Here is a 220084-nt window from a genome sequence, read left to right as displayed (position 1 = left end):
TCGCGCGTGTCGTCCTTGACGTCGTCGAAGCTCATCCGCTCTTTGTTCCTGGGTCTGCGCCGGTTCCGCTGCCGCGGCGCCGGCCGAGGGGCGGCCCGTGCGCGATAACCGGAATCCCGTTCTTTTAGGCCCTTTTTATGGCACCCGGCTTGGCCGCTCCGCCCGTCGCTGCACCGCGGCGACAGGCGCCGTAGCCCGCACCGGGTATCGCGTCCTACAGTCTCTGGATGATGACAGAACCCCATGTCCCGGGCGTGGATGGCCGCCCGACCGGCCGTTCGGCCAAGACCAAGCTCACCGAGATCGTCGTCGTCTGTTCCAAATGCGCCAAGCGGCAGGGTCTGCGCGGCCGAGACCTCCGTGCCCTGCTGAAAAAGGCCGGGAAGCAGGCCGCCCAGGACGGGGGAGCCGGCCGCCGGAGGAAGCTCTGTATCGTGGAATCGGGCTGCCTCGGCCCCTGCCCGAAGCGCGCGGTGGCGGTCGCCACCGGCGCGAGCCTGGCTGCGGGCCGCGTTTTCCTGCTCGATCCCGCCGCCGGCCCGGCCGAAGCGCGTGCCGCCGTACTCGATCCCGTCCTGCCCCGTCGTGCAATCCCCGAATTCGGCCCCAATACCGCTCTAGCGGCGATACCATCCGACGAATCGCCGCCGGTCCGCTGACCGGCACAACCTGGAGCGCGATCTTGCCCGCCTCTCGACGCGAGGCCCCCGCACCGTGACCGGCAACCACGTTTCCCGGAAGCGGCGGGCAGCCCACGCCGTGCTGCGTCGCCTCCCCTTGATCGGTACCCTGATCGGCCTCGGTCTCGCCGTCTGGCTCGTGGCGACCAACGATCTGGCCGCCGTGGCCACGGCCTTCGGGCGGATCGGCTTCGCGGGCTTCGCCGGCGTCACGCTGGTGCGGATCCTCGTGATCCTCCTCTGCGGCCTCGCCTGGGCGCGCATCCTCGACGGGCTGCCGCCCCCGGCCGGCCCGGCCTGTCTGATCCTGCGCTTCGTCCGCGAAGGCATCAACGTTCTGCTGCCCGTCGCCTCGGTGGGCGGAGACGTCCTCGGGGCACGCCTCCTCACCTTCTGGGGTGTTGCCGGGTCCCTGGCGGCGGCCTCGGTCCTGGCCGACCTGCTCTTCCAGGTCGGAACCCTCGCTTTGTTCGCCAGTCTCGGCGCGGGCCTCCTGAGCCGGGTCCAGGGCGCCGAAGCGGCTGCGCTCGCCAGCTGGACGCTGCGGACGCTGGCGGTGGCCGGTCTGGTGGTCGCGGCGTTCTTCGCCCTCCAGCGGATCGGCATCGTGCGGGTGATCGAGGATCGGCTCACCGCCCTCGGCCGGCGCTTCGTGCGCGAGACCGAGGCGCGCCCCGAGCCGCCCCGGCGGATCCAGGGGGCTCTGGACACGATCTGGGCGCCGAGCCGACGGGGCCACCTGGCCCAATCCTTCGTCCTGCACGCGCTGGCTTGGCTGCTCGGCACGGCAGAGGTCGCCGTCGTCCTCGCCTGCATCGGCGTGGATCATGTCGGCTTGGCCGACATCCTGGTGATCGAGGCGCTCAGCCAGGCGATCAAGGCCGCCGCCTTTCCGGTCCCGAGCGGCCTCGGTGTGCAGGAGGGCGGGCTCGTCCTGGTCTGCGGTCTGTTCGGCATCGATGCCGGCACCGCCCTCGCCCTCTCGCTCGCCCGCCGGGTGCCCGACGTGGTGCTCGGCCTGCCGGCGCTCCTCGTCTGGCAGAACCTCGAAGCGCGCCGGGCCGGGGTGCGTCCGGCCACACCCAGCTGCGACAATCCGTGACCCAGAATCGTCCCGTGCCGCCTCGCCCGGCGGCCCTTGTCCCGAAGCCGCGCCTGCGGCTGCTCGCCCTGTCCGGACTGGCCGGCGGTCTGCTCGCCGCCGGCCCCGCCCTCGCGCAGAGCGTCACCCTCGATCTGGGCGCCGGCGGCACCACCGAGCGCGCCCTGCAGCTCGTGGCGCTGATCACCGTCCTGGCGGTGGCCCCGTCGGTGCTGGTCATGGCCACGGCCTTCACCCGCATCGTCGTGGTGCTGTCGATCCTGCGGTCGGCGCTGGGCACCCAGACGGCGCCACCGACCGCGGTGCTGGTCAGCCTCGCGCTGTTCCTGACCGCCTTCGTGATGGCCCCCACGGGCCGCGCGGCCTACAGCGCCGGCATCGAGCCGCTGGTCGCCGGCCGGATCACGCAGGCGCAGGCGTTCGAGCGCGCCTCGGCGCCGTTCAAGACCTTCATGCTGCGCAATGTGCGCGAGAAGGACCTGAAGCTGTTCCTCGACCTCGCCAAGGTGCCGGCGCCGAAGGGCCCGGAGGATGTCGGCCTGGAAATCGTGACCCCGGCCTTCATGATCTCGGAACTGCGCCGTGCCTTCGAGATCGGCTTCCTGCTGTTCATCCCGTTCCTGATCATCGACCTCGTGGTCGCGTCGGTCCTGATGGCCGTCGGCATGATGATGGTCCCACCGGCGACGGTCGCCCTGCCGTTCAAGCTGATCTTCTTCGTGCTGGTCGACGGCTGGACCCTGGTCGCCGGCTCGCTGGTCCAGAGCTACGGCGGATGACGGCAGCCGCGACCGGCCGTCGACGATCCGGACGGCCTCCGCGGCGACACCGCAGGATCGCGCGATGGCGGGGATCGGTGCGCGGAGTCGCCTGACGGGCCGCGCGGCATCGGCCTAGACGCGGCCGGCCTGCGGCCTCTGCCGGGCGATCCCGCTCGACGTGCCGGCGCCCTGCAGGCCGCACCGGATCTCGCGCCGCTCGGCCTTCCGTTCGGGCGTGCAGACGCGACCGTCGTCGGTCGTCAGGAAGGCGTCCGGATCGACGGGCCGGCTCACCCGGGCGGCGCGCCGGGCGATCCGGCGCTGCTCTGCTGGCCGCCCGCCCCGCCTGCCTGCGGAGCCTCCTGGGACGCCTCGCCGCTCGCGCCGGGTGCGTCCGGCCCGCCGCGCGCGGGTGTGGCGGCGTCCGGGTAGCGCTTGCGATACTCGGCCAGGAACGCCGACAGGGTCTGAGCCTTCGTGGCGCGCGCGGCGATGTCCCGGAAGCCCGGCGCCCGGGTCGGGTCCATGCCGGTCAGGAGCGCGAAGGTGCGGGCGTCCGGGCTCGCCGCCATGGCCTCCGAGAACTTCGCCTTGAGCCGCTCCAGGCCGATGGCTTCGTGCGCGAGATCGTAGGCGATCGCGGCGCGGATCACGTCGGCGCGCGCCTGATCGTCCAGCGGCTGGCCGGACTGCCACGAATCGCCGAGCAGCGCCTCATGGGCCTCGCCGGCCTCGCGCCAGCGGCGTGCGCCCCAGTAGATGTCGGCGCGCAGCCGGTCGATATCCGGGCCGCTCTCGCCGTCGATCGTCTCCAGGGCGAGGTCGGTCCGGGTCAGGTCCGACAGGGCACGGGCGCGGATCAGGCCGCGGGCGCGCCTGAGCTCGCCCGGGAGCTCGGGCAGCTCGGTGGCGTCGAGGGCCTTGAGCGCCTCCATCGGCTTGTCGTCCATCAGCCGCACCGTCGCGAGCCGCGTCGCCACGGCGGACCGCGCCGGGCCGGTGAGGCGGTTGTCGATCTGGTACTTCAGGAGGTCGGCGGCGGAATCGAGGAGGTCGAGGCCCACGAGGCGGTCGGCCAGCCGGCGCACCACCGCGTCGCCGCGCCGCCCGATCGGGCTCAGCTCCCGGAAGTCGAAGAAGAGCGCCACGGCCTCGATCCCGGAGAGCTTGTCGCCCTTGTCGGTGAGGTACAGGTTCTCGAAGGCCATCTGCGCCTCCCGCGTCAGGGCCTCCGTGGTGGGGGCGTTGGGCGCGGAGGCATTGGCCCGGCGCACCACCGTGAAGGCGTCCCGCCACCGGCCCGCGTCGAGGTAGAGGCGGGCGAGGCCGGCGGTGATGCCGTCCTCGACCGGGCCGCCGTGCCAGGTCAGGGCGAGCCGCTCCAGCCGCTCCGTGGCGGCATCGAGGGCCAGCTTGCCGGAAGCCCGAGCCAGGAGCGCCCCCCTGAGGGCGGCCTCGCCCGAGACCGGCCGCACGGCTGAATCCTCCAGGCGGGCATAGGCGTCGAGGGCCGCCTCGGTCTGGCCGGTCGCCTCGGCCACGCGGGCGCGGACCAGGGCCAAGCGGTCCCGGATCCAGGGCGCCAGATGACGCTCTGCCTCGGCCCGGGCGGCGGCGGTCTCGGCATCGCCGTTCTCGATCGCCGATTCCGCCGCGCTCGCCCGGATCAGCTGCGCCACATCCGTGGGATAGCCACTGGCCAGCGGCAGCACCTTGAGGAAGCCGGCTTCCGCCGCCTTCCAGTCGCCCGCACCCGCTGCCGCCATCGCCCGCCACAGGGCGGCCTCGCGATCATCGGCCAGGGGCGGCACGCTGAGGGCCTTCAGCGCCTCCGCGTTCCGGCCGATCCGCACCAGGGCCATGCCCCGCAGGATGGCCGTCTCGCGCTGGGAGGCCAGGAGCGGATCGTCGGCGGCCGCGATCTCGAGGACCGTGAGGCCCTCGTAGTCGAGGCCGTTGGCCAGATCCGCACGCGCCAAAGCGAGGCGGGCCGGACCGCGCTCGGATGGCGTCGCAGCGACGGCCGCGTCGAAGAGGCCGCGCAGGGTCTCGCGGACGTTGCCCATCCGGGCACGCTCCCAGGGCTCCTTCGCGATCGCAAGCGCACCCGCATCCGCGAGCACCGCTTCCGGCTTGCGGGCCGCCATGGAGGCGGCGAGACCGCCCTCACGGCCGATCGAGACGCTCTCGAGCTCGGGCCGCACGGCGAGATCGTCGGCGCCGGCCAGCACCGCGAGACCGTGCCGGCTCGGCAGGATCTCGAAATCGACGAAGCGGCGGCTCTTCGGGTTGCCGACCGGGCGCTGCGCGGCCGAGGTGACCACCGCGATCCGCTCGTTGTCGAGGGTGAGCCACGTCGCCGAACCGGGATGCGGCAGCGCCAGGGTGACGGCCATGCGGCCGGACGGATCGGGTTTGCGGACGGGATCGATCGTGTCGCTCGGACTCAGCGTCTCGCCCGCCGAGAGTTCCCAGGCGACTCCGCTGGCGGTGGTGACGGCGCTGAGATCGACGAGGCGTCCGGGCGGGACGGGAAACCGCATGACCGTGAGCGGGCCGCTCCGGGCGGGCGGCCCCATTGGCGCGAGCCCCTGGCTCGCCGGCGGCAGGGTCACCGGCTCGGCGGTCTCGAAGGCCAGGGTCGCGACGCCGCCGCGCTCGAACAGGATGGCCGGCGGCAGGGTTTGGAACGGGAAGACCAGGCCGCCGCCGGCACGGCGCTTCGGCGGTGCCTCGGGAGGCCGGGGCGGAGCGGCCGGCGCCGCCTGGCGTGGCGGGACCGGGACCGGGATCGGCGGCGACGCTGTCGCAGCGGCTGGACCCGGCACGTCGACGGCGGCCGTCGCCGGCTCCGGCGGCTTGCGCCGGACCACGTCCACGATGATGGCGCCGTCCTCGCGCTCGGTGCCGATCGTGAACCCGTCCTCGGGGGTGACGAGCAGGCTCGCCGAACTCGCGTCGATCTCCGTGGCCAGCTTGGCGATGCCCGGCCTCGGACGGCCGCGGGTCTCGCCCGTGTCGATGGTCCAGGCCCCCACCACCCGCACCCGCGTCGCCGGCCCCTCGGCGGTCACCGTTGAGACGGCCTCGGCGGGCAGGCGCAGCGACAGCCGCGTCAAGGTCGGAAGCCGCGCCAGTTCGAGCGCCAGCGGCCGGCGCACGGGTTCCGGGATGCGCGCCCTGAGCGCCTCCTCGGCGGCCCGAGCCCGGCGGGCGAGTTCGGCGATCACCTCCGGCGGGAGCGGCGGCGGCAGGCCGGACCAGCCCTCCGGCAGCAGGTCCACGAACACCCGCTCGCCGGCCGTCTGGACGTTGACCTGGTAAGGCCGCTGCAGGGCGAGCCGGAGGCCCGTCCCGTCAGGATCGCGGCGGACGCTGGCGACGAAAGCCGGCATGTCGTCGGCGAGGTGCTCGGGCCCGGCCGCGATCCGCTCGCCGTAGCCGACGAGCAGCACGCCGCCGGCGAGCTTGGTCTTGATCGCGACCGGCTTGTCGAAGGTGAACACGATCCGGCCGTAACCGCCGGCACCGTTGCCGCTCTCGCTGCCCTTCGCGCCGATCAGCCGTGCGGCCAGGACCGGGTCGATCGCCGCCAGAAGGGCAAGCAGCGCCAGCGACGCCGTCGTCAGCAGCCGCACGCCACGTCCTCGACCGACCCGGGGTCGCCCGCCCACCGATCCCATCGCCTCGCCGATCCGAACCCGGCGCGCGGCACTGGACGCGCCGCGGCGCGCGGCGCCACATCTCGGCGGGATCCTGCCGCGCTGCGGCTAACGCTGGCTTAACCGTAACCGGAAAAGGCGACGGGCCTCAGCCGCTGAGGGCGACGGCCCGGTCGAAGGCCTGGGGGAAACCCACCAGCGGCACCGAGACGGTGGCCGGTTCGGTGCCCCCCGCCTTCTGACCGGTCACGGTGAGCGCCTTGGCGGTGCGCATGCCGTCGAGGGCCAGCGTCGGGAAGCTGATCGCCACGATGCAGCCCTCGGCGCTGCAGGTCGTGTAGGGCGCGCCCTTGCCCAGGGTCTGCTCGTCGAGCTTGAAGGTCACGCCCGGCTCGATGGCAAGTCCGAAGGGCATGAGCACGATCCCCTCGGAGCGGCCGTTCGCCGGCGTCTGCAGCTCGATGCCGAACTTGCGCCGGCCGGTCTGCGAATCACCCTGCGCCTGGGCCACGATGCAGGTGACCTTCTCGTTCGGACGCGTGCAGGTCATCGTCCAGTCGCCGTAGCTCTCGCTGACGGTGCTGGCTCCGGTGGGCCACGCGGCGTGGGCCGGCGCCGCCGCAGGCGTGGCGGCCGCCTCGGACTTCGCCGCCTCGGCGGGCTTGGCGGCCTCCGCGGGCTTGGCCGCCTTGTGGGGGACGGGCTTCGGCCGGGGCTTGGGACGTGCCTTGGCGGGTGCCTCGGCGGCCGGCGCGGCCTCGGGCTCGGCATCCTGTGCGCGCGCCGCCAGGATCGGGACCGCCGTGAGCAAGGTCGCGATCAGGCTGAGACGCAGATGCGCACGAAATGTCGGCATGGAATCACGATCCCCCGAAGCCATTGGACGGCAGAGCCGCCTAATGCCCTAGCCGGGGCGACGCAATCGTCCGGAGCATCGTCAGTGGGTCGGGGGCCGCCCTCAGAGCGGATTCGGGCCGCCGACGGCGCGGGCCAGGGCGCAGCGGCGCGCGAAGGCGGTCTCCGCTCCGTTGCGCAGGCCGCGGGCGACCGCAAAGACGAGGGTGAGGAAGCCGGGATCACGGTCGGCGGTCTCGACGGCCGGGCCGGGGATCCGGGAGGTTATGAGCGCGAGCATGACGGACTCCAAGTGCGAGGGCCCGGGCGTTTCCACGCTCCCCAGTTCCTGCGGTCCTCTCGGTGACCTTGCTGCACTGCAATATGAGCCATGCACGCGGAGCCTGCCATCCGTTCCAAGGCGGGGGGCGCATGCGTCGAGGTCATGGTTTCGACCCGGCGCGTGCAAGATGCCGTTAACGAAGGCGCGGATCCGCGCGGTTGACCGGCGACGGGCGAGCGGCCATTGAGCGCGCTTCCGGCGACTCGGCCCCTGGACCGCACCGGCACCGCTCCGGCGGCGCGGGCCTGTCGCTGCACTGTCACACGCGCGCCATAACCCGCCCGCGAGCCAGATGAGCGGACGCGCCCGGCATCCGCCAACGAGGATATCCCGCATGACCGATCAGCCGACCCGTCACCCGATCCACGGCCGGATCACCGGCCCCATCGTGATGATCGGCTTCGGCTCGATCGGCCGGGGCACCCTGCCGCTCATCGAGCGCCATTTCGAGTATGACCGGGCCCGCTTCACGGTGATCGACCCGGTCGACACGCATCGCGCCCTCGCCGAGAAGCACGGCCTGCGCTTCGAGAAGGTGGCGCTGACGCCGGAGAACTACCGCGACGTGCTCACCCCGCTCCTCACTGAAGGCGGCGGCCAGGGCTTCTGCGTGAACCTGTCGGTCGACACCTCCTCGCGGGCGATCATGGAGCTGTGCCGCGAACTCGGCGCCCTCTACATCGACACCGTGGCCGAGCCCTGGCCGGGCTTCTACTTCGACAAGACCAAGAGCCAGGGCGACCGCACCAATTACGCCCTGCGCGAGAACATCCTCGACGCCCGCGAGCAGAAGCCGGGCGGCACCACGGCGGTCTCCTGCTGCGGCGCCAATCCCGGCATGGTCTCGTGGTTCGTCAAGCAGGCGCTCCTGAATATCGCCCAGGATACCGGCCTGGAGCGGCCGGAGCCCAAGACCAAGGCCGAGTGGGCCGCCCTGATGAAGGATCTGGGCGTGAAGGGCGTCCACATCGCCGAGCGGGACACGCAGCGCGCCAAGAATCCGAAGCCGCGCGGCGTCTTCGTCAACACGTGGTCGGTCGAGGGCTTCGTCTCCGAGGGCAACCAGCCGGCCGAGCTCGGCTGGGGCACGCACGAGACCTGGAAGCCCGACAACGCCCGCGAGCAGGAGAAGGGCTCGCGCTGCGCGATCTATCTGCTGCAGCCGGGGGCCGACACGCGGGTGCGCACCTGGGTCCCGACCGCCGGCTCGCAGTTCGGCTTCCTCGTGACCCACAACGAGGCGATCTCGATCGCCGACTACTACACGGTGCGCGAGGGCGATAAGCCGGTCTTCCGGCCCACCTGCCACTACGCCTACCACCCGGCCGACGACGCCGTGCTGTCGCTCCACGAGATGTTCGGCAAGGCGGCCAAGGTGCAGGAGCAGCAGCACATCCTCGACGAGACCGAGATCGTCGACGGCATCGACGAGCTCGGCGTGCTCGTCTACGGCCACAAGAAGAACGCCTACTGGTACGGCTCGCAGCTCTCCATCGAGGAGACCCGCAGGGTCGCACCGTACCAGAACGCCACCGGCCTGCAGGTGACCTCGGCGGTGCTTGCCGGCATGGTCTGGGCCCTGGAGAACCCGGAGGCCGGCATCGTCGAGGCCGACGAGATGGATTTCCGCCGCTGCCTGGAGGTCCAGACCCCGTATCTCGGCCCGGTCGTGGGCGTGTACACGGACTGGACGCCGCTCACCGACCGCCCGGGCCTGTTCCCGGAGGACATCGACACCAGCGATCCCTGGCAGTTCCGCAACGTGCTGGTGCACGGCTGAAGGCTCTGCCGCGCCCCGTCAGCCGGGGCGCGGATCCGCCGCCTGAACGGCAGCGCAATCCTGCACGCAAAAGGGGCCTCCGAGATCGACGATCTCGGAGGCCCCTTTTGTACGGGCGCCCCGTCCGGCCCCGTCGTCGTGCATTCGCCGCGCGGCAGCGGTCCGTGACCCGGATCCGCCGCCTGCGCCCGGGATGGCACCAGCCCGGACAGCGTCAGCCGGCTTGGCTACTCGGCCTGCCGCCGCGTCACGAGGGTGCGGCCCGGCTCGACCTCGTTCTTGTCCTGGTACAGCGGCACGATCGCCCGCAGCCAGCCGCGGACCTCGCGGCCGCCGTAATTGCGCTCGACCACGTCGTGGGTGAGGTAGGCCTGGAGGTTCACGGGCCCGAAATTGTAGCCGACGAGACCGCCCACCGCGATCTGCCCCTGCGGGCGGTAGCTCGCCACCCCGGTGGGAAGGTCCGTCGACCCGAACGCCACCGCGCCGACCTGCCACGCGCCGAACTTCTTCGTCATGGTCAGGTCGAGGTTCAGGTAGTCCGGGTACAGGGTGCCGCTGGGCGAGCGCGGGTCGAGGAAGACGCCGTAGAGCAGGTTCGCCGTGAGGTTCCAGCCCTGGCCGGTGTAGCTGACCGCGAAGCGGTGGGTCAGCGAGGCGGACTGGGTCAGGAAGCGCGTCTGGATCGGCAGGTAGCCGCCGAACAGGTAGCTGACACCCACATCCCCGCCGAGATCCCAGGCGAGCTGCGCGGCGAGCAATTGCTGGCCGACGCCGCTCTGGTAGGGCGCCCCCTGGCTGCTCGCGGCCGCGATCGGCTGGGTGAAGAAGAATTGCAGGCGCGCGCCCGCGACGTCCCAGGGCGTCGCCCACGCGAAGGTCGGCAGGTTGACGTTGGTCGCGGAATCCCGCGGGCGGGTGCCGCGCACGCCGAAGCTCGACAGGTTCACGAAATACAGGCCGACGGGAAGCTGATCGCCCACCGGCAGACCGACCGTCTGCCCCGGCTGCGCAGCGGAAGCCGCCCGGGCGCCCGTCGCCGTCGACGCGACGGAGATGGGAGCGGTGACGGCAAGAACCACCGCCGCGAACTCGCGTGACGTCAGGCTAAATCCGACCATGAGAACCCCGAACCAGGCCCCCGGGATGCGGGGCCGATCAGGGTTGGACGGGCGCTCGCTCCGACAACATCCCGCCGTTACGGCCAAGCCGTGCGCAACGGCACAGCCTCGACGGTCCGATCTCTTGGGACGGGACTAAATCACCGGTTCTCAACTTCCACGACGAAATCGCTGCTGTAGGTCGCGCCCTCCACCGGGTTCGAGACCCAGCGGCAGCGCCCGACCGCGAGGTCGTGGCCCGCGTGGAAATGCCCGGAGATCCACAGCGCCGGTCGCGCGGGATCGGAAAGGGCGTCGAGGGCCGTGCTGGCATAGAAGGCCGGCACCCACCAGGGAACGCCGGCCACGTCCCGGAACCGGTCCGCGGCCAACGGGCTCGCCGGGTGATGGGTCACCACGACGGTCGGACCGTCGTGCGGGATCTGCAGCGCCGCGTGCAGGGCGGCCCGCTCGATCCGGTGCTCCGCCATCGCGTCCGCGGGCTGCCAGGGGCTGCCGTCGGCCTTGCGGATCGCGCCGAGATATTCCCGGGAGCCCGTCACAGGATCGGTCATGCGGGCGGCCGCGTAGGCCACCGGATCGGCGGGCCGGTCCGGGGCATCCGGGGCGAGCCAGCGCCCGGCGAGGTCCCAGTCGCTCCACAGGGTGGTGCCGACGAAGCGGACGCCGTCGATGACGCAGCTCTGCGCGCGCTGGAGCAGATGGATCCGGGCACCCAGCTCGTTGAGCCGGGCGACCTCGCCTTCCAGGGCGGCGAGCAGCTCCGGTGCGGTGCGCCGGTCCCCGGTCGGGGCATAGCGCTCGTGGTTGCCCGGCACCAGCACGATCGGCCGCCCCTGGGCGAGATGCAGCAGGGCCGCGAGCCCCCGTTCGGGATGCCCTTCGTGGAGGTCGCCGGGGCAGGCGAGCAGGTCGAACGGCTCTGCGGGCGGCGCGATCAGGTCGAGGCGGCGCCGCTCCAGGTGCAGATCCGAGATGGGGAAGATGCGCATGATGGTCGCTGCTGAGGGGCCGCTATCGTGCGGCTCTGCGCTCGGCCGCGGCCGCCTTGAGGATGTCGGCGGCCGAGTCGGCGTTGAGGATCGCGATCCCGGCCGCCACGACGAGGTCGGGCCAGGGGGATGGGTGGAGGGCCGTCACGAGGCCGGCGGCGATGATCGCCAGATTGGCGTAGGCGTCGTTGCGTGCCGAGAGATAGGCCGCCCGGGTCAGGCTGCCCGAGCCGGAGCGATGCCGGGCGAGCATGAGCGCGCAGGTCAGGTTGACGGCCAGTGCCCCGAGCCCCGCGAGGGTCAGGGGCAGAGCGGCGGGGGCGGTGAAATCGGCGATCTTGCCGTAGGCCGCCCAGGCGCCCGCCAGCGCCGGCAGCAGCAGGATGCCCGCCATGGCGGTCCCGAGGCGGGCGCGGTTGCGCGCGCTCCAGCCGAGGCCCGCGAAGATCAGCAGGTTGATCGCGGCGTCCTCGAGGAAATCGAGGCTGTCGGCGATCAGCGCCACCGAGCCGATGGCGAGCGCCACCGCGATCTCGATGCCGAAATAGCCGAGGTTGAGCGCCGCCACGCGGGCGACGACCGGGCGCAGGGCGGGCCGCGCGGGCGGGGGCACATCATCGGCGATCACGGGACGCCTCTTCGCCGACGCGCACGGCTCTGTCGAGCGGCTGTTGAGAAAACCCTGTCGGCGGCTCAAGAAAGTTCGAGGCCCTTCAGCCTTTGTCCGGGTGGATTCGGCGCCGGGATCGTGCGACGCCGTTGCCGGAGCCGGCCGCACGAGACGAATGACCGGCCCGAACCGGAGGTCTGCCGCGTCATGCTGCCCGAACTGCGCGTGCTCTATTTCGAGGATCTCGAAGTCGGACTGTCGGAGACTCTGTCGAAGACCATCGCCTCGTCGGATGTGGTGGGTTTCGCCGAGATCACCGGCGACCGCAATCCGATCCACCTGTCCGAGCACTTCGCCGCGCGCACGCCCTTCGGCACCCGCATCGCCCACGGCCTGTACACGGCCGGGCTGATCTCGGCGGTGCTGGGCACGCGCCTGCCCGGACCGGGCGCCGTCTACATCTCCCAGACCCTGAACTTCCGCGCCCCGGTGCGGATCGGCGACGTCGTCGACGTCACCGTGACGGTGGCCGAACTCATGCCCGAGCGGCGGCGGGCGCGCCTCGCCTGCCGGTGCTCCGTCGGGGGCGAGACCGTCCTCGACGGCGAGGCGCTGGTGAAGGTGCCGACCAAGGCCGAGGCCGACCCGCTGGCGAGCCGCACCGAGCGCGCCCAGGGCTGAGGTGACCCCGGACCCGGAAGACCTCGGCGACCCGGACGATCCCCGCCTGGAGCCCTATACCCGGATGCGCGAGCGCGACCTCGTCGGCCGCGCCGGGCGCTTCATCGTCGAGGGCGAGGTGACGCTGCGGCTGCTCCTCGGCCGCCGCAGCCGGTTCCGCGCGGAATCGATCCTGATCGCCCCGGAGCGCTGGCCAAGCCTCGTCGCCGACGTCGCCGCCTGCCCGGAGCCGCCTCCGGTCTATTGCGCCAGCAAGGCGGTGATGAGCGCGGTCACCGGCTTCCCGATCCACCGGGGGGTCCTGGCCATCGGCCTGCGCGGCGCGGAACCCGCGGCGACCGCCCTCGTGCCGCCGCCGCCCGCACCCGCGCTGGTGGTCGGCCTTGCCGGCCTGACCAATCACGACAATGTCGGCGCCGCCTTCCGCAACGCGGCCGCCTTCGGGGCCGACGCGGTGATCCTCGACGGAGAGAGCTGCGATCCGCTCTATCGCAAGAGCATCCGGGTTTCGGCCGGGGCCGCGCTGATCCAGCCCTTCGCGCGGCTCCCGGCGGGGCAGGACTGGCTGCGGCTGGCCGACGCCCTCGACCTCCAGCCGTTGGCCTTCAGCCCGGGGGCGACCGAGCCCCTGGATGCCCTCACCGTGCCGGCGCGGGCGCTCCTGATCCTCGGCACCGAGGGGCCGGGCCTCGACGCGGCGACGCTGGCCCAGGCGCGGCCGCTCCGCATCCCCATGGCCGCCGGATTCGATTCGCTCAACGTCGCCACGGCGGCGGGCATCGCCCTGTTCACCATCGCCCGCGGCCAGGGGCGCCTCGGTCCGACGTGAGCGCGCGGCGCCGGCGGGTCGGGGCCCGGAATCCGATCTCGGCATCGCCGCCCTGGCCGGGCGCCCGATGCAGGGGGCGGTCGGCAGCGGGACCTTCGGGCGGAGGCCGGACTCGGCATGGATGGTATCGACGCCTGGGCCGGTGCTGAGGCGCAGGATGTCCGCCGACCGGCGGCTCCCGGATGATGGCCGCGTCTCGGCCCGCGCAGGTCCGCGGCCTGCGGGCCGGCCCGCCCTCGGGCGCCTCGGTGGCCGGGACAACGGCGGCCTTGCGCAAATCTTGCGAATGGGTGTCCCTGGTATGATCGTATACAGCGTTCTGCGCGCGACAAACGGCTGCAATTGCCGCGCGATGATGCCAAGCTAGCTTGGCCACATGGGTGTCGGGATTCTGTGAGGAGTCGGGGACGTTGCTTCAGTCTGGGGATGGGTTGCGAGCGCTGACCGGGCGCCGGGTGGCCGTGGTCGGGGCCGGGCCAGGTGGGCTTGCCTCTGCCCTGCTCCTGGCGCGGGCCGGGATCCATGTCACCATCTTCGAGAAGGATTCCCAAGTCGGCGGCCGGACGAAAACCGTTGAGGCGCCCGGCGGATACCGCTTTGATATCGGACCGACGTTCTTCCTCTATCCGCAGATTCTGGCGGACATTTTCGCGAGCTGCGGGGAGCGGCTGGAAGACCACGTCAAGCTCGAGCGGCTCGACCCGCAGTACCACCTCGTTTTCGAGGGGCAGGACGGCATTTCGGGGACGATCAGCGCCACGGGCGATGTCGGGCGCCTGGAGCAGGAGATCGCCCGCCTCGCGCCGGACGACGCCAAGAACGTCAAAGCCTTCTTCGCCGAGAACCGCACCAAGCTGAACTATTTCAAGCCGGTCCTCGAACAGGCCTTCCACACGTTGCGCAGCATGGCGAGCCCGGCGATGCTGGCTGCCCTGCCCTACCTGCATCCGGGCCGAAGCGTCGACCGCGACCTCAAGCGCCACTTCGCCGACCCGCGGGTGCGCCTCGCCTTCTCGTTCCAGACCAAATACCTCGGGATGTCGCCGTTCCGGTGCCCGAGCCTGTTCACCATCCTGTCGTTCCTCGAATACGAGCACGGGGTCTACCACCCCGTGGGCGGTTGCGGGGCCGTCTCGGAGGCCATGGCGGGCTTGGCCGGCCGCATGGGCGTCGATCTCCGGCTGAACAGCACGGTCGAGCGGGTGCTGTTCGACGGCAAGCGCGCCTGCGGCCTGGTGGCGGACGGCGAAACCTTCAACGCCGACGCGGTGATGATCAACGGCGACTTCGCCAAGGTCGTCCGCGCCCTCGTCCCGGAGCGGCACCGGCCGCGCTGGCGCGACGCCAAGATCCAGAAGGCCCGGCTCTCCTGCTCGACCTTCATGCTGTATCTCGGCCTCGAGGGGAAAATGCCCGACAGCCTCGGGCATCACACGATCCTCCTGGCCGATGGCTACGAGAAGAACATCCGCGAGATCACCGAGGGCACGCTGCCGATGCAGCCCTCCCTGTACGTGCAGCATGCGGGCTACACGGACGGCGGCATGGCGCCCCCCGGGCATACGGCCCTCTACGTTCTGGTTCCGGTGCCGAACCTTAAGGCGGGGATCGACTGGTCGACGCTGCGGGAGACCTACCGCGCGCTGATCCTGGAGCGTCTGAAGCTCCTCGGAATCGACGATCTCGAATCCCGCATCCGCTACGAGCGGATCATCGATCCGACCCAGTGGGAGGAGGATTTCGCCGTCCATGAGGGCGCCACCTTCAACCTCGCCCACGACCTGATGCAGATGCTGTATTTCCGCCCGCACAACCGCTTCGGACCGGGGCTGTACATCGTCGGCGGCGGCACGCATCCGGGCTCCGGCCTGCCGGTGATCTACGAGGGTGCCCGCATCTCGGCACGGTTGCTGATCGAGGAACTGGCCGGCGCCCGCGCCGCCGCCACGGCGGGCATTCCCGATACGGCGCCCTTGGCGACCTCCGGCGAGGCCTCGTGAGCGCGGCGACGGATCGGAGGAGACACGGCCGCGGGCCGACGGGCCGCGTGACGATCGCCCTGTCGGCTTGGCTCTGCGCCGCAGCCCTGCCCGTCTCAGCCGCCGCCGTTCAGGTCGAGGTCGACGGGATCGAGCCGGGCGGCGGTCAGGTGCGCGTGGCGCTCTGTCAGGGCGGTCTTTCGGAGACGTCGTGCCTGCGGGGCGACGACTCGCCGGCGACGGCCGACCGGGCGCTGTTCACCTTCCGGGACGTTCCGCCGGGGACCTACGCGGTGGCGGCCTATCAGGACGCAAACGGCAACGGACGCCTCGACCGGACCGGCCTCGGCCTGCCGCTGGAGCCCTACGGCTTCTCGGGCGCCGTCGGGCGCCGGGCGCGGCCCGATTTCGCCGAGGCGGCCTTCGCCCTACGGGAACCGGGCGCCGCCCTGCGGGTGCGCCTTGGCCGTGCCCTTCCGAGACGGTGAGACGATGGAGGGCCCCCTCGTCAGCCTCGTGGACGTCGGCCTCGACCTCCGCGGGCGACGGGTCCTGGACCGGGTCGATCTTGAGCTCGGGGCCGGCGAGACCCTCGCGCTGCTCGGGCCGAACGGGGCCGGCAAGTCCTCGCTGATGCGCCTCGTTGCGGGGCGGTTGTGTCCGAGCGCGGGGTCGGTGCGCGTGGCCGAGGCGGACCCCTATCGCGCGGGACGCGCACGCCGCGCCATCGGCTGGGTGCCGCAGGAGATCGCCCTCTATCCCCGGCTGACCGTCTCGGAGAATCTCGGCGTCTTCGGGCAGCTCGCGGGGGTTGCCCGACGCGACCGGAAGGCCGCCGTGGAGGCCGCCCTGACCATGGCCGACATCGCCGACGTGGCCCGACGCCCGGTGGGCGTCCTGTCGGGGGGATACCGGCGCCGGGTCAACATCGCGGCGAGCCTGATGAACCGGCCCCGGCTGGTCCTCCTCGACGAGCCGACCAGCGGCGTCGACCTCGCCGCCCGGGCCGCGATCCACGCGGTGCTCGACCGCCTGAAGGCCGCCGGCACCGCGATCCTGATCGCCACGCACGATTTCGCCGAAGCGGAGCGCCTCGCCTCCCGGGTTGCGTTCCTGGCCCAGGGTCGGGTCGTGCGTGCCGGCCGGCTCGCCGATCTGCTCGCGCAATTGCGCACGGGCGCCCCCGAGCGGGAGCTGAGCCTCGCCGTCCCGGCGACGGGACCGGCCGAGGGTGTGCTACGCCGGGCCGGGTTCGCGCCCGCCGAGGCGGGAGGCCTCGTCTGGCGGTCCGTCGAGCGCTCCGGCCTCGACGGCGCGGCCCTGCTCGGCGCGCTGCGCGCCCAGGGCGTTCCCGTGGCCGAGATCCGGGTTCGGGCGCCACGGCTGGAGACGCTCTACCTCGACGCCCTCCGGCCGCGGGAGCTGACGGATCCCGCGGCCACGCCGCTCCGGGTCGGTGCAGCCGGATGATCGCCGCCGCCTTCCGCGTGATGCTCCTGACCCTCCTGCGCGACCGGGCCGCGCTGGTGATGGCCTTCGTGCTGCCGACGGTGATCTTCTCGATCTTCGCGGCCATCTTCTCCGGGGCGATCGGCGACCGGATCCGCATTCATCTCGGACTGGCCGATCTGGCCCACACCGCCGCCACCGAGCGCCTCGCCGACGCCCTCGCGGCCGATCCCTCGCTGCGCGTGACGCGCCTGCCCGCCACCGACATTGCCGCCGTGGCGCAGGCGGTTCGTGCGGGCGAGGTCGACGTGGCGCTGGTCCTGCGCGGCGACCTGATCGCCGCGCCTGCGGAAGCCGCATCCGGGTCTGTCGATCAACCGGTGGTGCTGGTGGAGAACCCCGCCAAGGCGTTGGCGACGCCGATTGCCCTGGGCCAGCTCCAGCGGGTCCTGAACGAGGCGCTGCCCGACGTGGTCCTGTCGCGGATCGTCGCCGACGTCGAGCGCACGGGCAAGATCGGCCCCGACGAGCGCCGCTTCCTCGACGAGGCCTTCGCGGAGCAGCGGGCCAAGAAGGAGCCGTTCAGCTTCGCCGCCCTGGTGGAGCGGCGCAGCACCGCCGCTGGCAGCGCCAATGCGCGGGTGAGCTACTATGCCGGTGCGATCACAGCGGTGTTCCTGCTCTTCGCCGCGATGCAGGGGGCGATGTCCCTGGTCGAGGAGCGCGAGACGGGCCTCGCCGAACGGCTGATGGCCGGTCCGGGCGGCCTGCCGGTGGTCGTGCTCGGCAAGTTCGCCTTCCTGACGCTGCAGGGTCTCGTCCAGGCCGGGCTGATCTTCCTGGCCGCCGCGCTGCTCTACGGAGTCGAGATCGGGCCGCACTGGCCGGCCTTCCTGGCCACCTGCCTGCTGGTCTCGGCGATGGCCGCCGGCCTCGCGCTCGCTGCCTGCGCGCTGGCTGGCTCGCGCCAGCAGGCGCACCTCGCCTCGACCTTCGGAGTGCTGCTGCTCTCGGCGGTTGGGGGCTCCATGGTTCCGCGCTTCCTGATGCCGCCCTGGCTGCAGCAGGCCGGCTGGCTCACCCCCAATGCCTGGGCGATCGAGGCGTATCAGAGCGCGCTCGGCGAAGGGTTCTCCGCCGCAGCGCCGTCGCTCGCGGTGCTGGGCGCGCTGACGCTCTGCGGGCTCGGCCTCGCCCTCACCCTGGCGGCGCGGCGGACCGTGTAGGGCAGCCATCGGGCGCGCGGATCGGACCCGCGTTACTCGACGTAGACGCCCGCACCGATGACCGCGTCCGAACCGGCGACGTGCGTCGCGCAGACGTAGCTCCATTTCACGGTCGGGACGGACTGACCGGGCTTCGGGAACATGTAATCGACCCAGCCGGAACCGAAGCGGTCCACAACCTCGATGAAGTCCCTGTGGAACTGCTTCCGGTCGGCGTCGCGCTCGTCGAGAAGATCATGCCCCTCGCGGTTCGGATGCGCGGCATTGAACAGCACGATCCCCTTCATGTCGATGACGAACAGATAGACGTCCCCGTAGCGCCAGACGCTACCTTTCCGTCTGAACTCTCCGAACGCCCCGGCGCCGCGGTCTTCCAACGCCTCGGCCGCCCGGTTCACCAGGGCCTCGATCTCGGCCGCCTGATGGACGGGCGGGGTCGAGCGCGTCCGGAATGCGGGAAGCGTCAGGCCGATCACGAGCAACACCGGCCATATCAGCAGGGCTCTCCACATGTGGTCGCCTCACCGATTGAATCTGAGACGTCCCAGGCGATCCCGAGACGATCACGGCGCGCTGCGCCACGGCGATCCGCCCAAGGCGGCAGGCGCGCCGAACTGCAGGTGCGGCCGCAGCACCGTCTCCAGCCCCGCCTGCCCGGAGAGGGGATGGCTGCGGGAGTCCGGCCGAACGGATAGCGGAGGGTCCACGCTCGTCTTGTCAGGATCTTGCCGGGAGCCCTCCGAGGTCACCGGATAATCCCGCCCGGTGCGCGTTGCCGAGGCGCGGACTTCGCCGACATGGCCGTGCCCCCTGAGAGCACAGCCGGTCCGCCTTCCGGAAACCGGCCGGCCCACGGCATCGGGCAGCGTCGCGAAGGCGAGGCAATTGCCGTCCAGCTCGATCATCGGATGACGGTCGTCGATCGCGGCACGCCTCGGCACGACCGTCCTGCGAGACCCCGCGCAGGCGCCCGCCTGCGCCGCGCGACGGACGGCCTCCGTGTCACGGACGAGGAGACCCCACCCCTCTCGGACACAGAGTTCGATCCCTGTGAAATCCGGCATTTCGCCCTCCAGCATAGCCTGATTTCAGTAATGATCTGATCCAATATGAATCGTATGCGGGATAAGGCGCATCATTCATTTGGATGCGCCAACGAATAAATAATATTCGACAGCCCGATGGATGGGCGTGAGGCCCGTGCCGAGACCCGCGCCAAGACCCGTGCGCTCGGCATCCGTCACACCGTGGTCGTTGCCCTGTACGTCCGGCCGGGGGCGCTCCGACCCGGTCGCCCGCGACGGGCTCCGGGAGCCGCTCCGGGCTGCGGCATGCTCGGCCCGCGACGATCCGCGCCGTTTCCCCGCGGCTCCGCGAGGGCACATGCAGCTTCCCCGCCGCACGGCCCCGCTCAACGGAACTCCCATGCTCCGCCTGCTCATCGCCGACGGCAACGACCGCGCGGCCCGGGACCGGCACGTCGCGGCCACCGGCCGAACCTCGGCCGAGTCCTACGCGGCCGTGGTCCGAGATCTTCGGCCGGAGATCAGCTGCCATCTCGTCAGCCCCGCCGATGCCGACGCCACCCTCCCGGCGACCCTCGCGGATGTCGACGGCGTGATCTTCACCGGCTCGACGCTCAGAGTTTCCGAGGGCACGCCCGAGGTGAGGCGGCAGCTCGTGCTGATGCGGGCCGCCCTGGACGCGGGGCTGGCGATCTTCGGATCGTGCTGGGGCGTGCAGGTCGCCGCCACGGTGGCGGGCGGGCGGGCCGCCGAGAACCCGCGCGGGCCGGAATACGGCTTCGCCCGCTCCATTACCCCGACCGAGGAGGGCCGGACCCATCCGCTCCTCGCCGGCCGGCCCGCCACGTGGGACGCCCCCGCGATCCACGCGGATGCGGTGCTGCAACCGCCGCCGGGCGCCCGCGTGCTTGCCGGGAACCGGATCCTCGGCATCCAGGCGATCGAGATCCGCCAGGGGGACGGATGGTTCTGGGGGACGCAGTATCATCCCGAGCTCGACCTGGACGAAGTCGCCGCGATGCTCCGCCTGTGCGACACGGCCATCGTCGCGGCGGGCCTGGCGGAGGATCCGGAGACGGTGGCGGCCTATGCCGACGAGATCGCAGGCCTTCAGACAGGCGAGCCCGCAGCCGTGCGCCGGCTCGCATGGCGCCACGGATTGGGGCCGGAAGTGCTGGAGGCGGATCGCCGCCGCCGCGAGATCGGCAACTTTCTGACCCGGCTGTCCACAGGTGAGCATTGACCGGATGCGGCCGCGACCGGGTGGCGCGTTGACCCGCACGACCCCGGGGCTAGCTTCGCTGTCGCGGGTCACGTTCGTGGAAGGCCCGGGGAGCGACCTATCAGGATGAGCCAGGATTCAACGGTGGCCGTTATCGGCAGCGGACTCGGCGGTCTGGCGGCCGCGTGTGTCGCTTCCGCGCGGGGACACCGCGTGACGGTCTACGACAAGAACGGCTGGCTCGGCGGAAAGGCGGCGGTGCTCCACGAGGGCGGCTTCCGCTTCGACATGGGCCCGACCATCCTGACCGTGCCGCGGGTGCTGGAACGGATCTTCGCTGAAGCCGGCCGCTCGGTCCACGACTACATGGATCTGCGCCGCCTCGACCCGCAATGGCGGTGCTTCTTCGATGACGGCACCCAGATCGACCTGATGCAGGACGTCGAGCGGATGGCCGGCGACATGGAGCGCTTCGCGCCCGGCACCGGCGAGGGCTACAAGAAGTTCCTCTCGATCTCGGAACACCTGCACGGCGTTTCGGAAAAGTTCTTCTTCTGGAAGCCGGTCGAAGACCTGTTCGACACGATCAACATCCGCGCCAACATGAACCCGGGCACGCTGCGCGACGTGCTCTCCCTGCGCATGCACGCCTCCGTCGCCTCGACGATCCGCGGCAAGGTCAAGGACGCCCGGCTCGCGCAGATGCTCGACCACTTCGTGCAATATGTCGGCTCCTCGCCCTATGGCGCGCCGGCGGTGCTCTGCGCCATCGCGCACATGCAGACCGCCGACGGCGTCTGGTACCCGATGGGCGGCACCCGCGCCGTGGCGGAGGGGCTGGCGAAGCTCGCCCAGGAACTCGGCGCCACCTGCAAGACCGACACCGAGGTGACCGGAATCGAGACCGCGAACGGCGCCGTCCGGGGCGTGCGGACTGCCCACGGCGTCACGCCCTTCGACGCGGTGATCTCCAACATGGATTCGGTCCGCACCTACCGCGAACTCGTCGGCGGCGAAGCGGCCAAGGTCTACGCCAAGAAGAACCCCGAGCCGGCTTGCTCGGGCGTGGTGCTCTATCTCGGCCTGAACAAGCGCTACGAGCACCTGAACCACCACGACTTCGTCTTCTCCCGGGATCCGGAAGAGGAGTTCGACTACATCTACAACAAGGGCGAGCCGGCCCCGGACCCGACCGCCTATCTGGCGGCGCCCTCCTCCACCGATCCGAGCGTGGCGCCGGAGGGTGGCGAGGCGCTCTACGTCCTCGTGCATACGCCGTATCTGCGCCCGCACCACGACTGGCGTCCGGACGGACCGCTGTTCCAGAATTACCGCCGGACGATCCTCGACAAGCTCAAGCGCACCGGCGGCATGCCGGACCTGGAGGAGCGCATCGTCGTCGAGCGCCACCTGACGCCGCAGGACATCCACGAGCGTTACAAGGTGCTGAACGGCGCGATCTACGGTCTCGCCTCCCACGGGCGGGTGATGGGCGCATTCAAGCCTGGAAACCGTTCGCGGCAGGTGCGCGGCCTCTACCTCGCGGGGGGCGCCGCCCATCCGGGTCCCGGCATGCCGATGGTGATGATGTCGGGCTGGATCGCCGCCGACGCGCACGACCAGGACGCCCGCGGCGCCCTGCGCGCCTCGGCGTGACGGCGACGCCGCCACCTCCCGCCTCCGTCCCGGGGGGCGAGAGAGGTACGCGCGGCGCCCCCTTGCCCCCGATCTCGCCCGGAATCCGCGCCTTCATGGTGGCGTGGTTCGAGCGCTATATGCACCGTCACCTCGACGCCGTGCGGCTGCCCCTCTGGAGCACACCGCCGGCGGCGAGCCATCCGGGCGCGATCGTGGTCTATAGCAACCACCCGGCGTGGTGGGACGCCGCGCTGATCGTCGTGCTGGCCGGCCGCCTCTATCCGGAGCGATGGAGCCGCGCCCCGTTCGACGCCGCGATGCTGGCGCGCTACCGGATCTTTGAGCGGATCGGCGCCTTCGGGGTCGACCTGGAGAGCCCGCGCGGGGCGGCGCAGTTCCTCACGGCCGCCCGGTCGATCCTGGCGTCCTCCGACGGCATGCTCTGGATCACCGCACAGGGCCGTTTCGCGGATGCCCGCGCACGGCCGCTGGCCCTGAGGCCCGGCGTGGCACGGCTCGCCGAGATCGCCCCCGACGCCCTGTTCGTTCCCCTCGCCGTGGAATACACCTTCTGGGACGAGCGCGGCGCCGGCGCCTTCGTGGCCTTCGGTCCCGGGATCGGCGGATCCGAACTCGCCGCGCTTCCGCGAGACCAGCGGCTCGCGCGCCTGGAATCCGACCTGACCACGACCCTCGACCGTCTGAGCGCCGATGTGATCAGCCGGGAACCCGGACGCTTCCGCACCCTGGTCTCCGGCCGAAAGGGCGTCGGCGGCCTCTACGATCTGTGGCGACGCGTGGCGGCCCGGCTCTCCGGGCGACGCTTCGATCCGGCGCATCGCGCCGCGGGCGGCCAGGATCGCGCCGGATGACCCCTTCCGCTCGCGCCCGGCCCCGTACGATCCCAGGTCGAGACCCGACACCAGCGCGGCGCGGACGATGACCGATTCGATCCTCACGGCCCTGGCCCTGCTCTGCCTGGTCACCGCCCTCCTGCCGGCCGTGCTGGCGGCAGTGAATCTCGCGGCTCTGCGCCGGCCCATGCCGGAGACCGGGACGGGCCTGGTCTCGATCCTGATCCCGGCACGCAACGAGGCCGGCAACATCGACGCCACCGTGCGGGCGGCGCTCGCCAGCACATCGGTTCCGGTGGAGGTCATCGTCGGTGACGATCATTCCACGGACGCGACCGCGGAGATCGTGCGCGCCGTCGGCGATCCGCGTCTGCGCCTCGTCTCGGTGCCGGCCCTTCCCGAAGGCTGGACGGGCAAGAACCACGCCTGCAGCCATATGGCCGGCCTCGCCCGCGGCGACCACCTGCTGTTCCTGGACGCCGACGTGCGCCTCGAAGCCGAGGCCGCGGCTGCCGTGGCGGCCCAGGCCCGCCGCACCGGTGCGGCGCTCGTCAGCGGCGTACCCCGGCAGCGCACGGACACGCTCGGCGAGATGCTGACCGTCCCGATGATCGACTTCCTGCTCCTCGGCTTCCTGCCGGTGCCGCTGATGCGTCGGCTGCCGGACCCGTCGCTCGGCGCGGCCTGCGGTCAGCTGATCTTGGTCGATCGTGCGGCCTACACGGCCGTCGGCGGACACGCTGCGATCCGCAAATCCCTCCATGACGGCGTCCGCCTGGCCCGCCTCTTCCGTGCCGCGGGCTACCGGACGGATCTCGTGGCCGCCGCCGCGCTGGCGACATGCCGGATGTACGATGGCTTCACCCAAGCCTGGGCCGGCTTCTCCAAGAACGCCCACGAGGGCATGGCCACGCCCCGCGCCCTTCCGGTCTGGACGCTCCTGCTCGGCTGCGGCCAGGTCCTGCCGCCGCTCCTCATCCTGGCCGGCCTGCTCGGGCTGGTGCCCGCCTCCGCCCTGGCCCTGGGCGGCCTGGCCTTGGCCCTGTCGCTGGCGACCCGGACGGCCGTCACGGTGGCGGTCCGGGCACCCTGGGCGACGATCCCGCTCCACCCGGCGGCGGTCGCGGTGGCCCTGGCGATCCAGTGGAACGTGCTCCTGCGACGCGAGCGAGCCGGCGCGGCCACTTGGAAGGGGCGCAGCTATCCCGTGAGCGGCGGCTGACCCGCGCAGGCCGACGGAAGGCCACCGCCGGCCCGGATCACGCGTTCAGGGCTGGCACGGGTTGGTGTTGCGGGCCTTTCCGGAAGACGGCTTCAGCGAGACGATGAGCTGAACGTTCGGCACATCGCCGACCTGCCGGGTCAGGTGCCCGACATGGCCCTCCGCCCCCTGCGGCGTCGATCCCATGTCGGCGTTGAACTCCACCTCGCCGGGTCCCTGCTCGAGCACGCTCCCGTCGGTGGCCTCCACCGACCAGCGGCCCGACAGGGTGATCACCCATTGCGGCCCCGGCGCCGTGTGCCACGTGCCGACATAGCCGACGGGCAGGACCGCATACTTGATCGACGCCACCTCCCCCGGCGGAAATCCGACGTATTGCGGCGCTGCCGGAGGCGCGTAGCTCTTGAAGATGAAATTCTTCAGGTCACAGTATTGGACATGGCTGTGACCCTTGTCGTCGGCATAGAGAACCCCGTACCGCAAGGCGGGCGGATCGGCTGAGGCGAGACCGGCCGGACCGGACGGCGCCGCCTCGATGGTCATCAACAGTTCCTTCTTCGGATCGCCGGCCGCCTGAACATTCAGGGCGCCCATGACCGACATCAGCAGAGCCGCAGCGGCGCGGTCTGCCATCCTGAACCATCCCATGGTTTCCCCTCGGCTTTGTCTCGGGCGCGACGCGCGCCGCAGCCCATTAAAATCGTCCGCCAGATTTTCTCAATCTTTTTCCCGTGCAACGACCTTCCGATGCTTTTATTTATCTGAAACATCGATCTTTAATCTCGAAACTTTGCATGCAAACTTAGATCTGTTCACGACGCCGAGAAGCAAGGCAAAGGAAATACCCGGATGCACGCGCTCCATGCGGCGTCCGACGGCGCAGAAGTCTTGTCCACAGACGCCGGACAGCGAGGCCGGCAACCTGACGGGTTCGGCTCCGATCCGCGGCCGCAGATCGGGGCGAAGATCGCTCATCGCCCACAGACCGCCAGATGCAGGATCCGGTCGGAGGCGCAGATGGATCCGACGGCTTCGGATGCCGAGCTCCCCATCGCGGGATACGCCGCCTCGTGGCTCGCAGCGCACGACCGCGCGCGCCCGGCTTTCACAGCAGCGGCAGCCGTCCTGTTCGCGGGAGCGCCGGCGGCTCTTGTCACCTTCGCCGGCGACAGCCTGCTCGGTGCCGGCATTGCCGATCGCCGCAACGCGGCGCCGGACCGCCCGGTCGTCCTGGCGCCGGTGGGTCGGCGCGTTCATCCGGATCGCTGCCAAAGCGGTGTTCGCCCGGGTGCGGTGATCGCACAGCGGACCGTCGTGCCGCGGCTCGGCCTATTGGATCAGGCCGACTGGGGTTCCGCTCCAGCCGAGCCGTCCGGCTGCGTTTCCGCCAGGATCCAGGCGGCGGTGTCGGCGTCCGCGCCGGCGACCGGCAGATGCAGGATGATCGGCGTGTCGTAGGGATGTCGCGCCTTCAGGGCGGCCGTCAGGGCGTCGGCAAGACCCTCGCGGCTCTTGAGAAGGGCCGCGACCTCCGCGCCGCGCTCGACGGCGCCCTTCCAGCTGTAGACGGATTGCATGCCCGGCATCACGTTGATGCAGGCGATGAGACGCTCGCGGACCAGGGCCTCGCCGATGTTCAGCGCAGAGGCGAGGTCGGGAAAGGTGGTGTAGACGAGGAGCGGACGCTCCATGCTATGCCTCCGATTGCGCATGTGCCGTCAGAGTGAGGCCCATGCCAAGCCAGGACGTCAACCGGGCGGTTCGCTCATCAGACTGGAGCCGTGACGTGAACCCTGAGGCGATTTTGACGCGCCTGCGCGGCTGCGCCTGAGCCATGGCGCTCTTCCAGAAGATCGCCTTCGTGGCGAGCCCGACCGGCCATGCCCGCGAGGCCGCCGCCGCCCTGATGCGCCGCTACGATCACGTCCCGCCCGAGGAGGCGGACGTCGTCGTGGCGCTCGGCGGTGACGGCCTGATGCTGCAGGTGCTCCACCGCTTCATGGACAACCCGAAGCCGATCTACGGGATGAACCGCGGCACGGTCGGCTTCCTGATGAACGAGTTTCGCGACGACGACCTTCTGGAGCATCTGGAGACGGCGCATCGCAGCGTCATCCACCCGCTGGTGATGGACGTCCTCGACACCGAAGGCCGCTCCCACCGGGCGCGGGCGATCAACGAGGTCTATCTGCTGCGCCAGACCCACCAGACCGCCAAGCTGAAGATCGCCGTCGACGGCAACGTCCGGCTCGACCTGCTGATCGCCGACGGCGTACTCGTCGCCACCGCGGCGGGCTCGACCGCCTACAACCTGTCGGTCGGCGGCCCGATCCTGCCCCTGGACGCCAAGCTGCTGGCACTGACGCCGATCTCGGCCTTCCGTCCCCGGCGCTGGCGCGGCGCGCTCCTGCCGGATTACGCCCGCATCCGGATCGACGTGCTCGACGCGCCCCACCGCCCGGTGGCGGCGGTCGCCGACCACACCGAGTTCCGCCGCGTCTGCACCGTGGAGACATCCCTCGACCGCGCCACCGAACTCGTGCTGCTCCACGATCCCGGCCACAGCCTCGACGAGCGCATCCTGCGAGAGCAATTCGGGTGAGCCTGGACATCAGACCTGCGCGGGCGACCGATCACGCGGCGATCACCCGCATCATCGTGCCGACCATCCGGGCGGGAGAGACCTATGCCCTCGACCGCGACCTCGGCGAGGCCGAAGCCCTCGCCTACTGGACCGGACCGGACCGCGAGACCTTCGTGGCGGAGGAAGCGGGGACGGTGGTCGGCACGTATTACCTGCGCGCCAATCAGGCGGGCGGAGGCGCCCACGTCGCCAATTGCGGATTCATGACGGGGGAGGCCGCGATCGGCCGCGGAATCGCCCGCGCCCTGTGCGCGCATGCCCTCGATCGGGCGCGGACGCGCGGTTTCACGGCGATGCAGTTCAACTTCGTGGTCAGCACCAACGTCCGGGCCGTCCGGCTATGGGAAAGCTTCGGCTTCGCCGTGGTCGGACGGCTGCCGGGCGCCTTTCGACACCCGGACCTCGGGCCGGTCGATGCGCTGGTGATGTTCCGGACGCTCTGAGGTGCGCCCGGATCAGGGCTGCGCAGCTGCGACGAGGTCGCCTTCGCGGATCGCCCGCTCGCCGGCCTTCGTGCGGATCCGGTAGCTCGGCTCGCCGGTCTGATCCTGCGGCATGAGCCGCAGGACCTCGAACACCTCGACCTCGCCCGCTTCGCCGGGGGTCCCGAGCCGGGGCCGGCAGACACGCTGGCCGATCTTGAACTTGTGGGACATGCCGGGCTCCTGGAGGGTGTTGCCGCTGCCGCGCCTCAGCGCTTCTTCTGCGCTTTCGCCTTGCGGGCGAGATAGCGAGCGTCGCGCTGGGCCTTCTGTTCGGCCTGGAGAGCCTTGGCGCGCTCCTGCGCGGCCAGCTGCTCGGCGTGCTTGCGCTCGATTTCCGCGAGACGCTCGGCCTCGGCCAGGGCAGCGGCGCGCTCGAGCTCGGCCTGACGCTGGGCGGCGCGTTCGGCCGCACGGGCCTCGCGGGCATCGACCACGGCGCGGCGGGCGGATTGGCGAGCCAGGACCGTGGGATCATCGGCAGACGGGCGCGCCCGGAACCGGGCCAGCATCTCGGACCGCGCCTTCGCGGCGGTCTCCAGACGATCGACGACACCCTGATTCTTCAAAAAGCTCACAGACACTCCTGGATCGGGCGCGGCGAAGGCCGTCGCCCACGAGAGAAAGGCAAGGAAAGAGAATGCAGATACGAAGAAGCCGCTCCAAGGGAGCGGCTTCGACAGAAACGCCTAGGACGGCGATCAGGCCGTCTGGAGCTGACCGGCGGACTGCTTGCCGCTGCGACGGTCGGTCTCCAGCTCGTAGGAAACCTTCTGGCCTTCGTTCAGGCTGCGCAGGCCGGCGCGCTCGACGGCCGAGATGTGAACGAACACGTCCTTGCCGCCGTCATCCGGCTGGATGAAGCCGTAGCCCTTGGTCTCGTTGAACCACTTGACGGTTCCGGTGCTCATGGAAGTCCTTGATCTTCGCAGGCATAGTGAGGAATGGCACCCGCTCATGCGAGAAGGCGCCGGCATCGACCGATAGCGATAGGAAAGTCAGAACCGCCCTGCGAAGGCGTAACGGTCCAAGATATCCGGACACGTGCCGATACGGCTTAAATAAACCGCCGGCGGTTTTTTGGCAAGCGCAGGGAAATATTTCACCCGGCAACAGGCCCGCCGATGCGGGAAATTCTCAGCGGAAAATGCGGCTGAGCAACGCCAGAACGGCCGCGAGAACAACGAGATAAGGGAGTTCAATGCGGCGTGGGCGCATGAAGTCTGTGGTTACGGCCGCACGAACTAGCGCCGTCGGCACGCAGGCACCGGACGGGCTTGCTCAGGCCGGAACGAGGCGCAGAACCCCCTCGCCGCGCCGATGGCCGACGGCGGTCACCGCGACCTCGCGGGCGCTGCCGCCGGCGACGAGGGCGGCCCCGAGCGCCGTTCCGAAGGGTGCCGCCACTTCGAGCCCGTGCCCGATCACGTCCCCGAGGGCGCGCAGCCGCGCGCCGGGCGCGAGACGGGCCAGCGCAGCGTGCTCTTCCGCGGTGATCGGCGCGACTCCGGTGGCACCGGACAGGACGTGATCGGGGCCCGAGAGGCCGGCCTGTCGCCAGAGGGCCTCGAGGCTGTCGGCGACGCTGCCGGGCCTGCGCCGGGTCCGGTCGCTCGCCACCGTCTCAAGCCGGGCCAGGGCACGGGCACCGCGGGCGGCCGCATGCGCAGCCGATTCCAGCATCAAGAACGCTGCGCAGCTACCGAGGATGAAGCCGCCCGCCTCGCCCCGCGCGAAGACCGGGCGGTAGGCGTCGCGGGCGAGGTAGCCGCCCATCTCGTGGATGACCAGAACGTCCGGCCGCTCGGCGCTGTAGGAGCCGCCGACCAGGATCGCATCGATCTGGCCCGAAGCCACCCGCGCCTGGGCGATCCGCAGGGCGTCGACCCCGGCGGATTCCTCGCCCATGAAGGTGCGCGAGGCGCCCGTCACCCCGTGCACGATGGCGATGTTGCCGGCGAGCAGGTTCGAGAGCTGAGCGAGGAACAGGGTCGGCCGGAGGTCGTTCTGCAGCCGCTCGTTCAGGTAGGCGCCCGGATCGGCGGCGTCCCGCAGGCCCGTGAGGATCGCCCCGTCCGCCACATAATCGCGCTCGCCGCCGCCCGCCGCCACGACGAGATGGAGCGCCTGCTTGAAGGCGGCCTCATCCTTTACGCCCGCGGCGTCGAGGGCGAGGCCGGCGGCGTAGACGCCGAGCCGCTGCCAGGCCTCCATCTGCCGCTGGTCGCTGCGCTTGGGAATCTGGCCGTCCCAGGCGATCGCCGGCGCCGGATGCACCGGGTAGGGCGCAAAGGTCTCGCTGTCCGTGCGCGGAGCCGCCTCCCCGGCGAGGGCGGCCAAGTGGGCGTCGACGCCTTCACCCACGCAGGAGACGAGGCCGAGGCCGGTGACGACGACGGGGCGGCTCATGGCTGACTCAGGGCTCGCGTTCGGCCGGCGCCGAATCGGGAAACAGGCCGATCGTCCGCGCCCGCTCGCGCATCGGCGCGTCGAGGCCGTCCGGGAACGGCATGGTGCGGAAGCGCAGCTCCGCGTCGCACAGCGCCTTGCCGTCGTGGCTGATCGCCGCCTTGGTGACCGCGTAGCCCGAGCCGTCATGCTCCAGGTGCGCCGTGACGAGGAGGTTCGCCCCGGGGCCCACGAAGGACCGGAAGCGGGCCTTGTCGACGCCGGTGAGGAACGGCATCCGGGCGAAGTCGAGATGGGCAAGCACGAGGTAGCCGGAGGCCTGCGCCATCGTCTCGGTGAGGAGGACGCCCGGCACCAGGGGATGGCCGGGGAAGTGCCCTTCGAAGACCGGGCTGGCCATGGGCACCCGGGCGAGCGCCTCGATGCGGCCGGCGGCCCGATCGAGGAGCCGCACGGAGTCGATCATCTCGAAATATTCGAGGCGCATGATGGGTCGGATCGGCCTGCGTTCAGACCTTGGCGGCCTTCTCGGCCACGAGGCCGTCGATGCGCGCGCAGAGGTTCTTGAGGACGAAGTACTCCTCGGCCGGGACCTTGCCCTCGTTGACCTCCTGGGTCCAGCGCTCGAGCGGCAGCTTGATCCCGAAGGCCTTGTCCACCGCGAAGGCGATGTCGAGGAAGGCGAGGCTGTCGATGCCGAGGTCGTCGATGGCGTGGCTCTCGGGCGTGATCTTGTCCCGCGGGATGTCGGCGGTCTCGGCTATGATGTCGGCCACGCGCTCGAAGGTGGCGCTGCCGTGGGCGGGCTCGTCGGACATGTCTTCTCGCGGGCTGTTCGAATTCCGGATCGGTCGTGCGGGAGCCCCCTCGCCGCCCGGGCGGCCCGGCGGAAACGCCCCGTGCGGCCACCCTACGCGTATACGGGCCCTCGTACGTGGCCCCGTCGAATGGCGGCGACCTCTACACGAGGGTGTCAGGGGCGGCAACCGCGGCGCTTCCCCGGCGTTTCAGCGCCTGTCCACAAGCGTGCGCCGCCGGGTGCGCGGACGCGCATGTGCGCCGATCGCGCCGACCCTAGCTTGACGGCGAGAGGACCGCGCGTCCTCAGGAGAACAGACGGATGCCACCGATCACCAAGCCCGCCGCTCCGCCGGCGCGGATCGAGACGCCACCCCTCCCGCCACAGGAGCGGGCGCGCTCCCAGGGTGCGGCTCGCGTCCTGCTCGTGCTGACCCTGTCGGCCCTGGGTCTCTGGATCCTGCACGAGTTCCTGCCCGCGCTGGCCTGGGCGGTGGTGCTGGCGATCGCCCTGTGGCCAGTCTACACGCGGCTGGAGCACCGCTTCCCGCCGGGGAAGCACAACATCCTGCTGCCCACGCTGATGACGGCGGCGGTGGCGCTGGTCTTCCTGGCGCCGCTGGCGATCCTCGGCGTCCAGGCCGCCCGCGAGGCCCACGACGTGGCCGAGTTCGTCCGCAATGCCGAGGCGAACGGCATCCCGGCGCCGGAATTCCTCCAGCACCTGCCCTACGGCGCCGCGCAGGCGACCGCGTGGTGGAACGACAATCTCGGCCACGCGCAGGCGGGCTCGGACCTGCTGCGCCGGTTCGAGAACAATTCCGTGCTCGGGGCGTCGCGCAATGTCGGCCGCGAGGTGGTGCACCGGATCGTGCTGTTCGGCTTCAGCCTCGTGGCCCTGTTCTTCCTGTTCCGCGACTGGCGGACGGTGCGGGACCAGTCGCTGACCGCCTGCCACCGGCTGTTCGGCCCGCGCGGCGAGCGCGTCGCCCGCCAGATGGTGGCCTCCGTGCACGGCACCGTCGACGGGCTCGTGCTGGTCGGCCTCGGCGAGGGCTTCGTGCTGGGGATCGTGTACCACTTCGCGGGGGTACCCCACCCCGTGCTGCTCGGCGCCTTCACGGCGGTCGCGGCGATGATCCCGTTCGGAGCCGCCGTGGCCATCGCCATCGCGGCGCTTCTTCTGGTTGCGGCGGGTTCGGTGACGGCGGCTTTGGTGGTGGCTGCGGCGGGTTTCGTCGTGACCTTCGTCGCCGACCATTTCATCCGGCCGGCCCTGATCGGCGGCACGACGAAACTGCCCTTCCTGTGGGTGCTCCTCGGCATCCTCGGCGGCGTCGAGACCTTCGGGCTGCTCGGCCTGTTCGTCGGCCCGGCGGTGATGGCCGCCCTGGTCCTGCTGTGGCGGGAATTCACCGAGGGGCAGGACGCGACGGCCTGAGCCGCCGGACCCGCTAGTCGGCCGCGCTCGCCCCGGCCGTGGCCTCGACCCGGCGCCGATCCTGGCGCCAATCGGCCGGCTTCTCGAAGGTGCCGGCCCAGATGCCGCGGCGGGTCGCCCAGGCGTGCCCCTCGTGGCGGACATAGGTGGGCGTCACGTGGCGGCTGGCCAGCGCCAGGCCCTGGCCGACCATCCAGGCGGACAGATCCTCGCCATGGACATGGCAGATCCCGGTGACACGCCCGGCGACGGCTCCCTCCCGCCGCTCGCAGGTGACGACGCCGCCGTCGATCCGCGCGCGCAGGGCCTGCGCGGCCTCGCGGCCGCAGCGATATTCCAGGCCCTTGGCGCTCTCGCAGCTCTGCGCGGTCTCGGGGGCGTCGATGCCGTACAGGTGGATGCGCGTCCCCTGCACCTCGATCGTGTCGCCGTCGATCACGGTTGCCGGACCGCTGATCGTCCCGGCCGCGGCAGCAGGGCCGCACAGGAGGAGCAGGGCAAGCATCGGTCTGATCATCACGGAACTGTCCACGCGGGAGGCAAGGCGTCGAAGAAAAGCGGTGTGAGGGCCGTCACGCTGCACGACCAATGTGGCGAATTTGTCGGGCGACCGGAGGAACGGCGCTTCCCCGGCGCCGACTTTCTCCCGTCGTGGTTGCGAAAGCGTTCCAACCCTGCGCGCGGGCTGCGCCACGGAACGGCGCCCCGGAGCCGTCGTTGTATCGCATGAGCTTTCTCAAGACCCTGCTCGCCGGCTTGGCCCTGAGCGCAGCCCTTCTCACCTGGATCGGCCTCGCGATCGGGCCGGAAGGACCGGCCGCCCGTACGAGCCCGGGGCTGACCACGGCCGCGGTCCTGGCGAGCGACGGCATGGTACGGGACGGCGCCCCGCGTGACCCGGCGCTGGATCGTGAGGGTCTCGGCCGTCTCGCGCGCCACGCCTCCGAAGAGGCGCGCGACGCCGCCTCTGTGAGGCCGGCCGGCTGACCGCCGCCTTTGCGCGTCGCAGCCGACGTCGGGGGAGCCAGACCGATCAGGTCCGGTATTGGCCGTTGCGCTTGACGAGAACGCGGGTTCCCACCGGCACGCGCTCGTAGAGATCCGCGATGTCTTCGTTCAGCATCCGGACGCAGCCCGACGACATCTGCTCACCGATGCTCCAGGGCTCGTTGGTGCCGTGGATCCTGAACAGGATGTCGCGGTTGCCCTGGTACAGGTAGAGCGCGCGGGCACCGAGCGGGTTGTCGACGCCGCCCTTACGGGTCCGTGGCAAGTCGGGATGGAGCGAGACCATCGTGGCCGTCGGGCTCCAATCCGGCCAGACGCCCTTGCGTCCGACCCGGGCCTCGCCCTTCCAGGAGAAGCCTGCCTTGCCGACGCCGACGCCGTACTGCATCGCCGTGCCATCGGCCTGAACAAGGACAAGCTGGCGCTTGTCGATGTCGACGACGATGGTGCCGGGTTGCTCGGGGCCGTTGTAGCTGACCTGCTGCCGGCGATATTTGGGGTCGAGCCGCTGGGTATCGACGAGGGGAATGTCGAAGGGCTTGTCGGGCTTTGCGCCGATGTACCAAGCGGATTCGTCGTCCTGCGCGACCTGGACCGGACGGGTCTGACAGGCCGCCAGCGGCGCGATCGCCACCACGGCGAGGAGGATCCGCGAGAGGGCGATCCGGCGCAGGCGGCTCCAGGCCGATGGAAGCGTGGCGATCATAGGTCCTGTCGTGCGGGATACGGTCGTCGCGCCATGCCTACCGCCTCAGCGCCCGTGACGATGTAGCTTTTCCGCCGCAGCGGATCGCGTGCGGGCGGCTCGCGCGGCCACGGTTGCGCCCTAATTCAGAATCGCGGCAACGCTCTATTGCGGCCGGCGCGGAGGTGAAGGATGCCCGAGACCCAAACTCTTCCGACCGAGGCGACGACCGCACCCGAGGTCCCGCTCAGCCCGGCGATACACCTCGACCACTGTGTGATCCACGTCAGCGACTGGGCCCGATCCAATGCCTTCTACCGGGATGTGGTGGGCGCCGAGATCATCGAGCGCGGCCCAGGCTTCGCCTACCGGTTCGGCGGCGTCCAGCTCAACTGCCATGGCCCTGGCGTCGAGGCGGTGCCCGTGGCGGCCAAACCCGTCCAGCCCGGCAACAGCGATCTGTGCTTCCGCTGGTCGGGTCCGATCGAGGCGGCGATCGCGCATCTCGAGGCAGCCGGCATCGTGGTGGAACTCGGGCCGGTGGAGCGGCACGGCGCCGCGGGTCCCGGCCAGAGCGTCTATTTCCGGGATCCGGACGGGTCGCTCCTGGAATTCATCACTTACGCAGCGTGATCAGCCGCGGCTCTCGGCCAGCGCCTGATTGGTCTGCTCCAGCCGCAAGGCCAGGACGCGCATCAGGGCGATGCTGATCTGGGGAAACTGTGCGAGCAGTTCCAGGAAGACGCCCCGGTCGATGCGCAGGGCGGTCACCGCGGATTGCGCCGTCACGGTGGCGGATCGGGGCTGCTCGGCCAGGATGCCCATCTCGCCGACCAGGGCATCCTGGCCCAGCAACGCCAGCCGCACCGGGCCGGCGGGGCCATCGATGCTGACCTCCGCGGTGCCCGAGAGGATCACGTAGGCTGCATCCGCCACATCGCCGCGGGCGAAGAAGCGTTGCCCCGGCTCGAAATGCACCCGCTCGCTGGTGAAGGCCAGAAGCTTCAGGCGCGACGGTTCCACCTCGCGGAACAGCGGCACCTGCTTCAGGGAGGAAACCTCGGTGTCGAGGGTCATTCGGGGGCTCCGCGACGGGTCTCACGCCCAGGACGGCGGGGCCGGACGGGCCCGTATATCCATGCGGTTCGTCAGGCACTTGTCCAGCCCTGCACTGGACGCAACTTGGCGGTGTGGTCTCGGCGCCCTGCTGGCACTCGGCCTCATCCTGGGGTCGAGGCCGGCCGTAGCCCGGCTGGTCCAGGCCGATCTCGCCCGTGTCGCGGTCACGCCGCCCCCGGGGGCCCGCGTCCCGCTCGACCTTGCGGTCACCGATGCGCGCACCGGGCAGCCCACCACCCTGGGCAAGGCCCTCGACGGTCGGGCCGCCCTGCTGCTGCCGGTCGATTACACCTGCGGCAATGTATGCGACCCGATGGTGTCGATGTCGGTGGAGGCCCTCGCGGCGACAGGACTCCCGCGGGACGATTACGGGCTCGTCCTGGTCGGGATCGACCCGCGCGACGATCCCGCGGCCGCGCGCCGCATGCTCGCGGATACGCTGGGAGACCGGGATGCATCGGCCCGCCCCCGGGCTCTGATCGCCTCGGACACGGCCCTCGCGCGCCTCACCGGCGCCCTGGGCTATCAGGCCGTCTATGATGCCGGCACCGACAGCTTCGCCCATCCGGCGGCGGCCATTCTTCTCGCCGCCGACGGCCGGGTGGCACGGGTGCTGTCGCCCCTCGCCCTAACCGGGCGGGATCTCCGCCTCGCCCTGACCGAGGCCGGCGAAGGCCGGGTCGGCAGCCTCGCCGACCGGCTCACGCTGCTCTGCTACGGTTACGATGCCGCACGGGGTCTCTATACGCCGCTCATCCAGCGGATCCTGACGGGGGCCGGAATCGTCACCATCCTGGCAATCGCCCTCCTGATCGCCGCCCTGATCCGCCTCACGCACCGGCGGCAGGCTTGAGGGCGGCTTCGACCTGGATCAGCGCTCGGTCGAGAGGCCCTGGCGCCCGGGAGCGGGCGCTTCGCGCTTGAGGCTGGCATTCAGATGGGGCGAGTCGGTGGGCTCCTCACGGGTGGTCGGCGTAGCGGAATCTTCCGGGGCCGGCATCGGCGGCATCGGCGGCGTGTTCGGCCGCTCCGTCGCCGTGCCCGGGGCAGGATCCTTGACCATGTTGCGGTTCGTCATGCGCGATACCCCATCTCATTCCGCGGTCGCACTGTCGCACCGCCTCCCGGACCAAGTCGCCGTGGCTCCGGTCATGCCGACACGGCCGCGGATGTCGACCAAGGTCGAACGTCGACCAACGCCCGACACAAGTCCGGGTTGCTGCCAAGCTTAGCTGGCGGAAGCTTGAGCAGGTCTCGGGATAGGAACCTTGGTTATTGCTGAAGGTTGTTGCGGGGTGAAGCGAAGCCTGAGGAGGAACTGATGGCATCCGGAAATTCGACCTCGAAGCGGGGCTTTGCCTCGATGAACCTCGAGCGGCAGCGCGAGATCGCCAGCAAGGGCGGCCGCAGCGTGCCGGCAGAGAAGCGTTCCTTTTCGCAGGATCGCGAATTGGCTTCGTCCGCCGGTCGCAAGGGCGGTCAGTCCACGGGGACAGGCCGGGCCGAGTGAGGCATCGGCTCACGCGTATCGCGTAGCGGCGCCGCGTCTTCGGACCGGCGCCGTTTTCGTTTCGGCAATGCCAACACGGCACACCAACGCAAAAGGCCCCGCCATGGTGACGGGGCCTTTTGCGTTACGGGATCCGGGGGGCAACGATCAGGAAATGCAACGCCCGGGGGTCATGCGGCGCGCCTCGGGCCCGACCAGGGAGCTCAGAGCCGTCTCGCAGCCTTCGCGGACCATACGCCGGGGCGGCTGACGCAGGATCGGCTTGATCTCCAGATCCTGAGCTTCCCCTGCGACCGGGGCAATCCGACCGTCGGCCTTCTGAACGCCCGCGACCCGCGTCGGGCTGAGCGCGATGGAGACCGGCCGCATCCCCGGCAGCGGAATCTGCGCCGTCTGGGCGGTGGGCACCGGGGGCACCCAACGATCCGCCGTGTCGCGCACGACCGGCTGGACGAGGACGGTGAGAAGAGCGGCAGGAGCACTCACGCCCAGGAGGAAACCAGACCGCAGCATTGCCCCGACCTCATGCGAGAGCTTGACAGGATGTTCGTATAACGCGCCCTGCAATCGCAGGTTCCTAGACTGTGACGCGCCTACGTATCCTGAGTATTCGATGACAGCCCGGCCGTTGGTGCGGCGGCGCACGCCCGCAATCCACACCATCCACATGTGGCCAAAAGGCCACCGCATCAGAAAAAGTGCGTTTTCTGGAACCTCCCGGTCCGGCATCCGTTTTCTCTGCACCCGGCCACCTGGTCCTCCCCGCATTCCCCTTGTGCATCGGCCGGAACCTTCGCGACGGGCTGGAGACTTCTCCGGCCCGTTTTTTTGCGCCTGCATCCGGGATGTCCGGGTCTCCGGCACGGACAACAAAAAACCCCGGCGCAAGCCGGGGTTTTTGTCGTCATCGAGGCTCGGAGGCGGCCTGGGACCGGTTCAGCCCGGCGAGAACCGCCGAGCCCGGCTCAGGCCGTCCTCTCAGGCCGTCTTGGCTTCGCGCCGACGGGCCGTCTGCTGGAAGAACAGCGCCTGGCTGATCACCGCCGAGACATTCGCCGGCTGGAAGGGCTTCGCGATGAGGAAGGCGGGCTCGGGACGCTCGCCGGTGAGGAACCGCTCCGGATAGGCCGTGATGAAGATCACCGGGACCTCGAAGGTCTTCAGGAGATCGTTCACGGCATCGAGACCCGAGGAGCCGTCGGCGAGCTGGATGTCCGCCAGGATCAGGCCGGGACGCTTACCCTCGCCGGCGATCTTGATCGCCTCGGTGCGGGTGCGGGCGACGCCGATGACATTGTGACCCAGACCCTCCACGAGGGCCTCGAGATCCATCGCGATCAGCGGCTCGTCCTCGATGATGAGGATCTCGGTCGCCATGTCGGCGGCCAGCTCGCGGCCGGCCTCGTCCACGAGGTCACGGACCTCGGAGACGTCGACGCCCAGGATGATAGCCGCATCTTCCTCGGAGAAGCCTTCGAGGCAGGAGAGCAGGAACGCCTGCCGCGGCAGCGGCGTGATCTGGCCGAGACGGACCTCCGCCGGCAGATCGTGCTGAACCTGCTCGCTGCGGCCGTTCACCGAGAGCGAGTTCCAGATCCGCGTGAAGACACGGAACAGATCGGCCTTGATGTTGGTGCTCCGGCCGAGCGTGTCCGGTTCGTTGACGAGGGTCTCCAGGGTGGCAGCGACATACGCGTCGCCCGCCACTTGGCTACCCGTGAGCGCCCGCGCGTAGCGGCGCAGGTACGGCAGGTGCTGTACCACGAGTTGCGATGTCGACATTCGATCCCCTGTGCCTCGCCGTGTTGCCCGGCCGCGAACGCCTCGGTCCTTTACCGAAGTCCTGCCGGGGCCGGCTTGTGTCCTGCGCAGCCTACCGCCCAACGCGGAGGCCCGCACTCCGTTCCACCCCCCGGCGGAACCGATCCCGGCGGGCAGGCGTTGCCGCCGCAGCCATGGCGTATGTCGAGCCGCAGCACAATGCGGCCGAGCCGACTTCGGCAACAAGGGGCCTATTGATGGTGGACCAGGGAAAGGAGGGAGGTCTTCGCGCGCGCTATTCGCATGCCGAGACTGTCTCGAATCGCTCGTCGGAGGGCCAGGACGGCGCCGTCGATCAGCAACCTTTCGACACCCCTGACCAGACCACCGACCACCGGACCAAGAACGGCCTGAGCGACCAGACCCGCAATCGTATCGCGACGCAGCTGCGCGCGATGTACGACACGGTCACGCAGCAACCGGTGCCCGACCGCTTTGCCGAACTGATCGCGAAGCTGGACAGCGCCGACCGCAAAGCCTGACGGTCGAGAGCCCTCGACCCCGGATCCAGCGGACGCCCATCCCGATACCCCCGCCTCGGCCAGACGGAACCGTCTCGAGCCCAGTATGCGGACCGACACGACGGAAAAAGCCGCCGAACGGGGCGGCGGCTTCTCATCGCGCCGTGCGCCGGCCCGGGATCGGGGCCGGCGTCTCCGGTCGTTCCTCAAAGTGTCGGCGAGCGGCCCCGCATCAGTCCCACGACCGCCGAGATCGCAAAGAGGACGATGGCCACGAAGAATACCAGCTTGGCAGCTTCCATCGCCGTGCCGGCGATGCCGCCGAAGCCAAGCAGAGCGGCCACGAGGGCGACGACGAGAAAAGTTACGGCCCAACCGAGCATCGTTCAGATCCTTCGAAAGTCTCAACGCGGGCGGGCCGCGTCGTTCTGAACACGAAAACGCCAAGGTTTCGCTCCGGTTCCGCCCCGATCGCGAAGTCCCCTGGGGAGCGGGGGGTTCGTGCGCTGTCCGCGTCAAGGGGTGACGGAACGAGACAGGGGCGCTAGCGTTCGAAGAGAGGTCTCCAGGCTCGATCCGGGATTTGCGATGCTGCAATCTGCCAAGAGTGCCGTTCGATCGAAGGCCGCCGCGCTGGCGGTGCGCCTCGCCGATCTCGTCGATAGAACCGGCGATGCCTTGCGCGCGGCAGCGCTCGGTCTCCTGCCGGCACCGGCGCCCGTACCGGTCCGCGTGCGCGCTCGACAGACCCGCCGCCAGGGCTGACGTCCTTCGTCGCGGTCTGGCCCGTAAGCGTCACGCCCAGACCGAGGGCCGCCTCCAGGGGGCGAGGTCGGTGCAGGGGCGGTCATCCGGTCGCAGAGCGCGTCTGCGACATCGGAACTTGCCGGATACGCGGGGAATGCCCGGAACGTCGGATCGCGGCCTCCGAGCCGATTGCCACGCGGCGTCGAACCGTCCAAGGAAACGCCGTGTCGATCGCATGGGATCGCGATGGCGGACGCCGACGAGAACAGCCTGACCTTCGATCGTTCGATGCCCCCAGCCGGGCGGCTAGAGCCGGTCGCCCCGTTGATCCGCCGCCGGGTCGCGCCGAACGGCGGCTTCTTCACGGCGAGCGGCACCTGCACCTACGTGGTGGGCCAGGATCGCGTCGCGGTGCTCGATCCGGGCCCGGATGATCCGGTGCATATCGAGGCGCTGCTTCAGGACCTCGCTGGGGAGCGTGTGGAGGCCATCGTGGTCACCCACACCCATCGTGATCATTCTCCGGGCGCGCGGCTCCTCGCTGCCCGCACCGGCGCGCCAATCGTCGGATGCGGGCCACACAGGGCCGCACGCGCGCTCTCGGAGGCGGAAGCGCCGATGCTCGATGCCAGCGCCGACCGGGCTCACGCTCCCGAGCGGATCATGGCGGAGGGCGATTCCGTGTCCGGTCGAGGCTGGACCCTCGTGGCCGTCGAGACCCCCGGCCACACGATGAACCATCTCGCCTTCGCGCTGCCGGAAGCGCAGGCGCTGTTCTCGGGAGACCACGTCATGGCGTGGTCGACCACGATCGTGGCCCCGCCGGACGGCGCGATGCGGGCCTACATGGACTCCCTCGACAAGCTGCGCGGGCGCGACGAGACCGTGTACTGGCCGGGCCATGGCGGACCCGTATGCGAGCCCGCCCGGTTCCTGCGCGGGCTGGCCGGGCACCGCCGCCAGCGCGAAGCGGCGATCCGCGCGCGGCTGGCGGCCGGGGACAGGCGGATCGCCGACATCGTCGCGGCGATCTACCAGGGGCTCGATCCCCGTCTCCGCGGCGCCGCGGCGCTGTCGGTCTTCGCCCATCTGGAGGATCTTGTCGGACGCGGGCGCGCAACCTGCGACGGCGCCCCCCGGCTGGACGGCACCTACGCGCCGGCCTGAGGGACGCGACGGGTCACTTCACCGCGAGGGCGAGGTTGGCGACGTCGTCGAGATAGGCCCGGATCCGGTCCGCGTTGCTGCCGAAATCGCGGCCGCTGAGGCGCGAGGCCGAGCGCACATCGATCCGCGCCCCGTCCGCGCGGGGGCGGATACGCACGGTGACGTCGCCGGGCAGGTTGAGGATCAGACCGCGGGCCACGGCCTCGATCCGACCGTTCCCGGTGCGTCCCCCCGGCCGGATCGCCTCGACGATCTGCCAGTGCCGCTTTAGCGCCGCCTGCCGGGCGAGTTCGAAGGCCTCGTCGGCGCCGATATCGAGGGTCAGGGGCGCGATCTGCGGATAGGCGCCGCGCTGGCGCTCGCGGATCGCGGGGCCGGGATCCGCCGGGTAGCGGCCGCCGCGAGCCGCGAAGGCCGCCCGCGAGCGCGAAAAGGCGGGTGGGTTGTCGATGTCGGTGGTGATGTCGGACAGCGCCGGCAGCCGCAGGCTGCGCAAGCCCAGGAAAGCGGGATAGCCGAGGACCGCCAGCGCGAGGATCAGCCCTGCGAGGGCGGCCCCGAGACCGCGAGCCCCCTCGCGCCAGACCCGCACGAAGGCGAAGACCGCAGCCGCCGCGGCGAGCACCGCGACCCCGAACCCGGCCACCAGGGCCGCGAGCGCCGCGTCGGTGTCGGCACGCGGGTCTCGGACCAAGATCAGGGCGATGCCGGTGGCGATGACGGAGAACACGGCGAGCCGCCGGGCCAGAGGCCCTGCGCGGGTGACGGGTTCCTCGATGAGCAGGCGGCGCATGGGGATCATGACGGCGATCGGGATCCGATCTTAGAGCTTGGCCGGGGCCGGCGCCAACGCGCGACCGTCACGGCGCGAAGGCACGGACACTGCCGGGCAGGCCGAGGGTGGCGGGCAATTTGAGAGGATCGGGCAGCATCGCATCCCCGATCCGGCCGGCCGGATCGGACGGCTCGCTGTGGGCGGCCGTCTGAGCCGTCAGGGCGTTCCAGGGGCCCGTCACCGCGAACAGGATCCCGCGGGCGGAATCGCCGGGCGGCCGCAGAACGAGATCGCCCCTGGCGTCGAGTCGCCGTTCCGGCAGCGACACCTGGCCGTGAAGGGTGGCGCCGACACTCGGCCCCAGAAGACCCGACTCGGCGATCTCGCCGACACCGTCGACGAAGCGCAGCGTCACCACGGCCCGCTCGAACGCGGTCCGGCCGTTCCGGCGCGCCAGAGCTCCGGACGCCACGGCACCGTTGCGGTGGACGACGTCGGCGAGATCGAGGCCCGCGATGGCGCCGCCATCCATGGCGAGCGTGGCCCGTCCGCCGAGATGCGCCAGGAGGCCGACCGTGTCACGCGCCCTGGATTCGAGGGCGAAATGCCCCTGGACGGGCCCGACCACCCAGCGGGCCGCGCCGATCTCGCCGAGGAGCGCACCGAGATCGACGCGGTCGAGGCTCCCCTGGGTGCGCAGCTCCGTCGCGGCCGGATCGGTCCCGCTCGTCAGGTTCACGCGCCCCTTGAACGTGCCGTCCTGGATCCGGGCCCGGTTCACCGCAACCTCAAGGGCGGTATCCCGCACCAGGATGCTCGCCGCCAGATCCTGCACCCGAACGGCGCCGGCGCGGCCCTCCGCCGCCGACAGGCGGAGGTCGAGGTCGCCCTGCGTGAGCGGCGCCAGGGCGACGGATACCGGGGCGGGATCGAGGAGCCGGGTCAGATCCTCGACGAGCGGCGTGAAGTCGAGGGTCTCGGCCGCCAGGGTCGCCTGCACCGAGAGGCGCGGCGCCTTGCCGGGTCCGAAGGCGACGGCGCCGGCGCCTTCCAGCACGTTCTGACCGAGGCCGATGCGCAGGCTCGGCCACGAGATGGACCGCTCCGCCGTCTCGAACCGGCCGTCGATCGAGAAGGCGCCGGCGAGCGGCGCCAGCGGCACATCACGGCCGATCCAGGCCAGGCTCTCCGGCAGGGATCGCGTCTCGAACCGGACCTGCCCGGACAGGACGGGCAGCGCGTTCCCCTCCGCGGGCGGCGCCATCGTTCCGTCCGCCGCGAGGCTGCCGTCCGGCCACGTGACCTCCGCGGTGAACGGGCTGCGGCGGCGCTGGGCCAGCTCGGCCGGACGCAGGTGGGTCAGGGTGATCCGGGTCGGCACGCCCCGCCACGTGAAGCTGGCGCGGCCCTCGGCGGTCTTTCCCCAGAGCGGCCACGCGATGTCCAGGTCGATGTCCCGGGCCGTGTCGCCGGCGGCGAGGCGCGCGTCGCGCACGACGATCCGGCGTGGCCGGGCCGTCCCGCCGAACCGGGCCTGCTCGGCGAGGCGCGCGAGGGGGGCGTCCCAGCCGGCGGGGTCATCCGACAGCCGCGCACCCTCCAGGCGAAGCCCGCTCACGGCCGCGCGCCCGCCGAGGAGGCTCAGCGGGTCGAGGTCGAGGGTCAGGCGGCCCGCATCCGCCAGGACCGGTCCGTCGGAACCGGCGGCGAGCCGGACGCGGTCGAGGGTCAGGCGCGGCCAAGGCAGCACCGCGACGCTCGCGGGGCCCTGCAGCGTCAGGCCCAGGCCGTAGGCGTCGAAGGCGCGGCGCGCGTAGGCCGTGACCCGGCCGTCCTCCAGGGGCCAATCGCGCAGGCCGAGGCCGGCCGCGATCAGGCTCCCGAGAGCGAGGACGAAGATCGGGCGGCGCAGCGACATCATGCTCCGAAGGGGCGGCGGCTGTAACCGGAAGCCGGGCGCCGCGCCGGCCCCTCGGGCTGCCGCGGCCCGGCAGGGTCTGCACGTCGAGTGAGCAATTTAGCGTCCTTGGCCGGCTTTGTCTGCCGCGCCCGCGCAGGGCCGCCCTGCCCTCCCCAACGCAGTGCCGGTTACGGATCGCCCGCGTCCGCGCGGACCGGTGCGGCGCACCACTGGATTTCACGCGCGGAATCGGGGAGAGCAGGCGCGAGGACACGCACTTCCCAGGTTTCGGCCGGTCGGGTCCGGCGGGAAAAGGACGGTTCGATGAAGAAGGTCTACACGGATGCCGCCGCGGCCCTGGCCGGCCTCCTGCACGACGACATGATGGTGATGTGCGGCGGCTTCGGCCTCTGCGGCATCCCGGACGAGCTGATCGAGGCGGTGCGCCTCTCGGGCGTCAAAGGTCTCACCGTCGTCTCGAACAATGCCGGCATCGACGGGGTCGGCCTCGGCAAGCTTCTGGACACCCGTCAGGTCCGGAAGATGATCTCGTCCTACGTGGGCGAGAACAAGGAATTCGCCCGCCAATATCTCGGTGGCGAGCTGGAAATCGAGTTCAACCCGCAGGGCACGCTCGCCGAGCGGATCCGCGCCGGCGGCGCCGGCATCCCGGCCTTCTTCACCAAGACCGGCGTCGGCACCAAGGTCGCCGAGGGCAAGGAGGTCCGCGAGTTCGATGGCGAGCACTACGTCATGGAGCGCGGCCTGTTCGCCGACCTCGCCCTGGTCCATGCCCATACGGGCGACACCGAGGGGAACCTGCGCTACCGGATGACCGCGCGCAACTTCAACCCGATGATGGCCACCGCCGCCAAGATGACGGTGGCGCAGGTCGAGCATCTCGTGAAGCCGGGCGAGATCGATCCGGACACGATCCACACGCCCGGCATCTTCGTGAAGCGCATCGTCGACGTGGGCGTGCGCGACAAGCGCATCGAGCAGCGCACGACGCGCAAGCGCAACGATGCGACCCCGGCCGCCGCGGCCGGCGGCGGCACGCACTGACCGGACGGGAAGGGAGCGAGAACGATGGCCTGGACCCGTGAGCAGATGGCGGCGCGCGCCGCCAAGGAGCTGGAGGACGGCTTCTACGTGAACCTCGGCATCGGCATCCCGACGCTGGTGTCGAACTACATCCCCGAGGGCATGTCGGTGCAGCTCCAGTCGGAGAACGGCATGCTGGGCATGGGCCCCTTCCCATACGAGGGTGAGGAGGATCCGGACCTGATCAACGCCGGCAAGCAGACGATCACCGCCCTGCCGACGACGAGCTACTTCTCCTCGGCGGATTCCTTCGGGATGATCCGCGGCGGGCACATCAACCTGTCGATCCTCGGGGCCATGCAGGTGGCCGGCAACGGCGACCTCGCCAACTGGATGATCCCCGGCAAGATGGTGAAGGGGATGGGCGGCGCCATGGACCTCGTGGCCGGGGTGAAGCGCGTGGTCGTGGTGATGGAGCACGTCGCCAAGAACAAGGACGGTACCGAGAGCCCGAAGCTGCTCAAGGCCTGCGACCTGCCGCTCACCGGAACCCAGGTGGTCGATCTGGTGATCACCGATCTCGGCGTGTTCGCGATCGACAAGAAGGGCGACGGCGGCATGACGCTGATCGAACTCGCCGACGGCGTCACCGAGGACGAGATCCGCAAGAAGACCGAGGCCGACTTCACGGTCGCCCTCAAGAACTGACATCGGCAGGCCCGGCGACCGACGTCGCCGGGTCCAACGGGGCGATGGCCGCCCAGATCGGGCGGCCATCGCATGACGGCGCAGGCGCCCTTCAGACGCGCCCGATGTCGGCGCACCTCGTCAGCGCCAGCCCCCCTTCACCCATCTGCACAGGCCAGACGCGAAACGCCCCCCTCTCCCGGTCGGAAGAGGGGGGCGTTTCGCGTGATCCTTCGCCGCTCGGCTCCGGCCGGGTCAGAGCCCGAAGCCTCGGACCAGTGCCGATCGGTCAGCCCGCGTCGCTGGCGCCCGCCCCCGCGAGCTGCGGATCCCGGGTCGCGGGCCGCACCGGGCTGTCGGCCGCCGGCTCCTCGCCCTGCAACGCCCGCCGCACGTAGCTGTCGACCCGGTCGCCCTGCTCCGGGAGGGCGGCCTCGAGATGCGCGATCATCTTGGGCGTCCAGAACGCCTTGATGTGCTTCTGGACCCCGGCGACCGCCTCCTCCTCCGGGTAGGACCGGAAGAAGGTGGCGATCTGGTTGGCCATGCGGACGAGCTTGTCCGCCTGCGTCACGGCACTCATCGGATACTCTTACTCCGCCGCGTCGAGCGCAGTGCCCTGGGAATTGGCGATCCGGGTCAGGGAGAAGTCCTCCTCGTAGAACTTCGCCTGCCAGTCGGAGGGCCGGTTGGTCCGCCGGACCTGCACCGCCGTCACCTTGTACTCGGGGCAGTTGGTCGCCCAGTCCGAGTAGTCAGTGGTGATGACGTTGGCGCCGGTCTTGGCGTGGTGGAAGGTCGTGTAGACCACGCCCGGCTGCATCCGCTCGGAGATCTTGGCCTTGAGGGCGATGTCGCCCGAGCGGCTCTCCAGGGCGACGAGATCGCCGTCGACGATGCCGCGCAGCTCCGCGTCGAACGGGTGGATCTCCAGCACGTCCTCCTCGTGCCAGCGCGAGTTCTCGGTGCGCCGGGTCTGCGCGCCGACATTGTACTGGGACAGGATCCGGCCCGTGGTGAGGATCAGCGGGAACTTCGCCCCCGTGCGCTCCTCGGTGGCCACGAACTCGGTGATCATGAACCGACCCTTGCCGCGGACGAACCGATCCACGTGCATCATCGGCGTGCCGAGTGGCGCCTTCTCGTTGCAGGGCCACTGCACCGAGCCGAGCTCGTCGAGCTTGGCGTAGGACACGCCGGTGAAGCTCGGGGTGAGCGAGGCGATCTCATCCATGATCTCGGACGGGTGGCTGTACTCCATCTTGTAGCCCAGCGCGTTGGAGAGCAGCACGGTGCCCTCCCAGTCGCCATAGCCGCCCATCGGGGCCATCACCTTGCGGACCCGCGAGATGCGGCGCTCGGCGTTGGTGAAGGTGCCGTCCTTCTCCAGGAACGAGGCACCCGGCAGGAAGACGTGGGCGTATTTGGCGGTCTCGTTCAGGAACAGATCCTGGACGACGATGCACTCCATCGCCATCAGGCCCGAGGTGACGTGGTGCGTGTCCGGGTCGGACTGCGCGATGTCCTCGCCCTGGATGTACATGCCCTTGAACGAGCCCTCGACGGCCTCGTCGAGCATGTTGGTGATGCGCAGGCCCGGCGCGTTGTCGAGCTTGGCGCCCCAGAGGGCCTCGAAGCTCTCGCGGGTGGCGTCGTCCGAGACGTGGCGGTAGCCGGTGAGCTCGTGCGGGAACGAGCCCATGTCGCAGGAGCCCTGCACGTTGTTCTGGCCGCGCAGCGGGTTCACGCCGGCGCCGAGCTTGCCGATGTTGCCGGTGGCCATGGCGATGTTGGCCATGCCCATCACCATGGTCGAGCCCTGGCTGTGCTCGGTGACGCCCAGACCGTAGTAGATGCCGGCCGCGCCGCCCTTGGCGTAGAGCCGGGCCGCCCCGCGGACTTCCGCCGGGTCGAGACCGGTGAAGGGCTGCTGGCTCTCCGGGGAGTGCCGCTCATCGGCGATGAACCGGGCCCAGGACTCGAACTCGGCGAGGTCGCAGCGCTCGCGGACATAGGCTTCGTCGATCAGCCCCTCGGTGACGATCACGTGCGCCAGCGAGTTGATGAAGGCGACGTTGGAGCCGGGCTTCAGCGGCAGGTGATAATCGGCCTTGATGTGGGGCGACTTCACGAGGTCGATCTTGCGCGGATCGGCGACGATCAGCTTCGCGCCCTGGCGCAGGCGCTTCTTCATCCGCGAGCCGAAGACCGGATGGCCGTCGGTGGGGTTGGCGCCGATCACCAGGATCACGTCGGAATGCTCCACCGACTTGAAGTCCTGTGTGCCGGCCGAGGTGCCCAGCGTCGACATCAGGCCGTAGCCGGTCGGCGAGTGGCAGACGCGGGCGCAGGTATCGACGTTGTTGTTGCCGAAGGCGGCGCGCACGAGCTTCTGGACGAGGTAGGCCTCCTCGTTGGTGCAGCGCGACGAGGTGATGCCGCCGACCGAATCCTTGCCGTACTTGGCCTGGATCCGCTTGAACTCGCTCGCGGCCCGGTCGATGGCCTCCTCCCAGGAGACCTCGCGCCACGGATCCGTGATCTTCTCACGGATCATCGGCTTGGTGATGCGGTCCTTGTGGGTGGCGTAGCCGTAGGCGAAGCGGCCCTTCACGCAGCTATGGCCCTCATTGGCCTTGCCGCCCTTGTAGGGGACCATGCGGACGACGCGCTCGCCCTGCATCTCGGCCTTGAACGAGCAGCCGACGCCGCAATAGGCGCAGGTCGTCACCTCCGCGTGCTCGGGCTGGCCGTACTCGTGGATCGACTTCTCCTGAAGCGTCGCAGTCGGGCAGGCCTGCACGCAGGCGCCGCAGGAGACGCATTCCGACTCGAAGAAGTTGGTCGGGCCGGCGGCCACGCGGCTGTCGAAGCCGCGGCCCGCGATGGTCAGCGCGAAGGTGCCCTGGACCTCTTCGCAGGCGCGCACGCAGCGGTTGCAGACGATGCACTTCGACGGGTCGTAGGTGAAGTACGGGTTCGACTCGTCCTTCGGCAGATACTTCTCGGCGCTCGGCTTGACGTGGTTGTCGCCGTCATAGCCATAGCGGACGTCCCGCAGGCCGACGACGCCGGCCTGCGTCTGCAGCTCGCAATCGCCGTTGGCCGCGCAGGTCAGGCAGTCCAGGGGATGATCGGAGATGTAGAGCTCCATCACGCCCTTGCGGAGCTTGGCGAGCTTCTCGTTCTGCGTGTGGACGACCATGCCGTTCTCGGCCGGGGTCGTGCAGGAGGCCGGGGTGCCGCGCCGGCCCTCGATCTCCACGAGGCAGAGGCGGCAGGAGCCGAACGGCTCCAGGCTATCGGTGGCGCAGAGCTTCGGGATCTGCGTCCCGGCATGCATCGCCGCCGCCATCACCGAGGTGCCCGCCGGCACCGTCACAGACATGCCGTCGATCGTCAGCGTGACGGTCTGCTCCGCCACGCGGATCGGCGTGCCGTAGTCGATCTCCTTGATCAGGCCCATCGACGCCTCCTTACTCGGCCGCGGCCGGCAGATCGCCGGCGCGCCTGAAATCCTCGGGGAAATGGGTGATCGCGCTCATGACGGGCATCGGGGTGAGCCCGCCCATGGCGCAGAGCGACCCGTCGGTCATGACCTCGCAGAGGTCCTCGACCAGCTTGAGATTCGCATCCGGCCGGATGCCGGCGATGACCTTGTCCATGGTCTCGACGCCGCGGGTGGCGCCGATGCGGCAGGGGGTGCACTTGCCGCAGGACTCGGTGGCGCAGAACTCAAAGGCGAAGCGGGCCTGGGCGGCCATGTCGACGGTGTCGTCGAACACCACGATACCGCCGTGGCCGACGAGGCCCTTCTTGGCCGCCATCGCCTCGTAGTCGAGGGGCGTGTCGAGGAGATGGTCGGGGAAGTAGGCCCCGAGCGGCCCGCCGACCTGCACGGCCCGGACCGGCCGACCCGAACGGGTGCCGCCGCCGAAATCCTCGATCACCTGCCGGAGGGTGATGCCGAAGGCCATCTCGATCAGGCCGCCGTGCTTGATGTTGCCGGCGAGCTGGATCGGCAGGGTGCCGAGCGAGCGGCCCATGCCGTAATCGGCGTAGGCCTTGGCGCCGTTCTCCAGGATCCACGGCACGGCCGTGAAGGTCATGACGTTGTTGACCAGCGTCGGCTTGCCGAGGAAGCCCTTCAGCGCCGGGATCGGCGGCTTGGCGCGGACGATGCCGCGCTTGCCCTCGAGGCTCTCCAGCAGCGAGGTCTCCTCACCGCAGATATAAGCGCCGGCGCCGAGGCGCACTTCCAGGTGGAAGGTCTTGCCCGAGCCCAGGATATTCTCGCCGAGCACGCCGGCGGTCACGCCGTTGGCGATGGCCTCCTTGAGGGTGGCAAACGCCTGCGGGTACTCGGAGCGCAGGTAGATGTAACCGCGGGTGGCACCGGTCGCGACGGCCGCGATGGTCATGCCCTCGATGAGGTTGAAGGGGTCGCCCTCCATCATCATCCGGTCGGCGAAGGTGCCCGAATCGCCCTCGTCGGCGTTGCAGACCACATACTTCTGGTCCGCCTTGGCGAGCATCACGGTGTTCCACTTGATGCCGGCCGGGAAACCGGCACCACCCCGGCCGCGCAGGCCGGAATCGCGCACCGCCGCGACGATGCCCTCGGCATCGAGCTTCAGCGCGGCCTCGAGGCCGCGATAGCCGCCATGGGCCCGGTAATCGTCCACGGAGACCGGATCGATCACGCCGCAGCGGTGGAAGGTCAGCCGCTGCTGCCGGGCGAGGTAGGGGATTTTTTCAGGATCACCGAGGCGCAGGGGATGGTCACCGCCGGTGGCGAGGCCGGCATCCAGAAGGGCGTCGATATCCGCCAGCTTGACCGGGCCGTAGGCGACGCGCCCCTCGGGCGTGCCGACCTCGACCATCGGCTCCAGCCAGAACAGGCCGCGGGAACCGGTGCGCACGATGGTGACGTCGAGACCGCGGCGCTCGGCGCCGGCGAACAGCGCGCGGGCGACCTTGTTGGCGCCGAGGCCGAGGGCGACGGCATCGCGGGGAATGTAGAGGGTCACGCTCACTGGCGCACCTCCGTCAGTGCAGCTTCGAGGGCGTCGGCGGTCAGGTGCGCGACGGGCTCACCGTCCACCAGCGCGGCGGGACCGTTGGCGCAGAGGCCGAGGCAGTAGACCGGCTCCACCGTGGCGCTGCCGTCGGCGGTGGTCTCGTGCCAGCCGCAGCCGAGGCGGCCGAGGATCTCGCGATGGAGCTTGTCGGAGCCCATGGCCTGGCAGGCCTCGGCCCGGCACAGCTTCACCTCGTGGCGGCCGGCGGGGTGGGCGCGGAAATCGTGGTAGAAGGTGATGCAGCCGTGCACCTCGGCGCGCGACAGGTTCAGCGCGTCCGCGATCAGCGGCACGGCGCCGGAATCCACGTAGCCGAACGTCTCCTGCAGCGCGTGCAGGATCGGCAGCGTGGCCCCTTCGAGATGGGTGTGTTCGGCGATGATCCCGGATGCGCGCTCCGCGCTCCAGGGCTCGTGACGCGCCATGGTTTCCAGCCCAGTCTGTTCCTGTTCTAATGCGAAGAGGAACAGAAATGCCGGTTGGCTTCAATCGCGCAGTCCGGTCGCTCGACAAAGGACGTTTGTCGAGCTGTAACCCGGCCGACCGCGCCTCGGCCAATTCCGGCTAATTCTTTGTCAGAAATTAATTTTTTGAATCGGAGCGGTGACGGACCACATCTGCGTGCGGCGCAACATGAATTTGTGCCCTGCAATAAATTGCATCCACACGGTGAATCTGCTCGATCGTCCGCCTCTGCCTTTCCGAGCGGCGCGAGCCATGCACCTCCGCGACGCTGGCTCGTGTCCCGTCACCCTGGATCGTAGGGTGCGTAGGTCGCCTTCGTCCGGCGGCGACAGGGAGCGACCGAGGGAGGGCATCCGGGTTGCCTGCGCGCCCCGCTTGCAGGGACGACCTGCGCAGGCCGGAGGCCAAGCAGGCGGCTCGTCAGAACTCCATCTCCAGTTCCTCGATCTCGTCCGGCTCGTCGGCAGCGGCTTCCGCCCATTCCACCATCAGCGGCCAGTGCAGGATCGTGTCGCGGTAGGCGGCGGCGCGGGGCGGCAGGGCGACGTCGTAGGTGCGGAAGCGGGTGCAGACCGGGGCATACATGGCGTCCGCCAGGCACGGTCGCGCTCCGAACAGGTACGGCCCGTCGTAGCGGTCCAGGCAATCGTCGAAGATCGTCACGATACGCTCGATGTCGGCCTTCGCGCCGTTGAACACCCGGAAGTCAGGGTGGAAGGCACGCAGGTTCATCGGCAGGGCCGAGCGGAGATTGACGAAGCCGGAATGCATCTCGCCGGAGATGGACCGGCAATGGGCGCGCTCCGCCGCGTTGCCGGGAAGGAAACCGGCCGCGGGAAAAGTCTCGGCCAGATATTCGGCGATGGCCAGGGTGTCCCAGACGACCACGTCGCCGTGGCGCAGGCGCGGCACCAGGAACGACGGCGACAGGTGCAGCAGCTCCGCCCGGCTGGTGGCATCCGTGCCGGACAGGACCTCGGTCTGGAAGTCGAGACCGGCCATCCGGCAGATCAGCCAGCCCCGCAGCGACCACGAGGAATAATTGCGGCTCGAGATGGTGAGCGTAGCGGCCGTCATCGTCCTGCCCCGGGGCGCGTCGCCGATCATGCGGTCTGCGAAGCCCGATCCAAGACTCGTGCCGAATGGGGCGGGCGAATCGCTACCGCCCCCAATTCTAATCGCGTCGCAGCAGCGCCGCGACCTCCGCCTGCTCGGCGGCCGACAGAGTCCGGACCGGTGCGGGCGGCCGGCGGCGGGCGAGGCGCCACAGGCCGAAGCCGCCCAGCAGCACCGCCAGAACCGGGGTCAGCCAGAGCAGCAGGGTGTGCAGCGCGAAGACCGGGCGCAGCAGCACGAACTCGCCGTAGCGCGCCACGACGTAGTCGAGCACCGCCTTGTCGCTGTCCCCCTTCTGCAGCCGCTCGCGCACGATCAGGCGCAGGTCCTTGGCGAGCGGCGCGTCGGAATCGTCGATCGACTGGTTCTGGCAGACGAGACAGCGCAGCTCGGCCGAGATCTCCCGGGCGCGGTGCTCCAGGGTGGGATCCTTCAGCACCTCGTCGGGCTGGACCGCGTGGGCGGGAAGCGACGCCAGCAGGGCCAGCGCCGCCAGGGCCGGTCGGAGGGAGCGGCGCGCCATCATTCGGCCGGCACCGCAACGGGGAGCGGCCGCGCCTTCGCCTTGGCGGGGACGCCCACGCGCATCCGCCGGTCCGTCAGAGACAGGCCGCCGCCGACCGCCATCACCACCGCCCCGAGCCAGATCAGCAGGACCAGCGGCTTGTAGTAGAGGCGCAGGCCGACGCCACCGTCCTGGCCGATCTCGCCGAGGCTCGCATAGACCTGGCTGGCGCCGATCGTCAGCAGCCCGGACTCCGTCACCGCCATCTTGCGGCTCGGGTAGAAGCGCTTGCCGGTCTCGACCTGGCCCACCTCGTCGCCGGCGCGGGTGCGGATCGTCAGGTAGGCGGCGGCCTCCTCGTAGTTCGGTCCCTTGCGCGGCGCGACCCGGTCCAGGGTGGCCGTGTAGGGCCCCGTCGCAAGGGTCTGGCCGGGCTTGAGGGTCGCCAAGCCCTCGGTGGCCCAGCCCTGTGCGGCGATGCCCAGCACCACCACGCCGACCCCGGCATGGGCGATGGCGGTGCCCCAGGCCGAGCGCGGCAGGCCGACGGCGCGGCGCCCGATCTGGCCGAGCGAGCGGGCCCGGCTCGCCCCGTAGCCCCGGGCGCGGGTGACGATCTCCAGAACGGAGCCGATCAGCAGATAGGCGCCGAGGCCGATCCCCACCGGTGCCAGGACCGGGCCGCCCCAGGTGAGGGCCAGGACCACGAAGCCGACGACCAGGGCCACCGCCAGCGCGGCGAAGAGGCGCTGGGCGGCGGCGAGCACGTCGCCGCGCTTCCAGGCCAGTGCCTGCCCCACGGGCACGATCAGCAGCAGCGGGATCGCGAGCGGCACGAAGGTGGAATTGAAGAAGGGCGGCCCGACCGTGATCTTCTCGCCGGTCAGCATCTCCAGCACCAGCGGGTAGAGGGTGCCGACCAGCACGGTGGCGCAGGCCGCCACCAGGAAGAGGTTGTTGAGGACGAGCGAGCCCTCGCGGGAGATCGGCGCGAACAGACCGCCCTGCCGGAGCAGCGGCGCGCGCCACGCGAACAGCGTCAGCGAGCCGCCGATGAACAGCACCAGGATCGCCAGGATGAAGACGCCGCGGGTCGGGTCGGTGGCGAAGGAATGCACCGAGGTGATGACCCCGGAGCGGACCAGGAAGGTGCCGATCAGCGAGAGCGAGAAGGTCAGGATGGCGAGCAGCACCGTCCAGACCTTCAGGGCGTCGCGCTTCTCCATCACCACCGTGGAGTGGAGCAGCGCCGTGCCGGCGATCCACGGCATCAGCGAGGCGTTCTCGACCGGATCCCAGAACCACCAGCCGCCCCAGCCGAGTTCGTAATAGGCCCAATAGGAGCCCATCGCGATTCCGAGGGTCAGGAAGCACCACGCGGTCAGCGTCCAGGGCCGCACCGCCCGCGCCCAGACGGCGTCGATCCGCCCGTCGATCAGCGCGGCCACCGCGAAGGCGAAGCTGATCGAGAAGCCGACATAGCCGACATAGAGGAGCGGCGGATGGATCGCGAGGCCGGGATCCTGCAGCAGCGGGTTGAGGTCGTTGCCCTCGAGCGGCGCCGGGATCACGCGGGTGAACGGGTTCGAGGTCGTGATGATGAACAGCACGAACACGAAGGTGATCAGCCCCTGCACGCCCAGGGTGTTGGCCCGCAGCCGCGGCGGCACCGCGTTCTTGGCGGCGGCCACGCAGGCGCCGAACAGCGTGAGGATCAGCACCCAGAGGAGCATCGAGCCCTCGTGGTTCCCCCAGACGCCGGAGAGCTTGTAGATCAGCGGCTTCTGCGTGTGCGAATTCTCGACGACGTTCTGGACCGAGAAATCGGAGGTGACGTGCGCCCAGGTGAGCGCCGCGAATGCGAACAGCACGCAGGCGAAGGCGCCGAGCGCCGCCTGCGAAGCGGTCTGGCGCAGGGCCGGATCGCCCGAACGTGCCGCCCAGATCGGCATCACCATTTGGACGAGGGAGATCGCCAGCGCGAGCGCGAGGGCGAAGTGACCGGTCTCGACGATCATGCGGGTTCCCTCACCGCTCGCTGCGGGGGCCGAGGGTGCTGTCCGCCGCCGCCGTAGCGGGTTTCGGCGCCGGGGCCGCCTTGTTCGGCCCCCCCTCCTGCCAGCGCCCCTGCGCCTTCAGCGCGTCGGCCACCTCGCGGGGCATGTAGGATTCGTCGTGCTTGGCGAGCACCGTGTCGGCGCGGAACTCGCCGCCGGGCTCCAGGACCCCCTCGGCGACCACGCCCTGCCCTTCCCGGAACAGGTCTGGCAGCAGCCCCTTGTAGTGGACCGCGACGGTGGCGTTCGTGTCGGTGACGGCGAAATCGACCGTCTGGTCCGGGCCGCGCCTGAGCGAGCCGTCCTTCACCAGACCGCCGAGCCGCAGGCGCGTACCCGGGGCGATGGCCTGCTGGACGATGTCGGTGGGCGAGCGGAAGAACACGATCGAGCCGCTCATGGCGTACAGGATCAGCCCCACGGCGAGCGCCAGCACGCTGCCGCAGGCGGCGATCAGGATCAGGCGGCGTTTCTTACGCGTCACGATACTTCCACCCCGCGGTCCGGCGCGCGGAGACCCGCCCCGACCGGAACCGTTCTCATTCTAGTCTTGAGGGTGTCGGCTCCAGGCGCCCGCGGGTCAAGGGCGGGCATCAGGACCGATTGTCGTACGGGCCCCGTCCCGCGCAGGCGGCCTCACGATTTCGCCGTGTCGCGGATCGAGCTTGTCAGGGATTCGGCTTGGCGGCGAGGTCCAGCTCCCGGGCGAGTCCGTCGAGCCGCGCCACCGCGTCGCTATTGGCGGCCAGCGCCATCCGGGCGCGGTCGAGGGCCTTCACGGCCTGGTCGCGCTCGCCCAGCGCGCTGTAGGAGCGCACGAGGCGCATCCACTCGTCCGGCGTGCCGCCCCGTGCGGCGAGGCGCCGGTCGAGCCCCTCGACCATGCTGCGAATCGCCGCCTGCTGCTCCGCCTGCGGCATGGCGCGCACCGCCGCCATCGCGGCCTCCTTCTCGGCCTGCGCGGTCGGGCCGGCCTCACCCGACCCGGCGGGCCCGGGCGCCGCGCCCTCCGCGCCGAGTCCCACGGCGCGGGCGCCCTGCTCCACCTGGGCGAGCCCCTGCGGGTCACCCGCGAGGGCGGTCCGGGCCCGGGCCAGGGCGGCGGCCGCCTGATCGGGCTCGCCGAGGACCACCCGGGACCGGACGAGCCTCAGCCATTCGTCGGAGGTGCCGCCGCCGGCCTTGAGACGGGCATCGAGACCGTCGACCATGCCGCGGATCGCCGCCTGCTGCTCGGCCGGGATCTTCGGGGCGGCCTGGGGCGTCGTCGGGGGCGGCGGCGGCTCGCCCTTGAGGCGGGCGAGGCTCTGCTTGACGATTCCGAGCCAGGGGGCGGTCGGCGGGCTGCTGGCCTCGAGTTCGGTGAGCTGGCGGATTGCCTCACCGGTATCGCCGGCCTGCTCGGCCGCCCGGGCCAGATAGAAGCGCGGCTTCGGGGCGTTCGGCTCCTTGGCCTGGGCCTTCTCGAACAGGGCCTTGGCCTCGGGCGAGACGGTGCCGTCGCCGGCCGCCGTGAGGGCCTCGGCCTGATCGGCGAGGGTGTCGGCGGTCTCGCCCTTCAGGCGCGCGATGTTGGCGTAGGCGCGGGCGGCATCGTCGAAGCGGCCGGTGCGCATGTAGACCGGGGCGAGCACCGCCCAGCCGCGGGCGTCGTTCGGGTCCCGGGCGAGGCGCGCCTCGATCTGCCCCACAGCCTTCATGAGTTCGTCGGCCCCGCCGCGGGTGGCCTGCCGGTCGGCTTCCGTCTGGGCGGGCAGTTCGGGCGAGCCGTAGAGGCCGTAGGCGATCAGCGCCACGAGGGGAATGGTGGAGAGCGCGAAGGCCGAGGCGGCCCGCCGCCGGCGCAGGCGCGGCTCGGCCGGGCGCGCGGCCTCGACGAGGCCGGCATCCTCGGCCTCGCGCTGCGCCTCGCGGCTTGCCCGGAGCAGGCGGCGGGCCGCCTCGGCCTTGGCGGTCTCGGCCTCGTCCGGAGCGATCAGGCCGCGTTCGAAGTCGCGGTCGATCTCGGCGATCTGATCCTCGTAGAAGGCGGTCTCGGTGGCGAGCCCGCTCCCGCCCGCCTCGCCGGTCGGCACGGCGGCGCGCCGCGACATCGGCCAGAGCAGGCCGAGAACGGTCGCCGCGGTCATGGCCGCCAGAATGAACCAGATCGCCGTCATGGACCTTTCCGCCAACGAGCCGGACCGGCCCGCCCCTCCCCACGCCCTGTGGAGCCGGCAGCGTGATGCCACGACGCCTCCCGACGGCGGCACGGTGTCACGCAACTCTCCCACGATGACAAGGGCCTGGGCTGGGCCATGAGGCCGCGTCGACCTCACACCGACCCCTCGCGGAACTCGCGGACGGCCTCAGTGGGTCGCGGTGCCGACGGGCAGGTCGCCCGGCACCTCCAGCACCGCCCGCAGGCCGCCGAGCGCTCCCTCCTCCAGGGTGAACCGCCCCCGGTACAGGGCGGCGAGGTCGGCCACGATCGACAGGCCGAGGCCGGATCCGGGCTTCGATTCGTCGAGGCGCCGCCCCCGGCCGAGCACGGCCTGGCGGGCCTCCGGCGGCAGGCCGGGGCCGTCATCCTCGATGGCGACGACGAGGTGGGGATAATCGTCCTTGTCGACCGCCTCGGCCCGGATCGCCACCCGGCCGTGGGCCCATTTCGACGCGTTGTCGACGAGGTTGCCGACCATCTCCTCGAAGTCCTGGCGCTCGCCGCGGAAGCGCAGGCCGGGAGGCACGTGGACGTCGTAGGCGATATCCTTGTCCCGGTAGATCTTCCCGAAGGTGCGCACGAGGCCGGCCAGCGCCGGCTCCACCTCGGTCGAGGTGCCGAGCGTGCCGGCGAGCGCCGCGGCCCGCGCCCGGTCCAGATGGTAATTGACCTGATCGCGCATCACCGCGGCCTGCTCGCGGATCTTGTGCGTCAGCTCCTCGGGGGCATCGGAGGCGCCGACCTCGTTGACGATGATCGAGAGCGGCGTCTTCAGGGCGTGGGCGAGGTTGCCGACCTGGGTGCGGGCGCGCTCCAGGATCTCCCGGTTGGTCTCGATCAGAAGGTTCACCTCGCCGGTGAGCGGCGCGATGTCGCGGGGATAGGTGCCGGTGATGCGGTCGGCCTCGCCCCGGCGCACGGCGCCCAGCGCCGCACGCATCTTCTTGAGCGGCGCGAGGCCGAACCGGATCTGCAGCAGGGTTGTGATCGCCAGGGACAGGCCCAGCAGGCCGAAGGTGATGGTCAGCGAATTGCGGAACCGGTCGACGTCGTTGACGATCTCGTCGGCGGGCCCCGCGACCCGGACCGTGTAGCGGCCCTCCTCGCCGAGATCGACGTCGCGCTCCATGATGCGCAGGAGGCGCCCGTCCTGCCCCTTGCCGTAGCCCTGGCGGATCTGGCCGACGCCGGCCTTGCCGTCCGAATCGGTGGCCGCCGGCAGCGGCACGCCGACCAGCGAGCGGGAGGTGCGCACGTCCCGCGGCTTCGCGTCGGGCTTGCCGACCTGCCAGTACCAGCCGGACAGGGGCAGGTCGAAGCGCGGATCGCCCAGCGAGAAGGTCCGGCTCTCGGGATCGTTGGGCGAGACGAGATCGGTGGCGAGGTTGTTGGCGAAGACGAGGAGCCGGCTGTCGAAGGAGCGCTCGGTGTTCTCGCGGTAGAGGGTCGTGAGGATCCAGGCCGCGATCAGCAGAATCGCGGAGCTCGACAGGAACGCCGACACGGCGAGCCGCACCGCGATGGAGCGGCGGCGCAGGGAGAAGAGGCCGATGAGGTCGATCATGGATGCGTCGGTCGCTCAGACGGGCGGCGGCGCATCGTCGAACACGGCGCCCCGCATCAGCGGGCGCGCCGTGCGGACGAACGCGCCGCGCGCGACCCGCCAGCCGTCGCCAACCACGACCTGCAAGAAGGTGTCGTCGATGTCGGCATCCGGCCGCGCGGAGCGCTCCACCACATAGGTCTTCGACACCGACGAGACGCCCCCGCCCATGCCGTTGAGCTGCCGCCCGAACGGGTCGGGACTGTCCATGGTGGAGAGGAAGACCGGCTCCCGGGCGGCGACATCTCCCGGTACGTCCCGGCGGTGCAGCATCAGCGCCTTGCTGGTGCCACCGCGCATGAAGACGGCCGGCAGCGTGCCGGAACGTGCGGCCGCGCTCACATCCGCGCCGGCGGCTGGTTGGGATCCACGAGATAGCCGAGGCCGCGCACGGTCTGGATCAGGTCCACCGCGAGCTTCTTGCGCAGGCGGCCCACGAACACCTCGATCGTGTTCGAGTCACGGTCGAAATCCTGATCGTAGAGGTGCTCGGTGAGTTCGGCCCGGGACACGACCCGGCCGGTATGGTGCATCAGGTAGGAGAGCAGCCGGTACTCGTGGCTCGTCAGCTTCACCTGGGCGCCGTCGACGAAGACCTTGCCGGAGCGTGTGTCGAGGGTGACCGGCCCGCAGGCGATCTGGCTGGTGGCGTGTCCGGCGGCGCGGCGCAGCAGCGCCCGGACGCGGGCCATCAGCTCCTCCATGTGGAAGGGCTTGGTGACGTAGTCGTCGGCACCGGCATCAAAACCGTCGACCTTGTCGGACCAGCGGTCCCGGGCGGTGAGGATGATCACCGGCGTCTTCACGCCGGCCCGGCGCCACTTCTGGAGCACCGTGACGCCGTCGGCTTTGGGCAGGCCCATGTCGAGGATGATGGCGTCATAGGGCTCGCTCTCGCCGAGATAGCCGCCCTCCTCGCCGTCATAGGCCTTGTCGGCCACGTAGCCGGCCTCCTCCAGCGCGGCCACGACCTGCCGGTTGATGTCCTTGTCATCCTCGACGACGAGCAGTCGCACGGCTTACTCCCCTCCGACACGGTTGCGGCGCCCGCTCAATACTGTCCCGCCACGGTGCCGGTGCGCGCATCCACGATCACGTGCACGAAATGCCCGTCCCGGCGCAAGGCGGTGAGCATATAGACGAGGCCGCCCTCGTGACGGCAGAGGCTCGCCCGCTGGATCTCGGCCCGGGGGATCACCGTGCGGGCCGCGCGGATCGCCGCCACGGGCGGGATCACCCGCCGCTCGCCGACCTCCTCGCGCAGGTCGGCGGGGGACAGGCAGCTCTCGATGCGCAGCGGCGCCTGGCTGGAGACGGCGCCCGTCTGGGGGGCCGGCCCGTCATCCGCCATGGAGCCGAACCCGCCCGCGGCGAGGGCCGCGGCGGTCAGGCTGATGGCGACGAGGGCGATGGCGTAGCGCATTGGCGAACGATGTGCGCCCAGGGCACTGAATGCGTCCTGAATACGTAGCCGTGCGTCAACCCCGGCGGTTGTCGGCGTCGGTCCGGACATTCCCTTCGCGGTTGATCTGGCGGCGGACGGCATCGTGCCGACATGACGGCCGAGGCGGCGCCCGGTTCCACGCCGCGGGCCGCTTCGCACAGGCGCGTCGACCGCCGTCATGGCGACGGAGCGGGGGCGGGCCCGCAGGCCAGGGCGGCGCGGGCCGGCGGGTTGACCCCGCCGGGTCCCGCCGGCGCGGCCAGCGCGCCGCCGCCGGACCCGAGCGTCCAGGCGCGCCGGCCGACCGCGCCGCCCTCGTGGACGGCGACCGTCACCGCCGTAGCGGCGGCCAGGGCGAGCCAGGCCCGGTCGAGAACCCTGTCCCAGCGCAGACGCATCTCACGCTCCCGTCAGCAGCTTCCAGAGGGCCCGCAGGGCCGGGACATGCGCGGCGAGCCACGCGACCTGATCGGAGAACCAGTGCGCGGCCGCCGCCGCGGCGACGAAGGCGAACACCGTCGCGTGCTTCAGCCGCCGCAGGTAGCGGCGCAGCGCCCGGCGCTCGACATGCGCGTCGACCAGCTCGTCGAGGGCGGCGAGCCGCGGCTCGGTCTGACGCGCAAACCACGCGTGCCAGAAGGGCGGGAAGCGGATCGTCCGGGGCCGGCCGCCCAGCGCGACGCCGGGACCGGCCCCGTCCTCGGGGGGCTCGACCGCCCGTCCCGAGGCCCTGCGGGTCGTGGTGCGGGCGGTGTTCATGGCGTCGATCCCTGTTCCACGGGCTCCCGGGGCGTCGGCCTCAGCCGCGGCGCTTGTCCGGCTCGCGCAGTTGGGTCAGCGCCGGGGCGAGGACGTTGGCGGCGCTCGCCTGCGGATCGAGGGGCAGCGCCCGGAAGATCCGCGCGGCGACGCCCTCGGGCCCGCCCGCCTTCCGGACGACGTGCGCGGGGGCGGTCGCGAGCACGTGACGGGCGCCGGCGGCCACCACTGCGGCGCCGACATCGACGCCGACGGTCCGGCCCCGGGCGGCCCCGGCCACGGCATTCTGCCCGAACTCGGCCCCGGCGCGGATCGCGGCCTCGATCCGATCGCGGGTGAGCACCGAGGCGGCCCAGGGCGCGACCCGGGCGATGCCGGCGGTGACGGCGGCGGCGGCGAGGGGCACGAGGGCGGCGGTCACCGGCTGGAGCAGGCCGACCAGCCAGTCGCCCCACGGGATCGCCAGGTCGGTGGCGGAACGGGCGGCGGCCGGCTCGGCGAGCGCGGCAAGCGACAGGCTCGTGCAGGCGAGGGCGAGGCCCGCCCGGATACGGTGCATCATCGTCGATCTCCGTGGCTATGCGCGCGGCGGACCCGGCCGGCTCGGGATCGGGTGCGACGGGGCCGGTCAGGCCCGTCCGGGCCGCCGGGCCGGTGCCGGAGCGGCGGGGCCGTCGCGAAGGGCGGCGAGCGCCCGGCGGGCCCAGGCGAGGCGGCGCGCGGGGGCGACGACGCCCGGCCGCTCGTAGCGCCGCCAGACCGTCTCGGTGGCGGCCGCGAGGGTCGTCGTGGTTCGCAGGGCGGCGAGGGCCGGCGCCTCGGTGGTGCGCAGCTCGGCGCAGAGATAGCCGTAGCTTGCTTCGGGATCGGCGGGATCAAGGCCGCGCGCCCGGCACCAGGCCTCCAGGGCGACGCGCCGGGGGCCGGTCCACTGGGCGAGCCCCCATCCGCCGCGGGAGCCGGGCACCGCAGGGGCGATCTCCTGGAGGTGGCGGAACCCGCCGGTCTCGTGGCCGAGATTGCCCAGGAGCCCGGCGGCCTGGACGTCACTCAGGCCGAGATCGCGCATCAGCCGCGGCCCGAGGCGGCGGCATGTGGCGGCGAAGGAATCCAGCGCATTCGGGAGGGGGCTCGACATGGGCGTGCTCCGGACGGTGGCGTGCCCGACCCCGCCGGGCTAAGGCGGCGCCGCCCGATCCCGGGCTCGGCGCCGATGGGGGACGTGTGGGACGCGGACAGGACCGGCCGCTCGTGTTCATCGGCGATTCGATCACCGCCGCCTGGGGCGTCGTGCGGGCCGAGACCTTCGCGCGACACGGCTTCGTGGCCCGGGGGGTGCCGGGCGAGACGAGCGCGCAGATCCGGGCGCGCTTCCTCCGGGACACCGCGGATGCGCGCGGCGTCCACCTGCTCTGCGGGATCAACGACATCGCGGAGATCGGCGGCCCGGTCCCGGACCGGGCGATCGCCCAGAACATCATCGCCATGGGGCGGATGGCCTTCGCGGCCGGTCTGCCGCTCACCATCGGCACCGTGATGCCGAGCGACTTCTGGGGCTGGCGCCCCGAGTTGCGCCCGGTGGCGCGGATCCGCACCCTGAACGGATGGCTGCGCAGCTATTGCGCGGCGGGCCCCGCCCGCCTCGTCGATTACGGGCCGGCGCTCGCCACGGCGGAGGGGGCGCTCCGGCGGGATCTCACCGACGACGGCATCCACCTCAACGGGGCGGGGTACGCGGCTGTGGAGCCAGTCATGCTGCGGGCCCTCGGCGCAGTCCCGGACTGACAGCGGACGCGGCCGCGACGGACCCGCAGGGTCAGGCGCTCACGCACCCAGCGCGAGCCAGTAGGTCGGCACCGACCCGGCGCCCGCCACCGAACCGGCCGTCGCGCGACGGGTGCGGAGCGTGAAACCGGCGACTGCCACATCGCTGACCTGCGCGGCGTAGAGCGCGGCGCCGGCGACCGGCTGCGCCCAGACCCCGAGGCAGCTCCCCGGGAAGGCGGTGCCGAACGCCACCGCGACGTCCGCGTCGGCGGCGGTGACGAGCCCCCATTGCACGATCAGGCCGCCCGGGAGCCGGACCGACCCAGTCGCGCCGAGCACCTGCGCGCCGGTGGCGAGCGGCGTCCCGTCGGCGCGCTGGTAGTGGTGCACGCGCCAGCAGCCCGCCGCGTCCGAGGCGGCGATGCAGGTGTCGTCGGGGGCCGTGACGAGATCGGCCCGGGTCGGCAGCGCCAGCGCCTCAGGATCGTGGACCAGGGTCGCGGCCCCCGAGAAGCGCACGAACCGCTCCCGGTCGGCCGCGGCGCCGAAGCTCGCGATCCGTGCCGCGCCGGTGACGAGGACCCGCCGCGTGCCCGCACCGCCGAGGTCGGTGGTGGGGGCGGCCGCGAGCGCCGTCTCGGCCGAGGCGAAGTCGATCCCGCCAGTCCGGGCCGAGGCGGTGAGCGCCGTGGCGAAGGCGGACCCGTCGGGCGAGACCTTCAGGCTGAAGTCGTCGCTCCCGAGGGTGCCCAGCATCGCCCGCGCCGCGTAGCCGGTCTCGAAGACCAGAGCGGCGTCGCGGGCGGCGGCCTTGCGGTTGACGAACACCCGCATGTCGCCGCTGCCCGGCGTGGCGTCGTCCCAGGTCAGGAGCGCGGCATCGGCCTTGACGGCGAGGCGGTTGGTGGCGTCCGCCCCCGTGTTGATCCCGAGGCGGCTGACGCTCTGGATCGCCGTCAGCGTCCGGCTCAAGCTCGTCCAGGCCGCGCCGTCGAAGACGTAGAGGTCGGCCTCGTCGATCAGCCAGGCGAGCCAGCCGGCCCGCGGCACCGCGCCGGTCCAGACGCCGTCGCCGTAGCGCACCACCTGTCCGGCGAGCCCCGCCCAGGCGCCCCCGGGCTCGGTGGCGACCACGAGGTAGCGGTCGCCCTCCGCGGGGCTCGGCGGCGGCGCGGTGAGGTCCTTGTCCAGGCAGGCCAGCTGGACGAGGGCGTCGAGAAGGCCGAGCGCTTCGTTGTGGGTGACGTGCTTCTGCGCCTGGCTGGCGGCGATCAGCGGCAGGCCGAGATGGGGCGTGGCGTCGGACATGGGGCAACTCCCGGGCGGTCAGGCCGTGCGGACGGGGATGCGGGCACGACAGGCGGGGCCGGGGCCGGCGACCTGCCCGATCTGCGCCACGGCGACGTCGAGATGCGCCTGGGCCCCGCCGAAATCGGCCGCCTCGTCCGCGTAGATGCAGTGCTGGGCCTCGGCCCGGAGCGTGCGCAGGGCCGTGCCGGCGGCCGAGAACAGCGTCACCGCGTAGGCCTCCGGCTCGTCGAGCGGGATCTCGGCCGGCTCCCAGGCGTCGCCGTCGCGGCGGGCCCGGCGGATCCAGGAGAGCCGCACGCCATCCGCGCCGCGCCGCGCCCGCAGGTGGACCGGCCGCAGCGGCGTGAGCGCCGCGAGGCCGGCCGTGGCGGTAATCTCGGTGAAGGCCGGATCGGCCGGATCGCTGTCCGCAGGCCCGATCCGGTAGCGGAAGGCGCGGCCGACCTCGTCCAGCCGGTCGATCAGGGGCGTCACGGCGCCGTCGTCGAGGCGCACGATCAGGCTCCCCGCCGGGCTGACGCGCCCCGCCGCCGCCTCGCTTCCGGCGAGCCCGCGCAGGAAGCCGGACAGCCGGTAGGTGTCGGGCCCGGTCAGCAGCGCGTTCGCCGCGCAGAGCAGCTCCACGGCGCCATCCGCGCCGAGCAGGGCGAACAGGTTGCCCCCGGCGCGCATCGCGCCCTCCCCGATCGACGCGAGGGCCGCGCTGCGCCGCAGGGCGACGTCGAGATGCACACCCCGCTGGATCCGCCAGAGCGGGCCGGCCGGCAGCGCCGACAGGGTGCGCCCGAGGCAGGCCGGGTAGTCGACAACGCGGTGCAGGGCAAGCGGTCCGTCGCCCGCCGCGCGCCAGATCGCGACCGCGCCGGGCCAGGGTTCGGCCGCCACCGCGGCGTATTGCAGGACGGTCGGGCTGCCGCGGTCGACCGGCAGGTCGAGGGCCAGGGCGAGCGGCGGTCCCGGAAAGGCGGGCGGCGCCACCGCCGCCTGGGCCATCTGGCGAGGCAGCCCGCGCCCGGGTCTCGCCCGGGGCGGCACGCCGCTCGCCTCGATCCGGCGGCCCGTGGGCGCGTCGTCGATCCGGTCGATCCGGCGCAGGACCGTGCCGCCCGGCACCGCGCAGGGCACCGCCAGGAGGTCGCCGGGCTCCAGCTCGACCCGGCGCGGGCTCACGGTGAACACCGCGCTGTCGCGGCCCGCGATCAGCCGGTCGAGCAGCGCCTCCGCGAGCCCGTCGCCGGTCTCGCGGCGGGTGACGATCGCCGACTCGATCCGGGTCTCGCGCCGCCGCAGGCCGGCGGGCCGCACGGCCGCCGCCGTGGCGCGTCGGTAATCCGGGCTCTCGGATTCGGTGATCCCGAGCTCCACGGAGCGCGGCAGGGCGCTCTCCTCGGCCCGGACCTGGTGCAGGACCGGCCGGTCCTCCGACAGCCGGACGAGGTCGGGCTCGGCCAGGGCCACGGGCCGGTCGCGGCGGGGACCGCGCAGGCGCAGGGTCCCGGCCACCGCCGAGACGTCGAGGCCGTAGACCTGCGCCAGAGTCTCCAGAGCGCCGCGTGCCGTGAGCGGCCGGTCGATCACGTAGCCGTCGAGATAGGCGGCGGCCTCCACGGAGACCGGCGCGTCGAAGCCGAAATCCGCGAGGATCCTCAGGACCAGCAGGTCGAGGTCGCAGCCTTCGATCCGGCCGGTGATCCAGTGGCCCACCCGCCAGTTGGCGTTGTCGGCCCAGACGCCCCGCACCGTCGGGAAGGCCGGGAAGGGCCGCGCGTCCCAGGCCCAGACGAAGATCCCGTCGGGATCGACCATGCGGCCGCCATAGACCGGCGAGACCGGGTTGTCGGCCTCCCGGAAGCCCGGCACGGCCGGGTCGAACCGGGCGATCACGGCTTCCAGACCGCGGAGCTGGATCAGCTCGTCCCGCAGGGCCCGGGATTCCGGCGGGAAGGCGCTCTCGGAGGATTTCGGGTCCGGGAAGACGTTGGGGCCGTTGGTGCCCTTGTCCACCGCCGGCACGCCGATCTCGGTGAGCCAGATCGGCTTGCCGGCCGGCACCCAGGCGGTGCTGCGGGTCTCGACGCCGCCGTCGCGCTCCATGTGCGGGCTCGACCACCACGCGACGAGATCCTTGGCCCGGTAGAGCCACGGCTTGCCGGCGGCGCCGTCGGTGATCGGCCGGCGGGCCTGGGCGGCGCGGTCCTTCGCGTCGGCGTAGTACCAGTCGAAGGCCTCGCCGGACACGCCCCGGGCCTTCAGATAGGCCCGGTCGGCGATGTCGCCGGTCACCGCGAGGTCGGCATGGTCCGGGTCGTCGCGCCAGTCGGAGACGGGCGGGTACCAGTCGATCCCGACGGCGCCGATGTTCGGATCGGCGAACAGCGCGTCCAGGGGGAAGCGCACCGTGGCGCCGCCGTCGCGGACATGGGCGCCGTACTCGGTCCAGTCGGCGCCGTAGACCAGGGTGACCGCCGGGCCGAGGCGTTCGCGGAGCGCGGCGGCGAGGTCGCGCAGGGCGTCCACGGCCGGGTAGCCGGCGGCGCCGCGCACCCGGGTGAGGCCGACGAGCTCGCTGCCGATCACGAAGGCCGCGAGCGGCACCCCGGAGGCCGCCCAGCCGGCCGCGAGGCCGGCGTAGTGGAGCAGAGCGGCGCGGTACCCGCCCGCGAAGAAGGCCGCGACCTGCGCGTCGGCCGCGGCGGTCCCGTCCGGGCTTCTTGGGCAGCCCGGGGCCGGATCGCAGGTGATGCGGCCGCGCCAGGGATAGGCGGGCTGCGCGGCGCCGGGGACGTGCGGGTCGGGCAGCGCGTTGCCGGCCGGCACGTCCATCATGACGAACGGATAGAGCGACACCGCGAGCCCCCGGCGCGCCAGCTCGGCCACCAGCCGGGTCAGGCCCGCATCCGCGGGGCTGCCGCCATAGGCCGGGCTGCCGTCCGGCAGGGTCGAGACCACCTCGGCCCGGTCGCGGGCGATCCCGGCAACGCGCCAATCCTCCGGCAGGGCGCGCTTGTGGGCGGCCTCGACCTTCGGCACGACCCGGCAGGATCCCGCCCGCAGGTCGGTGCCGAACCACGTCGCCACCACGGCGACCCGGCGCAGGTTCGGGCAGAGCGCCTGGAGGGCGTCGAGGGAGGCGACGACGTCGGTGCCGCGCTGGAGCTGGTGCCGGTTGGCGGCCTCGGTCCGGCCGAGCCCGAGATCGACGGTGACCCGGTCCGGATCGAGGCCGAACTCGCTGGCGCCGGGGATCAGGTCGACGGCCCGCACCCGGCCGAACAGGCCGTTGACCGGGCGGATCACCTCGAAGGCGAATTGCGGGACGCGGTTGCCGAAGGCGGCGAGCGGCAGGTTCTCGAACACCACATAGGCGAGGCCGCGATAGGCCGGCGCGTTCTCAGCCCCCTCCTTGGCGACGATGAGCGGGTCGGGCTCCTGGCCGGGGCCGCCGGTATGGACCCGAAGGTTCAGGCCGACCTGGTCGATCTCCTTGCCGTCCGCCCAGATCCGGCGGACGAAGGCGATCTCGCCCTCGCACAGACCGACCGCGAGGTTGGCAAAGTAGGTGTAGCGGGTCGTGACGGTCCTTTGGCCGCCCGTCAGGCCGCCCATGGCCTTGGCGGGCGCGGCGGCGCGCTGCACCGCGGTGTCGGCGACCTCCAGCGGACGGGTCGCCCAGATCAGGGTGCCGCCGATCCGCGCCCGGCCGTAGACCCGCGGGATCGGATCGCCCTCGGTGGAGGTGAGCCCGGCCACGTCGGCGAGCCGCGGCCCTTCGACGAAGCGCGTAGATTGCCCGGACCCCGACAGGGCGCCGCCCAGCGCCGCGCCCGCGACCGAGCCGAGCGCCCGGCCGACCATGCCGCCGATCGGACCGCCGAGGGCGGTGCCCACGGCCGCGCCGGCCGAGGACAGGATCAGCGTCGCCATGGCGGGGCTCCGAGATCGACCTGTTCGCCATCGACTCGGCGGTCTCGATGCGCACCGCGGCCGGGCCGCAGGTCGGACTCGGCGACGCCGCGGCGGCCCGACGGGACGTCCGGAAACCGGAACACCCCCGTCACGTGCCGACGCCACCAGCCGGTGAGCGCCACCTCGGCGACCACCGCGCCGTCGTGGGCATGGATCATGGCGCCGTCGCCGGTGGCGATGGCGCAGTGGCGCGCCGGCAGGTGGCGGCGGAAGGCGAAGAGCAGGACGTCGCCCGCCCGCGGCGCCAGATCCGCCAGGGGTCCCGGCACCGGCACGAGGTGGCGGGCGGCCGCTTCGGTGAGGGGGTCGGTCCCGGGCGCGGCCGATTCCGCCCAGGTTCCCGAATAGGGGGGCGGCCCCTCCGGCTCGTCCCCGTAGAGCCCGCGCCAGACCCCGCGCAGCAAGCCCAGGCAGTCGCACCCTACGCCCCGGAGCGAGGCCTGATGCCGGTAGGGCGTGCCCAGCCACAGGCGCGCCTCGCCGAGCGCCGCAACACCGATATCCCGCCGCATCGCGCTCATCGGAACAGGCTCCCGCCATCGAGGACGTGGTCGGAGCCCGGCACCGCGCGCATCACCGCGTCGTTGCCGGGCATGTGCGGGAAGCCCTGGAAATTGACCGCATTGGCGAAGCGGTCGCGGCACGTGGCGAGGCGCTTGTCGCACCCGGCCGTGAGGCTGAAGCCGTCGCCGACGGCGATCGGCCGGGGCGGCACGGTCCAGAGCTCGATCAGGGACCCGAGCTGGAGGCGCAGATCCGCCGCGAGCCCGGCATTGGCCCCCGCGGTCCAGGTGAGCCGCCCGCCGGTGAACAGGCCATCCGCGAAGGCGCCGACGAGCGTCGCCGCGAGCGTGGCCGGCTCCGGCACGCCGGTCACCCGGCCGGTGGTCGTCCACGCGGCGCGGTCCACCCGGCAGCGCGCATCACCGAGATCGGCACCGCAGGTCGCCCGATAGGTGCGGCCCCGCTCGGCACCGAGCCGGTGGGCGAGGCCGCGCAGCTCCGCCACGAAGGCGTCCCCATCCCGGCGCACCTCGCCGATGGTGGCGACGTCGATGAGAAGCCGCGTCTCGGGGTTGGTCCAGTCCACCAGCCAGGTCTCCACCGCGGCGCCGTCGTAGAGGCCGCCGGCGATGTCCGCCTCGGTGAGGCCGAGGCTGCTGAGCGCCCCGGCCACGTCGCCGCCCGAGACCGCGAAGCCGAGTTCGGCGCTGGCCTCGGCCGCCTCCAGCCCGGTGCGGGCGGCGTGGACGAGGCCCGCGACGGTCAGGTCGCGGTCGTGGTCGGTGAAGCCGAGGGCGAGCCCGTCGCGCCGCCGGAGGGACCAGCAGCGGCACAGGGTGGTCACGCCGCCCGCGAGATGGGCCGCGAAGGCCTCCGGGATGTCGCGCATGGCCTCACGCCTCCTCAGGGCACGATCTCGACGAGCGGCACCTTCGGGATCTCCCCGGCCGTGAAGGCGGCGAGGTCGATGGTCAGCGCGTCGGTGTCGAAGCGGACCGGAACGTCGAAGGCGAAGCCCGCCGTCACCGCGGCGCCCGGGGGCGGGACTTGGCCGGAGGCGAAGGTGACGAGACCGGTGGTCGGATCGCAGGCGAAGGCGCCGGGTTCGATCTCCCGGCCCGAGACCGCCACCCGGACGCTGCCCGCCACCGGCTTGGCGATCCGGCGGCGATAGGGCGCGAGACCGGCGCCGTAGGTCTTCACCAGGGGGAAGGCGGTCGCGGTGCCGTCACCCGTGCCGAGAGGCTGGTCGAGGGGCCCGATCGGCCGGCCGGGCGGCCCGGAGCGGCCGTCGACCCGGTCGCGGAACCGGAAGCCGTAGAGCCGCCCGCGCCGCTCCTCGAAGAAGGCGAGCACGGTATGCAGCGCGTCGAGGCCGCGCATGCCGAACCCGGCATCGTAGCGGCGGCGGGAATCGGCCCAGCGGCCGTTCCGGTGCTCCCGGCCCGAGGCCAGGGTCACGATCTCGGTGAGCCGCTGCGGGCCGCCGCTCGCGCGCAGGGACACGTCGAGGGGGAACAGCACCTCGTGGAAGTCGTCGGCCATGGCGAACTCGGCGGTTGGAGCGGGGCGTCGGCGGCGGGATCCCTCACGTCGCCCGCTGGCCGCGCGCCACCGCCCGGGCGAGGCTCGCGGTCACCTGGGCCTCGGAGCGGCGGAAAGCTCCCGGGTCGGGAGTCGCGATGTTGACGGTCACGGAGACCGGCCGGGCCTGAGCGCCGCCCGCGGCGACGCCGAGCCGCCCGTCCGGACCGCGGCCCAGGGGCAGGATCGCCTCGGGGCCGGCCTCGCCCATGAGGCCGGCGCCCCCCGCCATTGGGAAGTAGGTCGGTGCGGCCACGACACCGCCGGCGGCGAAGGGCTGGACGCGGCCGCCCCGGAACACGCCGCCCCGGGCGAAGCCGGTCTCCGAGCCCGAGCCCAGCATCGCGCCGATGAGGCCCGTGACGCCCGATTGGATCGGCCCGGCCGCCGCCCGCGCCGCCACGCCGGCGAGGCGCGCCCCGATCGTGCCCAGCACCCCGTCGAGGCTGCGACCGGAGGCGGCCCCGCGGGTCAGGGCCGTGTCGAGGCTGCGGCCGAAAGTCTGCGCCAAGCGGTCGAGGGTCTCGAGCTGCCTGATCCGGTCGTCGGCCTGGGTGTCGGTCTCGCTCTCGGCCATCGGGGCGCCTCATGTCGGATCGGGATAGGCGGCGAGCAGCCGCGCGAAGGCGGCGCGGGTCAGCGGCTCCGGCCCGCCGCGCCGGCCGAGCGCGGCGGCGAATTCGCGCGGGGTCGCCGACCAGAAATCGCGGGGTCGCCAGCCCAGAGCGCCGAGGCCGAGGGCCAGGGCGTCGTCCCAGGGGAAGCGGCCCGGAGCCGGACGCGGCGGCAGATCCGCATCCGGCTCTAGGGAGGGTTTGCCGGGCCCGGCGCCTCCCCGAAGGCGGCCGCCAGGACGTCCCCCAGGGCGGCCGAGACGGCATCGAGCCCCCCCGCCAGGGGCAGCCGCGCCACCGCCGCGTCGTCGAGATCGTGGCCGCCGCCCCGCAGGGCGACGCCCAGAAGGGCGATCAGGTCGCGGGCCGAGACGCGCCCGCCCGCGAAGCGCGCGGCGAGGCCCGCAAGATCGCCGGCCTGGAGCGCGGTCTCCAGCTCGGCCAGCGCCCCGAGGGTGAGGCAGAGGGTGTAGCGCTGCCCGCCGAGGTCGAGCGGCACCTCGCCGCGGATCCGGTTGGCCATGGGATTCAGGCCGCCGCGAAGGCGAGTGCGCCGCCGGATTCGAGGCTCATGTCGAAGGTCACCTCGCCGGCATGGTCGCCCCGGTATTCGAGGCTCGCGATCTGGAACGGTCCCTCCAGGGTCCCGAAGGCCGGGATCACGATCTGGAACACCTCGACCGCGCCCTCGAAGAACAGCAGCCGCAGGCGCGCATCCGACGCCTGGTCGCGGAACACGCCGGAGCCGGCGATCGCGGCCCGGCGCACCCCCGCGCCGGCCAGCAATTCGCGCCAGCGCCCGGCGGAATCGGCGTTGGTGACGTCGACGGTCTCGGCGTTGAGGGTGATCTGGCGGCTGCGCAGGCCCGCCACCGCCGTGAAGCCGCCCGCGCCGTCGCCGGCCCGGATCAGCAGGTCCTTGCCCTTCTGCGCGCCCATCGGCCTTCTCCTCACAGGGTCTCGGTGACGGCCTCGACCGTCAGGCTCGCGCGGGCCTCGCCGGTCCGGGCGTCGCGGTGGGCGCGGACGGCCCGCACCCGCAGGGTGACGAGCCGGCAGCCCGCAAGGGGGAGGACGGGCGGCGTCGCGGCGTCCTGCAGCAGGGCCGCCATCCGCGCCGCGGCGTCGAGGGCGGTGCGCACCGAGCCGGCCTGAGCGATCACCACGATCGCGTGGCTGTGCCGGTGGCGCTCGGCGCCGTCGACGGAATCGTCCGTGATCTCGGCGTCGCCGAACAGGGCATAGACCGGGAGCGTGCCCCGCGGCGGCTCGTCGTAGAGCCGGACCCGGCCGCCCAGCAGGGCCGCCAGGGCGGCATCGGCGGCGAAGCGGCCGATCAGGCCGGCGCGGAGCGCCAGGAGCGGGCCCGGATCGCTCACGACCGGCCCTCCCGGGGCAGTTCCTCGACGTGGCAGATCAGGTCGCGGCCCCGCGCATCCGGCTCGGTGACGGCGCGGATCGCGAAGCGGCGGGGCCCGGCGGCGAGCCGCATGGTCGGGTCGAGCTCGGCCCGGCTCCGCAGGGTGACGCGGTAGGCGGGCAGCGTGTCGGTGCGGCCGCCCGCCGGGCGATCGGCCATCCCCGCCGGGGCTAGGGCCCCCCACAGGACCGGGCCGGCCACGTAGCGGCGCAGCACGCCCCCGAAGCCGTCCGGCTCTTCCAGGGGCCGTTCGAGCACGAAGCGGCGGCGCCGCGCGCCGAGGGGCGGGTGTTGGGACGAGGACGCCATCGGGGAAACTCCGGGAGCGAGCGTCACAGCCGTGTCAGAGCCGCATCCGCCGGAACGGCGCGGCGAGTTCGGCCGCGTCGGTACGGGCGGCATCGGGCTCGTCGCCGCGATGCTCGTAGCGGGCGGCGGCGAGACGCAGGATCGCGAGGCGCAGAGGCTCGGGGAGCGGCGGCCCGTCGCCGCCGTATCCCGCCGCGACCTCGATCAGGATCGTGCGGCCGGCGGGATCCGGCACGGCGGGATCGATGCGCAGGGACGGCGCCTCGCCCGGATCGGGGCCGAGGCGCACGAGCCCCGCGGCGAGGTCGGTGACGCCCCCCGAAGCCTCCGCGAAGCCGGCGCGGAGGAGCGCGACCAGGGGGCTCAGGGGCAGCGGCACCTGCCCGTCCGGCGGCCATGCGGACAGGGCGATCCGGTAGCGGCCGGGGATCAGGATCCGGCGGGTCTCGATCTCCAGGCTCGCGCGCGCCGCACCGATCAGGGCCTGGAGCAGCCCGTCCTCGTCGGCGCCCGCATCGGACTCGAACCGCAGGTAGGCGCGCAGGTCGGGCACGCCCACCGGCTCGACGGCGGCGGCCTCGATGCGTAACGGGATCATCGCGCGTCTCTCTGCAGGTGGTCCGATGCCGATCTCGAAGCGCCGCCCGGTGCGCCACCCGGCGGGGGGGAGCCTTGCGGCGGCCTTCGCGGCGGCCCTGGCGCCGATCCTGGCGTTCGCCGCCCTCCCGGCGCAGGCGGTGGTCGGCGGCACCGAGGCCCCGGCCGGCGGGGCCGTGATGGTCCTGTCGTCGAAGGGCGGCGTCTGCACCGGCGTGGTGCTCGCCCCCGACACGGTGCTGACCGCCGGCCACTGCCTCGCCGACGCAAGGGAGCACCGCGTCCATTTCCGCGACGCCGCCGGCGAACCGGTCCTCGTCGACGTCGCCGCGCAGGCGCTGCATCCGGGCTACGCGCCCGGTGCGGCCGCGGCCCGGCGGCGCTCCATCGACCTCGCGCTGCTGCGCACCGCGACGCCGCTGCCGACCCGCTTCGCGCCCGTGACCCTGAGCGCCGCCCCGGCCCGGGCGGGCGAGATCCTGACCCTGTCGGGCTACGGCGCGGCCAAGCCCGGCGATCCGCGCTCCACCGGCACCTATCGCAGCGTCGGGCTGCCGGTGATCGAGCCCTACGGGCCGAGCCGGGTCCTGGTCTGGCTGAAGGGCACGGGCGGCGGCGCCTGCCAGGGGGATTCCGGCGGCCCGATCGCGGGACCGGACGGGGCCGTCCTGGCGCTGTCGGCCTGGATCGGCGGCGCCTGCGGCGGCCTGACCCAGGGCATCCTGACGGGGCCGCAGCGCGGCTGGATCGATCGCGTGCTCGGTGGCTGGAACCGGACCGCGCGCTGGACGGAGTAACGTCACGGCGACGTGTGCGCAGGGAACCTCAGCTTGGCCGGGCACTTGCCTTGCTCTAGGCTCACCGCGCGCCGCCTCCCGCATCCGGCGCCCCCACCCGCGCAGAGCGCGCGCCCGGAGATCCCGATGTCCCCTCGCCCGATCCGGACGGCCGGCCCCCGCGAGCGCAGCCTGCGCGGCGGCCTGAGGGGCGGCTTGTGGGGCGGCCTGCTCGGCGTGTCGTTGCTCGGCGCCCTGACGGGCCTGCTCCCCACGCCCGCCGCCGCGGTGATCAACGGCGCGACGACGCGGGATCCGAACGGCGCGCGCAGCTTCGTGGTGCGCATCGAGAGCACCGAGGGCGAGATCTGCTCGGGGACGCTGATCGCCCCGGACCTCGTGCTCAGCGCCGCCCACTGCGTCATGCGCCCCGCCGGATACACGGTGATCAGCGTCGACCGGAGCTTCCGGCAGCACCGGACCCCGGTGATCGCCGCCTCCATGCACCCGGACTTCGTGCCCGGCACGACCCCCGAGGATCAGCCCGGCGTCGATCTGGCGCTGCTCAAGCTCGAGCAGCCGCTCGGCAACGACTACGTGCCCCTCGATCCCCGGGGCGCCGGCTCGATCAGCAACGGCGAGCCGGTGGACATCGCGGGCTTCGGCGTGGTGGCGGAGAACCGGCGGAACTCGGCGCGGGTCCTGCGTCTCGCCCATCTCGTGTCGATCGGCTCCCTGCAGGTCGCCAACCGGGTGACCGTCGTGACCGACCGGCGGCGCATGGCCGAGACCTCGGGCGCCGGTGCCTGCCTGGGCGATTCCGGTGGCCCGATCCTGACCGGAGGCCCCGGCGGCTACCGGATCGTCGGCGTGGTGAGCTGGTCGAGCGGGGCCCTGCAGCAGGGCACGCGCCGCACCGCCTGCGGCGGCTTCACCGCCGTGACGCCGGTGGCCGAGCATGCCGGCTGGATCGCCTCGCGCTCGGCGGAACTGCAGCGGATCCAGGTCGGCGAGGCGGCCTCCCGCGGCAACCGGTCGGACTGGATGGCGCGCCCCGGCCGCAACCGCTAGGCGCGCCCTGCGGCGAAACAGTCCCGCCGCCGCGGATCCGTCGCGGCTGCGGGAACCTGAGGCCGCACCGGCACTTTCGCATCCGAACCTTTTCGACTGACGGAGCGAAAGCATGGCCGAGAGCGGCACCAGCACCACACCCCGGACCCACAAGACCCGCAACGACACCGACTCGAACGCCAAGAAGGTCTCGATCGACGCCCTGAACGCACGGCTCGCGGACGGCATCGACCTCGCCCTGGCGATCAAGCAGGCGCACTGGAACCTGAAGGGCCCGCAGTTCATCGGCATCCACGAGATGCTCGACGGTTTCCGCACCGAGCTGGACGACCTCAACGACAAGGTCGCCGAGCGCGCGGTGCAGCTCGGCGCCACGGCCTTCGGATCGGCCCAGGTGGTCGCCGAACGCACGAAGCTGCCGCCCTACCCGACCGGCATCTACGCCATCGCCGACCACGTCGCGGCGCTGATCGACAGCTATGCCGGCTACGCCAACGCCGTGCGCGAGAACATCGACGAGACCGACGAAGCGGGCGATCCCGGCACGGCCGACCTGTTCACCGAGATCTCCCGGGCGGTCGACAAGCACCTCTGGTTCCTGGAGGCCCACGTCCAGGAGCCGACCGGCGCCCTGCGCGACGGCAATCCGGGCCGCTGAAGGCGCGCGGTCCTTCTGAAGGCGCTGGCCCGAGGGATCACAACGTCCCCGTCCGAGACCGGCGCCGTCCCGGACGCGTGCAATCCCCCCTCCCCCTGTGGGGAGGGGCCAGGGGTGAGGGCGGCTTTGGACCGAGCGGTCCGGTTACGTCCGAACGCCCCCCGTCCCGGTTCTCCCTGACGGAGGAGGAGCGCGCATCGCGGATGAACCGGCGCGGCGATCCGAAAGCGCCGAGGGGGAGCGACGCGGCATCCCCTCAGGAGAATTTCAGCAGCTTGATCGCGTCGAAATCCTGCACCCCACCGCCGACGCGCTTGGTGGTGTAGAACAGCACGTAGGGCTTGGCCGAGTACGGGTCGCGCAGCACCCGCATCCCGGTGCGGTCGACCACGAGGTAGCCCCGGCGGAAATCGCCGAAGGCCACCGACAGGCTGTCCTTGGCGAGATCCGGCATCGCCTCGGCCTCTGTGACCGGGAAGCCGATCAGCGTGGCGGACCGGCCGGCGGCGAGCGGCGGCTGCCAGAGGTAGTTGCCCTCCGCATCCTTGAACTTGCGGATCGCACTCTGGGTGCGCCGGTTCATGACGAAGCCGGCATTCTGCCGGTAGGCCGCCCGCAGCCCGTAGACCAGATCGAACAGCACGTCCGCCGGGCTGGCGGACGGGAAGGCCCCGGCCGCCCCCGTGGCGATCGTGCCGAGCTTGCCCGGCACCCAGGCGGCATTGGCGACCGTGTCGTAGCTGAGGAAGCCCCGTGGGCGGCTCGCGCCGTTGCCGGACACGAAGGCGACGCCCTCCTGCTCGGCGAAGGCGGTCTCCACCTCGGCCGAGAGCCACGCGTCGAGATCCACCACGGCATCGTCGAGAAGCGTCTGGGTGGCGGCGGGCATCGCGTAGAGTTCCATGGCGGGGAACGCGATCTCCGACAGGGCCGGCGCGGCGGTCTCCGGTCGTGGCGCGGTCTCGGCGGCCCAGCCGGTCACCGGCGCGCCCACCGAGACCGCCCGCTTGTACTGGGATCCCGAGATCTGCTGCACGCTGGCGATCGACCGGATCGGCGAGACCTGGCCGAGGCGCGTCAGCACGGTGCGCTCGATCGTGTCGGGGACGAGGTAGCCGCCGTCCGGCCCGGAGCCGGCCGACAGGGCCTTGGCCTCCAGGCGCTTCAGGCCGCCGCTCTCGCCGGCCCGGACGTAGAGATCGAAGGCGGCCTTGTGCTCGTGCGCGGCCCCCGCCTCGCGGATGTCCGACTGCCCGAGGTGCGGCCGGGCCCGCTCCAGGGCGATCCGGTCGAGGCGGGTGCGGGCGGCGTCGAGGGCCGCGTCGATCCGGGCGAGCTTCTCCTCCGTGAGCACGTCTGCGCCGAGGCGGCCCTCGATCTGGTCGATCCGGGCGTCGTTCGTCTCCTTGAAGGCCGCGAAGGCGGCGGCGAGCTCGTCGAGGGCCGAGCGGACCGGGCCGCCCTCGGGTTGCGCGGCCTTGTTCTCCAGGAGTGGCAGGCCGCTCTTCGTCGCGAAGGCGGGATCGGTGTTCAGGGTCTGGGCGTCCATCGTGAGCCTCGTCGGCGGGGTGAAAGTCAGGACCGCGCGGCCAGCCGAGGCCGGGCGGCGGGTCTGGCGGTGCGGAGCGGGGCGATCAGGCCGGCGAGGCCGCGGATCGCGTCGGCCTCCGGATCCGGCCCGGGGCTCGGGCTCGCCCTCGCCCCCGGCTGCAGCGGGAAGGTCACGAGCGAGATCTCCCAGAGATCGACCTGCTGCAGCCGGCGCTCGCCGCCGGCGCCCTTCCGGGCGCGCAGCGTGCGGAAGCCGATCGACAGCCCGTCGAGGCCGCCGCCGCGCATCAGGGCGTCGACCTCCCGGGCGCGCTGCACCGCGAGGTTGAGCTGGCCTTCCGCGAACAGGCCGCGGCCATCCTCGCGCAGGGCGAGCCACCGGCCGATCGGCTCGGCGGGATCGTGCTGGAACAGGAGCCGCACCCCCGCGGCCCCACGCCGGGCGAGGCTCGCCGCGAAGGCGCCGGGCACCACCACGTCGCGGCCGAGATCGGGCACGCCGAAGAGGCTGGCATAGCCGGAGAAATGCCCGTCCATGGGGGGATCCTCGCGTGAAGCGGGTCGTGAGGGGACGTTCGGAGCTGCCACGGGCCCTCCCTCCCCCGCGCCGGGAGGAAGGAGACCTGCGCCTCACCGGGAACCCGGCTCCTGCGGCATCGCGGGCGGGTAGCCCACCGCCTCGCGCTTCTCCGCCACCGACAGGAAATCGGCGGCCTCGACCCGGCGCCACAGGGATTCCCGCTCCACCGCCAGCGCCTCGATCCGATCGAGGTCCGGCTCCAGGTCGACGGGGCCGAAGGCGGGCTCCAGCCAGCCGGCCAGCGCCTGCCCGGTGCGGGTGGCGAGGGGGATCAGGGTCTGGCGGTAGAGGGCGCGGTTGGCCTCGGCGTAGTTGGCGTGGGTGTTGTCGCCGGGCAGTCCCAGCAGCAGCGGCGGCACGCCGAAGGCCAGGGCAATCTCCCGGGCCGCCGCGTTCTTGGCCGCGACGAAATCCATGTCCCGCGGCGACAGCGCCAGGGGCTTCCAGTCCAGGCCGCCCTCCAGCAGCAGGGGACGGCCGGCATTGGCGGCCCCCTGGTAATTCGCCTCCAGCTCCGCCTTCAGCCGGTCGAATTGCGGTTCGGACAGCGACGCCCCGGCGAAGACCAGGGCCCCGGACGGCCGGGCGGCATTGTCGAGGAGCGCCTTGTTCCAGGCGCTCGCGGCGTTGTGGATGTCGAGGGCCGCGGCGGCGGCCGCGATCGGGGCGAGGCCGCCGGTCTCGTCGTCCGGGTGGAACAGCGCCAGCGCCAGGATCGGCGCCACGGCGGTCCCGGGCTCGGGCAGATCGAACCGGCGGCTGCGTCCGCCCGCCGTATAGAGATAGGCCGTCGGCCAGCCGTCCGGGCCCGGCAGCATCCGCATGCGCCCGGGCCGGAGAGCCTGGAGCGCCGCGATCCGCCCGTCGAGGCTCACCGCCTCGAGATAGGCCGTGCCGCCGAGCAGGAGATCGGCATAGACGGTTTCAAGCAGGTGCGTGCCGCTCTCCCGGGGGTTCGGCCGCGCCAGCAGCGCCAGGAGGTCGCCCGCCCGCTCGGCCCCGGGGCCGGTGGCGATCAGCGGCAGGCTCGCGGCGCTCTCGGCGACGAGCCGCACCGCCCGGTGGACCACCGGGTTGGCTTGGTAGCCGGCCCGGGCGAGGGCCGCCGGATCGCGGGGCGTCCAGCTGGCCCGGCCCTCGGCATAGAGGGCGAAGGCCGGGGCCGCGGCGGCCTTGGTGGCGAGCACCGGGCCGCCGCTGGCGCGGCGCGCCACCCGCGCCAGCCGTTCGAGGAGGGTCGACATGCCGGTCCGTTCCTGAGCTATGGTCACGCGATGCAGCCCCGGTTCCCCACACGGCCCCAGGCGCGGTTCCGGGCGCGCTTCCGCGCCGCCCGTTTCGGCGGCCTCGTCGCGGCGCTCCTCGCCGCGCCCGCCCGGGCCGGGGATGCGCCCGGGCCCGCGCCCCTCTGGCCGGAACCCGATGGAACCCTGATCCTGGCGCGCCCCTTCGGCCGGTCCGAGATCAGCCTGCGCCTGTCCCGGCGGGTCGCCGGAGCGGTGGACACCCTGACCTGGGACGGCGTCACGTTCCTGGCCGATACCGAACCGGGCGATGCCCTGCAGGCGCGGGCGGAGGTCGGGTCCGGACGCGGCTGCCGCCGGGCGAGCGAGGCGGGCACCCCGCAGGACCCCACCGGCGAACCCGCCGCGCGCCGTCTCCGCGCCCTGCGCGCCGGACGGAGCTGGGCCGAGACCGAGACCCGCATGGCCTGGGACGGGCCGTCCGATCCCGCCGACGAGCCCCCGTCAGACTGCCCGACGGGCGCCGCGGCCGCGGCATTGCCCGCGCCGATCCTGCACAAGCGGATTGCCCTCGGCCTGCCCGGCCTCGGCAACGCCGTGGAGGTGCAGGCCCGCTTCGACCTGGCCGAGGCCGCGGCGGCGCTCCGGCTCGAACCCCTCGCCGCCGCCGTGCCGGCGGAATTCTCGTCGGCCTGGCGCTTCGACCCGGCCAGCGGCGGGATCGCGCCCCTCGATCCCGAACCGGGGGAGCGGCCGGACCCCGTGATCCTGGCGACGCCGGAGGGCTCGCACGCCCTGGCGGTCTGGGCGCCGGGCCCGCCGGAGCAGGAGCCCGACGCGCCGCGCCCCGGCTTCGCGGTCGCCGCCGAGGCCGGAGCGAACCGCCTGAGCTGCCGGTTCCGGGTGACGCACGCCGCCGCCGGCGCGCATGCTTTCGCCTGCTATGCCCTGGTCGGCTCCCTGGCCGACGTCCGGGCCGCCCTGCGGACCCTGACCGCGCCTCCATGACGGCGCCCCCCGTGCTGGACCGTCCGGATTGCAGGACCCGCCGAGGGCCCGGGGTCCTGTATGCCGGGCGCGCCTGCGGCGCCCCCAGCTGACGGCAAGGATCGTGCCCCTAGGATGCGCGGCCCGATCCACCCGCCGCCGTCGCACAAGCGGAAAGAATTGTGGTGGGGATTCCCAGCACGGGACGGCACGCCGTGGCAGGACAGCTACAGCTCTGGCGCACGACATTGTGTATACAGGATGCAGTTCGTTCCAGAGACCACGAACCACCTCCGGCGCGCTTCTCACGGAAGCGCGCCGAATTGTTTTCTAGAAGCCGCGGTCAAAGCCGCCGGATCCGCGGCTCGGCCTGCGGCCCGAGCATCAGATGCGTCAGCGCCCAGACGAGGGCGTCGAGCCGGTCGGGCGAGGCCCCGCCGGACAGGCCGTCCGGCCCGAAATCGCACAGTTCGTCCTCCAGCGCCGGGAACGCCCCGACATGGTGGACCAGTCCGCGAGCGTAGAGCAGCGAGACCGGCTCGGCGCGGAGATACTTGCCGCGCGTAGCGTGCACCCGCGTGACCGGCACCGCGGGGTCGCACTGGCTGAGCACGGCGGCGGCCATCTCGCCACCCTGGTTGACCTCGACCACGAGGGCGTCGGCCTGGAGGCGGTGATAGAGCGCCAGCGCCGCACCCGCCCAGGCCTGCGGGGTGGCACGGGCGAGGCTCGCATCGGCCAGGACGTAGGCGTGCCCCCCCGCGCGCCCGGCCGCCACTATCCCGCAGGCATCCGAGCGCGCCCCGGAGGCGGCCGGGGGATCCACCGCCACGACGATCCGGCCGAGATCGGGCGCGGCGGCGACCCGACCCGCCTCCAGCGCGGCGCGGTTCCACAGGGCGTCGTCCCGGTCGGCGATGAGCTCGCCGTCGAGTTCCTGACGGCCGAGCCGGGTGCCGGCGTAGCGCCCGACCACTTGGTCGAGGAAGTCCGGCGCGAGATGCGCGGCGTTGTCATGCGTCCGGGCCCGGCTCACCACCGTGCGCGGATCGGCGAGCAGGCGGCGGATCAGCGGCACCGGCCGGGGGGTCGTCGTCACGCAGTTGCGCGGCCGGGCGCCGAGGCGCAGGCCGAATTGCAGCATGTCGAAGGCGGCGTCCGGCCGGCGCCATTTGGCGGCCTCGTCGCACCACGCGGCGCCGAATTGCGGACCGCGCAGGGCGTCCGGCTCCTCAGCCGAGAAGGCCAGCGCGACCGCACCGTTGCTCCACTCGATGCGGCGGCGGCTCGGCGACCAGACCGGGCGGGCGCGCCCCCGCGCCGGCAGGCCGAGGAGTCCCGAGGGACCGTCGACCATCACGTCGCGCACGTCGAGATGGGTCTCGCCCACGAGCGCGATCCGTCCGATCGGGTCCTCGGTGAAGGCCGGATCGCCCCGGGCGAGGGCGTCGACCCACTCGGCCCCGGTGCGGGTCTTGCCGCTGCCGCGGCCGCCGATCACCGCCCAGGTGGTCCAGGGCTCGGGCGGCGGCAGCTGATCGGGCCGGGCCTGATGCAGCCAGTCGCCGGCCAGGGCCCGGAGCAGGTCCTGAGGCAGGGTCCCGAGGAAGTCAGGCAGCCGTCCGGCCGCCGACAAAGCCAGCATAGCGTCGCGCGATCTCCGCGCGCAGGGCGGGCAGGTCGGGTTCGCTCCCATCGCCCCCCTCCTCCCCCGCGCTCCGCGCCCTGTCCGCATCCACCGTGTCGAGGAGCCGCTTGAGCCCGCCGAGGTCGCGCAGGATCCGGGCGGAGTCGCGCGCGGCCGGCCCCACCCCGCTCAGCGTCGCGTCGAAGGCGGCGATCTGCCGGAGGATGTGGGCGCGCAGATGCGTCCGCAGGGTCGCCGGATCGGTCGCCGGGTCGCCGCGCCGGATCAAAGTCGGCGGCAGATCCGCCCCGAAGGCCGAGGCCAGCATCGCGGCATCGAGCCGGCCGAGTCCCAGGATCTCGGTGACGTCGCCGGGATCGGCGCCCGGGGTGCAGAGCAGGCGGATCAGCGCCGCCCGACGCGCCGCCGGCCACCGCGCCGTCAGGAGCCTGGGCCGATGCTTCCGCGGTCTCAGCCAGCCGGCCCGGACGTTCCAGGTGCGGACCGTGCTCGGATGGACACCGAGGCGGGCGCTGATCGCGTCGAACGGCAGATCGGTCTCTCGGAGAAGCTTCAGGGCCTCGGCGCGGCTATCCGCCCTGCTGGGAGGAGGTGGCCACATCGGCGTCTCTCCGCACACGTCTCGACCGTGCCGTGTTGATACACGGGCAGCGCGACGGTGTCAAGCGCAAATTCCTATTCTTGGCCCGGAATAGGATTTAAGGCAGAGCTCGCCCTGGGCTTCAGCCTTCCCACCGGGCGACGCCGCCGTGGCGGGAGCAGGTGCCGCGATGGGTATGGCTGAAGCTCCACGTCCCGTCCCGGCACTTGGCAGTGGCGCCGGCCGGTTTGGCGCCGTCGAGGCTCTTGGCCGGTTGATGGACCTCGGATCCGTCCCGGCTCCGGTAATGGCCGTGCCGGTCGAGGTTCCGGTCGTCCGGTTCGGAGAAGGGCCGCGCGGTCGCACTGCCCGCCATGGCGAGGAGGAGGCAGCCACCGAGGGCGCACCAGCGGGCAGCGCCCCGGCGGAAGGCTCTGGGCCGCAGCGTGATCCGCCACCGGCTGGCGTCGCCACCGGCGCCCCTCCGGCGGAGAATGGGAACGGTCGCGATCGGGGCAGGCAGCACGGCGCCCTCAAGGTTGTGTCAAACACCATCAGACACAACCAGAGCATCGCGTCACGAACTATCTAAAGTTATCTCATCGTCACTCACAAGTTGTCGCTCCCGCATGATGGCCGGTCTGCCCGACCGGCTCGCCGGCGCGTGCGGTCCGGCCGTGCGCCCCGGTTCGGGCGCGCAGGGCGGCGGGGCGCGGAACGGGCTCGAAAGGTATCGCGGCTATCGTCGCCGAAAGTGCGCTGTTGAAGGCGGTGGAAGACCGGAACGGCCGTCCGGTCGACACGTTGACCGGCGCCATCCGCACGCAGGCATCGCCTTTTACGCAGTTCGTCAAAGTGAATCAGGTACAGAATGGTCGGTGAGCCACCAGGGTCCGGCGCGGCACAACCGCCGGATAACGGCCCCTCGGGGGATCCTGGTCGGGGTCCGGCACAGGGGACCGCGGAAGCCGCTGCCCTGAGCGACAGCTTCAAGCGATTCGCCGACGTCGTGCCCCTGATGATGTGGCGCTCGGACGAGGCCGGTCACGCGATCCACCACAACGAGTGCTGGCTGGAATTCACCGGACGCCCCCTTGAGGCGGAACTCGGGCTCGGCTGGCGCAGCGGACTGCATCCCGAGGATTTCGACCGGCATGCCCGGATCGTCGCCGAGGCCTTCGAGGCGCGGGCGCCGTTCACCGTCGAGTTCCGGCTGCGGCGGCACGACGGCGAGTACCGCTGGCTGCTCGACACGGCCCGCCCCCTCATGGAGGATGGCCGGTTCCAGGGCTATCTCGGCTCCTGCTTCGACATCACCGACCGCAAGCACGCGGAGGAGCATATCGAGCACGCGCTGGCCGAGAAGGAGGCGCTGCTGGCCGAGGTCTACCACCGGGTCCGCAACAACCTCCAAGTGATGGTCAGCCTGATCGGCCTCTACGGCCGGGCGGCGCCGGATGCCTGCCGGGGCAGCTTCGAGGCCCTGGGCCAGCGGGTCCGGGCGATCGCGCTGGTGCAGCAACATCTCCATGAGGCGCCGCACATCGCGTCGATCGACCTCAAGGACTACCTCCACCGCCTCGCCTCCGGGCTCGGGCAGCTCCGGCGGGCCGGGCGGATCAGCGTCCATGTCGGCGGCTCGGGGAACGGCCTCGTGGAGCCGCGTACCGCCAACGCCCTCGGGATGATCGTCGCCGAGATCGTCGCCGAGTGCCTGGACGCCACGGCCGAGCACGTCGCCTGCTCCATCGCCATCGACATCGAGTCCGGCCTCCCGGCGCGCCTGTCGATCGTCTCCGGGGTGAGCGAGATGGCCGATTCCGGCCGGTCGAACGTCCCGAAGCTCGGCCCCCGCCTCATCGCCGCCTACGCGGCCCAGGCCGAGATCAGCGTGTCGGGCGATGCCAGCCCAGGCGATCCCCTGTGGCTGACCCTGCCGCCGACCCGCCCCGCCGCGCAATGAGCGACCGCGTCGCCGGGCCCCGTCGCCATGACGGCGCGGTCGGCCTATAGCGGCGTGGACCCTACCGGACCCGGCCGAGCATGCTTCCTCCGATCGACACCATCATCGAGAATTTCGAGATCGTCGAAGACGACGACATGCGGCTTGAGTATCTGATCGAGCTGGGCCGCGCCCTGCCGCCGATGCCCGAGTCGGAGCGGACCGAGGCGAACCGCGTCCATGGCTGCGAGAGCCAGGTCTGGATCGACACGAAGGCGGAGCCGTCCGACGGCACGCCGCGCCTCGTCCTCCACGGCTTCAGCGATTCGTTCATCGTCCGCGGCTTCGTGGCGCTGATGGTGGCGCTCTACACCGGCAAGACGCCCCGGGAGGCCGCCGAGACCGACGGCCTCGACCTGTTCCGGCAGCTCCGCTTCGGCGCCCACGTGACCTCGAAGCGCTCCAACGGCGTGCGGGCGATGGCGGAACGCATCCACCGCGACGCGGTCCGGCTCGCCGCCGGGGCCTGAGGGGCCTCACCCCCGCCAGAGGCGCAGGCGGCCCCGATCGGGCCCCGTCGCCTCCCGCTCCAGCCCGTAATGCTCGGCCAGCCGCCCCAGGGCGATGCGGGCCACGACCTTGGCCGAGCGGGCCGGCCAGCGCCGCTCGGCCTCGATCCGCTCCAGGCCCTTGAGGAAACCGCAGAGGTCGATCAGCAGGCCCGACAGGTCGCTCCCGACCGCATCGAGGGCCCCGCGCACCCGTTGCCGGGCCGCGATCACGTGGTCGGCCGCGCTGGCCGGGTCGCGGGGACCGCCGCCATCGACCCGGGGGGCCCCGAAATCCGAGCCCATGCGCGGCAGCAACGCGGCGGCGGTCATGTCCCGCCGCAGCCGCTCTCCGGCCTCGAACGCCGCCGCGTCGATGAGCGGCGTGCCGTCCCGGTCGCGTCGGCGCACCATCCAGGCCAGGGGGTTCTCGGCAGCGTTGCGGAGGGTCGGCCCCGCACCACCCCCCTCCACGACGGCGAGGTCGTGGTGCTGGGCCGCGAAGGCCAGATCGCCCGGCATGGCCTGCCGGCGCAGGCGCGCCCGCCCGGCCTCCGTGATCGTCAGCCGCGTGCCGGCCTCGTTCCACGTCGCCAGATCGGCCGCGGCCAGAGCCCGGCCGTCCGCGGCCGCGAAGCGCCCGCCCCCCACCGAGACACCGCCGCCGCTGCGCCGGATCACCAGCGCATCCTCAACCAGGGGATCGGGCCGCGCATCGGCGCCCGCCTCGCCCAGTCGCGCCAGAAGGCGGCACGCATCCGCCGGCAGATCCCCAGGTCCGGCGCCGCGCGGCCGCGCCTGCACCGAAGCCACGCGGCCACCCTTGAAAGGTTTGTTCATGTTTTGTTCCGTATGGTTCACCACGGACGCACCGAGGGGCCACCATATCAGGAAAACTCAGAATTTCAAGGTTTTTTTACCTACAACTCTCAGCTATCGCGCCGCGGTCTTTCGCGCGGCACGGGTCGGTGCCCGATGGAGGATCTCGGCGATCTCGTCCTCGGACTTGTCCCGGACCTCGTAGCCCATCGCCTCGAACCGCTCGATGAGCGCGGCGCTCTCGGCGGCGGAGCGGGCCGCCCAGACGGCGAGGAGGTCGTTCACCCGGTCCAGATCCGCCTCGGGGTGATCGTCCTGCGCATCCGGCGACGGATTGGGGATCGCGACCATGGCGGCACCTCGGGATCGAACCGGCGACCGTGTTCGACGCCACGGCCCGTCATGCAACGCCCGAGGTCGGACGTGGCTCCCGCGGTCCCTCAACCGAAAGCCGGGTCGCTCGGGCCGACGACGGTCCGCCCGGGGCAGGAACCGGATGGCCGGCGGACGGCGCTATTCGGTCTGAGCGCGGTCATCCCGGTCGGCGTTCGCCAACGGGGCGACGGCTGTGAAGACGACGCCCTCGGCGCGGTAGTCGATATCGACCCGCCCACCGATCTCCGTGGCCAAAACGCGCTTGATCAGCTGGGTTCCGAAGCTCGTCTGCCGCGGGGCCACGACAGGGGGACCTCCGCGCTCCTGCCAGCGAATATGGAGGAGCGGAGGCTCTTTCCCGCCCTGAACGCTCCACGCCACGTCGACCACACCCGCGGCGACAGACAACGCGCCGTACTTGGTCGAGTTGGTCGCCAGCTCATGGAGTGCCAGGGCGTAGGCGACGACAACCTGTGGGGGCAGGCGCAGATCCGGTCCCGAGAGCTGAAAGCGGTCGCCGTCTTCGACCCCGAAGGGAGCGAGCGAACGCATGATGAGGCCCTGCATCGAGACGCTGCCGAAATCCTCCGTGATCAGAAGGGTATTGGCGGCCGACATCGCCTGGATGCGCGCCGTCAGCGTCGCGGCGGCGTCCTGCAGCGAGTTGGCGCGCCGCATGGTCTGCGAGACGACGGCTTGCAGCGAGGCCAGCGTGTTCTGCATGCGATGGTGGAGTTCGCGGGTCAGCAGCGCGCGATGGCTCTGAACCGCCCGACGGTCCGTGATGTCCTGCGATGTTCCCGTGATCAGGATCGGCGTCCCGTCGGCCCGGTAATGCGCCTTCCCCCGAATCTGGACCCATCGCTCCTGACCGGCGGGCGTCGTCAGGCGATACTCGGCGTCGAGAAGCGACCGGTTCGCGATCGCCTGCTCAATCGCGTCCTGCTGGACCGCACGATCGTCCGGGTGGATGGAGGCGCGCAGTTCTTCGAGACTCAGCGGCTCGTCGGGCTGGCGTCCGCAGATCGCCTTGCAGCTGTCGGACGCCGTCAGATGCCCCGTGTCGAGGTTGATGCTCCAGCTTCCAAGCTGCCCCGCCTCGAGGGCAAAGCGCAGGCGCTCCTCGCTCGCCTGCAACTCGACATTGCGCCGCGCGACCTCCGCCTCCAGATCAAGGCGGTCGCGCTGGAGGCGAACCAGACGTTCACGCTCCAGGGTGACATCGAACTGGGACGCAAAGAAGTAGGTGAGCTGACCGTCTTCCCCGAACACGGGAGAGACGAGGAGGCGGTTCCAGAATGTCGAGCCGTCCTTCTTATAGTTCAGGAGGTCGAGTTCGATCGGCGTCCTGCTGTCGATCGCGCTCCTCAAGCGCGCGACGTCCGCCCGGTCGGTCGCAGGTCCCTGCAGGAAGCGGCAGTTCCGCCCGATGATGGCGTCGCGTCCATAGCCCGTCAGCCGCGTGAAGGCCGCGTTGGCGAAGACGATCGGGTTGTCGTCTTGTCGCGGGTCGGTGATGAGCATCGGCATGCGCGTGGCGCGAACGGCCGACGAGAAAGGGTCTGGTCCGGCGCCCGCCCGCGTCAGCTCGCGAATGATGCGGGCTTCTTCCTCATAGTCCGGCACCTGGGCACGTCCTGAACACATCAGACCTCAAGCGCTGCCGTATAACGCGTCGGCGCCTGCGCATGAAGAGCGCCGAAGACCGTTGAAGCGCCCATCCACCTGAACCGGATTGCTCGGGACCAGGGCGAGGCGCGCTGCTCCCGGGAAGGCATGACAGCCTTCCCTAGGCCCCATGGGTGGGGAACGGAGCGACCGCTCGGGGTGGGTTTCCCCCGGTCCGCCTTCGGGCAAGAATTCAGGGCCGCGGACGTCGTCGCCGCGCCTGTTTCCGGCCCGAAGCAGAATCTCGCGATCCCCGCTCCGTGCCGTCCCGATTTGGCGGTCTGCGATGATGGAACGGGGTGAGAGAATTGTTCCGGATGGTCTCGCGGGACATCCAAATCAGACCGGTGGCGGTGGGCAGCCGCGACCATACCCATGATGAACCGGCATCAGGCGCGGGGCCGGGATCACCGCGCGCCGGATCGAACAGCGGTCGGGTGACGTTCCTTACCGCCTACCCGGTCCAAACAGGAGGAACGCTCATGCGTATTGGCTATCTGCTGCCGCTCGTCGGCCTGCTCGCGCTCACGGCCTGCAAAGACGAGAAGAAGGCCGAGACACCCCCGCCTCCTCCGCCGCCTGCCAGCACCGCACCGGCAAACCCGGCGCCTCCGGCGACGACGACCAACCCGGCCCCAGCCAACAAGCCGTAGCCAACGAGCCTCAAGGGCGGCGGGCCCTGGCACGCATCCCAGCGCCACAGGACCCGCCGATCGCGACCGGGGCTGATGTCACCGCCCCGGTCGCGAGGCTCATACCCGAACCAGCCCCCTGGATCGACAGCCAGGGGGGGGGGCCTGCCCGTCCGCCCCCACGCAGCCTTGTGCGGAAGCGGACGAGGCCACCCATCCGCTCACGACCCGCCGCAGCGCCCGCGCGACGCGCCCGCATGCCGGCCTCGAATCGTGCGGCACGCCGATGCGGAGGCGAGTGTCGCCGTTCAAAACATCCCGTTGGGGTTGGCTGAGGCCTCAGGCAGGATCTGCAGCACGTCCCAGTGCTCTACGATCCGGCCGTTCTCATCGAGACGGAAAAGGTCCACGGCCGCGTAATCGTGGTCGCCCGGCCAGTGCTGATGGCAATGCAGCACGACCATATCGCCCTCGGCAATTGCCCGCTTCACCGACACCCGCTTCCCCGGCCACTCACGCGCCATGCGCTCGAAATAGGCGATGAAGCCGTCTTTGCCCGTGGCCACATGCGGGTTGTGCTGGATGTAAGTGTCGCCGGCATACCGCTCGATTGCTTCACGCGGACGGCACTCATTGAACATCAGCTCGTAGAACGCGATCACGTTTGCCTTATTTCGCATGAGATCTACCATGCGGCCTTCCTCTACAACGACAAGGCCAGTCTTTCGCCCCCGACAGCCAGTCGGATCGAGGGCGTCTTGATCGTGGCCGTCCGCGCCCGGTGATTGGGAGCATGTCGGCATAGGGCAGGCAAGTGCCCGCGCCCCCTTCCAAGCCGCTCTCGCAGACAGACCGACGGATCGCCGCGCTTTGGACGCTCTGGCCATCTCCCGTAAGCCGGACAGGAATCGTGCGCCGAATGCCCCCTCGGGGCCGGGAGCGATCCGATTACCGTAAGCAGCGCGCCGGGCGAGCATCCTCACGAACCGCCAGCCCGCGCGCGGATAGCCTTCGGTCGGATCAAGGGCCGCCGACCGCGCAGGCCGCCCCGGGCTTGTCGTGCGGGCCGATCCGCTCGACCCGGCTTGCCGTCGCCGCGTTCATGCCGACCACAGGGAGCGCGATGCCGTGGCGACGGAACGTCCGCACCACCCGGTCGAGGGCGTCGAAGGCCGACATATGCCCCAGGAGAGCCGCCTGGAGGTCGCGCCTGACCGCAGGATACCGTTTGGGCGAACGATCACAGCCGCCTTACCGGCCTCCCCCTGCCGCGGGACGGTTGAGACGGCGGGGCGTGCCAGGGCGTCTGAGGTGGACCGGCATCGGCGTGGCAGACGGGCGTCGATCCCCGCGGCCCCTCCCCCACTAAGCGGCGCGGACCTCGTCCAGGAATTTGCGGACGGCTCGGCTCAGCCCATCGGACCGGACGGCGAGGGTGCGCGCGGCACCGAGAACCTGCGTCGCAGCCGATCCTGTTTCGCCGGCGCCCTCGCGCACCGATCCGATGTGATCCGTGACCTGCCGGGTCCCGTGTGCGGCCTCCTGGACGTTCCGCGCGATCTCGCGCGTGGCCGCGCCCTGTTCCTCGATCGCCGAGGCGATGTGGGTGGCGATGCCGGACATGTCGTCGATCGTGCGGCTCACGCCCTGGACCGCCTCGACCGCGCCGCGCGTGGCGGACTGGATCGCACCGATCCGGGCGCTGATCTCTTGCGTCGCCCGGGCTGTCTGCTCGGCCAGTGTCTTGACCTCCGCGGCCACCACGGCGAAGCCGCGCCCGGCCTCCCCCGCGCGGGCCGCCTCGATGGTGGCGTTGAGGGCGAGCAGATTGGTCTGGCTCGCCACGCCCGAGATCAGGCCCGCCGCAACGCCGATCCGGTCGGCGCTGTCGGACAGCTCCTGAATGATGGTGCCCGTCTCCTGGGCGCGCGCGATGGCCGTGCCGGCGATCGCGACCGAATGCGTCACCTGTCCGCTGATCTCCTGGACGGAGGCCGCCATCTCGTCGGTCGCGCTCGCAACCTGCTGCACGTTGCCGGACGTTTGTTCGGCGGCAACCGCGACGCTGACCGCGAGCGTATTGGTCTGCGCCGCGATCTCCGTCATCGATGCGGCGGTCGCCTCCATCTCGGTTGCAGCCGCGGTCAGCTCGCCCGTGAGCGCACCCGCCTCCCGCTCGAAATCACGCGTGATGCGGTCGAGGAGTTCGGCCCGGCGCATCTTGGCGGCATCGGCCTCGGCCTGCAGCGCGGCCAGCCGCCGAGCCTCGATCCCGGCCTCCTTGAACACCTGCACGGCGTCGGCGATCTGGCCGATCTCGTTCGCCTCGCCCTGGTGCGGGATCGCGACGGCGAGATCCCCAGCCGCCAACTGCCGCATCGGTTCCAGCACGGCCCGGACACGGGCGGCGATGCTCCGCACGATCAGGGTTCCGAGGATGGTGGCGACCACGAGCGCCAAGGCGCCGATGGCGAGCATGAGCCGCTTGGCCTTGGACGCGGTCGCAACCCCCTGCGCCACGGCGTTCTCGCCCTTGGCATTGTTGAGGGCCACGATCTCTTCGAGAGCCTGGGAGGCCGCCTTGATGTGCGGGCGGACGCCGACGAGGCTCTCGCGCAGCGCCAAGTCCTTATGCCCGGTCCGCGAGTATTCGAGCACGGCGGGGATCGCCGCGAGATAGCTCTGCCATTCACGGCGGAACCCGTCGAAGAGTTCACGCTCGCGCGCGTCGCCGATCAGCGGCGCGAAGTTGCGCATCGCCGCGGCCGTGGCCTCTGTCTTCTTTGACAGGGCGGCCTCCTCGGCCTGCATGCGGGCAGCGTCGGTGTAGAGGATGTGGTTGACGACGCTGACGCGCACATCGATGACGTCGCCGCGCAGTTCGCCGGCATATCGGACGCTCGGCAACGTGTTGGTGCCGAGGTGGGCTTGGTCATCGGCGAGGGTGCCGACCGCGTGGAGACCCAGGCCGTCGACGAGAAGCAGACAGCCGATGAGCAGGCCCAGGACGCCGACAAGGCGGTGCTTGATCGAAAGTCTGGAGAACCAAATTCTCATGACCCGAGCGCAGCCCCGACATCTACACCGACGAAAATAGCGATCGATCTTAAATTTTCCCTTAAAATATCAAAATGCGAATGAAAATATCAAATATCAATACTAAATTCTACGACACGATAATCGCGTGTCATCTTCCTGATCGAGACCGACATTTGGCGTAACCAAGGCCGTATCATGCGGTCGAAAGTGCCGGAGGCAGGAAGTCAGCGCCGGATGGATTTCCATCGTCCGCATCTAGCCGAACACGATCCGAAGGTATCAGTCGGCTCTGAGCCGGCCCGACATCCCTTCCCGAGCCGTCCGTGAGGTCCTGGCTCGGTTCGGGGCGCTCCGCCTGCCCCGTCGGACGGGACGCAGGCCCACACGACAGCCACCCGTCTCGGCTGGTCGGCGGGCAGGCCTCGGTTCGACAACCGCCCCACCCATGCCGGCGTCGCGACGGCCAGCCCGCCACCCCGAGCCGGCTGTCGCGATGCCCGACGCGGGTGGCGCCTGCGGGACCGGCGCAGGAATCCGCATCGTCGCACCCGCCCGACAGCGGCGTAGCACGTTCTTTTGCCCCCGTGGCCGTTTGAAGAGCAGTCTTTTATCCCGCCCGCCGACATGCAAAATTTAAATCTTAATGCCGCGGTCCGTATTGCAATACTTTCCCTAATGTAAGAAGCGGAAGGCCGATCAAATCGGACTTACTGCGAAACGATCTCACTCAGAGACCAGTCGATTGTGATCGCACACGCACGATAGCCTTGCCGGAGGGCCACGCCATGACCCGTCAACCCGCGTCTCCCTCCGACAGAGCCTCGGCTGCCGGAGCGCATCGTGGGCCGACCCACGGTCTCGTCGTAACCCTGGAGGCGAAGAACGGGCAGCAGGAGCAGGTCGCGCAGACGCTCCACGCCGCCTTCACGACCGCCATCCGCGAGGGCGGCACCGCGACGTGGTACGCCTACCGCATCTCGGAGACGCGCTTCGGCATCTTCGACACGTTCTTCGACGAGGACGCACGCAAGTCCCATCTGGATGGGGAGGTCGGCCGCTTGCTGAGCCGCATCGGCGAGGAAATCCTCGTCGGCCCGCCAGACTTTCGGGCCATCTCGATCCTCGCGTCCAAGATCTAGCGTCGCAAGACCCGCCTCAAAGACGCGCGCGGCTTCCGTCCGCGACACCGCCCTTCTTCCGGCCGATGGATAGAATTATGCTGATCGATCAGCGAGCGACGCGACCGCACATCTTCCTCAGTGCCTTCGACATGCACTGCGTCGTCCATCAGAACCCGGGCATGTGGCGGTATCCGGGAGACCAGACGCACAATTACAAGGATATTGAATACTGGATCGAGCTGGCCCGCGTGCTGGAGCAGGGCGGGTTCGATGCGCTCTTCATCGCCGACGTGCTCGGCTTCTACGATGTCTATGGCGGCAACCGCGATGCGGCGCTGCGTACGGCCGCGCAGGCGCCGGTCGGCGATCCGCTCATGACCATCGCGGCCATGTCGGCAGCCACGACCCATCTGAGCTTCGGGGCCACCGTCTCGCTGACCTACGAGCTGCCCTACAAGTTCGCGAAGACGATGACCACCTTGGATCATCTGACGAAAGGTCGTGTCGCCTGGAATATCGTGACGTCTTACCAGCAGAGTGCGGCCGTCAATCTCGGACTCGACACGCAAATCGCCCATGACGAGCGCTACAACATGGCCGATGAGTTCATGGAAGTCTGCTACAAATTGTGGGAAGGCTCCTGGGAGGACGACGCGGTGCGGCGCGATGTCGAGACCGGCCTCTACACCGACCCCTCCAAGGTTCACGACATTCGGCACGCCGGCAAATACTACAAGGTCCGGGGCGCACATCTGTGCGAGCCCTCCCCGCAGCGCACGCCCTTCCTGTTCCAGGCCGGCGCCTCCGCCCGGGGACGGAAGTTCGCCGCGCGCCACGCCGAGGCGGTCTTCCTCATCGGCACCAATCCCAAGGACACTCGCACCGTCGTCGATCAGTATCGGATGCTGGCGGCGGAGCAGGGCCGCGATCCGCGCAGCCTGAAGATCATCATCATGCTGACGCCGATCGTGGCGGAGACCGATGCAGCCGCCCAGGAGAAGCTGGCGTTGATCAAGTCGCGCGCGCAGGTCGATGCGGCCCTGGCGCTCTGGGGCGGCTGGACCGGCATCGACCTCTCCGGCGCGGATCCGGACAAGCCCCTCGATCAGTTCCAGGGGGACGGCATCCGGGCCTTCAGCGATATGCTGACGCGCGTGGACAGCGAACTCGTCTGGACGCCGCGGCGGCTCGCCGAGTGGCTCTGCGTGGGCGGGATGAGCGCGAGCTGTGTCGGGTCCCCCAGGACGATCGTCGATCATCTGGAAGAATGGCTCGACGTCGCCGACGTCGATGGATTCAACATCGCCCGGGTGACGAATTACGGCACGTTCGAAGATTTTCGGGATCTGATCACCCCGGAGCTTCGCCGCCGCGGCCTGATCCCGGAGGATCGACCCGCCCGTCCTCAGACAGCCCGGGAGCGGGTCTACGGTCAGAGCCGCCTGCGCGACGATCATCCCGGCGCGGCCTTCAAGGTTGGCGCGGCCCAGGCGTCGGCTCGGCGCAGCGCGGGCCCGGTTACGCTGCGCACCTCACCCCGCAACGTCGGCCTTCTGGTCACGCTCAAGGCAAAGCCGGAGACGAAGGAGCAGCTGGAAACGTGGCTGCATGACATGCAGCAATTCGCCGAGGATGAGGCGGGCACGATAACCTGGTACGCCTTCCAGATCGACGACCTGACCTACGGCATCTACGACACGTTCCTCAGTCATGAGGGACGGGAGGATCACATCCACGGTCAGATCGTCAAATCATTGCGAACGCTGCAGCACGACATGCTGGAGAGCCCGCCCGACATCCGGCCCCTCGATCTCCTGTCCGTGAAGAGCTTCGCGCCGGGCCACTGAGAATCGGTCCGCGTTCGGCAATCCCGCCGGCGCAGCAGACGTCGCGCTCCCCCCGGCCGACGAACCTCGCACCTGTCCGGGACCGCCTGAATGAAAGGCATCGGACGGCGGCAAGGCACGTGAGCCGGGCCGCCCCTCTCCGTGAGCCTTGGCTGTTGACGGCCCGTCATCGCAACGCCTAATACATATAGCACAGGCTATAATGATGGGTCATGGCTATGCGGCAGACGTCCGCCCGACATCGGTCGCCGGTGTCAGGCCCCCTCCTGTGCGGGCTCGCGGTGATGCTCGGGCAGCTCACGGCACCGGCGCTTGCGCAGACCCTTCCCACCGCCGCCGAGAACCTGACGCCCGGTGACCTCGACAGCGAGCATCTGTTCGGGTTCACGGAAGGCAGCGACCTCGGCGTACCCGGGGAAGTCGAGCTGGAATGGGAGACGAGCGGGCGCCTGGGCAAGCGCCTGGGCCGTTTCCTGGCCGTCGACAGCGGGCTCGCTCTGAAGGTCCCACTCACCCGCGACTTCCGCCTGGCGCCGGGGATCACCTTCAACGCCTACGATATCGGCGTGCCCGGCGACCCGACCCGGACCACGGGCGGGTTCAACGGCGGCTTCCTCGAAACCCGTCTGCGTCTGCTGGACCGCCGCACCGCGCCCTTCGGCCTGACCCTCAACCTCGTGCCGGGATACGGGACCGTAGACGGGGGATCAGGCGCACCGGCCAGCAGCTTCGGCACCGAGGTCGGGCTTTTGGCCGACCGCGAGGTCATCCCTGACATGCTGATCGCTGCGGTCAACGTCGGCTTCGCATTCTCATCGGTCCGGATGAACGCGACGGACGCGCGCGTGGCTGGGTCAGGCGTCGAGGTCGCCGGCGCCTTGGCCTACCGCGTGCAACCGGGTTACTTCCTCGGCGGCGAGGTCCGTTATGCCTGGACCTATGATGGCCTGACGCTGGACCGGCTCGCGGGTCAGGCCGCGTATCTCGGGCCTACGGCCTATGTGACCCTGTCGCCGCATGCCTGGGCCTCATTCACCTGGAGCTTCCAGATCGCCGGGCAGTCGGCGGGTGAGCCCGGTCCGCTCGATTTGTCCAGCTTCGACCGTCATCAGATGCGACTGCGTGTCGGTTACAGCTTTTGATCGCGGCCAGGGCAAACGCGCAGCGAGGCTCCACCCACGCCTTCGCGGACAAAGGTGACGCCGTTCACCCTTGTTGTGCCGCGTGATGCCGCCCGCGCACCCCGCCGGGTTCGTCGCACGGCCGACGAACAGCTCCTCGGGAGATCGGAGATCTATCGGACGTCCGACTCGGGCCGGGAGGGCAATAGCCGCTTTGGGTGGATCTCAGCTGCTCCGCTTTCGAACGGCAACGCATCGACGCGGACCTCGCCTTGCCTCTCGCTGACGCCCCACCCCGGCCCCTCGGCGCGTCCCGTCATAGAATACGCGACCCAAGTCACGGGATAAGGCCGCTCTCCCGGTAAGCCGCAATGACATCGGTGTAGTGGGCGACTTCGTCCCGGCCGTGCGCGATCATCTGCGCGCCCGATACCGCCGCGAAGATGGCCTTCGCCCGCCGCCGGATCTCCTCCGGGGCATCCCCCTCCCCCGGGGCCAGCACCCGCGCGATCCAGCGCTCGTTCATCTCGCCCCACCGGACGACTTCGGTCCGGACCTCGGCAGGGAGGTCGTTCCGTTCCGCCGCCAGCATCCCGGCCAAACACATGCGATTGCCGTTCAGCAACGTGTCCCGGAACACGTCGGTGTACCGCCGCATCACGGTCGTGCGGTCCGTGGCGTCGTTCAGGACCTCGTCGAGGTAGCGCTCGTAGCGATCGATGTAGCGCCTCACGATCGCCTCGACCAACGCCCCCTTCGTCGGAAAGTAGTAGTGGATGCTGGCGCTCTTGATCCCGACCGTTTTGGCGAGCTCACGGAAGCTGAGTCCGCTGTATCCGAGATCCTGCACGGTCAGCCGCGCGGCCTCCATGATCCGGTCCCGCATCGTGACGCCACTCATCTCGGCCCCCTGCTACCTGACGCCAGATAGGCTTTGACAGGCCATGCGTGAAGCTCCTATTCCGACCGCACCTACCTGACGCACGGTAGGTGCCCGTGGAGGACGCTACGATGACGGACAAGCCCCGCCTCTTCACCTCGCCCTCGGCCTTCCCCAACCCCCAGCGCGTGCGCCTCTTTCTGCACGAGAAGGGCATCGCCAATCAGTTCGATGAGGTCATCTACGACATGGCCCCCGGTGGAGAGCAGCGGGGATGGCAACACCTCAAGATGAATCCCTGGGGCGAGACGCCGACCCTACGCCTCGCCGACGGCGAGATCCTGTCCGAGACGACCGCCATCGTGCGCTACCTCGACCAAGCCTTCCCCGGCCGCCGCATCCTGGGCGAAACCCCAATGGCTCAGGGCCTGGACGCGATGTGGGACAGCCGCATCTGGGTCCACATCCTCTATCGCATCACCACGATGTTCCACGTCCTGCACCGTGGGCTGGGTCCGAAGCTCGAACTGACGCACAATCCGGCCTGGGGTGAGCACTGCCGCAAGGAGGCGCTGGCTCACGCGGGGCTCGTGGACCGGCACCTGTCGGACGGCCGCGCCTGGATGTTGGGCGGGGATGCGCCGACCTTCTCGGACATCACGCTGGCGACGGCGGTGGCTTTCTCGAAATTCCCCGTCTGCGCCACGCCGCTGGACGAGCGGTTCGAGCACCTCGATGCCTTCTGGCGGCGATGGCAGGAGCGCCCGGCGTTTCGAGCGGCCTACGCCGATCGCAGCAGCGGCGTGCCGGAGCTGGACGACCGTCAGTAATCCCGGCGCGTGATACGGCGGTGATGGGGACCGGCCCGATCGCGAATGCCTCGGCGATCGGGGCCGATCTACCCTCTCACGGGAAGGGCGAAGCGTCCGCTCAGAACGTGATGTCTGCAATTCCGGGTGTGGAACGGCACCTGGCGGCCGCTTTCCACCGCGAGCCGAAGTTGACGGATGCGGGGCTGCTTTCGGGCTCGGCCGACGGCCGTCCCGGCGGCCGGCATGGGTCGGAGGCGGATGCCCCCTTCGGCGCGACGCGCCAGGGGCCGCGCCCCGTTCCAAGCCGAAGCTGCCGGCTGGCCGACAAGGGGCCGCGCCCCGGAACAAGGGGCCGCGCCCCGGAAGCGGCGACGGCGTTCCGCACGGCCGAAAGGGGGCGAAAGCGGGCCGGCCGGTGCGGATGGATATGCGACGGGCTGCTTCTCAGCTGCCACCGTATCGAGGCGGAATTCGTAATCCCGCCTGGCGTAATTGCCAGATCCTGCACCTGTCGATCTGCGAGGCGACAGGAACAATCATCCGCCCGAACAGATGCCATCTTGCGCACACCGCGCAAACGGAGCTGCTCGCATGTTCATGAAGCTCGACCGCCTTCAGGCTGAACTGCCCCAGCCGAAGAAGCCCGATCCCAACGCCGCTGCCGCCCTGCAGGAGCTGCTCGGCGGAAAATACGGCGAGATGTCGACGCTCGGAAACTACATGTTCCAAAGCTTCAACTTTCGCAACAAGTCGAAGCTGCGCCCTTTCTACAGCCTGGTATCGAGCATCTTCGCGGAGGAACTCGGGCATGTCGAGCTGGTCTCAACCGGCATCGCCATGCTGAACAACGGTCCGGGTGACGACACCGAGGAGGTCGACGTCTCCAAGGCCCCCTTCCACGACATGCAGGACATCCGGCTGGCCGGCAGCTTCCTGTCGAACGGCGGCGGCGCGACACCTGTCAACTCGAACGCCCAGTCGTGGAACGTCGACATGGTCACGACCACGGGCAACATCATCATCGACCTGCTGCACAACTTCCACTTGGAGTGCGGCGCCCGCCTGCACAAGCTGCGCGTCTACGAGACCCTGACGGACCCGACCGGTCGCGAGGTCTGCGGCTATCTCCTGGTGCGCGGCTCGGTCCACGCCCACGCCTACGCGCTGGCGCTCAAGAAGCTCACCGGCGTCGAGATCGAGAAGATGCTGCCCACGCCGAACATCGTCCTCGACAAGATACCGGAATGCCAGAAATACCTGCAGGAGGGCTCGCACCGGCGCCTCTACCGGTTCAGCCCCGACGACTACAAGGAAGCGGCGGGCGTGTGGTCGAACGACGAGGTAGCGCTGCCCGGCGATCCGCCTGGCAACCTGGAAGTGGTGGACGGTCTGCCCGAGGGTGGCAAGATCCCCGAGCTCGACGGCAATTACGGGGCATTCGCGCCCAACTACGCGCCCCAGGAGATCTTCGAGATCGCGAGCAAGCTCTACAAGAAGAGCCGCTGAACGGACGACGGTGGATGGAGATCGCCCCGCGGATGCGACGCCGCGGGGCGCGGCGGCTCTCTCGGCGGCTCTCTCGGCGGCTCTCTGCCGCTCGGACGGCCGAGCCGATGGCGTTCAGACCCCGGGCGCGGTGCGCCCGGCCCGGATGCCCCTGGACGGCGGGGTGACGCAGATCCCGGGATTACCGCGCCGTTCTGCCCCGCAACACAGCCCTCGCCCTGCCGCCCTGCGCCCCGGGTGCCTTGCATCCCGGCGCCGGGCGGGACACATCCCGTCACCCGAACGTGACGGGACCCGACGGGAGAGACAATGACGGAGATCGGCCACGGCTTGCTCGCTCACCGGTCCGGCGCGCCGGTCGCCGAGGTCCGGCCGCGACGCTTCAGCGTCCACGGGCATGAGATCACCGACGATTACGCTTGGCTGAAGGCCGAGAACTGGCAGACGGTCCTCAAGGACCCGTCGGCGCTGCCCGACGACATCGCCGCCTACCTGAAGGCCGAGAACGCCTTCGCCGAACAGGCGCTCGCCGGGAGCACGGAGCTGCGGCGGCAGCTGGTCGCCGAAATGCGCGGGCGCATCCAGGAGGACGAGAGCGGCGTCCCGGAGCCGGACGGGCCCTTCGCCTACTACACCCGCCATCGCGCGGGCGGCCAGCACCCGCTGATCTGCCGGCGGCCGGCCACGTCGCCCGACGTGCCCGAAACGGGGCCGGACCCGGACGAGACGATCCTCATCGACGGCGACCGCGAGGGCGAGGGCCTGCCGTTCTTCGAGATCGCCGCCGCGGTGCATTCCGACGACCACGAACGACTCGCCTGGAGCGCCGACACCAAGGGCTCGGAACTCTACACGATCCGGGTGCGCGACGTCGCCACCGGCCTCGATCTCGACGACCGGGTCGACGCGACCTCCGGCGAGGCGGTCTGGGCCGCGGACGGGGCAAGCTTCTGGTACGTGGCGGTGGACGCCAACCACCGACCCGCGAAGGTCATGCGGCACCGCATCGGCACGGGGCAGAGCGAGGACGAGACCGTCTACACGGAAGCCGATGCCGGCTACTTCGTCCATATCGGCAAGACCCAGTCCGGCGCCTTCCTCGACGTGACGGTGAGCGACCATGAGACCTCCGAGGTCCGGCTCCTCGACCGGCAAGCGGAGGACGCCCCCTTGCGCCTCGTCGAGCCGCGCACGCCGCTGCTGATCTACGGGGTCGAGCATCGCGGCGACCGGCTGTTCATCCGCACCAACGCGGACGGCGCCGAGGACTTCAAGATCGTCACCGCGCCGCTGGACGATCCGGGCCGCGCCCACTGGACCGACCTCGTGCCGCACCGGGCCGGGGTGATGATCCGCCACCTGCACCTGCTCACCGGCCACCTGATCCGTCTGGAGATCGAGAACGCCAAGCCGCGGATCGTCGTGCGCGACTTGGCCGACGGCGCCGAGCACACGGTCGCCTTCGAGGAGGAAGCCTATTCCCTCGGCCTGCGCGCCGGCCTCGCCTTCGACACGGCCACGATCCGCTTCGTCTACGCGTCGATGACGACCCCGTCGGAGACCTGGGATTACGACTGCGCGGCGCGCACGCGGGTCCTGCGCAAGCGTCAGGCGGTGCCGAGCGGCCACGATCCGGCCGCCTACGTGACCCGGCGGCTCTTCGCCACCGCGCCCGACGGCGCGCAGGTGCCGATCTCGCTGCTGCACCGGCGGGATCTCGTCCTCGACGGCAGCGCGCCGCTGCTGCTCTACGGCTACGGCTCCTACGGCACGCTGATGCCGGCGGCGTTCCGCACGAACCTGCTGAGCCTCGTCGACCGCGGCTTCGTCTACGCGATCGCCCATATCCGCGGCGGCACCGAGAAGGGCTGGCGCTGGTACCTCGACGGCAAGCGCGAGAAGAAGCCCAACACCTTCACGGACTTCATCGCCTGCGCCCGGGCCCTGATCGCGGCGCGCTACACCGCCGAGAAGCGCATCGTCGCCCATGGCGGATCGGCGGGCGGGATGCTGATGGGGGCGGTTGCCAACCTCGCGCCGGAGCTGTTCGCCGGGATCGTCGCCGACGTCCCCTTCGTCGACGTGCTCAACACCATGCTCGACGCGGAGCTGCCCCTGACCCCGCCGGAATGGCCCGAATGGGGCAACCCGGGGGAGAGCGAGGCCGCCTTCCGGACGATCCTGTCGTACTCGCCCTACGATAACGTCGCCGCCAAGGACTATCCGGCGATCCTGGCGCTCGGCGGGCTCACCGACCCGCGCGTCACCTACTGGGAGCCGGCCAAGTGGGTCGCGCGGCTGCGCGCCACCATGACGGGCGGCGGGCCGGTGCTCCTGCGGATCAACATGGAGGCCGGCCATGGCGGCGCCGCCGGCCGGTTCGACCGGCTGGAGGAGGTGGCGCTGATCTACGCCTTCGCGCTCATGGCGGTGGGGAAGGCTTGAGCGCCGTCGTCCGTGCGGGCGCATGGCCCATGACGGCGATGACGGGGCCATGACGGGGCCATGACGGGGCGCGGCGCCTGAGGCGTTCAGAGGGGCCGGTCCCACGGAGATGGGAGCTGCCTCAGGATGCGGCCGGCCTCACGGTCGGACCTCGGCGGGAGCCGGCGGTTGGGCGATCCCCTCGTCCGGATTGCGGGCCCGCTTCGCCGCCTCCTCGGCGGCCTTCTCCCCGGCGGCCTTCTCCGCAGCCGCTTTCTCGGCGGCAGCCTTCTCGGCCGCGGCCTTGAGAGCCGCCGCGCGGGCCCGGTCCATCTCGATCCGAGCGCGGCGGCGCTGCCGCTCCACCTGGTCGGCCTCGGTCAGCTCGATCGTCTCCAGCTCGCGCTGCAGCACGAAGGCGGCGAGGCCGTTCGACAGGGTGCCGACATCCAGCACCCGCTCCGGCGCGCCGAGGGGCCCGGTCAGGCCGAACTGGACCGCGGGCGGGCCGGCATTCCAGCCCCGGGGGACCGGGCCGCCCACAAGCGTGCCGCGGACGTTGAGGCGGCCGGCGCGCAGGTCGTAGCCGACGGTGCCGGCCCAGCGGGCCGGGCCGAGATCGAGGTCGAACGGCCCGGCCCGCAGGACGCCGCCCACGATGGTGGCGGCGGCCCGGGCGGATCCCCGCGCCTGCCCGCCGCCCCGGGCGAGTTCCTCGGTGACCAGGGCCTGGAGCCGCCCCTCGCGGAGCGGGTCGTCCATCTCGGCCGCCCGGGCCAGCACCCGGCCGAGGGCCGCAGGATCGGCCGCGGGCAGGCTCAGATCGGTCAGGGTGAGCGCGCCGCTGCCCGAGAGGCTGTCGGCGAGGCCCGGCAGGGTCTCGGCCGTGGCGGCGAACCGCAGATCGGCGCTCAGGCGGCCGCCGATCGGGCCGCCGGCCAGCGTCGGGAGCGCCGCACCGTCGAGGCTGCCCGAGCCGGAGACCGCAGCGCCGGCCCCGAGGCGGGCGATCGTCACCGAACCCGCGAGCCGTCCCCCGGCGAGCTTGCCGGACAGGTCCCGCAGGATCAGGTTCCCATCGGTGAGGCCCAGGCCGGCCGTCGCCTCCGTGGCGACGAGGCCGCGCCCGAGATCCAGGCTGGCGACGCGGGCGTCGAGGGACAGGGCCGGATGGGCCGTCGGCGGCCCGAACGTGCCGTTCGCCCCCGGCGGGATCACCAGGGCGGCGGCGAGCTGCGGCACGGACAGGCGGTCGAGGGCGAGGCGGCCGTGCAGGGCGCCGCCCGCCGCCCGCAGCAGCGTCCCGTTCACCCCCGAACCCGCGACCGTGCCGGCGATGGCGGCGGCGGCCTCGCCCTGCTGCCGCGACAGCGTGACGGTGAGGTCGGCCGGCCACGCGCCGGGGGCCAGGGTCGCGGCGCCGGCGAGCGTCAGGAACGGCGCCAGATCGGCCGTGTCGGCCCGGACTTCGCCGCCCGTGGGCACGAAGTCGGGACCGACCAGGATCGGGCGGCCGGTGGAGAGCCGGAGGCCCGCGACCGTGCCGTTCGCCGTCAGGGCGAGGGCCTGGCCGTCCGGCCGCTCGGCCGTCACGTGCAGTTCGGCGGGCTGCTGGAGGCCAACGATGTCGGTGCGGCCGAACCACGCCCCCGCCCGGGGCGCGGTGAGCGTGGCGGTGCCGCCCTCGATCCGCGTGCCGCGGCTCGCCAGGGTCAGGTCGAGGGTGCCGCCGCCGGCGCTGCCCCGCGCCTGAGTCCGCAAAGCCGCGGCCGCGCCGCCCGCCCGGTCGAGGGTGACGGCGAGGTCGAGGGGCGCGTCCCGCAGGACGGCGGGCAGCAGGCGGATCTCGCCCACCCAGACCCGCTCGAGCAGGCCGAGCAGCGGCGCCGCCGCCGGGGCCTTCAGCCGTCCGGAGACGCGGCCGGTCCCGTCCGCGCCGATCTGGCCGGACAGCCGGGCGCTGGCGCCGGCGAGATCGGTGACGTCGAGGCTGTCGACCGTGAGGCCGGCGCCGTCGGACTGGATCCGCGCCGCGATCGTCCCGGTGCCGGAGCCCGTGGCGCCGAACCGGACATCCTTCGCTTCCAGGGTCAGGGCGAGGTCGGTGTCGCGCAGGGTCCCGAGCGTCGTCCCAAGGGGCGGCAGGCCGGCGATGTCGAGGCCGCTGGCGCGGATCTGGGCCTCGAAGCGGCCGCGCTCGGTGCCCTCGGCGGCGGTGTAGCGGGCGTTGCCGGTGATCCGCGCCGGTCCGAGGCCGAGGCGCAGGTTGCGCAGGGACAGGCCGGTGGCGGCGGCCGACAGGTCGGCGGCGGCCTCGACCGTGCGCCCGTCGAGGAGCGCGACGAGGGGCCCCTCGGCGCCGAGGCGGCGCAGATAGCGGCCCAACGCCTCCGAATCGGGGGCGGTGAGCGCCACCGGGCCGGTGAAACGCAACGGGGCCGTCTCGACCTGCCCGCTCGCCGCGACGGTGGCGTCGGCCGGGCCCGTCACCGACAGGCGGCGCAGCAGCAGGCCGCCGGCCCGTTCCAAGGTGCCGGTGAGGGCGAGGTTCGACCAATCCTCGCCGCCGAGCACGGCGCTGCCCACCGTGAGGTCGAGATCGAGCATGGCCGGCAGGCTGCCGGCCGAGCGCGGCAGGCCGCGGCCGATCAGGTTCTGGCCCTCCGCCGAGGTCAGGAAGGCGTCGAGGTCGAGGCGGCGGGCCTCGAGGGTCAGGCCGCCGCGCCACTGGCGGAGATCGAGCCGGCCGGTGCCGCCGAACCGCAGGCTCCGGCCCCCGGGATCGATGGCGAGGTCGACGCCCTCGAACCGCACCTGCGTACCCCGGGCCTTGAAGGTGCCGGCCAGCGAGAAGGGCAGGTAGGCGCCCGCGGCCTGGGTCGGCGGCCCGACGACGAGGCGCGCCGAGCCCTCGGCCTCGACCAGGGAGCCGCCGGCTTCGCTCGGCGCGAGGCCAAAGCGTGCATCCGCCTCGAAGCGCGGAGCCGCGTCGCCGCCGCCGGAGATCTTGGCGGCGAGGCGCCCGTCGGGTCCCGGCGTGCCGCTCACCGCCCGGAACGGGATGCCGCCGCTCGTCCCCTCGACCCGCCAGGGGCCGACCAGGGCCGGCGCCTGCAGGTGCAGGTCCTGGACGTAGAGCTGGTCGGTCCGCCCGGTGGCGGGCACCTGCGTGGTGACCAGGAACTGCTGGATCTGCAGGTTCTCGATCGCGAGGTCGCGGTCGCGCAGGGCGCCACCGAAATCGGCCGGCAGCTTCAGGGCGTCAGGGCCGGCGACCGGGAGCTTGATCTCGGCCCGGCCGATCCGGGTCTCGGTGAAGCGGAACTCGCCCTTCAGGAGCGGCGCGAGGGCGATCTCGGCCTTGACGAACCGGGCGTCCAGGCTCGGCCGGTCCGGATCGGCGCCGAGATGCAGGCGGTCTACGCGCAGCCGCGGCGAGGGCAGCAGCCGGACCTCGATCCGGCCGTCGGTCCGGACCGGGACGCCGAGGGACCGGGCGAGCGCCCGGTCGACGAGCGCGCGATGGGCCTGCCAGTCGACGAAGGGCGGAACGGCGAGCGCCGCCACGAGAACCAGGATGACGGCGCACGCCAGCGCGGTCAGAAGATCACGCAATGGTCCTGTTCCGCACCATCTCTCCGCGAGGCCGCGCCATCACCGTGCCGCCGTGCCCCGCGTGCCCCCGCGAGTCAGTTGTCACGGCCATAGCACGATAAGCCCCCGGGAGCGCCAGCGGCGATGCCACGGTCCGGAGCGGCTCTCGGCGCGCGCGCGGCGGCCCGCGGCACCCCGGGCCAGGAGCTCCGGACCGGGCGCGGATCCCCTCTCCCGTGCGGGAGAGGGATAGGGATGCGACCTCTCCGGAAAGACCTGATCCCTCACCCCAACCCTCTCCCGCGCGGGAGAGGGGGCTTGTCGCGCTCCGCCGCCGCTGTCGGCCCTCGATCACACAGGTGCCGATCCGCGGCCACCGGGGAGACGGCGGCGCCCCGCAGCCGGCCGCGGGCCCCGAAGGGCGCGGATCGTCCCGGCGCGGCGCGAACGGCCTCGACGCCGTTCGCGATTTGGTCCAGGGATGCGGGATGCAGAACCGCCCGCAAGCGCAGCCCGCCGGGGACGGCGCGCCCGCCACGTCCATCACCGCCCGCGCCATGGGCGCCCTCCGCCGCGACGCCGCCGGCTATCTCGAGGGGCTTAATCCCGAGCAGCGCCGCGCCGTCGAGACCACGGAGGGCCCGATCCTCGTGCTGGCCGGCGCCGGCACCGGCAAGACCCGGGTGCTGACCACCCGCATCGCCCACCTGATCGCCACCGGGCGGGCGCGCCCCTTCGACATCCTGGCGGTGACCTTCACCAACAAGGCCGCCCGGGAGATGAAGCACCGGATCGGCACGCTGATCGGCCCCGCCGGCGAGGGCATGCCCTGGCTCGGCACCTTCCACGCCATCGGCACCAAGATCCTGCGCCGCCACGCCGAGCTGGTTGGGCTCAAATCCGACTTCACCATCCTGGGCACCGACGACCAGCTCCGGCTGATGAAGCAGGTGATCGCCGACCAGAACGTCGACGAGAAGCGCTGGCCGGCCCGGGCCCTGTCCCACGCCATCGACGGCTGGAAGAACCGCGGCCTCGGCCCCGAGCAGGTGCCCCCGGGCGAGGCTGCCTCGTTCGCCTTCGGAAAGGGCGGCGCGCTCTACACCGCCTACCAGGCCCGGCTCGCGACGCTAAACGCCGTCGATTTCGGCGATCTCCTGCTGCTCTGCCTTAAGCTCTGGCGGGAGAACCCCGACGTCCTGGCCAATTACCAGGACCGGTTCCGCTACATCCTGGTGGACGAGTACCAAGACACCAACGTCGCGCAGTACCTGTGGCTGCGCCTGCTGGCGCAACAGCGCAAGAACATCGCCTGCGTGGGCGACGACGACCAGTCGATCTACGGCTGGCGCGGCGCCGAGGTCGACAACATCCTGCGCTTCGAGCACGATTTCCCCGGCGCGGTGGTGGTGCGGCTGGAGCGCAACTACCGCTCCACCGGCCATATCCTCGCCGCCGCCTCGGGGCTGATCGCCAAGAACGAGAGCCGCCTCGGCAAGACCCTGCGCACCGACGACGAGCCGGGCGAGCGCGTCACCGTCACGGGCGCCTGGGATTCCGAGGAGGAGGCGCGGATGCTCGCCGAATCGATCGAATCCCTCCAGGTGAAGCAGCATCCCCTGTCGGAGATCGCCGTGCTGGTGCGGATTTCCGCGCAGATGCGCGAGATCGAGGATCGGTTCGTCCAGCTCGGCCTGCCCTATCGGGTCATCGGCGGCCCGCGCTTCTACGAGCGCGCCGAGATCCGCGACGCCCTGGCGTATCTGCGCGCCACCGTGAATGTCAGCGACGACCTCGCCTTCGAGCGGATCGTGAACACGCCCAAGCGCGGCCTGGGCGACGCCACCCTGCAGCAGCTCCACACCTACGGCCGTGCCAACCGGCTGCCCCTGCGGATCGCCGCCGAGCGCCTGTGCGAGACCGACGAGCTGAAGCCCCGCGTCCGCTCGACCCTGCGGGCGCTCACCGAGAGCTTCGCACGGTGGGCGCGACTGGTGGAGGCGCAGCCGCACAGCGAGGTCGCGCAGACGATCCTCGAGGAATCCGGCTACACCGAGATGTGGCAGAAGGACCGCTCGGCCGACGCCGCCGGCCGGCTGGAGAACCTGAAGGAATTCGTCCGCTCCATGGAGGAATTCCCGGACCTCGCGGCCTTCCTGGAGCACGTCTCCCTGGTGATGGAGGCCTCCGAGGCCGAGGGCGCCGAGCGGGTCTCGCTGATGACGCTCCACGCCGCCAAGGGGCTCGAATTCGACACCGTGTTCCTGCCCGGCTGGGAGGACGGCCTGTTCCCGAACCAGCGGGCGCTGGACGAGAGCGGCCGCGCCGGCCTGGAGGAGGAGCGGCGCCTCGCCCATGTGGGCCTGACCCGGGCGCGCAAGCGGGCGAAGCTGTCCTTCGCGGTCAACCGGCGCATCCACGGGCTCTGGTCGTCGACCATCCCGTCGCGGTTCATCGACGAGTTGCCCGAGACCGCCGTCGACGTGGTCGAGGCCCCCGCCCACTTCTCGGCCGGCGCCTCGCGGTTCGACCGCAACCCGGCGCCGTTCGGATCGAGCTACGGCACGCCGGGCTGGCAGCGGGCGCAGGCCAACACCGCGCCGGGTGGCCGGTCCGGGTCCGGCGGCGGCTTCCGGTCGGCGGGCCCGGGCGGCCGCTCCGGCGGCCAGTCCGGCGGACCCCGCCAGATCGAGGGCGAGCTGATCGCCAAGTCGACGGGCGCGCCCTCGGCCTTCCAGGCCGGCCAGCGGGTCTTCCACACCAAGTTCGGCCCCGGAACGGTCGCGGGCGTCGATGGCAACAAGCTCACCGTTGACTTCGACAAGGCCGGCCAGAAAATGGTGCTCGACAGCTTCATCCAGGCCGGGTGAGGCCCGTCCCGCCGACCAAGCCCGGACGTTTCAGGGCGGCAGGGTCGGCCGGCTTCGCCCCTGCGGGCGGGGAGGATCGTGATCGTGCCGGATGCCGCGTCATCGCGTCTCCCCCGTCCCGAACCTGATGCATCCGCGCCAGCCGCGCGGCTTTTTCGAAGCCCCCTCGTCCACCGTCACCCCTTGGTCACACCCGGCGCGCATTCGTCGGATGCGAATCGCACTGGTGCGCCAGTTGCATCGTGTATTCGGCCGCGCACGGATCGTCGTGACGCTCTCCACAGGCGGACGAGCGCGGGGCGGAACCTTCGGCCTGGGGCCGGTATTAAGTTTCGCAAACGAATAGAACCGGGAGCACGCAGGTAAACGGCAGTTCAGATACAGATCCAGGTTGGCTAGTCCCGTTGGAGTGTACATCCATGAAGAGACGCCGCGCACGACTTGAACTGGTTGAAGACCGCACGTCCCGCATTCACCGCACACGCTTCGACGAAGAACGCAACCTCGCCCCCATCCAGCCGCTCACCGAACGCCAAGCCGAGTATCTCGACGCCCTCGCCCGCTCCCCGCAGGTCATCGTCCTGGGGCCGGCCGGCACCGGAAAGACCTTCATCGCCGGCACCCGCGCGGCGGACCAGCTCCGCCAGCGCCGGATCGCCAAAGTCGTCATCACCCGCCCGAACGTGCCCTCGGGCCGGTCCCTCGGCTACTTCCCCGGCACGCTGGAAGAGAAGATCGCCCCCTGGGTCGCCCCGCTGACCGAGGCCATGAAGGAGCGCATGGGCGCCGCCGCCTTCGAGATCGCACTCAAGACCGGCGACATCGAGATCGTCCCCTTCGAGGTGATGCGCGGGCGGACTTTCAAGAACTGCCTCGTGATCCTCGACGAGGCCCAGAACACCACCATCAACGAGATCAAGATGTTTCTGACCCGGATCGGCGACGATTGTCAGGTCATCATCAACGGCGATGTGTCGCAGACCGACCTGCGCGAGACCTCCGGCCTGCGCACCGTCATGCACATGGTCAAGAGCCGGATGATGCCGATCCCGGTGGTGGAGTTCACCCGCAACGACATCGTGCGCTCGGGAATCTGTGCCGAATGGGTGAAGGCCTTCGAGGAAACGAATCTCTGACTTGGCAGTTGATGGCGGCGGGTCCTCGCAGACCCGCCGTGCCGCCCCGCGGCACGAGACGACTCTCCGCACCTCCCGTCCGGGAGGAGGAACCGGGCACCCGACCCGGCCACCAGAAAATTGGAGTCTCCTCGTGAGGAAACTGACCTTCGCCTTTGCCGTGCTGGCCTCCCTGGGCGGCGCCGCCCTCGTCCAGCCGGCCTCGGCGGCTCCGGCGATGCCCGGCGCCGTCACGGCGCCCGACGCCGTGACCCATGTCCGCATGACCCCGATGGAGCACCGCATGATGCACCGCCGGATGCATCACCGCATGATGCACCGCCGGATGGAGCGCCGCATGATGCATCACCGCATGCATCGCCGCATGATGCGCCACATGTGATCAGCCGGCGAAGCGGGGGCCTCGCGCCTCCGCCTCGCCGTCCCGGACCGACCGGGCGTTGCTCCCCATCGCGAAGATTCCTATCTCGTCCTCTCGAATCGCGCCGTCAGGCGGCCGCCGCGGCAGCCGGCCGATCCGGGAGACCTCGATGCCCCCCTCCAATCGACTGTTCGACGACCTCGCCCGCCTGATGACCGACGCGGCCGGCGCCGCGCAGGGCGTCCGCCGCGAGGCGGAGACCGTGGCCCGGGCGCAGCTCGAACGCGTCATCCGCGACCTCGACATCGCCTCGCGCGAGGAGCTCGACGTGCTCCGCGACCTCGTGACTCAGCTGCAGGCGCAGAACGAGGCCCTGTCGGCCCGTATTGCGGCCCTGGAGGCGAAATCCGGTGCCGCCGGAGCGGGCGCCGCGGGCCTGAGCGAGGCCGTCTGAGTCTCCGCGGCAACGCCCCCGGCTTTTACACAGGAAGCCGCGGCGACGATCCGGTTTCCTGTTCACCGATTGTGACCTGCACTTTGTGTCGCGAGTCACGGCCGGTCTATAGTCGGGCATAGGGTGATTCGGGGGCTGCAGGGCGATGTCCGCAGAGCTTCGACAGTCGATCGCATCACCACCGGCCTAGATCTGCCGATCGTTCCAGTTCTCGGAGTGTTCTCACGCTCCGGTTTCGCGTCACCGTCACGTCGGGCCGGATCTCGTCCGGGCCGTCCTTTTGGATCGTCATGCCGCTTCTCAACGTCGACTTCCACGACCCGGACCGGAACGAGCATCCGCTCGACGTCGTCGAGCGGCTGGCCTCCCTGCGCGATTGGATCTTCGACCGGGCCGAGACCGACGAGATGTCGGTCACGAGCCCCGGCCGGTGGACCGACTACAACGTGGCCTTCACCTGGATCGAGGATGTCGAGGCGCTTCACGTCGCCTGCGCCTTCGACCTCAAGGTGCAGGAGCGGCAGCGCACCGAGGTGATGCGCCTGATCGCGATGATCAATGAACAACTGTGGGTCGGCCATTTCGACCTTTGGACCACCGACAACGTCGTGATGTTCCGGCACGCCCTGCTGCTGACGGGGGGCGCGGTGCCGACCCACCCGCAATGCGCCACCATGATGAAGACCGCGGTGGACGCCTGCGAACGCTACTTCCAGGCGTTCCAGTTCGTGCTCTGGGCCGGCAAGAGCGCCCGCGAAGCGCTGGACGCTGTCCTGTTCGAGACCGAAGGCGAGGCGTGACCGGCCCGATGCCGATGCCCGCCTCGCTGGTCCTGGCCGGGGCCGGCAAGATGGGCGGCGCGATGCTGGCGGGCTGGCTGGATGCTGGCCTCGACCCGCGCCGGACAACGATCATCGACCCCGTGCCGTCCGGCGCGATCGTGGACCTCTGCACCGAACGGGGCATCGCCCTGAACCCCCCGGCCCCCGAGCCCGGCGCCGTTCTGGTCCTCGGCATCAAGCCGCAGGGTCTGGAGACGGCCGCCCCGGGGCTCGACCGGCTGATCGGCCGCGACACGCTCCTCGTCTCGATCCTGGCGGGCAAGACCATCGCGGATCTCCGCGCCCGCCTGCCGCGGGCGCGGGCCGTCGTCCGGGCCATGCCGAACCTGCCGGCGAGCATCGGCCGGGGCGCCACCGGCGCCTGCGCGAATCCCGAGGTGACGCCCGCGCAGCGCGCGGCCGCCGAGGCGCTGTTCGCGGCGAACGGCACGGTGGCGTGGCTCACCGACGAGGCGCAGATCGACGCCGTGACGGCGGTCTCGGGCTCCGGGCCGGCCTACGTGTTCCTGCTCGCCGAGACCCTGGCGGATGCCGGCATCGCGGCCGGCCTGGATCCCGACGTGGCCCGCAACCTCGCCCGGGCGACGGTGGCGGGGGCCGGTGCGCTCCTCGACGCAGACCCGGCCGAGGCGGCGGACTTGCGCCGCAACGTCACCTCCCCCGGCGGCACCACGGCGGCGGCCCTCGACGTGCTGATGCGGCCGGACGGCCTCGGCGCGCTGATGCGGGAGGCCGTGGCGGCGGCCCGCAGACGGGCGGAGGACCTCGCCGGCTGACACGGTGCGGCGTCCGTGCGGCATGGCCGCGCGACGGCCCTGCCCTTCGCCGCCGGCTCGCCTACATGAGGCGTCACGACCGACAGACCGGGCGACCGATCCATGACCGACAGCAGAGCCACTTCCAAGCGTCCCCGCAAGGGCGCGACGTCCCCCAAGGCGAGCAGCGCCCCCGAGAGCGCCGCCCCCGCGGCCTCCGTTCAGGATGGCGCGGCGCGGAGCGCCGGTGCGGCGCCGGAGGATAGCGCGCCGAAGCTGCCGCCCCGGGAGGCCGCCGTCGAGGCTCTGATGCGGCTCGCCGCCGAGCAGCCCTGGAACGACATCGAGGTGAGCGACATCGCCCGGGAGGCGGGTCTGACGCTCGCCGAACTGCGCGACCTGTTCCCGTCGAAGGGCGCCGTGCTCGGCGGCCTGACCCGCATCATCGACCGCAAGGTCCTGGAGGGCGATCTCGCCGGCCTCGAGGAGGAGCCCACCCGCGAGCGGCTGTTCGACGTTCTGATGCGCCGCATCGATGCGATGGAGCCCTACAAGCCCGCCCTGCGCCGGATCGCCTACGCGCTGCGCGGCGAGCCGCTGTCGATGCTGGCGCTGAACGGCGTGATGCTGAACTCGCACCGTTACATGCTGGCGGCGGCCGGGATCGACACCGAAGGCCCCCTCGGACAGCTCAAGCTGCAGGGCGTGGTCATCGCTTTCGCCCGCGTGACCCAGGTCTGGCTCGACGACGACGACCCGGCCCTGGCCCGGACGATGGCGAAGCTCGACAAGGAAATCCGCAACGGCGAGCGCGTCATGGAACGCGCCGAGGATGTCCGTCGGTTGACGGCGCCGCTGCGCGCCCTCGGCCGCTCCTTCCTCGATCGACGCCCCCGCGAGCGGCGGACGCGCGACGGCGACGAGACGGACACCGCCGCCATCTAGGCCGCCCTGGCCTTCACGCCGCCTGAATGTCGTCGAGGAAGCTGTCGACCTCGCGCTTGACCGTCAATGACTGGGTGGCAAGCTCGGACGCAGCGCTCTGGACCTGCGCGGCTGCGCTGCCGGTCTCGCGGGCGGCGGCCAGCACGCGCGTGACATTGGCCGACACATTCTCCGTGCCCCGCGCCGCTTCACCGGCATTGCGCGAGATCTCGCTCGTGGCGGCCGTCTGCTGCACCACCGTCGCGGCGATGGCGCCGCTGATCTCGTTCACGGCGGCGATGGTGCGGCCGATCTGGGCCATCGCCTCCGCGGCCTGCCCCGAGGCCGCCTGGATCGCGGCGATCTGGCCGCCGATCTCCTCGGTGGCCCGCGCCGTCTGCGAAGCGAGCTCCTTCACTTCGGAAGCCACAACGGCGAAGCCGCGCCCCGCCTCGCCGGCCCGCGCCGCCTCGATGGTGGCGTTGAGGGCCAGCAGGTTGGTCTGGTTCGCGATGCCGGAGATCATGATCACGGCGGCGCCGATCTGCTCGGCGGCGGCGCGCAGGCTCGCCATGGCGGCGTTGGTCGCCTCGGCCTCGTGGGCGGCGTGACCGGCCACCTCGTTGGAGCGCACGACCTGCCGCTCGATCTCCTGAAGCGAGGAGACCATCTCCTCGGCGGCCGCCGCGACGGTCTGGACATTGGCCGAGGTCTGCGCGGCGGCCGAGCTCGATGTCACCGCCTGACTGTTGGTGTTGTCGGCCACCCGGGTCATCGCCTGCGCGGTCGCGTCGAGTTCGCTGGTCGCCGCCGTGACGATGGCGAGCGAGGCGGCGATCTTCGCCTGGAAGGCTTGGACGCGCTGCTCGACCCGCTCGGCCCGGCGCAGGCGAGCCTCCCGTTCGGCGGCCTGCGCCGCCTCGAGTTCCGCTCGGGCGACCGCGTTCTGCCGGAAGATGTCGACGGCCTTGGCCATCGCGCCCATCTCGTCGGCCGCGTCGCGGTACGGCACCACGACCTGAAGGTCGCCGCCGGCCAGCCGCGTCATCGCCTCCGTCATGCCGGCGATCGGCCGGATGATGCTGCGGGCCAGCATGAAGGCCAGGACGCCCCCGAGGAGCAGGGCCGCGCCGACGAGGCCGATCAGGATGTAGCGGGCCCGTGACGCGGCCGACGCGGTCTCCCGGGAAATCCTCTCGCCGGCGGCCACGATCCGGTCGCGCAGCGCGATGCCGAGCCGTTCGATCGCGTCGGTGTGGGGCTTGATCCCGGTTTCGAACGTCGCCTTTGCCGAAGCCACCGCCTGATCGTACGCACGGAAGCCGGTCGCGGCGGCGACCAGCGCGTCGCGAACGGCCCTGACCTGCTGCGCGAAGACCGCGCCGCCCTGCGTGTCCTTGAACGCATCCAGGGCCGCCAGAGCCTGCTCGACCCGCTGCTCGAAGGTGCTGCGGTCCTGCGGATCCAGGCCGATCACGAAGCGGGCCGATGCGATGCGGGACCGCAGGACGGCATTCTCGATGTGCTCGATCCGCGCCAGCATTGCCTCGCCGCCTCGGGCGCGCACGTCCGCGAGCAGGTTTCCGAGAAGAACGGTGAGTGTATTGCCGGTCTCGTAGAGTTTCGCCCTGGCTTCACGCAGGGTCGCGCCCGAGGCCGCGAGGCGCTCCAGCTCCGGCTTCATCGCGCGGGCGGCCTCCCGCACGTCGTCGTACAGCTTCCGCCCGCCGTCGGTCATGGCCAGCGAGAAGTACTTGTCGCAGGTCTGCTCGATCGCCCGCCGGGCCTGCTCCATCGCGACGATCAGATCGGGATCCGGCTGGATCCGGTACCGTTCGGCGGTTCCGATGAGGCGTGCGGCGTGACCGTCGATCATCAGGACCGATTGCGCACCCCGCTCCACCCGCTCCCGGAGCGCGTGGTCTTCGCTGATCACTCCTTGCTGGTAGATCGCGAATGCACCGATGATACCCGTGATCATGACGAGCATCGCAAATCCCGCGTAGAGGCGAGAGCGTATCCCAGTTCTCACAGGCGCATCTTCCACAGAACAGGCCAAGTTCTCGGCCGAACGATAGACGCCTCAATCATGACAACATCGTGTCACGCGATCAATTTCAACTTGTACTATAGATATTTGGCGGCAATGTCTCGAGATATATTTGATATTCAGGCCAGGCAAGCCAGCCGCAGACGCAGGGCGGCACGCGCAAACGGCAATCGGGGCGTTCTCGTCGCGATGGACCAGTTCTGACAACGCGTCCTGGGCCGACCGAAAGATTCGCCTTGCGCGTGTCCGCTGCTGAGCCGCGCTAAAACTGCGCGCCGATCCCTCTTTCACCGGATCACGCGGCCGCTGCATTTGGATTGCCGTGCGGCCCGGCCTGCGTTGCTGACATCGAGCGGGCCGTCCCGCTTGCAACAGTCCCGAACCGGCACGGAGGCGCGGCGACGTCGTGAGTCGCGTCGGCCGCGATTCGCTCGACGCCTCGCGAGGCCCCTCAGGCCGTCGCGCCGGACCTCAGGCCGCGCGGTTCGCCAGCGCCTCGCGCATCATCGTGGCGACCATGCCGTTCTGAAGCTGGTCGCGCGGGACGCGCAGCGCGTCGGGCACGCGGGCCGACGCCTCCGGCTCCATCGCGTCCACCGGGTCGCTGGCGAGGATGATGCGCAGGGCCGGGCGCAGGGCCCGCGCCTCGACGGCGAGCTGCGCGCAGCACAATCCCCCCTGGAGCGCGGTATCCACCACGATCACATCCACGGGGAGGCCGAGGGCCAGCACCGTCATGGCATCGACGCCGCGATCGCAGGCGGTGACCTGATAACCCAGCATCCGGACTTGCGCGGAGACCTCGTCGCGCCAGCGCTTGTGGCAGCCGACCACCAGAACCTGGATTCGATAGCAGCTCCCCTGGGGAAGGCTGCCCGAGGCAGTCTCGACGTCGGCTGGGGGCATTCCGCACTCGACCTCGCGCTGACTTTGCGATGCAGCATGCTAGGCTGGGATGCAATCCACACGCAAGCCCGACGCCGTGATACCGCCGTATTCGGCGCCGTCGGTGCACAAAACCGAAGCAGCTCGAAGCGTGGCCATAGGCTGAGCACACGGTTGACGCCGCAGGGGTCGCGCGGGCAACACCGGGCCGCCGCGGAACCTGAGCCGCGCGTGCCGGAGCCTGAGCCGATGTCATCCGCGAAAGCCCCTCCCGTCTCCCCGCTGGCGCCCACCGCGATGCCCGAGCTGCCCCCCCTGCCGGGCGTGCGCATCGCCACCGCTCAGGCGGGGATCCGCTACAGCGGCCGAACCGACGTGCTCTACGTCGCGCTGGAATCCGGCACCCGGGCCGCGGGGGTGTTCACCCGGTCGAAATGTCCCTCGGCGCCGGTGGATTGGTGTCGCGACGCCCTGGCCGACGGATCCGCGCGGGCGCTGGTGGTCAATTCGGGCAACGCCAACGCCTTCACGGGCCGGCTCGGACGCGACGCGGTGGCGCGCACCGTCGAGATCGCCGCGCAGGCGGCGGGCTGCCGCACGGGGGAGGTGTACGTGGCGTCGACCGGCGTGATCGGCGAGCCGCTTCCGGCGGAGCGGTTCGAGGGCGTGCTCGCGGAGTGCGCGGCCCGGGCCGAGGATGGACCGGCCGCCTGGAATGCGGCGGCCCGCGCGATCATGACCACCGACACGTTCCCGAAGCTCGCCACCCGCACGGCCGAGATCGCCGGCGTGCCCGTGACCATCAACGGGATCGCCAAGGGCGCCGGCATGATCGCCCCCGACATGGCGACGATGCTGTCCTTCGTCTTCACCGACGCGGCCCTGCCGCAGGACGTGCTGCAGGCGCTCCTCTCGGCGGGCACGAAGACGAGCTTCAACTGCGTGACGGTGGACGGCGACACGTCCACCTCCGACACGCTGATGCTGTTCGCCACCGCCAGGGCCGGCCATCCGGCGATCACGGATCCCGCCGACCCGCGTCTTGCCGGCTTCCGGGAGGCGCTCGACGGCCTGCTGATCGAGCTGGCCCAGCTCGTCGCCAAGGATGGTGAGGGCGCGCGCAAGTTCGTCACCGTGCGGGTCACCGGCGCCGAGAGCGACGCCTCCGCGCACCGCATCGCGATGTCGATCGCCAACTCGCCGCTGGTGAAGACCGCGGTGGCCGGCGAGGATGCCAATTGGGGCCGCGTCGTGATGGCCGTGGGCAAGGCCGGCGAGCCCGCCGACCGCGACCGGCTCGCGATCTGGTTCGGCGACGTCCGGGTGGCCGTCCAGGGCGCTCGCGACCCCGATTACAGCGAAGCGGCTGCCAGCGCCGTGATGCGCGAACCGGAGATCGAGATCCGGGTCGATCTCGGCCTGGGCGACGGCAATGCCCGCGTCTGGACCTGCGACCTGACCAAGGCCTATGTCGAGATCAACGGGGATTACCGCTCGTGAGGGCCATCCTGTCCGGCGCCCTGCTGGTCACGGTCCTGGCGGCCCCGGTTCAGGCCGACGACGCGGCGTGCAAGCGGCATATCAGCGTCGTCGGACGCGCGGCGGAGACGCGGGCACCGGACTTCGCCGAGGTGACCGTCGGCATTGAGGCGCGCGCCGCGACCGCGGCAGCCGCCCTCGACGCGGCCTCGAAGGCGGTGTCCGGCGTCTCGGCGCAGGCCCGTGCCCTCGGGGTCCCGCCGGCCGATATCGGGACGGCCGCCGTCACCCTGCAGACGGCGACCCGCACCGTCGCCCGGCCCGGAGGCGCCGTGACCGAGGAGCCCGACGGCTACCGCGCCAGCAACCTCGTCACGGTCCGCCTCGCCGATATGGACCGCCTCGGCGACCTTCTCCGGCAAGCACTGGACTCCGGGGCGAACCGCATCGACGGCGTGAGCTTCGGACTGCGCGACCCGGACAAGAGCGAAGCAGCCCTTCAGGTCGCGGCGACCCGGGACGCCCGGAGCCGGGCCGAGGCACTCGCCGAGGCGGTCGGGGCCAAGCTCGGCGCGCTCTGCACGCTGACCACCACGGTCGGGACACCGTACCGCCCGGCGCTGGAGATGGCCCGCGCGGCACCGATGGCCGCCAAAGGGCGACGGGTGCCGATCGAGGCGGGCACGATACAGATGTCTTCCGAGGTCTCGGCCGCTTTCGCGGTGGCGCAATGAGCGGGCTCGAAGGCGGCGCGCTGCGCCTGCTCCTGGTGGTCGCCGTGGCCCTCGTCGACGTCGACGGCCGGGTGCTGGTGAGCGAGCGTCCGGCGGGCAAGCAGCTCGCCGGCCTGTGGGAGTTCCCCGGCGGCAAGGTCGAGCCCGGCGAGCGCCCCGAGCAGACCCTGATCCGGGAGCTCGCCGAGGAACTCGGCATCCGGGTCGAGGAGCCCTGCCTCGCGCCGCTGACCTTTGCCAGCCATGCCTATTCGGACTTCCACCTTTTGATGCCGCTCTACGTCTGCCGGCGCTGGACCGGCACGCCGCGCCCGATGGAGGGACAGGCGCTCAAATGGGTCCGGCCGAAGGCGCTGCGCGATCTCGCCATGCCGCCCGCCGACGCGCCGCTGATCCCGTTCCTGGTCGACCTGCTGGGAAGCTGAACGCCTCACGGTCCGGGTCGCTCGGTCCCGGTCCGCTCCGTCATCGCGAGCGCAGCGATCCAGGGTAGCGAGAGGCCAACCCGCGTCCCGCGGCCTGAATGGCCGCCCTCCGCTCGAAGACGGCGGAGCCTCGGCGGGTTCGTTCTTCGGGCGCGGGCCCGCGCCCGGCCCTCACAAGGCCAGGATACCCTCTACGACCTCCTGCACGGCGAGCGCCTCCGCGAAGGTGGCGAGGGGGTGGGGTTCGCCGCGGGCCATCCGGACGACGCCCTCAAGCTGTCGCCGGAGGGTGATCGGCCGCAGCCGCTCGTTGGGGATCGCGTCCGGCTCCGGCTCGAAGCGCCCGTCGGCGCCCCGACGCTCGGCGATAGCCCAGTCGCGCAGCCGGACGGCGCCCGCATCGCCCTCCAGCGTCCACGTGTTGTGGTCGTCGGCCTCGACGCCCCCGACCCGGCCGGTCAGGGTGACGGGAATCCCACCCGCGGTGAGCGTCACGTCGATCGCGCGCTCGGACCGGCCCGGCTCCGGGAACGCGATCCGTCCGGCGAGACCCTGGAGCGGGCCGAGCTGGCGGCGGGCCAGGAACAGGAAATGCGAGACCACCTCGCGGGTGAAGCCGCCCTCCGCCCGGGCGTCGAGCCAGTGCGCGGCGTCGGCCTGCCAGGGGCGCGGCCAGCGAGCGAATTCCACCGCGATGGTGAGCGCCCGGGGCGTGCCGACCGCGCCCGCTTCGATCCAGCGCTCGATCGTCGCCACGCCCGGCGACGAGGCGAACGGGAAATTGACCGCGCCGGCACCCGTGGTGTCCGCCACGAAGGCGCGGGCATCGGCCAGATCGATGGCGAGCGGCTTCTCGCAGAAGACGCTCCGGCCGGCGGCCAGGGCGGCACGGGCATAGCCGAGATGCGAGGCGGGCGGCGAGGCGACGTAGACGCAGTCGCTGGCCGCCACGACCGCGGCGGCGTCGGCCACGCGCGGCACCGCCGGGAAGGCCGCGCCGATCCGGGCCAGGGCCTCCGGAGCCGGATCCCAGATCGCCGCGACCCGCACGGGCGAATCCGCCGCCCCGTGGATCGCGCCGAGCAGGCGCTCGCCCATGATGCCCGCGCCGATGATCCCGAGGGCGAGGGGTGCGTCGGAGGTCGGCATGCGAGGATCCACGCGGAGGTTCGGGTCTGACGGACCGCGGCGTGCGGCCCGTCGCAGGCTTTAGGAGCCCGGACCCGCGCGGGAAAGGCCGCCGGTCTCCTCAACCTTGGATGAAGGCGAGCAGGTCTGCGCTGAGCCGGTCCTTGTGGGTGGCGGCCAGCCCGTGCGGGGCGCCCGGATACTCCTTCAGCACGGCGTTCGGCACGAGCTTGACGGCGGCGCGCGCCGCGGCGTCGATCGGCACGATCTGGTCGTCGTCGCCGTGCACGAACAGGGTCGGCACGTCGATGCGCTTCAGGTCCGCGGTGAAGTCGGTCTCCGAGAAGGCCGCCACGCAGGCGTGCACGTTCCGCAGGCCGGCCATCATGCCCTGCATCCAGAACGTGTCCCGCAGGCCATCGCTGACAGCGGCGCCCGGTCGGTTGGCGCCGTAGAAGGGGCCGCTCAGGTCCTTGAAGAACTGGGACCGGTCGCGGAGGACCGAGTCGCGGATGCCGTCGAACACCTCCCTGGGCTGGCCGCCCGGATTCGCGGGGGTCCGGACCATCTGGGGCGTCACGGCCCCGACCAGCACCGCCTTGGCGATGCGCGCCGTGCCGTGCCGCCCGATGGTGCGGGCGACCTCGCCGCCACCGGTGGAGTGGCCGACCAGCACCGCGTCGCGCAGGTCGAGATGGGCGATCAGCCCGGCGAGATCGTCCGCATAGGTGTCCATGTCGTTGCCGGACCAGGGCTGCTCGGAGCGACCGTGCCCCCGGCGGTCATGGGCGATGACCCGGAACCCGTGCTGCCCGAGGAACAGCATCTGGTCCTCCCAGGCGTCGCCGTTGAGCGGCCAGCCGTGGCTGAAGACCACCGGCTGCCCGGTGCCCCAATCCTTGAAGTAGATCTGCGTGCCGTCCTGCGTGGTGAAGTAGGGCATGGTGGTCTCCCGATAGTCGCAACAGTCGAAGGACGGGTCAGGCCCGGCCCTGCCGCGCGTCGAGGCTGAACGGACCGGCCCCGAAGGCCGCGACCTGGAGCAAGCCGCCGGCCATGGCGAGGTTCTTCAGGAAGTGGAACATCTGGTTCTGGTCGCCGAGGGCCGCGTGGAAGGTCACCGCGGTGGCGACCGCGAAGAGCGCGAGGATCAGGGCGACGAGCCGGGTGCGGTAGCCGGCGATGAGCAGCAGCCCGCCGACGACCTCCACGCTTGTCGCCGCCGCGTAGGCGAGAGGCGGCAGCGGCAGATGGGCGGCCTCGATGGTGGCGAGCGTCGCGGCGGGGGCGGCGAGCTTGCCGGCGCCGCTCACGAGAAAGATCGCGCTCATCAGGACCCGGCCGGCCACCGGCAGCAGGGCGGTCGCGCCGGGAGAGGAAATCGGGGACATCGTCAATCGCTCCATCCTGTCGTCAGTTGCGGAATCAGGCCGCTTCGGGGCCTGGGAGGCTGCGAAGCCATGCGAGGGCCTGACTGACATCGGCCTGCGACAGGCCGTGGCCGGCCGGCAGGATCCTATGCTCCACGCGCGCCCCGGAGGCGGAAAGCTGCTGCGCGAGGCGCCTTGCATTCTCGACGGGTACGATCGGGTCCATCGCCCCGGAGAGGATCAGGACCGGCCGGCCAGCGAGGTCCGCGGCCGGGGGCTCGGCGAACGGCACCATCGGGCGGATCAGCACGGCACCCGTCAGGGTCTCCGGCCGGAGCATCAGCAGCGAGGCGGCGATGTTGGCGCCGTTCGAGAATCCCAAAGCCAGGGGGGGCCCGAGGCCGTACCGTGCCCGGGACGCCGCCACGAAGGCGGCGAGGTCGCCGGTGCGCCGACGGAGATCCGCCTCGTCGAAGACCCCTTCGGCCAGGCGCAGGAAGAAGCGCGGCATGCCGTTCTCGCTGACGCCGCCGCGCGGCGCGAGCAGGGCGGCCTCCGGCGCGACCATGCGGCCGAGGGGGAGGAGGTCGTTTTCGTCGCCGCCGGTCCCGTGCAGGAGCAGCAGGGGACGCGCGGTGTCGGGACCGGGCTCGAAGCGGTGGATGAAGCCGGTGGTATCCTGGGTCATGATGGCCTCACGGCTGATGGGGCGCGGTCCCGCCCCGCACGGATGCGGGGCGGGCATGATGGTGTTGCGGCTCAGGCGACCTTGGGCAGGACGGCCTCGATCTCGGCCCGGTGCGGCTCCAGGCCGGCGGGGAGCTTGAGCGCCTGGCCGAGGGCCTCGATCGGCTCGTCCACCGCGAAGCCGGGCGCGTCCGTGGCGATCTCGAACAGCACGCCGCCGGGCTCGCGGAAGTAGACCGAGCGGAAGTACTGCCGGTCGCGCTGCTCAGTGACGTGCAGGCCCCGCGCCGCGAGCGCCTGCCCCATCGCAGCCTGCGCGGCGTCGTCCGCCGCCCGGAATGCGATGTGGTGGACCGAACCCGCCCCCGGCCGTCCGGGCAGGAAGCCGCCCACCGCCCGCAGGGTGACGAGCCCGCCGAGTTCGGCGCTGCCCGCGAAGCGGATCAGGCTGCCCTCGCGGCCGACCTCCTGCAGGCCGAGCACCTCCGTGAGGATCGCGGCCGTGGGCTCGGCCCTGTCGAGGAGCAGCGTCACCCCGTGGAGGCCGCGGATCGCATGCTCGGCCGGTACCTCGCTCGACGCCCAGCCCTCCGCATCGCCGACATCGACACCCACCAGGGCGAGCATCATGCCGTCCGGATCGCGTAATCGCAGGGTCGGCGCGCCGAAGACCTGAACGAGCGGCTCGTGGGCGACGCCCTTCTCGATGAAGCGATGGGTCCACCAGCCGATGGAGGCGCGGGGAACCCGGAACGCGGTCTCCTGGGTCTCGCCGATCCCGACGCGGCCCGGCGCGGCGTGCTCGATGGGGAAGAAGGTCAGGATCGTGCCCGGGCGCCCGACCGCATCGCCGTAATACAGGTGATAGGTGCCCGGATCGTCGAAGTTGACGGTCTTCTTCACCAGACGCAGCCCGAGGACGCGGGTGTGGAAGTCGAGGTTGCGGAGGGCCGGGCCGGAGAAGGCCGTGACATGATGGAGGCCGGTCTGAACCATGGCGATGTCTCCCGACAGGCCACCGCGGAGGGCGGCGTGTTTTGATGACGGGAATGTGCCCCTTGCCATGTCTCGCGAAAATAGAAACGATGGAAACCTATCGTTTCTGGAAATGACCGATGCGATTGCCCGATTTCGAGGCCTGGGCGGTGTTCGCCAAGGTGGTGGAGACCGGCTCCTTCGGTCGGGCTGCCACGGAGCTCGGCCTGTCGAAGGCCACGGTCTCGAAGGCGGTGAGCCGGCTCGAGGTCCGGATCGGTGCCCGTCTGTTCAACCGCACGTCCCGGAAACTCGCCCTCACGGCGGCTGGGCAAGGCGCCAAGGACAGCGCCGCACGCATCCTGGCCGAAGGTGAGGCCGCCGAGGCCCTCGCGACGGCGAGCGCCACAGAGCCGCGCGGCCTCGTGCGCCTCGCCGCGCCGATGACCTTCGGGGTGATGCACGTGGCGCCGATTCTGCCGGCCTTCCTGCAGCAATACCCCTCCGTTTCGGTCGACCTGCACCTGTCCGACGCGGTCGTCGACTTGGTCGGGGGCGGATTCGATGCCGGGCTGCGCATCGCCGCCCTGCCCGACTCATCGCTGCGGGCGCGCCGGCTCTGCGGGATCCGCCGCTCGCTGGTGGCCACGCCCGCCTATCTCGACCGGCACGGCAGGCCCGAACATCCGGACGATCTCGTCCATCACACCTGCCTCGGCTACGCCTACCTGCCGACGCCCGATCGCTGGCGATTCGTGGACGGAGCCGGGACCGAGGCCGTCGTGGTGCCCGCGGGCCAGCTTCGGGCGAACAATGCCGAGGCCCTGACACCGGCGCTTCGGGCCGGTCTCGGCCTCGCCCTGCAACCGGACTTCATGATCTGGGAGGATCTCGAGGCCGGGCGCCTCGAACGGGTGCTGCCCGCTTGGTCGCCGCCCCCGATCGCGCTGCATCTCGTCATGCCCCCCGGCGATCCGAGGCCTGCGCGGGTGACGGCGCTGATCGCATACCTGGGGCAGACCCTCGCCCAGTCGCCTTGGGCCGATCCGCACCACCGGCGCGATCCACCAGAACGATAGGCCGCGCGACGGGGCCGTGCCCCACCCGGTTTCGGTCCTGGTTTTCGCAATCTGGATCAGTGCCGTCCACGTCTGCGTGCGTTATCGGCGATCAGCAGGTGAGTCGCATGATGTTCCTGCTGGCTGAATGACATCGCGGGCGGGGGCCGAGACGTACAACCCAACAGCAGGGGCCCGTAAATTTGCAACCTCAAGTTCGATCAGGACAATCTGGCATTGGACATGCGAGCGTTTCCGCGGCATGACGGTGTCCTGCATAAATGTATACATTCGGCGAGGCGTTGATGTCCCCTGCGGTCCCCGGACGACCGGCGCCAGATCGGCTGCGGCACAAGACCGTGTCCGCGGCCGTCGCGGACTCGTTGCGTCAGCAGATCCTGAACGGGGACCTGCCGCCCGGGGTGCAGCTTCGCCAGGATGCCCTGGCTGAGGAATTCGGGATCAGCCGGATCCCGATCCGCGAAGCTTTGCTCCATCTGGAAGCCAGTAATCTCGTGAAGATCATGCCGCATCGGGGTGCGGTCGTGACGGGTCTGTCGCTGCAAGAGGTCGAGGACATCTTCCAGCTGCGCGTCCAGCTGGAGCCGCAATTGCTGCTGCTATCGGCCCCTCATCTGTCGCACGACGAGATCCGGGATCTCGACGCGCTCGCGCAGGAGTACGGCGCGGCGCTGGAGACGGGCGAGGTCCTCCGATGGGGCGACCTGAACAGCCGTTTCCATCTCGACCTGCTCCGCCACGCCAATCGCCCGCGGTCGCTGACGATCGTGTCCGGACTGCTGCAGGATTGCGAACGGCCGACGCGGCTGCAGATCTCGACCTCCAACGACGCGACCCGCGCCCTCAGCGAACATGCGCAGATCCTCGACCTGTGCGAGGCGCGCAGGTTTGAGGAGGCCGCGGCCTGCCTGCGCGGCCATATCGAGCATGTCGGCACTTCCCTCATCGCCCTCTACCGGCGTGCTCTCGCCCGGGCCTGATCGGACCTGACAAAGCCGTGCGCCCCGGCGCATCCGGCCGACTCAGTCCGGCTTGGATGCCAGACCGCCGATCCGCCCCGGCAGACGGGTCAGGCGATCCTTCATCTCGAGCACCTTCTGGACCTTTGCGCCGAGGGTGAGGAGCTGGACGAGGCGCTCTGTTTCGAGGCGGCGCACGTCGGCGTACCAGCCCGCGAACAGCTCGAAGAGGTCATGCATCTCCTTGAGACGCTCCTGGGCGTGCCGCTCCTCCTCGGTGGCGGCGTCCTGCATCAGGAGCTCGCGCAGGAGGGTCAGCGTCGGATCGACTTCCCGCTTCTTGCGCTCCTCGACCAGCGTCCGGACGATCTGCCAGATGTCCTCGGGCGTCGTGAAGTAGTCGCGCCGGTCGCCCGGCCGGTGCTGGAGGCGCACGAGATTCCAGGCCTGCAGTTCCTTCAGGCCCATGCTGACGTTGGAGCGCGACACGCCGAGCCGTTCCACGATCTCGTCGGCGTTGAACGGCCGCTCGGCCACGAACAGCAGGGCGTAGATCTGCCCCACGGTCCGGTTGATGCCCCAGCGCGAGCCCATCTCGCCGAAGTGCAGCACGAAGGTCTGGACGAGGGGAGGCAGTTGCACGGCGAGGGTCCGACGCGGGGAAGGTACGGGGTCGCCCCCGGCTTATCAGGACTTGAGCCAGAACCGGAGGAGCGTCGCCACGAAGGCGAGGCCGACGACGCTCGAGGCCCAGAGCACCGCGAACCAAGCGAGGCGCTTCCAGAGGGGTTGTGCCGATGCGGGTGCCATCAGTGATATCCGTGCGCGTCGACCTTGCCGCGGAAAACCCAGTACGCGTACGCGGTGTAGGATAGGATGATCGGGATCAAAACCGAGGCGCCGGCGAGGAGAAAGATCTGGCTCGCCTCGGGAGCGGCCGCCTGCCAGATTGTGATCCGGCCCGGCACGACGTCGGGGAAGATGCTGATGCCCAGCCCCAGGAAGGTCAGGGCGAACAGGCCCAGCGCAATCAGGAAGGGCGCCCGCTCGGCCCCGCTGCGCAGGGCCCGCCACAGGGCGTACGCGGCGAGCGCCACGAGCAGCGGCACCTGCGCGGTGACGAGCACGTTCGGCATCGCCAGCCAGCGCTCGGCGTAGCGGCCCTGGAGGAACGGCGTCACCGCACTGACGAGGGCGATGGCCGCGACCGTCGCCACGGTGAGGCCCAGGGCATAGCGCCGGGCCTGCGCCTGGAGCTGGCCCTCGGTGCGCATCACCAGCCACGTCGCCCCGAGCAGTGCGTAGGCGACGACCACGCTCGCGCCGACGAGGATGCTGAAGGGCGTGAGCCAGTCCCACCAGCCGCCGGCATAGGCCCGCCCCTCGACGGTGATGCCCTGCAGGAGGGCGCCCAGCGTGATGCCCTGGGCCAGGGCCGCCACCAGCGAGCCGCCCGCGAAGGCCACGTCCCAGGCGGCGCGGTGGCGGGGATCGCGCCAGCGGAACTCGAAGGCGACGCCGCGGAAGATCAGGCCGAGCAGCATCGCGATGATCGGCGCGTAGAGCGCCGGCAGGATCACCGCGTAGGCCAGGGGGAAGACGGCGAACAGGCCGCCGCCGCCCAGCACGAGCCAGGTCTCGTTGCCGTCCCAGACCGGGGCGACCGAGTTCATCGCGGTGTCCCGCTCCGCGCCGGGCCGCAGGAGGGGGAACAGGAGGCCGATGCCGAGATCGAAGCCGTCCATGACGATGTAGGCGAAGACCGCGAAGGCGATCACGAACGCCCAGACCACCGTGAGGTCGAAGCTGTAGGCCATGGGTTCCTCACTCGGCCGGCTGGAGATGGCGGTCGGGATCGATCGCCGGGGCGGGGGTGAGGCCCGCCGTCCGGATCGGCACGCCGGGCTCGATGCCGCGCTCGCCGGCATGCGGGGGCTTGGCCATCAGGCGGAGGATGTAGGCGGTGCCCATGGCAAAGACCGCGAAGTAGATCACCACGAAGGCGGTGAGCGAGGCCGCCACCGCGGGCGCGTGGAGCGGCGAGGCGGACTGCGCCGTGCGCAGCAGGCCGTAGACCGTGTAGGGCTGGCGCCCGACCTCGGTGGTGATCCAGCCGGCCAGCACCGCCACGAAGCCGGCCGGGCCCATCGCCACCGCGAAGCGGTGCAGCGGCGGCCACGTGTAGAGCGTCCCGCGCCAGCGGGCGAGGAGGCTCAGGGCGCCGAGCAGCAGCATCAGCATCCCGAGACCGACCATGATGCGGAACGACCAGAACACGATCGGCACCGGCGGCCATTCCGCCCGCGGCAGGCTGTCGAGCCCCTTCAGGGGCGCGTTCGGATCGTGCTTCAGCACCAGCGAGGACAGCTTCGGGATCTCGACCGCGTAGCGGACGGTGCCGGTCTCCTGGTCGGGCAGGCCGAACAGGATCAGCGGCGCGCCGTCCGGGTGGCTCTGGTAGTGCCCCTCCATGGCCATGACCTTGGCGGGCTGGTGCTCCAGCGTGTTCAGGCCGTGCGCGTCGCCGGCGAGGATCTGGACCGGCGCCACCAGCGCGGCCATCCACATCGCCATCGAGAACATCGTCCGGGCAGCCGGATTGGACCGGTCGCGCAGGAGGTGCCACGCGCCGACCGCGCCGACCACCAGGGCGGTGGTGAGATAGGCGGCCAGCACCATGTGCACGAGGCGGAACGGGAAGGACGGGTTGAACACGATCGCCCACCAGTCGAGCGGCACGAACTGGCCGTCCGCGTTCGTGCCGTAGCCCGCCGGGGTCTGCATCCAGGAATTCACCGACAGGATCCAGAAGGCCGAGAAGAAGGTCCCGAACGCCACCATCAGCGTCGCGGCGAAGTGCAGCCGCGGCCCGACCTTCGTCATGCCGAAGAGCATCACGCCGAGGAAGCCCGCCTCCAGGAAGAAGGCCGACAGCACCTCGTAGGCCATCATCGGGCCCAGCACCGGGCCGGTCTTGTCCGAGAAGACCGACCAGTTCGTGCCGAACTGGTAGGACATCACCAGCCCCGACACGACGCCCATGGCGAAGGCGATCGCGAAGATCTTAATCCAGTACTTGAACAGGTCCATGAAGACCTGACGCCCGGTGGCGAGCCAAAGCCCTTCCAGCACGGCGAGGAAGCTCGCGAGGCCGATCGAAAAGGCCGGGAACACGATGTGGAAGGCCACCGTGAACCCGAACTGCATGCGGGCGAGGATCAGGGGATCGAGATTGGCGAGCACGTCGGGCCTCCGGCACTGAGCGCGACTCGGCATATAGCAATTTCAGAAATGTCTGAAAAGTCAGAATGCAGAACGGCCGCGCGTCGGGGCGGCCGCGCGCGTCGGCCTCCGGGGCTGATCCGGGCGACGCGCGGGTCTGGACGTCCGCGCTTGAACGCGGCAGGGTCGCGGCCTTCCCCACAGGTCGGGATCCTGCAGGCGCTCCGGTGCATGCCGCGCCACGGCACGCCGCGTCCCGACGCAAGCAGAGCACGCGCCGCCATGGCCGATATCCCCGCATCCGCCGCGCCCGTCGATCTCGCCTCCGCCCTCTCGGCGCGCATCCGCGGCATCGGGACGAGCCAGATCGGGCTGGTGGCGGATCGCGGGCGGGACGACCCGGAGGTCGTGAAGCTCTGGATCGGCGAGGGCGATCTGCCGACCCCGCCCTTCATCGTCGAGGCGGCCCACAAGGCGATGCTCGCCGGGCACACCCGCTACACGACCTCGCTGGGGCTGCCGGCGCTGCGCGCGGCGCTCGGCGCCTATCACGCCCGCCATTGGGACGTGGAGATCCCGCCCGACCGGTTCGCCGTCACGGCGGGCGGCATGAACGCGATCATGCAGGCCGCCCAGGTGCTGCTGGAGCCGGGCGACGAGATGATCATCCCGTCCCCGGCCTGGCCGAATCTCGGCGAGGCGGTCCGCATCGCCGGCGGCATCCCGGTGACGGTCCCGTACCGCAGGCTGCCGGACGGACGCTTCGCGCTGCCGCTCGCCGATATCGAGGCGGCGCTCACCCCGCGCACCCGGGTGATCATGGTGAATTCACCCTCCAATCCAACCGGCTGGACCATGCCGCTGCCGGAGATGAAGGCCCTGCGCGACCTCGCCCGGGAGCGCGGCCTCTGGATCCTCTCGGACGAGGTCTACGCGCATTTCACCTACGGCAACCGGATCGCGCCGTCCTTCCTGCAGATCTGCTCGGAGGACGACCGGCTGATCGTCACCAACACCTTCTCGAAGAACTGGGCCATGACCGGCTGGCGCGCCGGCTGGGTGATCTATCCCCGTGGCCTCGCGCCCACCTTCGCCAAGCTCGGACAGTACAGCACCACCTCGATCCCGACCTTCGTCCAGCACGCTTGCATCGCGGCCCTCGAGGAGGGCGACGGCTTCATCCGCACCATGGTCGACCGCTGCGCCGAGGCCCGGGCGATCCTGATGGAGGGCTTGTCCCGTCTCCCGGGCGTCACGGTCGCACCGCCTGACGGGGCCTTCTACCTCATGGCCCGGATGGGCGGCGACGAGCCCAGCCTCGACCTGGCACTGCGCCTGCTGCGGGAGGCCAAGGTCGGGGTGGCGCCGGGGACCGCCTTCGGGCCGGAGGGCGAAGGTCTGGTCCGGATCTGCTTCGCCATCAGCCCGGCCCTGGCGCGAGAGGCGGTACGGCGGCTCTCGGGCGCACTCGGGACCCGCGACCCGGCCGCGTCGGCGCATTGAGCCGGGCGGGTTAGGCGGCCCCGCTCGCCTTGCACGCGCGGCGACGAAGCAGGGCGGTGATACAAGGCGGTGAAGCAGAGACGGTGAAGGCCTACGGGCCTTCCTTGCTCAGGGAGTCGCCTGTCCGAGGCCGCCGCGCCATCTCAGCGCCCCCAGCGCAGGACCAGCGCATCGTTCCGGCGGGCCAGTTCGATCAGCCCGGCGCGCGTGTCGGGGTGCAGCGGCTGGATCGGCAGCCGCGCGGTCTCGTGGGCGATCACCCCGCCCTCGGCCATCAGCGCCTTGCAGGCCAGCAGGCCGCATTGCCGGTTCTCGTAGTTGATCAGCGGCAGCCAGCGCGCGTAGGCGTCCATGGCCTCGTCCCGGCGGCCCGCCGCGTAGGCGTCGGTGATCTGCCGGATCCCGTCCGGATAGGCCCCGCCGGTCATCGCTCCGGTGGCGCCGGCATCGAGGTCGGCCATCAGGGTGATCGCCTCCTCGCCGTCCCAGGGGCCCACCACCGCTTCGCCGCCCAGCGCGATCAACTCGCGGAGCTTGGCTGCAGCCTGCGCGGTCTCGATCTTGAAATAGGCGACGTTGGCGATCTCCCGGGCCATGCGCGCCAGGAACGCGGCCGAGAGCGGCGTTCCCGAAACCGGAGCGTCCTGGATCATGATCGGGATCGAGATCGCGTCCGAGACCGCGCGGAAGAACTCGTAGATGCCGAGGTCCGGCACGCGGATCGTGGCCCCGTGATAGGGCGGCATGATCATCACCATGGCGGCCCCGGCCTCCTGCGCCAGCCGCGAGCGCTCGGCACAGACCTGCGTGGCGAAGTGGGTCGTGGTGACGATCACGGGCACGCGGCCGGCCACGTGCTCCAGCACGGCGTGCATGACGGTCTCCCGCTCCGCGTCGGTGAGGACGAACTGCTCGGAGAAGTTGGCGAGGATGCACAGGCCCTGGCTGCCGGCGTCGATCATGAAGTCGATCGCCCGGCGCTGCCCGTCGAGGTCGAGGGCGCCCGCGGCGTCGAAGACCGTCGGGGCGACCGGGAAGACGCCCCGGTAGGATTGGGCAGGCGAGGTCATGCGCGCTCCTTCCATCGAGAAGGCCGCGTTCCCCGGCGCGTGAATCGGTCCGGATTCGAGACCCGCTTCCTCCTAGCACGGAGCCGGCCTGTCCGCGGCCGCATCATATCCCCGGGACGATGCCCCTGTCGGTAGGCGTCCCGGGTTCCCCTTGATATGGGAAGCGCGGCCTTCCGGAGCGTGGCGCCATGCGGCGGCATTTCCTGACGGTCCATCAAGTCCCGGCCACGCGCTGGCCGCCCGAAACCTTTTCTGCGTCCCGCGTCGACAGCTGAGAGCGACCTCGGCGACAGCGGCAGGACCTTCTATCGCGCTGGAGCCAACCACGATGCGCTTTGTCTCGACCCGCCTCGCCCTGGTCCTCGCCGCTGCGGCATGCCTCCTCGGAATGCCCGCGCAGGCGGACGACCTCGACGCGATCCGTGCGTCCAAGACCCTGCGCATCGGGACGGAGGGCACCTACGCGCCGTTCACGTTCCACGACGCCTCCGGGGCGCTCGTCGGCTTCGACGTGGAGATCGGCCGCAAGGTCGCCGAGAAGCTCGGCGTCACGCCGCAATTCCTCGAAGGCAAATGGGACGGCCTGATCGCCGGCCTCGACGGCAAGCGCTACGACGTGGTGATCAACCAAGTCGGCATCACCAAGGAGCGTCAGGCGAAGTTCGACTTCTCCGAGCCCTATATCCGGGCGCGGGCCGTGCTGATCACACGCGCGGACCGGGCGGACATCACGTCCTTCGCCGACCTGAAGGGCAAGAAGGCCGCGCAGAGCCTGAGCAGCAACTTCGCGCGCCTTGCCGAGCAGTCCGGTGCCGAACTCGTCGGCACGGACGGATTCGATCAGTCGGTTCAGCTCGTGGCCACCGGCCGCGCCGACGCGACCGTCAACGACAGCCTGTCGTTCCTCGACTTCCACAAGCAGAAGCCGAATGCGCCCGTGAAGATCGTCGCCGAGCAGACGGACGCGGACGCATCCGGGATCATCATGCGCAAGGACAACCCCGCGCTGAAGGCTGCCATCGACAAGGCGCTGGAGTCGATTAAGGCCGACGGCAGCTACGCGGCGATCGCCCAGAAGTACTTCGGCGCCGACGTCTCGAAGTAGCCGTCCGGAAGGGGCCCGTCGCGGCGCCCCTGCGGGTCGCCTGCAGGCCCCTGCAAGCCTGAAGGCTGCGAGGATCCGGGCCTCTGAAGGCAGAGCGCATCGGGATCCCTCCCCGAGGGGACGCGGGGATCCGCACATATCCTTCGGCGAAGGCCATGCCCCGAGGCCGAACCTGCGAAACCCGTAACCCTGTCCGACCGAAAGGAAACGTCGCCCTGTGCCGCACTGGCTCGACCTCATGCTCCAGTCGCTGGGGCCGCTGCTCGCGGCCGGCCTCCGCTTCACGGTCCCGCTGACCCTGATCGCCTTCATGCTGGGGCTCGGCCTGGGGCTCGGAACCGCGCTCGTGCGCCTGTTCGCCCCACGCCCGCTGGCGGCCTTGGCCTGGTTCTACGTGTGGATCTTCCGGGGCACGCCGCTCCTCGTGCAGCTCTTCGTGATCTTCTACGGGCTGCCGAGCACCGGCATCCTGATCGACGCCTTCCCTGCGGCCGTGATCGGGTTCACGCTCAATGTCGGCGCCTACACGTCCGAGATCATCCGCGCCGCCATCGCCTCCATTCCGAGGGGACAATGGGAGGCGGCCTACGCCACCGGCATGACGCCCGCTCAAGCCCTGCGGCGCACGATCCTGCCTCAGGCAGCGCGGGTGGCGGTGCCGTCGCTCGCCAACTCCTTCATCGCGCTGGTCAAGGACACCTCGCTCGCGGCCGCGATCACCGTGCCGGAACTGTTCCAGGCCGCCCAGCGCATCGTGGCCGTCACCTACGAGCCGCTGATCCTCTACATCGAAGTGGCGCTGATCTACCTCGTCCTGTCCACGTGCCTGTCCTGGCTCCAGACGCTCTTGGAGCGGCGGCTCGGGCGATACGGCGGATATCTGGAGGCGCGCGCATGATCGCCCTGTCGGCCATCGAGAAGAGTTTTGGCGGGAACGCGGTCCTGCGGGGCATCGATCTCGCAGTGCCCGAGGGCCGCGTCACGGCGCTGATCGGCCCGTCCGGCTCGGGCAAGTCGACGCTCCTGCGCTGCGTCAACCTGCTGGAGATGCCGCGGTCCGGTACGCTCGACCTCGGCGATATCCGACTCACCTTCCGACCGGACCGGCCGCCGACCCGGCGGGAGATGCTCGCGGTGCGCCGCCAGACCGGCATGGTGTTCCAGAATTTCCAGCTCTTTCCCCATCGCACCGTCATCGAGAACATCACGGAGGGGCTCGTCACCGTCGCCAAGTGGCCGCAGGCCAGGGCGCGGGCGCGAGCGCTGGAGTTGCTGGAGCGCGTCGGCCTCGCTCACAAGGCGGGGGACTGGCCTGCCAACCTGTCAGGCGGCCAGCAGCAGCGGGTCGCCATCGCCCGGGCGCTCGCCCCCTCCCCACGCCTGCTCCTCTGCGACGAGCCGACCTCGGCCCTCGACCCGGAGCTCGCAGCCGAAGTGGTGGATGTGCTGGCCAGCCTCGCGGGGGAAGGCATGACCATGCTGATGGCGACCCACGACCTGCGCCTCGCGCGGCGCGTCGCCGACACGGTGGTGTTCCTGGAGGGCGGCACGATCGTCGAGCGGGGACCGGCGCCGGACCTGTTCGCCCACCCGAAGGATCCGCGCACCCGCCGCTTCATCCGGACTCTGCTCGGTGAAGCCGCGGAGGAGGCGTGAAGGGCGATCCGGCCTGGATCAGATCGTCCAGCCGCCGTCGATCATGACGGCTTGGCCGGTCGTGTAGGTCGCGCCCGCCAGGTAAACGGCGAGGTCGGCGATCTCCTCGGCGGTACCCAGCCGCCCGATCGGCTGCCGCGCGATGAAGGCCGCGCGGGTCTGCTCGTAGTCGCCCTGCGCGCGGATGCGCTCTTGGAGCGACGGACTCTCCACCGTGCCGGGGCAGATCGCGTTGCAGCGGATGTTGTGGCCGACATAGTCGGCCGCCACCGCCTTGGTCAGGCCGATCACCGCCGCCTTCGTCAACCCGTAGGCGAAGCGGTTGGGCACGCCCTTCACCGAGGATGCGACCGACGCCATGTTGACGATGGCGCCGTCGCGGCGCTCCAGCATCCCGGGCAGAACCGCGCGGATCGTGCGGATCATCGCCTTGACGTTGAGATCGAGGGCGAAGTCGAGGTCGTCGTCGCGCATCTCCAGGATGGTGCCGGCGTGCACGATGCCGGCGCAGTTGAACAGGACGTCGACCACGCCGATCCGCGCGACCAGGGTGCTGACGGCGCCCGCATCGAGAACGTCGAGGATCGCGGTGCTGAGACCGTCGGCGCGCAGCCCGGCGAGGGCATCCGCGTTGATGTCGGTGGCGTGGACCCGAGCCCCGGCTTGGGCGAAGGCGAGCGCGCTCGCCCGCCCGATCCCCTGCCCCGCCGCCGTAATCAGGACCGTCTTCCCGGACAGATCTGCCATTGCTCGCTCCCAGCAGGCTGCACTTCGCCGCGTCGGCTCCCGGACCGGGATACGCCGGCCAGATCCGGGCATCCGGGCTGAGTGCCCCCCAGCGTTGTAGGTTCCGGATGGGCGGGGCTCCAGGCCCGATCGCCCCGTCCATCCGACCCGACGCCGCCGCCCGGAGCGACGCAATCAACCGACCGCGCGGGATGACCGGCACGGTGGCGGATCTCTGGATGCCCGTCCGGCGTTCTCACGACGAAACCGTTTCGTGGAGGATCCCCGTGGGGCTTGCCGCCTTCGTCTTCTTCGTCGTGCCCTGGATGGCCGTGGCGATCTGGCTCTCGCTGCGTCCGTCCGGCGCCCGCCTGGGCGCCCCGGCTGCTCCCTGGCGTCCGCTGACGGATTATCCGCCGCCGGCGCGGGACCAGCAGGACAGCGCAGAGACGCAGAGCCTGGATTCGGGTGCGGCGCATGACGGCAAGCACGCACCGATCCAGGCCGTGTAGGGCCCGCTGAGGCGGCGGATGGTGGAGGTGGAGATTTCCACCTCCCGGCCAACAAGCGTCGCATCATCCCATCCGCCGCGCCTGCCCTGCGCCTCGATCCGTTCGGACCCTGGGCGGCACCGAAGGGGGCGGCGGCGACGCGCGTCTGGACCGGTCCGGACGGTCCGGCTCTCGGACGGGCCTGCCACGCGCCGACACGATCCTCAGGATCGTGAGCGCGCTTCGACGCGCCGTCCTGGCTCCTGTGAGGAGGTCGGGCGCGCCGGCCGCGGCGGGGGCGTGGTCCGCCGGCCTGCGGCGATCCATCCCGGAAATCCGTTGCGCTTCCGCGGTTGCACAGGTTCGTGGGCGCGACGTTGCGCGGCCGAGGGAGAGACCGGGACTTGCCCGAAGCCACCTATCCGCCCCTCGACGTCCTCAAGCCGGTGGCCGATGGCGTCTGGATCGTCGACAGCGGGCCACTCCGCGTCCTCGGCATCCCCCTCCCGGTCCGCATGACCGTCGTCCGCCTACGCGACGGCGGACTCTGGCTGCACTCACCGACACGGTTCGATCCGCACCTGTACCGCGAGATCGCCGCATTGGGGCCGATCCGGCATCTTGTCGCCCCCAACATCGCCCACTGGACCTTCCTGAAGGCGTGGCAGGCGCATTGTCCGGAGGCGCTGACCTGGGCGGCTCCGAATCTCCGCCAGCGTCGCCCGGTCCGCCGCGCCGGCCTCCGCATCGACCGGGTTCTCGGGGATGACGCCCCCTCCGATTGGGCGGCCGATTTGCGCCAGATCGTCGTGCCGGGCGGCTTCGGGTTCCGGGAGGTTGCGTTCTTTCACGGGGCGAGCCGGACGCTGATCCTGACCGATCTCGTCCTCAACCTGGAACCGGAGAAGATGCCGGCGCTCCTGCGTCCGTTCCTGCGCCTCGCCCGCATGACGCGACCGCACGGCCAGCCGCCACCCTACCTGCGCCTCGTGATCAAACTCCGCCGGCACGACGCCGCGAGAGCAGCGAGCGACCTTCTCACCTTGGCTCCCGAGCGGGTCATCTTCGCACACGGCCTCTGGTTCGCCGGGGACGGCGCAGCGCGCCTCAGACACGCGCTCCGCTGGCTCGCGAAAGGCCTCTGAGGGCGGGCGGTATCGGGATCACGCCGCAGCGATCAGCCGCCGCATGATCCAGGCCCGGGCGGCCGCGAGATCCGCGAAGAGCGGCGGACAAGCCGGTGCGAGCGGGCCGAATCCGGCCTCCAGGAACCACTTTCCGGTGTCCTCGCCGTGCTGCGCCGAGAGGCGGACCAACACCGCGACCAGAAATCCGTCGGCGAAGACGAGCTGGCTCTCGGTATCGTCGCTGCTGGTCGCGACCTGCACGGCCTGCAGGCTCAGGATCATTCGGCCATCGACTTCAAGGCGAAGACTTCGGCCGGATCAGTCCATCGCACGTTGGCGACGGGCGCAGATCTCCGTACCGATCCCTCTGGTCAATCGACCCTTCGCGCCGAAGTTCCGACGTCGATAGGGTCCGGCCGGCAGCCGCCCCCGCGATGGCGCAGTCGGGGATCGCCCGCCCCGCGAAGCAGGCGTGCAGATGGATGACGGCCCGCGCGCCGATTCGGTCCGGGCTCGGCCCGGCGGACGCCTTCGCGCGGGGCACCGACGATGCGTCGACCAGGAGAAGGGCGGTCGTTCAGGGCTCTTCCGGCGGGTCAGCCGCGACGGTGACGGCCCCCTCGATCGAGCGGGCGAGTTCGGTCAGCACCTCCTCCACCATCGGCGGCCAGGGTGCCTTCTCCTCGTCCATGAGGCGGGCAGCGCCGACCAGGGCGGCGATCTGCGCCTCATAGACGGGACGGCCGACGAGCTGCGCGTAGCGCACCCGCGCCGCAAGCGCCGTGGCGAGGCGCTGGACCTCCGCGATCTTCACGCTCGGCGCGCCGCTGCCGTCGCTCATCCGTCCATCCCTCCGGATCCTCGCCGATCCTCATAGGCCATGGGCGGGATACAGTCAGGACCGGCTACCAAGCCTGGAGGATCCAGCCGCAGGCGAGGGCGACGACGACGCCGGCCAGCAACGCCAGGGCGATGTCCCACAGCGGAGCGGTGAACGCTCCCGGCTCCGAGACGAAGCGTGTCAGACTCTCGGGCAGGACCGGTGCCGGCGGCCCGCGCCGCCAGCGCAGGCCAGTGCGGATGCGGCGCATGCGCAGATCCCCCGACCCTCTCAGGCGGTCTCGGCCAGGCGGCCGGCGGCGGCCTGCGCCTTCCGCGCCCCGCCCTTGGTGCGGACGAATTCGCCGAGCGGCTTGCAGGCCGGAAGGCCGATCACCTCCGCGGGCCGCATCCCGGCCGGCGGCCTCGGATCGCACCGGGTCAGGGTGCCGGCGGCCTCCGCGGTCCCGGCGGATCCGCCATCCGCGCTCGGCAGGTCGACGCGATGCCCGATCAGGTACGCTTCGAGGTCGATCAGGCGGTGGCGCAGGCGCCAGATGTCGTTCTCGACGCCGTTGATCTGGACCAGCAGGTCGGAGACGGTGCCCTGGCGCGCCGCGATGGCCGACAGCACGGCGGCCCGCTCGTTCAGCAGAACGGCTTTGACGGTCGGGTTCATGACGCACGCCTCCGAATGTTACTGCGCCACGATCCGCCAATTCCGCCTGCGAAATACCTCTCAAAATTGATTAGCCATTACGCCCGAAGGTTAAGCGCGGAATTCGACGGCATCGCCGCGAAACGACGCCTCCGAATGCACCACATGCCGGCGCGGGCGCGTCGCGGGTGCGGGAACTTCATGAACGGACAGGCGTCGGTTTCTCGCAGACCGACGCACGCAGTTCCGGGAGCTTCACATGCGCAGATCCGCAACCCTCGCCATGGCCGCCACCCTGAGCCTGGCTTCAGCCACCGCCTGGGCCGACCCCGTCGGCAGGACGGGAACCGGGGGCGGCCCCGATACGACCGCCAAGGCGCCCCACACCGCCGCGACCGGCCAGACGGTGCCCAACCCCGGCGCCCTCGGCCCGAGCGAGACCGGCAGCATCGAGCGGCGGGATGCCATCGAGGAGCGCAACGACGCGATCACGCGCGGAATCTGCATCGGCTGCAGCCGCTGAGACCGCAGGCCGTCCGGCCCCATCGCGCCCGGCCAAGCGGCCATCTGCAGGGCGCCCCCAAGGGTATGACGAACCGTCATGGCCGGGGCGCCCTGTTCCGGGCGGGGCTTGAAGCCGCGGCCGCCGCGGCCCAAATCATCGGCCCTCACCCACCATGAACAGGAGTCGAAGCGTGGCGAACGAGTCTGTCGAAGAGGCGACAGAGAAGACCTATTTCGGGCTGACCCTCGCGCAGCATGCGGAGCGGATCCGAAAGCTCGCGACCGAGCGCGGCCTCACCGGCGATGTCTTCGACCGCGTGACTGCGAAGGCCGTCGCGATGATCCCGACCGTCAAGGTGAACGACGCCGCCCAGCGGTGAGCCCGGGCGGGCCGGATCAGCCTTCGGCCCGCAGGCCCTTGATGATGCGCCGGGCGATGGTCCGCACGGCCTCATCGTCCCGCGCCTCGCCCTCGACCGGATCCCACAGGTGGGCGAGGCTGCCCTCAAGCTCGTCCAGCAATTCCGGATGACGCTGCGCCAGAAACCGGACCGTCCCGAACAGCAGATGCTCGGTCGCCATCTCGCGACGACGGGCCTCGGCGACGGCATCGGGATGAAGCTTGGGATTCTGCGCGCTCATGGATGCCCAACGATCGGCGGCGGCGGCGGTTCGTCCCGCAAGGCGTGGTGCGACGCCGCGGAGCGGGCTTCAGCGAACGCGATATCCGCGACGGTTCGTGAGCGTCGCGGACACGCAGCGCACAAGATCGTGCCGGCCAGATCGTGCCGGCCCGGTGCGACTGGATCGGACGCGAGAAACGCGGCACGGGGCGCCCTCAGCGCCGCAGTGCCCCGAACCAGGTGACAAGGGGCTCCGCGAACGCGGCCCAGGTCCGCGACCAAACCGTACCGGTGCGTGCGTCCGCCGGGCGGGCGCCGGCCATCAGGGATGCCACCAGGGCATCCTCGCGGGACTTGCACTCGTCGAGGGCGTTGCGCTCGTCCCCGGCGCGGCTCTGACCCGTCGGCTGATGCCCGGAGGCGTCTCGAAGGCAGCGGTGCCACGCGCGCTCCAGCTCGGCCGGATCGGACGCTCCGGCGACCGGACCCGCGACGGCAGGACCGGTGGTCAGGAGGAGCATCGCGGACAAGCTGAGCACCGGCATGCGCATGATCGCTTTATGCCCGATTCGCGCCCAGCTCGGATAGAACGTAGCAGCAACAGTGGCGGTGGCTCGGGACGGCGGCCGCTCAGCCGTGCCGGCCGGGCTTGGCCATCCGGCAGCTGTGATCCATCAGGTACTCGGCGCTGGCCTCCGGCTCCCGATAGGCCAGGAGGATCATCCCGCCCTGCGGATCCCCGGGATCCGCCTCCACCGCCGCGAAGCTCGCGTCGTGCAGATGCCCCTGCCAGCCCGGCACCCGGGCCAGCGCCGCGAACGGATTGAAATCCGCCACCGCGTCCGGGGGAATCCGCAGCGCGACGTAACGCGCCTCCGCCAGCGGCACGGGGAACGGGGCCCAGGTCTCGCCGACGGCGCCGCCATGGGCCTTCAGGGCCGCCATGACGCTCCGGTGCATGCAGTCGAGATGGATGTGAAGCTGGTCCTGGCTGCGGCCGCCGACGGAATTCACCTCCAGACCCACCGCTGCGACCGGCAGCCGGCCCGGCAGCGCATCCGACACAAAGTGCCGGGCCGCGAGCGCCGCGCGCCAATAGGCGACGCCCCGCGGTCCCTGGAGCACGGGCGCCTCGATGCCCGAGATGCTGTCGGTGGGCATCACCACCGTGTGGGTGGGCTGTCCCGGCGCGCGCAGCACCGCCGTCCCCGGGCGCGTACCATCGCCGAGGTCGACGGAGAGGCAGGGAAAACTCCGGCCCGCCGCCTTCTTGGCGAGCACGCAGCCCTGCAGCGCCACCCAGAGCACGTCCCGCACAGGGTTCGCCGCGATGGCGGCCGGCACCGTGGCGAAGGCGAACAGGATCGCGGCGACCAGACGACGAAGCATGAGCAGATGTTCCGGTCCCCGGCCGCCGTTATGCTACAGGCGGCAGCGCGCCATCACTGTACGCGGGCGCCGTCGGCGCGAGGTTACGATTCCGCGATGCTGAGAGGGAAGGTGCCGTGGCTCGGCCTGATCCGGATCGCGGCCTGGATCCTGGTGGCCCTGATCGCCGCCGTCACGCTGGTGCCGATCGGGCTCCGCCCCGTCGTCACGGCCGAACCCAGCATCGAGCGCTTCGCCGCCTACGCGCTCGCCGGGCTGCTGATGGCCATGGGCTACCCGCGGCACGGGCGCTGGATCCTCGTCGGCAGCATCCTCCTCGCCGGCGGCCTGGAGTTTGGGCAGACCCTTACCGGGACCCGCCACGGCCGGTTCGACGATTTCCTCGTGAAAGCCGTCGCGGCCTTGGCCGGCGCGGTGGCGGGCCGCCTGCTCGCCGTCCTGGGCCGCGGGCGCCCGGACGACGCGACCTGCCGATGAATCCGGCCCGGCCGGACCGTCGCCGCGGACGCGGACGCGGACGCGGACGCGGACGTTTGCACATGTCCCAATGCATGTCGCCGATGCATGTCTGCGCCGCCAGCCCGGCATCCTGCGGTCGGTCTCCGGCGGAAACCGCCGAGCTTGACCCACGTTGGCTCAGGGGGCTCTCACGCGAGGTGCGGCATGTTCGGCGCAGCCAAGCTCACGGGACGGTTCTGGTTTCGCAAGACGTGGACGGGCAAGCTGGTCCTGCTCGTCGAGGAAGAGAAGCCCCGGTGGCTCAGCCGGACCGGCCTCACCAAGCGCCGCTGGCGCGACGCGCGCCTTCTCGACCTGGCTGAAGCCCCGATGCACGCGCTGATGACGCTCGAGCGCGGCTATCGCGGGGATCCCGCATCCGGTCCGGCGCGGATTCTGCAATCGGTGGTCCCACCCGGGACGCGCGGCGCGATCGCCACGCCGATCGGGACCGCCGTCAACGCGTGAGCGCCGCAGGGGCGCGGGCCGAGCATGGAGGGGCAGGGCTCGGCCCGCCTGCCGTTCGGCTTCTTACCCCCAAAGCCGGAGCGACCCTGCCACTGATCACGGCAGGATTAACACTTCCTGAAGCCGCCCGCCCGGGCCCGCGCCGCAGGCCCCCGTGCGGCCGATCCGAGGGAAGCCGCGCAGCCAGCTCCGACCGGAATGATCCAGCGGCAGAATCGCTACTGATCTATGTTGGTATTCGCCCAGACATTCGGTAGATAACAGCCATAATAGGTTATCTTCGCTCATATATGGACTTGACTGTCGAGAGGCGGATCAACGTTCATGCATCACTCCAACGTGAGAGGCGTTCATGGAAGATAGCAATCCCGCACCGCATCAGGATCCAGTCGATTTTGTGGAGCTGACGGCCGACATTGTTTCCGCTTACGTAGCCAACAATTCCGTCCCGGTCCCCGATCTTCCGTCGCTGCTGTCCGGCGTTCATGCCGCACTCGCCGGCCTGAGCCAGACGACGGTCTCGGCCGAGCCGGAATTCAAGAAGGCGACGCCTGCGCAGATCAAGAAATCGATCACCCCCGACGCCCTGATCAGCTTCATCGACGGCAAGCCGTACAAGACGCTGAAGCGGCATCTCACCGGCAACGGCATGACGATCGAGCAGTATCGGCAGCGCTACGGTCTGCCGCCGGACTATCCGACGACCGCATCCACCTACTCGGCGATGCGGGCCGAGTTCGCCCGCAATGCCGGCCTGGGCCACAAGCGCCGGAGCCCGGCCGCGAAGCGGGGCGAGCCTGCGGCGTCCACCGCGGCGCCGGATGCGGACGGCACGAAGGTGGCCAAGGGCCGCAAGACCCGGAAGGCCGACGCGGAGGCGTGAGCCCTGAGGTTGCGGGCCCTGACGTGCGATCCCGGGGCCCGGACTCGGAATGACGGGATCGGGCGCGGCCAGGGCGGCCGCATCCACCCGTCAAAACCGCGGCGCGGAGTGCCGGAACGACGCCTGCGGCCATCCGTTGGCCCTGCGGAACGCCCGGCTGAACGCCACGGAGCCCAACGTGAACCGACCGATCCCCGCCCTTCTCCTCGCCGCCGCGACCGTGGCCGCCCTCCCGGCCGCAGCCTGGGCGCAGGATCGGCCCGGAACCGGACCGGCGCCCCGGACCGAGACCGCACCGAAGCCGGCGGCCGATACGAAGGATCCCGGCCGGACGGCGACGGAAGCCGTCACCCATCCGTCGGCCGTTCCGCCGACGGAGGGTCAGGTCGGCACCGGCAAACCCCCGGCCACCGGGACCCCTCCGACGACGAGCCGCTAGCGCCCCATCACAGCCCCGGCGCCCCCAGCCGACCTAGCGCGGCCGCACGGGCCTGTCCCCGCCGGGGCGCGACATCGAGGGGTATCGGTCCGGCGGGACAGACGCGGCATGGCCCCGCCGCCGTGGCGGTCGTGCCCCGCGGATCGGGCCGCCATCACAGGCCGCGCCTGCCGGTGGGGCCAGAGCGGGTGCACGGAACCGGGCCCGTCTGCCGCGAGCGCTGCGGCACGCATCGGTGGAAACGAACCGGCCGGCCGGCGGTGACGCGATCGACGAGCTCCTTCAGCCTTCCGCTTGTCCCCCGCGCCCACCGTCCATAGATCCCGACGATGACGGCACTCCCCTTCGACAACAGCTACGCCCGCCTGCCGGAGCGCTTCTACGCGCGCCGGCCGCCGACGCCCGTGGCGGCCCCGCGCCTCGTCCGGCTGAACCGGGCCCTGGCCGCGGAGCTCGGCCTCGATCCGGACTGGCTTGCCGGCCCGGACGGCGTGGCGGCCCTTGCGGGGAACGCCGTCCCGGAGGGCGCCGATCCGATCGCGGCGGCCTATGCCGGACATCAGTTCGGCCAGTTCGTGCCGCAGCTCGGCGACGGCCGCGCGGTCCTCCTGGGCGAAGTGCTCGACCGGACTGGGCAGCGCCGCGATATCCAGCTGAAGGGCGCGGGCCCGACACCGTTCTCCCGGCGGGGCGACGGGCGGGCAGCGCTCGGTCCGGTGCTGCGCGAGTATCTCGTCAGCGAGGCCATGGCGGCGCTCGGCATCCCGACCACCCGGGCGCTCGCCGCCGTGACGACCGGCGAGCCGGTGGTGCGCGAGACGCTCCTGCCGGGCGCGGTCCTCACCCGCGTGGCCGCGAGTCACATCCGGGTCGGGACGTTCCAGTTCTTCGCGGTCCGGGGCGATGTCGAGGGCCTGCGGGCGCTCGCCGACCACGTCGTGGCCCGGCACTATCCCGAGGCCGCTTCGGCCGCGAACCCCTACCGGGCGCTGCTGGAGGGCGTCATCGCCGCCCAGGCCGAACTCGTCGCCCGCTGGCTGCATGTGGGCTTCGTCCACGGGGTCATGAACACCGACAACATGTCGATCGCCGGCGAGACGATCGATTACGGACCCTGCGCCTTCCTCGACGCCTACGATCCCGGGACCGTCTTCAGCTCCATCGACCGCAACGGCCGCTACGCCTACGGCCAGCAGCCGCGCATCGCGCTGTGGAACCTGACGCGGCTGGCCGAGACCCTGCTGCCGCTGCTCGCCGAGGACGAGGCGGGCTCGGTCGCCGAGGCCGAGGCGGCGCTGGCCTCCTATGCGGCGCGCTTTGAGACGGCCTATCACGGCGGCCTCGCCCGCAAGCTCGGCCTCGCCGAGACCCGGGACGGCGACGCCGCTTTGGCGGGCGACCTCCTCAAGCGCATGGCCGAGAATCGGGCCGACTTCACCTTGACGTTCCGCACGCTCTGCGCCGCCGCGGAGCGGCCGGAGGCCGACGCGGGCGTGCGCGACCTGTTCGTCGATCCCACGGCCTACGATGCCTGGGCGAAGGACTGGCGCGGGCGGCTCGCGCAGGAGGCCCGCGACCCGGCCGAGACCGCCGCCGCGATGCGCCGGGTCAATCCGGCCTTCATCCCGCGCAACCACCGGGTCGAGGCGATGATCGAGGCAGCCGTGGAGCGGGGGGATTTCGCCCCGTTCGAGACGCTCCTGACCGTGCTGTCCCGCCCCTACGCGGATCAGCCGGATCAGGCCGCCTTCGCCATAGCGCCCGAGGACGGTGGCGTCGGCTACCGCACCTTCTGCGGCACCTGAGGCGGCGCGCCGACGGTCACTGCCGCGGCCAGGTGAAGATCTCCCGTACCCCGCCCTCGTGCCGAAACCAGTGGACGCGGGTGGCGGGGTTGAAACCGTGATCCCGGTACGACGTGGCGATCACGGAAACGAGAGTCTCCGCCGCCGACCGGTCGTGAATGTCGTAGGCCAGAAGTTTGGGAGCACCGCCAGGTTCGCGGGCGAGATCGCGGACCAGAATCGAATACGACATACTCCCCTCCTTTCGACGCAACCGATCTACTCAACATTATATCTCTAAGGCTAGGATTGTTCGCGTCAGCATCGTGTAAAGGTTAAACATCATTAACCGGAGTGCGTTGATTTGATACGGTCGAGATCGGAGGCGCCAGGCGCGGAGGTCATCCCTGTCGTCACGAGCCTCGCGAGGGGACCGAGAGCGGCGCGGGAGCGATGAGCGGCGCGTGGCCGGATCCCTCAGCTGCGCGTGCAAAGGCGGCGAAGCCATCCCCATGAAACGGAAGTCGAATCGCGTCGCGACCGTGGCCGCCGGCCTGTCGCCCGGGCTCAACGGGATCATCGCCCGCCCCAGCCGGACATCGCGCGCGGCAGGCGCCCACCGAGACCGGACGACGCGAACGGGGGATCCGAAGGCCAAGGTGACGCGGACCCTCGCGTGGTTCGTCGCGCCGGCCCTGGCGCTGCTGCTCGCTCAATGTGGCCCGACGCCCGGCGCGCCAGCGGCCGGGATCGTCGTGGCCTCCAAGATCGACACGGAGGGCGGGGTGCTCGGCAACATCATCCTGCAGGCCCTGAAGGCCCGGGGCCTCCCGACGGTCGACAAGATCCAGCTCGGCGCCACCGCGATCGTGCGCCAGGCCCTGATCGAGGGTCAGATCGACATCTATCCGGAATACACCGGCAACGCGGCGTTCTTCTTCGGGAAGGCGGATCTCCCGGTCTGGAAGGATCCCGAGGCGGCCTATCGGACGGCCCGGGACCTGGATCGCGCGGCCAACGACCTCGTCTGGCTGACGCCCGCCTCGGCCAACAACACCTGGGCGATCGCGGTGCGCCAGGAGATCGCGCAGGCCGCGGGCCTGAAAACCCTGAGCGACTTCGGCCGCTACGTAGCGGGCGGCGGCGCGATCAAGCTCGCCGCCGCGTCGGAATTCGTGACCGCCCCGGGCGCCCTGCCGGCCTTCGGCAGGACCTACGGCTTCACCCTCAAGCCGGAGCAGCTCGTCATCCTGGCCGGCGGCGACACGGCCGCCACGATCGCCGCGGCGGCGCGGGGCACGTCCGGCACGAACGCCGCCATGGTGTTCGGCACCGATGGCGCCCTCGCGGTCGCGCGCCTCGTGACGATGGACGACGACAAGGGCGTCCAGCCGGTCTATCAGCCGGCGCCGGTGGTCCGCGGGGCGGTCCTCATGGCCCATCCCGAGATCGCCACGGTGCTGGATCCGATCTTCCGCAGGCTCGACCTGGCGACGCTCCGGGATCTCAACGGCCGCGTCCAGATCGGCGGCGAACCCGCCTCCGCGGTCGCGGCGGACTTCCTCCGGCAGAACGGATTCGTGCGCTGACCTGCGTCGACAAGCCGAAGCTCTGCCGGCATGGGTTCTCGGCGGGTCGCGGGGACTCGTCGCGAGGCCGGCCACTTTTGCGCGGGCCCGCGCGCGCCGGCGCCGTCGGAGCTTGAGGATGGGGGGACATTCCGCGACGGGGCTGCTCCGCCCGGGCGTCGATCCGCTGGGCTCGGCCTTCGCGGCCCTGCTGGGACTGAGCCTGCTCGCCCTGCCGCTGATGACGACCCGGCCGAACCGGATCGCGGCCGGCACCGGGCTGACGGCCTGGTCCGCCCTCCCGTCGGGTGCGGTGCTCCTCCTCGGAGGCGTCGTCGCCCTCGGCCTGCCGCTGCTGGCGCTCCGGGCGGCGCCGCCCCTGCGCCTCGCCGCCGCCGCCGCGATCCTCCTGCTCCTCGGCCTGTCGGCCGGCTGGGCGGCCGATCACCTGACCCTGCCGGGCGACCGGTACGGCCGGGTCTCGCCGGATGCAGGCTGGTGGCTCGCCTTCGCGACGGCGGCCCTCGCCGTCGGCGACGGGCTGGCGCGGCTGCGGCCGGGACCGATCCTGCGGATCGCCCTGCTGGCCCTGCTGGTCGCCGCGACGGGACTCGCCCTGCGGACCGGGTTCTGGAACAACCTCTCGGTGCTGCGGGAATATGCCAGCCGCTCCGACACGTTCGGCCGGGAGTTGCGGACCCATGCCGTTCTCGCCCTCACCTCGGTGGCGGCCGCCGCCGCTCTGGGGATCCCGGCGGCCATCCTGGCGCGCCCGGTTCCTGCGCTGCGGACGGGCCTGCTCGCGACCCTCAACGTCGTGCAGACCATCCCCTCCATGGCGCTGTTCGGGATGCTGATCGCGCCCCTGGCCTGGATCGGCCGGGCGGTCCCGGGCGCGGCCGCCCTCGGCATTGCGGGAATCGGCGCCGCGCCGGCCTTCGTGGCGCTGTTCGCCTACGCGCTCCTGCCCGTGGCCGCCGCGACTGTCGCGGGCCTCGATGCCGTGCCCTGGCCGGTGCGCGACGCCGCCCGGGGCGTCGGCATGACCGCGCGGCAGCGGCTGCTCCAGGTGGAGCTGCCCCTCGCCCTCCCGGCGATCCTGACCGGAATCCGGATCGTCCTCGTCCAGAACATCGGGCTTGCGGTGATCGCGGGGCTCGTGGGCGGCGGCGGCCTCGGCGTGTTCGTCTTCCAGGGCATCAGCCAGAATGCGGGCGACCTCGTCCTGCTCGGCGCGCTGCCGACCGTCGCCATGGCGACCGGCGCCGCGGTACTGCTCGACGCGGTCGTCGATCTGAGCCGGGGCCGGGCGGCGGAGCGGGTTCCATGATCGACCTCGCCCAGGTGAGCCGCGTCTTCGAAGGACGCACGGTCGTGGCGGACGTGACCCTCCGGGTCGAGGCCGGGACGATCCTGACGGTGGTCGGCACCTCGGGATCGGGCAAGACCACCCTGCTGCGGATGATCAACCGCCTGATCGAGCCGAGCGCCGGCACGATCCGGATCGCAGGCCGCGACATCCGGGACGTGCCCCCGCATCTCCTGCGGCGCGGGATCGGCTACGCCATCCAGGGACACGGGCTGTTCCCCCACCGCACGGTCGCGGAGAACATCGCGGTGGTGCCGAAGCTGCTCGACTGGGACCGGAGGCGGATCGCCGCCCGGGTCGACGAACTCCTCAGCCTGTTCAACCTCGATCCGGCGGCCTACCGGGATCGCCTGCCGGCGGCGCTCTCCGGTGGCGAACAGCAGCGGATCGGCGTGGCCCGGGCACTCGCCGCCGAGCCGCCGATCCTGCTCATGGACGAGCCCTTCGGCGCCCTCGATCCGATCATCCGCGGTCGGGCGCAGGAGGATCTGCGGACGATCCAGCAGCGCTACAACACCACGATCGTGCTCGTGACCCACGACATGGACGAGGCCCTGCACCTCGGCCACCGGATCGCCGTGATGGATGCCGGGCGCCTCGTGCAGGAGGCGCCGCCGGCAGACCTTCTCGGCGCACCCGCCACCGCCTTCGTCGGCACCCTCCTCGGCAGCGGCGACCGGGCCTTCCAGCTCATGGCCCTGCGCGTGGTGGACGATCTGGTGGAGCCCGGCCCGGCGCCGGGCCCGCCCCTCCCGGCCGGGACCTCGGTGCGGGCCGCCCTCGCGGAGAGCCTGTGGTCCCGGCGCCCGGCCCTGCCGGTCAGCCGCGACGGCGTCATCCTGGGACGGGTGACGCGGGCGGCCCTCGAGGCGCAGGGCGGCCGGCCGTGAGCCGGGCCCCGCCTCTCGCCTGGGCCGCGCTCCTCGCCCTCCTCGGCGTGTTCCTGGTCGCTCCGGGCCGATTCGCGCCCCTGTTTCAGCCGTTCGCCCCCGGCGACACGCCGGCGATCTACGCGCAGACGCCGCTGCTGACCCTCGCCGTCAATCACCTCCTGCTGGTCGCCGCCGCGACCCTGACGGCCGCCGCGATCGCCGTCGGCCTGGCGGTCGCGGCCACCCGGCCGGCCGGGCGCGACGTGCTGCCGTTCGCCCGGTCGGTGGCCCGGATCGGGCAGACCTTTCCGCCGGTGGCGGTCCTGGCCCTGGCGGTGCCGATCTTCGGGTTCGGCGCCGTCCCGACCCTGATCGCCCTGGTGCTCTACGGGCTCCTGCCGATCTTCGAGACCGCGCTCACCGGGCTCGACGGGCTCGATCCCGCGCTGATGGAGGCCGCGCGCGGCATGGGCATGACCGACCGGCAGCGGTTCCTCCGCGTCGAGCTGCCCCTGGCGCTGCCGATGATCCTGTCGGGGATCCGCCTCGCTGCCGTCATCGGCCTCGCGACGGCGACCATCGGCTCGACGGTGGCGGCCAGCACCCTCGGCGAAGTGATCATCTCCGGCCTCCTCACCGGCAACACCGCCTACGTGCTGCAGGGCGGCCTCGTGGTTTCGGCGCTGGCCCTCCTGATCGATGCCGGCTTCCGCCATGTCGAGCGCGGGGCGGCACGCCGGGCTGGATTTCGTTCCTAGACGCGACTAAAACGCCAGCGGGGCCGTACGCGCGGCCCTGGGGCGTGGAACCCCCTGTCTGATGGTTGGTGCCGACCAGAACGGCACCCGCATCCTTGGCCATACGGTCGGGGAGCCTGCGACGCATGTCCAGGCGTTCCGGCGCTAAAGGTCGTAGGGACCGTTCAGACACGGTTTTCCAACTCCCCGACTCGGGATGGTCGAAGGCTCGTTCGCGGGGGCGCACCGCGGATCAGAGCCCGCCGGGGGGATGGACCATGGGCTCCAGCGATCCCGAAACGCGCGGACGTCAGCTCGCCCGGCTGCGCGCGGCCTACGAGGGCCGTCCGGGGCGGCCGGACCGCGCCGGCAGTGGCGAGCGGCACTCGCGGGCGCTCTTGGGACGGATCCTCGTGGTGCTCGGCGGCCTGCCGGACGGGACCGGCTTGCCGGTGATCGGTCCGGGCGGGGACGGACGCGCCCGCTCGTAGCATCGGCCCGCCCACGCGCCGGAATCGCGCGGCATCACCGGCCCCAGACGCGCGGCGGGCCAGGCGCATATGGACCGCCGGCCGGCCCGGCAGCGATGGCGACGCGCAGATCGAGCGACAAAAACTGTCAAACTCCAAACATATTGAATATTTAAAATCGCTATAACAATATTAACTCGACGCACACGATTCGTTCGGCCGTCGTCCAATTGTGCGATCGATGCCGACCGGTCTTGAAAGCGTCGGACTGGGAGGTCGCCATGACACGAAGGACCATCCACACAGCATTTGCCCCAGGACTCTCCGCTGTCGCGCTCGTCCTGATGCTGCCCGCTGCCATAACGGCCCGCGCCGAGGACATGCCGCGACAGGGCGATTTCAGGATAACTTACACATCGACAAATATCTCTGCGCCGAAACCTGTCACGATCGGCGACAACCGAACGGCTTCGGCAACGATCAACATGATGACCGCCGTCAACGAATCGGGCGGGCGGCTCCTGCACAACATGGCCGGACGCTGCACCTCCGCCCCGCTGATCGACACCGCCGCCAAGACCCTCGAGAATCACGGCTATTGCGACTACGTCGACGCCGACGGCGACCACGTCTTCGAGAAGTGGGACTATCCGGTCCAGCCCCTGGGCGCGGTCAACGAGGGCACGGGCGAGTGGATCGGCGGAACCGGCAAGTACGCCGGCATCTCCGGGACCATGAAGATCCGCTCCCGACGGCTGAACTCCCTCACGGACGGCGCCATCCAGGTGGCCGGCGAGAAGCTCGGCAGCTACAGCTTCACCAACGCGGTGGCCAGCGCGAAGCGGGACTGACGGGTTCGGGACGACGGGACAGGCGGGCTGACTTGGCGGTAAGACGCCGTTCATGACGCCCGCCGACCGAGACCGGTTCGAAAAATGCCTCGCCCTCGCCGCCCAGGGCGCCACGATGGGCGAACGCGCGGCCGCCCGGGCCGCCGCCGAGCGCATCGCCCGGGGCGCGGGCCTCACCTTCGCCGAGGCGGCCGAAGCGCTCCGGCGGACGGGACAGGAATCCACCCACCGGGCGACCCGCCCGCCACCGCCCCGGCGGGCCTATCCCTGGGCGCAACCCAAGGCGCCGGTGACGCCCATCACGGTCGAGGAACTGCTCCGCCAGAAGGCCGAGACGGAGGCGTGGCAGAAGCGGTCGGCGGCGGCCGCCGACCGCCGCCGGAAGCGAGAGCGCGCCGACCAGGACGCCTACGTGGCGGAGCAGCGCGCCCGGCAGGCGGAGCGCGACCGGGACTGGGCCCGCACCCGCACGGATCCTCCGGCCGCGCCGGGGGACGAGGCTTGAGCGTCGCTCGGCCGGCGGACAGCCGTCTCAGCGGCGGGGCTGCGGACGCGCGCTCCGGTGCGCCCGCGCCCGGCGATGGCGCGGGGCGACCCGCGGCGTGGCCTGCGGCGGCGCTGCGGCGGCCGGGGGACCGGGCGCGACGCCGTCATGGGCCGCGACGATCCGGCGGGCCTCCTCGACGCTCATGTCGCAGGCGCTCGTCATGCCCTGCAGGGCGCCCAGGGCGCGGTTGTATTCGGGAAGGTTGGTGCATCCGGGAACGCCCCACGCCCAGGCGGACGCCGGCACTATCCCCACCGCCGCCAGCACGAGGGCGACAAGACCGTTCCTGATCGACACGGATGCTCCTCCGCTCCCCGAGACCCGATTCCGGACCCCGGCGGGGAAACGCGGTCACACCGGTGGCGGGTTCACCGCCGCCGGGTCAGGCCCCGCCGCACATGTGCTGGGAGTCCGGCAGAGTCCAGGAATCCAGCGTGCGCAGGTTGGTCGTCGTATACATCTTGCCGCGATCGTCGCCCTTGGGGCAGCCGGTCGGCAGGGCCACGAGGCAGGTCATCACCCGATCGCCAACCCGCGACCGCGCGATCGCGTCGATATAGGCGTAGGAGACGCCGTAGACGCCGTTCTTGAGATCGACGCTCGTCCCCTCGTCGATCCCGTCGCCCTTCGGCTTCACGAGCTTGTCGCTGAACCGCGTCCCGATCCGCGAGATCGTGGTCGCCACGCAGGTGCCGACCCGTGTCGGCATCTGCGCCGCGGCGGTGCCGGGGGCGAGCCCGAGACCGACGACGAGCGCGCCCGCCAGAACCGCACCGGTCCGGCCCCCCATCAGGCGGCTTCGAGCAGGAAATTGGCCCGCCGGAACATCAGCTCGCGCCGGTAGAGGTAGACGCCGCCCCGCCGCATCGCCGCATGCGCCGCGTCCGCATCGAACCCGTACGGCTTGTCCCGCGCGGTATCGATGCAGCCCACATACATCCAGTGCACACCGTCGATGATCGCCGGAATCGGCTGGTCTTGTCGGACGGCGCAGAACTGCTCACCGTCCGTGGCCGCCACGAAAATGTAGAAGGTCTTCCGCGCGCACATCCGAACCTCCAGAGGTCTCGGGGGTGTAACCGCAAGGCAACGGTCAAGGGATAAACTGATTCCGCTGCAATAGTCAAGCTTCTGCCACATTTTCGTCACGCCCGAGACAGAACCGGCGCAGCCTCACACCCGCCACCCTTCGAGTATCGGCCGTGCCCGAGAGCCCGCCCCGTCCGGCGCGCCACCCATCGCGAACGAGGCATGACCCGGCAAGGTCTGGCGCCGGCTCGGATCCATCGACGGCTCGGCCCCGTCGGACCGTCGCATCGGCCGCGCTCCTTCGCCCGGCTTCAGGCAGCCGCACATTCCCTGCGCCCGACGGTGGACCACCCCGGCGCGAAGGCCGGAAACCTCAGACAACAGCGCAGACCGATAAGCCTTCGGATCCGTCTCTCTAAGATCTCAATAAAATTTTGTATCCATAATAAGAGGGTTACCGGGCATGCGAACAAGTATTGACAGGCCATAATGTACGAGTATTCATAAAGACCGAGCGAGGTTGCCGGGACCAGAGATGCGATCGATCGCGTTGCCGAAAGACCAAGACCATCTCGAATCGACGATCAGCGAGGTCGCGGTGCGCGTCGTCACGGCCTACCTGTCGAACAACGCAATTCCTCACACCAGCCTGCCGCCGCTTCTGGCCACCGTGCACGGCGCCCTGTTCGCACTGACAGACCGGCCGAAGGCCGCCGAGATCCCCTACGAGCAGCCGACCCCCGCGCAGATCCATCGGTCGGTCCGCCCGGACGGCATCGTCAGCTTCATCGACGGCCGATCTTACAAGACCTTGAAGCGGCATCTCACGGCGCATGGGCTGACGCCGGCCTCGTATCGCGCGCGCTACGGGCTGCCGGAGGACTACCCGATGACCGCGCCCGGCTATGCCGAGCGACGTTCGGAAATCGCCAAGGCGATCCGGCTCGGCCGCAACGCGGCCTGACCGGCGCGATCCCCGGCGCCCCCCGGCTGCCGCGCGGCACCCCGACCGCGCCCGCGCACGATGGCCGGGCGGGCTCCCGCCGGGAGCCTCACCGGGCTCGGCGGACCAGCCTCGCGCTCGCCCGTGAACCGATCGTCCGCGTGGACGTAGATACCCCGGACCTATGACGCGCGCCGGCGATGCTGGAACCGTCCGCTGGGACGGCGCGATCAGGCGAGGGGAATACGGGCATGAAGGGTCTGTCGGGCTGCGTCGTCATCCTGTCCCTGCTCGGCGGGGGAGCGGCCTCCGCACAAACCGTCCTGGCGCCATCCGGCGACTCGGCCGTGACGCAGCCCGGTGGGACGGCCGGTCGTTCCGCACGACGCAACATCCGGGAGGCCTACCGCAACGGCGACGTGATCGGCCATCGGCCCGGCCCGGTCGCTCCCGTATCGCAGCGCGATCGATCTAAGCACACGCAACCGCGCTTCTAGCCGGCGGCTGCGGCCCCTATCAGCGCGGCGCGCGCCCAGGCCGGCTTCGCTCCGTCGGCGAAACGAGCGGGAGGCAGGGCCGTCCGCGGCAGCCGGCCGGCCTGCGCGGCGCCGGATCTCGTGTGACCCGCGACAGCAGCGCATCGTGCGTTTGTGAGCGCCGCCACGTTTCCCGGTTCGAGGCGCGCAGCTATGGCGGTGCGGCACCGGTTGCGCGCACGCTCCGGTCGGGAGAGGACACACGCCCTTGATGGACGCCCGCCTGCAGGCCGCGACGCCCTCCCATAGCGCCGCGCCCGCGGCCGGATCGGTGGCGGTCGTCACGCGGCGGCTCGATTCCCTCCCGATCACGCGGCTCCACGTGGCGGCGCTCGCTGTCTGCACGCTGGGCCTGTTCACCGACATCGCCGAGGTCGCCTTGAGCAACGCCTTGGCGGCCATCTTCCTCGCACCGCCCCACAACATGCCGCGGGGCAGCCTCTCGCTGCTCCTCGCCTCCGTCTTCGCCGGTGGGGCGGTGGGCGCCCCCTTCTTCGGGATCCTGGGTGATCGCTTCGGCCGCAGGCGCGCCCTTCAGGCCTCCCTGGCGCTGATGGCCGCCGGATCTCTGGCGGCCGCCGCGAGCCAGGGGCTCACGGCGCTGACGCTCGCCCGCACGGTCTCGGGTTTCGCGATCGGCGGGTTTCCGCCCCTCGTCGCGACCTACCTCGCCGAGGTGACGCCGGCGCGCCACCGCGGCGCGACACTGATGGTCTGTGCCGGGATCGGGCTCCTCGGCGGCTTGGCCGTCCTCCTCCTGGTGCAGGCGCTCGCACCGGGGGCTCCCCTCGGCGTCGAACCGTGGCGCTGGGCCCTGATCCTCGGGGGCGCCCTGGCGGCCCTGGGCAGCATCCTGTTCGCGGGGCTGCCGGAATCGCCGCGATGGCTGGCCTCGGTCGGGCGACCCGTCGAGGCCGACGGGGCCTGCCGCCGGTTCGAGCGCGCGGCCGGCCGGGCGCCGGTCGTCGGAGCAGCCGACCTCGCCCCAGCGCCGGCGATACACGGGCCGGCGATACACGGGCCGGCGGGCTTTCGCGCCCTGTTCACCGGGACGCGCCAGACGCGCCAGACGGCCCTGTTCGTGTGCCTCTTCACGCTCGCCCCCCTGGCGACGATCGCCTTCCCGCTGCTCAGCGCCGTCGTGATGGTAGAGAAGGGCTTCCGGGTCGATCAATCCCTCGCCTTCGCCGCGCTGTCGATGCTCGGCCCGCCGCTGGGCACCCTCCTGACCGCGCTGGTGATCGACCGGCTCGAGCGGCGCGCCTGCCTGACGGCCCTGGCGGCCGCGATGGCGGCCCTGGGCACGGCCTTCGCGGCGAGCGGCACGTTCCTGACGCTGGTTCTCGTCGGCATCGCCTTCAACACCGCCGCGGCGACCTACGGCAGCGTCCTCGCCGTCTACGCCACGGAACTCCTCCCGACGCCGCTGCGGGCCTCGGCCATGACCTGCGCCTGGGCCGGCGGCCGGGTCGCCGCCGCCCTGGCGCCGCTCATCCTCCTGCCGGTCCTTTCGGCCTACGGACCGCACGCGATGTTCGCGGTGATCACGATCGTCCTCGGGGCCAGCGCCGCGCTGCTGCTTGCCGGACCGCGCGGCCTGTCCGGCCGGGCCGTTGCATAGGCCGCGCGGGGACGCCCCGCATCGTCAGGCCCGATCGGCGTCGGTTGCCAATCCGGCAAGATTCACACGATAGAGTTGCACAGGCGCTGGGACAGCGCCGCCGGGCCGGACGGGAGTGTCACACGTGTTGAGCCCGGTGCTCGTCCCAAGCCTCGTCGAGACGACCAATCACGTCGAGCCCAAGCAGGCCTTCGAATTCTGGCGCTGCACGGCCCTGGCCGCTTTCGGCGACATCGGCCGGCGGCATCCCCGGGAGCGCTTCGCGGCCAAACGCCTGACCGTAGCGTCGGCCGGCTGGTCGCTGACCCATACGGTCAGCAGCCCGGTGGAGTTGGAGTTCCGGTCCCGGCACGTCGACCGGAATGCCCGCGCGATGGTGGTGATCGGCCTCGGGCTCGACGGCGTCGGCTATCACGAGCAGCACGGCCGCGGCGCCCAACTGAACCCCGGTGATATCAGCTTCCTGTCGCGGAACCGGCCCTTCGTGGCCGGCACCCAGAGCGCCTACGGCGAGATCCGGCTCGCCGTGCCGCGCGAGGTCTTCGAAGCCTGGGTCGGCGATGCGGACGCCTTCGCGGGCCGCAGCCTCAACCCGCACCCGGCCGGGGTGGCGTTCCGGACACGCCTGTGCACCGTGGCCGCCTCCATCGCCTGGATGTCCGAGGGCGAGGCACAGACCGCGATCGAGGGCGTGCTGCACCTTCTCGGCCACCTCGTCGACGGCACGGCCCGGCGCACGAAGCCCGCGGAGGTTTCGCAGGCGGCGGTGGTCTCGCTCGCCCGCGCCCATATCGCGCGCCGGATGCACGATCCCGACCTGAACCCACAGGACATCCAGAGGGCGCTGGGCCTGTCCCGGACGAGCCTGTACCGCGCCTTCGCGGAGACCGGCGGCATCGCGACGGCGATCCGCGACGCGCGCCTCGACCTCGCGCGCCGACGGCTGGAAGCTGCCCGCGACGACAAGGTGCGGATCGCCTCGATCGCCTATGCGTGCGGGTTCACCGACGTGCCGACCTTCAACCGCGGGTTCCGCAAGCGCTTCGGCCTGGCTCCGGGCGACATCCGGCCCGCGCGGCCTCAGGCGAACCGCGTCAGCCCGCGGCAGCCAGATCCGCCGCGCCCCTGACCTGGGCGGGGAAATCGAACACCGCGTCCGCATGGGCGATCGTCGCCGGGCGATGGGCCACGATGACCCGCGTCATGCGCAGGTCCCGCAGAGCCTCGGCGATCACCGCCTCGGTGGCCTCGTCGAGATGGCTCGTAGCCTCGTCGAGGAACAGGATCTCGGGCCGCCGGTAGAGGGCGCGCGCCAGCACGATGCGCTGCTTCTGGCCCCCCGACAGGGTCGAGCCCATGTCGCCGACGAGGCTCTCGAAGCCCATCGGCATGCGGCGGATATCGTCCAGGATCGCGGCCCGGGCCGCACATTCGGCGATCCAGCCGGCATCCGGATGCTCGTCGAAGGCGGCGATGTTCTCGGCGATGGAGCCCGCGAACAGGCCGTCGTTCTGCATCACGCCGGCGATCCGGCGGCGGTAGGATCCGGCGGCGGTGCGGATGTCCTGGCCGTCGGCGGCGACGATCCCCTCGGTCGGGGGCGTCAGCCCCATCATCACCTTCATGAGCGAGGTCTTGCCGCATCCCGAGGGACCGGTGATCGCGAAGCAGGCGCCGGCCCGGACCGACAGCGAGACCCCGCGGAAGATCCAGGGCTCGTCCGCGCCGTAGCGCAGCGCCAGGCCTACGCCGGCGAGCGCCCCGGCCTTCAGGGCGACGACCGGCGCCGCGGGCGGCGCGGCGGCAGCGAGATCCTGCTCCTCGGGCTCGCACAGAACGATGTCGGCGAGCCGGTCGGTCTGCACGTCGAGCATGCGCAGCTTGAACCACGCGTCGATCAGGCTGCCGATCCGCGTGGCGAACTGGTCGCGATAGGCCAGGAACGCCACCAGCATGCCGAGCGACAGCGACCCGCCGATCACGGCGCGGGCGCCCAGCACCAGCAGGATCAGGCGGTCGAGGCCGAACAGGAACTCGTTCGCACGGCCGAACACGAGGTCGAGGCGCTGCAGCCGCAGCCGGGCGTTCAGGGCCGTGACGAAGTGGTTCATCCAGGCGCCGCCGCGCCGCTCGCGCAGGTCGAGGAGCTTGACGCTCGCCATGCCGCGGACCGTCTCGATGAAGTGCGTCTGCTGGCGGGCCTCGGCCACGAGGGCCTCCTCGCTGCCCTCGCGATAGGCGCCGTAGGCGAAGACCCGGAGGATCGCGTTGAGCGCCGTCGAGGCCAGAACCACCGCGACCAGCCAGCCGCCATAGACCATCAGCATGGCCAGCATCCCGACCGCCATGAGGCCGTCGAGGACGGCCTGGACGAGGTCGGTCGTCAGGCCCTTCTGGATGGTGGCCAGGGAGCCGAACCGGGAAATCACGTCGCCGACATGGCGCTTCTCGAAATAGTCGAGGGGCAGCCGCGACAGGTGGTCGAACAGGCCGGCCGACCATTGGTAGTTCAGCCGGGTCCCGGCCAGCATGATCGCCCAGGTCCGGGCGATGCTGAGGCCGAGCTGGAGCAGCAGCAGCAATCCGAGGCCGATCGCCACCACGAGGAGTAGGTCGTGGTCGGCATTCACGATCACCTCGTCGATCACGACCTGCGAGGCGATGGGCATCAGCAGGGCGACGAGTTCGATCCCCAGGGAGAGGGCCAGCACCTGGGCCAGGGCGGCGCGGATGCCGGCCATATTGCGGAACAGGTCGCGCAGCCGCAGGCCCGGGTTGGCCCGCTCGCGCTTGAAGCCCGGGTTCGGCACCGCCTCCAGGGCGACACCGGTGAATTCCCGCGAGGCCTCCGCGAGGCTGATCCGGCGCCGGCCGCGGCCCGGATCGTTGATGACGAGGCCGCCGCGCTCGACACGGGTCAGCACCACGAAGTGGTTGAGGCCCCAGTGCAAGATGCAGGGGAGCCGGAGCCGGGGCAGATCCGTGAGCTCGACCCGCAGGGCGCGGGCGGTCAGGCCCTGGGCGCCGCAGAGGTCGATCAGGTTGCGCAGGGTCATGCCCTTGAGCGACAGGGGATGGCGCCGGCGCAGCGTGGCGAGGTCGAGCTGGCGGCCGTGATAGGCCAGGACCATGGCGAGGCAGGCCATGCCGCATTCGGCGGCCTCGGCCTGCAGGACGACCGGCACCCGGCGGCGAAGCCCGAAGTCCAGCCGGGCGGCACGGGATGGCGCCGTCACGGGGCCGCCTTCCGGACCGGCAGGGCGTCGAGGCCGCCGCGCGTGACGAGGGCGAGGCTTTCCCGGACATGCGCGACGGGATCGAGCAGCCAGCGGTAGAGCGACCGCTTCTCCAGGGCGATATCGGCCTCGACCCGCATGCCCGCCTCGAGGCTGCGCCGCTCGCCATAGGCCAGCACGGTGTCGGAATCGGGCCGGACGACGATGCGGTACAGGTCGGTCCCCTCCCCCCGGGCGGAGGCGCGCCGCGCGAAATCCGGGGCGTCGTCGCTGCCCAGCGGCGCCCGCGTGACCTCGGTGACGACGCCGCGATGCAAGCCGAAGCGCTGGAACGGGAAGGCGGCGTAGCGCAGCATCACCGGCGCGCCGGCCTCGGCGAAGCCGATGGCCGACGAATCGACGAACAGGTTGGCCTGGAGGCGCCCCGCGCTCGGCAGCAGGGTCAGCAGCGTCGCCCCGGCCGCCACGGTCTGGCCGACCTGCGCGCGGATCGACGTCAGGGTCCCGGCCTCCGGTGCCCGGACCTCGATGGCGCGGCGCGCCTCGCTCTCGGCCTTCTGCTGCGCCAGCTGGGCGGCGGTCCGGTCGAGGTCGGCGAGGTCGCGGGCCAGCCGGTCGTCGTAGGCGGCGAGCTGGGATTTCGTGTCGGCGAGCTTGCCGTCGACCTGGAGGCGGCTCTGCTGGAACTGCGCGAGTTGCGCGCTCGCCTGCATGTAGAGGTAGTTCTGGCTCTGGAGATCGGCGGCGCGGGCGAAGCCGCGCGCCACGGCGTCGGCGAGCTCCTCGACCCGCGACCGGAGCGGCGGCACCAGCTTCTCCTGCAGGTCGATCTGCTTGGCGAGCTGGGCGGATTGCTCGCTCAGATTCGCCACCTGCTCCCGGAGGGCCTGGCGCTCCGTCCCGGCCAGATCGGCCCGGGCGGCCCGCTGCCGCTCCACGCTCTGCCGCTGGCGCTCCAGCTCGGCGATCACCCGTTCCTGCGTAGGCCCGCTCGCCGACACGGCGTCGAGGTCGATCGTGTACAGGAGCTGCCCGCGGGCGACCTTGTCGCCCTCGCGCACCCCCGTCGAGCCGACGCGGCCGGCGACCGGGCTGGCGAGACTGATCAGACCGATATCGGGCGCGAGCAGGCCGACGGCGTGGATGCGGCGGGTATAGGTGCCCTGCCAGGCATAGAGGCCGACGGCCGCCACCATGGCCACGCAGGACAGGGCCACGATGCGGATCGGCAAGGGCTGGATGATCTGCGCCTCGCCCAGCCACGCATTGCGTCGTGCCTCTATAACTTCCAGTCGAAAGAGCGGACTTGGCACCCGGCTAAAGCAACCTTCCCAGAACGAGACCACATCTTCGAGGATAGCGCGCCTCAGCGTCATCCGGCTTGTTCGGTCGCATCGTACGAGTGCTGTGTCAACACTGCACGGGAATGCGAATTTTGTATTCCCGATGCCGCGTCAGATCGTCGCAATTTTCTACAAAAATTCAACGATCTCAATTGCTTGAACGAAATGAGGGTCCGGCTTGTTTTGCGACGCAAAACAAGGTCAATTTTTGCGCGCTCTCGTGCTGCAGCGCAAAGATCGCGTCTTCGCGATGCTGTCGAGAGGCACGGGGCCCCAGCGAAGACGGCGCTCGATGCGAAAGCGCCTGGAGCGCGCCCTGGGAAAGGCAAGCCCGGTCAGTTTTTGCGCATTCGCCGAATTCGAGAGAACTCGACACGTATCGGCAGCCAGATACCGATTGACACGAAGCACATCTCTGTAATCCTAAAGGCAGGCGCCGACGTCCAAGGCGCCTCGACGCTGCGATCAGACAATAGATCGAGCAGAATAAACTTCTTCTTGAATCTCAATCAGGAGAACGATCATGCAGGACAGCATCGATACCGTCCGCGAGCTGAGCGCCACCGAGCTTGACCAGGTGGGCGGCGGCCTCGGGGTCGGCCTCACCGTCGGCCTGGGGGTCGACGCAAGCCAGGAACTCGGTGCGGTCTCGGGGGTCGTCGGCCAAGCGGGCAGCCTCGTGAGCGGCTTGGTGGGCAGCGCGCTCGGCGCGGTTGGCGGCCTCGTAGGCGGCGTGACCGGCGCCCTTCGCTGACGGAGGAGAATCGGGAGGGCGGCCGCGAGGCCGCCCTCCTCAGGCGCCCGAGGGCGACGAAGCCGGAACCGACTGGCCCGCATGGACAGCACGCCCGAGACCATCACGTACGCCACCAGCGGCAGTTCCGGACATCTCTCCGGCCGTCCCGAACTGACCTGCTGCGCGCCGGGCGACCGCGGTCTCCCGGAGATCACCTTCATCGATTTCCGCTTCGCCACCGGGGGCTGGAGCACGCATGCGGTCTCCGGTCTCGAAGTCGCCGCCAGCACGCAGCCCGCGGGGGCGCATCACGAGGTCGATTACGAGATCGCGGCGCGGTTGAGCGACCGCGAGGGCCTGCTGGTTCGGCGCCCCGGTCTGCACGGCACGACCCGGTGGGACGGCCCGTATACCGGCAGGGTCCTGTCCTTCTCGGCGGTGGCCGTCGAGCGCCTCGCGGAAGCGCCCATCGGAAAGATCGCGTTTGCGACCGACGGGCGCGACCTCCGCGCCTGCCGGAGCACCTGTCACATCCTCAGCGCGCTGAGCTACGCGCATCGGGACGATCCTTCGCCAGACCCGCTTTTGATCGAGAGCCTCCATCTGGCGGTCCTGCGCTCGGTCATCGCGGTCCGCACGGCGGGCCGGTCGGCCGGACCCGATCTGTCGGCATCGCAGGCCGGGCGCGCCTGCGCGTATATCCGCGAGCACCTGGACCGGGAGATCACCGTGTCGGCCCTGGCCGGGATCGTCGGGCTCAGCGAGGGCTACTTCATCCGGGCCTTCCGCCAGAGCACCGGGGTGACGCCGTACCAGTATATCATGCGCGAGCGCGTCGGCCGGGCCGAGGCTCTGATCCGCTCCGGCGCGGGGTCCATGGCGGAGGTCGCCGCGCGGTCGGGCTTCACGAGCGCCGGCGCCATGAGCCGGACGTTCCGGAAGCTGGTCGGGCGCTCGCCGACCGGGCGCACGGCCGGCCGGCGCGCCTGAGCGCCTAGCCGGCGGCCCGCCCCGTCGCCCCGCGAAACAGGTCCTCCATCTCGCGCCGGACGCGGATCGCCTCCTGGTCGGCCTCGTACGCGACGTCGCTCCAGCGCACGGCCCGGCCGGCGGGCACGTCGGTCTTGAGGACCATGTTGTGGGCGAGCCCGATCGGCAGGGCGTCCTGCGCCAGGGCCTCCGCCGCCGGCATCAGCTTGCCGTAGACGGTGAACCCGCCCTCGCCGTCGAGCCGCTCGCCGGCCCGCAGGGCGCGCTTGGCGGTGGCGGCGACGTCGCCGCGCCAGTCGCCGGTGGCACCCGTGGCCTCGCCGCGGACCGCGATGGAGGCCACCGAGATCCCGAGTTCCAGCCCGATCAGGTGATAGGGCTTGTAGGTGGCGGCGAACCGGCCGCTGGCGTCGGTCTTGAGGCCGTACTGGGCGAAGCAGTCGCGCACGTAGGGGCTCGGCGCCTCGAACACCGCGTAGACGCCCCAGCGCAGGTCCCGGAACACCGGGCGCCCGTCCCGCTCGACGGACGAGACCACCTCGACGGTGCCGCGCTCGGTGAGGAGGCCGCCATCCGCCACGGGCTTCAGGAGGCTCGGCAGGTCGTCGACGCCGCAGGGCGGGAAGGCGAGGCCGTCGCGCGGGGGGGTGAGCCCGCAGGCATTGGCCACCGCGGCCATCTCCAGGGCCGACTTGGTGCCGTCGAGGAAGGAGTTGAACATCTGCGGGTTGAAGTCGCCGCCCGCGACCTGGCTCTCGCTGAAGCCGTAATGGCCCCAGACCGTGTCGGGCGTGGAGGCATGGTAGGCCGGCAGGTACTTGGTGCCCTTGCCGGCGCAGATCACCTCCAGCCCGATCGTGCGCGCCCAGTCGACCAGCTCGGCGATCAGCGCCGGCTGGTCGCCCGAAGCCATGGAGTAGATCACCCCGGCCTCGGCCGCCTTGCGCGCCAGCAGCGGCCCGGCCAGCACGTCGGCCTCGACGTTGACCATCACGATGTGCTTGCCCGCCGCGAAGGCCCGCAGCGCGTGGCGGATTCCGGCGGCCGGGCTGCCGGTGGCGTCGATGACGATGTCCACGAACGGGCTCGCGATCATCGCGTCGGCATCCTCGGTGACGAGGGTCGTGCCGGCCCGGGCAGCCTCCTCCAGCCCGCGCGCCGCGAACCGGGCCTCCTCCCAGCCGACCCGCCGCAGCGACGCGCGCGCCCGGTCGGGCGACAGATCGGCCACGGCGATCAGGTGGATCCCGGGCGTGCGTGGCGCCTGCGAGAGGTACATCGCGCCGAACTTGCCGGCCCCGATCAGGCCGACCCGGACGGGCCGGCCCTCGTCGGCGCGCCGCTGCAGCTTGGCGAAGAGGGACATGGGGCGTTCTCTCTGGGGGCGCACGGTCGGGCTCGGGTCCCGCCGCGTTTGCCGCGTTGTTTGAACCTGCACCTAGCGCGGCTCCCGATCCCGTTGAGACCCGCCGCATGACAAGACTGGCACAACCGTTTCGACCGGGGGGACGCGCGCCGGACCCTGCACCGCCATTGGCTTCGGGGTCCGGGCTCGCCTCGCGTGCCCCGGATCGACGGCGTGAGGCGCCCGCCTGTCGCCGAAGCGATCCGGCCGACGACGATCACCGCGCCCATGTCTTTCCGCGCCAACATCTTTCCGCGTCAGGCCGGAACCGCCCGGCTCTCCACCTCCACGTCGAGCAGCCAGCGGCGGAAGGCCCGGATCTTCTCCAGGGCCCCGTCGCGCTCGCGGTAGCAGATGAAGTGCAGGTCCCGGGACAGGCTCTCGAACCGCCCGCCGCCGAGGCGCACCAGCTGCCCGGCGGCGAGTTCGTCCCGGGCGAACCGCAGGGTCTCCAGCGCCACGCCGAGCCCCTGGACGGCCGCCGAGATCACCAGCGAACCCCGGTCGAAGGCCGCGCCCGACGCGCCGGTCGGGACGGGCAGGCCGTTATGGGCGAACCAGTCCGGCCAGCGGATGGGGCTGAAGGACGAGTCCAGCCGGGTGAAGGCCCCGGCCGACCCCGCGGCCCGGGCAACCTCCGGCGTGCACAGGGCGGCGATCTCCTCCGGCCCAAGGGACTCGACGGTCAGGCCGGGCCCGCGCGGCGGCCGGCCGTAGGCGATCAGGATGTCGATCTCCTCGTGCCGGGCGAGATCCACCGGGTCGGCGCTGGTGGAAAGGCGGATGGCGATGCCGGGATGCGTCTCCACGAAGGCGGGGAGCCGGGGCCCCAGCCACTTCGCCGCGAAGCTCGGCGTGCAGTGGACGGCCAGCGACGAGGGCGGCGGCGGGCTCAGCTCGGCACAGACCGCCTCGATGGCGTCGAAGGCGCTGGAGAGCCCCGCGAGCAGGCGCTGGCCGTCGGCGGTGAGCGTCGCCTGACGGTTCGCCCGCCGGAACAGGGCCCGTCCGAACCAGCGCTCCAGGGCGCGGATCTGGTGACTCACCGCCGAGGGCGTGAGGTGCAGCTCCTCGCTCGCCCGCGCGAAGCTGCCGAGGCGCGCGGCCGCCTCGAAGGCCCGCAGGGCGGGGAAGCTCGGGATCCGGCGCATGGGACAATCCATGAATTGAATTCCCGAAAAGCGTGAAAAATCGTCGTTTGTCAACGATTGGACGCAGCACGATAGTGCCGGCCGCGCCGCGCAGACGGTGGCGAAACGATAAAGTCTAGGGAGACACCGGAATGGCACAGGGGGTCATGACCCTCGTCGAGCCCAGTATCGACGAGACGACGCGGGTCTACCGCAAGGTTACGTGGCGCCTCGTGCCGTTCCTGTTCGCCTGCTACGTCGCGGCCTATCTCGACCGCGTCAATGTCGGTTTCGCCAAGCTGCAGATGCTGAGCGACCTGCAGTTCAGCGAAACCGTCTACGGCCTCGGCGCCGGAATCTTCTTTCTCGGCTACTTCCTGTTCGAGGTGCCGAGCAACATGATCCTCCACAAGGTCGGCGCCCGGATCTGGATCGCCCGGGTCATGCTGAGCTGGGCCGTCATCTCGGCGGCCATGATGTTCGTGACCTCGCCGACCTGGTTCTACGTCCTGCGCTTCCTGCTGGGCCTCGCCGAGGCGGGCCTGTTCCCGGGCGTGATCCTGTACCTGACCTACTGGTACCCGTCCGAGCGCCGCGGCGGCATCATCGCCCTGTTCATGACCGGCATCCCGATCGCCGGCCTGATCGGCGGACCGGTCTCCGGCTGGATCATGAACGCGTTTGCCGGCACGGGCGGCCTCGCGGGCTGGCAGTGGCTGTTCCTGATCGAGGCGCTTCCGTCCGTCGTGCTGGGCTTCTGCGTCCTCGCCTATCTCGACGACGGCATCCAGAAGGCCAAGTGGCTGAGCGCCGACGAGAAGGCGCTGCTCGCCCACAATGTCGCCGCCGACGGCGCCTCCGTGACCGCGCACCGGTTCCGGGACGGCTTCACCAGCGGCTGGGTCTGGCTGCTCTGCGGGATCTACTTCTTCTTCATCATGGGCCTCTACGGCGTCGGCTTCTGGCTGCCGACCCTGATCAAGGGCGCGGGCGTCTCCGACCCGCTGCAGATCGGCCTCCTGACCATGCTGCCCTACGGCGCCGCCGCCGTGGCGATGATTACGGTCGGGCGCCTGTCCGACGCGGCCCGGGAGCGGCGCTGGCACATCACGGTGCCGGGCCTCGTCGGGGTGGCGGGCTGGCTGGTCAGCATCCGGTTCAGCACGGACCTCGTGATCGCCGAGGCGGCGCTCACCGTGGCGACGATCGGCGTGCTGGTGACGCTCGCCCAGTTCTGGTGCCTGCCGACCGCCATCCTGGCGGGGGCGGCCGCCGCCACCGGCATCGCGGTGATCAACTCGGTCGGCAACCTCGCGGGCTTCGTGAGCCCCTACCTGATCGGCTGGATCATCGACACCACCAAGTCCACGAGCCTCGGCGTCTACACCCTCGCCGCGTGCCTCGCCCTGGGCAGCCTCCTGGCGCTGACGGTGCCCAAGCGCCTCGTCAACCGCTGACGCCCTCCCCTCACCCGACGAAAGGATACGCCATGCTCGACGATCATTCCCACGAGGCGCCCGTCGCCCTCGACCTGCCCGACGACGATGCCGGCCGCAAGCGGACCTCGATCTACCAGCCGGAGCAGGCCGGCCTGATCTTCCCGGAGATTCCGGAATTCGCCAACCACGCCGAGGCGCGCGACTACCGCAAGAAGCACCTCGTGGCCGCCTGCCGCGCCTTCGCGATGCACGGCTTCGACTACGGCTTCGCCGGGCACCTGACGATCCGCGACCCGGAGCGTCCGGAGCTCTACTGGACCAACCCGATGTGCGTGCACTTCTCGCAGGTGCGGATGTCGAACCTGATCCTGGCCGACCACAAGGGCCGGGTGGTCGAGGGGCGCCACGCCATCAACCGGGCGGGCTTCGTCCTCCACGCCGCCGTGCACGACGAGTACCCCGAGGTCATGGCGATGTGCCACGCGCACACCACCTACGGCACCGCGTGGTGCGCCACCGGTCGGCCCCTCGACATGATCAGCCAGGACGCGGCGGCCTTCTACAACAGCCACGCGGTGATCGGCGCCTCGGCCGGCGCCGTGGCGGTGGAGAAGGAGAGCGGCCTCTCGGTCGCCCAGCAGATCGGCCGCAACCGCGGCGTGCTGCACCAGAACCACGGCCTGCTGACCTGCTCGCACCACAGCATCGACGACGCGGCCTTCTGGTTCATCGCCCTGGAGCGGGCCTGCAAGCAGCAGCTCCTCGTCGAGGCCTCCGGCATCAAGCCGCAGCTCCTCTCGGAGAAGACCGCCCGCTACAGCCGCGAGCATGTCGGCAGCGACTATATCGGCTGGCTGCACTTCCAGACGCTGTACAACCACATCGCCGAGACCCAGCCCGACATGTTCGCCTGAGGCCCGGCGGGCGCCGCCCCCGCGCGGACGGCGCCGCGACGCGCATCGGGGCCGGCCGCGAGGCCGGCCCTTCCGCTATGGGCCGGTATGGGCCGGTGCCCGGGCGGCGCCCGGGCGGCGCCATCCGGATGGAGCGGGGAGCCGGTCCGTCCTGCCCATCAGCGGTACAAGATTGATTCATCCGTCGGCGGCCGCCACCCTGCACAGGTCATGTGAGGGCCGCGACCATGCGCAAGCGACACGCCGACGAGGACGCCCTGCGGTCGATCTTCGCGGAGGCGCTGGCAGCCCTGGCGCTGCCGCCCGATGCCGGAGACCGGCTGACGGTCACCGGCACGGAGAGCCTGCCGTCCTGCTTCCCCGTCACGGAGCTGGCGACGGCGGCGATCGGTGCCGCCGGCCTCGCCGTCTCCGAACTTCTGGGCCTGTTCGGAGATGCGCCCGCCGTGACGGTGGACCGGCATCTCGCCTCGGCGTGGTTCGGCCCGTCGGTGCGGCCGCGCGGATGGACGATGCCGGCCGCCTGGGACCCGATCGCCGGCGACTACCGGGCGGCGGACGGCTGGATCCGGCTGCACACCAACGCGCCCCACCATCGCGCCGCCGCCCTCTCGGTGCTCGACTGTCCGGGCGACCGGCAGGCGGTTGCGGCCGCCGTGGCCCGGGAGACGGCCGAGACCCTGGAATCGGCGATCCTGCGCGCGGGGGGCTGCGCCGCGGCGATGCGCAGCCTGGAGGCGTGGCAGCGACTGGACCAGGGCCGGGCGGTCCGGGCCGAGCCCCTCGTGGCGGTCACGGAGGCGCCCGGCCACGACTCCGGACGGTGGCGCCCGGACCCGGCCCGTCCCCTCGCGGGGATCCGGGTCCTCGACCTGACCCGCATCCTGGCGGGGCCTGTGGCCACGCGCTTCCTGGCCGGGCTGGGCGCCGACGTCCTGCGAATCGACCCGCCCAGCTGGGACGAGCCGTCCCTGGCGCCCGACGTCACCCTGGGCAAGGTCTGCACCCGGCTCGACCTCCATCGGGCCGCCGACCGACAGCGGTTCGAGGGGCTGCTCTCGGAGGCGGACATCCTCGTGCATGGATACCGCCCGGATGCCCTGGAGCGGCTCGGCTACGGGGAGAAGCATCGCCGGGCGCTCAATCCGAACCTGATCGACGTCACGCTCTGCGCCTATGGCTGGACCGGGCCCTGGGCCGGCCGGCGCGGCTTCGACAGCCTCGTCCAGATGTCGGCCGGCATCGCGTCGGCCGGACAGCGCTGGAAACAGGCCGACCGGCCGGTGCCGCTGCCCGTCCAGGCGCTCGACCACGCCACCGGCTATCTGATGGCGGCGGCGTCCATACGGGGCCTGATCGCCCGGTTGCGGGAGGGGCGCGCCGTCACCGCGAGGCTCTCCCTGGCCCGCACGGCGTTTCTGCTCAGCGACCATGCCGGCGGCGCGCCGGGGCCCGCCTTCAGCGGAGATCAGGACCGGGACTTCTTACCAAAGATCGAACACACGGCGTGGGGACCCGCCCTCAGGCTGTACGCCCCCGCGCGGATCGACGGCGTTCCCCTGCGATGGGATAGGCCCGCCCGAGATCTCGGATCTACGGAGGCTGCACTGGTTTCCAATTTCGATAGCGCGCAATTTTCCAGCCCGAACAGCAGCCGCGCTATAAATTGATCAATCCATCTAATATTTTTGCACCGGCGACATTACGCGACCCTTGACATCGATCCGCGTCGTCTGGCAATCGGCACGTACGATATGCATGACACTATGTTAATATATTCAAAAATTTGTAAAAAGGGAACAGAAAATTCCTGAAGATCTCGCTTTGACAAAAGTCCATCAAGCAACAGGGAATATTAATACGATTTACCTCAAAGCACATCCGTTTCGCCGACCCAGACTTGCTCTGTGCCATACGGTTCGACACCGAGAAGGATGACGATGCCCGCGTCTGCCCCGGACCATCCTGTCCTGCGCGAAATCCCGATCGGCATCTCCGCCACGGGGACACGCCGCGAGACGGATTCGATGGGGGCGATCGACGTTCCGGCGGACCGCTACTGGGGGGCGCAGACGCAGCGCTCGCTCCAGCATTTCTCGATCGGCAACGATCGCATGCCCAAGCGGGTCTATCACGCCTACGGCTACGTCAAGAAGGCCGCGGCCCTGGTCAACGCCGCGGCCGGACGCCTGGAGGACTGGCGGGCGCAGGCCATCGTCCGGGCCGCCGACGAGACGATCGCGGGAAAGCTCGACGCGCATTATCCGCTCTACGTCTGGCAGACCGGCTCCGGCACCCAGTCCAACATGAACGTCAACGAGGTGCTGTCGAACCGCGCGATCCAGCTCCTCGGCGGTGAACTCGGCTCCAAGAGCCCGGTCCACCCGAACGACCACGTCAACATGGGCCAGTCGTCGAACGACACCTTCCCGACCGCGATGCACATCGCGACGGTGCTGGAACTCGACGAGGTGCTCCTCCCGCAGGCGCACGCCCTTGCCGACGCGATCGACGCGAAGGCGCAGGCCTGGATGGATGTGGTCAAGACCGGCCGGACTCATCTTCAGGATGCGACGCCGTTGACGGTCGGCCAGGAATGGTCGGGCTACGTGGAGCAGATGCGCGACGCGCTGGCCCTAGTCGCGGCGTCGCGGGCCGGGCTCTACAAGCTCGCGGCCGGCGGCACCGCGGTCGGCACCGGCCTCAACGCCCCGGAAGGCTTCAGCGCGGAGATCGCCGGCCAGATCGCCGCGCTGACCGGCAAGCCGTTCGTCACGGCGCCCAACAAGTTCGCCGCCCAAGGCTCCCTCGACGCCATGGTCGCCGCCATGGCGGCGGTGCGCGGGCTCGCGGTCGCGCTGATGAAGATCGCCAACGACATGCGCTGGCTCGCCTCGGGGCCGCGCTGCGGTCTCGGCGAATTGCTGCTGCCCGCCAACGAGCCGGGCTCCTCGATCATGCCCGGCAAGGTCAACCCGACTCAGTGCGAGGCCATGGTGATGGTCTGCATTCAGGTGATCGGCGAGGACAACGCGGTCGCCTTCGCGGGCGCGCAGGGCAATTTCGAGTTGAACGCGATGCGCCCGATCATCATCAACAACACGCTGCACGCGATCCGCGTGCTGGGCGATGCCTGCGAGAAATTCCGGACCTACTCGGTCGCGGGCACGGAGCTCAACCGGAAGCGGATCGACGAGACCGTGAACCAGTCGCTGATGCTGGTCACGGCCCTGTCGCCGGTGATCGGCTATGACCTCGCCTCCAAAATCGCCCACCGCGCCAACGACGAGGGTACGACGCTGCGCGAGGCCGCCCTGGCCGAGGGCGTTCCGGCCGAGCGCTTCGACGCGGTGTGCGATCCCAAGACCATGACCGGCCACGGGCTGGCCGGCGCCTGAACCCGCCGGGACCATCCGTCGGGGCCCCTCAGCTGAGCGAGACACCATGAGCACGAAGGTCGCCGATCTGTTCGTCCGGGCGCTGGCGCAGGCCGGCGTGAAGCGCATCTACGGCGTCGTCGGCGACAGCCTCAACGGGCTGACCGAGGCCCTGCGCCAGGACGGCTCGATCGCCTGGATCCACACGCGCCACGAGGAGAGCGCCGCCTTCGCGGCCGGCGCCGAGGCGCACCTGACCGGCGACCTCGCGGTCTGCGCCGGCTCCTGCGGGCCGGGCAACCTCCACCTGATCAACGGCCTGTTCGACGCGCACCGCTCCCGCGTGCCGGTGCTGGCCATCGCGGCCCAGATCCCCTCGGCGGAGATCGGCCGGGGCTACTTCCAGGAGACGCACCCGCAGAACCTGTTCCAGGAATGCAGCCACTATTGCGAGCTGGTCTCCTCGCCGGCCCAGCTGCCCGGCGTGATCGAGACCGCGATCCGCGTCGCCGTCGCCGAGCGCGGGGTCGCCGTGGTGGTGATCCCCGGCGATGTCGGCCTCATGGCCATGCCGGGGAACGCGCCCGAACTCTCCGCCGCCCTGGTGCCGCCCCCGCCCGTGGTGCGCCCGCGCGACGCCGACCTCGATGCGCTGGCCGGGATGCTCAACGATGCCGGCCGCGTGACCCTGTTCTGCGGCCGCGGCTGCGCCGGCGCCCACGCGGAGCTGCTGCAGCTCGCCGAGGCGCTGAAGGCGCCGGTGGTCCACGCGCTGGGCGGCAAGGAATACGTCGAGTGGGACAATCCCTACGACGTCGGCATGACCGGGCTGATCGGCTTCTCGTCGGGCTACCGGGCGATGCTCGACTGCGACACCCTGCTTCTGCTCGGCACCAGCTTCCCCTACCGCCAGTTCTACCCGGAGGACGCCAAGATCGCGCAGGTCGACCTGCGAGCCGAAAGCCTGGGGCGCCACTGCCGGATCGATCTCGGCCTGATCGGCGACGTCGGCGCGACGATCACGGCGCTGCTGCCGAAGCTGCAGGCGAAGACCGACCGGGCGCATCTCGACGACAGCCTCGCCCATTACCGCAAGGCCCGCGCCGGGCTCGACGCCCTGGCGGTGGGCAAGCCCGGCGGCAAGATCCACCCGCAATACGTCGCCCGGACGCTCAGCGAGGCGGCCTCCGAGGACGCGGTGTTCACCTTCGACGTCGGCACGCCGACGATCTGGGCGGCCCGCTACCTCGCCATGAACGGCAAGCGCCGGCTGATCGGCTCGCTCAACCACGGCTCCATGGCCAACGCCCTGCCGCAGGCGATCGGCGCGCAGGCGGCCTATCCCGGGCGGCAGATCATCTCGTTCTCCGGCGACGGCGGCTTCGCCATGCTGATGGGCGACCTGCTGACCCTCAACCAGCACAAGCTGCCGGTGAAGATCGTGGTGCTGAACAACGGCACGCTGGGCTTCGTCGAGATGGAGATGAAGGCCGCGGGCTTCCTCGAGACCGGCGTCGAACTGGTGAACCCGGACTTCGCCGCCATGGCGCGCGGGGCCGGCATCTTCGCCCGGCGCGTCGAGGATCCGGTCGAACTGCCGGACGCGATGCGCGCGCTGCTCGACCACGACGGTCCGGCCCTCCTCGACGTCGTCTCGGCCCGCCAGGAACTGTCGATGCCGCCGAAGGTCGGCCTCGAGCAGGTGACGGGCTTCGGGATGTGGCTCGCCAAGGCGGTGATCGACGGGCGCGGGACCGAGATCGTCGACCTCGCCAAGACCAACCTCTGGCGCTGACGCGCCGATCCCAAGCTGGAGGTCAGCCCGATGATCCGCTGCGTTCGCATCTGGACCGGTGACGACGGCAATTCCCACTTCGCGGAGGGCGTCATCGCCCTGCCCCACGGCGAGCGCGGCGACCTCCTCAGCGGCACGACCGACGTGGTCTCGATCTCCTTCCGGGAGACGCAGGCCGGCGGCACCTACGCGTGGCACACGGCCCCGACCCGCCAGTTCGTCATTACCCTGCGCGGCACCCTCGACTTCCAGACGAAGGCCGGGGCGCATTTCACGATCCGCCCCGGCGACATCCTCATCGCCGAGGACACCGCCGGCTCCGGCCATTCCTGGCGCCTCGTCGACGACGAGCCCTGGTGCCGGGCCTACGTGATCCTCGCCCCCGGCGCCGAGGCCCGGCTGCCCTTCGTCCCGAACGCCCAGTGAGTTCCCCCGAACCGGTGCCAGGAGTTCCGCGATGGCCGGCCTAAGCGACGACGACACTCCCGACGTGGTGCTGATCGGCGCCGGGATCATGAGCGCGACCTTCGGCACGGTCCTGAAGGAGCTGGAGCCGTCGCTCAGGATCGCGATGTTCGAGACGCTCCACGACTGCGCGCAGGAGAGCTCGGAGGGCTGGAACAACGCCGGCACCGGCCACGCGGCCAATTGCGAGTTGAACTACACGCCCCAGCGCCCCGACGGCAGCGTCGACATCGCCAAGGCCCTGGAGGTCAACACCGAGTTCGACATCTCGCGCCAGCTCTGGGCACATCTGGTGAAGAAGGGCGCGATCCCCGATCCCCGCGCCTTCATCCATCCCTGCCCGCACATGAGCTTCGTCTGGGGGGCCGAGAACGTCGCGTTCCTCAAGGCGCGCTACGCCGCGATGTCGGCGCACCATTGCTATCACGGCATGGAATACAGCGAGGATCCGCAGGTCATCGCCGGCTGGGCGCCGCTGATCATCGAGGGCCGCGCCCCCGGCGAGCCCATCGCCGCCACCCGGATCGTCACAGGGACGGATGTCGATTACGGCGCCCTCACGCACCTGCTGGTCAAGCAGCTCGCGGCGCAGCCCGGCTTTTCCGTGCACTACAACCGGAAGGTCGTCGCCCTCGACCGGGTCGACGACGGCCGCTGGGCCGTCACCGTCGAGGACACCTACGACGGCACGCGCCAGACCGTGACGGCGAAGTTCGTGTTCATCGGCGCGGGCGGCGGCTCGCTGCCGCTGCTGCAGGCCTCGAAGATCCCGGAGGGGCGCGGCTACGGCGGCTTCCCGGTCTCCGGCATCTGGCTGCGCTGCGACGTCGACGCGGTCAGCGCGCGCCACCACGCCAAGGTCTACGGCAAGGCGGCCTCCGGCTCGCCGCCGATGTCGGTGCCCCACCTCGACACCCGCATCATCGGCGGCAAGCGCTCGCTGCTGTTCGGACCCTATGCGGGCTTCTCGTCGCGCTTCCTCAAGCACGGCGCGCTCACGGACCTGTTCACCGCGCTGACCCCGCACAACATCGTGCCGCTGCTCGACGTCGCCAAGGACAACGTCGCGCTGACCGAGTACCTCGTGGGCCAAGTGCTCCAGAGTTCCGACCACCAGTTCGCGACCCTGAAGCAGTTCTTCCCCAAGGCGCTGAAGCAGGACTGGACGTCGGCGGTCGCCGGCCAGCGGGTGCAGACGATCAAGCCGACCGGCCAGTCGAACCCGCTGGAGGAGGGCTACCTCGAGTTCGGCACCGAGCTCGTGGCCGCCGCCGACCACTCGATCTGCGCGCTGCTCGGCGCCTCGCCGGGCGCCTCGACGGCGGCCTTCATCGCGGTCGAGGTGCTGGAGAAGTGCTTCGCCGACCGGCTGACGCCGGAGGGCTGGCTGCCCCGCCTCAAGGCCGTGATCCCGACCTACGGCATCGACCTCAAGCAGGACGCCGAGGCCTGCCGGCGCAGCCGGGCCGAGACGGCGCCGATCCTGAGGATCGACACCGTCTGACACTTCCGCGAGGCGCGGTTCCCCGCGCCCCGCCGGTGGACATCTGAGGGTGCGACGCGCCCGAGCGGGGGCGGCGGACCGGCGAGCTTCGGCTGGAGAGAGGAACGATGGACATCTCCGCCCTGATGCTGTCGCGCATCCAGTTCGCCTTCACGGTCTCGTTCCACATCATCTTCCCGGCCTTCACGGTCGGGCTGGCGGCCTGGCTCGCCTTCCTCCAGGCGCGGGCGATGATCTCGGGCGAGCCGGTCTACGACCGCCTGTTCGACTTCTGGCTCAAGATCTTCGCGGTCGCCTTCGGGCTCGGGGTCGTCTCCGGCATCGTCATGGCGTTCCAGTTCGGCACCAACTGGAGCGAGCTCGCCCGCCGCACCGGGCCGATCCAGGGGCCGCTTCTCGGCTACGAGAGCTTCACGGCCTTCGCGCTGGAGGCCTCGTTCTTCGGCGTGCTGATGTTCGGCCGGCGGCGGGTGCCGCGCTGGTTCTACCTGTTCGCCTGCCTGATGGTCTGCCTCGGCACCAGCCTGTCGTCGTTCTGGATCCTCGTGAACAACTCGTGGATGCAGTATCCGACCGGCTTCGCCCTGCGGCCGGACGGCGTGTTCGTGCCGACCGACTGGTGGGCAATCCTCTTCAACGGAGTCGTCTGGGTCCGCTTCCCCCACATGGTCCTGGCCGCCTACGTCACCACCAGCTTCTGCGTCGCGGCGACGGGCGCGTGGTCCATGCTGCGGGGCCGGGACCGCGTCGAGGCCCGCGCCATGGTCCGGATGGGGCTCGGCCTCGCCGCGGTCCTCGTGCCGCTGCAGCTGTTCTTCGGCCACCTCACCGGCGACTACGTCGTCCGGCACCAGCCCTCGAAGATCGCCGCCATCGAGGGCCACTGGGAGAGCCGGGCGCCGGCCGGCGAGATCCTGTTCGCGTGGCCCGACGAGGCGCAGGAGACAAACCACTTCGTCATCGCCCTGCCCGCCCCCGCCGGCAGCCTGATCGACGACGGCACCCTCACCGGCAAGGTGATCGGCATCAAGGACATCCCCAAGGCCGACCGGCCGCCGGTGCTGATCCCGTTCTTCGCCTTCCGCATCATGGTCGGCTGCGGGCTGCTGATGCTGGCGCTCGCCTGGGGCGGGATGGCCTTCTACGCCACCGGGCGGCTGGAGCGGGCGCGCTGGCTGCAATGGGCGATCTTCCTGTCGTTCCCCCTGGGCTTCGTCGCGACGCTGACCGGATGGTTCACCGCCGAGGTCGGGCGCCAGCCCTGGACGGTCTACGGCCAGCTCCGCACCGCCGACGCGGCGACGCCGTTCCTGACATCCCCGCAGGTAGCGACCTCCCTCGCCGTGTTCGGCGCGGTCTACGCGCTGATCTTCGCGGCCGGCACCGTCTACATCTACCGCATGCTCAGGGCCGGCATCCTGCCGACGCCCGCGCATGCGGGGAGCGCCGCCAACCCCAAGAGGCCGCTCGCCGTACCGGGCGACAGTCCCGGCACACCCGGCGCCACGCCGACCGGCACACCGGCGGAGTAAGCGGCCATGATCGAATTCTGGGCCGCCGCCCTCGCCCTCACCCTGATGCTCTACGTGCTGCTCGACGGGTTCGACCTCGGCGTCGGCATGCTGTTCGGGATCGCCCCGGACGAGGCGGCGCGCCGCCACATGATGCAGGCGATCGCCCCGGTCTGGGACGGCAACGAGACCTGGCTGGTTCTGGCCGCGACGATCCTGTTCGGGGCCTTCCCCGCGGTCTACGCGCTGCTGCTCTCGGCCTTCTACCTGCCGCTCCTCCTGATGCTCGCGGCCCTGATCCTGCGCGGCGTCGCCTTCGAGTTCCGCTACAAGTCCCGGCGGCTGCGGCGGGTCTGGGACGCGGGCTTCGTCGGCGGCTCCTTTTGCGCGGCCTTCGTGCAGGGCGTGACGGTCGGGGCGCTGGTGCAGGAACTGCCGGTCCGGGACGGGCTCTATGTCGGCGGGGCGTTCGGGTGGCTCACGCCCTTCTCGCTGCTCTGCGGGCTCGGCCTGTGCCTCGGCTACGCGCTGCTCGGCGCCGCGTGGCTGTGCGGCAAGACCGAGTCCGACGTGCGCGACCTCGGCTTCCGGCTGCTGCCGCGGCTCCTGCTCGGGGTGCTGGCCTTCCTGGGCGCGGCCTTCGTGTACGCGCTGGCGATCAACCTGCGGGTGCTGCACCGCTGGATCGAGCGGCCCGAGATGCTGGTCCTGCCCCTCGTGGGGGCCGCGGCCTGCGCGGGGCTCCTCTACGCGGCGCGGCGCCGGAACGACGCCCTGCCGTTCCCGCTGGTGGCGCTGATCTTCGCCGCCGCCTTCGCGACGCTCGCCGCCTCGTTCCTGCCCTACATGGTGCCGTTCAGCGTGACGGTGACCGAGGCGGCGGCGCCGGAGGCGAGCCTGTCCTTCATGTTCTGGGGCGCGGGGATCGTGGTCCTGCCGATCACCCTGATCTACACCCTGGTCGTCTACCGGGTGTTCAAGGGGAAGGTCGACGTCGCCGAGCATTATGAGTGAGCCCGCGACCGGGCTCCCCGACCCGCCCCGGCCGCTGAGGCCGCGCCGTGGCCGGTGAGGTCGCGCTCTCCGAGGACGCGCCGGGCCTCCTGCAGCGCCTCGCCGCGTGGTGGCCGCGGGAGGCGGCCGAGGCCGTGCGCATCGCGCTCACCGCCATCGCGGCGATCTGGCTCGCCATGTGGCTCGAACTGGCGCTGCCGCACTGGGCCGGCTGGACGGTCATCTCGGTGACGCTCGCCACCCGCGCGGCCTCCCTGCGCAAGAGCCTGTGGCGGGCCGGCAGCACGCTTGTCGGCGTCACCGTCGCGATGGTGCTGGTGGCCAATTTCGCCCAGGCGACCCTGGCCTTCGACCTCGCCCTGGCCCTGTGGATGGGCCTGCTCACCGCGGCCTCCAGCGTCGAGAGCGGCCAGCGCGCCTACGGCTTCGCATCCATGGGCTTCACGGTGCCGATCATCGCCCTGGCCGACGTGCAGAGCCCCGAGACGGTGTTCCAGATCGGCGTCGACCGCTGCTCGACGATCCTGCTCGGGATCGGCTGCGCCTACGCGTCGAACGTGTTCGTGGCGCCGGGCGTCCCCGCCGTCAGCCGCGCCCTGGCGGGGCGGCTCGAGGCGGCCGCGCAGGCCTGCGACGCCTGGATGGCCGCCCTGCGGCGGGGCGAGCGGCCGGGCCCGATGCCCATCGCCGCCGTGATGACGCTCGGCGAGGAGGTCACCGACACGTTCACCGAGCAGCCCTCCCTCCGTTCCGGCGGCCGGGGGATCCGCAACGCCGCCCCCCGGCTGCGGCGCGTGCTCGCCGCGGGCCTGCTGCGGGCCCTGCTGCCGGACCGGCCGGGATCGCGCTCGACCGACCTGATCGGGGCCGGCGGGGCGATCGCCGTCCGGCAGATCGGGCGCGTCCGGGTCTCGGCGCGGCTCCTGCGGGCCGGGGGCCGGGTGGGGCGGCGGCGCGTGCCGTTCCGCCCGCACCTGCTCTTGTGGAACGACCTGGACTGGGACGGCTGGCACGCCTTCGACAACGGCCTGCGCACCGCCGCCGCCGTCCTGCTCGTCAACGGCTTCTGGTACGTCACCGGCTGGTCGCACGGGGCCGGCGCCGCGACCTGGGCGAGCCTCGTCTGCGTCCTGCTCGCCGCCCATGCCGACCCGCGGGCGGAATCCCGCGCCTTCCTGATCGGCGCGCTGCTCGCCGCCGTGGTCGGGCTGACCCTGCGCTACACCCTGCTGACCACCACCGGGAGCTTCGCGCTCCTGGCCGCCGTGCTCCTGCCGGTGGCGATGCTGGCGGTGGTCGGCCGGGCCGACAAGCGTGCGATCTACGGCATCGGCTTCGGCTTCTTCGTCTTCGGCGTCCTCGATCCCAAGAACCCGATGACCTACGACCTCGCCGACTCGCTCAACACCGTGCTGGCCGAGCTGCTCGGGATGGCGGTGGCGGCGGTCGCGTTCGCCGCCCTGCCGCCGCCGGTGAGCCCCGCGACGCTGCGGCTGCGGGCCCGCCGCCGGCTGGTCCGGTCGGTGCGCGGCGCGGCCCTCGACCCGGCGCTCCTGCTGCCGCCCCGCGACCGCTATCTCGCCCGGGGTTTCGGCCGGCTCGCCCTCATCGGCGCGGATGAGGCGATGGCCCGGGGCGGCGAGCGCCTGCTCGTCATCGGGCTCCTGCTGCTCGCCCTGCGGGAGACGGACGACCGGGAAGGCCGCCGCGTCGGCCGGGCGGTCTGGGCCCGGCTCGCCGCGTCCCGTCCGGCAGAGGCGGATGCGGTGCCGGATCCCTTGCGCGAGCTCGCCGACCGGGCGACCCTGCCGCTCCAGGCGGAGCGCATCGGGGCGCTGGCCGCCCTCGTGTCGGATCTCGACCGCGCGGGCTGGCCGAACCTCGATCCGGGGGTGCGGGCGTGATCGGATTGCGGGCGGTCGACGTGCTGGGGCTCTACGTCGAGCCCGCGGTGATCTGCCTGCTCGCCGCCCTGGTGATCACCTGGGGCCTGCGCTGGATCCTGGACTGGATCGGCATCAACCACCTTGTCTGGAACCGCGCCCTGTTCGACTTCAGCCTCCTGACCGCCGTGACGGCTCTGCTGATCCTGTCCCTGCGCGTCCAGGGTCCGTGACATGGCCACGACCCCGCGACCGTCCCTGCGCGACTGGCAGCCGCCGCCCGCCTACAACGTCGCCGCCACCCTGCTGGCGCTGGCGGCGGCAATGGGCCTCGCCTACCTCGCCTTCCTCTACTACGCCTACACGCCCTGGACCCGGGACGGGCGCGTGCGCGTCTACACCGTGCAGGTGGCTCCCGAGGTCTCCGGGACGGTGGTGGCGGTCCGCGTCCGGGACAACCAGTTCGTCCGCAAGGGCGACGTGCTGTTCACGATCGATCCCGGCACGTTCAGGAACGCCGTGACCCAGGCGGAGGGCGCCCTCGCCAGTGCCCGGGCACAGGCCGGCTACCTCGCGGGTATCGCGCAGCGCACCGCCGAACTCGACGATCTCGCCACCACCCCGCAGCAGAAGCAGACGACCAGCGGCCAGGCGCAGGCCGCCCAGGCCAACGTGGTCCAGGCGGAGGGCGCGCTGGCGCAGGCGCGGCTCAACCTGGAGCGCACGACCCTGCGGGCCACCGTGAACGGCTGGGTCACCAACCTGCTGCTGCAGGAGGGCGGGTTCGCCGCCACGGGGCAGCCGGCGCTGACGCTGGTCAACGGCGACAGCTTCTGGATCGAAGGCTACTTCGAGGAGACCCAGCTGCCGCGCATCGGCGAGGGTGACGCCGCGCGGGTGTCGCTGATGGCGTGGCCGGACCGTCCGATCCGGGGCCGGGTGACCGGCCTCGGCCGCGGCATCAGCGTCGCCGACGCCGCCCCGGGCGTTCAGGGGCTGCCGACGGTCAATCCGATCTTCACCTGGGTCCGGCTGGCGCAAAGGGTGCCGATCCGGATCGACCTCGACGACGTGCCGTGCCCGATCGTGCTGGCGGCGGGGATGACGGCGAATGTCGCGATCCTGCCCGAGAAGGCCGGATCCCCGGACGCCCTGCCGCCCGACCGGCGCACCGGCGCGGCCGCCGGCCAGCGCTGCGAGGGGGCGCCGGTCGTCGAGTCGCGGCGCTGACGCGCACGGCCCTCGTCGTGGCATGCCCGCCGCCGGGAAAACCGGGGCGGCGGCCGCGTTAGACCGGCAGGCGCGCCGACATGCGGCGCCCGCGATCGCGATGAGGATCCGATGGACTACAGGCAGTTCGGACGCTCCGGCCTTACCGTGCCGGTGCTCAGCTTCGGCACCGGCACCTTCGGCGGCACGAACGAATTCTTCCAGCGCTGGGGCCAGACGGACGTCGCGGAGGCGACCCGCATGGTCGATCTCTGCCTCGATTCCGGGGTCAACTTCTTCGACACGGCCGACATCTACTCGGGCGGCGCCTCCGAGGAGATCCTGGGTCAGGCCCTCAAGGGCAAGCGCGACCGGGCGCTGATCTCCACCAAGGCGACCTTCCGGTTTAACGACGACCTGAACCAGGTGGGCTCCTCGCGCTACCACCTGGTCCGCGCCTGCGAGGCCAGCCTGAAGCGGCTCGGCACCGACCATATCGACGTCTACTTCATGCACGGGTTCGATGCGCTCACCCCCGTGGACGAGACCCTGCGGGCGCTGGACGACCTCACCCGCGCGGGCAAGATCGGCTACATCGGCGCCTCGAATTTTTCCGGCTGGCAGCTCATGAAGGCGCTCGCGACCTCGGAGCGCCACGGCCTCGCCCGCTACGTCGCCTACCAGGGCTACTATTCGCTGATCGGCCGGCACTACGAGTGGGAGTTGATGCCCCTCGGGATCGACCAGGGTGTCGGCTTGATGGTCTGGAGCCCGCTGGGCTGGGGCCGCCTCACCGGCAAGATTCGCCGCGGACAGGCCAACCAGAGCGGCCGCATCGCCGCCGGTGGCGCCGAGGGTGGGCCGCCTGTCTCCGACGAATACCTGTTCGGCGTGGTCGACGCCCTCGACGCCGTGGCGGCCGAGACCGGCAAGACGGTGGCGCAGGTGGCGCTCAACTGGCTGCTGACCCGGCCGACCGTGTGCAACATCGTGGTCGGCGCCCGCACCGGGGAACAGCTGAAGCAGAATCTCGGCGCCCTCGGCTGGACCCTGACCGCCGAGCAGGTCGCCCGCCTCGACGCGGCGAGCCACGAGACGCCGATCTATCCGTACTGGCACCAGAAGGGCTTTGACGAGCGCAACCCGAAGCCGACGGTCTGGTAGCCAGCGGCGCGCGGCCGGGACCCTGAGGGCGGAAATCGGAAACGATGCGTTTCGATCGTTTCTGTTTCAACTCGTGCGGTCCCGGTCCAGGATGCCTGCGGATGGCCGGCCGATCCCGAACGATGTCGGCTCCGCCATCCGGGGCGCCGCGCAGCAGCCGATGGCGCTCCTCCCTCCCCGCGCGAAGGAGCAAGGCGATGAGCTGGCACAGTGCCGAGGATCCGATCCCGGGCGACCATTTCAGCTGCGACGCGATCCGGACCCTGATCGTGCCCCGCTCGCGCGATCTCGGCTCCTTCGCGGTGCGGCGGGCGCTGCCCTCCACCGAGTGCCGGATGGTCGGCCCCTTCATCTTCTTCGATCAGATGGGCCCCTCCGAGTTCCTGCTCGGGCAGGGCATGGACGTGCGGCCGCATCCGCATATCGGCCTCTCCACCGTCACCTACCTGTTCGACGGCGAGATCATGCACCGCGACAGCCTCGGCACGGAGTTGCCGATCCGGCCGGGCGAGCTGAACTGGATGACCGCGGGCCGCGGCATCACCCATTCGGAGCGCACGGCCCCGACGCTGCGGCAGACCGGCTCCCGGCTGTTCGGCATCCAGAGCTGGGTCGCCCTCACCGACCGGGACGAGGAGAACGCCCCCGCCTTCGAGCATTACGACGCCGCCGCGCTGCCGGTCCTCACCGGCGAAGGCAAGACCGTCCGGCTGATCGCGGGCGAGGCCTTCGGCGCACGCTCGCCGGTGCGCACCTCGAGCCCGATGGTCTACGCCGACGTGGCGCTCGAGGCCGGGGCCGTCCTGCCCCTCGATCCGACCTACGACGAGCGGGCGATCTACACGGTGGCGGGCGCCATCGAGATCGCCGGCGACGGCTTCGGGCCCGGCCAGCTGCTGGTGTTCCGGCCCGGCGACCGCATCAGCGTGCGCGCCCTGGAGGGGGCCCGGTTCATGGTGCTGGGCGGCGAGCCGATGGATGGTCCACGCCACTTGTGGTGGAACTTCGTCTCCTCCCGCCCCGAGCGGATCGCGCAGGCCAAGGAGGATTGGCGCCAGGGCCGGTTCGACACGGTGCCGAACGACGCCGAATTCATCCCCCTGCCGGAGGATCCGCAGCCCGTCCGCTACCCCTGAGCCGACAGCCCGATCCGGCGGTCCGGCGTGCAGCGACAGGCGATCATGGCCGCTCGAACGCAACCCTAGCGCGAGTGTTAAGGAGTTGTTAACCATTTTCCATCGGTGTGGGACGGACACCGATGCCTCATCGGAGGCTTGCGCTGCACCCTGCCGGCAGGACGCGTGATGGAACAGACGAAGCACCCTAAGGCCGAGACGCTGACACCGATCGAAGCCGCCGCGCGCGACGTCCGCGAGCCGACGACCCGGATTCGGACCGGCAACCTGGTCCTTCTCGCCGCGGACGAGCGCGCCACCGCGCAGGGCCGGAATCCGAACCCGTCGCCGGTGGAGCGGTGGCCGGACCTGCTGGAGCGGGTGCAGGGCGCGGCCCGGTACATCCGGGACGTCGAAGACCGGGCGCAGGAGCAGGAGACGCACGTCCAGGATCTCCTGCGGCAGGTGCGGGCCGACATGGATGCGGCCCGCGCCCAGGTGCAGGCGGCCGAGCGGGAGACCCACGAGGTCCATGCGCAGGCGATCAAACTGATCCAGGCCGCCGAGGACCGGGCCGCGGCCGCCGAAGAGCGGGCTGCAGCGGCGGAACTCATGCTCCAACGCATCGCCGAGACGATCGACGCGGAGTTCGTGACGCAGGCGGGCCCACAGGACGCCCGGACCCGGGCCTCCGCCACCCGGGCGGCCTCGTGACCCGCGCGGGCCCGGCCGGATCGCGGCGGCGATGAACGCGGCCTTCTGGGCAGAGCTCGACGCACGCATCGCGCGCGCGGAGCCGGCCCCGGCGACCGCCGACGGCAATCCGGCGGTCGCCGGGCCGCTCCCGGTGGCGGCCTCCGGAGCGGGTCCCGAGACGCCGTCCGAGCCACCGTCCGAGCCACCGTCGCGGCCGGATGCGGACTGGAGCCAGGTTCTGGACACGCTGTCGGCCGCGAGCATCGCGGCCCAGGAGCAGGATCAGCGCCTGCGCCAGCGATCCGCCACCTGCGAGACCCTGTCTGCGGAGCTGCAGGCGGCCCGGCAGGAAATCGAGGCGCTGCGGGCGCATCTGCAGGAGGTGCAGACCCAGGCGGCACTGCGCGTCCGCGAGGTCGAGGCGCTGGCCGACGGGCGGGTCCGGGACGCCGACGAGCGCGCCGAGGCCGCGATCGTGCGGGCGGAGTCGGCCGAGGACTGGCTCAAGCGTATCGAACAGGCCAGCCGGGATCTGCTGCCGGACGGCCGGCATGCGGCCGCCTGAAGCGCGGGACGCCGGGCCTTTCGGAAACGCCGGTCTCCCGGTGGGTCATCGGCCCCGGGAAGACGGCCCGTTGCCCGGTCAGGAGAACCTCCTCGTCGGAATCCGAGGTGGGGCGGCCTCAGCCCGTCGGGATCCGCCGGCTCAGGCGGCCCGGTCGCGGGGCACGCCCTGGGCGATCGCACGCGCCAGCGCGGCCCGGCGTTCGGCATATTCCCGGGCGACCATCGGATAGTCGCCCGGCAGGCCGAAGCGCGCGCGATAGCTCTGCGGGTCCAGCCCATGCGCCGTCAGATGGCGCTTGAGGGTCTTGTAGACGCGCCCGTCGATGAAGCTCATGATGCCGTCGGGCCGGACCGAGCCGCGGACCTGTGCCGCGCTCGGCTTGTCGAGCCGCACCTGCAGATCCGGGGCCGCCGTCACCGGCCCGCTCCCGGGATACGCCAGCGCGCTGATCGCGCTGTGGCACTGCGCGATCAGGGCCGGCAGTTCGCTCACGGGGACCCGGTTATTCGACACGTAGGCAACGACGAGCCCAGCAACCAGCTCGATATTGGATTGGGGGCTCATCGGAGTCGATGGGGACACGGGGCGGCCTCCTGAATGGGATGAAAACCTTCATAGGTTGGTCCGTCCCATTGCGCTTGCCTGGAAGCGTGCTACCGTTTTCCTGAGCGCGCACGCGGGCGCCCGAATACAAGAAGTTGCAATGAGGACTTTGTTCTCGACGGCGGATTACGCGCCAGAAGACAGTTTCCGCTTCTGGCGTGAGACGATCTTCGATCGCATTGTGCCTGTCGAACTTACGCCCACCGCCGCTCACGGATTCGCCGGCTCCCTGGAGGCCGCCGAGGTCGGACCTCTGCTCATCACCCGGGTGACGCAGAGTGCCGTCACGACCGTCGCGACCCCGGACACGATCCGGCGGCACGGCAAATACGAGACGCTGAACGTCGCGATCACCCTGAAGGGCCGCGTGTTCAGCGCGCAGGACGATCGCACGGCGATCCAAAATCCCGGCGACATCGTCGTGATGGATCGGCGGCCAGCCGTCATGGGTTCGGATGGCGACACGCAGACGCTGTTCATCGAGATGCCGCGCGCGTGCCTGGAACGGGCGCTCGGCTCGACGCGCCGCTTCACGGCCCTGACGATCGGGGCCGACCAGGTCGGCACGTCGATGGTCACGACCTTCTTCCAGGAACTCGCCCGCACCGCCGGTCAGATGACCCCGGACATGGCGAACCGCATGGCCTCGATCGGCGTCGATCTGGTGGTCGCCAGCATCGCGGAGCGCCTCGCCCACGAGCCCCCGAGGAACATCCAGGGGATCCTCATCTTTCAGCGCGCCTTGGCCCATATCGAGGCCAATCTGGGCGACGTGAATCTCGACCCCGCCCAGCTCGCGGCGGCGGTCGGCGTGTCGCTGCGCCACCTGCAGACGCTGTTCCGCGAGCAGGACCGCAACATCGCAGACTGGATCTGGCGGCGGCGTTTGGAGAGCGCCGCACAGCGGCTCACGGATCCCGGCTTCAGCCACCTGTCCGTGGGCGAGCTGGCCTATAGCTGCGGCTTCAGTACCCAGAGCCACTTCAGCCGACGCTTCAAGGAGAGCTACGGACTCTCACCGAGCGATTACCGGAGGGCGCCCGGGATCGCGGGCTGACGGCCGGCTATTGGCGACGGGTCTCCGCGGAGTTCGCCCGGATCCATCCCGGCGCGAGGATGTCGCCGTCCTCCGTGATGATCCACGGGCTAGCATCCTCGGCGTCGATCGCCGCGACCGCGGCGGCCAGGGCGGCCCGCAGCGTCGGGAAGCTGCGCGAGTCGGCGACCCGGGCGGGCGCGTAGCCCGGCCACAGGGTCAGTTCGGCGGGTCTGTCGAGGTCGGTCGGCATCATGGCGTGGGCGGGCCTGGAGGGGCACGCCGCCGATGCCGCGGACGTGCAGGGGAAGCGAGCGGAGCGCGGGAGGCCTCCGGGGCCGCCCGCCGAGCGGAACGCGACGCGCGTTCAGGCGGCTTTCGGCTTCGGCCGGGGAACACGCACCTCGACGGTTTGTCCGGTCAGCGGATTCAAGATCAGCATGGCAGCACGTCTCCGGTGGAACTGCCCGTAGAACGCCGGCCGATCGCATCCGGATCGGGGCGGTCGGTGCAAGTTTGCCGATTGGGTAAACCAATCGTTCACCGTGGCGGCGGGCCGTCCATCCGCCCCGTGATCGCCCCAGGATAGATCCGGGTCGCCGCGCCGATGGAAGGCCGCGCGCATACCGCTTTAGGAGGAGGTCCGGCACGGGCGAAGATCGGGCGAAGATCGGGCGCAGATCGCGCGCAAGCGGGCCGACCGGGCGCCGCCGCGACGCGACCGCGCCGGCGGTGCGACGGGGCCCGCCATCCCGAGCGCGACAGTCACGGGCCGAACGGCCCGGTTCGATCAGACCCGTTCGGGCTCCGCCAGCAGGATGGCGGCGCGGATCGCCGCCCGGCGCAGTCCGGTATCGGCCCAGGGCTGATCGATCAGCGTCCGGGCGAAGGGATGCGAGGCCACCGCCACCGCAGGGTCGATGCGGAAGCCGTCCCCGAACGCCACAGAGCCGGGCGTGGGATCGGCCAGATACGCGTCCACGACGGCCGAGACGTCGTCATCGACGATGTCGAGGGTCGTGAACAGGTCGAGGGTCATCGGGCGCTTCGCCATGGCGGCGCTATAGCGGCGTCTGCACGACAGGATCACGACTCCCGCCCCGGGCCGCGGCGCCCCGTTCAGTACGCGTCCGGCACGTACATCTCGGCGGGGACCGGACCGCGCACGTAATCCGCATGCCGCAGGCGGGCCGGCAGGTGGACCGGCGGGTGCTCCACGCTGCCGTACGGGATCTGGCCGAGCAGATGGCTGATGCAGTTCAGGCGGGCCCGGCGCTTGTCCACCGCCTCGACCACCCGCCAGGGCGCCTCGGGGATGTGGGTGCGCGCCAGCATGTCCTCCTTCGCCCGCGTGTAATCCTCCCAGCGCCGACGCGACTCGACGTCCATCGGCGACAGCTTCCACTGCTTGAGCGGATCGCGGATCCGCATCTGGAAGCGGAATTCCTGTTCCGCGTCGGTGATCGAGAACCAGTATTTGAGGAGGACGATGCCGGAGCGCACCAGCATCCGCTCGAACTCGGGCACCGAGCGGAAGAACTCCTCGACCTCCGCCTCGGTGCAGAAGCCCATCACCCGCTCGACCCCGGCGCGGTTGTACCAGGACCGGTCGAACAGCACGATCTCCCCGCCGGCCGGCAGGTGAGAGACGTAGCGCTGGAAGTACCATTGCGTCCGCTCGCGCTCGCTCGGGGCCGGCAGGGCGGCCACGCGGCAGACGCGGGGGTTGAGGCGCTGGGTGATCCGCTTGATCACGCCGCCCTTCCCGGCCGAATCGCGGCCCTCGAAGAGGACGACGACACGCAGCTTCCGATCCTGCACCCAGTCCTGGAGGCGGACCAGTTCGTGCTGCAGGCGCAGCAGTTCGCGGAAATAGACCTTGCGGTCCAGGCGCTCGGGCTGTGCGCCGTCGGCGGCGAGCCGATCGAGGCGCTCCTCCTCGAGCCCGAGTTCCACCTCCTCATCGTAGCTGTCGGCAAGGTCGCGCCGGATCGCCTCCAGGGCGGCATCCAGGGCAGCACTGTCGTCGAGCCTCATCGCGGGTCCCCCTGCGTGTCGGACGGCCGAGCTAGAGCAGCCTTCCGTGACAGGCCTGAGAAGCGATCGGTCCGCGGGCGGACGATCCGGTATCGCCCCCGTGATCGTTCCGTCATACGCTTCGGCCACGGAGCACCGCGACCGGAGACGCGTCATGGCTGGAGAAGCGACGAAGCCCCCGCCTGGGCGGGCGCCGGGCGATCTGGATCCGGCGCGGGCCGAAGGCGAGAAGGTCGGCGCCCGGATCGACGCGGCGTTCGAGAAGCTCGCCAGGAAGATGCGCGCCCGCGCCGACAAGGCCCATGGCAAGCTCGATGCGGCGACGCCGGCCGAGAAGCGCGCGGTCCTGCTCCGCCGCTACGAACTCTACGCGGATGCGGCGGCCTATCTCGAAGAACGGCTGGTGCAACGCGGGGAGCGGTCCACGTGATCTGCACCGACCCGGCCCGGCGCGTCGCCGCCGGCCGCAGCTGACGGCGAGGCCCGACCATGTTCGACGCGACCAAGATGCTCGCCGATGCCCTCGGCGAGCACCTCGCCGTCACCTACCAGCGGACCTTCGGCAGCCGGGAGCCGCGCTATGCCGAGATCATCGAGGCCTCGGCGCGCCTGACGATCGAGCGGATCGTCGGGAGCGATGCCCTCTACCATGACGGCGATCATACGGCCCTCGTCACCCTGGTCGCCCAGGACATCCTGCGCGGCCGCTTCCTGCACGAGGGTGTCACGCCGGAGGACTGGCTGCACATGATCCTGGCCGCTCTCTACCACGACATCGGTTACGTGCGCGGCGTCTGCGCGGGCGACCGGGCCCAGGCCTTCGTCATCGACGCGCGGGGCGGGACCGTGTGCCTGCCCCGCGGGGCCTCCGATGCGGCGCTGGCGCCGTATCACGTCGAGCGCTCGAAACTCGCTGTCCAGGAGCGCTTCGGCACGCACGATCTCGTCGATGCGGGCCGGGTCATCCGGGCGATCGAGCTGACCCGCTTCCCGGTGCCGGAAGACGACGCGCATCGCGAGACCGGGACCGAGGCGGGCCTGTTGCGGGCGGCCGACCTGATCGGGCAGCTCGGCGACCCGCTTTATCCGCGCAAGTTGAATGCGCTGTTTCACGAATTCGCCGAGATCGGCGTCAACGCGGAACTCGGCTACGACAGCCCGGCCGACCTTGCCGAGCGCTATCCGTCCTTCTTCTGGGGCAAGATCGAGCCCGTGATCGGGGATGCGATCCGCTTCCTCGACCTCACGGTCGAGGGCCGGGGCTGGGTCGCCAACCTCTACGCCCATGTCTTCGCCATCGAACACGACCGCCGCCGCATGGGCCCGCATCCCGGATCGGGGCCCGTCTGAGGCCGGCGGGGCATCCGGGGGGGAAGACGCGGTGGGCCGGCCGGGCGAGGCCGCTTCCGCACTCGACGCGGCCGCCGGGGCGCGGCGTCCGGCCTATCGCCGCGGGCGCCGGTCGCTCACGGATGCCTGTGGATCGGATCGACCCAGTAGACGGTCTCGGGCGTCTCGGCGGCCTCGACATCGGGCAGGTTGACCACCACCGCCTCGTTGTCGGAGCGCACCAGCACGCAATGCAGGGGCTCGTCGGTCGAGGCGTTGATCTCCTGGTGCGGCACGAAGGGCGGCACGAAGATGAAGTCGCCGGGGCCGGCCTCGGCCACGTATTCGAGCTTGTCGCCCCAGCGCATCCGGGCCCGGCCGGAGACCACGTAGATCACGCTCTCCAGCTCGCCGTGATGGTGCACGCCGGTCTTGGCGTCGGGCTGGATCGCCACCGTGCCGGCCCAGATCTTCTGGGCGCCGACCCGGGCGGCGTTGACGGCCGCCTGCCGGAACATGCCGGGCGTCTGCGCGGTGTTGGCATCAAGCCGGTCGCCCGGGATGACCCGCACGCCGTCGTGCTTCCACCGCTCCGGGGCGCCCGGCTCGTGGGCCTCGTCGTGCGCATGCGGGTGCGTGTGATCGTCGCCGCTGTCGTGCATGTCGAATCCTCCCGCGCCATCATGGCATGGCGGCGCGGGATCGCCGAGGAGGCCGGTCGCGGGATCGACGCGCGGCCGGCCGGTTCCCCACCGCTTCAGCCCCCCGCAATCGACGGGGCCGGGCCGACGGCCGGCGGCCGCGACGGGTGCCGGCCGATCCAGAAGACCAGGGCACAGCCGATGCCCGTGAGGGCGCAGAGCGGCAGCAGGGCGACGGGGAAGCTGCCGGTCTGCTCGCGCAGCACCCCGATCAGCGAGGTGATCGCTCCGGTCCCCAGATGCGCCAGCGTGTTGATCGCCGCGATGCCGGCCGCCGTCTGGGCCGGCGGCAGCGTCTCGGTCGCCAGGGCGAAGAACGGGCCCTTGATCGCGTAATTGCCGAGCAGGACCAGCGAGAGCAGGACCAGGGTGATCCAGAGGGAGCCCGTCAGCAGGGTCAGGGCGAAGCTCAGCGAGGTCAGTGCCAGCGGCAGGGCCGTGCTCCAGATGCGCTCGCCGCTGCGGTCCGCCCGCAGGCCCCAGACGATCATGAACACCGAGGCGATGCCGAAGGGGATCATGCTCAGCAGGCCGGTCTCCAGGTTGCTGAGGCCGAACCCCTTGAGGATCTGCGGCATCCACAGCGACAGCGTGTTGCTGGTGGCCGAACTGCCCGCGTAGATCACGGCGAGGAGCCAGACCTGACGGCTGGCGAGCACCGCCCACACCGCCGCGAGGCCGTGGGCGTGGTGCGATGAACCCGCCTCCGCGGCGCGGCGCTCGGTCTCCAGCCGGTCCGCCAGCCATCGGCGCTCCGCCGGGCTCAGGAAGGCCGCCTCGGCCGGCCGGCTCGGCAGCAGCGCCAGGGCGGCGATGCCGAGGAGGACGGCCGGGATCGCCTCCATGATCAGCAGCCACTGCCAGCCGCGCAGGGACGCGGCCCCGTCGAGGGTGAGCAGCGCCGCCGAGAGCGGCGAGCCGAAGAAGCTGGAGAGCGGGATCGCGACCATGAACATCGCCACGATCCGCGCCCGGTAGGCCTTGGGGAACCAGTAGGTCAGGTACAGGATCACGCCGGGGAAGAAGCCGGCCTCGGCCGCGCCGAGCAGGAAGCGGGCGGTGGCGAAGCTCGCCGGACCGGTGACGAAGGCCGAACCGATGCCGACGAGCCCCCAGGTGATCATGATCCGCGCGATCCAGATCCGGGCGCCGACCCGCTCCATGGCGAGGTTGCTCGGCACCTCGAACAGCACGTAGGCCACGAAGAACAGGCCGCCGCCCAGGCCGAAGGCCGCGGCGGAAAGGCCGAGGTCGCGGTTCATGGTCAGCGCCGCGAATCCGACATTCACCCGGTCGACGTAGGCGATGAAGTAGCAGAGCACGAGGAAGGGGATCAGGCGCAGGCCGACCTTCCGCATCGTTCGGCTCTCGAAGGCGGCCGCGTCCGCCCCGTGAGGCATGGTCGGTGTTGCCATGGTCCTGTCCTCGTTGAAATCCGGGCTGGCGCGCGCCGGGCGGCTCAGTGGTCGAAGCGGAAAAGGGCGGCGGGCGTCTCGCCCAGGATGATCCGGCGCTCGGCCGGGTCGGGTACCCAGGCGTCGAGGTCGCGCCGCGCCTCGGCGGGGCTGGCCTGGGTCTCGAACTGCGTGTGCGGCCAGTCGCTGCCCCAGAGCAGGCGCCGCGCACCGAAGGCACCACGCAGGCGCTCGGCCGCCTGCAGCGCCGTCTGCCGGCCGGCCGCGCCGCTGCCGATGCGGTAGGCGCCCGAGAGCTTGACCCAGACGCGGCCGCCGCGGCCGAAGCCGAGGAGGTCGGCGAAGCCCGGATCGGCGATGCCGAGGGCGGGGTCGATCCGGCCGAAATGATCGACCACCACCGGGACGCCCGCTTCGATCAGCGGCGGCAGCAGATGCGCGAGGCGCCGCGCCTCGGCCTGGACCTCGATCTGCCAGCCGAGATCCGCCACGCGGGCGAGGTGGGCCCGCCAGACCGGACTGCCGAACTCCGGGTCCGGCCGGCCGATCAGGTTGAGGCGCAGACCGACGACGCCTTGGTCGGCGAGATCGCGCAGGGTGACCGTCTCCGCCGCGGGGTCCAGCACCGCGATGCCGCGCAGCCGCTCCGGGGCGGATCGCAGGGCCGAGACCATGTAGCTGTTGTCGGTGCCGAGGAAGCTCGGCTGGATCAGCACGCCGCGCGCCATGCCGTTCCGGTCCAGCATGGCGCGATAATCGGCGACGCTCGCGTCGTAGGCCGGGGCGTAGCGCCGGTCCCCGACCAGGGTGAGGGTCCGGGTGAAGACGTGGGCGTGGGTATCCACCGCCGCCACGCCGTCGCGCGCGTCGAGGCCCGTCTCGGCCGCCCGGCCGCGGACGGGGAATGCGAGCGCGACGCCGCCCGCGAACAGGGTACGGCAGAACAGGCGCCGGTTCATCGGATCATCTCACGGTCTAGGGGAGCAGCGCGCCGCCGGACTGCCGATCCGGCAGGAGCGCGACGGCGAGGAGGACGAGCCCGTAGGCGCCGATGGCCGACAGGCCGATCGCCGTCCCAAGGCCGCAGATCTCGCTGAGCAGGCCGACGCCGAGGGGCAGCACCCCGGAGGCGAGACGGCCGGCATTGTAGCAGAAGCCCATCCCGGTCCCGCGCAGGCCGTCCGGGAAGAGCTCGCTGAACAGAGCGGCGAGACTCGCGGGGATCCCGGCCGTGCAGAAACCGAGCGGGGCGCCGAGAAGGAGCAGCCCCGTGCCGCCGACCGGCACCAGCAGGTAGAGGACGACCAGGGCCATGCAGCCGGCGGCGAACAACGCCACCGTCCGCCGGCGGCCGAGCCGGTCCACGAGGCCGCCCGCCACGAGGCAGCCCAGGCCGAAGGCCGCGATGATGATCGCGAGGTAGAGCCCGGTGCCCGCCACGGAGGCGCCGCGCTCGACGCTCAGATACGTGGGCAGCCACGTGAACAGGGCGTGGAAGCCCCCGTGCGCCCCCAGCCCGAGCAGCGTCCCGATCACCGTGATCCGGCGCAGGCCGGGCGAGAAGATCAGGAGCGGCCCGATGGCCGGCCGGGTCGGTCCGGCGGCCGGTCGGACCGGCTCCGGGACCGAGCGGCGGAGGTAGAGGACGAGGAGCGCGGGCGCGAGGCCGCAGGCGAACAGAGCCCGCCAGGCGGTCTCCTGATCCAATACGGAGAAGGCCGCGGTAGAGAGGAGCACGGCCGCGCCCCAGCCGAGCGCCCAGCCGCCCTGGACGGCGCCCAGCGCCTTGCCGCGATGCTCGGGCCGAATGGCATCCGCCATCAGGACCGCGCCGGCCGCCCATTCGGCGCCGAAGCCGATCCCCTGCAGCGCCTTCACGATCAAGAGCTGGCCGAAGCTCTGCGCGAAGGCCGCCAGGAAGGTCGCGACCGCGAACCACAGCACCGTGATCTGGAGGGCCCGGACGCGGCCGATCCGATCCGCCATGAGGCCGCCGAGCCAGCCGCCGATCGCCGCCGCGACCAGCGTGACCGCGCCGATCAGGCCGGCCTCCGGGCGGCTGAGCCCGAAGCTCGCGACCAGGGCGGGGATGGCGAGGCTGAACATCTGCACGTCCAGGGCGTCGAGCGACCACCCGCCCAGACAGGCCCAGAAGGTGCGACGCTCGGCCGGACCGACCTCACGGTACCAGCGGAACACGGGCTTTCCTCCGCCCTCTAAAGAGGACTAGTCATTTATATGACTTAATGAGCATGGGCCCGATGGCCCGTCAAGCCGGCGGCCTTTCACCGGATGTCGATGTGGTACCGGAAGTCCTTGGCGGCGCCGCGCGTCACGCGCCACTCGATCGGGCGGGCATCGAAGCCGAAGGCGAGGCGCGCGATCACGACGACGGGCTCGCCCTCCGCGATCCCGAGGCGCTCGGCGTCGGTCGCATCGGCGATGCCGACCGTCAGGGTCTCCTCCGCCCGGGCGACGATCTCGCCGCACAGGCGCTCGTAGGCGGGGTAGAGCAGATCGCCGATCTCCGTCAGCGGCGCCTCGAGGAGCGGTGCGAAGCGTGCGGCCGGCAGCCAGATCTCCTCGGACAGGATCGGTCGGCCCTGCAGAAGCCGCGTCCGGATCAGGCGGATCGCCTCGCCGCCTGCGTCGGGGCCGAGGGCTTCGCGCACGGCCGCGGGCGCCGGCCGGGCCTCGCGCAGCAGGATCCGCCCTTCCGGCACGGCCTGGCTCCCATCCGGCCCCAGATGCCGGAAGAACCGGAACAAGGATCGGTCGAAGCGCGGCCGGCGGACGAAGGTGCCGCGGCCCTGCTGGCGCTCCACCAAGCCGTCGGCGACCAGGACATCGATCGCCTTGCGCACGGTGCCGATGGCGACACGATGGGTCGCCGCGAGTTCCGCCTCCGTGGGAATCGGTTCGCCCGACCGCCAGACGTTGCGCGCGATCTGGAAGGCGATCGCGTCGCGCAGTCGCTGATAGAGCGGCAGACGGAGATCGGGCTGCGGCGCAGGCGTGAAGGTCATGTGTATGACTGTATGATCCTCGCGCATCGCCGCCAATGGGGCCGAGGGAGGCGGCGGTGCACAGCGTCGCAGGGCGGGACCCAGGCGCAGGGTCGCGGGTTTGAGCCCGGATGTCTGAAGACGGGCTCAGCGAGGAGCGGATGATCGAACGTCGCACGGCTCAGGAGAGCCGCCAGGGCCGGCGGGGCAGGCCGGTTCTCGTCGTGCTCGCCGTGAGTGTGGCGCTGATGATCGCCGCATGGGCCGGTCTGCTGATCTGGCAGGGCGCGGCATCGCCCCCCGATTACGCCAGCCAGAGCCAGGCCGCGGCCCGAAAGGTCGTGACCGGTTCCGAGACGGGCTCCGCCGGAGCCGCCCCGGCAGCCAGCGCGCGTCCGGCGCCCTGACGAGGAGCGGATTCACGCCAGAGGGTGCGCCAAGTGGTGCGCTGAGACGCCGAGACACAGATTCGCGAGGATCAGCGACCCCCGGGCGGGTATCCGTGTCGACGTGGAATCCCCGCGCGCCGTCGGTGCCTGCGGCGGCGGGTCGGATCACGGCAATGTCATCGGCACTATTGCGAGGCCGCCTGCCCCGGTCCTTGGAAGGACTTCGCTGCTCCGAACTTGATCCCGGGAGCGACTGCCTCATTTCGTCACCAGCCTCGAGCGCGACGGGGATTCCCCGGAGGTTCGAACTGCCTGCACCGCCCCGCCGCCTTCGATGCCCGAGCCTCGGGCGGCCGGCGGCTCAATGCCTAGGGGACCACTGATGAGCGAGACGATCGACAAGACGGACACCACGACGTTCCCGATGGCGGGCAAGTGTCCGTTCGGCGGCGACCGGATCGGCGGCGCCCACGGCAACCGTCCGACGCTGGAGAACTGGTATCCCCATCGCCTGCGGGTGGAAGTGCTCCACCAGAACGGGCTGGCGGCCGATCCCCTCGGGCCGGATTTCGACTACGCGGCTGAGTTCGCCAAGATCGACTTCGAGGCGCTCAAGCGCGACATCAAGCAGTTCCTGACCTCGTCGGTGGACTGGTGGCCCTCCGACTACGGCAATTACGGCCCGCAGATGATCCGCATGGCCTGGCACTCGGCCGGCACCTACCGGATCGCCGACGGGCGCGGCGGCGCCGGCACCGGGATGCAGCGCTTCGCGCCGATCTCCAGCTGGTGGGACAACGGCAACACCGACAAGTCGCGCCGCCTCCTGCAGCCGATCAAGCACAAGTACGGCAACGCCCTGTCCTGGGCCGACCTGATGGTCCTGACAGGCAATTGCGCCCTGGAGATCATGGGTCTGCCGACCTACGGGTTCGGCGGCGGGCGGCTCGACGCCTGGGAGGCGGACAACGCCACCTACTGGGGCCCCGAGGTGGTCGAGATGGGCTCGGTCTCGAGCTTCGACGACATGGTGAACCGCGACAAGCGCTGGCGCGGCAAGAACGGCGACGCCGACTACGACCTGGAGAACCCGCTCGCCGCCTCCCACCAGGCGCTCATCTACGTGAACCCCGAGGGACCCTACGCCAACGGCGATCCGCAGGGGTCGGCCAACGACATCCGGGTGACCTTCACCCGCATGGCGATGAACGACGAGGAGACCGTGGCGCTGATCGCGGGCGGCCACGCCTTCGGCAAGAGCCACGGCATGACCCCCGCCAAGGAGATCGGTCCGCCCCCCGAGATGGCGCCGATGGAGGCGATGGGCCTCGGCTGGCACAATCCGAAGGGGTCCGGCTCCGGCAAGGACACGATGACCAACGGCATCGAGGGCAGCTGGACGCCCGATCCGACCAAGTGGGACAACGCCTATCTGGAGAACCTCTTCAAGTTCGAGTGGGAACAGACCAAGAGCCCGGCCGGGGCGCTCCAGTGGACGCCGAAGGACCCCAACGCGCCGAAGACGCCGGACGCCCATGTCGCGGGTCAGATGCACCCGCTGATGATGATGACCTCGGACATCGCCCTCAAGGTCGATCCCGAGTACCGCAAGGTCTGCGAGAAGTTCCTCAACGACTTCGACGCCTTCACCCAGGCCTTCTCCAAGGCGTGGTACAAGCTCACGCACCGCGACATGGGTCCGAAGCACCGCTATCTCGGCCCGGAGGTGGTGATCGAGGACGGGCTCCTGTGGCAGGATCCGCTGCCGGAGCGCGACTACGACCTCGTCGGCGAGGCCGAGATCGCCGTGCTGAAGCAGGCGATCGCCGGGACCGGCCTGTCGGTGTCCGATCTGGCCTTCACGGCCTTCTCGGCGGCCTCGACCTATCGGGACAGCGACAAGCGCGGCGGTGCCAATGGCGGCCGACTCGCCCTCGCCCCGCAGAAGGATTGGGCCGTCAACCGCCGGGCCGCGCCGGTGATCGAGGCCCTGCGCAACGTGATGTCGACCTTCAACGGCGGGCGCAGCGACGGGAAGAAGATCTCCCTCGCGGACCTGATCGTGCTCGGCGGCTGCGTCGCCGTGGAGAAGGCGGCCCGCGATGCCGGAGTCGACACGCCGGTGCCGTTCACGCCGGGCCGGGTGGACACGACCCAGGCGCTCACGGACCTCGAGATGTTCGAGTGGCTGAAGCCGGTGGTGGACGGGTTCCGCAACTACGTCGATGACGGCTTCGGGCAGATGACCCGCAGCGTCTCGCCGGAGGAGATGTTCCTCGACAAGGCCAACCTGCTGACGTTGACGGCCCCGGAATGGACCGTCCTGACCGGCGGCCTGCGGGCGCTCAACGCCAACCACGACGGGTCGAACCGGGGCGTCCTGACCGATCGGATCGGGGTGCTGACGACCGACTTCTTCCGCAACCTGACCGACGTCGATCTGGTCTGGGAGAAGGCGGATGCGGACGGGATGACCTTCGCGCTCAAGGACCGTGCGAGCGGCCAGACGAAGTTCGAGGCGACCCGCAGCGACCTCGTCTTCGGGTCGAACGCACAGCTCCGGTCGATCGCCGACGCCTACGCGGGCAGCGACGGCCAGCGGCGCTTCGTGGCGGACTTCGTCAAGGCCTGGGACAAGGTCATGATGCTCGACCGCTTCGACGTGAAGGGTCACCGGCGCTACGCGCCGATGGCGGCCTGACACCCGCCCTCAAGATACGCCCGCGCGGCCTGCGCGGGCGTTATTCCGGAGCATGCGCCGCGGACGGACCGACGATGTCCGCGGCCGCGCCTTCCGTCCCGCAGCCTCAGGTCCCGAGGCTGTGTGTGGCCAGTGCAGCCCAGTAGGCCGCGCCGACCGGCAGGGCCTCGTCGTTGAAATCGTAGCCCGGATTGTGGAGCGGCAGGCTCGGCCGCGTCCCGTCGGTGCCGATCCAGGCATAGGCGCCCGGGCAGGCTTCGAGCATGTAGGCGAAATCCTCCGACGCCATGGAGGGGCCGACATCGCCACGGCGCGCGGTGATGTCCGGGACGGTCCCGGCGGCCGCGAGGGCGGTGCCGACGGCATCGGCGGTGTTGACCGTGGCCGGGTATCCGAACCGGTACGCCACCTCCGCGCGGGCGCCGTGCGTGCCGGCGGTCCCGCCGGCGATGGCCTCGATGAGCTCCGCGACGCGCTTGCGCACCGCCTCGTCCAGGCAGCGGACCGTGCCGCGGATGACGGCGTGGTCGGGAATGACGTTGTATGCGTCGCCGCCGTGGATCTGCGTGACGCTGAGCACGACCGGCTCCGTGGGGGCGATGCGGCGGCTGACGATGGTCTGCAGGGCGAGGACGATCTCGGAGACGACCACGAGCGTGTCGGTGCCGCGCTCCGGCATGGCCGCATGGGTGCCGAATCCGGTGACCGCGATCTCGAACGTGTCGAGGGAGGCCATGATGGCGCCGACCCGGGTCGCGAAGGTCCCGAGGGGCAGGCCCGGCCAATTGTGCAGCCCGTAGACGGAGTCGCAGGGGAACAGCCGGAACAGGCCGTCCTCGACCATCGCGCGCCCGCCGCCCTCGCACTCCTCCGCAGGCTGGAAGATGAAGTGGACCGTCCCGGTCAGGTCGGTGCGGGCCGCGAGATGCCGCGCCGCGCCGAGCAGCATCGCCACGTGGCCGTCATGGCCGCAGGCATGCATCACGCCGGGCGTCCGGGAGGCGTAGGCGACGCCTGTCGCCTCCTGGATCGGCAGGGCGTCCATGTCGGCCCGCAGGCCGATGGTCGGGCCGTCGCCCCGGCTCAGGGTCCCGACCACGCCCGTGCGCCCGAGCCCGGTCTTCACGGACAGGCCGCAGGCGGCCAGTTCCCGCGCGACGAGATCCGCCGTGCGGACCTCCTGGTAGGCCAGTTCGGGATAGGTGTGCAGGTCGCGCCGCCACGCGACCATCCGCTCCACGGTCTCTGCCTCGATCCCCATGTGGTCTCTCACCCATGCCAGAGGCCGCCGGAGCGCCTCGTTCCCCCTGCCTCACCCTACGCCGGACGGCGCGGCGGTTCACCCCAGCGGCGGATGCATGAAGAACTGCGCGATCAGGGCCGCACCGAGGAACGTCCCGGCATTGGCCATGAACGAGACCACCACGATCCGCCAGCCGAGGCGGCGGAAGGCGGGCACGTCCTTGGCGACGGAGAGGCCCGCGAAGGTCAGGATCGGCGTGGCCAGGGCCAGGAAGTTGATCTTGCCGGTCAGGGCGGCGATCTCGGCGGCGTAGGGCGTGCCGGGATAGGTCAGGGCCATGCCGATGATCGAGACCCACAGGACCGCCGGCAGGCGCCGGCCGAGGAGCAGGTAGACGATCCAGCCGGCCAGCACGGTGCCGATGATGATCGCCATCCCGCCGACGACCTTCGCGTCCGGGACGACGCCGTAGGTCAGCCAGTTGCCGATGAGCCCGTAGGCACCGATCAGGATCCAGGCCAGGACGGTCTCGGCGAGGCCGATCCGCACCTCCTGATGGACCGGTGCCTCCGCCTGCGGGTCGACCGCCGCCGGGCGGGCGGCATCCGGCCGGTTGCGGCCGAGGATCGGCTCCAGCTTGCCGTAGGCCCAGATCGTGAAGGGCAACGACAGGAACAGGGTGAAGTACGTGCCGATCGTCGTGGTGACGAGGTTGCTGGCCGCCGCGAAGGTCGCGACATCCTTGGCGACCTCGGGGGTCTGCTGAGCGGCGATCGCCCCCGAGGCGGCGGCCATCATGCTGCCGGAGCCGACGCCGGCGCCCATCGCCAGGGCCAGCGGGTTGAAGACGCCCAGGCTGGCGATCAGCCCGGCCAGCAGGGCGATGAACACCGCGCCGAACACCGTGCCGGTCAGGTACTCCGCCAGCACGCCGCGGCCCTCCGGAGAATCCATGCCGTAGCGCTCGCCGATGATGGCGAGGCTCGGCTCGCGGCCGACCGAGAAGGTCGCGCCGATCGCCTCGCGCTTGATGCCGAGGAGGAGCGCCACCGGCAGGCCGAACACCATCGTCCCGAAGAAATGGCCGAATTCCTGGAAGGCGAGCGCCCAGCCCGAGGCCAGGATCTTCGGCAGCGAGCCCCCGACCAGCAGGCCGAGCTTGGCGATGAAGATCAGCAGCGCCGGCTGGAGATAGGCCCCGGCCGCGTTCTGCAGGGCGCCCGTCAGCCGCAGGGGCGCCGGGAAGCGCGGGCTCATCAGCCCCAGGGCCCCGCCGAGGAGCAGGGCCCAGAGCAGCGGCAGCAGGACGATCTTGCCGGCCCCCACCGGGATGCTGACGTTGCCGATCGCCTCGGCGATGATGACGATGACCAGGGCGAGCAGGAACAGCGTCAGCTTCCCGCCGCCGGAAACGGGCGGCGCGTCCGGCCGCGTGTTCGTCGCAAACAGTTCGCCCGCCATCGTCATCCTCCCCGCCCCTCCGGGGCTGCCCATCGCCCTGCCTGCCGGACTTGGCCGCCGGTCGTGTCGGTTGATCCCGTCCGTCGCCCCCCGCGCCCGGCGCCTAGCCCACGTAGCCGAAGGTCACCGCCGGCTGGGCCGCGGTCTCGACCCAGACGCTCTTGGTCTGCGTGTAGGCCATCAGCGCCTCGCGGCCCGAGGAGCGGCCGAAGCCCGAGCGGCCGAAGCCGCCGAACGGCGAGGCCACGTTGATGGTCTTGTAGCCGTTGACCCACACCGTTCCGGCCCGCAAAGCCGCCGCGACCCGGTGGCCGCGACCGCCGTCGCCGGTCCAGACCGCGCCCGCGAGGCCGTAGGGCGTGCCGTTGGCCAGCGCCACCGCCTCGTCCTCGCCGTCGAACGGCAGGACCGTGAGGACCGGGCCGAACACCTCCTCCCGGGCGATCGCCGCGTCCGGCGCGACGCCGTCCACGATGGTCGGGCCGAAATAGAAGCCGCCCGTGTCCCGCAGGGACGCGGGGCAGGCCCCGCCGGCCGCGATGGTGGCGCCGGCGCTCGCCGCGGCCTCGACCATGCCGGCGATCTTGTCGCGCTGGCGCCGGTTGTTGATCGGCCCGATCTGCGTCGCCGGGTCGGTCGGCGCCCCCACCGGGATGCGCGCGGCGGCGTGGGACAGGCGCTCCACGAAGGACGCGTGGATCGAACGGTGCACGAGGAGGCGGGAGCCCGCCACGCAGCTCTGGCCGGCGCCGCCGAAGATCGCGGCCTGCGCGCCGATCAGCGCCCGGTCGAGGTCGGCGTCGGCGAACACGATGTTGGCCGACTTGCCGCCGAGCTCCAGCACGCTCGGCACGATGGCGCGGGCCGCCGCGGCGGCGATCTGCGCGCCGGCCTCGGCCGAGCCGACGAACACGACGAGGCGGGTGTCGGGATGGGCCACCGCGGCGGCCCCCGTGGTCGGACCGGCGCCGGCCAGCACCGAGACGAGGCCGCGGGGCATCCCCTCGGCGCGGTCGCAGAGCAGGCCCAGCGCCAGCGAGGTCAGCGGTGTCAGCTCGGAGGGCTTCAGCACCACGGCGTTGCCGGCGCAGAGGGCCGGGGCGATCTGCCAGCCGGCGGTGAAGATCGGCGCGTTCCAGGGGGTGATCTGCACCACGGTGCCGAAGGGCTCGTGGCGGGTGTAGTTCAGGTGCGAACTCGGCACCGGGATGACGTCGCCGTGAAGCTTGTCGCACCAGCCGGCATAATACTCGAACATCTCGGCGACCTTGGCGACCTCGCCGCGCGTGTCGCGGATCGGCTTGCCGGCCGAGAGGGTCTCCAGCTCAGCGAGCGCCCCGGCGTGCTGCCGGACCAGGGCGGCGACCGCCCACAGGGCCCGGCCCCGGGCGGCGGCGCTCATCCCCCACCACGCGCGCTGGGCGTCGCGGGCCGCCGCCATCGCGGCCTCGACCACCGACGGCCCGGCATCGGCGAAGGTCGCGAGCACGCCGCCGTCCGCGGGGTTGACGAGGTCGAGGGCGGCGCCGGTCCCGGCGAGGACCTCGCCGGCCACGACGCTGCCGATGCGGCCGCCCGGCAGGAAGTCGGTCAGGAGGGCGGCGACCCGGTCGGCGGCGGGCGAGTGCGACGTGCCGGACATCAGTGGGCTCCCTTGGGATCGCGGTAATCGGCCATGCGGGTGAAGTCGGCCGTGTCGGGGATCGCGGCCTGCGTGGCCTGCCAGATCCGCTTCACCTCGGCGGAGAGCGGCAGGTCGATCCCGCATTCGGCGGCGAGCTCCAGGGCGAGGCGCACGTCCTTGCGCATCAGGCCGGCCGAGAAGCCGCTGTCGAAGGTGCCGGACTGGACCCAGCGCGGGACCATGACCTCGCTGATCGCGCTGCGGCCGGTGGCGGTGTTGACGACCTTGACCGCCTCGTCGGCCGAGAGGCCCGCGGCCTCCGAGAGGCGCAGGGCCTCGCCGGTGGTCACGAGATGGGCCGCCACCAGCAGGTTGTTGACGAGCTTGACGATGTTGCCGGCGCCCGACGGCCCGACATGGGGGGCGCGGGCCGACATGGCCTCCAGGACCGGCCGGGCCAGGGCGTAATCCGCCTCCGCCCCGCCGACCATCATGGTCAGGGTCCCCTCGGCGGCGCCGGACGGGCCGCCGCTCACCGGCGCGTCGAGGAGCGCGTGGCCGGCCGCGGCGAGGCGCTCGGCCAGGCGCCGAGTGGTGCCGGGATCCGAGGTCGAGGTGTCGACCACGACCACCTTGCGGTCGGTCCGGGACAGGAGGCCGCCCTCCGCGGTGACCACCGCCTCCACGTCCCGCGCCAGCGGCAGCGAGAAGACCAGGGCGTCGGCCGCTTGCAGGACCTCGTTGAGGGTGTTGAGTGTCGTCACGCCGGCGGCCTCCGCGGCCGGGCGCCGGGCCGGGCTGAGGTCGTAGCCCAGGACCGTGAAGCCCTTGCGGGCCAGGGTCGCGGCCATGCCCAAACCCATATTGCCGAGCCCGACGACCCCTACCGTTGCGATGGTCATGCCGATCCGTCCTCACGATGCGGCACTATCGTTCCGGTAATAGAGCGTTGCGACAACAACCGATTTCTGCACGATGCGTGCGGAAATTCAGCACGGTCCCGGTCAGGCCGGCGGCGGCCGGAACGCCACCATGTGGTCGGCCAGCCAGCCCAGCAGCCGGGCCGCCCCCTCGGGCAGCCGTCGCCCGGCCCGGATGACCAAGTGGGCGCTCGCCTCGGACAGGATGGCGTCGCGCAACGGCACCGCGTCCAGGAGGTCGGCGCGCAATTCGGCCGCGACCACGAAGCGGGGCAGGAAGGCCACCCCCATGGCCGCCATGACGAAGCGGCGGTGCAGCTCGAAGGACGCCGTCTCCAGCCGCGGCACCAGCCGGAACCCGCCATCCGCCTCGACGCGGCCGAGGAGCTGGCGCACCCCGTGGTCGGGCGGCAGCAGGGCGGCCGGCTCGGTGGCGAAGCTGCGCAGGGGAACCGGCGCCGACCCATTGGCGAGGGGGTGACCCTTCGGCAGGACGGCGAGCAGGGGCTGCCGGGCGGAGACGACGCCGCGGACATCCGGATGCGCGGGCGGATTGTAGACGAGGCCGATATCCGCCTCACCCCGCGCGATCGCCGCGAGGATGCCGTCGGTGGTGCCGATCTCGACCTGATAGGCGATGCCCGGATGGTCCTGCGCGAAGCCCGCGAGGGCGTTGTCGAGGAGGTCGATCAGGAAGCCGGCGCCGCAGCGCAGGCTGATCGTCCCCCGCTGCACCCCGCGCAGGCGCTTGAGCTGGTCCTCGAGGAGCGCCGCCTCGTCGGCCTGCCGCTGCGCGTGCTCGGCGACCAGACGGCCGGCCTCGGTGGGGACCACGCCCCGGGGCAGGCGTTCGAGCAGCGTCTCGCCGACCTGCGCCTCCAGCTCGATGATCTGCCGACTGACGGCCGAGGCGGCGACGTTCAGGCCCTCGGCGGCGGCCCGGACCGAGCCCGCGCGCACGACGGCGAGGAGGTAGCGCAGGGCGCGGTCGTTCACGGCGGCGGGCCTCCGGCGGCCGCACCGTGCCGGTCGATCGCGACGGTCCCCCGCGCCACGACGAGCACGGGCGCCTGGCGCTCGACGATCACCTGGGGCACGCCGCCGGCGCGGAAGGCGATCAGGTCGGCCCGGGCCCCCGGCGCCACCACGCCCGGGCCCAGTTCCAGAACCCGCGCCGGGACGGTTGTGACGGGGTCGAGCAGCGCGGCGAGCTCTCCGTCGGTGCGGAGATCGAACCGATAGGCGGCGAGCTGGGCACGGTCGACCATGCCGGTGACCGTGGCTGGATTCCAGCAGTCGCGGACATTGTCGGTGCCGAAGCAGACCGGGACGCCGCGGTCCCGCAGCCGCGGGATCGGCGGGCATCGGCGCCCGCCCGGCACGCTGCTGAGGATCGCGACGCCGGCCCGGTTCAGGCCTTCCGCGATCCGGCCGAGTTGGAGATCGTCGGCTTCCGCGAGGGCGAAGGCGTGGCTGATCGTGACCCGCCCGCCGAGGCCGGCCGCCGCCGTGCGGGCCGCGATCGCCGCGATCGTGTCGAGGCCGGCTTCGCCGCCGTCGTGAAGGTGGATGTCGATACCCCTTCCGTGACGCTCGGCCAGGGCGAAGACGATGTCCAGGTGACCGTCGCGATCGCCGTCGATGCCGACGGGATCGAGGCCGCCGACGAGATCGGCGCCCATCCGCAGGGCCTCGTCCAGGTCGCCCGCGACCGGCGGGCATCCCAGGATCCCGCTCTGCGGGAAGGCGACGATCTGGATCTGCATCCGGTCGGACCAGCGCGCCCGCAGGTCGAGGATCTGGGCGAGGTGGTCGAGCCGCGTGACGTCGTCGATGTCGACATGGGTCCGCAGGCTCGTCGTGCCGCCGCGGAGCATGCGTTCGAGGAGGGCCTCCGCGCCCTGCGCGGCGAGCGGCACCCGCGTGGTCCGGCGGAAGGCCTTCTCGTCCGCGATGATCGCGCGGACGGATCCCTGCGCCCGGTGGGGGCGCCAAGCGAGGCCGAGCAGGCACTTGTCGAGATGGACGTGCCCGTCCGCCAAGCCCGGCAGCACCAGGGCGCCGCCGAGGTCGATCGTGCGAGCGGCAGGGGGCAGCGGCGCGCCGGGATCGTGCAGGACGGCCACGCGGCCGTCCCGGATGTCGATGGTCGCCCGGCGGCCTTCGGCGAGCGTGACATCGCGCAGGCGCAGGTCGCAGGGGGCTACCGTGTCAGAACCGGGACTCGACGTCATGCCGGGGCTCCTCTCGCATCCTGATCCGCGGCGGCCATCAGAGGGGCCGGCCCGCCGCCACGACGGTCCGGATGGCGAAGCTCGATTGCAGCCGGGCCACGCCGGGGAGACGCGACAGGACATCCTTGTGCAGCCGCTCGTAATCGGCCGCGTCGACCACCTTGAGCTTGACCAGGTAATCGGCCGTCCCGGTCATCAAATAGCAATCCTGCACCTCGGGACAGCGCCGGACGGCCGCCTCGAAGCGGTTGAGGTAATCCTCGGTCTGGCGGTCCAGGGTGAACTGCGTGAGCACCACGAGGCCCGGCGCGTCGGCGCCGCCGCCGATCAGCGCCGTGTAGCCCCGGATGATCCCGGATTCCTCCAGCAGGCGCACGCGGCGGTGGCAGGCGGAGGCGGACAGGCCGATTGCGGCGGCGAGGTCGGCATTGCTGATCCGGCCGTCGACGCGCAGGGCCTGGATGATGCGGCGGTCGATCTCGTCCACAGCGGGTCACGAAGGATCTTCGAAATCGTCGTAGAAACTTGCACGGGCAGCCCATCGTCGCAAGACGCTTCGACACATCGCACGCCTGTTCGACGATCCTCCGTATAGCTTGGCGGCAGCGCATCAGGGAGCCGCCCCGGGGGTCGCCATGAGCAGGATCGATCGCGATCACCGGCCCGATGCCGGTCCCGCAGGCACGGCAGCCGCGCTCCTGACGATCGACCTCGGGGCCATCGCCGACAATTACCGCGCCCTCGCGTTGCAGGCCGGGCCGGCCGTCTGCGCGGCGGTGGTCAAGGCGGACGCCTACGGGCTCGGCGCCGACCGGGTGGCGCCGGTCCTGGCCGCCGCCGGCTGTCGGCACTTCTTCGTGGCGCAGGTCGGCGAGGGCGTCGCCCTCCGGGCGATCCTCGGCCCCGGCCCCGTGATCGCCGTGCTCAACGGCGCCTCCCCGGGCAGCGAGGCGGCCTGCGCGGCCCACGACCTCGTCCCCGTCCTCAACGACCGGTCGCAGCGCGACGGCTGGCAGGGTCTCGCCCGGCGCCTGGACCGGCGCCTGCCCGCGATCCTCCAGATCGATTCCGGCATGGCCCGGTTCGGCTTCGCGCCGGACGAAGCCTGCGCGCTCCTCGACGCGCCGGACGCGCTCGCGGGCCTCGACCTGCAGCTGGTGATGAGCCACCTCGCCTGTGCGGGCGAGCCGGACAGCCCCGTCAACGCGGCGCAGCGCGCCGTCTTCGAGGTCGTCCGGCGGCGCCTGCCGGCCGTGCCCGCGAGCCTCTCGGCCTCCTCCGGGATCTTCCTCGGGCCGGACTTCCGGTTCGACCTGGTGCGCCCCGGCGCCGCCCTCTACGGGATCGCCCCGCAGGCGGACGCCCCGAATCCGATGCGGCCGGTGATCGGTCTGCGGGCGCGGGTGATGCAGACGCGCAGCGTCCCGGCTGGGACCCCCGTCGGCTACGGGCACGCGGCGAAGGTCGGCCGGGACAGCCGCCTCGCCACCGTGGCGATCGGCTACGCGGACGGGTTCTTCCGCAGCACCGCCGGTGGGGCGGCCTGGTTCGGCGGCACGCGCCTGCCCGTGGTCGGGCGGGTCTCGATGGACAGCCTCGTCCTGGACGTCACCGACCTGGCCCCCGGCACGATCGGGCCGGGGGCGCTCGTCGACATCATCGGGCCGGAGCGCGACGTCGACGCCGTCGCCGCGGCGGCCGGCACGATCGGCTACGAGGTCCTAACCAACCTCGGCCACCGCTTCCACCGCGTCTATCTCGGAGCCTAGGGCCCGCCATGAACGTCCTCATCCTCGGCGGCGGCGTCGTCGGCGTCACCTCGGCCTATTACCTCGCCCGGGCCGGCCATCAGGTCACCGTTCTGGAGCGCCAGCCCGGTGCCGGCCTGGAGACCAGCTTCGCCAATGCCGGCCAGGTCTCGCCGGGCTACGCGGCGCCCTGGGCGGCCCCCGGGATCCCCGTGAAGGCGCTCAAGTGGCTGATGATGCGGCACCGCCCCCTGGTGCTCTGGCCGCGCCTGGAGCCCCGCCTCTACGGCTGGCTCACGCGGATGCTCGCCAACTGCACCGAGGAGGCCTACCGGCGGAACAAGGGCCGCATGGTCCGGCTCGCCGAGTACAGCCGCGACGTGCTGCGGGACCTGCGCACCGAGACGGGCATCGCCTACGACCACCGGGAGAAGGGCACGCTGCAGCTCTTCCGGACGCAGAAGCAGCTCGACCATGTCGGCGACGATACCCGCGTCCTCGACGCCTACGGCGTGCCCTACACGGTGCTGGATCCGGCGGGCTGCATCGCCGCGGAGCCCGCGCTCGCGGCGGTGCCGGACGTGTTCGTCGGCGGCCTGCGGCTGCCGGGCGACGAGACCGGCGACGCGCACCTGTTCACGCAGCGCCTCGCCGCGATCTGCGAGGGCCTCGGCGTCACCTTCCGCTACGGGACGGCGATCGCGCGCCTGCACCATGCCGGCGACCGGGTAACGGCGGTGGAGACCGCCGATGGTGAGCTCCTGCGGGCGGAGGCCTACGTGGCGGCGCTCGGCAGCTACACGCCGGCCCTGCTGCGCCCCCTCGGGATCACCCTGCCGGTCTACCCGGTGAAGGGCTATTCCCTGACCCTGCCCATCGCCGATGCGGCCGCCGCCCCGGTCTCGACGGTGATGGACGAGACCTACAAGGTGGCGATCACCCGGCTCGGCGACCGCATCCGCGTCGGCGGCACCGCCGAACTCGCCGGTTTCAGCAGCGCCCTGCGCCTGCCGCGCCGCGAGACCCTCGCGCGCTCGGTGCAGGACCTGTTCCCCGCGGGCGGCGACCTCTCCCGGGCCGCGTTCTGGACCGGCCTGCGGCCGATGACGCCGGACGGCACGCCGATCGTCGGGGGGACGCGGGTCGCGAACCTGTTCACCAACACCGGCCACGGCACCCTCGGCTGGACGATGGCCTGCGGCTCGGGCCGCCTGCTCGCCGACCTCGTGTCCGGCCGGGCCCCGGAGATCGCGAGCAACGATCTGGCGCTCGACCGCTACGCCGCGTGAGCCGGCCGGGCTTTCCGCGCCGCGTGGTGACGGAGGTGCCGGCACGCGGCGCCCTGGGGACGTGACGCACGGGCACAGCCTCGCCTCGTCCTGCGCCGGGCCGGCCCCGACCCTGCCGGCGCCGAAGCGGCCGCCGCGAGTGGTCGCCGCGAGTGGTCGCGAAGCCCTGCCACGGGCCTGCCCAATGATTCGGCACTCTTCGCGACACGACTGCAAGTTGATTACATCGCGTTCATGAAGCGCCGATATCCGACATCACCGGACGACTTCACAACGGCCTGAGCAACCCTTCGCATCCCGTCGAGTTTAGGATCTGAACCAACGATCCGGGTGCGCAGATGAGTTTCATCGTCGTACAGGGCAGGGAAGATCAAGAGCAGGCGGATGCCGTGCTCAGAGGCGTCGCCGACGGGCTGGCCAGCCTGTTTCCCGTGCCCGATCATCCGCCCGGTGTTCAGGACCTGCTGGATGCCCGGACACAGGAGGCCGGCATCCGCGCAGGCAGCATCGCAACGTCGAGCGGGCGGAGTACGAAGCGCGCGAAAGCGGGTGCGCGCCGCGGCGGGGATATGGGGCCGCCTCCGGCCCGCTCCGTGAAGACGGCTCCCGCCGGGGCGCTGCGCGGATCGCCTCCGCAATACAGCCGCACGCGGGCGCGCCGGGCGAGATCCGAGGCGAAGTCCGAGCGTCGCGACCAGTCCTGAGCCCGAGGCCGGCGGTCACACCGGCCTCAGCGCGGCCCCGCCACGGTCAGGCCGAACCGCCGGATCTCCCCGGGCATCTGCTCGAGCGGCAGGACCTTGGCGGCCGCGCCGCGGTCGATCGCCTCCTTGGGCATCCCGAACACCACGCAACTCGCCTCGTCCTGCGCCACGGTCTGCGCCCCGGCCCGGCGCATCTCCAGCAGGCCGTTGGCGCCGTCGTCGCCCATGCCGGTCATCAGGATGCCCAGCGCGTTCGCGGCCGCCGCCCGGGCGGCCGACCGGAACAGCACATCGACGGACGGGCGATGGCGCGCGACGAGCGGACCGTCCTTCACCGACACCGCGTAGCTGCCGCCCCGGCGCTCGACCATGAGGTGCCGCCCGCCCGGGGCGATCAGGGCCCGGCCCCGCAGCACCGGATCGCCGTCCTCCGCCTCCTTGACGGTGATCGCGCAGAGCCCGTTCAGGCGCTTGGCGAAGGCCGCCGTGAAGTGCTCCGGCATGTGCTGCACGATGACGAGGCCGGGGGACTCGGCGGGCAGCACCTCGAGCACGTCGCGCAGGGCTTCCGTCCCGCCCGTCGACGCGCCGATGCAGACGATCCGATCGGTCTCGACAACGACGCGTCCGGGCACGGGCGGCGGCAGGACGACATCGGCCGAGAGCTTCGCTTCGACGAGCTGTCGCGGCGGCCGGCTGCCGCGCAGCTTGGCCCGGGCGGCCGCGCGCACCGCGTCGCAGACCCGCACCGTGGATTCGAGCAGGAACTGGCGGGTGTCGACCCGCGGCTTCGGCAGTACGTCGACGGCGCCCGCCTCCAGCACCTCGAACAGGATCCGGGAACCCGCCTCGGTCAGGGTCGAGCAGACGATCACCGGGAGCGGCTTCTGCGCCATGATCTTGCGCAGGAAGGTCAGGCCGTCCATGCGCGGCATCTCGAGATCGAGGATGATGACGTCCGGGATCTCCTCCTGGATCCGGCGGGCGGCGATGAACGGATCGGCCGCGGTACCCAGGACCGCGATGTCGGGCGCCGTCTCCAGGATGCCGCACAGGGTCTGGCGGACGGAGGCCGAGTCGTCGACGATGAGGACGCGGATCGGTCTCGACGCATTCACCGGCCGGAATCCCTCAGCTTGCTGAAGACGGTCGAGGACATCTGGTCGAGGCCCGCCACGCCGACGCCCGCCATCGATTCGGAATGGCCGACGATCAGGTATCCGCCGGGGCGCAGGTGCCCGGCCAGGCGTGCGACCACGGCCTTCTGGGTCGGCTTGTCGAAGTAGATCAGCACATTGCGGCAGAAGACGAGGTCGACGTCCCGGTCGATCGGGTAGCTTTCGTCCATCAGGTTGAGCCGCTGGAACCGCACCCGGGCGCGCAGCTCGGGCACGATCCGCCCCTCGCGCCGGGCCGGATCGCGCGCGACCATCATGTAGCGCCGCCGCAGGTCCGGCGGCACCGCCTCCAGCATCTCCTCCGGGTAGATCGCCGTCCGGGCGCGGTCGAGCACCTCCGAGGAGATGTCGGTCCCGAGGATGGCGTAGCGGAACCGGTCGGCGGCCATGTCCTGCAGGACCATCGCCAGCGTATAGGCCTCCGCCCCGGTCGAAGCCGCCGCGCTCCAGACCTTGAGCAGCGGCCGGTCGCCCCGCGCCGCCAGCCGCGGGACGATCGTCGTGCGCAGCAGATCGAAATGCGCGGGCTCGCGGAAGAAGTCGGTCTTGTTCGTCGTCACGCAGTCGACGAGGTGCGGGAACTCGTCCGCGAGATGGCCCGCCTCGAACAGGTGGTGGCCATAGGCCTCGAGGGTCGGAAGATCGAGGGCGCGCATGCGCTTGCGCAGCCGGCCCTCGACCATGGTGCGCTTGGCCGGCGGCAGCTGGATGCCGGCATGGTGCTGGACGAGGTCGGCGACCGAGCGGAAATGCCGGTCGCTCAGGTGACCCGGATCGGTCTCCATGGGCCCGGGTCCGCTCAGGCGGCCTGGGGCGACGCGGCGAGCGCGGGCCCGTCGCCGTCCATGAGCGCGACGAGGTCGAACACCACCACGAACGCCTCGCCCCGGCGGCCGATCCCGGCGATGTAGCGCGCGTTCCAGCGGCCGCCGACCTCGGGGGCCGCCTCCATCTCGGTCCCGTCGAGTTCCGTCACCTCGATCACCCGGTCGGCCACGAACCCGACCCGGAGCGCCCGGCCCGGCATCGGCACGTTGAGCAGGATGATCCGCGTCGCCGGCGTGCGCGCCACGGGCGGCAGTCCGAGCTTGGTGCGCAGGTCCACCACCGGGTAGCTCTGCCCGCGCACGTCGATCATGCCGAGCAGGAAGGCCGGCGCCTGCGGCAGGGCCGCCGGGACCCGGTAGTCCAGGATCTCGTGGACGTGCTCGACGTCGATCCCGAAGGTCTCGGCGCCGAGACCGAGGGTCAGGTACTGCCACACACTGGACATGCAGAGTCTCCGGATGGACTGCGACGCGCGCCGACGGCAGGATCCGCGCGGGGACGAGCGCCGCGCGGATCCGGGCCTCGCCCGACAGGTCGGGCGACCTGTCGGGCGAGATGTCAGGCGACGCGGGTGAAGGCGGCGTCCTGCGCGTCGCCCTCGCCCATGTCGAGGGCGAAGCCCCCGGCCGCGGCCGGGTTGCGCCCCCCCGCCCGCTTCGGGCTCGGCGAGCGGATCGCCGCCGAGGGCGCGCCCATCCGCGTCGCGGTCGCGCGCAGCCGCGTCACCGCCTGATCGACACCGGCCAGAGGCCCGACCGGTGCGGCCGCCTCGGTGATGCGGAAGTAGGCGATCGTCGCCTGCAGCTTCTCGGCCTGGGTGGCCAGTTCCTCGGAGGTGGCCGAGACCTGCTCGGAGGCGCTGGCGTTCTGCTGGGTCACCTTGTCGAGCTGCTGGATCGCCTGATTGATCTGGCCCGAGCCGACATCCTGCTCGCGGCAGGCGGCGGTGATCTCCTCCACCAGGCTGGCGGTCTTCTTGATGTCGGGCACGAGCTTGCCGAGCATGTCGCCGGCCTGCTGGGCGGCCTTGACGGTGTCGGACGACAGCGTGCCGATCTCGGCCGCGGCCGCCTGGCTGCGCTCGGCGAGCTTGCGCACCTCGCTGGCCACCACCGCGAAGCCGCGGCCATGCTCGCCGGCCCGGGCCGCCTCGACGGCGGCGTTGAGGGCCAGCAGGTCGGTCTGGCGGGCGATCTCCTGCACGATGGTGATCTTCTGCGCGATGGTCTGCATGGCCTCGACGGCGCGGCCGACGGCGACCCCGCTGGCCTCCGCGTCCTGGGCCGATTGCCGGGCGATCGTCTCGGTCTGGCTGGCGTTCTCGGCGTTCTGCTTCACGTTGGCGGCCATCTCCTCCATCGAGGCCGAGGCCTCCTCGGTCGAGGCCGCCTGCTCGGTCGAGCCCTGCGACAGCTGCTCGGCCGAGGCCGACAGCTCCTGGGACCCCGCCGACACGTTGCTCGCCGCCGCGCTCGCCTCGGCCACAACGGCGCGCAGCTTCGTCAGCATGGTCTGCAGGGCGATGCCCATCGTGTCCTTGTCGGAGAGCGGCCGGGCCTCGACCCTGAGGTCGCCCTGGGCGATGGCGTTGGCGAGCGCGGCCGTCGCGTTCAGGTTCTCGGTCATGCGGCCCATGGCCCCCACCAGGTCGCCGAGCTCGTCGTTGGAGGTGACCTTCGCGGTCTGGCTCAGGTCGCCCATCGCCACCGCGTCGGCGAGGGTCACGGCGCGGCCGAGGCCACGGGAGATCGAGAAGGCGAGCCAGGTGGCGATGCCGAGGCCGAGGAGGAGCGCCGCCGCAACGGTGGCGAGCAGGATCGTCTGGCCCTCGCTCGCATCGGCCTTGGCCCTGCCGACGGCGTCGATCATGCGGCGGTTCTGGAATTCGGCCAGCGCGTCGAAGGCCCGGTTCGCCGCGAGGCTCAGCGTCGCGTATTCGCCGGAGGCGAGGTCGGCGGCCTTGACGGCGGCCCCCGTCTCGATGGTCGCCAGCGCCTTCTGGAACGAGGCCGACCAGGCGGCGTATTTCTGGCGCACCCCCTCGGTCGAGATGCCCTGCGCGGCGCTCGCGCGCAGGAGGTCGTCCATGGCGTGCGCGACCTCATCCCGCACCTGCTTGGCCGCGTTCACCCGCTGCTCCAGCACCTCGAGGGTCGTCGCACCGGTCGCCGATTGAAGCTGTCCCCAGGCCCGCTCCATGCGGATCTGGAAGGCGGCCGCAGACTTGGCCAAGTCGTCACCCGATGTCTCGCCCGAGCGGCCCTTGGCCAAGGTGTCGAGTTCCGAACGGAGCGCCGCCGTCGCCGGCCGACCCGTCGTGTTGATCTCGGCCCAGGTCCTGACGCCGGAATTCTGCTTCGTCAGATCGATGATCTTCCCGGCCAGGGCGCGCTGCTTCTCGTACTTGTCGGACAGGTCATCCAGCAGCCGCTTGCCCTCATCCGCGACGATGTAGCCCTTCGCCTTGGCCAAGCCCGCCACGGCGTCGTTGCGGTTGTCCGCAGCGCGCTTGCTGAACTCCGTCATCTGGGCGTCATCGGTGCTGATCACCGCCGCCCGCACGTTGCTGACGCCATTGATCGCGTGGCCCTTCGCGTCCAGCACGAGGGCCTGCAGCTCGGCGCGGCTGATGACGAACTTCATCGACTCCTCGGAAGACATCAACTTCTGATAGCCGACGCCGCCGGCCGCGGCGGTCAGGAGCAGGACGGCGCCGAAGCCGCCTGCGAGCTTGGCCTTGATCGAGAAACGCATCGTACTCACCCCACGCACGCAACACTTGGACAGGACAGCCACAAGACTTCAGTTGAGGATCTGCTCGAGTTCGGGGACGATGATGAATTCATCCCTCGCCTTGACGATCGACCGGATGTATTCAGGGCGCCACGTCGTGCCGACCGGCGGCACCGCCTGGCAGCTCGCCGGATCGATCTCCGTCACCGCGAACACCTTGTCGGCCACCAGCGCGACCACCACCGGATCGCCCCCCACCGCAACCTCCAGCACCAGGAAGCGCGTGTCCGGGCTGTCCGCCGCCGCCGGCATCCCGAACCGCTCGCGGATGTCGGCCAGGGGGATGACGTTGCCGCGCACGTTCACGATCCGGTCGATATGCGGCCGTGCCCCCGCCACCCGCGTCGCCGGGATCGGATCGATGATCTCGCGCACCATCCCGGCATCCAGCGCGAAGCTCTCCGTGCCGATCCGGAACATCACCACCTGCTGGCCGCCCCGCGACCCCGCCTGCGGTCCGGTTCCGAGAGAACCGCTCGTCACGCCGCCGCTCATCACGCCACCTCCTGATACACGCGCGCGCCCTCGGCGCCGCCGCCGCTCACGAGCCGGCCGACATCGATGATCAGCGCCGCCGTGCCGTCGCCCAGGATCGTCGCCCCCGAGAACGTCGCCACGTCCGCGTGCAGCTTCGACAGCGACTTGATCACCGTCTGGTGGTTGCCGATGATCTGGTCCGCCACCAGCCCGACCCGGGCCTCGCCCGCCGCGACGATGATCACCTTCTGGTGCAGCTCCGGCTCGCCCGCGGCCCCGAACAGGCTGCGCAGCCGCAGGAACGGCACCAGCGCGCCCCGGATGTTCAGGAAGTCCCGCCCGCGCCCGCCGCGCTCGCCGGCGGGCAGCTCGACGCATTCCTCCACCGCCGCCAGGGGGATGACGTAGCGCCCCTCTCCCACCCGGATCAGCAATCCCTCGATGATCGCCAGCGTCAGCGGCAGGCGCAGGGCGACCGTCGTGCCGCCCCCCGGCTCGGTCGCGATGTCGATCGTGCCGCGCAGGCTCTCGATCGTCTTCTTGACCACGTCCATGCCGACCCCGCGCCCCGACAGGGCCGAGATCTCCTGGGCGGTCGAGAAGCCCGGCGCGAACAGGAACTGGTAGACCTGCTGGTCGGTGAGCACCGCGCCGGGCGCGCACAGGCCCTTCTCCTCGGCCTTGGCGCGGATGCGTGCCGCGTCGAGCCCGGCGCCGTCGTCGCGCACGCTCACCAGCACCTGGGCGCCGACATGCTCGGCGGTCAGCGTGATACGCCCGGTCGCGGCCTTGGCGGCGGCGGCCCGGCGCCCGGGCGCCTCGATGCCGTGGTCGATGGCGTTGCGGATCAGGTGGACGAGCGGGTCGGCCAGCCGCTCGATCACGGTCTTGTCGAGTTCGGTGTCCTCGCCGCCGGTGACGAACTCCACCGGCTTGCCGAGATCGCGCGAGAGATCGTGGATCAGGCGGCGGAAACGGCCGAATAGCGCGCCGATGGCGACCATGCGGATGCTCATCGTGGTGTCGCGCAGCCGCGCCGACAGGCGCTCGATCTCCTCCGCGATGCCCTTGAGGCCGGGATCGGCGCTCAGGCCGGCGAGCTGGCTCAGCCGGGCCTGGGCGATGACCAGTTCGCCGACCCGGTCCATCAGCTCGTCGAGCCGCTCCGCCTCGACCCGCACGCTGCTGGCCGGCCGCTCCTCGGCCCGCCGCGCCGGGCTCCGCTCAGCGGTCGGGGCCGCGGGCGCGATCGCCGGCGGCGCGACGGGTGGGGCTTCGACGGAGGCGATGGCGGCGAGACCCGCCGCCGGAGCCGTGACGGTCGGCGGCGCAAACGGCCCGGGCGCGGCCTCGACCGGTTCGGGTGCGGCGTCCGGCTGCGCCGGCGAGACCGGGACCAGGGTCAGGGTCATCTCGTCCCGCACGAACAGGAAGACATCCTCGATCGCCTCGCGGGTCACGGCCGCGCGCAGCGTGACGTCCCAGCCGATGGCGAGGCTCTCGGGATCGAGGCCCGGCAGTTCGGGCAGCGCGTCGAGGCGCGGCACGATCGTGCAGGCGCCGAGGTCGCGCAGCTCGTCGAGGAGCGCCAGGGGATTGGTACCGTTGCGCAGCACGTCGGGCGCGAAGGCGATGCCGATCTGCCAGCCGCCCTCCACCATCGGGATGGGATCGGCGACCGGCTCCGGATGGGGGGCCAACGGCGCGGCGGCGGGGCGGCCGGTGGTGCCGAGGAGCTGCTCGAGTTCGGCCAGGATGGCCTCGCCGATGATGGGCGCGCTGGCCTCGGGCTCCTCGATGAGGCCGCGGATATAGTCCTTGGCCGAGAGAGAGACGTTGACGAGGTCGTGGCCGACCGGAACCTCGCCGCGACGGACGCGGTCGAAGGCGGTCTCGAAGTCGTGGGTGAAGGCGGCGACCTGCTCGAAGCCGAACATGGCGCCCGAGCCCTTGATGGTGTGCAGGGCGCGGAAGGCGGTGTCGATCAGGGCGCGGTCCTCGGGCCTGTCGCCGAGGTCGAGCAGGGTCGTCTCCAGGCAGGCCAGAAGCTCGGCGGCTTCGGCCCGGAAGACGTCGGCGGGATCGAGAGCAGTCATGGGACGGTCGGACCCGCTCACGCTAGACACAGATATAGAATGAACCGCCCGGCTTCGAGCGAACGCGAAGATTTCGACTTTGTCACCGGGCGAATGTCTTTGAACCCAAGCGTTCGGCTGGATTGCCGAGTCGCGCCGCACCCTCACGGCGACGCGAAACGACGATCATCCGCCGCTCGATTTCGCCGGTTGTATATAATCCGACTAAAAATTTTCGGTTAACGCCGAGGTTTCGATGCCTGACGGACAGTATATCCGCCCATCGCCCAGAGAATTTGATTATCGGATACTGAGATCGCGTGAGCCGTGGATCACAGGATCGCCGTATCCGGCATCCTGCGCCGGTCGGTCCGGCACGGGCTCTCGTCGTGCATCCCATGCGGATGCGGGCCGCGACCCTGCTGGGTGCGGCCGGCGGAGAGACGGGGATGAGACGTGGGGCCGGTCGCGGCAGATCCGGCCGCGGCGCAACCGCCGACCGGGCCGGACCGGATTGCCCGCGGACCGCGCCTGGCGGCGCGCTCGGGTTCAGAACAGGTCGATGCCGTCCAGATCGTCGGCGGCCGGGCGCTGCGCGACCGGGGCGACCCCGAGCAGTCGCTCCGTCAGGCGCGCCCGGACCTCGCCGAGGGTGCAGCGCGCGATCGCCGCCTCGATCCAGGCCGGGTCGGCGCCGAAATCTGGCACCGCGCCGTCGCCCGCGCTCGCTCCGGAGAGACGGCCGAGTTCCGCACCGGCCGCGCGCAGCAGGCCTTCGACGTTCTCGATGCGCTGCTTGGCCCGGTCCTGGAACTGCATCGCCACGATCGCCGCCGACACGTCCTCGGTGATGGCCTGCGTCGTCTCGGCGGTCTGGCGCAGGACGCCGGCGACCTGGGCGTTCTGCTCGACGAGGGCCCGCATCACCATGCGGACGCGCAGCTCGGCGGTGCGGCTCTCCTCGGACATGTCGATCGCCGCGATGTCGCCCAGCAGAGCGTGGCTGCTGCGCAGGTCGGCCGCCATGGTGCCGATCTGCTGCTTGATCACGTCCGACAGGGCGTTGATGGTCGTGGCGAGGCCGCGCACCTCGTCGGCGACCACCGCGAAGGCCGCGCCGCTGCTGCCGGCCCGGGCGGCCTCGATCTTGGCGTTCAGGGCAAGCAGGTTGGTCTGGCGGTTGATCTTCTCGATCTCCGCCACGCTGCCCTCGACCGACGACAGGCCGTCGAGCGCCCCCGCCAGCCCCTGCGCGAGGGTCGTCCCGCGGGAGGACATCAGCGTGATCCGCGCGATCAGCGCGGCGAGCGTCTCGCCGAGGCCGGCGGCGACATCTCCGAGGTCCAGGGTCTTGTCGTCGATCCGTACGGTCTGAACCGAGGCGACGAGGCCGCGCACGATCTCCGACTGCTCGCAGGTCGAGGCCGCGATGTTCTGAAAGCGGTTGGACAGGCCGTGGACATTCGCCTCCACATCCGCGGAGACGATCCCGAGCTCGGCGATGAGGGCGTCCAGGAGCCCCCGCTGCTGCGCCGAGAGGCCGAGCCAGGCCTGGAGCAGATCGGCCGACCGCGTGGCGGCCGCCGGGTCGGCCGGGATCTCGATCTGCGGCGCCGGCGACGTATCGGCGGCGGGGGATGCCACCGTCTCGGGACGATCCGGCGGCGCGAGCGCGGAGCCGGACACCGCGCCGGGCACTGCGCCGGGCACTGCGCCGGATCCGCGCCGTCCGTCGGCCCGCCGGAAGCGGGCCGGGACCTGCCTGAGAATGTCGTGGGCAGCTTGGAAGGACATCAGATGTCGGATCTCTCGGCGTCGACCGTCGCGCGCCGGTCAAGCCGCAAACCGATGGACGGCGTCGGCCCGACGGTAAGGATCGCCGTTAAAGAAAGCGTTATCACCGGCAATGAAGCGCAAGAGCGAGACAACAGATTTCTGTATTGACGCTTGAATTCCGTTCCATGCTGAATCGAATTCCAGCTGTGCAGCGTCCGGCGGCGGCGGCAACAGCGGTGGATTGGTCTGCCGTCGGTCAGAAAGAATTTACCCGCCGCGGTGTTGTCTCCGCCGGAGAGGCGCAGCGGCGCCCAATCCTGTCGTCGAGGGCCTGAACCCGCATGTCCGAGGCTTCCGTCCTCACGCTCGAATCCGACTGCACCATCCGGACGGTCCGGTCGCTGCAGGGCGCTTTGGCGGCGGCCCTCGCCGGCGCGACGCGCCTCACCCTGGACTGCGCGGCGGTCGAGCGCGCGGACATCACCTTCGTCCAGATCGTGCTCGCGGCGGACAAGGCGGCACAGCGTCAAGCCACGGAGATCGCGCTGGCCAATGTGCCGCCGGCGGTCAGCGGCGCGTTCCAACGCGCTGCGATCGCCCTCCCCGGCCAGGCACTCCGCTAGGCCCACGCTTCAAGCACAAGAACGGAATCCTTGTCATGGCCACTGTCCTCGCCGTCGACGACTCGCCCAGCATCCGGCAGATGATCAAGGTCGTCCTCGGCCCGGCCGGCCACACGGTGATCGAGGCCGGCGATGGCGCCGAAGGCTTGGCGAAAGCCAAGAGCGCCAGCCTCAACCTCGTCATCACGGATCTCAACATGCCGGTGATGAACGGACTGGAGATGATCAAGCAATTGCGGACGTTGCCCGCCTGCACGGGCGTTCCGATCCTCTTCCTGAGCACGGAATCGGACGAGGGTATCAAGCAGCAGGCGAAGGCGGCCGGGGCGACCGGCTGGATCACCAAGCCGTTCAAGCCAGAGCAGCTGCTGGCCGTCGTGTCCAAGCTGGTGCGCGCCTGAGGGCGCGGGGCCGGTCCCGGCGGCGCGGCCTTCCGGGACGCCGGCCCCACGACGTCGGCGCCATCCCCCGCACCGCGAGCGGTGACGCGCGTCGCCGTCACTTCAGGTGGTAGGCGACCCCCGCGATCAGCGCCTTTTCCTCGGTGTTGATGGTGCGCCGCGGGTCGGCGCCGAACTTGTTGCGCCAATACTGGAACCCGGCGAAGACCTCGACCCGGTTGGGGGTCCCGGCGAGCAACTGCCCGACATCCAGGACAAGGTTCGTCTGTGAGGCGAACTCCAATTGCGTGTCGTTCTGGTTGATCGTGCCGTAGCGCCCCTTGGGCAGGATGATCGTGTTGAAGCCGGCCAGGGACAGCGGCAGCCCGGTGAACGGCAGCGGGATCGTGTAGGTGATCTCGAATTCCGGGGTCAACTTGAACTCGACACTGCGGAAGTGCGAGTAATCGAAGCCCGGCACGGCGCCATTCCCGGGGATGCCCGGCGTGGGCCCGTTCCCCGCAAAGCCGTTGCGGGAGAAGTCCTTGTAGCCCTGGACCTTCAGGTTCACGAACCCGGCCGGCACGTCGAAGGCGAAGCTGAGGCCGAAGGTGCCGGCCCGCTTCTCAGCGTCGAAATACGTGTCCTTGGTGTTGATGTCGGCACCGAACGACAGGCCGACATCCTTGACGAAGCCTGGAATCGCGAAGGTCTCGGTATCCAAGATCTTGTTGAAGCTCAGGACGCCGCGATAGATCAGGTAGATTTCGGTCGCGCCGTAATCCTTGAACGGGCGCCGCTTGTCGCCCGCAGGATCCTGGGAGCCGGATGTGAGGATGTCGAGGGAGATGAGGTTGGTGCCGTAAGCCCATGAGTCGGCGTGAAACACGTTGACGACGTTCTTCGGCACCTCGCGCGGGGCGAACCCACCCTGCGCCGTGCCGTCGGGACGCCGCACGAAGAGCCCGGGCTCCGCCGACGGGCCCTGGAAGCGGTAGCTGACCACCGTGTCGGAGAAGCCGAGGTACGAGGGCGGCGGCGCCGCCATCACGGTGGCGGCCGCCACGGAAACCCCGGCCTCCTGGCGCTCCGCGCGGGCCGGAGCCCGCGCCCCGGGAACGCGCGTGCCGCCTGCCGCCCCGGCGACCTCCGGAGCCGGGGACGTGGCCGAATCCGGCGAAGGCTCGGCCCGGGCCGGCCCGACCGGCCCGGATCCGCAGGCCAGGATCAGCAGACCCGCCGCGGAGAACGGCCTCATCCGGGATAGCAACCGGAGCCCGGTCAAGACAGCTTCCAGAAGGCAAGGATCATGATCGCGTAGGCGGCGATCAGCAGCGCGGCGCCCTGAAGGTTGGCCCGGGCCCGCCGCCCCGGAGCCGGCGACAGCCACCAGCCCAGCCGCCGAGCCGTCCAGGGCACCATCTGCGCGGTGAGGAGCACGCTGAACACGTTGCCGATGAACAGGGCGACCGGGAAATCCAGCTTCAGCATCCCGGAGAGGATCGGCGTGCCGACCAGGACCCCCCACAGGAACACGGTGGGGTAGAGCGTCAGCACGACGATCATGTTCATCTTCCACGCCGCGGGCGCCGGGCCTCCGGCCGGGGCGACGGTGCGGAACCATTGCTCGAAGCCGCTCTGCACCGTCCGCGTGTGGAATTCCGCGGTCAGCGGCGCCGCTTCGGCGACGAGGGCCCGCCGCTCGGGCGAGTCCATCCAGGTTTGCAGGTTCGCCTCGCCGTCGAAGCGCAGGATCGCGACGTAATCCTCCTGCACCCCCGGCACGGCCGGCTCGAACCGGTAGCCCTGCATGCCGGGCGCCTTCGACTGGGCGGCGGCGATCTTCTGCTCCCACTTGAGGTAGGCGGCCTCCAGGCCGGGCTTCACCCGGGTGCTGATCACCGCGCTGACCGGCGACGTGCGGGCTGCACTGGCATCGTCCTTGACGATATGGACGTCGTCGCGGCCCACGAGCATGGGCGTGGCGCCCTCGATCCGGGCCTGCCGCTCGGGCGAGGCCAGCCACGCCCGCGCCTGCTCCAGGCCGCTGAAGCGCTGCAGGATGACCCAATCCACCTGCAGCGGCGGCCGCGGCGGGATGAGCTGCTGCTCGATGAAGCCCGGAAAGGTCGCCACGACGGCATGGGTGTCGGACTGCCATCGGGCGAAGGCGTCGGCGCTCTCCGGCCGGATGGTCGTCTGCGTCACGATGGTGACGGACGTCGAGGCACCGCTCATGAACCGACGCACTTCCGTTGCACGACGTCCTGCCCTCGCCCGCTCGTGCGAAGCGGGGTGCAGCCCTCGGCGCTAAACCGAGCCACACCGCCGGGCGGATCGAAGCATCGGTTCGGGGACCATCACACCGCGACCACGGCAGACTTGAAGAAGCCCGCCGCCCCACGAAAGACGAGGAGGAACAGCCGAAGATTGGTCTCGCATCGCATAGCCGCCGTTCCGCCGGCGGCGTCGCTCTGCACGCCCCCATCAGCAAGCCGACATCAGTTAAAGTCAAGGCCTTGGCAGAAAAGTTCAATGTAAATATTGTAAATATAATACAATACATGTATAGATCGTTCTTTGAACCAAAACATCGAAAGGATAGTTATATCTCGGGGACGCAGCCAGAATCGCCGGACTTTTTCCAGCGCGCCGGCGCCTCGCGTGCCGCAGGTCTGGGACGGAGCGACAACAAAAAGGCGGCGCGCTGGCCAAACGGACGAGGCGGAGGCGGAAATATTTTTTCTTGTTCCTGCGTCTCAGACCGAGCGCCATCCGACTTCGCGAACTCCACGGCGCGACTGCAACGCCTCGGATCTGCTGCAGGAACCGCGACCCCGGCGAATCTGATCGTCTATGCTTCAGATATTTATTGCATTCGTGAATATTTACAATTCAATTGCGGCGGATGTCTTGACGGCGTTGACGCGTCTCGCGGTGCCATGTCTAGTCAGATCGTCGTCGGATCATGACCATCCGGTATTGGCGAACGGACATGCGCTTCACGGGACGCACGGCCTTGGCGGGACGACCTGATCTGCGAGAACCATCGCGGCGGATGCGGGCGCGGCTCGATCCCCCCCCCCGCAACCTGCGCCGTTTCATCGACCCACGAGACCATCTGTCCCGAACCGAAGGCGATGCCGGTCTCCGAGGCAGGATTCTTGATCATACGGCGCCAAGTTCAAATCCGTTGATCGACGATCATACCCCCGGACATCGACAAGAACATCGCCGCAGATCATAGTCGCACTTGGCCTGAAAACATGACGAAGCAGAGGATTCGATGACCGAAAAACACGAACAGTTCATGGCCCGCGCGATCGCGCTGTCGGAGAAGACGTCGCTGGTCGACAGTGCCGGCGGCGTGTTCGGCTGCGTGATCGTCCAAGACGGTGAGATCATCGCGGAGGGCGCCAATCGCGTCGTCGCCGAGAACGATCCGACGTGGCACGGGGAGATCGAGGCCATCCGCAAGGCCTGCAAGTCGCAGGGTACCTTCAAGCTGCGGAACGCGACGCTCTATACCAGCGCCGAGCCTTGCCCGATGTGCATGGCGGCCGCGTATTGGGCCGGGATCAAAAATGTCTACTATGCGGCTCAGGTCGAGGACGCGCTCGAATACGGCGGCTTCGACGACAGCATGATCTACGCCGAGCTCAAGAAGGATGTCGGGGAGCGCTCGATCCCGACCCAACAGATCATGCGCGAAGAAGCCGTCGAGGTGTGGAAGAAATACGCCCAGAAGGCGGACCGCGTCCCCTATTGAGGGTCGGGCCGGGCGACCGCCCGCAACCTTGCACCCGCTCAGGCAGATCGGTCCGGGCGGGTTCCTCGCTCGTGCAGGGCTTGGCCATGAATGCTGAGGATCTGAGGACGCTCTGCAAGGGTCCCGTCATCGACGCGGGCGATGCGCAGTTCCGGAACGCCCTTCATGGGAATCTGTGGAACCGGCTGATCCCGGACCGGGCGCCGCGCATGATCGTGAAGGTGGCCGACGAGGACGACATCATCGCCACCGTAAAGTTCGCCCGCGCGCATGGCCTCAAGGTGGTCGTCCGCGGCGGCGGCCACAACTGGTGCCAGCCGACGCTGCGCAACGGCGGCATCCTGATCGACCTCGAACGCCTCAACAGGATCCTCTCGATCGATGTCGAGCATCGCAGGGCGGTCATCCAGCCCATCCTCAGCAATCGCGAGATCCAGACGGCGCTCAACGCCCACGGGCTCGCCTTTCCGACCGGCCATTGTCCGCAGGTCAAGGCCAGCGGCTACTTCCTCGGTGGCGGCATGGCCTGGAACCCCACGGTCTGGGGATACGGCACCGAGAGCCTGGAGGCGATCGAACTCGTCACGGCCGAGGGCACGCTGATCCGGGCGAGCGAGTCCGAGAACGCGGATTTCTTCTGGGCCGCCCGCGGCGCAGGCTCGGGCTTCTTCGGCATCGTCACGAAATACTTTCTGAAACTTCACCCGCTGCCGAAGGCGATTCATGGCAGTCAGTCCTTCTATCGGCTCGCGGATGCCCCGGCTGTCGGCACCTGGCTGGGGCAGGCCGCACCGGCAATCTCGCCCAGCGTCGAGCTGACCCTGTTCCTCGTCCAGGCCCCGCCCGCGCTGGCGGACAAGGCGGCCGGCAGCAACGGCTGGGTCTGCATGGTCACCGCGACCGCCTTCGAGGACGATCCGGAAGCGGCCCGGCGCGCCTTGCAGCCGCTGGACGATGCGCCGGTCGAGCCGCTGTCGCGTTCCCGGGTCACGCCCCTCGATTTCGAGCAGCTCTTCGATGCCTCCGGCGCGCTTTTCCCGGAGGGCGTGCGATCCAGAGTCGAAGCCACCTATTCCGACCACTGCCCCGGCGCGGTGATGGCGGCCATCCTGCCGGCCTGGCAGCGGGCCCCCTCGGCGATCTCGGTGTTCCTGACGACGATCTTCTGCGGGCCCCATGTTCCGGGGCCGCAACGGGACATGGCGCGCTCGATCACCTCCAAGATCTATGGCGGCCCCTGGACGATGTGGCACGATGCGGATGCCGACGCCGTCAATGCCGAATGGCATCGGGCGGTGACCGCCGTCTTGAAACCGTTCAACGTCGGGTACTACATCGGCGAGACCAACACGGTCGAACAGCCCGAGATCGTCGCCCAGGCCTTCACGCCCGAGAAGTGGCGGAGGCTGTGCGACCTGCGGGACAGGTACGATCCGGACCGCGTCTTCTTCGATTATTTCGACGGCCTCACCGCCGAGCCGAGTCGAGAGGTCGGATAGGATCGGACGTCGCGACGGTCGACCCGACGACGCAGGCCGGCCGCGCGATCGGACGAGGCCCTAGGCGTCGACCTTCGTCAGGAAGTCGAAGTCGCAGCCGTGCGGGGCCTGCGTGACGGTGCGGCGGTAGAGGGCCTTGTAGCCCCGGGCCGGGGCCGGCGGCGGCCGGTGGTCAGCGAGCCTGCGGGCGATCTCGTCGGCCTCGACCAGCAGGTCGACCCGCCTGTCCCGGATCGACAGGCGGATCCGGTCGCCGTCGCGCACCGCCGCCAGCGGTCCGCCCACCGCCGCCTCGGGCGCCACGTGCAGGACGATCGAGCCGAACGCCGTACCGGACATCCGGGCGTCGGAGATCCGCACCATGTCCGTCACTCCCGCCCGGGCGAGCTTCTTCGGGATCGGCAGATACCCGGCCTCCGGCATGCCGGCGGCGTGGGGACCGGCGTTCTGCAGCACGAGGATATCGCCCGGCTCGACGTCGAGGTCGGGATCGTCGATGCGGGCGGAGAGATCCTCCAGGCCGGTGAACACCACCGCCCGACCCTCGGATTCGAACAGCGCCGGGGTCGCGGCCGCGCGCTTGAAGATCGCTCCGTCCGGGGCGAGGCTGCCCGACAGGGCGACCAACCCGCCCACGGCCGAGACCGGCTCGGCGAAGGGGCGGATCACCGTGCGGTCGACCCAGCCGGCGGGCTC

General features: G+C 71.2%; 230 protein-coding genes and 1 pseudogene (2 of these 231 running past the window's edge). 106 read left to right on the top strand and 125 right to left on the bottom strand.

Annotation, left to right across the window (positions count from 1 at the left end):
* A protein-coding gene (locus P9K36_RS28275) for a capsule biosynthesis protein (protein ID WP_043386053.1) crosses the window boundary here: on the bottom strand, positions 1 to 35 show its 5' end (the start). Its footprint begins 1276 nt before the window's first position; only the first 35 of its 1311 coding nucleotides appear in the window; the start codon lies at positions 33 to 35; the stop codon falls past the left edge of the window.
* A 192-nt stretch (positions 36 to 227) separates the two neighbouring features.
* Here P9K36_RS28275 and P9K36_RS28270 point away from each other — a divergent pair, with 192 nt between their 5' ends.
* From P9K36_RS28270 to fliP, 3 genes are all read left to right on the top strand, one after another.
* Positions 228 to 659 carry a hypothetical protein gene (locus P9K36_RS28270; RefSeq protein WP_043386051.1) on the top strand — a complete coding sequence of 144 codons (432 nt, stop codon included), beginning with the start codon at positions 228 to 230 and terminating at the stop codon, positions 657 to 659.
* A gap of 100 nt (positions 660 to 759) precedes the next feature.
* Positions 760 to 1782, top strand: a complete 1023-nt coding sequence (locus tag P9K36_RS28265; RefSeq protein ID WP_278306274.1) for a flippase-like domain-containing protein — start codon at positions 760 to 762, stop codon at positions 1780 to 1782.
* A gap of 53 nt (positions 1783 to 1835) precedes the next feature.
* Entirely contained in the window at positions 1836 to 2561 is a 726-nt protein-coding gene (fliP, locus tag P9K36_RS28260) for a flagellar type III secretion system pore protein FliP (protein ID WP_278307331.1), read from the top strand.
* Between the two features lie 114 nt (positions 2562 to 2675).
* On the opposite strand, the gene P9K36_RS28255 is transcribed toward fliP, so the two are convergent.
* The 4 genes from P9K36_RS28255 to P9K36_RS28240 form a co-directional block, all read right to left on the bottom strand.
* The gene (locus P9K36_RS28255; RefSeq protein ID WP_278306273.1) at positions 2676 to 2837 is read right to left on the bottom strand and encodes a hypothetical protein; all 162 of its coding nucleotides are present in this window, start codon (positions 2835 to 2837) and stop codon (positions 2676 to 2678) included.
* The gene (locus P9K36_RS28250) at positions 2834 to 6226 is read right to left on the bottom strand and encodes a hypothetical protein (RefSeq protein ID WP_052083768.1); all 3393 of its coding nucleotides are present in this window, start codon (positions 6224 to 6226) and stop codon (positions 2834 to 2836) included. Before P9K36_RS28250 ends, P9K36_RS28255 begins: the two co-directional genes overlap by 4 nt.
* Positions 6227 to 6353: 127 nt before the next feature.
* Complete coding sequence (locus P9K36_RS28245) at positions 6354 to 7061, bottom strand: invasion associated locus B family protein (protein WP_043760167.1); 708 nt, start codon at positions 7059 to 7061, stop codon at positions 6354 to 6356.
* A 102-nt stretch (positions 7062 to 7163) separates the two neighbouring features.
* On the bottom strand, positions 7164 to 7340 hold the full coding sequence (locus P9K36_RS28240) for a hypothetical protein (protein ID WP_164706345.1): 177 nt from the start codon (positions 7338 to 7340) through the stop codon (positions 7164 to 7166).
* Positions 7341 to 7716: 376 nt separating this feature from the next.
* Here P9K36_RS28240 and P9K36_RS28235 point away from each other — a divergent pair, with 376 nt between their 5' ends.
* The gene (locus tag P9K36_RS28235; protein WP_043350149.1) at positions 7717 to 9162 is read left to right on the top strand and encodes a saccharopine dehydrogenase NADP-binding domain-containing protein; all 1446 of its coding nucleotides are present in this window, start codon (positions 7717 to 7719) and stop codon (positions 9160 to 9162) included.
* A gap of 227 nt (positions 9163 to 9389) precedes the next feature.
* On the opposite strand, the gene P9K36_RS28230 is transcribed toward P9K36_RS28235, so the two are convergent.
* From P9K36_RS28230 to P9K36_RS28220, 3 genes are all read right to left on the bottom strand, one after another.
* Positions 9390 to 10283, bottom strand: coding sequence for a transporter (locus tag P9K36_RS28230; protein WP_111473438.1), 894 nt, complete (start codon positions 10281 to 10283; stop codon positions 9390 to 9392).
* A gap of 140 nt (positions 10284 to 10423) precedes the next feature.
* Positions 10424 to 11275: a metallophosphoesterase gene (locus P9K36_RS28225; RefSeq protein WP_205782327.1), complete on the bottom strand. Its 852-nt coding sequence runs from the start codon at positions 11273 to 11275 to the stop codon at positions 10424 to 10426.
* Between the two features lie 22 nt (positions 11276 to 11297).
* Complete coding sequence (locus P9K36_RS28220) at positions 11298 to 11903, bottom strand: cation transporter (RefSeq protein WP_182591268.1); 606 nt, start codon at positions 11901 to 11903, stop codon at positions 11298 to 11300.
* 189 nt (positions 11904 to 12092) lie between these two features.
* Here P9K36_RS28220 and croR point away from each other — a divergent pair, with 189 nt between their 5' ends.
* The 6 genes from croR to P9K36_RS28190 all read left to right on the top strand — a co-directional run bounded on the left by croR (position 12093) and on the right by P9K36_RS28190 (position 18049).
* Positions 12093 to 12566 (top strand): 3-hydroxybutyryl-CoA dehydratase, encoded by a 474-nt coding sequence (gene croR / locus P9K36_RS28215; RefSeq protein ID WP_043350156.1) that lies wholly within the window; start codon positions 12093 to 12095, stop codon positions 12564 to 12566.
* Between the two features lies 1 nt (position 12567).
* The gene (locus P9K36_RS28210; protein WP_205782328.1) at positions 12568 to 13395 is read left to right on the top strand and encodes an RNA methyltransferase; all 828 of its coding nucleotides are present in this window, start codon (positions 12568 to 12570) and stop codon (positions 13393 to 13395) included.
* Positions 13396 to 13805: 410 nt separating this feature from the next.
* The gene (gene crtI, locus P9K36_RS28205) at positions 13806 to 15395 is read left to right on the top strand and encodes a phytoene desaturase family protein (protein ID WP_043350165.1); all 1590 of its coding nucleotides are present in this window, start codon (positions 13806 to 13808) and stop codon (positions 15393 to 15395) included.
* 47 nt (positions 15396 to 15442) lie between these two features.
* Positions 15443 to 15862 (top strand): DUF2141 domain-containing protein, encoded by a 420-nt coding sequence (locus P9K36_RS28200; protein WP_043350167.1) that lies wholly within the window; start codon positions 15443 to 15445, stop codon positions 15860 to 15862.
* 4 nt (positions 15863 to 15866) lie between these two features.
* Entirely contained in the window at positions 15867 to 16844 is a 978-nt protein-coding gene (locus P9K36_RS28195; protein WP_043350168.1) for an ABC transporter ATP-binding protein, read from the top strand.
* Positions 16841 to 18049, top strand: coding sequence for an ABC transporter permease (locus tag P9K36_RS28190; RefSeq protein WP_043386036.1), 1209 nt, complete (start codon positions 16841 to 16843; stop codon positions 18047 to 18049). Before P9K36_RS28195 ends, P9K36_RS28190 begins: the two co-directional genes overlap by 4 nt.
* A gap of 32 nt (positions 18050 to 18081) precedes the next feature.
* Here the strand turns inward: P9K36_RS28190 and P9K36_RS28185 are convergent, their stop codons facing one another.
* Both P9K36_RS28185 and P9K36_RS28180 read right to left on the bottom strand, forming a co-directional pair.
* Entirely contained in the window at positions 18082 to 18534 is a 453-nt protein-coding gene (locus P9K36_RS28185) for a cache domain-containing protein (RefSeq protein ID WP_236952780.1), read from the bottom strand.
* 78 nt (positions 18535 to 18612) lie between these two features.
* Positions 18613 to 18954: a hypothetical protein gene (locus tag P9K36_RS28180; protein ID WP_124262940.1), complete on the bottom strand. Its 342-nt coding sequence runs from the start codon at positions 18952 to 18954 to the stop codon at positions 18613 to 18615.
* Between the two features lie 520 nt (positions 18955 to 19474).
* Between P9K36_RS28180 and P9K36_RS28175 the strand changes: the two genes are divergently transcribed.
* The 4 genes from P9K36_RS28175 to P9K36_RS28160 all read left to right on the top strand — a co-directional run bounded on the left by P9K36_RS28175 (position 19475) and on the right by P9K36_RS28160 (position 24010).
* On the top strand, positions 19475 to 20317 hold the full coding sequence (locus P9K36_RS28175; RefSeq protein WP_111473440.1) for a type 1 glutamine amidotransferase: 843 nt from the start codon (positions 19475 to 19477) through the stop codon (positions 20315 to 20317).
* A 105-nt stretch (positions 20318 to 20422) separates the two neighbouring features.
* Positions 20423 to 21952: a phytoene desaturase family protein gene (crtI, locus tag P9K36_RS28170; protein ID WP_043760156.1), complete on the top strand. Its 1530-nt coding sequence runs from the start codon at positions 20423 to 20425 to the stop codon at positions 21950 to 21952.
* Positions 21953 to 22047: 95 nt separating this feature from the next.
* On the top strand, positions 22048 to 22806 hold the full coding sequence (locus P9K36_RS28165; RefSeq protein ID WP_111473441.1) for a lysophospholipid acyltransferase family protein: 759 nt from the start codon (positions 22048 to 22050) through the stop codon (positions 22804 to 22806).
* 67 nt (positions 22807 to 22873) lie between these two features.
* Entirely contained in the window at positions 22874 to 24010 is a 1137-nt protein-coding gene (locus P9K36_RS28160) for a glycosyltransferase family 2 protein (RefSeq protein ID WP_043386025.1), read from the top strand.
* A 45-nt stretch (positions 24011 to 24055) separates the two neighbouring features.
* On the opposite strand, the gene P9K36_RS28155 is transcribed toward P9K36_RS28160, so the two are convergent.
* From P9K36_RS28155 to cutA, 3 genes are all read right to left on the bottom strand, one after another.
* Entirely contained in the window at positions 24056 to 24643 is a 588-nt protein-coding gene (locus P9K36_RS28155; protein ID WP_236961797.1) for a hypothetical protein, read from the bottom strand.
* A 120-nt stretch (positions 24644 to 24763) separates the two neighbouring features.
* On the bottom strand, positions 24764 to 25267 hold the full coding sequence (locus P9K36_RS28150) for a hypothetical protein (protein ID WP_278306272.1): 504 nt from the start codon (positions 25265 to 25267) through the stop codon (positions 24764 to 24766).
* 80 nt (positions 25268 to 25347) lie between these two features.
* A complete protein-coding gene (gene cutA / locus P9K36_RS28145; RefSeq protein ID WP_043350188.1) occupies positions 25348 to 25701 on the bottom strand; it encodes a divalent-cation tolerance protein CutA in 354 nt (117 codons plus the stop codon).
* A 143-nt stretch (positions 25702 to 25844) separates the two neighbouring features.
* On the opposite strand from cutA, the gene P9K36_RS28140 reads away from it, so the two are divergent.
* A complete protein-coding gene (locus P9K36_RS28140; protein ID WP_043350190.1) occupies positions 25845 to 26612 on the top strand; it encodes an NAD kinase in 768 nt (255 codons plus the stop codon).
* Between the two features lie 2 nt (positions 26613 to 26614).
* Entirely contained in the window at positions 26615 to 27097 is a 483-nt protein-coding gene (locus P9K36_RS28135) for a GNAT family N-acetyltransferase (protein ID WP_043761689.1), read from the top strand.
* 12 nt (positions 27098 to 27109) lie between these two features.
* Here P9K36_RS28135 and P9K36_RS28130 read toward each other — a convergent pair whose 3' ends face one another.
* The 6 genes from P9K36_RS28130 to P9K36_RS28105 all read right to left on the bottom strand — a co-directional run bounded on the left by P9K36_RS28130 (position 27110) and on the right by P9K36_RS28105 (position 30363).
* On the bottom strand, positions 27110 to 27310 hold the full coding sequence (locus P9K36_RS28130; RefSeq protein WP_043350192.1) for a hypothetical protein: 201 nt from the start codon (positions 27308 to 27310) through the stop codon (positions 27110 to 27112).
* Positions 27311 to 27345: 35 nt separating this feature from the next.
* A complete protein-coding gene (locus tag P9K36_RS28125; RefSeq protein WP_043350195.1) occupies positions 27346 to 27714 on the bottom strand; it encodes a DUF6481 family protein in 369 nt (122 codons plus the stop codon).
* A 123-nt stretch (positions 27715 to 27837) separates the two neighbouring features.
* Positions 27838 to 28047 (bottom strand): cold-shock protein, encoded by a 210-nt coding sequence (locus P9K36_RS28120; RefSeq protein ID WP_010683690.1) that lies wholly within the window; start codon positions 28045 to 28047, stop codon positions 27838 to 27840.
* Between the two features lie 370 nt (positions 28048 to 28417).
* The gene (locus tag P9K36_RS28115) at positions 28418 to 29545 is read right to left on the bottom strand and encodes a beta-ketoacyl-ACP synthase (protein ID WP_043760149.1); all 1128 of its coding nucleotides are present in this window, start codon (positions 29543 to 29545) and stop codon (positions 28418 to 28420) included.
* A 7-nt stretch (positions 29546 to 29552) separates the two neighbouring features.
* Complete coding sequence (locus tag P9K36_RS28110; protein ID WP_043386017.1) at positions 29553 to 30032, bottom strand: 3-hydroxyacyl-ACP dehydratase FabZ family protein; 480 nt, start codon at positions 30030 to 30032, stop codon at positions 29553 to 29555.
* A gap of 22 nt (positions 30033 to 30054) precedes the next feature.
* Positions 30055 to 30363 carry an acyl carrier protein gene (locus P9K36_RS28105; RefSeq protein WP_010683687.1) on the bottom strand — a complete coding sequence of 103 codons (309 nt, stop codon included), beginning with the start codon at positions 30361 to 30363 and terminating at the stop codon, positions 30055 to 30057.
* A 302-nt stretch (positions 30364 to 30665) separates the two neighbouring features.
* Between P9K36_RS28105 and P9K36_RS28100 the strand changes: the two genes are divergently transcribed.
* Positions 30666 to 31784 carry an AI-2E family transporter gene (locus P9K36_RS28100; RefSeq protein ID WP_043350201.1) on the top strand — a complete coding sequence of 373 codons (1119 nt, stop codon included), beginning with the start codon at positions 30666 to 30668 and terminating at the stop codon, positions 31782 to 31784.
* Positions 31785 to 31797: 13 nt separating this feature from the next.
* On the opposite strand, the gene P9K36_RS28095 is transcribed toward P9K36_RS28100, so the two are convergent.
* The gene (locus tag P9K36_RS28095; RefSeq protein WP_043386014.1) at positions 31798 to 32301 is read right to left on the bottom strand and encodes a thermonuclease family protein; all 504 of its coding nucleotides are present in this window, start codon (positions 32299 to 32301) and stop codon (positions 31798 to 31800) included.
* Positions 32302 to 32510: 209 nt separating this feature from the next.
* Between P9K36_RS28095 and P9K36_RS28090 the strand changes: the two genes are divergently transcribed.
* Positions 32511 to 32771: a hypothetical protein gene (locus tag P9K36_RS28090; protein WP_043386011.1), complete on the top strand. Its 261-nt coding sequence runs from the start codon at positions 32511 to 32513 to the stop codon at positions 32769 to 32771.
* 46 nt (positions 32772 to 32817) lie between these two features.
* Here P9K36_RS28090 and P9K36_RS28085 read toward each other — a convergent pair whose 3' ends face one another.
* Positions 32818 to 33498, bottom strand: coding sequence for a L,D-transpeptidase (locus tag P9K36_RS28085; protein WP_043349444.1), 681 nt, complete (start codon positions 33496 to 33498; stop codon positions 32818 to 32820).
* 171 nt (positions 33499 to 33669) lie between these two features.
* Here P9K36_RS28085 and P9K36_RS28080 point away from each other — a divergent pair, with 171 nt between their 5' ends.
* Entirely contained in the window at positions 33670 to 34110 is a 441-nt protein-coding gene (locus P9K36_RS28080; RefSeq protein WP_043386008.1) for a VOC family protein, read from the top strand.
* Here the strand turns inward: P9K36_RS28080 and P9K36_RS28075 are convergent, their stop codons facing one another.
* Positions 34111 to 34554, bottom strand: a complete 444-nt coding sequence (locus P9K36_RS28075) for a Crp/Fnr family transcriptional regulator (RefSeq protein WP_043349450.1) — start codon at positions 34552 to 34554, stop codon at positions 34111 to 34113.
* 79 nt (positions 34555 to 34633) lie between these two features.
* On the opposite strand from P9K36_RS28075, the gene P9K36_RS28070 reads away from it, so the two are divergent.
* A complete protein-coding gene (locus tag P9K36_RS28070) occupies positions 34634 to 35449 on the top strand; it encodes an electron transporter (protein ID WP_236961799.1) in 816 nt (271 codons plus the stop codon).
* A gap of 18 nt (positions 35450 to 35467) precedes the next feature.
* On the opposite strand, the gene P9K36_RS28065 is transcribed toward P9K36_RS28070, so the two are convergent.
* Positions 35468 to 35674, bottom strand: coding sequence for a hypothetical protein (locus tag P9K36_RS28065; RefSeq protein ID WP_053609227.1), 207 nt, complete (start codon positions 35672 to 35674; stop codon positions 35468 to 35470).
* 243 nt (positions 35675 to 35917) lie between these two features.
* Between P9K36_RS28065 and P9K36_RS28060 the strand changes: the two genes are divergently transcribed.
* Positions 35918 to 36106 carry a KGG domain-containing protein gene (locus P9K36_RS28060; RefSeq protein ID WP_043349455.1) on the top strand — a complete coding sequence of 63 codons (189 nt, stop codon included), beginning with the start codon at positions 35918 to 35920 and terminating at the stop codon, positions 36104 to 36106.
* Positions 36107 to 36253: 147 nt separating this feature from the next.
* Here P9K36_RS28060 and P9K36_RS28055 read toward each other — a convergent pair whose 3' ends face one another.
* Positions 36254 to 36835 (bottom strand): hypothetical protein, encoded by a 582-nt coding sequence (locus P9K36_RS28055; RefSeq protein ID WP_278306271.1) that lies wholly within the window; start codon positions 36833 to 36835, stop codon positions 36254 to 36256.
* Between the two features lie 249 nt (positions 36836 to 37084).
* On the bottom strand, positions 37085 to 37888 hold the full coding sequence (locus P9K36_RS28050; RefSeq protein ID WP_043349459.1) for a response regulator: 804 nt from the start codon (positions 37886 to 37888) through the stop codon (positions 37085 to 37087).
* 173 nt (positions 37889 to 38061) lie between these two features.
* On the opposite strand from P9K36_RS28050, the gene P9K36_RS28045 reads away from it, so the two are divergent.
* Entirely contained in the window at positions 38062 to 38409 is a 348-nt protein-coding gene (locus P9K36_RS28045; protein WP_236961801.1) for a NepR family anti-sigma factor, read from the top strand.
* Between the two features lie 185 nt (positions 38410 to 38594).
* On the opposite strand, the gene P9K36_RS28040 is transcribed toward P9K36_RS28045, so the two are convergent.
* Positions 38595 to 38771: a DUF1328 domain-containing protein gene (locus tag P9K36_RS28040; protein WP_007568853.1), complete on the bottom strand. Its 177-nt coding sequence runs from the start codon at positions 38769 to 38771 to the stop codon at positions 38595 to 38597.
* A gap of 610 nt (positions 38772 to 39381) precedes the next feature.
* On the opposite strand from P9K36_RS28040, the gene P9K36_RS28035 reads away from it, so the two are divergent.
* Positions 39382 to 40302, top strand: coding sequence for an MBL fold metallo-hydrolase (locus P9K36_RS28035; protein ID WP_043760142.1), 921 nt, complete (start codon positions 39382 to 39384; stop codon positions 40300 to 40302).
* Positions 40303 to 40315: 13 nt separating this feature from the next.
* On the opposite strand, the gene P9K36_RS28030 is transcribed toward P9K36_RS28035, so the two are convergent.
* A complete protein-coding gene (locus P9K36_RS28030; RefSeq protein ID WP_043349473.1) occupies positions 40316 to 41095 on the bottom strand; it encodes a DUF1499 domain-containing protein in 780 nt (259 codons plus the stop codon).
* A 67-nt stretch (positions 41096 to 41162) separates the two neighbouring features.
* Positions 41163 to 42998 carry an AsmA-like C-terminal region-containing protein gene (locus P9K36_RS28025; protein ID WP_244447713.1) on the bottom strand — a complete coding sequence of 612 codons (1836 nt, stop codon included), beginning with the start codon at positions 42996 to 42998 and terminating at the stop codon, positions 41163 to 41165.
* Between the two features lie 303 nt (positions 42999 to 43301).
* Between P9K36_RS28025 and P9K36_RS28020 the strand changes: the two genes are divergently transcribed.
* Together P9K36_RS28020 and P9K36_RS28015 are read left to right on the top strand one after the other, a co-directional pair.
* Entirely contained in the window at positions 43302 to 44042 is a 741-nt protein-coding gene (locus P9K36_RS28020; protein WP_043349483.1) for a CoA transferase subunit A, read from the top strand.
* Positions 44043 to 44066: 24 nt separating this feature from the next.
* Positions 44067 to 44729 carry a 3-oxoacid CoA-transferase subunit B gene (locus tag P9K36_RS28015; RefSeq protein ID WP_043349486.1) on the top strand — a complete coding sequence of 221 codons (663 nt, stop codon included), beginning with the start codon at positions 44067 to 44069 and terminating at the stop codon, positions 44727 to 44729.
* Positions 44730 to 44997: 268 nt separating this feature from the next.
* On the opposite strand, the gene P9K36_RS28010 is transcribed toward P9K36_RS28015, so the two are convergent.
* From P9K36_RS28010 to P9K36_RS27930, 17 genes are all read right to left on the bottom strand, one after another.
* Positions 44998 to 45291, bottom strand: a complete 294-nt coding sequence (locus P9K36_RS28010; protein ID WP_043349488.1) for a formate dehydrogenase subunit delta — start codon at positions 45289 to 45291, stop codon at positions 44998 to 45000.
* 9 nt (positions 45292 to 45300) lie between these two features.
* Positions 45301 to 48174, bottom strand: coding sequence for a formate dehydrogenase subunit alpha (gene fdhF, locus P9K36_RS28005; protein WP_043349489.1), 2874 nt, complete (start codon positions 48172 to 48174; stop codon positions 45301 to 45303).
* 10 nt (positions 48175 to 48184) lie between these two features.
* On the bottom strand, positions 48185 to 49744 hold the full coding sequence (locus P9K36_RS28000; protein WP_043760140.1) for a formate dehydrogenase beta subunit: 1560 nt from the start codon (positions 49742 to 49744) through the stop codon (positions 48185 to 48187).
* A complete protein-coding gene (locus P9K36_RS27995) occupies positions 49741 to 50214 on the bottom strand; it encodes a formate dehydrogenase subunit gamma (protein WP_010684574.1) in 474 nt (157 codons plus the stop codon). Before P9K36_RS27995 ends, P9K36_RS28000 begins: the two co-directional genes overlap by 4 nt.
* Before the next feature lie 460 nt (positions 50215 to 50674).
* Positions 50675 to 51331 carry a glutathione S-transferase family protein gene (locus P9K36_RS27990; RefSeq protein ID WP_043349495.1) on the bottom strand — a complete coding sequence of 219 codons (657 nt, stop codon included), beginning with the start codon at positions 51329 to 51331 and terminating at the stop codon, positions 50675 to 50677.
* Between the two features lie 97 nt (positions 51332 to 51428).
* Positions 51429 to 51893, bottom strand: coding sequence for a cytochrome c-type biogenesis protein (locus tag P9K36_RS27985; RefSeq protein WP_043388082.1), 465 nt, complete (start codon positions 51891 to 51893; stop codon positions 51429 to 51431).
* Positions 51893 to 53893 carry a heme lyase CcmF/NrfE family subunit gene (locus P9K36_RS27980; protein ID WP_043760138.1) on the bottom strand — a complete coding sequence of 667 codons (2001 nt, stop codon included), beginning with the start codon at positions 53891 to 53893 and terminating at the stop codon, positions 51893 to 51895. The genes P9K36_RS27985 and P9K36_RS27980 overlap by 1 nt, the downstream gene beginning before the upstream one ends.
* Before the next feature lie 10 nt (positions 53894 to 53903).
* Positions 53904 to 54416: a cytochrome c maturation protein CcmE gene (gene ccmE / locus P9K36_RS27975; RefSeq protein ID WP_111473444.1), complete on the bottom strand. Its 513-nt coding sequence runs from the start codon at positions 54414 to 54416 to the stop codon at positions 53904 to 53906.
* 184 nt (positions 54417 to 54600) lie between these two features.
* Positions 54601 to 56091, bottom strand: coding sequence for a c-type cytochrome biogenesis protein CcmI (gene ccmI, locus P9K36_RS27970; protein WP_111473445.1), 1491 nt, complete (start codon positions 56089 to 56091; stop codon positions 54601 to 54603).
* A 189-nt stretch (positions 56092 to 56280) separates the two neighbouring features.
* Positions 56281 to 57699 carry a sensor histidine kinase gene (locus tag P9K36_RS27965; RefSeq protein WP_043349505.1) on the bottom strand — a complete coding sequence of 473 codons (1419 nt, stop codon included), beginning with the start codon at positions 57697 to 57699 and terminating at the stop codon, positions 56281 to 56283.
* Positions 57700 to 57714: 15 nt separating this feature from the next.
* Complete coding sequence (locus tag P9K36_RS27960; protein WP_236961813.1) at positions 57715 to 58080, bottom strand: PrpF domain-containing protein; 366 nt, start codon at positions 58078 to 58080, stop codon at positions 57715 to 57717.
* The gene (locus P9K36_RS27955) at positions 58077 to 58754 is read right to left on the bottom strand and encodes a response regulator transcription factor (RefSeq protein ID WP_012321897.1); all 678 of its coding nucleotides are present in this window, start codon (positions 58752 to 58754) and stop codon (positions 58077 to 58079) included. Before P9K36_RS27955 ends, P9K36_RS27960 begins: the two co-directional genes overlap by 4 nt.
* Before the next feature lie 35 nt (positions 58755 to 58789).
* Positions 58790 to 59161, bottom strand: a complete 372-nt coding sequence (locus P9K36_RS27950; protein ID WP_043354854.1) for a PepSY domain-containing protein — start codon at positions 59159 to 59161, stop codon at positions 58790 to 58792.
* A 197-nt stretch (positions 59162 to 59358) separates the two neighbouring features.
* Positions 59359 to 59580 (bottom strand): hypothetical protein, encoded by a 222-nt coding sequence (locus P9K36_RS27945; RefSeq protein ID WP_075381255.1) that lies wholly within the window; start codon positions 59578 to 59580, stop codon positions 59359 to 59361.
* A gap of 1 nt (position 59581) precedes the next feature.
* A complete protein-coding gene (locus P9K36_RS27940) occupies positions 59582 to 59941 on the bottom strand; it encodes a hypothetical protein (RefSeq protein WP_043387337.1) in 360 nt (119 codons plus the stop codon).
* A 40-nt stretch (positions 59942 to 59981) separates the two neighbouring features.
* Positions 59982 to 60503 (bottom strand): hypothetical protein, encoded by a 522-nt coding sequence (locus P9K36_RS27935; RefSeq protein ID WP_111473446.1) that lies wholly within the window; start codon positions 60501 to 60503, stop codon positions 59982 to 59984.
* A 66-nt stretch (positions 60504 to 60569) separates the two neighbouring features.
* A complete protein-coding gene (locus P9K36_RS27930; protein WP_278306270.1) occupies positions 60570 to 61079 on the bottom strand; it encodes a phage tail tip lysozyme in 510 nt (169 codons plus the stop codon).
* Between the two features lie 86 nt (positions 61080 to 61165).
* On the opposite strand from P9K36_RS27930, the gene P9K36_RS27925 reads away from it, so the two are divergent.
* Positions 61166 to 61726, top strand: coding sequence for a GDSL-type esterase/lipase family protein (locus P9K36_RS27925; RefSeq protein ID WP_236961821.1), 561 nt, complete (start codon positions 61166 to 61168; stop codon positions 61724 to 61726).
* A 39-nt stretch (positions 61727 to 61765) separates the two neighbouring features.
* Here P9K36_RS27925 and P9K36_RS27920 read toward each other — a convergent pair whose 3' ends face one another.
* The 12 genes from P9K36_RS27920 to P9K36_RS27865 form a co-directional block, all read right to left on the bottom strand.
* Positions 61766 to 63016 (bottom strand): DUF2793 domain-containing protein, encoded by a 1251-nt coding sequence (locus tag P9K36_RS27920; RefSeq protein ID WP_111473448.1) that lies wholly within the window; start codon positions 63014 to 63016, stop codon positions 61766 to 61768.
* Positions 63017 to 63034: 18 nt separating this feature from the next.
* Positions 63035 to 66943, bottom strand: coding sequence for a glycoside hydrolase/phage tail family protein (locus P9K36_RS27915; RefSeq protein ID WP_278306269.1), 3909 nt, complete (start codon positions 66941 to 66943; stop codon positions 63035 to 63037).
* Positions 66931 to 67506, bottom strand: coding sequence for an NlpC/P60 family protein (locus tag P9K36_RS27910; RefSeq protein ID WP_111473450.1), 576 nt, complete (start codon positions 67504 to 67506; stop codon positions 66931 to 66933). Before P9K36_RS27910 ends, P9K36_RS27915 begins: the two co-directional genes overlap by 13 nt.
* Positions 67503 to 68378 carry a DUF2163 domain-containing protein gene (locus P9K36_RS27905; RefSeq protein WP_111473451.1) on the bottom strand — a complete coding sequence of 292 codons (876 nt, stop codon included), beginning with the start codon at positions 68376 to 68378 and terminating at the stop codon, positions 67503 to 67505. The genes P9K36_RS27910 and P9K36_RS27905 overlap by 4 nt, the downstream gene beginning before the upstream one ends.
* A gap of 14 nt (positions 68379 to 68392) precedes the next feature.
* Entirely contained in the window at positions 68393 to 69034 is a 642-nt protein-coding gene (locus tag P9K36_RS27900; protein ID WP_043760121.1) for a DUF2460 domain-containing protein, read from the bottom strand.
* Between the two features lie 43 nt (positions 69035 to 69077).
* On the bottom strand, positions 69078 to 69650 hold the full coding sequence (locus tag P9K36_RS27895) for a phage tail tape measure protein (RefSeq protein WP_043760119.1): 573 nt from the start codon (positions 69648 to 69650) through the stop codon (positions 69078 to 69080).
* 9 nt (positions 69651 to 69659) lie between these two features.
* Positions 69660 to 69797: a phage tail assembly chaperone gene (locus P9K36_RS27890; RefSeq protein WP_347568060.1), complete on the bottom strand. Its 138-nt coding sequence runs from the start codon at positions 69795 to 69797 to the stop codon at positions 69660 to 69662.
* An 80-nt stretch (positions 69798 to 69877) separates the two neighbouring features.
* Positions 69878 to 70210: a gene transfer agent family protein gene (locus tag P9K36_RS27885; RefSeq protein ID WP_043387351.1), complete on the bottom strand. Its 333-nt coding sequence runs from the start codon at positions 70208 to 70210 to the stop codon at positions 69878 to 69880.
* A gap of 5 nt (positions 70211 to 70215) precedes the next feature.
* Positions 70216 to 70626, bottom strand: coding sequence for a phage major tail protein, TP901-1 family (locus P9K36_RS27880; protein WP_043349538.1), 411 nt, complete (start codon positions 70624 to 70626; stop codon positions 70216 to 70218).
* An 11-nt stretch (positions 70627 to 70637) separates the two neighbouring features.
* On the bottom strand, positions 70638 to 71066 hold the full coding sequence (locus tag P9K36_RS27875; protein WP_043387353.1) for a DUF3168 domain-containing protein: 429 nt from the start codon (positions 71064 to 71066) through the stop codon (positions 70638 to 70640).
* Positions 71063 to 71416: a head-tail adaptor protein gene (locus P9K36_RS27870; protein WP_043349544.1), complete on the bottom strand. Its 354-nt coding sequence runs from the start codon at positions 71414 to 71416 to the stop codon at positions 71063 to 71065. Before P9K36_RS27870 ends, P9K36_RS27875 begins: the two co-directional genes overlap by 4 nt.
* Positions 71417 to 71450: 34 nt before the next feature.
* Complete coding sequence (locus P9K36_RS27865) at positions 71451 to 72014, bottom strand: phiE125 gp8 family protein (RefSeq protein WP_043760115.1); 564 nt, start codon at positions 72012 to 72014, stop codon at positions 71451 to 71453.
* A gap of 25 nt (positions 72015 to 72039) precedes the next feature.
* On the opposite strand from P9K36_RS27865, the gene P9K36_RS27860 reads away from it, so the two are divergent.
* The 3 genes from P9K36_RS27860 to dps all read left to right on the top strand — a co-directional run bounded on the left by P9K36_RS27860 (position 72040) and on the right by dps (position 74518).
* Positions 72040 to 72810, top strand: coding sequence for a trypsin-like serine protease (locus P9K36_RS27860; protein ID WP_043760114.1), 771 nt, complete (start codon positions 72040 to 72042; stop codon positions 72808 to 72810).
* A 126-nt stretch (positions 72811 to 72936) separates the two neighbouring features.
* A complete protein-coding gene (locus tag P9K36_RS27855; RefSeq protein WP_078947095.1) occupies positions 72937 to 73860 on the top strand; it encodes a trypsin-like serine protease in 924 nt (307 codons plus the stop codon).
* Between the two features lie 112 nt (positions 73861 to 73972).
* Positions 73973 to 74518, top strand: a complete 546-nt coding sequence (gene dps, locus P9K36_RS27850) for a DNA starvation/stationary phase protection protein Dps (protein WP_043353382.1) — start codon at positions 73973 to 73975, stop codon at positions 74516 to 74518.
* 256 nt (positions 74519 to 74774) lie between these two features.
* Here the strand turns inward: dps and P9K36_RS27845 are convergent, their stop codons facing one another.
* From P9K36_RS27845 to P9K36_RS27835, 3 genes are all read right to left on the bottom strand, one after another.
* The gene (locus P9K36_RS27845; protein ID WP_052083759.1) at positions 74775 to 76067 is read right to left on the bottom strand and encodes a phage major capsid protein; all 1293 of its coding nucleotides are present in this window, start codon (positions 76065 to 76067) and stop codon (positions 74775 to 74777) included.
* A gap of 26 nt (positions 76068 to 76093) precedes the next feature.
* Positions 76094 to 76606: an HK97 family phage prohead protease gene (locus P9K36_RS27840; RefSeq protein WP_043760111.1), complete on the bottom strand. Its 513-nt coding sequence runs from the start codon at positions 76604 to 76606 to the stop codon at positions 76094 to 76096.
* Between the two features lie 93 nt (positions 76607 to 76699).
* Complete coding sequence (locus P9K36_RS27835; protein ID WP_278306268.1) at positions 76700 to 77893, bottom strand: phage portal protein; 1194 nt, start codon at positions 77891 to 77893, stop codon at positions 76700 to 76702.
* Between the two features lie 30 nt (positions 77894 to 77923).
* On the opposite strand from P9K36_RS27835, the gene P9K36_RS27830 reads away from it, so the two are divergent.
* Entirely contained in the window at positions 77924 to 78901 is a 978-nt protein-coding gene (locus P9K36_RS27830; RefSeq protein ID WP_043760108.1) for a hypothetical protein, read from the top strand.
* Positions 78902 to 79223: 322 nt separating this feature from the next.
* Here the strand turns inward: P9K36_RS27830 and P9K36_RS27825 are convergent, their stop codons facing one another.
* The 3 genes from P9K36_RS27825 to P9K36_RS27815 all read right to left on the bottom strand — a co-directional run bounded on the left by P9K36_RS27825 (position 79224) and on the right by P9K36_RS27815 (position 81634).
* A complete protein-coding gene (locus P9K36_RS27825) occupies positions 79224 to 80525 on the bottom strand; it encodes a terminase family protein (protein ID WP_193376707.1) in 1302 nt (433 codons plus the stop codon).
* A complete protein-coding gene (locus P9K36_RS27820) occupies positions 80491 to 81129 on the bottom strand; it encodes a helix-turn-helix domain-containing protein (RefSeq protein ID WP_043760106.1) in 639 nt (212 codons plus the stop codon). The genes P9K36_RS27825 and P9K36_RS27820 overlap by 35 nt, the downstream gene beginning before the upstream one ends.
* A 121-nt stretch (positions 81130 to 81250) precedes the next feature.
* Complete coding sequence (locus P9K36_RS27815; RefSeq protein WP_236961838.1) at positions 81251 to 81634, bottom strand: DUF3761 domain-containing protein; 384 nt, start codon at positions 81632 to 81634, stop codon at positions 81251 to 81253.
* A gap of 345 nt (positions 81635 to 81979) precedes the next feature.
* Between P9K36_RS27815 and P9K36_RS27810 the strand changes: the two genes are divergently transcribed.
* Positions 81980 to 83071, top strand: coding sequence for a PAS domain S-box protein (locus P9K36_RS27810; protein ID WP_170861828.1), 1092 nt, complete (start codon positions 81980 to 81982; stop codon positions 83069 to 83071).
* Positions 83072 to 83151: 80 nt separating this feature from the next.
* On the top strand, positions 83152 to 83580 hold the full coding sequence (locus P9K36_RS27805; protein ID WP_043355266.1) for a SufE family protein: 429 nt from the start codon (positions 83152 to 83154) through the stop codon (positions 83578 to 83580).
* Positions 83581 to 83586: 6 nt separating this feature from the next.
* On the opposite strand, the gene P9K36_RS27800 is transcribed toward P9K36_RS27805, so the two are convergent.
* The 3 genes from P9K36_RS27800 to P9K36_RS27790 all read right to left on the bottom strand — a co-directional run bounded on the left by P9K36_RS27800 (position 83587) and on the right by P9K36_RS27790 (position 86418).
* Positions 83587 to 84438 carry a DUF6456 domain-containing protein gene (locus P9K36_RS27800; protein WP_193376706.1) on the bottom strand — a complete coding sequence of 284 codons (852 nt, stop codon included), beginning with the start codon at positions 84436 to 84438 and terminating at the stop codon, positions 83587 to 83589.
* A 93-nt stretch (positions 84439 to 84531) separates the two neighbouring features.
* Positions 84532 to 84768 (bottom strand): hypothetical protein, encoded by a 237-nt coding sequence (locus P9K36_RS27795; RefSeq protein ID WP_052083757.1) that lies wholly within the window; start codon positions 84766 to 84768, stop codon positions 84532 to 84534.
* A 162-nt stretch (positions 84769 to 84930) separates the two neighbouring features.
* Positions 84931 to 86418 carry a PAS domain-containing protein gene (locus tag P9K36_RS27790; protein WP_052083755.1) on the bottom strand — a complete coding sequence of 496 codons (1488 nt, stop codon included), beginning with the start codon at positions 86416 to 86418 and terminating at the stop codon, positions 84931 to 84933.
* Between the two features lie 524 nt (positions 86419 to 86942).
* Between P9K36_RS27790 and P9K36_RS27785 the strand changes: the two genes are divergently transcribed.
* On the top strand, positions 86943 to 87113 hold the full coding sequence (locus P9K36_RS27785; RefSeq protein ID WP_164706349.1) for a hypothetical protein: 171 nt from the start codon (positions 86943 to 86945) through the stop codon (positions 87111 to 87113).
* 287 nt (positions 87114 to 87400) lie between these two features.
* Here P9K36_RS27785 and P9K36_RS27780 read toward each other — a convergent pair whose 3' ends face one another.
* The 3 genes and pseudogenes from P9K36_RS27780 to P9K36_RS27770 all read right to left on the bottom strand — a co-directional run bounded on the left by P9K36_RS27780 (position 87401) and on the right by P9K36_RS27770 (position 90149).
* Positions 87401 to 87784: a nuclear transport factor 2 family protein gene (locus P9K36_RS27780; RefSeq protein ID WP_043760103.1), complete on the bottom strand. Its 384-nt coding sequence runs from the start codon at positions 87782 to 87784 to the stop codon at positions 87401 to 87403.
* 328 nt (positions 87785 to 88112) lie between these two features.
* Positions 88113 to 88271, bottom strand: a pseudogene (locus P9K36_RS27775) (sodium-independent anion transporter); the annotation flags it as partial.
* 186 nt (positions 88272 to 88457) lie between these two features.
* Positions 88458 to 90149 (bottom strand): methyl-accepting chemotaxis protein, encoded by a 1692-nt coding sequence (locus tag P9K36_RS27770; protein WP_043760102.1) that lies wholly within the window; start codon positions 90147 to 90149, stop codon positions 88458 to 88460.
* A gap of 767 nt (positions 90150 to 90916) precedes the next feature.
* Here P9K36_RS27770 and P9K36_RS27765 point away from each other — a divergent pair.
* The 3 genes from P9K36_RS27765 to P9K36_RS27755 all read left to right on the top strand — a co-directional run bounded on the left by P9K36_RS27765 (position 90917) and on the right by P9K36_RS27755 (position 94241).
* Positions 90917 to 91270, top strand: coding sequence for a hypothetical protein (locus P9K36_RS27765; RefSeq protein ID WP_051976024.1), 354 nt, complete (start codon positions 90917 to 90919; stop codon positions 91268 to 91270).
* Positions 91271 to 91347: 77 nt separating this feature from the next.
* Entirely contained in the window at positions 91348 to 93099 is a 1752-nt protein-coding gene (locus P9K36_RS27760; RefSeq protein WP_347568045.1) for an LLM class flavin-dependent oxidoreductase, read from the top strand.
* A 284-nt stretch (positions 93100 to 93383) separates the two neighbouring features.
* On the top strand, positions 93384 to 94241 hold the full coding sequence (locus P9K36_RS27755) for a hypothetical protein (protein WP_236952771.1): 858 nt from the start codon (positions 93384 to 93386) through the stop codon (positions 94239 to 94241).
* A 316-nt stretch (positions 94242 to 94557) separates the two neighbouring features.
* Here the strand turns inward: P9K36_RS27755 and P9K36_RS27750 are convergent, their stop codons facing one another.
* Positions 94558 to 95121 carry a helix-turn-helix domain-containing protein gene (locus P9K36_RS27750; RefSeq protein ID WP_043388941.1) on the bottom strand — a complete coding sequence of 188 codons (564 nt, stop codon included), beginning with the start codon at positions 95119 to 95121 and terminating at the stop codon, positions 94558 to 94560.
* 110 nt (positions 95122 to 95231) lie between these two features.
* Here P9K36_RS27750 and P9K36_RS27745 point away from each other — a divergent pair, with 110 nt between their 5' ends.
* The 3 genes from P9K36_RS27745 to P9K36_RS27735 all read left to right on the top strand — a co-directional run bounded on the left by P9K36_RS27745 (position 95232) and on the right by P9K36_RS27735 (position 99863).
* Positions 95232 to 95930 (top strand): glutathione S-transferase N-terminal domain-containing protein, encoded by a 699-nt coding sequence (locus tag P9K36_RS27745; RefSeq protein ID WP_043388943.1) that lies wholly within the window; start codon positions 95232 to 95234, stop codon positions 95928 to 95930.
* Between the two features lie 573 nt (positions 95931 to 96503).
* Entirely contained in the window at positions 96504 to 97418 is a 915-nt protein-coding gene (locus P9K36_RS27740; protein WP_043355261.1) for a manganese catalase family protein, read from the top strand.
* Between the two features lie 309 nt (positions 97419 to 97727).
* Positions 97728 to 99863: a S9 family peptidase gene (locus tag P9K36_RS27735; RefSeq protein ID WP_043388945.1), complete on the top strand. Its 2136-nt coding sequence runs from the start codon at positions 97728 to 97730 to the stop codon at positions 99861 to 99863.
* Between the two features lie 138 nt (positions 99864 to 100001).
* On the opposite strand, the gene P9K36_RS27730 is transcribed toward P9K36_RS27735, so the two are convergent.
* Positions 100002 to 103457 carry an AsmA-like C-terminal region-containing protein gene (locus P9K36_RS27730; RefSeq protein WP_111473461.1) on the bottom strand — a complete coding sequence of 1152 codons (3456 nt, stop codon included), beginning with the start codon at positions 103455 to 103457 and terminating at the stop codon, positions 100002 to 100004.
* Positions 103458 to 103924: 467 nt separating this feature from the next.
* On the opposite strand from P9K36_RS27730, the gene P9K36_RS27725 reads away from it, so the two are divergent.
* The 7 genes from P9K36_RS27725 to P9K36_RS27695 all read left to right on the top strand — a co-directional run bounded on the left by P9K36_RS27725 (position 103925) and on the right by P9K36_RS27695 (position 110799).
* On the top strand, positions 103925 to 106306 hold the full coding sequence (locus P9K36_RS27725) for a UvrD-helicase domain-containing protein (RefSeq protein WP_043389230.1): 2382 nt from the start codon (positions 103925 to 103927) through the stop codon (positions 106304 to 106306).
* A gap of 419 nt (positions 106307 to 106725) precedes the next feature.
* Positions 106726 to 107442: a PhoH family protein gene (locus P9K36_RS27720; RefSeq protein ID WP_012321860.1), complete on the top strand. Its 717-nt coding sequence runs from the start codon at positions 106726 to 106728 to the stop codon at positions 107440 to 107442.
* Between the two features lie 133 nt (positions 107443 to 107575).
* Positions 107576 to 107824, top strand: coding sequence for a hypothetical protein (locus P9K36_RS27715; protein ID WP_043760094.1), 249 nt, complete (start codon positions 107576 to 107578; stop codon positions 107822 to 107824).
* Between the two features lie 148 nt (positions 107825 to 107972).
* On the top strand, positions 107973 to 108257 hold the full coding sequence (locus P9K36_RS27710; protein WP_043346993.1) for an accessory factor UbiK family protein: 285 nt from the start codon (positions 107973 to 107975) through the stop codon (positions 108255 to 108257).
* 290 nt (positions 108258 to 108547) lie between these two features.
* Positions 108548 to 109057, top strand: a complete 510-nt coding sequence (locus P9K36_RS27705) for a YbjN domain-containing protein (protein ID WP_043346992.1) — start codon at positions 108548 to 108550, stop codon at positions 109055 to 109057.
* Positions 109058 to 109071: 14 nt separating this feature from the next.
* Entirely contained in the window at positions 109072 to 109875 is an 804-nt protein-coding gene (proC, locus tag P9K36_RS27700) for a pyrroline-5-carboxylate reductase (protein ID WP_170861832.1), read from the top strand.
* A 102-nt stretch (positions 109876 to 109977) separates the two neighbouring features.
* Complete coding sequence (locus P9K36_RS27695; RefSeq protein WP_043388951.1) at positions 109978 to 110799, top strand: hypothetical protein; 822 nt, start codon at positions 109978 to 109980, stop codon at positions 110797 to 110799.
* Positions 110800 to 110812: 13 nt separating this feature from the next.
* On the opposite strand, the gene P9K36_RS27690 is transcribed toward P9K36_RS27695, so the two are convergent.
* Together P9K36_RS27690 and P9K36_RS27685 are read right to left on the bottom strand one after the other, a co-directional pair.
* Entirely contained in the window at positions 110813 to 112759 is a 1947-nt protein-coding gene (locus P9K36_RS27690; RefSeq protein ID WP_100794125.1) for a methyl-accepting chemotaxis protein, read from the bottom strand.
* A gap of 540 nt (positions 112760 to 113299) precedes the next feature.
* On the bottom strand, positions 113300 to 113734 hold the full coding sequence (locus P9K36_RS27685) for a histidine kinase (RefSeq protein ID WP_043346983.1): 435 nt from the start codon (positions 113732 to 113734) through the stop codon (positions 113300 to 113302).
* A 228-nt stretch (positions 113735 to 113962) separates the two neighbouring features.
* Between P9K36_RS27685 and argJ the strand changes: the two genes are divergently transcribed.
* Genes argJ through P9K36_RS27670 form a run of 3 tightly spaced genes read left to right on the top strand, consistent with a single transcriptional unit; the run spans position 113963 to position 116351 of the window.
* Positions 113963 to 115213, top strand: a complete 1251-nt coding sequence (argJ, locus tag P9K36_RS27680; protein ID WP_043346982.1) for a bifunctional glutamate N-acetyltransferase/amino-acid acetyltransferase ArgJ — start codon at positions 113963 to 113965, stop codon at positions 115211 to 115213.
* Positions 115210 to 115926: an SIMPL domain-containing protein gene (locus P9K36_RS27675; RefSeq protein ID WP_043346980.1), complete on the top strand. Its 717-nt coding sequence runs from the start codon at positions 115210 to 115212 to the stop codon at positions 115924 to 115926. Before argJ ends, P9K36_RS27675 begins: the two co-directional genes overlap by 4 nt.
* Complete coding sequence (locus tag P9K36_RS27670) at positions 115923 to 116351, top strand: (deoxy)nucleoside triphosphate pyrophosphohydrolase (RefSeq protein WP_043760090.1); 429 nt, start codon at positions 115923 to 115925, stop codon at positions 116349 to 116351. Before P9K36_RS27675 ends, P9K36_RS27670 begins: the two co-directional genes overlap by 4 nt.
* Positions 116352 to 116522: 171 nt before the next feature.
* Here the strand turns inward: P9K36_RS27670 and P9K36_RS27665 are convergent, their stop codons facing one another.
* The 5 genes from P9K36_RS27665 to P9K36_RS27645 form a co-directional block, all read right to left on the bottom strand.
* The gene (locus tag P9K36_RS27665) at positions 116523 to 117500 is read right to left on the bottom strand and encodes a Gfo/Idh/MocA family oxidoreductase (RefSeq protein WP_043760089.1); all 978 of its coding nucleotides are present in this window, start codon (positions 117498 to 117500) and stop codon (positions 116523 to 116525) included.
* A gap of 100 nt (positions 117501 to 117600) precedes the next feature.
* A complete protein-coding gene (locus P9K36_RS27660) occupies positions 117601 to 118422 on the bottom strand; it encodes an alpha/beta hydrolase (RefSeq protein WP_043346975.1) in 822 nt (273 codons plus the stop codon).
* Positions 118423 to 118459: 37 nt separating this feature from the next.
* Positions 118460 to 118870: a DoxX family protein gene (locus P9K36_RS27655; protein WP_043388964.1), complete on the bottom strand. Its 411-nt coding sequence runs from the start codon at positions 118868 to 118870 to the stop codon at positions 118460 to 118462.
* A 34-nt stretch (positions 118871 to 118904) separates the two neighbouring features.
* On the bottom strand, positions 118905 to 119537 hold the full coding sequence (locus P9K36_RS27650) for an alpha/beta hydrolase (protein WP_043760087.1): 633 nt from the start codon (positions 119535 to 119537) through the stop codon (positions 118905 to 118907).
* 71 nt (positions 119538 to 119608) lie between these two features.
* Positions 119609 to 120532, bottom strand: coding sequence for a ring-cleaving dioxygenase (locus tag P9K36_RS27645; protein WP_043760085.1), 924 nt, complete (start codon positions 120530 to 120532; stop codon positions 119609 to 119611).
* Positions 120533 to 120651: 119 nt separating this feature from the next.
* Here P9K36_RS27645 and P9K36_RS27640 point away from each other — a divergent pair, with 119 nt between their 5' ends.
* Together P9K36_RS27640 and P9K36_RS27635 are read left to right on the top strand one after the other, a co-directional pair.
* Complete coding sequence (locus P9K36_RS27640; RefSeq protein ID WP_043346969.1) at positions 120652 to 121590, top strand: LysR family transcriptional regulator; 939 nt, start codon at positions 120652 to 120654, stop codon at positions 121588 to 121590.
* Between the two features lie 284 nt (positions 121591 to 121874).
* Positions 121875 to 122570 carry a GntR family transcriptional regulator gene (locus tag P9K36_RS27635; RefSeq protein ID WP_053609680.1) on the top strand — a complete coding sequence of 232 codons (696 nt, stop codon included), beginning with the start codon at positions 121875 to 121877 and terminating at the stop codon, positions 122568 to 122570.
* A gap of 42 nt (positions 122571 to 122612) precedes the next feature.
* On the opposite strand, the gene P9K36_RS27630 is transcribed toward P9K36_RS27635, so the two are convergent.
* From P9K36_RS27630 to P9K36_RS27615, 4 genes are read right to left on the bottom strand one after another with little or no spacing between them, the layout of a single operon-like run.
* Positions 122613 to 123191 carry a GbsR/MarR family transcriptional regulator gene (locus P9K36_RS27630; protein ID WP_043346968.1) on the bottom strand — a complete coding sequence of 193 codons (579 nt, stop codon included), beginning with the start codon at positions 123189 to 123191 and terminating at the stop codon, positions 122613 to 122615.
* A 45-nt stretch (positions 123192 to 123236) separates the two neighbouring features.
* Positions 123237 to 123359, bottom strand: a complete 123-nt coding sequence (locus P9K36_RS27625; protein WP_043346965.1) for a DUF2474 family protein — start codon at positions 123357 to 123359, stop codon at positions 123237 to 123239.
* Entirely contained in the window at positions 123359 to 124366 is a 1008-nt protein-coding gene (gene cydB / locus P9K36_RS27620) for a cytochrome d ubiquinol oxidase subunit II (RefSeq protein WP_043388977.1), read from the bottom strand. Before cydB (P9K36_RS27620) ends, P9K36_RS27625 begins: the two co-directional genes overlap by 1 nt.
* Positions 124367 to 124373: 7 nt before the next feature.
* On the bottom strand, positions 124374 to 125792 hold the full coding sequence (locus tag P9K36_RS27615) for a cytochrome ubiquinol oxidase subunit I (RefSeq protein WP_043760082.1): 1419 nt from the start codon (positions 125790 to 125792) through the stop codon (positions 124374 to 124376).
* A 261-nt stretch (positions 125793 to 126053) separates the two neighbouring features.
* On the opposite strand from P9K36_RS27615, the gene P9K36_RS27610 reads away from it, so the two are divergent.
* Complete coding sequence (locus P9K36_RS27610) at positions 126054 to 127274, top strand: pyridoxal phosphate-dependent aminotransferase (RefSeq protein WP_043760080.1); 1221 nt, start codon at positions 126054 to 126056, stop codon at positions 127272 to 127274.
* Between the two features lie 143 nt (positions 127275 to 127417).
* Here the strand turns inward: P9K36_RS27610 and P9K36_RS27605 are convergent, their stop codons facing one another.
* A complete protein-coding gene (locus P9K36_RS27605; protein ID WP_043357464.1) occupies positions 127418 to 128344 on the bottom strand; it encodes a dihydrodipicolinate synthase family protein in 927 nt (308 codons plus the stop codon).
* A 328-nt stretch (positions 128345 to 128672) separates the two neighbouring features.
* Between P9K36_RS27605 and P9K36_RS27600 the strand changes: the two genes are divergently transcribed.
* From P9K36_RS27600 to P9K36_RS27590, 3 genes are all read left to right on the top strand, one after another.
* Positions 128673 to 129449, top strand: a complete 777-nt coding sequence (locus tag P9K36_RS27600) for an amino acid ABC transporter substrate-binding protein (protein WP_043357466.1) — start codon at positions 128673 to 128675, stop codon at positions 129447 to 129449.
* A gap of 217 nt (positions 129450 to 129666) precedes the next feature.
* Complete coding sequence (locus P9K36_RS27595) at positions 129667 to 130347, top strand: amino acid ABC transporter permease (RefSeq protein WP_043760078.1); 681 nt, start codon at positions 129667 to 129669, stop codon at positions 130345 to 130347.
* Positions 130344 to 131105: an amino acid ABC transporter ATP-binding protein gene (locus P9K36_RS27590; protein WP_043760076.1), complete on the top strand. Its 762-nt coding sequence runs from the start codon at positions 130344 to 130346 to the stop codon at positions 131103 to 131105. The genes P9K36_RS27595 and P9K36_RS27590 overlap by 4 nt, the downstream gene beginning before the upstream one ends.
* 18 nt (positions 131106 to 131123) lie before the next feature.
* Here the strand turns inward: P9K36_RS27590 and P9K36_RS27585 are convergent, their stop codons facing one another.
* Positions 131124 to 131852, bottom strand: a complete 729-nt coding sequence (locus P9K36_RS27585; RefSeq protein ID WP_043760074.1) for an SDR family oxidoreductase — start codon at positions 131850 to 131852, stop codon at positions 131124 to 131126.
* Positions 131853 to 132043: 191 nt separating this feature from the next.
* Between P9K36_RS27585 and P9K36_RS27580 the strand changes: the two genes are divergently transcribed.
* Positions 132044 to 132343: a hypothetical protein gene (locus tag P9K36_RS27580; RefSeq protein ID WP_236961840.1), complete on the top strand. Its 300-nt coding sequence runs from the start codon at positions 132044 to 132046 to the stop codon at positions 132341 to 132343.
* 383 nt (positions 132344 to 132726) lie between these two features.
* Positions 132727 to 133467: a DUF4336 domain-containing protein gene (locus P9K36_RS27575; RefSeq protein ID WP_043760072.1), complete on the top strand. Its 741-nt coding sequence runs from the start codon at positions 132727 to 132729 to the stop codon at positions 133465 to 133467.
* A gap of 18 nt (positions 133468 to 133485) precedes the next feature.
* Here the strand turns inward: P9K36_RS27575 and P9K36_RS27570 are convergent, their stop codons facing one another.
* The 4 genes from P9K36_RS27570 to P9K36_RS27555 all read right to left on the bottom strand — a co-directional run bounded on the left by P9K36_RS27570 (position 133486) and on the right by P9K36_RS27555 (position 134947).
* Positions 133486 to 133731 (bottom strand): hypothetical protein, encoded by a 246-nt coding sequence (locus tag P9K36_RS27570; protein WP_043357477.1) that lies wholly within the window; start codon positions 133729 to 133731, stop codon positions 133486 to 133488.
* A 295-nt stretch (positions 133732 to 134026) separates the two neighbouring features.
* The gene (locus P9K36_RS27565; protein WP_043357480.1) at positions 134027 to 134290 is read right to left on the bottom strand and encodes a hypothetical protein; all 264 of its coding nucleotides are present in this window, start codon (positions 134288 to 134290) and stop codon (positions 134027 to 134029) included.
* 64 nt (positions 134291 to 134354) lie between these two features.
* Positions 134355 to 134540 carry a hypothetical protein gene (locus P9K36_RS27560; protein WP_043357482.1) on the bottom strand — a complete coding sequence of 62 codons (186 nt, stop codon included), beginning with the start codon at positions 134538 to 134540 and terminating at the stop codon, positions 134355 to 134357.
* 20 nt (positions 134541 to 134560) lie between these two features.
* On the bottom strand, positions 134561 to 134947 hold the full coding sequence (locus tag P9K36_RS27555) for a hypothetical protein (protein WP_043760070.1): 387 nt from the start codon (positions 134945 to 134947) through the stop codon (positions 134561 to 134563).
* A gap of 238 nt (positions 134948 to 135185) precedes the next feature.
* Here P9K36_RS27555 and P9K36_RS27550 point away from each other — a divergent pair, with 238 nt between their 5' ends.
* Entirely contained in the window at positions 135186 to 135449 is a 264-nt protein-coding gene (locus P9K36_RS27550) for a hypothetical protein (protein ID WP_043389003.1), read from the top strand.
* Between the two features lie 172 nt (positions 135450 to 135621).
* On the top strand, positions 135622 to 135810 hold the full coding sequence (locus P9K36_RS27545; protein ID WP_043760068.1) for a hypothetical protein: 189 nt from the start codon (positions 135622 to 135624) through the stop codon (positions 135808 to 135810).
* Positions 135811 to 135826: 16 nt separating this feature from the next.
* Here P9K36_RS27545 and P9K36_RS27540 read toward each other — a convergent pair whose 3' ends face one another.
* From P9K36_RS27540 to P9K36_RS27530, 3 genes are all read right to left on the bottom strand, one after another.
* A complete protein-coding gene (locus P9K36_RS27540; RefSeq protein WP_236961841.1) occupies positions 135827 to 136072 on the bottom strand; it encodes a hypothetical protein in 246 nt (81 codons plus the stop codon).
* A 196-nt stretch (positions 136073 to 136268) separates the two neighbouring features.
* Complete coding sequence (locus P9K36_RS27535; RefSeq protein WP_236952769.1) at positions 136269 to 136598, bottom strand: hypothetical protein; 330 nt, start codon at positions 136596 to 136598, stop codon at positions 136269 to 136271.
* A gap of 85 nt (positions 136599 to 136683) precedes the next feature.
* Positions 136684 to 137442: a CDP-diacylglycerol diphosphatase gene (locus P9K36_RS27530; protein ID WP_043760066.1), complete on the bottom strand. Its 759-nt coding sequence runs from the start codon at positions 137440 to 137442 to the stop codon at positions 136684 to 136686.
* 96 nt (positions 137443 to 137538) lie between these two features.
* Between P9K36_RS27530 and P9K36_RS27525 the strand changes: the two genes are divergently transcribed.
* The 5 genes from P9K36_RS27525 to P9K36_RS27505 all read left to right on the top strand — a co-directional run bounded on the left by P9K36_RS27525 (position 137539) and on the right by P9K36_RS27505 (position 141535).
* Entirely contained in the window at positions 137539 to 137919 is a 381-nt protein-coding gene (locus tag P9K36_RS27525) for a hypothetical protein (RefSeq protein WP_043357494.1), read from the top strand.
* 186 nt (positions 137920 to 138105) lie between these two features.
* Positions 138106 to 138408: a hypothetical protein gene (locus P9K36_RS27520; RefSeq protein ID WP_043357496.1), complete on the top strand. Its 303-nt coding sequence runs from the start codon at positions 138106 to 138108 to the stop codon at positions 138406 to 138408.
* Positions 138409 to 138760: 352 nt separating this feature from the next.
* Positions 138761 to 139291, top strand: a complete 531-nt coding sequence (locus P9K36_RS27515) for a MucR family transcriptional regulator (protein WP_043357498.1) — start codon at positions 138761 to 138763, stop codon at positions 139289 to 139291.
* 178 nt (positions 139292 to 139469) lie between these two features.
* Positions 139470 to 139730, top strand: coding sequence for a hypothetical protein (locus P9K36_RS27510; protein ID WP_043357512.1), 261 nt, complete (start codon positions 139470 to 139472; stop codon positions 139728 to 139730).
* Between the two features lie 329 nt (positions 139731 to 140059).
* A complete protein-coding gene (locus P9K36_RS27505; RefSeq protein ID WP_278306264.1) occupies positions 140060 to 141535 on the top strand; it encodes a protein adenylyltransferase SelO in 1476 nt (491 codons plus the stop codon).
* A 16-nt stretch (positions 141536 to 141551) separates the two neighbouring features.
* Here P9K36_RS27505 and P9K36_RS27500 read toward each other — a convergent pair whose 3' ends face one another.
* On the bottom strand, positions 141552 to 141767 hold the full coding sequence (locus P9K36_RS27500) for a hypothetical protein (protein ID WP_043357502.1): 216 nt from the start codon (positions 141765 to 141767) through the stop codon (positions 141552 to 141554).
* A gap of 259 nt (positions 141768 to 142026) precedes the next feature.
* Here P9K36_RS27500 and P9K36_RS27495 point away from each other — a divergent pair, with 259 nt between their 5' ends.
* From P9K36_RS27495 to P9K36_RS27465, 7 genes are all read left to right on the top strand, one after another.
* Positions 142027 to 143103 carry an ABC transporter substrate-binding protein gene (locus P9K36_RS27495; protein WP_278306263.1) on the top strand — a complete coding sequence of 359 codons (1077 nt, stop codon included), beginning with the start codon at positions 142027 to 142029 and terminating at the stop codon, positions 143101 to 143103.
* Positions 143104 to 143221: 118 nt separating this feature from the next.
* Positions 143222 to 144412: an ABC transporter permease gene (locus P9K36_RS27490; protein ID WP_278306262.1), complete on the top strand. Its 1191-nt coding sequence runs from the start codon at positions 143222 to 143224 to the stop codon at positions 144410 to 144412.
* Positions 144409 to 145341: an ABC transporter ATP-binding protein gene (locus P9K36_RS27485; protein ID WP_274926393.1), complete on the top strand. Its 933-nt coding sequence runs from the start codon at positions 144409 to 144411 to the stop codon at positions 145339 to 145341. Before P9K36_RS27490 ends, P9K36_RS27485 begins: the two co-directional genes overlap by 4 nt.
* Complete coding sequence (locus P9K36_RS27480; protein WP_278306261.1) at positions 145338 to 146081, top strand: ABC transporter permease; 744 nt, start codon at positions 145338 to 145340, stop codon at positions 146079 to 146081. The genes P9K36_RS27485 and P9K36_RS27480 overlap by 4 nt, the downstream gene beginning before the upstream one ends.
* A gap of 257 nt (positions 146082 to 146338) precedes the next feature.
* Entirely contained in the window at positions 146339 to 146551 is a 213-nt protein-coding gene (locus P9K36_RS27475) for a hypothetical protein (protein ID WP_278306260.1), read from the top strand.
* A gap of 464 nt (positions 146552 to 147015) precedes the next feature.
* Positions 147016 to 147381, top strand: a complete 366-nt coding sequence (locus P9K36_RS27470) for a hypothetical protein (RefSeq protein WP_278306259.1) — start codon at positions 147016 to 147018, stop codon at positions 147379 to 147381.
* A gap of 52 nt (positions 147382 to 147433) precedes the next feature.
* Positions 147434 to 147886 carry a hypothetical protein gene (locus tag P9K36_RS27465; RefSeq protein ID WP_278306258.1) on the top strand — a complete coding sequence of 151 codons (453 nt, stop codon included), beginning with the start codon at positions 147434 to 147436 and terminating at the stop codon, positions 147884 to 147886.
* Positions 147887 to 147913: 27 nt separating this feature from the next.
* Here P9K36_RS27465 and P9K36_RS27460 read toward each other — a convergent pair whose 3' ends face one another.
* The 3 genes from P9K36_RS27460 to P9K36_RS27450 all read right to left on the bottom strand — a co-directional run bounded on the left by P9K36_RS27460 (position 147914) and on the right by P9K36_RS27450 (position 148978).
* The gene (locus tag P9K36_RS27460; protein WP_278306257.1) at positions 147914 to 148225 is read right to left on the bottom strand and encodes a hypothetical protein; all 312 of its coding nucleotides are present in this window, start codon (positions 148223 to 148225) and stop codon (positions 147914 to 147916) included.
* A gap of 85 nt (positions 148226 to 148310) precedes the next feature.
* Positions 148311 to 148718 (bottom strand): hypothetical protein, encoded by a 408-nt coding sequence (locus tag P9K36_RS27455; RefSeq protein ID WP_043389025.1) that lies wholly within the window; start codon positions 148716 to 148718, stop codon positions 148311 to 148313.
* The gene (locus P9K36_RS27450; protein ID WP_043357527.1) at positions 148718 to 148978 is read right to left on the bottom strand and encodes a hypothetical protein; all 261 of its coding nucleotides are present in this window, start codon (positions 148976 to 148978) and stop codon (positions 148718 to 148720) included. Before P9K36_RS27450 ends, P9K36_RS27455 begins: the two co-directional genes overlap by 1 nt.
* A gap of 529 nt (positions 148979 to 149507) precedes the next feature.
* On the opposite strand from P9K36_RS27450, the gene P9K36_RS27445 reads away from it, so the two are divergent.
* The 3 genes from P9K36_RS27445 to P9K36_RS27435 all read left to right on the top strand — a co-directional run bounded on the left by P9K36_RS27445 (position 149508) and on the right by P9K36_RS27435 (position 153186).
* Positions 149508 to 149921 (top strand): MucR family transcriptional regulator, encoded by a 414-nt coding sequence (locus P9K36_RS27445; RefSeq protein WP_043389239.1) that lies wholly within the window; start codon positions 149508 to 149510, stop codon positions 149919 to 149921.
* A 726-nt stretch (positions 149922 to 150647) separates the two neighbouring features.
* Positions 150648 to 152057, top strand: a complete 1410-nt coding sequence (locus P9K36_RS27440; protein WP_278306255.1) for an MFS transporter — start codon at positions 150648 to 150650, stop codon at positions 152055 to 152057.
* Between the two features lie 124 nt (positions 152058 to 152181).
* On the top strand, positions 152182 to 153186 hold the full coding sequence (locus P9K36_RS27435) for a helix-turn-helix domain-containing protein (RefSeq protein WP_278306254.1): 1005 nt from the start codon (positions 152182 to 152184) through the stop codon (positions 153184 to 153186).
* Here P9K36_RS27435 and P9K36_RS27430 read toward each other — a convergent pair.
* Positions 153152 to 155293 (bottom strand): peptidase domain-containing ABC transporter, encoded by a 2142-nt coding sequence (locus tag P9K36_RS27430; RefSeq protein WP_053609667.1) that lies wholly within the window; start codon positions 155291 to 155293, stop codon positions 153152 to 153154. The genes P9K36_RS27435 and P9K36_RS27430 overlap by 35 nt on opposite strands.
* Positions 155290 to 156606 (bottom strand): HlyD family efflux transporter periplasmic adaptor subunit, encoded by a 1317-nt coding sequence (locus P9K36_RS27425; RefSeq protein WP_043357543.1) that lies wholly within the window; start codon positions 156604 to 156606, stop codon positions 155290 to 155292. Before P9K36_RS27425 ends, P9K36_RS27430 begins: the two co-directional genes overlap by 4 nt.
* Before the next feature lie 553 nt (positions 156607 to 157159).
* Here P9K36_RS27425 and P9K36_RS27420 point away from each other — a divergent pair.
* On the top strand, positions 157160 to 157390 hold the full coding sequence (locus P9K36_RS27420; RefSeq protein WP_278306253.1) for a hypothetical protein: 231 nt from the start codon (positions 157160 to 157162) through the stop codon (positions 157388 to 157390).
* 81 nt (positions 157391 to 157471) lie between these two features.
* Positions 157472 to 158362 carry an AraC family transcriptional regulator gene (locus P9K36_RS27415; protein WP_111473468.1) on the top strand — a complete coding sequence of 297 codons (891 nt, stop codon included), beginning with the start codon at positions 157472 to 157474 and terminating at the stop codon, positions 158360 to 158362.
* Between the two features lie 4 nt (positions 158363 to 158366).
* Here the strand turns inward: P9K36_RS27415 and P9K36_RS27410 are convergent, their stop codons facing one another.
* Together P9K36_RS27410 and P9K36_RS27405 are read right to left on the bottom strand one after the other, a co-directional pair.
* Positions 158367 to 159728: an SAF domain-containing protein gene (locus P9K36_RS27410; RefSeq protein ID WP_111473469.1), complete on the bottom strand. Its 1362-nt coding sequence runs from the start codon at positions 159726 to 159728 to the stop codon at positions 158367 to 158369.
* A gap of 296 nt (positions 159729 to 160024) precedes the next feature.
* Complete coding sequence (locus tag P9K36_RS27405; protein WP_111473470.1) at positions 160025 to 160918, bottom strand: LysR substrate-binding domain-containing protein; 894 nt, start codon at positions 160916 to 160918, stop codon at positions 160025 to 160027.
* A 131-nt stretch (positions 160919 to 161049) separates the two neighbouring features.
* Here P9K36_RS27405 and P9K36_RS27400 point away from each other — a divergent pair, with 131 nt between their 5' ends.
* From P9K36_RS27400 to P9K36_RS27325, 16 genes are all read left to right on the top strand, one after another.
* On the top strand, positions 161050 to 162354 hold the full coding sequence (locus P9K36_RS27400) for an MFS transporter (protein ID WP_043389044.1): 1305 nt from the start codon (positions 161050 to 161052) through the stop codon (positions 162352 to 162354).
* A 32-nt stretch (positions 162355 to 162386) separates the two neighbouring features.
* Positions 162387 to 163250 (top strand): class II aldolase/adducin family protein, encoded by an 864-nt coding sequence (locus tag P9K36_RS27395; protein WP_111473471.1) that lies wholly within the window; start codon positions 162387 to 162389, stop codon positions 163248 to 163250.
* 227 nt (positions 163251 to 163477) lie between these two features.
* Positions 163478 to 164920, top strand: coding sequence for a CoA transferase (locus P9K36_RS27390; protein ID WP_111473472.1), 1443 nt, complete (start codon positions 163478 to 163480; stop codon positions 164918 to 164920).
* A gap of 270 nt (positions 164921 to 165190) precedes the next feature.
* The gene (fumC, locus tag P9K36_RS27385) at positions 165191 to 166648 is read left to right on the top strand and encodes a class II fumarate hydratase (protein ID WP_043389241.1); all 1458 of its coding nucleotides are present in this window, start codon (positions 165191 to 165193) and stop codon (positions 166646 to 166648) included.
* 46 nt (positions 166649 to 166694) lie between these two features.
* Positions 166695 to 168422, top strand: coding sequence for a ubiquinone-dependent pyruvate dehydrogenase (gene poxB / locus P9K36_RS27380; protein WP_043760037.1), 1728 nt, complete (start codon positions 166695 to 166697; stop codon positions 168420 to 168422).
* Positions 168423 to 168452: 30 nt separating this feature from the next.
* Entirely contained in the window at positions 168453 to 168848 is a 396-nt protein-coding gene (locus tag P9K36_RS27375) for a hypothetical protein (protein ID WP_043760035.1), read from the top strand.
* 31 nt (positions 168849 to 168879) lie between these two features.
* On the top strand, positions 168880 to 170391 hold the full coding sequence (gene mqo, locus P9K36_RS27370) for a malate dehydrogenase (quinone) (RefSeq protein WP_043760033.1): 1512 nt from the start codon (positions 168880 to 168882) through the stop codon (positions 170389 to 170391).
* 107 nt (positions 170392 to 170498) lie between these two features.
* Positions 170499 to 171923, top strand: coding sequence for a cytochrome ubiquinol oxidase subunit I (locus P9K36_RS27365; RefSeq protein WP_053609659.1), 1425 nt, complete (start codon positions 170499 to 170501; stop codon positions 171921 to 171923).
* Between the two features lie 6 nt (positions 171924 to 171929).
* Entirely contained in the window at positions 171930 to 172916 is a 987-nt protein-coding gene (gene cydB / locus P9K36_RS27360; protein WP_043389059.1) for a cytochrome d ubiquinol oxidase subunit II, read from the top strand.
* A 47-nt stretch (positions 172917 to 172963) separates the two neighbouring features.
* Entirely contained in the window at positions 172964 to 174820 is a 1857-nt protein-coding gene (locus P9K36_RS27355) for an FUSC family protein (RefSeq protein WP_043760025.1), read from the top strand.
* Complete coding sequence (locus P9K36_RS27350) at positions 174817 to 175032, top strand: DUF1656 domain-containing protein (protein WP_236952766.1); 216 nt, start codon at positions 174817 to 174819, stop codon at positions 175030 to 175032. The genes P9K36_RS27355 and P9K36_RS27350 overlap by 4 nt, the downstream gene beginning before the upstream one ends.
* Before the next feature lies 1 nt (position 175033).
* On the top strand, positions 175034 to 176029 hold the full coding sequence (locus P9K36_RS27345; RefSeq protein WP_052083752.1) for an HlyD family secretion protein: 996 nt from the start codon (positions 175034 to 175036) through the stop codon (positions 176027 to 176029).
* Positions 176030 to 176140: 111 nt separating this feature from the next.
* A complete protein-coding gene (locus tag P9K36_RS27340) occupies positions 176141 to 177172 on the top strand; it encodes an aldo/keto reductase (RefSeq protein ID WP_278306252.1) in 1032 nt (343 codons plus the stop codon).
* Positions 177173 to 177369: 197 nt separating this feature from the next.
* A complete protein-coding gene (locus P9K36_RS27335) occupies positions 177370 to 178308 on the top strand; it encodes a pirin family protein (RefSeq protein ID WP_043389064.1) in 939 nt (312 codons plus the stop codon).
* A 168-nt stretch (positions 178309 to 178476) separates the two neighbouring features.
* The gene (locus tag P9K36_RS27330; protein WP_043389068.1) at positions 178477 to 179001 is read left to right on the top strand and encodes a hypothetical protein; all 525 of its coding nucleotides are present in this window, start codon (positions 178477 to 178479) and stop codon (positions 178999 to 179001) included.
* 31 nt (positions 179002 to 179032) lie between these two features.
* Positions 179033 to 179548, top strand: a complete 516-nt coding sequence (locus tag P9K36_RS27325; RefSeq protein ID WP_043389071.1) for a hypothetical protein — start codon at positions 179033 to 179035, stop codon at positions 179546 to 179548.
* A 141-nt stretch (positions 179549 to 179689) separates the two neighbouring features.
* Here the strand turns inward: P9K36_RS27325 and P9K36_RS27320 are convergent, their stop codons facing one another.
* A complete protein-coding gene (locus tag P9K36_RS27320) occupies positions 179690 to 180115 on the bottom strand; it encodes a MucR family transcriptional regulator (RefSeq protein WP_043389073.1) in 426 nt (141 codons plus the stop codon).
* A 139-nt stretch (positions 180116 to 180254) separates the two neighbouring features.
* On the opposite strand from P9K36_RS27320, the gene P9K36_RS27315 reads away from it, so the two are divergent.
* Complete coding sequence (locus P9K36_RS27315; protein ID WP_043357887.1) at positions 180255 to 181211, top strand: helix-turn-helix domain-containing protein; 957 nt, start codon at positions 180255 to 180257, stop codon at positions 181209 to 181211.
* Positions 181212 to 181218: 7 nt separating this feature from the next.
* Here the strand turns inward: P9K36_RS27315 and P9K36_RS27310 are convergent, their stop codons facing one another.
* The 3 genes from P9K36_RS27310 to ppk2 form a co-directional block, all read right to left on the bottom strand.
* The gene (locus tag P9K36_RS27310; RefSeq protein ID WP_043389075.1) at positions 181219 to 181446 is read right to left on the bottom strand and encodes a hypothetical protein; all 228 of its coding nucleotides are present in this window, start codon (positions 181444 to 181446) and stop codon (positions 181219 to 181221) included.
* A gap of 534 nt (positions 181447 to 181980) precedes the next feature.
* A complete protein-coding gene (locus P9K36_RS27305; RefSeq protein WP_124262955.1) occupies positions 181981 to 182229 on the bottom strand; it encodes a hypothetical protein in 249 nt (82 codons plus the stop codon).
* A gap of 80 nt (positions 182230 to 182309) precedes the next feature.
* The gene (gene ppk2, locus P9K36_RS27300) at positions 182310 to 183227 is read right to left on the bottom strand and encodes a polyphosphate kinase 2 (protein WP_043357892.1); all 918 of its coding nucleotides are present in this window, start codon (positions 183225 to 183227) and stop codon (positions 182310 to 182312) included.
* Between the two features lie 154 nt (positions 183228 to 183381).
* On the opposite strand from ppk2, the gene P9K36_RS27295 reads away from it, so the two are divergent.
* Positions 183382 to 183657, top strand: a complete 276-nt coding sequence (locus P9K36_RS27295; protein WP_043389079.1) for a hypothetical protein — start codon at positions 183382 to 183384, stop codon at positions 183655 to 183657.
* 59 nt (positions 183658 to 183716) lie between these two features.
* Positions 183717 to 184577 carry a hypothetical protein gene (locus P9K36_RS27290; RefSeq protein WP_043357896.1) on the top strand — a complete coding sequence of 287 codons (861 nt, stop codon included), beginning with the start codon at positions 183717 to 183719 and terminating at the stop codon, positions 184575 to 184577.
* Positions 184578 to 184693: 116 nt separating this feature from the next.
* On the opposite strand, the gene P9K36_RS27285 is transcribed toward P9K36_RS27290, so the two are convergent.
* The 5 genes from P9K36_RS27285 to P9K36_RS27265 all read right to left on the bottom strand — a co-directional run bounded on the left by P9K36_RS27285 (position 184694) and on the right by P9K36_RS27265 (position 189698).
* The gene (locus tag P9K36_RS27285) at positions 184694 to 185218 is read right to left on the bottom strand and encodes a cupin domain-containing protein (RefSeq protein ID WP_043389080.1); all 525 of its coding nucleotides are present in this window, start codon (positions 185216 to 185218) and stop codon (positions 184694 to 184696) included.
* Between the two features lie 95 nt (positions 185219 to 185313).
* Entirely contained in the window at positions 185314 to 186672 is a 1359-nt protein-coding gene (locus P9K36_RS27280; RefSeq protein ID WP_100794051.1) for an MFS transporter, read from the bottom strand.
* Positions 186673 to 186716: 44 nt separating this feature from the next.
* A complete protein-coding gene (locus P9K36_RS27275; RefSeq protein ID WP_043389084.1) occupies positions 186717 to 187631 on the bottom strand; it encodes an amidohydrolase family protein in 915 nt (304 codons plus the stop codon).
* 16 nt (positions 187632 to 187647) lie between these two features.
* Positions 187648 to 188871: an MFS transporter gene (locus tag P9K36_RS27270; RefSeq protein WP_043760019.1), complete on the bottom strand. Its 1224-nt coding sequence runs from the start codon at positions 188869 to 188871 to the stop codon at positions 187648 to 187650.
* A gap of 86 nt (positions 188872 to 188957) precedes the next feature.
* A complete protein-coding gene (locus tag P9K36_RS27265; RefSeq protein WP_043357911.1) occupies positions 188958 to 189698 on the bottom strand; it encodes a GntR family transcriptional regulator in 741 nt (246 codons plus the stop codon).
* Between the two features lie 140 nt (positions 189699 to 189838).
* Here P9K36_RS27265 and P9K36_RS27260 point away from each other — a divergent pair, with 140 nt between their 5' ends.
* A complete protein-coding gene (locus tag P9K36_RS27260; protein ID WP_043389089.1) occupies positions 189839 to 190084 on the top strand; it encodes a hypothetical protein in 246 nt (81 codons plus the stop codon).
* A gap of 364 nt (positions 190085 to 190448) precedes the next feature.
* Positions 190449 to 192767 carry a catalase/peroxidase HPI gene (gene katG / locus P9K36_RS27255; RefSeq protein ID WP_043760017.1) on the top strand — a complete coding sequence of 773 codons (2319 nt, stop codon included), beginning with the start codon at positions 190449 to 190451 and terminating at the stop codon, positions 192765 to 192767.
* A gap of 106 nt (positions 192768 to 192873) precedes the next feature.
* On the opposite strand, the gene P9K36_RS27250 is transcribed toward katG, so the two are convergent.
* From P9K36_RS27250 to P9K36_RS27220, 7 genes are all read right to left on the bottom strand, one after another.
* A complete protein-coding gene (locus P9K36_RS27250) occupies positions 192874 to 194028 on the bottom strand; it encodes a M20 aminoacylase family protein (protein WP_043760015.1) in 1155 nt (384 codons plus the stop codon).
* A 78-nt stretch (positions 194029 to 194106) separates the two neighbouring features.
* Positions 194107 to 195471 (bottom strand): DUF3100 domain-containing protein, encoded by a 1365-nt coding sequence (locus tag P9K36_RS27245; RefSeq protein ID WP_236961843.1) that lies wholly within the window; start codon positions 195469 to 195471, stop codon positions 194107 to 194109.
* A gap of 103 nt (positions 195472 to 195574) precedes the next feature.
* Entirely contained in the window at positions 195575 to 197113 is a 1539-nt protein-coding gene (locus tag P9K36_RS27240; RefSeq protein WP_043389098.1) for an aldehyde dehydrogenase family protein, read from the bottom strand.
* Positions 197113 to 197997, bottom strand: coding sequence for an NAD(P)-dependent oxidoreductase (locus P9K36_RS27235; protein WP_043760013.1), 885 nt, complete (start codon positions 197995 to 197997; stop codon positions 197113 to 197115). Before P9K36_RS27235 ends, P9K36_RS27240 begins: the two co-directional genes overlap by 1 nt.
* A gap of 102 nt (positions 197998 to 198099) precedes the next feature.
* On the bottom strand, positions 198100 to 199011 hold the full coding sequence (locus P9K36_RS27230; RefSeq protein ID WP_043354113.1) for a LysR substrate-binding domain-containing protein: 912 nt from the start codon (positions 199009 to 199011) through the stop codon (positions 198100 to 198102).
* Positions 199008 to 200249: an amidohydrolase gene (locus P9K36_RS27225; protein WP_043760011.1), complete on the bottom strand. Its 1242-nt coding sequence runs from the start codon at positions 200247 to 200249 to the stop codon at positions 199008 to 199010. The genes P9K36_RS27230 and P9K36_RS27225 overlap by 4 nt, the downstream gene beginning before the upstream one ends.
* Positions 200250 to 200286: 37 nt before the next feature.
* Entirely contained in the window at positions 200287 to 200736 is a 450-nt protein-coding gene (locus P9K36_RS27220; RefSeq protein ID WP_043354111.1) for an Lrp/AsnC family transcriptional regulator, read from the bottom strand.
* Positions 200737 to 200884: 148 nt separating this feature from the next.
* On the opposite strand from P9K36_RS27220, the gene alr reads away from it, so the two are divergent.
* The 3 genes from alr (at position 200885) to P9K36_RS27205 (ending at position 203990) form a co-directional block, all read left to right on the top strand.
* Positions 200885 to 202018 (top strand): alanine racemase, encoded by a 1134-nt coding sequence (alr, locus tag P9K36_RS27215; protein ID WP_278306251.1) that lies wholly within the window; start codon positions 200885 to 200887, stop codon positions 202016 to 202018.
* An 8-nt stretch (positions 202019 to 202026) separates the two neighbouring features.
* Positions 202027 to 203286 (top strand): D-amino acid dehydrogenase, encoded by a 1260-nt coding sequence (locus P9K36_RS27210; RefSeq protein ID WP_278306250.1) that lies wholly within the window; start codon positions 202027 to 202029, stop codon positions 203284 to 203286.
* 338 nt (positions 203287 to 203624) lie between these two features.
* A complete protein-coding gene (locus P9K36_RS27205; protein WP_278306249.1) occupies positions 203625 to 203990 on the top strand; it encodes a hypothetical protein in 366 nt (121 codons plus the stop codon).
* 26 nt (positions 203991 to 204016) lie between these two features.
* Here P9K36_RS27205 and P9K36_RS27200 read toward each other — a convergent pair whose 3' ends face one another.
* The 7 genes from P9K36_RS27200 to P9K36_RS27170 all read right to left on the bottom strand — a co-directional run bounded on the left by P9K36_RS27200 (position 204017) and on the right by P9K36_RS27170 (position 213135).
* Positions 204017 to 205108: a chemotaxis response regulator protein-glutamate methylesterase gene (locus P9K36_RS27200; RefSeq protein WP_043389114.1), complete on the bottom strand. Its 1092-nt coding sequence runs from the start codon at positions 205106 to 205108 to the stop codon at positions 204017 to 204019.
* Positions 205105 to 205953, bottom strand: a complete 849-nt coding sequence (locus P9K36_RS27195; RefSeq protein WP_278306248.1) for a CheR family methyltransferase — start codon at positions 205951 to 205953, stop codon at positions 205105 to 205107. Before P9K36_RS27195 ends, P9K36_RS27200 begins: the two co-directional genes overlap by 4 nt.
* Positions 205954 to 205967: 14 nt before the next feature.
* Positions 205968 to 206441 (bottom strand): chemotaxis protein CheW, encoded by a 474-nt coding sequence (locus tag P9K36_RS27190; RefSeq protein WP_043354099.1) that lies wholly within the window; start codon positions 206439 to 206441, stop codon positions 205968 to 205970.
* A 113-nt stretch (positions 206442 to 206554) separates the two neighbouring features.
* On the bottom strand, positions 206555 to 208750 hold the full coding sequence (locus tag P9K36_RS27185; protein WP_053609639.1) for a methyl-accepting chemotaxis protein: 2196 nt from the start codon (positions 208748 to 208750) through the stop codon (positions 206555 to 206557).
* 48 nt (positions 208751 to 208798) lie between these two features.
* Positions 208799 to 209284, bottom strand: coding sequence for a chemotaxis protein CheW (locus tag P9K36_RS27180; RefSeq protein ID WP_043354088.1), 486 nt, complete (start codon positions 209282 to 209284; stop codon positions 208799 to 208801).
* Positions 209284 to 211362, bottom strand: a complete 2079-nt coding sequence (locus P9K36_RS27175) for a chemotaxis protein CheA (protein ID WP_043354087.1) — start codon at positions 211360 to 211362, stop codon at positions 209284 to 209286. Before P9K36_RS27175 ends, P9K36_RS27180 begins: the two co-directional genes overlap by 1 nt.
* 528 nt (positions 211363 to 211890) lie before the next feature.
* Positions 211891 to 213135 (bottom strand): methyl-accepting chemotaxis protein, encoded by a 1245-nt coding sequence (locus P9K36_RS27170; protein ID WP_043760004.1) that lies wholly within the window; start codon positions 213133 to 213135, stop codon positions 211891 to 211893.
* Between the two features lie 3 nt (positions 213136 to 213138).
* Between P9K36_RS27170 and P9K36_RS27165 the strand changes: the two genes are divergently transcribed.
* From P9K36_RS27165 to P9K36_RS27155, 3 genes are all read left to right on the top strand, one after another.
* Positions 213139 to 213285, top strand: coding sequence for a hypothetical protein (locus tag P9K36_RS27165; protein WP_158498479.1), 147 nt, complete (start codon positions 213139 to 213141; stop codon positions 213283 to 213285).
* A 173-nt stretch (positions 213286 to 213458) separates the two neighbouring features.
* Complete coding sequence (locus P9K36_RS27160) at positions 213459 to 213740, top strand: STAS domain-containing protein (RefSeq protein ID WP_043389130.1); 282 nt, start codon at positions 213459 to 213461, stop codon at positions 213738 to 213740.
* Between the two features lie 35 nt (positions 213741 to 213775).
* Complete coding sequence (locus P9K36_RS27155) at positions 213776 to 214141, top strand: response regulator (protein WP_043389132.1); 366 nt, start codon at positions 213776 to 213778, stop codon at positions 214139 to 214141.
* Between the two features lie 97 nt (positions 214142 to 214238).
* Here the strand turns inward: P9K36_RS27155 and P9K36_RS27150 are convergent, their stop codons facing one another.
* Both P9K36_RS27150 and P9K36_RS27145 read right to left on the bottom strand, forming a co-directional pair.
* Complete coding sequence (locus P9K36_RS27150; protein WP_043760002.1) at positions 214239 to 215378, bottom strand: hypothetical protein; 1140 nt, start codon at positions 215376 to 215378, stop codon at positions 214239 to 214241.
* Positions 215379 to 215401: 23 nt separating this feature from the next.
* Positions 215402 to 216358: an antibiotic biosynthesis monooxygenase gene (locus P9K36_RS27145; protein WP_043760000.1), complete on the bottom strand. Its 957-nt coding sequence runs from the start codon at positions 216356 to 216358 to the stop codon at positions 215402 to 215404.
* Between the two features lie 17 nt (positions 216359 to 216375).
* On the opposite strand from P9K36_RS27145, the gene P9K36_RS27140 reads away from it, so the two are divergent.
* From P9K36_RS27140 to P9K36_RS27130, 3 genes are all read left to right on the top strand, one after another.
* Positions 216376 to 217092: a hypothetical protein gene (locus P9K36_RS27140; protein WP_124262956.1), complete on the top strand. Its 717-nt coding sequence runs from the start codon at positions 216376 to 216378 to the stop codon at positions 217090 to 217092.
* Positions 217093 to 217406: 314 nt separating this feature from the next.
* Positions 217407 to 217889: a nucleoside deaminase gene (locus tag P9K36_RS27135; protein WP_043389139.1), complete on the top strand. Its 483-nt coding sequence runs from the start codon at positions 217407 to 217409 to the stop codon at positions 217887 to 217889.
* 86 nt (positions 217890 to 217975) lie between these two features.
* A complete protein-coding gene (locus P9K36_RS27130; RefSeq protein WP_043761640.1) occupies positions 217976 to 219388 on the top strand; it encodes an FAD-binding oxidoreductase in 1413 nt (470 codons plus the stop codon).
* 60 nt (positions 219389 to 219448) lie between these two features.
* Here the strand turns inward: P9K36_RS27130 and P9K36_RS27125 are convergent, their stop codons facing one another.
* Positions 219449 to 220084, bottom strand: partial view of a dihydroxy-acid dehydratase gene (locus tag P9K36_RS27125; protein ID WP_043389141.1) — the 3' portion only. 1062 nt of this gene lie beyond the right edge of the window; only the last 636 of its 1698 coding nucleotides appear in the window; its start codon lies off the right edge, out of view; it ends in the stop codon at positions 219449 to 219451.

The organism is Methylobacterium sp. 391_Methyba4 (genome assembly GCF_029691625.1).
Taxonomy (GTDB): Bacteria; Pseudomonadota; Alphaproteobacteria; order Rhizobiales; family Beijerinckiaceae; genus Methylobacterium; species Methylobacterium fujisawaense.
This window is presented reverse-complemented; position numbering and strand designations above follow the sequence as displayed.

What these genes read in the sequence shown, in the direction of transcription:
- P9K36_RS28270 (WP_043386051.1), top strand. Translation starts at nt 228, where the DNA reads ATGATGACAGAACCCCATGTCCCGGGCGTGGATGGCCGCCCGACCGGC.
- P9K36_RS28250 (WP_052083768.1), bottom strand. Translation starts at nt 6,226, where the DNA reads ATGGGATCGGTGGGCGGGCGACCCCGGGTCGGTCGAGGACGTGGCGTG.
- P9K36_RS28245 (WP_043760167.1), bottom strand. Translation starts at nt 7,061, where the DNA reads ATGCCGACATTTCGTGCGCATCTGCGTCTCAGCCTGATCGCGACCTTG.
- P9K36_RS28240 (WP_164706345.1), bottom strand. Translation starts at nt 7,340, where the DNA reads ATGCTCGCGCTCATAACCTCCCGGATCCCCGGCCCGGCCGTCGAGACC.
- P9K36_RS28235 (WP_043350149.1), top strand. Translation starts at nt 7,717, where the DNA reads ATGACCGATCAGCCGACCCGTCACCCGATCCACGGCCGGATCACCGGC.
- P9K36_RS28230 (WP_111473438.1), bottom strand. Translation starts at nt 10,283, where the DNA reads ATGGTCGGATTTAGCCTGACGTCACGCGAGTTCGCGGCGGTGGTTCTT.
- P9K36_RS28225 (WP_205782327.1), bottom strand. Translation starts at nt 11,275, where the DNA reads ATGCGCATCTTCCCCATCTCGGATCTGCACCTGGAGCGGCGCCGCCTC.
- croR (WP_043350156.1), top strand. Translation starts at nt 12,093, where the DNA reads ATGCTGCCCGAACTGCGCGTGCTCTATTTCGAGGATCTCGAAGTCGGA.
- P9K36_RS28195 (WP_043350168.1), top strand. Translation starts at nt 15,867, where the DNA reads ATGGAGGGCCCCCTCGTCAGCCTCGTGGACGTCGGCCTCGACCTCCGC.
- P9K36_RS28190 (WP_043386036.1), top strand. Translation starts at nt 16,841, where the DNA reads ATGATCGCCGCCGCCTTCCGCGTGATGCTCCTGACCCTCCTGCGCGAC.
- P9K36_RS28180 (WP_124262940.1), bottom strand. Translation starts at nt 18,954, where the DNA reads ATGATCGAGCTGGACGGCAATTGCCTCGCCTTCGCGACGCTGCCCGAT.
- P9K36_RS28175 (WP_111473440.1), top strand. Translation starts at nt 19,475, where the DNA reads ATGCTCCGCCTGCTCATCGCCGACGGCAACGACCGCGCGGCCCGGGAC.
- crtI (WP_043760156.1), top strand. Translation starts at nt 20,423, where the DNA reads ATGAGCCAGGATTCAACGGTGGCCGTTATCGGCAGCGGACTCGGCGGT.
- P9K36_RS28165 (WP_111473441.1), top strand. Translation starts at nt 22,048, where the DNA reads ATGGTGGCGTGGTTCGAGCGCTATATGCACCGTCACCTCGACGCCGTG.
- P9K36_RS28160 (WP_043386025.1), top strand. Translation starts at nt 22,874, where the DNA reads ATGACCGATTCGATCCTCACGGCCCTGGCCCTGCTCTGCCTGGTCACC.
- P9K36_RS28155 (WP_236961797.1), bottom strand. Translation starts at nt 24,643, where the DNA reads ATGGCAGACCGCGCCGCTGCGGCTCTGCTGATGTCGGTCATGGGCGCC.
- P9K36_RS28150 (WP_278306272.1), bottom strand. Translation starts at nt 25,267, where the DNA reads ATGAACGCGCCGACCCACCGGCGCCAGGACGACCGGGCGGTCCGGCGC.
- cutA (WP_043350188.1), bottom strand. Translation starts at nt 25,701, where the DNA reads ATGGAGCGTCCGCTCCTCGTCTACACCACCTTTCCCGACCTCGCCTCT.
- P9K36_RS28140 (WP_043350190.1), top strand. Translation starts at nt 25,845, where the DNA reads ATGGCGCTCTTCCAGAAGATCGCCTTCGTGGCGAGCCCGACCGGCCAT.
- P9K36_RS28130 (WP_043350192.1), bottom strand. Translation starts at nt 27,310, where the DNA reads ATGTCCCACAAGTTCAAGATCGGCCAGCGTGTCTGCCGGCCCCGGCTC.
- P9K36_RS28120 (WP_010683690.1), bottom strand. Translation starts at nt 28,047, where the DNA reads ATGAGCACCGGAACCGTCAAGTGGTTCAACGAGACCAAGGGCTACGGC.
- P9K36_RS28115 (WP_043760149.1), bottom strand. Translation starts at nt 29,545, where the DNA reads ATGAGCCGCCCCGTCGTCGTCACCGGCCTCGGCCTCGTCTCCTGCGTG.
- P9K36_RS28110 (WP_043386017.1), bottom strand. Translation starts at nt 30,032, where the DNA reads ATGCGCCTCGAATATTTCGAGATGATCGACTCCGTGCGGCTCCTCGAT.
- P9K36_RS28105 (WP_010683687.1), bottom strand. Translation starts at nt 30,363, where the DNA reads ATGTCCGACGAGCCCGCCCACGGCAGCGCCACCTTCGAGCGCGTGGCC.
- P9K36_RS28100 (WP_043350201.1), top strand. Translation starts at nt 30,666, where the DNA reads ATGCCACCGATCACCAAGCCCGCCGCTCCGCCGGCGCGGATCGAGACG.
- P9K36_RS28095 (WP_043386014.1), bottom strand. Translation starts at nt 32,301, where the DNA reads ATGATCAGACCGATGCTTGCCCTGCTCCTCCTGTGCGGCCCTGCTGCC.
- P9K36_RS28090 (WP_043386011.1), top strand. Translation starts at nt 32,511, where the DNA reads ATGAGCTTTCTCAAGACCCTGCTCGCCGGCTTGGCCCTGAGCGCAGCC.
- P9K36_RS28085 (WP_043349444.1), bottom strand. Translation starts at nt 33,498, where the DNA reads ATGATCGCCACGCTTCCATCGGCCTGGAGCCGCCTGCGCCGGATCGCC.
- P9K36_RS28080 (WP_043386008.1), top strand. Translation starts at nt 33,670, where the DNA reads ATGCCCGAGACCCAAACTCTTCCGACCGAGGCGACGACCGCACCCGAG.
- P9K36_RS28075 (WP_043349450.1), bottom strand. Translation starts at nt 34,554, where the DNA reads ATGACCCTCGACACCGAGGTTTCCTCCCTGAAGCAGGTGCCGCTGTTC.
- P9K36_RS28065 (WP_053609227.1), bottom strand. Translation starts at nt 35,674, where the DNA reads ATGACGAACCGCAACATGGTCAAGGATCCTGCCCCGGGCACGGCGACG.
- P9K36_RS28060 (WP_043349455.1), top strand. Translation starts at nt 35,918, where the DNA reads ATGGCATCCGGAAATTCGACCTCGAAGCGGGGCTTTGCCTCGATGAAC.
- P9K36_RS28055 (WP_278306271.1), bottom strand. Translation starts at nt 36,835, where the DNA reads ATGCCGGACCGGGAGGTTCCAGAAAACGCACTTTTTCTGATGCGGTGG.
- P9K36_RS28050 (WP_043349459.1), bottom strand. Translation starts at nt 37,888, where the DNA reads ATGTCGACATCGCAACTCGTGGTACAGCACCTGCCGTACCTGCGCCGC.
- P9K36_RS28045 (WP_236961801.1), top strand. Translation starts at nt 38,062, where the DNA reads ATGGCGTATGTCGAGCCGCAGCACAATGCGGCCGAGCCGACTTCGGCA.
- P9K36_RS28040 (WP_007568853.1), bottom strand. Translation starts at nt 38,771, where the DNA reads ATGCTCGGTTGGGCCGTAACTTTTCTCGTCGTCGCCCTCGTGGCCGCT.
- P9K36_RS28035 (WP_043760142.1), top strand. Translation starts at nt 39,382, where the DNA reads ATGGCGGACGCCGACGAGAACAGCCTGACCTTCGATCGTTCGATGCCC.
- P9K36_RS28030 (WP_043349473.1), bottom strand. Translation starts at nt 41,095, where the DNA reads ATGCGCCGCCTGCTCATCGAGGAACCCGTCACCCGCGCAGGGCCTCTG.
- P9K36_RS28025 (WP_244447713.1), bottom strand. Translation starts at nt 42,998, where the DNA reads ATGATGTCGCTGCGCCGCCCGATCTTCGTCCTCGCTCTCGGGAGCCTG.
- P9K36_RS28020 (WP_043349483.1), top strand. Translation starts at nt 43,302, where the DNA reads ATGAAGAAGGTCTACACGGATGCCGCCGCGGCCCTGGCCGGCCTCCTG.
- P9K36_RS28015 (WP_043349486.1), top strand. Translation starts at nt 44,067, where the DNA reads ATGGCCTGGACCCGTGAGCAGATGGCGGCGCGCGCCGCCAAGGAGCTG.
- P9K36_RS28010 (WP_043349488.1), bottom strand. Translation starts at nt 45,291, where the DNA reads ATGAGTGCCGTGACGCAGGCGGACAAGCTCGTCCGCATGGCCAACCAG.
- fdhF (WP_043349489.1), bottom strand. Translation starts at nt 48,174, where the DNA reads ATGGGCCTGATCAAGGAGATCGACTACGGCACGCCGATCCGCGTGGCG.
- P9K36_RS27995 (WP_010684574.1), bottom strand. Translation starts at nt 50,214, where the DNA reads ATGGCGCGTCACGAGCCCTGGAGCGCGGAGCGCGCATCCGGGATCATC.
- P9K36_RS27990 (WP_043349495.1), bottom strand. Translation starts at nt 51,331, where the DNA reads ATGACGGCCGCTACGCTCACCATCTCGAGCCGCAATTATTCCTCGTGG.
- P9K36_RS27985 (WP_043388082.1), bottom strand. Translation starts at nt 51,893, where the DNA reads ATGGCGCGCCGCTCCCTCCGACCGGCCCTGGCGGCGCTGGCCCTGCTG.
- P9K36_RS27980 (WP_043760138.1), bottom strand. Translation starts at nt 53,893, where the DNA reads ATGATCGTCGAGACCGGTCACTTCGCCCTCGCGCTCGCGCTGGCGATC.
- ccmI (WP_111473445.1), bottom strand. Translation starts at nt 56,091, where the DNA reads ATGACGGCGATCTGGTTCATTCTGGCGGCCATGACCGCGGCGACCGTT.
- P9K36_RS27965 (WP_043349505.1), bottom strand. Translation starts at nt 57,699, where the DNA reads ATGATCGACCTCATCGGCCTCTTCTCCCTGCGCCGCCGCTCCATCGCG.
- P9K36_RS27950 (WP_043354854.1), bottom strand. Translation starts at nt 59,161, where the DNA reads ATGCGCTACGCCATCGCCCTCGTCGCCATCAGCCTGACCGCCGCGGCC.
- P9K36_RS27945 (WP_075381255.1), bottom strand. Translation starts at nt 59,580, where the DNA reads ATGCGTCTGCGCTGGGACAGGGTTCTCGACCGGGCCTGGCTCGCCCTG.
- P9K36_RS27940 (WP_043387337.1), bottom strand. Translation starts at nt 59,941, where the DNA reads ATGAACACCGCCCGCACCACGACCCGCAGGGCCTCGGGACGGGCGGTC.
- P9K36_RS27935 (WP_111473446.1), bottom strand. Translation starts at nt 60,503, where the DNA reads ATGATGCACCGTATCCGGGCGGGCCTCGCCCTCGCCTGCACGAGCCTG.
- P9K36_RS27930 (WP_278306270.1), bottom strand. Translation starts at nt 61,079, where the DNA reads ATGTCGAGCCCCCTCCCGAATGCGCTGGATTCCTTCGCCGCCACATGC.
- P9K36_RS27920 (WP_111473448.1), bottom strand. Translation starts at nt 63,016, where the DNA reads ATGTCCGACGCCACGCCCCATCTCGGCCTGCCGCTGATCGCCGCCAGC.
- P9K36_RS27915 (WP_278306269.1), bottom strand. Translation starts at nt 66,943, where the DNA reads ATGGCGACGCTGATCCTGTCCTCGGCCGGCGCGGCCGTGGGCACCGCC.
- P9K36_RS27910 (WP_111473450.1), bottom strand. Translation starts at nt 67,506, where the DNA reads ATGAGCGCGATGCGGCGGGATATCGGTGTTGCGGCGCTCGGCGAGGCG.
- P9K36_RS27905 (WP_111473451.1), bottom strand. Translation starts at nt 68,378, where the DNA reads ATGCGCGACATCCCGGAGGCCTTCGCGGCCCATCTCGCGGGCGGCGTG.
- P9K36_RS27900 (WP_043760121.1), bottom strand. Translation starts at nt 69,034, where the DNA reads ATGGCCGACGACTTCCACGAGGTGCTGTTCCCCCTCGACGTGTCCCTG.
- P9K36_RS27895 (WP_043760119.1), bottom strand. Translation starts at nt 69,650, where the DNA reads ATGGCCGAGAGCGAGACCGACACCCAGGCCGACGACCGGATCAGGCAG.
- P9K36_RS27885 (WP_043387351.1), bottom strand. Translation starts at nt 70,210, where the DNA reads ATGGCCAACCGGATCCGCGGCGAGGTGCCGCTCGACCTCGGCGGGCAG.
- P9K36_RS27880 (WP_043349538.1), bottom strand. Translation starts at nt 70,626, where the DNA reads ATGGGCGCGCAGAAGGGCAAGGACCTGCTGATCCGGGCCGGCGACGGC.
- P9K36_RS27870 (WP_043349544.1), bottom strand. Translation starts at nt 71,416, where the DNA reads ATGGCGTCCTCGTCCCAACACCCGCCCCTCGGCGCGCGGCGCCGCCGC.
- P9K36_RS27865 (WP_043760115.1), bottom strand. Translation starts at nt 72,014, where the DNA reads ATGATCCCGTTACGCATCGAGGCCGCCGCCGTCGAGCCGGTGGGCGTG.
- P9K36_RS27860 (WP_043760114.1), top strand. Translation starts at nt 72,040, where the DNA reads ATGCCGATCTCGAAGCGCCGCCCGGTGCGCCACCCGGCGGGGGGGAGC.
- P9K36_RS27855 (WP_078947095.1), top strand. Translation starts at nt 72,937, where the DNA reads ATGTCCCCTCGCCCGATCCGGACGGCCGGCCCCCGCGAGCGCAGCCTG.
- dps (WP_043353382.1), top strand. Translation starts at nt 73,973, where the DNA reads ATGGCCGAGAGCGGCACCAGCACCACACCCCGGACCCACAAGACCCGC.
- P9K36_RS27845 (WP_052083759.1), bottom strand. Translation starts at nt 76,067, where the DNA reads ATGGACGCCCAGACCCTGAACACCGATCCCGCCTTCGCGACGAAGAGC.
- P9K36_RS27840 (WP_043760111.1), bottom strand. Translation starts at nt 76,606, where the DNA reads ATGGACGGGCATTTCTCCGGCTATGCCAGCCTCTTCGGCGTGCCCGAT.
- P9K36_RS27835 (WP_278306268.1), bottom strand. Translation starts at nt 77,893, where the DNA reads ATGTCGACCCTCCTCGAACGGCTGGCGCGGGTGGCGCGCCGCGCCAGC.
- P9K36_RS27830 (WP_043760108.1), top strand. Translation starts at nt 77,924, where the DNA reads ATGCAGCCCCGGTTCCCCACACGGCCCCAGGCGCGGTTCCGGGCGCGC.
- P9K36_RS27825 (WP_193376707.1), bottom strand. Translation starts at nt 80,525, where the DNA reads ATGCTGGCTTTGTCGGCGGCCGGACGGCTGCCTGACTTCCTCGGGACC.
- P9K36_RS27820 (WP_043760106.1), bottom strand. Translation starts at nt 81,129, where the DNA reads ATGTGGCCACCTCCTCCCAGCAGGGCGGATAGCCGCGCCGAGGCCCTG.
- P9K36_RS27810 (WP_170861828.1), top strand. Translation starts at nt 81,980, where the DNA reads ATGGTCGGTGAGCCACCAGGGTCCGGCGCGGCACAACCGCCGGATAAC.
- P9K36_RS27805 (WP_043355266.1), top strand. Translation starts at nt 83,152, where the DNA reads ATGCTTCCTCCGATCGACACCATCATCGAGAATTTCGAGATCGTCGAA.
- P9K36_RS27800 (WP_193376706.1), bottom strand. Translation starts at nt 84,438, where the DNA reads ATGAACAAACCTTTCAAGGGTGGCCGCGTGGCTTCGGTGCAGGCGCGG.
- P9K36_RS27795 (WP_052083757.1), bottom strand. Translation starts at nt 84,768, where the DNA reads ATGGTCGCGATCCCCAATCCGTCGCCGGATGCGCAGGACGATCACCCC.
- P9K36_RS27785 (WP_164706349.1), top strand. Translation starts at nt 86,943, where the DNA reads ATGCGTATTGGCTATCTGCTGCCGCTCGTCGGCCTGCTCGCGCTCACG.
- P9K36_RS27780 (WP_043760103.1), bottom strand. Translation starts at nt 87,784, where the DNA reads ATGGTAGATCTCATGCGAAATAAGGCAAACGTGATCGCGTTCTACGAG.
- P9K36_RS27770 (WP_043760102.1), bottom strand. Translation starts at nt 90,149, where the DNA reads ATGAGAATTTGGTTCTCCAGACTTTCGATCAAGCACCGCCTTGTCGGC.
- P9K36_RS27765 (WP_051976024.1), top strand. Translation starts at nt 90,917, where the DNA reads ATGACCCGTCAACCCGCGTCTCCCTCCGACAGAGCCTCGGCTGCCGGA.
- P9K36_RS27760 (WP_347568045.1), top strand. Translation starts at nt 91,348, where the DNA reads ATGCTGATCGATCAGCGAGCGACGCGACCGCACATCTTCCTCAGTGCC.
- P9K36_RS27755 (WP_236952771.1), top strand. Translation starts at nt 93,384, where the DNA reads ATGCTCGGGCAGCTCACGGCACCGGCGCTTGCGCAGACCCTTCCCACC.
- P9K36_RS27750 (WP_043388941.1), bottom strand. Translation starts at nt 95,121, where the DNA reads ATGAGTGGCGTCACGATGCGGGACCGGATCATGGAGGCCGCGCGGCTG.
- P9K36_RS27745 (WP_043388943.1), top strand. Translation starts at nt 95,232, where the DNA reads ATGACGGACAAGCCCCGCCTCTTCACCTCGCCCTCGGCCTTCCCCAAC.
- P9K36_RS27740 (WP_043355261.1), top strand. Translation starts at nt 96,504, where the DNA reads ATGTTCATGAAGCTCGACCGCCTTCAGGCTGAACTGCCCCAGCCGAAG.
- P9K36_RS27735 (WP_043388945.1), top strand. Translation starts at nt 97,728, where the DNA reads ATGACGGAGATCGGCCACGGCTTGCTCGCTCACCGGTCCGGCGCGCCG.
- P9K36_RS27725 (WP_043389230.1), top strand. Translation starts at nt 103,925, where the DNA reads ATGCAGAACCGCCCGCAAGCGCAGCCCGCCGGGGACGGCGCGCCCGCC.
- P9K36_RS27720 (WP_012321860.1), top strand. Translation starts at nt 106,726, where the DNA reads ATGAAGAGACGCCGCGCACGACTTGAACTGGTTGAAGACCGCACGTCC.
- P9K36_RS27710 (WP_043346993.1), top strand. Translation starts at nt 107,973, where the DNA reads ATGCCCCCCTCCAATCGACTGTTCGACGACCTCGCCCGCCTGATGACC.
- P9K36_RS27705 (WP_043346992.1), top strand. Translation starts at nt 108,548, where the DNA reads ATGCCGCTTCTCAACGTCGACTTCCACGACCCGGACCGGAACGAGCAT.
- proC (WP_170861832.1), top strand. Translation starts at nt 109,072, where the DNA reads ATGCCCGCCTCGCTGGTCCTGGCCGGGGCCGGCAAGATGGGCGGCGCG.
- P9K36_RS27695 (WP_043388951.1), top strand. Translation starts at nt 109,978, where the DNA reads ATGACCGACAGCAGAGCCACTTCCAAGCGTCCCCGCAAGGGCGCGACG.
- P9K36_RS27690 (WP_100794125.1), bottom strand. Translation starts at nt 112,759, where the DNA reads ATGATCACGGGTATCATCGGTGCATTCGCGATCTACCAGCAAGGAGTG.
- P9K36_RS27685 (WP_043346983.1), bottom strand. Translation starts at nt 113,734, where the DNA reads ATGCCCCCAGCCGACGTCGAGACTGCCTCGGGCAGCCTTCCCCAGGGG.
- argJ (WP_043346982.1), top strand. Translation starts at nt 113,963, where the DNA reads ATGTCATCCGCGAAAGCCCCTCCCGTCTCCCCGCTGGCGCCCACCGCG.
- P9K36_RS27670 (WP_043760090.1), top strand. Translation starts at nt 115,923, where the DNA reads ATGAGCGGGCTCGAAGGCGGCGCGCTGCGCCTGCTCCTGGTGGTCGCC.
- P9K36_RS27665 (WP_043760089.1), bottom strand. Translation starts at nt 117,500, where the DNA reads ATGCCGACCTCCGACGCACCCCTCGCCCTCGGGATCATCGGCGCGGGC.
- P9K36_RS27660 (WP_043346975.1), bottom strand. Translation starts at nt 118,422, where the DNA reads ATGCCCTACTTCACCACGCAGGACGGCACGCAGATCTACTTCAAGGAT.
- P9K36_RS27655 (WP_043388964.1), bottom strand. Translation starts at nt 118,870, where the DNA reads ATGTCCCCGATTTCCTCTCCCGGCGCGACCGCCCTGCTGCCGGTGGCC.
- P9K36_RS27650 (WP_043760087.1), bottom strand. Translation starts at nt 119,537, where the DNA reads ATGACCCAGGATACCACCGGCTTCATCCACCGCTTCGAGCCCGGTCCC.
- P9K36_RS27645 (WP_043760085.1), bottom strand. Translation starts at nt 120,532, where the DNA reads ATGGTTCAGACCGGCCTCCATCATGTCACGGCCTTCTCCGGCCCGGCC.
- P9K36_RS27640 (WP_043346969.1), top strand. Translation starts at nt 120,652, where the DNA reads ATGCGATTGCCCGATTTCGAGGCCTGGGCGGTGTTCGCCAAGGTGGTG.
- P9K36_RS27635 (WP_053609680.1), top strand. Translation starts at nt 121,875, where the DNA reads ATGTCCCCTGCGGTCCCCGGACGACCGGCGCCAGATCGGCTGCGGCAC.
- P9K36_RS27625 (WP_043346965.1), bottom strand. Translation starts at nt 123,359, where the DNA reads ATGGCACCCGCATCGGCACAACCCCTCTGGAAGCGCCTCGCTTGGTTC.
- cydB (WP_043388977.1), bottom strand. Translation starts at nt 124,366, where the DNA reads ATGGCCTACAGCTTCGACCTCACGGTGGTCTGGGCGTTCGTGATCGCC.
- P9K36_RS27610 (WP_043760080.1), top strand. Translation starts at nt 126,054, where the DNA reads ATGGCCGATATCCCCGCATCCGCCGCGCCCGTCGATCTCGCCTCCGCC.
- P9K36_RS27605 (WP_043357464.1), bottom strand. Translation starts at nt 128,344, where the DNA reads ATGACCTCGCCTGCCCAATCCTACCGGGGCGTCTTCCCGGTCGCCCCG.
- P9K36_RS27600 (WP_043357466.1), top strand. Translation starts at nt 128,673, where the DNA reads ATGCGCTTTGTCTCGACCCGCCTCGCCCTGGTCCTCGCCGCTGCGGCA.
- P9K36_RS27590 (WP_043760076.1), top strand. Translation starts at nt 130,344, where the DNA reads ATGATCGCCCTGTCGGCCATCGAGAAGAGTTTTGGCGGGAACGCGGTC.
- P9K36_RS27585 (WP_043760074.1), bottom strand. Translation starts at nt 131,852, where the DNA reads ATGGCAGATCTGTCCGGGAAGACGGTCCTGATTACGGCGGCGGGGCAG.
- P9K36_RS27580 (WP_236961840.1), top strand. Translation starts at nt 132,044, where the DNA reads ATGACCGGCACGGTGGCGGATCTCTGGATGCCCGTCCGGCGTTCTCAC.
- P9K36_RS27570 (WP_043357477.1), bottom strand. Translation starts at nt 133,731, where the DNA reads ATGATCCTGAGCCTGCAGGCCGTGCAGGTCGCGACCAGCAGCGACGAT.
- P9K36_RS27565 (WP_043357480.1), bottom strand. Translation starts at nt 134,290, where the DNA reads ATGAGCGACGGCAGCGGCGCGCCGAGCGTGAAGATCGCGGAGGTCCAG.
- P9K36_RS27560 (WP_043357482.1), bottom strand. Translation starts at nt 134,540, where the DNA reads ATGCGCCGCATCCGCACTGGCCTGCGCTGGCGGCGCGGGCCGCCGGCA.
- P9K36_RS27555 (WP_043760070.1), bottom strand. Translation starts at nt 134,947, where the DNA reads ATGAACCCGACCGTCAAAGCCGTTCTGCTGAACGAGCGGGCCGCCGTG.
- P9K36_RS27550 (WP_043389003.1), top strand. Translation starts at nt 135,186, where the DNA reads ATGCGCAGATCCGCAACCCTCGCCATGGCCGCCACCCTGAGCCTGGCT.
- P9K36_RS27540 (WP_236961841.1), bottom strand. Translation starts at nt 136,072, where the DNA reads ATGAGCGCGCAGAATCCCAAGCTTCATCCCGATGCCGTCGCCGAGGCC.
- P9K36_RS27535 (WP_236952769.1), bottom strand. Translation starts at nt 136,598, where the DNA reads ATGCCGGTGCTCAGCTTGTCCGCGATGCTCCTCCTGACCACCGGTCCT.
- P9K36_RS27530 (WP_043760066.1), bottom strand. Translation starts at nt 137,442, where the DNA reads ATGCTTCGTCGTCTGGTCGCCGCGATCCTGTTCGCCTTCGCCACGGTG.
- P9K36_RS27525 (WP_043357494.1), top strand. Translation starts at nt 137,539, where the DNA reads ATGCTGAGAGGGAAGGTGCCGTGGCTCGGCCTGATCCGGATCGCGGCC.
- P9K36_RS27520 (WP_043357496.1), top strand. Translation starts at nt 138,106, where the DNA reads ATGTTCGGCGCAGCCAAGCTCACGGGACGGTTCTGGTTTCGCAAGACG.
- P9K36_RS27515 (WP_043357498.1), top strand. Translation starts at nt 138,761, where the DNA reads ATGGAAGATAGCAATCCCGCACCGCATCAGGATCCAGTCGATTTTGTG.
- P9K36_RS27505 (WP_278306264.1), top strand. Translation starts at nt 140,060, where the DNA reads ATGACGGCACTCCCCTTCGACAACAGCTACGCCCGCCTGCCGGAGCGC.
- P9K36_RS27500 (WP_043357502.1), bottom strand. Translation starts at nt 141,767, where the DNA reads ATGTCGTATTCGATTCTGGTCCGCGATCTCGCCCGCGAACCTGGCGGT.
- P9K36_RS27495 (WP_278306263.1), top strand. Translation starts at nt 142,027, where the DNA reads ATGAAACGGAAGTCGAATCGCGTCGCGACCGTGGCCGCCGGCCTGTCG.
- P9K36_RS27490 (WP_278306262.1), top strand. Translation starts at nt 143,222, where the DNA reads ATGGGGGGACATTCCGCGACGGGGCTGCTCCGCCCGGGCGTCGATCCG.
- P9K36_RS27485 (WP_274926393.1), top strand. Translation starts at nt 144,409, where the DNA reads ATGATCGACCTCGCCCAGGTGAGCCGCGTCTTCGAAGGACGCACGGTC.
- P9K36_RS27475 (WP_278306260.1), top strand. Translation starts at nt 146,339, where the DNA reads ATGGGCTCCAGCGATCCCGAAACGCGCGGACGTCAGCTCGCCCGGCTG.
- P9K36_RS27470 (WP_278306259.1), top strand. Translation starts at nt 147,016, where the DNA reads ATGATGACCGCCGTCAACGAATCGGGCGGGCGGCTCCTGCACAACATG.
- P9K36_RS27465 (WP_278306258.1), top strand. Translation starts at nt 147,434, where the DNA reads ATGACGCCCGCCGACCGAGACCGGTTCGAAAAATGCCTCGCCCTCGCC.
- P9K36_RS27455 (WP_043389025.1), bottom strand. Translation starts at nt 148,718, where the DNA reads ATGGGGGGCCGGACCGGTGCGGTTCTGGCGGGCGCGCTCGTCGTCGGT.
- P9K36_RS27450 (WP_043357527.1), bottom strand. Translation starts at nt 148,978, where the DNA reads ATGTGCGCGCGGAAGACCTTCTACATTTTCGTGGCGGCCACGGACGGT.
- P9K36_RS27440 (WP_278306255.1), top strand. Translation starts at nt 150,648, where the DNA reads ATGGACGCCCGCCTGCAGGCCGCGACGCCCTCCCATAGCGCCGCGCCC.
- P9K36_RS27420 (WP_278306253.1), top strand. Translation starts at nt 157,160, where the DNA reads ATGCAGGACAGCATCGATACCGTCCGCGAGCTGAGCGCCACCGAGCTT.
- P9K36_RS27415 (WP_111473468.1), top strand. Translation starts at nt 157,472, where the DNA reads ATGGACAGCACGCCCGAGACCATCACGTACGCCACCAGCGGCAGTTCC.
- P9K36_RS27410 (WP_111473469.1), bottom strand. Translation starts at nt 159,728, where the DNA reads ATGTCCCTCTTCGCCAAGCTGCAGCGGCGCGCCGACGAGGGCCGGCCC.
- P9K36_RS27405 (WP_111473470.1), bottom strand. Translation starts at nt 160,918, where the DNA reads ATGCGCCGGATCCCGAGCTTCCCCGCCCTGCGGGCCTTCGAGGCGGCC.
- P9K36_RS27400 (WP_043389044.1), top strand. Translation starts at nt 161,050, where the DNA reads ATGGCACAGGGGGTCATGACCCTCGTCGAGCCCAGTATCGACGAGACG.
- P9K36_RS27395 (WP_111473471.1), top strand. Translation starts at nt 162,387, where the DNA reads ATGCTCGACGATCATTCCCACGAGGCGCCCGTCGCCCTCGACCTGCCC.
- P9K36_RS27390 (WP_111473472.1), top strand. Translation starts at nt 163,478, where the DNA reads ATGCGCAAGCGACACGCCGACGAGGACGCCCTGCGGTCGATCTTCGCG.
- fumC (WP_043389241.1), top strand. Translation starts at nt 165,191, where the DNA reads ATGCCCGCGTCTGCCCCGGACCATCCTGTCCTGCGCGAAATCCCGATC.
- poxB (WP_043760037.1), top strand. Translation starts at nt 166,695, where the DNA reads ATGAGCACGAAGGTCGCCGATCTGTTCGTCCGGGCGCTGGCGCAGGCC.
- P9K36_RS27375 (WP_043760035.1), top strand. Translation starts at nt 168,453, where the DNA reads ATGATCCGCTGCGTTCGCATCTGGACCGGTGACGACGGCAATTCCCAC.
- mqo (WP_043760033.1), top strand. Translation starts at nt 168,880, where the DNA reads ATGGCCGGCCTAAGCGACGACGACACTCCCGACGTGGTGCTGATCGGC.
- P9K36_RS27365 (WP_053609659.1), top strand. Translation starts at nt 170,499, where the DNA reads ATGGACATCTCCGCCCTGATGCTGTCGCGCATCCAGTTCGCCTTCACG.
- cydB (WP_043389059.1), top strand. Translation starts at nt 171,930, where the DNA reads ATGATCGAATTCTGGGCCGCCGCCCTCGCCCTCACCCTGATGCTCTAC.
- P9K36_RS27345 (WP_052083752.1), top strand. Translation starts at nt 175,034, where the DNA reads ATGGCCACGACCCCGCGACCGTCCCTGCGCGACTGGCAGCCGCCGCCC.
- P9K36_RS27340 (WP_278306252.1), top strand. Translation starts at nt 176,141, where the DNA reads ATGGACTACAGGCAGTTCGGACGCTCCGGCCTTACCGTGCCGGTGCTC.
- P9K36_RS27335 (WP_043389064.1), top strand. Translation starts at nt 177,370, where the DNA reads ATGAGCTGGCACAGTGCCGAGGATCCGATCCCGGGCGACCATTTCAGC.
- P9K36_RS27330 (WP_043389068.1), top strand. Translation starts at nt 178,477, where the DNA reads ATGGAACAGACGAAGCACCCTAAGGCCGAGACGCTGACACCGATCGAA.
- P9K36_RS27325 (WP_043389071.1), top strand. Translation starts at nt 179,033, where the DNA reads ATGAACGCGGCCTTCTGGGCAGAGCTCGACGCACGCATCGCGCGCGCG.
- P9K36_RS27320 (WP_043389073.1), bottom strand. Translation starts at nt 180,115, where the DNA reads ATGAGCCCCCAATCCAATATCGAGCTGGTTGCTGGGCTCGTCGTTGCC.
- P9K36_RS27315 (WP_043357887.1), top strand. Translation starts at nt 180,255, where the DNA reads ATGAGGACTTTGTTCTCGACGGCGGATTACGCGCCAGAAGACAGTTTC.
- P9K36_RS27310 (WP_043389075.1), bottom strand. Translation starts at nt 181,446, where the DNA reads ATGATGCCGACCGACCTCGACAGACCCGCCGAACTGACCCTGTGGCCG.
- P9K36_RS27305 (WP_124262955.1), bottom strand. Translation starts at nt 182,229, where the DNA reads ATGACCCTCGACCTGTTCACGACCCTCGACATCGTCGATGACGACGTC.
- ppk2 (WP_043357892.1), bottom strand. Translation starts at nt 183,227, where the DNA reads ATGAGGCTCGACGACAGTGCTGCCCTGGATGCCGCCCTGGAGGCGATC.
- P9K36_RS27295 (WP_043389079.1), top strand. Translation starts at nt 183,382, where the DNA reads ATGGCTGGAGAAGCGACGAAGCCCCCGCCTGGGCGGGCGCCGGGCGAT.
- P9K36_RS27290 (WP_043357896.1), top strand. Translation starts at nt 183,717, where the DNA reads ATGTTCGACGCGACCAAGATGCTCGCCGATGCCCTCGGCGAGCACCTC.
- P9K36_RS27285 (WP_043389080.1), bottom strand. Translation starts at nt 185,218, where the DNA reads ATGCACGACAGCGGCGACGATCACACGCACCCGCATGCGCACGACGAG.
- P9K36_RS27280 (WP_100794051.1), bottom strand. Translation starts at nt 186,672, where the DNA reads ATGGCAACACCGACCATGCCTCACGGGGCGGACGCGGCCGCCTTCGAG.
- P9K36_RS27275 (WP_043389084.1), bottom strand. Translation starts at nt 187,631, where the DNA reads ATGAACCGGCGCCTGTTCTGCCGTACCCTGTTCGCGGGCGGCGTCGCG.
- P9K36_RS27265 (WP_043357911.1), bottom strand. Translation starts at nt 189,698, where the DNA reads ATGACCTTCACGCCTGCGCCGCAGCCCGATCTCCGTCTGCCGCTCTAT.
- P9K36_RS27260 (WP_043389089.1), top strand. Translation starts at nt 189,839, where the DNA reads ATGATCGAACGTCGCACGGCTCAGGAGAGCCGCCAGGGCCGGCGGGGC.
- katG (WP_043760017.1), top strand. Translation starts at nt 190,449, where the DNA reads ATGAGCGAGACGATCGACAAGACGGACACCACGACGTTCCCGATGGCG.
- P9K36_RS27250 (WP_043760015.1), bottom strand. Translation starts at nt 194,028, where the DNA reads ATGGGGATCGAGGCAGAGACCGTGGAGCGGATGGTCGCGTGGCGGCGC.
- P9K36_RS27245 (WP_236961843.1), bottom strand. Translation starts at nt 195,471, where the DNA reads ATGGCGGGCGAACTGTTTGCGACGAACACGCGGCCGGACGCGCCGCCC.
- P9K36_RS27240 (WP_043389098.1), bottom strand. Translation starts at nt 197,113, where the DNA reads ATGTCCGGCACGTCGCACTCGCCCGCCGCCGACCGGGTCGCCGCCCTC.
- P9K36_RS27235 (WP_043760013.1), bottom strand. Translation starts at nt 197,997, where the DNA reads ATGACCATCGCAACGGTAGGGGTCGTCGGGCTCGGCAATATGGGTTTG.
- P9K36_RS27225 (WP_043760011.1), bottom strand. Translation starts at nt 200,249, where the DNA reads ATGACGTCGAGTCCCGGTTCTGACACGGTAGCCCCCTGCGACCTGCGC.
- alr (WP_278306251.1), top strand. Translation starts at nt 200,885, where the DNA reads ATGAGCAGGATCGATCGCGATCACCGGCCCGATGCCGGTCCCGCAGGC.
- P9K36_RS27210 (WP_278306250.1), top strand. Translation starts at nt 202,027, where the DNA reads ATGAACGTCCTCATCCTCGGCGGCGGCGTCGTCGGCGTCACCTCGGCC.
- P9K36_RS27205 (WP_278306249.1), top strand. Translation starts at nt 203,625, where the DNA reads ATGAGTTTCATCGTCGTACAGGGCAGGGAAGATCAAGAGCAGGCGGAT.
- P9K36_RS27195 (WP_278306248.1), bottom strand. Translation starts at nt 205,953, where the DNA reads ATGGAGACCGATCCGGGTCACCTGAGCGACCGGCATTTCCGCTCGGTC.
- P9K36_RS27190 (WP_043354099.1), bottom strand. Translation starts at nt 206,441, where the DNA reads ATGTCCAGTGTGTGGCAGTACCTGACCCTCGGTCTCGGCGCCGAGACC.
- P9K36_RS27185 (WP_053609639.1), bottom strand. Translation starts at nt 208,750, where the DNA reads ATGCGTTTCTCGATCAAGGCCAAGCTCGCAGGCGGCTTCGGCGCCGTC.
- P9K36_RS27180 (WP_043354088.1), bottom strand. Translation starts at nt 209,284, where the DNA reads ATGAGCGGCGGCGTGACGAGCGGTTCTCTCGGAACCGGACCGCAGGCG.
- P9K36_RS27175 (WP_043354087.1), bottom strand. Translation starts at nt 211,362, where the DNA reads ATGACTGCTCTCGATCCCGCCGACGTCTTCCGGGCCGAAGCCGCCGAG.
- P9K36_RS27170 (WP_043760004.1), bottom strand. Translation starts at nt 213,135, where the DNA reads ATGTCCTTCCAAGCTGCCCACGACATTCTCAGGCAGGTCCCGGCCCGC.
- P9K36_RS27165 (WP_158498479.1), top strand. Translation starts at nt 213,139, where the DNA reads ATGTCGGATCTCTCGGCGTCGACCGTCGCGCGCCGGTCAAGCCGCAAA.
- P9K36_RS27160 (WP_043389130.1), top strand. Translation starts at nt 213,459, where the DNA reads ATGTCCGAGGCTTCCGTCCTCACGCTCGAATCCGACTGCACCATCCGG.
- P9K36_RS27155 (WP_043389132.1), top strand. Translation starts at nt 213,776, where the DNA reads ATGGCCACTGTCCTCGCCGTCGACGACTCGCCCAGCATCCGGCAGATG.
- P9K36_RS27150 (WP_043760002.1), bottom strand. Translation starts at nt 215,378, where the DNA reads ATGAGGCCGTTCTCCGCGGCGGGTCTGCTGATCCTGGCCTGCGGATCC.
- P9K36_RS27145 (WP_043760000.1), bottom strand. Translation starts at nt 216,358, where the DNA reads ATGAGCGGTGCCTCGACGTCCGTCACCATCGTGACGCAGACGACCATC.
- P9K36_RS27135 (WP_043389139.1), top strand. Translation starts at nt 217,407, where the DNA reads ATGACCGAAAAACACGAACAGTTCATGGCCCGCGCGATCGCGCTGTCG.
- P9K36_RS27130 (WP_043761640.1), top strand. Translation starts at nt 217,976, where the DNA reads ATGAATGCTGAGGATCTGAGGACGCTCTGCAAGGGTCCCGTCATCGAC.